Raw genomic sequence first — 204,962 nt, 5'->3', positions numbered from 1 at the left:
TGGCCGCCTCCGGGACCTCAAACCCCGGTTCAGCGGAACGGGGGTGCGCTGAACCGAGTTCCGCCGCGGGCGTGTCACCGCTGCCGGGAGCCCGCCCGGGGCGCCGGCCCCTGCGGCTCCCCCCGCCGGAAGGACCCCGGCGCCCTGGCCGTGGGCCGGTCTGCATGGGCCGAGGACGTCAGCTGCCACGGCACGCTCGTGACCATGACCCCCGGGGTGAACAGGAGCCGGTTCTTCAGCCACAGCGCCGACTGGTTGTGCAGCAGGTTCTCCCACCAGTGTCCGACGACGTACTCGGGGACGAAGACGGCGACGATGTCCCGCGGGCTCTCGCGGCGGATCGAGCGGACGTACTCCACGACCGGCCGGGTCACCTCGCGGTACGGCGAATCGATGATCTTCAGCGGGACCTCGATTCCGTACTCCTCCCAGCGCCTGAGCAGCGCCGCCGCCTCGTCACGGTCGACGGAGACCGTCAGGGCCTCCAGCCGGTCGGGGCGGAAGGCGCGCGCGTAGGCGAGGGCGCGGAGGGTCGGCTTGTGCAGGGTGGAGACCAGGACGATCCCCAACACCCTTGAAGGACGGGTGAGTTCGACTTTCGGGTCGGTCACCGCCAGCTCCGCGGAGGTGGCGTCGTAGTGACGCCGGATGCCGCGCATCATCACCCACAGCACGATCGCCGCGAGTACGGCGAGCCACGCGCCCTCCGTGAACTTGGTGGCCAGCACGATCACCAGGACCAGGCCGGTGACGACCGAGCCGAGTGCGTTGATCACGCGGGCCGTGTGGTGGCGGCGCCGCGGAGCCGGGTCGCGTTCCGCGCGCAGCTCTCTGTTCCAGTGCCGGACCATGCCCAGCTGGGAGAGGGTGAAGGCGGTGAACACGCCCAGGATGTAGAGGTGGATGAGACTGGTGACGTTCGCCCTGAAGCCCCACAGCAGCAGAGCCGCGACGATCGCGAGCGCCAGGATGCCGTTGGAGAAGGCGAGCCGGTCGCCCCGGTTGTGCAACTGGTGGGGGAGATAACGGTGTTGGGCCAGGATGGAAGCGAGCAGGGGGAAGCCGTTGAAGGCCGTGTTCGCCGCCAGGATCAGGACCAGCGCGGTCGCCGCCTGGATGACGTAGAAGCCGACGCTGTGCTCGCCGCCGAAGACCGCCGCCGCGATCTGCGCGATGACCGTGCGCTGGGTGTACGAGCCGCAGTCGCCGGTGAGTCCGGTCAGCCGGCACGCGTCGTCCGTGATGTGCACCTTGGTGATCAGCGCCAGCGCGGTGACTCCCACGAACATGACGATCGCGAGGGCGCCCATCGCGGTCAGTGTCTCGGCCGCGTTTCTCGACTTGGGCTTGCGGAAGGCCGGTACGCCGTTGGAGATGGCCTCCACCCCCGTCAGCGCCGTACAGCCGGAGGAGAACGCGCGCAGCACCAGCATCAGCAGGGCGAGGCCCGTCAGGTTCGAGTCCGAAGGGTCCGGCGTGACCCCGTACCCGGCGCTCTCGGCCACCGGTGCGTCCCCGAGGGCGTAGCGGATCAGGCCCGTGACCACCATGACGAGCACACCGCCGATGAAGAGGTACGTCGGTGCGGCGAAGGCGCGTCCCGACTCTCGGACGCCCCGCAGGTTCATCGCCGTCAGGACCGCCACGAAGCCGATCGCCATCAGGACTCGGTGGTCGGCGAGGCGTGGGACGGCGGAGATGATGTTGTCGACGCCGGAGGCGACCGAGACGGCCACCGTCATGACGTAGTCGACGAGGAGCGAGGCGGCGACGACCAGTCCGGCGGTCGGGCCGAGGTTCGTCGACACCACCTCGTACGAGCCGCCGCCGCTCGGGTAGGCGTGCACCACCTGGCGGTACGACAGCACCACGACCGCCAACAGCGCCACGACCGCGGCCGCGATCCACGGAGTGAAGTGCAGGTAGGCAAGGCCGCCCAGGGTGAGGACCAGCAGGATCTCCTGGGTCGCGTACGCCACCGAGGACAGCGGGTCCGAGGCGAAGATCGGCAGGGCGAGCCGCTTGGGCAGCAGCGTCTCGTGCAGCTCTTCGCTGCGCATGGCCCGGCCGATCACCAGCCGCTTGAGGATCCCCGTGACATTGAACACGGGCGGAGGGTAAGCCGGGGGAGGAGCCAGGAGGGGGCCCGACACTCACTCCGGCCTGCTCCTCCTCTGGAGGTCGCGCTCCTGCGGGCGCCCGCTTCCGCCGCCGGGGGCGACCAGGCCGGTCTCGTAGGCGAGGACGACGGCCTGGGCGCGGTCGCGGAGGGCGAGCTTGGCGAAGATCCGGGCGACGTGGGTCTTCACGGTGGCCTCGCTGAGGGTGAGGGCTTCGGCGAGTTCGTTGTTCGACAGGCCGCGGCCCATCAGGGCCAGCACCTCGAGTTCACGGGGGGTCAGCGGAGCGAGGTCGCGGTGGACCGCGAGCGTGCGGGCCGCGGCGGTCGGAGTCGCGGGGCGGTGCGACGTGCAGGCCTGCTCGGCATCGCGGGCGGTCGCGTAGCGCTCGACCAGACGGCGGGTGATCGAAGGGGCGAGCAGGGCGTCGCCGGTGTTCACCAGTCGCACGGCCGCGGCGAGGTGGGCGGCGGTGACGTCCTTGAGCAGGAATCCGCTCGCCCCGGCGGCGAGCGCCGCGTAGACGTAGTGGTCGAGGTCGAAGGTGGTGAGCATGAGCACCCGGCAGTGCGGGAGCAGCCGCAGGACGCGCTTGGTGGCTTCCAGACCGTCCAGGTGGGGCATCCGGATGTCCATCAGAAGGACGTCCGGGCGCAGCCGTTCGGCTTCCGCGACGGCCTGTACGCCGTCTGCGGCCTCGCCGATGACGTCGATGCCGCGCGAGGTGAGGATGAGGCGGAAGCCGGTGCGGATGAGCTCCTCGTCGTCGGCGACGAGGACGCGCGGGGCGCGGCGGTCGGGGACGGTTTCGGTCACGGGCGCTCCAGGGGGATGCGGGCGCGGACGCGGTAGCCGCCGCCGATGCGGCGCCGGGCGTCGAAGCGGCCGCCGTAGACGGCGACGCGCTCGCGCAGACCGATCAGACCGCGCCCGGTGCCGTCGTCCCGGCGTCTGCGGGCGCCCGGTCCGGCATCCGTGCTCGCGCGGTCGGCGGACAGCACGCTCGGTCCGCTGTTGAGCACCTCGACCCGCAGACTGTGGTCGGCATAGCGCACCGTCACCGCCGCGTTGCCGCCGTCGCCGTACTTGAGCGCGTTGGTCAGCGCCTCCTGGACGATCCGGTAGGCGGTGACGTCGATACCGGGCGGCAGCGGGCGCGGTTCACCGGAGATCCGCACCTCGACCGGGAGGCCGGTGAAGGCGATCCGGTCGACGAGGGTGCTCAGTTGACTCAGGCTCGGCTGCGGCGCGAGTCCGGAGAGGTCCCCTTCGCCGTACGGCCCGGCCCGGTCGTCGCCGTCGTCACCGTCGGGTGACGGCGCCAGCAGGCCGAGCAGGTGGCGCAGTTCCGTCATCGCGTCGCGTCCGGCACCCTCGACGGCCCGCAGTGCGCTCTCCGCCTCGTCCGGCAGAGTCGCCAGCACCTCGCGCGCGGCGCTCGCCGATACGACCATCAGGCTGACCTTGTGGCTGACGATGTCGTGGAGTTCGCGGGCGATGCGGGCGCGCTCGGCCGCCACCGCCGTGCGGGCGGCGGCCTCCCGCTCGCGCTCCAGCAGCCAGCCCCGCTCCTCCAGGACCCTGCGATGGCGGCGGCGGGCCCGCGCAAGCAACACGACAGCGAGCCCGGCCACCGCCAGGCTCACCCCCGCGAGGGCGATGAGCAGCCGGCCCGTCCCCGATGTCCACACGTCGTCCATCGTGCCAGGCGGCCGGCGAGTGGGCGTCCACCCGCAGGTCCACCCCGTACATCGCCAGGATGACCACCGTCGGGGGTTACCTCCGGGGACTGACGCCAGGGCGGCCCCCGCCGCCTACCGTCCCTGCCATGACCACCGAAGACATCAGCGACGACACGGCCCCGGGGGTCGTCCCGGCCGCCGCCCCGGCCGCTGTGCGCGACCAGGAAGCCGTGCGGGTGAGCGGCCTGCGCAAGGAGTACGGCGACACCGTCGCCCTGGACGGGGTGTCGCTGGAGATCCGGGCCGGGGAGGCGGTGGCGGTGATGGGTCCGTCCGGCTGCGGCAAGTCCACCCTGCTCAACATGGTCGCCGGGCTCGACCGGCCGAGCGCCGGCTCGGTGCGCGTACACGGCGAGGACCTGGGCCGGATCAACGAGACCGGCCTCGCACTCTTCCGGCGCCGCCGCATCGGCATGATCTTCCAGTTCTTCAACCTCATCGACGACCTGCCCGCGATCGACAACGTCGCCCTGTCCGCGCAGCTCACCGGCACGACGGCCCGTCAGGCCCGGCGCCGGGCGCTGGAGTTGCTGGACGAGCTCGGTATCGCCGACCGCAGGAACGTCTACCCCGCCGCGCTCAGCGGCGGCGAGCGTCAGCGTGTCGCGGTGGCCCGCGCGCTGATGAACCGCCCGGCGCTGCTGCTGGCGGACGAGCCGACCGGCGCGCTGGACAGCCACGCGGGCGAGCAGGTGATGGATCTGCTCATCGACCTCAACGAACTGGGCCAGACGCTTCTGCTGGTGACGCACGATCAGCGGCTGGCGACGCGCTGTGCCGGCCGCCTGGTGACGATGGCGGACGGCCGGATCACCGGTGAGCGGACCCTGGAGCGGTCGGCATGAGCGCGGTGTGGCGCGCCTCGCGCGCGGCCGTACGCCGCCGCCGGCTGCAGACCTCCGTGATCGGGGCGGTGGTCCTGGTCTCCAGCATGGCCCTCGTGGTCGCCCTCGGCCTGCTGGACGTCGCGTCCGGACCGTTCGACCGGCTCTTCGGCCAGGCGCACGGCGCGCACGTCGTCGCCACCTTCGACGCGGCGAAGGTCTCCGGTGCGGAGCTGGCGCGGACCGCGCACCGTTCGGGTTCGGGCGTGCGGGCCTCCGCCGGGCCGTTCCCGGAAGCCGTGGTCGACATGCCGCAGAACGCGGCGTCCGAGATGCCCGGGATGGGGCCCGGCCCCCTGACCGTCGTGGGGCGGGCGAAGCCCGGTGGACCGGTCGACCGCCTTGACCTCTTCGCCGGACACTGGGCCACCGGCCGCGATCAGATCGTCCTGGCGTTGCCCGACGCGCCGGGGATGGGCGAGGGGCCGCACTCGCCGATCGGCAAGCGGATCCAGTTGCCCGGGCTGTCGCCGATGACCGTCGTCGGCCTCGCGTCCGGCGTGAGCGGGACCGCGCAGGCATGGGTCTCCCCGCAGCAGATCGCGGCCCTGCACCCCACGACGTACCAGATGCTGTACCGGTTCGAACAGGCCGCGACAGCCCGGCAGATCACCGCGGACACCGCCGCGGTGACCGCCGGCCTGCCGTCCGGATCGCTGGTCGCCCACCAGTCGTATCTGACGCTGAAGGCGCAAGTCGCGGCCGCGCCCAACGCCTTCGTGCCGTTCCTCATGGCCTTCGGGATCCTCGGTCTGCTGGTGGCGGTCCTCATCGTGGGCAATGTGGTGAGCGGTGCCGTGGTGTCGGGCTTCCGGCACATCGGGGTGCTCAAGTCCCTGGGGTTCACGCCCAACCAGGTGGTCGCGGTCTACCTGGTGATGGTCTGTGTCCCGGCGGCGGCGGGCGCGGCGATCGGCACGGTTCTGGGCGGAGCGGTGGCGCGACCGCTGCTGCACCAGGTCTTCCAGGGCGCGGACCTCGCCGCGGTGAACGTCTCGCCGACGATCGGCTCCTGGGTGTACGCGACCACGGCCCTCGGTATGCCGGCCGTGGTGCTGCTGGCCGCGCTGGTCCCGGCGCTGCGCGCGCACCGCCTGTCCGCGGCACGTGCGATCAGCGCGGGCAGTGCGCCAAGTGGCGGACGGGGGCTCGTGGTGCAGCGGTGGCTGAGCGGGGTGCGGCTGCCGCGCCCGGTGACCCTGGGCCTGGGCCTGCCCTTCGCCCGGCCCGGACGGGCCCTGCTCACCGTCTCCGCGGTACTGCTCGGGGTGGCCACGGTGACCTTCGCCACCGGCCTGTCGGCCACCATGGTCTCCTACGGCAACGCGGTCGAGGGCGCCGGCCGGGCCCAGGTGATCGTCGGGCGAGGGGAAACCAGGTTCGGGCAGACCGCCTCGCGGCATGGGGACGCCGCCACCCAGTCACTGCTGCGCGAACTGCCCCACGCGGCGGACGTGTCCGCCGTGGGCTACGCCGAGGTACGGCTGCTCGGGCAGAGCGAGGACGTGTCGATCCAGGGTGAACGCGGGGGACGGTCGGCTCTCCAGGACGACCTGGCCAGGGGCCGGTGGATGCGGGGGCCCGGCGAGGCGGTGGCCTCCGGCAGATTCCTGGCCAAACACGGTCTGCGTCTGGGTGACTCCTTCGCCCTGGGCGCGGCGGGCGCACGGCAGGAGCGCGTGACCCTGGTCGGGGAGGTCATGTCCGGTCCGGCGGACTGGATGCGCGCGGACTGGACGACGGTGACCGCCCTGGCACCGGGCGCGCAGGCCGACCAGTACTGGGTGCGGCTCACCCCGGGATCCGATGCCGACGCCTATATGAAGGCCGTCCGGGCCGCGGACCCGGGGCTCTACCCGAGCGTGAAGACATCGGTGAACGCCGGGGCCGTGACAGTGATCGGTTCCGCGTCCGTGCTGACCCTGATGCTGTCGCTGGTCGCCGCGATGGGGGTGTTCAACACGGTCATGCTGAGCGCCCGGGAACGCCGGCGCGACCTCGGGATGCTGAAGTCCATCGGCATGACGCCACGGCAGGTCACGGTGATGATGGTGGTGTCCATGGCCGGCCTCGGTCTGCTCGGCGGGATCCTGGGGCTGCCGCTGGGAGTCGCCGCGTACCGGGTGGTGGTCCGGACGACCGAGCACAGCGCCCACCTCGCCTTCCCGGCCCGCATGCTGGACGTGTGGCACCCGGGTTCGCTGGCCCTGCTGGCCCTGGCCGGGGTGGCGATCGCCGCACTGGGCGCGGTGATACCGGCGCGTACGGCGGCCCGGCAGACCATCGCCCGGGTCCTGCACACCGAGTGACGGCCGCGCGACCTCTCGCTCACTCCAGCCCCGACACCTTGAAGACCGTCAGTGCCGTCTCGCGGTCGATCCGCTCCGAGACACGGTGCAGCGCGGTCTCCCCGCACGAGAGCGTGGAGCGCAGGGCGGACAGGCGCGCGTCCTCGTCGAGGCGGCGCCACAGCGGCGGATTGGCGACCAGGACCCGGGGGTCGATCTCGACGCGTGCGCCGAACGTGTCGCGCAGCACGAGCCGCTGGCCGACTCCGTCGAGGCAGCGCACCGACACCAGGTGGTCGGTGCGCACCAGCCGCGCGCGCAGCAGCCCGCGCGAGACCAGCCAGCCCTCGCCCGCGGACACCCGGGTGGGGTACAGCACGAGAAACAGCAGCACCGCGAGCGCGACCCACAGGGTGGCGCGCGGCGCGGAGAGGGTGCCGACTCCCCAGTCGATGAGGAGGAGAAGGGCGAGGAGCACGGCCGCGCAGCGGATCGAACTGCGTACGTCCTGGGCCCAGAGTCGGTCGCGCGCGACTTCCGCGGAGGGTGGGGCGGGTGCGTCGACCGCGGTGCGCGCGTTGTTGCGGCGGTTGCGGCGTTCCATACGACTGACGGTAGAGACCGGGGAGGCCGGAGGCAGCATGCCTTGACGGGTCTCTGATGACTTGGGCGTCAAGGATGCGACAAGAGGCGTCGGCCGCCGCCAAGAGGCAGAGGCGTCGGCCGCCGCTACGAGGCAGAGGCGTCGGCCGCCGCTACGAGGCCCGAGCGGCCCGGCGTCCCGCGGCCCGTCGGCCCAGCACCGGCTCCGCGAGGATGCGGGCCGGGACGGCGATCGGCACCCGCTCGCCGTCCAGCAGGAACTCGGGCCACGCGAGCAGGACCCGTTCCGGGACCAGCGGCTTGGACCGGGGGAAGCGTGGATACCAGAAGACTCCGTCGACGAGCAGCCCCCGAACGCGCGTGGGCACGCCGATGGCCCGCGCCACGGCCTCCAGCACCGCCGTCCGCTGACTGCAGTGGAGTCGACCGGTGTTCGGGTCGTCGTGTACGACGGGGGCGAGAACCCGTCGGTGATAAGGGAATTGAAGCCCGAGAGGCGGGAGAAGGGCGGGCGCGGGCTGTATCTGGTGGACGCCTTCACGGGCGGGTGCTGGGGCGCCGCCCCGGCCGTCCCGTACGACGGACTGTCTCACCCGAAGGGCAAGGCGGTGCGGTTGACCTGTCGATGCCCAGGCGATGAGTCCTGGACCTCCGTACCATTGTCCGATCATGGACTCCAAGGCGCGCGTCAGGATGATCACCGTTCCCCCGGGACGGGTCACGCTCTCGGACCGCCGGACGCGGCGCAGTTGGTCGGTCGAGCTCGCGCCCTACGAGTTGGCCGCGTTCCCGGTCACCCGGGCTCTCTACAGGCAGGTCACCGGGGGGCGGGCCGACCACCGAACGGACCGACTGCCCGTCGAGGGCGTTTCCTGGTGGGACGCCATCCGGTTCTGCAACGCCCTGTCCGGGCGCGAGGGGTTCACACCCGCCTACCACCTGCACGGCGACGGCGAAGGCGTCGAGTGGGACGCCTCCGCCGACGGCTACCGGCTGCCCACCGAAGCAGAGTGGGAGCACGCCTGCCGCGCGGGGACGATCGGCCCGCACTACGGACCGCTCGACGAGATCGCCTGGTACCGCGGCAACTCGCACGAGCGCGTCCACGACGTGGGCGGCAAGCAGCCGAACGAGTGGGGGCTCCACGACATGCTGGGCAATGTCTGGGACTGGTGCTGGGACCTCTACGACTCCGAGGTCTACGGCGAGTACCGGGTGCTGCGCGGCGGCGGCTGGTTCGACGAGCACTGGAGCTGCCGGGCCTCCGCGCGTCGCCGCAGTCACCCCACCTTCCGGGTCGACGACGTGGGATTCCGCGTCGCGCGTTCCTCCGGTCCCGTCCGCCAGAGGGGAACGTCGGCGATTTGACGGCTCAGGTCGGGTCGGCGTCCTGGTCGGCGAAGGTCATGCGCGCGCCTCGGGCCGTGTCCATGTACTCGCGCACCCGGTGGATCAGTCCGTTGCGAAGCTCGAACACGAAGCAGTAGTCGTCGGTACAGCTGTTGCCGTTGGACAGCGTCGTCGCCATGGTCTCTTCCACGCCGTGAAGTCATGGCCCGGAGCCCAGGCACGCCCGCCCGGGCAGGGCCCGGCGGGTTTCCGTCATGGCCGGAGCCTCAGTGCACGGAAGCGGCGTGGTGCGGGCCGTCCAGGTCGACGTGATGCGGCCCGTGGTGGTGGGCGATGCCGACCACCTCCAGGAGGTCGTGCAGGTCGTGGGTGGCGGTGACGGTCGACACCACGGTGAGGGCCAGGCACGCCATCGTGACGAGGGCGAGTCCGGGACGGCGGGCGAGGGGCGGGGCGAGGAGGGCGGCGACCCGGCGGGGGACCGGGCCCGCGCCGGCGGGCGGGCCCCGGCGGCCGAGGACGCCGCGGAAGCCGAGGGTGGAGAGGCGGGGGGCAGGGGTGCCGTGGGCGGCCAGGGCCGCCTTGCCGACCGCGCGGGCGACCCGGCGGCGGTCACCGGTGGCGCGGGCGGCCTGTTCGTCGGCCCAGCGTTCCACGGTGTAGGTGACGGCGGTGGCGAAGGGCCGCAGGAGGGGGTTGGCGGCGGCGCCCAGGCCGGCCAGGGCCACGAACAGGTAGTGGTGGGCGGCGAGATGAGCGCGCTCGTGGGCGAGCAGGATGTCGTGCTCGGCCTTGTCCAGGGTGCGCAGCATGCCGGTGGAGACGACGACCCGCCCGGGCAGTCCCGGCAGCGCGTACGCGTCCGGCGCCTCGTCCTCGACGATGACGAGCCCGTCCGGCGTGGGCATGCACGCGGCGTCCCAGATGGCGGAGGCGATGGAGCGGGCCCGGCGCCACAGCATCCGCGCCGCGGTCAGCAGTGCGCCGCCGAGCAGGAGGCCGGCAAGGAGTGCGACCGGCGGTTCGGCTGGGTCGTTGATCTGCGCGGTGCGGGCCGACCAGTGGCCGAGGCCGGCGAGGAACGGGACGCCTATCAGGCCGGTGATCGCCAGTAGTCCCAGCGAGATGATGGTCGCCACGCCCAGGATCAGCGCGGAGGCGGTGAGCAGCCAGGTGGCCAGGCGCGGTTCACAGCGTTCGGAGAGCGGGCGGGCGCCGAGGGGCGCGATCACGGACAGCAGCAGCGGCAGATAGACGGCGATACGCATCCGGGCGGGCTCCTTGTCCTACCGGTCGGGGTCCGCGTCGGGTCCCAGCAGGTGGCGCAGCAGGTCCGCGTCGGTGTCGGACAGGCTGTCGGCGAAGCGGGCGAGGACCGCCTCGCGGTCGGGGCGCTCCTCGAGCACGGTGCGCATCCGGCGGGCGGCGAACCCGGGGTCGTCGGTGACGGGCGCGTAGGCGTACGCCCGTCCGCGCCGGGTGCGGGTGAGCAGCTGCTTGGTGTGCATCCGGGTGAGGATCGTGACCACGCTGCTGTACGTCAGCTCGCCCCCGAGCCGTTCGGCGACCTCACCCGGGGTCAGCGCGGCCTCGGCCCGCTGGAGTACGCCGAGGATCTCGGACTCCCGCTCGCCGTTGGCCCTCTTGGAGCCCCGAGCCTGTGAATCGCCTGAATCGCGGCCCATGGGTTTGTCGTTCACCCGTCCATCTTCTACAGTCGTGTAAAACTTGAGCTTCTACGGCGGTGTAAATGCTGCCGTGGTCCGAGTCTGCCATGTGTCGCCGTGCGCCCGTTCCCCGGGGGACACGTGCTCGCCCTGTTCACCGCAGAGATGGATCCCATGAGTGCTATCAGCGTCGGCCAGGCCGTCGTACTGGGAGTCGTCGAGGGAGTGACCGAGTTCCTCCCCGTCTCCTCCACCGGCCACCTCAAGATCACCGAAGGGCTGATGAGGATCCCGGTCGACGACACGGCCGTGGTCGGCTTCACCGCCGTCATCCAGGTCGGCGCGATCGCCGCCGTACTCGTGTACTTCTTCAAGGACATCGTGCGGATCGTCTCCGCGTGGGGCCGGGGGCTGCGCGACCGCGAGCAACGGCAGCACCACGACTACAAGTTCGCCTGGTGGGTCATCTACGCCACCGTCCCGATCGTGATCGTGGGCCTCGCCGCCAAGCCGCTCATCGACGGGGCGCTCGGCTCCCTCTGGGTGGTCGCCGTCTCGCTGATCGTCGGCAGCGGCGCGATGTGGGCGGCGGACCAGATGGGCCGCCACAAGCGCGGCGAGGACGACACCACCTTCAAGGACGCGATGCTGGTGGGCTGTTCGCAGATCCTCGCACTGCTCTTCCCGGGCTTCTCGCGCTCCGGCGCCACGATGTCGACCGCGCTCGTCCTCGACCTGGACCGGGTAGCCGCCACCCGGCTCTCCTTCTTCCTCGGCATCCCCGCCCTCACCGGCGCCGGTCTGTACGAGCTGAAGGACGCCGTCGGCGCGGGGGTGGGCGCCGTACCGCTGGCCGTCGGCACCGCCGTCTCCTTCGTCGTCGCCTACGGGTCGATCGCCTGGTTGCTGAAGTTCGTCGCCAAGCACTCCTTCAACGCCTTCGTGATCTACAGGATTGTCGTCGGCGTGCTGCTTCTCGGGCTGCTGGGCTCGGGAGCCCTCAACACCTGAGGGCTCAACGCCTGAACTCCCGACGCCTGAATGCTCAATAGCTGACCGCCGAGCCGGTCGGCGCCGCCGAGCCGGCGGCGGCGACCTCGGTCACCCCTGTGTTTGTTTCCTTCGCCTTTGTTCCGGCGAGTCGGTGACGTCCCCCGTCATGCCCTCACCACTCTGGAGGCTGATCCGCTGTGCCCCACTCCGACAGTCCCACCCGCATCACCGTCATCTCCGCGAGCATGGGGGCCGGGCACGACGGCGCCGCCACCGAACTCACCCGCCACCTCACGGCGGCGGGCTTCCTCGTCGACCGCCACGACTTCCTCGACCTGCTGCCCGCCCGCATCGGGAAGCTGCTCTCCGGCGCCTACCTCCGGCTGCTGACCTGGGCCCCCGCGGGCTACCAGCGCATCTACGCCGCCACCGAGCACGAACGACGCCCCAACCCCGCCGTACGGGCCCTGTTGCGCGGAGCCGAACGCCGCACCCTCGCCACCGTCACCCCCGACACCCGCGCGGTCGTCTCGACCTACCCCGGAGCCAGCCAGGTCCTCGGCGCCCTGCGGCTGCGCGGCCGGCTCGCGATACCGGCCCTGACCTACCTCACCGACTTCTCCGTCCACTCCCTGTGGGTGGCGTCCGGCATCGACGCCCACCTCGCCGCCCACGCGATACCCGCCGCCCAGGCGCACGAGCAGGGCGCGGCGGGCGTCACCGTGACCGGCCCGATGGCCGACCCGCGCTTCACCCCCGCCGACGAGGACGAACGGCGTGCCGCCCGCACCCGTTTCGGCCTCCCCCAGGACACCTCGCTCGCCCTGCTGGTCGCGGGCTCATGGGGCGTCGGGCCCGTGCGGGAGGCCGCCGCCGAGATCCTCGACACCGGGGTCGCGCTGCCGGTCGTGGTCTGCGGACGCAATCACACGCTGGCCGAACGGCTGCGCGCGGACGGCATCGCCCATGTGCACGGCTGGGTGGACGACATGCCCGGCCTGATGCACGCGTGCGACGTCCTCGTCCAGAACGCGGGCGGGCTCACCTCGCTGGAGGCGCTCGCGGGCGGACTCCCGGTCGTCAGCTACCGCTGCATACCCGGGCACGGCCAGACCAACGCCGCCGCGCTCGACGAGGCGGGCCTCGCCCCCTGGGTCCGCGAGCCGGACCAGTTGGCGCCGGCCCTGACCGAACTCCTCCACGGTCCGCGCGGCCGGGCGCAGCGCGAGGCGGGCCTGGCCCTGTTCACCGCGGCCCCCGGTCCCGTACCGGCCGTCACGGCGATGGCCCGTGGCCCGCTGTCCGCCGTACGCCCGGGACGTCGGGGTTCCTCGACCGCGGTGCCGGCGGGGACGCCGGACCTGTCCGCAGCCCCCATACCGTCCCAGCGCCGTCCGGCCGACGCGCTGACCGGCGCAACGGCCGACGCGCTGACCGCCGTAACGGCCGACGCGCCGCGCCTTCCCATCGCCGCGCGGTTCGCCGCCAGGTCACGGCAGGCCCGGCGCCGTACGGTCTTCATGGTCGCCGCCGTCGCGGCCACCGTCTCCCTCGGTATCGGCGCCCCGCTCGCCTACGCCTACGGGGAGTCCCCGGGCCACCACTTCGGTGCGCTCACCCACTACCTGGAGGACGACGACCGATGAGGTCAGGCCCGGGCCAGTTGGCCCGTAGCGTTCGGCGGGCCGGGGCGATCGCCCTGCCCGCGCTCGCCGCCGCGCACGCCGCGCCGGTGATCTCCACCTTCGGCCCGCTCCGCAACCGGGCCATGCCCCGGCTCGCCGGCCGCGGCCGCCCCGACCATGTCGCGCTCACCTTCGACGACGGGCCCGACCACCTCTCCACCCCGCACTTCCTGCGGCTGCTGGACGCCCGGGGCATCCGGGCGACCTTCTTCCTGCTGGGCTCGATGCTGGCCCGCTCGCCCGGCCTGGCCAAGGAGATGGCCGCCGCCGGGCACGAGATCGGCATCCACGGCTGGCACCACCGCCCCCTGCTGCTGCGCGGCCCGCGCGCCACGTACGACGACCTCGCCCGGGCCCGCGACGCCGTCGCCGACGTCACCGGCCGCCCGCCCACGCTGTTCCGGCCGCCGTACGGGGTGATGAACACCGCCGCCCACCTCACCTGCCGCCGCCTCGGGCTGACCCCGACGCTGTGGACGGCCTGGGGCGAGGACTGGCGCAAACGGGCCACCCCGGACTCCGTCCACCGCACCGTCACCCGCGATCTGTCCGGCGGCGGCACCATCCTGCTGCACGACTCCGACTGCACCTCGGCCCCGGACTCCTGGCGCACCACCCTCGCCGCCCTGCCCCGCGTCCTCGACACCTGTGAGACGTACGGCTGGCGCGTCGGGCCCCTGCGAGAGCACGGAGTCCCGGGCCTCTGACACGTCAGCGGCCGTGCGGACACGCGCAGTCAGACGAGGTGGGCGAAGACCACCAGGTTCTCGGTGTAGTCCTTCGCCGAATGGTCGTAGTCGCCGGCGCAGGTGATCAGCCGGACCTCGGCATCGCGGGTGTCGGCGTACACGCGCTTGTCGGGGAAGTCGTCCTTCGCGAACGTGTCGGCGCTGTCGACCACGAAGGTGGCGTCACGCCCGTCGGCCCTCTTCACGGTGAACTGGTCCCCCTCCTCCAACTCCCTGAGGTTGGCGAAGACGGCCGCGGAGGTGGTCGTGTCGACGTGACCGGCGATGATCGCGGCCCCTGGCTCGCCGGGGGACACGCCCTTGGCGTACCAGCCGACCAGGTTCGTGTCGTCGGCGGTCGGAGGCTGGAGCTTGCCCGCGGCGTCGACTGCCAGTTCGGTGAAGGGGGCGTCCACGTCGATCTTCGGGATGAGCAGCCGCGTCGGCTCGGACCGCGGCAGATGCTTGCCCGCCGGCCGGCCCGAGGACGACGGTGCGTGGCCCGCCGCGGCATGGGGCTTGGCCGAGGGGTCGGAGAGGTCGGAGGGCTTGCCATGGCCGCCGAACAGGCTCAGCGCCAGGACCAGGATTCCGACGCACCACACGAACAACGGCACGCCGGGCCGCGGGCCCTGGATCGGCGTCACGGACTGTGGCTCGACAGGGGAGGACAACCGGGATGCCATCGGGCACCACCTCACTGGAACACGTACGGAACAACTCACTGGACTACGGCGGCGGCGCCGGCGCGGCACCGGGGCAACCAGCCGGGCCGCCACGCTGTGCGCAGGAGGCGGCCCGGGCTGCTATGTCGTCAGGCATGGATCAGGACAGGCCGTCCGCCGCACGCCTGCGGCGCACCACGTAGACGCCCGCACCGGCGAGAGCCAGGACCGCCAGCCCACCGGCCGTCGTCCCCGTCGTGGCGAGCGCACCGCCACCCGTGTGCATGCCGCCGCGGGGCTTGTCGCGCTCCGAGTCCGAGTCGTCCTTGCCACGGCCGGAACCCGAGTCGTCGTTGCCCTTGTCGCCCTTGTCGCCCTTGTCCTTGTAGGTCTCCGGGTCGAACTTCTCGTCGTCCTTGTTCCAGTCGTCGCTGCGTACGGCGCTGAGGGCGCCGCCGCCGGTGTGCATGCCGCCGCGGGGCCCGCGGCGCTCGGAGCCGGAGTCGTCGCCCTTGCCGTGGTCGGAGCCGCCCTTCTTGCCGTGTTCGGAGTCCGACGAGTCGCCCTTGTCACGGTCGGAGCCGGAGTCGCTCTTGCCGTGGTCGGAGCCGGAGTCGTCCCTGCTCGAGTCGTCACCGCGCACGGCGGTCAGCGCTCCGCCGCCCGCGTGCACCCCCCCGTTCGGCTTGTCGCGCTCCTTGCTGTAGGAAGAGTCATCGTGGCCCCCTTCACCCGCCGTGGCGGCGAGGGCACCTGGTGCGCCGATCGCGAGGGCGGCCGTGGCCGTCGCGGTGGCGAGGAGCATGCGGGCAGATCGCATCTTCGGAGTCCTTCCGTCGCAGCCAGGCAGCTGACACTGCGTCAGCTCGTGAGAACCCGACCCCGACGTGATCCACCGTCAATCCGCCAGGCTCCGCGCACCACTCGAGCCGCTCACCTGGCGCACCCCCGAGGCCGCGTCCACCCGGCCCATTCGGCCAACCGATGACTCGTCAGACTCCACTGACCTGCTGTTTCACCAGGGACGAGCGGCTGTTCCCCCGCCCGCACCGCGCCTCGGGTACTACCCGATCGGCGGCAACACGACTGCGCGCCCCGCACCTTCGGTCCGCCGCGGCCCCGGCGCGTCCTTGCCCCTCCACCCCGCACCACGCCGGTCACACTGACCTCAGACACCCCCACCCCCGCGAGGTCCCCCATGGCGTACGGCCTGGCCCGCCGAGAGCTGCGGCCGAGAGTTCCGCTGCGGCACGGGGAGGGCGACAAGCACCACCTGACCAGCGTCGAGGGGCTCGCCGCGCTCTCCCTGGACGCGCTGAGCTCGGTGGCGTACGGACCCGAGGCGATCGTGCTCGTACTGATCGCCGCCGGAACGGGCGCGCTGTCCGCCACGCTGCCGGTGACGCTCGTCATCGCCGGACTGCTGGCGGTGCTCGTCGTGTCGTACGGACAGGTGATCGCCGTGCATCCGGACGGCGGCGGCGCGTACGCGGTGGGGAAGAAGGATCTCGGACCGACCGTCAGCCTGCTCGCGGCGGCCAGCCTGGTCGTCGACTACGTGCTGACCGTGACGGTCAGTCTGGCGGCGGGCGCGGCCAGCCTCGCCTCCGCGTTCCCGGTGCTCGGCTCGCACCTGCTCGCGATCTGCCTGATCGGGCTCGCCCTGCTCACGGCCGTGAACCTGCGCGGTGTGGCCGAGAGCGCGCGGGTGCTGATGCTGCCCACCGTGCTGTTCATCGTGAGCATCCTGGGCATCGTCGTGCTCGGCCTGGTGCGAGGCCATCCCGTGGCGGTCGTCGGCACCGACCGGCCCGTCCACGCCACCGAGGCGTTGAGCGTCCTGCTGCTCCTCAAGGCGTTCTCCTCCGGCTGCTCCGCGCTCACCGGAGTCGAGGCCATCGCCAACGGCGTGCCCTCCTTCCGCGAGCCGCGCGTCAAACGCGCCCAGCGCACGGAGCTGATGCTCGGCGCCCTGCTCGGTCTGATGCTCATCGGCATGGCCCTGCTGATCCGCCGCGACCATGTCGCCCCGCGCGGCGGCGTGACCGTACTCGCGCAGCTGACGGCGGGCGCGTACGGGACGGGATGGCCGTACTACGCCACCAACCTCATCGTCACCCTGGCCCTCGCCTTCGCCGCGAACACCAGCTTCGGCGGTCTGCCCGTCCTGATGAGCCTGCTCGCCAAGGACCACCGGCTGCCGCACCTCTTCGGGCTGCGCACGGAACGGCCGGTGTACCGCTGGGGCGTGGTGACCCTCGCCCTGCTCGCGGCCGCTCTCCTGATCGCCGTGAACGCCGACACCCACAGGATGATCCCGCTCTTCGCGATCGGCGTGTTCATCGGCTTCACCATCAGTCAGACCGGTCTCGTACGGCACTGGGCGGGACAGCGTCCGCACGGCTGGCTGCGGCGCGCGGTCCTCAACGGGGTCGGCGCGGTACTGACCGCCGTGGCGGGCGTCGTCCTGCTCACCACCAAGTTCCTGGAAGGGGCCTGGGTGGTGGTCGTCGCCATCCCGCTGCTGATGCTGCTGTTCGACCGCATCCAGCGCTACTACACGACCGTCGGCCGGGAACTCGGACTCGGCGAGGTCCCGCCGCCCGTGCGCGTCGGCGACTCCCTCGTCATCGTGCCGGTCGGCGAGGTCAGCAGACTCACCCAGCACGCGCTGTCCGCCGCCCGCGCCCTCGGGCACGAGGCGGTCGCGGTCGCCGTGCACGCCGACCCGGCCAAGGTCCGTGCCCTCAGGGAGAGTTGGGAGCGCTGGAACCCGGGTGTACGCCTGGATGTCGTCGACAGCCCGCAGCGCTCGCTCGTGGAACCGATCGTCGACTACGTCCGCAGGGCGCAGGAGGGAGGACGGCAGATCGCCGTCCTCATCCCCGAGGTGGAGCCCCTCCACCGCCGCTACCAGATCCTCCAGAACCAGCGCGGTCTGCTCCTCGCCGCCGCGCTGCGGGCCCGTACGGACGTGGTCGTCTGCGTGGTGCCGTACCGGCTCAGCCTCTGAACCGGCCGCCGGGCCGGAGCCTGATCCCGAAGAGGGGCCCCACAGACCGATGTCCCGGCGGCCCATGTCGTCCAGCGACTCACGCCGTACGAGGACACGGGCGATGCCGTCCGACACCGCGACCATCGGCGAGCGGCCGACGAGGTTGTAGCCGGAGGCCATGGACAGTGCTTCTCGCTGACGGAGGCCCGACGCGCTGCCCCGGACCCGTAACGCGCCCCTGACGTGGGAGCCTCGGTCGCTCAGGACCTGTCCTCGGTCAGCTCCCGCGCGTCGAGCGGCAGCCACAGCCGGATACGGCGGTGCACCGAGGCGAGCTCGCGGGACAGGGGCGAGGGCGGCAGGGCCAGCACCGGGCAGACGGCGTGCGCGAGGCAGTACCGGGCGACGGACGGGAACAGCGACCGGTGCAGCCTTCCTCGGCACCCCGGGCCCACCACCAGCAGGTCGTCGGCCCGGTCGGCGGTCTCGACCAGCGCCCGCCCCGGTGTGCCCCGTACGACAAGACCCCGGTACGGGACCCCGGGCCCCGCGTCGCCGAAGGCGGTGTCGAGCGCAGCGAGCAGCCGCCGGCCGGCGTCCCGCCGGAGCGTGGCCATCGGCAGTGGACTGAGCGCACTGCGGTGGGCGAAGTCACCACCGGGCGGCTCCCAGGCGATCACGACCAGCAGCTCGGCCCCGCCGCGCCGGGCCTCGTCGGCGGCCCGGCGCAGGGCCGCCAGGCTCCCCGGCGAACCGCTCGCTCCGGCGACCACGCGCGGTCCCCGCTCTTCCTCGCTCATCGCTCGCGCACTCCTCGGCGTCGGTCCACACACGTACCCGTCCGCCATCGAAGGGCCGCGGGGCGGCGGCGGACCGACGCCTTGGCGCGGGCCTGACGGCGCGGGTGTGATTCCTGACGCCCCCCTGACGCCCCCGGCACCGCGGGGCCGGGCGCGGGGCGCACGCTCGAACCGGGCTCTGACGTCGGTCTTACCCCTTGCTGGCACACTGGCCGTCCGTTCCGGGAAATCCGGGGAAGGAGTACCGCATGTCGATGGTCGGCAACCTGCGCAAAGTCGCCCGTCTGGCACGCGGCGGACGCCGGGTGGACCTGAGTCACCCCGCCCGCTCCCCGCTCGGCTCCGCCGTCGTCAACTGCGTGATCTACCGCGACGGCGTCCGCCAGGAGGCCGCGCCCAGCGTCGAGGAGTCCGTCGCCCGGGTCCGCAAACGCGGCGGCCAGGGCTTCGTCTGGCTGGGGCTGCACGAGCCGACCGAGACGGAGTTCGCCCGGGTCGCCGAACTGTTCGGCCTGCACCCGCTCGCCGTCGAGGACGCGGTCCACGCCCACCAGCGCCCCAAGGTCGAGCAGTACGGCGACGTCCTGTTCGCCGTCTTCAAGACGGTCTCCTACGTCGAACACGCCGAACTGACCGCCACCAGCGAGGTCGTGAACACCGGCGAGATCATGGTCTTCGCAGGCCCCGACTTCGTGGTGACCGTGCGGCACGGACGGCACGGCTCCCTCGGCCCCCTGCGCGAGGACCTGGAGGCCGAGCCGGAGCAGCTGGCCAAGGGCCCGGCCGCGGTGCTGCACGCCATCGCCGACCACGTCGTGGACGACTACCTGACCGTCACGGACGCCGTCCAGGACGACATCGACCAGGTGGAGACGTCCGTCTTCTCACCCCGCGGTGCCAAGGGCGCCGACGCCGGCCGCATGTACCAGCTCAAGCGCGAACTCCTCGAACTCAAACGCGCGGTGGTCCCCCTCGGCCGCCCTCTCCACATCCTGGCGACCGAGCCGATGCGCCTCATCGCCCCCGAGATACAGGCGTACTTCCGTGACGTCGCCGACCACCTGACCCGGGTCACCGAACAGATCACCGCCTTCGACGGCCTCCTCGACTCCATCCTCCAGGCCCACCTCGCCCAGGTCTCCGTCGCCCAGAACGAGGACATGCGCAAGATCACGGCCTGGGCCGCGATCGTCGCCGTACCGACGATGGTGTGCGGCGTCTACGGCATGAACTTCGACCACATGCCCGAACTCCACTGGCGCTTCGGATACCCCCTGGCCCTCACGGTGATCGCCGCGGCGTGCTTCGTCATCCACCGGGGGTTCAAGCGCAACGGCTGGTTGTGACCGCGGACCGGAGAAGTCCCTGTGTCCGGAGGCCAGGGATGCGGACCCGGGCCGGACCTTCTCGAAACCCTCTCTCGCTCGCGGTCGAACTCCCCGATGGACCCCCGGTTCAGACGCTCGCCCCGCCGGTCAGCAGCCGGGCGAGCGTGCTCACCGCCCCGTCGATCTCGCGGGCGCATCCGTACAGGACAGAATGGGGTCTCCCCCACGGGTCCGAGATGTCGTCCTCGGCCGGCGGGACCGGGGCGGTGGCACCCCGACGGCCGGCCGGGGCCGCGACCACGGCGTCGAAACCGTCCACGACCCGCGGGACCTCGCCGTCAGGTACGCCGCCCTGCGCGGTCGCCGCGCTTTCCCCGCCCCGCACTTCATCGGCTCCCCCCACGGCGAGCCGCACGAACTCCTTCAGGGTGAAGCAGCGTCGCATCGCCGACGGCGCGAGCCGCACCGCCGCCTCCCGGTGCTCGCGTGCGAGCCCGAGGACCAGCGTTGCTCCCGCGACGAGTCGCGCGGTGAGCGGGCGGGCGGTGAAGCCGGAGCCGTCACCGCCCAGTTCCTCCAGTACCGCCCTGGTGGAGGCCTCCATGCCGGACCAGGGCCGCGCCTGCGTTCCGGCGCTCTCCGGCCTCAGGGCCGAACCGGGCGGAAGCCTCGCGGACAGCAGCCGCTCGGCGAGCACCGAGCGGTGCACGTTGCCCGTGCAGACGAACAGGACCCGGGTCATTTCCCGCTCGCGAGACGTGTCGCCGCGGCGGCTTCCTTCCGGGGGTCCGACACACGAGGAGCGGGCAGCTCGCCGTACGACCCGTAGGTGCCGTAGCGATCGCCCCGGGGCACCGGAGCCATGTTGAAGACGGTGCCGAGGACGCGGACACTCACGCGGTCCAGCGATTCCGCGGCGGTGCGGACCTGTTCCCGGCTGGTCTTCGCGGCTCGGACGACGAGCAGCGCGCCCTGGGTGAAGGAGGCGAGTCCGAGGGTGTCGGCGACCGGCAGCAGCGGCGCGGTGTCGACGATCACGACCTCGTAGGTGTCCGCCAGTTCGCGCAGTACCTCTTCCATGCGCGCCGAGGCGAGCAGCTCCGTGGGGTTCGGCGGTACGGCGCCGCTGGTGAGAACCGAGAGCCGGCCGTCGGCCTGCTGCATCACGTCCTCGATGCGGGCCTGTCCGATGAGCACGGTGGTCAGACCGGCGTCCTGGACGAGACCGAAGGTCGACGCCACGCACGGTCGGCGCAGGTCGCCGTCCACGAGGCAGGTGGAGAGACCTGCCTCGGCGAGCGAGAGGGCGAGGTTCACCGCGGTGTTGGTCTTGCCCTCACCAGGCATCGAACTTGTCACCGCGATGATCCGGGGCGGCTCGTCGACCTGCGCGAACTGCAGGTTGGTGCGCAGCTTGCGGAAGGCCTCGGCACGGTGGGAGTGCCCGTCGGCGCTGACGAGCGGTTGTTTGGGGACGTTCCTGTCGTACGGGATGGTGCCGAGACCCGGCAGTGTGGTGAACTCGCCCAGCGCCTCGCTGGTCTTGAGGGTGGTGTCGAGGGTCTCGCGCAGGGTGACGAGTCCGGCACCGAGCAGCAGGCCGCCGAGCACTCCTGCGGCCAGGTTCAGCAGCGGGCGGGGTGAGACCGGACCGGTGGGGGCGACGGCTTCCTGGGTGACGCCCAGGGAGACGGGCGAAGTGCCGTCGCCCGTACGGCGGTTCTTTCCTGACTGCTCCGAGCCGGGCGCGGGCTTGGGCGCCTCCAGTCGCTCGACGACCGCGCTGAACCGCTGCGCCACGGCGTTGGCGATGCGCGCCGCACGCTCGGGCTCGGTGTCCCGGACGGTGATGTCGATGAGCACGGTGTTGAGCGGGGCGACGGCGGTGATCCGCGACGCCAGTTCCTCCGGAGTGGTGCGCAGTCGCAGCTCCTTCACCACGGGCCGGGTCACCTGACGGGTGGTCACGATCGCGGCGTACGACTGAACGCGCGCCTGCGAGAAGCTCTGCCCCTGGTTCATCTGGGCGGTGTCGTCGCCGGTGCGGGTGGCGACGAAGAGCTGGGTCCTCGCCTCGTAGACGGGTGTGCTCAAGCTCGTCGCGGCGAGCGCCGCCCCGGTCGCGAGAACGAGACAGACCACGACGGTCGGCCAGCGTCTGGCAAGAGCCTTCAGGAATCCGTGGAGATCCAAGCTGCACCCCTCATGGGACCGAGGGAACCACCCGAAATGGAATGTTCTGTTCCCTATGTACGCAGCCGACGATAGGGACTCGCGCACGTCAACCGGGGGAGCCACCCCTGTGTCGGCCCGCCGAACGTGGGCCATTGGGAAGTGAGCGCTCCACCATCCGGTGGCTTCTGGCGGGCGTCACGCCAGTCGGTACCTATATATCCCATTTATTCCATGTATCTAGATGTTGGTACCCAGATCCTGCTCACGGCCGACGCTGCGGCTTGGCCCGGACTGAAGTCGAGGAGAGTGAAGAAGATGACGACACCGCCCAGATGGCGGGTTGCTCTGGCATCGGCAGCATCTGCTGCCGTGCTCGTCGCGGCACCGCTGGTGGGGGCGCAGACCGCCCATGCGCAGTACCCGCCACCGCCCCCGAGCCTCACCCTCAGCCGCACCACGCTGCCCGCCGGAAGTGCACTGACCTTCCGCGGCACCGGCTTCGCCGCCAGGCAGCTGGTCACCGCGGCGCTGTTCTCGAAGGAAGTCGACCTGGGCAGGTACAGGGCGGACAGGAGAGGAGTCGTCAGAGGCACGGTGACCATCCCCAGGCGCACCGTGCTGGGCCGCCACACGTTCAAACTGATCGCCCGCCACCCCAGCCTGACGCTTTCGGTCCGCATCAGGGTGCAGGGCAGGGTCGGTCGGCCAGGCGGCGAATCCGGCGTTTCGTGGAAACCCCATCACCGCCCGAACCTCGCGGAAACAGGCAGTGAAAAGGCGCTGGCGCTGGGCGGCACCGCGGCGGGGCTGGTCGCGGCGGGCGGGGGCACGATGCTGGCCGTGCGCCGTCGCCGCAGTTCATGACGGAGCAGGACATCGGCACGGCGGAACCACGGCGTCCCGGCCCCGGCCGAGACGCCTTCCGCATGCGCGGGCCCGGCCGCTCCCGCAAGGGGGCACCGGGCCGCCGTCGCGTGCTCAGGAACACCCTGCTGGCCGCCGCGGCGCTTCCCCTGGCCGGCGCCGTCTGGATCGGTGTCACCGGGCTGCTCGCCCGTTCGGAGCTGATCGCGGCAGGACGGGACCTCGACGCGCTGCGGCAGTCGGTGGCGCCCGTGCCCGGTGCCGCCTCCGGTGCCGTGCCCGCGTCCGCCCGGGAGCGGGAAGTGCGTTCCGCCGCTGCCCACGCCGCTCGGGCGCATCGCCTCACCACCGGCCCGGCCTGGTACTCCGCAGCCGCGCTGCCCTTCTTCGGCGGCCCGTTCAGGACCGTGCGCGGGGCCGCGTATGCGGCCGACCGGCTGGCCGGCGATGTGCTGTCCCCGCTGGTGCGAGCCTTGCCGGCGCCCACGCCGGACAGCCGCGGTGACGGGATGTCCGAGGCCCTCATGACCTTGCAGAAGCACGCACCGGAAGTCGTCCGGGCCGCCCGCGCCGCGGTCGAGGTGCAGGCCGACGTGCACGGGCTGCCCCGGTCCACCTGGTTGCCGGCGGCCGACCGGGCCCGGGCCGGGCTCGCGCGGCAGGTCGACCGCCTCGGCCCGGTGATGACCGACGCCTCCCTGGCGGCCCGCGTCCTGCCGCCCATGCTCGGCGCCCAAGGGGAACGGCGCTATTTCCTCGCGTTCCAGAACATCGCCGAGGCGCGTGGTACCGGGGGCGTTCCGGGGGCTTTCGCCGTGCTGTCGGCCGACCGGGGGCATCTGTCCTTCGAGCGGTTCGGCAACAACACCGAGATGGCCACGACGAAGACGGACCTCGACCTGGGAGCCGACTTCACGGCCCGCTACCAGGGCAGCGAGCCCACCCGCGTGTGGGCCAACTCCAACATGAGCCCGCACTTCCCCTACGCGGCGCGCATCTGGGCCGCGGCGTGGCGCGAACATACCGGCGAGCGCGTGGACGGCGTGTTCGCCGTCGACCCCGCCACGCTGAGCCGTTTGCTGCGCGTCACCGGCCCGGCCCGCATGGCGGGCGGCACCGAGCTGACCGCCGACAACGTCGTGGACCTCACCGAACGGGCCAGCTACGCGATGTACGACGACGTCGCCCGGCGCAAGGCGTTCTTCGTCGAGGCGGCCCGCGCCGCCGCCGGACCCCTGATCACGTCGACCGGCGACATGCGCCGGCTGCCCGCCCTGCTCGTCGCCCTGAACGACGCCCAGCGGGAGGGACGGCTGAAGGTGTGGAGCGCGCATGCGGCGGAGCAACGTCTCATCGAGTCGCGCCCCTACGCGGGCACGCTTCCGGAGACTCCCGGCCCCTTCGCGGGGCTGGTGGTGAACAACGCGGCCGGCGGCAAGTTGGACTACTACCTCGACCGGAGCCTGACCTGGGAAGCGGGCGCCTGCTCCGGCGGCGACCGCACGGTCACAGCAATCATGACCCTGACAAACCGGGCGCCGGCCTCCGGCCTGCCCGACTATGTGACCTTGAGGGGGGACTCCCCTCCCTACCGCACCCGGCCGGGCGACAACCGGCTCCTGGTGTCGTACTACGCGGGCGTCGGCGCCACCCTGACCGGCGCCACCCTGGACGGCCGTCCGGCGCAGCTCGCGCCCGGCGTCGAACGTGGCCACTCCGTGTACACGCTGGACCTGGAGCTGCCCGCCCGCTCCCGCCGCACGCTGGTGCTGCACCTGCTGGAGCCGCACGCGGACGGCGCCCCGGTCCTTCTGCGGCAGTCCCTGGTGACGCCGCTGCAAGCCACTCTGCGACCGGGCGGTTCCTGCCGTGTCTGAGCGCCCGTGCCGCACCGGGGCGGCCGTGCTCGTGGGTGTCCTGCTGCTCGCGTCGTGCGCGGCGGCAGAGCGCGCCCCGGACGACCCGGCAGGCGGGGCCGCGGGTGGGCGGCGGGTCGCCGCCCACCGGGTCGAGCACCTGCGGGTCAAGGTGCTCAAGACCTTTCCGCACGACCCGCAGGCGTTCACCCAGGGACTCGAGATGGCCGGCGACACGCTCTACGAAGGCACCGGCATCTCCAGCCGGTCCTCGGTACGGGCAGGGCCTTTGGGCAAGAAGCCCACGGTCCGCACGGCACTCCCCGCGCCCCTGTTCGGTGAGGGCATCACCGTGGTCGGCCGAACCCTGTGGCAGCTCACCTGGCGGAACCGGACCGCCATCGAGCGCGACGCCAGGACGCTCGCGGAGCTGCGTCGCGTCCCGTACCGGGACGAGGGCTGGGGCGTGTGCCTCGAGCGGGCCCGGCACCGGCTGGTGACCAGCGACGGTTCGTCACGGCTGACGTTCCGTGACCCCAGGACGCTCGCGAAGACGGGCGAGGTCGCCGTGACCGAAGGGGGTCGCCCGGTGACGGAGCTGAACGAGCTGGAGTGCGTCGGTGCCGCCGTGTATGCGAACGTGCTCTTCACCGACCGGATCGTGCGCATCGATCCCGCCACCGGAGCGGTGACGGCGAGCATCGACGCCTCGGGCCTGCTGCGTGACGACGAACTCGTCCCGGGGGCCACGCTGAACGGTATCGCGGCGGTCCCCGGCACGGATCAGTTCCTGATCACGGGGAAGTTCTGGCCCAGAATGTTCCGTGTGGTGTTGGTCTCGGGCTGACGAACGGGCGGCCCCCGCGCATGCCAAGGCGGCTGGGCTCGTAAAGGTCCGCACGCCCCCGTGCGACCCTCCAGCACCCTCCCGCGGAAGCGCCCTGCCGGGGACTCTCGCCTCTCGGACCCGGCGTCTGCATATGCACCAGGCATGGAGATCTGCTCATCGGGTGAGAGTTGCCCGCAGCCCAGCGTCGCGCCCCGCTGTTCGGCGGGCGGCCATTCACACTCGAATAGTCCTTTTTTGATGCGCTTGGAGGGCGAATGTGGCTGTTCGGGGAGACGATGCCCCACGTACCAGTGGCAAGACCTGCGCAGGCACAGGTCATCCGGGAGCGGCCGCCGACCGGCCGCCGCACCGGCAAGCCCGTCTGGTACGCGCCGGCCGCCGTCATCGGCGACGTGACCGGCGCCGCCGTGCCGGTGTATCTGGCCTTCGCGCTGACCGGCGGCACGCATGCCGCGGCCTACGCGATGGTGGCGGCCGCAGCATGGCTTCTCGTGCGCGGCGCACGGGACCGCTACGGCGAGCGCTGTCTCGGTGAGCGCGACAACATCGGCCCCGCGCTGCAGGACTGGCTGGTACTGGTCGGACTGCTCGCGGTGGTGCGGGCGGCGACAGGCGAGGAGTCCCCGTTCCTCCTCGCGCTGGCCGCCCTGGTGCCCTGCGCCCCGATGAGCGCCGCCGTACAGAATCTGATCCACCGCCATCTGGCCGCGCGACGCCGCGACGGCCGGGCCGTCCGCAGGGCCCTGGTGATCGGGGAGGCGAACGCCGTCGACGGTCTGGTGAGCCACCTCGCGAAGCGGACGGACCACGAGTTCGTCGTCGTCGGGGTGTGCCCGATCGGCGACGAGGACCCGCACGCACTGGCCCCGGTCGCCACCCGTATCGGCCGGCAGGCACCGCCGCGCCCGTCGGCCGACTCCGCCCCGGTGCTGGCGGCGGCCCGGCGGCTCTACGCGGACGTGGTCCTCGTCGTGCCGGGACCGTACATGAACGGAACACGCCTGCGGCGGCTGTCGTGGGCGCTGCACGGCGAGGAATGCCCGCTCGTTGTCGTACCGGGTCTGACCGAGGTTGCCGGGCGCCGGGTGGGCGTCCTCTCCGTGGCCGGGATCACCATGCTGAGCGTGGCCCCGCCCCTGAGGCGGGGGCTTGCGACGCTGCTCAAGTCGGTGACGGACCGGCTGGGCGCGGCGCTGCTGATCGTGCTGCTCGCCCCGGTGTTCGTGGCGGTGGCCCTCGCCGTTCGGATGGACTCCCCGGGCCCGGTCGTGCACCGGCAGACGCGCATCGGACGCGGCGGAAAACCGTTCACCATGGCCAAGTTCCGCACCATGGTCGCCGACGCGGAGCGGCTGAGGCATCAGCTGACCGGGACCAACGAGCAGGACGGCCGCATGTTCAAGATCCGCCGCGATCCGCGGATCACCCGCGTCGGCCGGGTGCTGCGCCGCTGCTCCCTGGACGAGCTGCCCCAGCTGTTCAACGTGGTGCGGGGACACATGTCCCTGGTGGGTCCGCGACCGCCGCTGCCCGACGAGGTCGCCGGTTACGACGAGGTGGAGCGGCGCCGGCTGGCCGTCAAGCCGGGACTCACCGGCCTGTGGCAGGTCAGCGGCCGCTCCGACCTCTCCTGGGACGAGACGGTCGCCCTGGACCTCAGGTACGTGGACAACTGGTCCCCGTCGGGGGACCTCGGGGTGCTGTGCCGGACGGTGGGGGCCGTCGTGGCGGGCAGGGGCGCCTACTGAGCGGCTGCCCGCCCCGCCACCACACCCGCCACCACGCCCGACAGCACCGACGGCATCCACACCCGCCACCACGCCCGACAGCACCGACGGCATCCACACCCGCCACCGCGCCCGACAGCACCGACGGCATCCACACCCGCCACCGCGCCCGACAGCACCGACGGCATCCACACCCGCCACCGCGCCCGACAGCACCGACGGCATCCACACCCGCCACCACGCCCGACAGCACCGACGGCATCCACTGACGTCCACGGACATCCACCAGCACCGGCGATCCTCCTGGAGGGCCCATGCCGACCGGAATCCCCACCGACCACTCGCCCCGGGACCGTTTCGGCCCGGACCACCGTGCCCCGGGCCGCCTCGGCTCGCCCAACGAGGCCACGGACGTGCTCGCCCTGGCGGACCGGCTCTTCCGGTGGGCCGACGCCCGCGACTGGGCGGGCCCGGACCCGTACGACGGGCTGACCGGCCCGCTGGGACGGCTTGCCGTGCACCGTGTGCTTCGGCAGGCGCTCCTGCAGACCGTCAAACGCAGCCGGATCGACCTGCGTCCGGCCCTGGGCATTCACCCACTGCGCACCGCGACGGCCGCCGGAACCGCGGCCGGCGCCTGCGCCCGGCTCTCGTCCTCCCCCGTGTGGCGGGAGCGAGCCCTCCGACTGGGCCGGTCGGCGGCCGCCGAGCAGCTGTCCGGGCGCCACGCCGGGCTGTGGCGCTACGAGTTCGACGTGCAGACCCGCTGGGCGTACTACCCCGCCTCCGTCCCGAACCTCGTGGCCACCACCTTCTGCGCGGACGGCTGTCTGGACACCGGGACGCTCGACGACGAGGCGGTACGGTGCCTTGCTCACGGGCTCCTGGAACACCTGTACAACGGCGAGTTCTTCACCTACACACCGGCCAGTGACGTCCTCGTCCACAACGCCAACCTCATGGGTGCCGCGCTCGCCGCCCGCCTGGCCCGCACCGGGACGCCGCCCGCCGATCTGGCGAACCGCCTGACCGATGCCGCGTACGGTGCCGTCGAGGTGAGTCTGCTCGGGCAGCGCCCCGACGGCTCGTGGCCCTACGGACGGGGCCCGCGGCTGGGCTGGGTGGACGGCTTCCACACGGGGTACGTGCTGCTGCGCCTCGAACAGGCGGGAACGCTGCTCGGCGTCGACGTCCGACGCTCCCTCGAACGGGGAGTGGCCTACTACCTGCGGCACCTGTTCGACGGCCCCCTGCCCCGCTACTTCGCGGACGGCCGGAGCAGACGGGACCCGAACAACGACGCGACAGCGGTACGGATGGCGGCGTGGGCGGCCGAACACGGCTTCGCCGCGGCCGACTTCGCGTACGCCGTGCTGGCGGCCGTGGTGGACCGCTACCCGGGCCTCAACACGGACACGCGGGCTGGCGGCTCCCACGAGAACAGGGCCCTCTGGGAATCACCCCGGTGGAGCACCGCTCCCCTTCTGGACGCGCTGACCGCTCTTCACACCGCCCTGCCAAGGCGGCCACAGCCCGCCGCCGTGGCCGTTCAGCCGACGGCGGCCGCCTCGTAGCCCGCCAGCACGTCGCCGGTCAGCTGAGCGCAGGCATCGTCCAACCGCAGAAGACGGTGCGTCGTCGGCCGGGCTCACGCTGCTGGGTATCTGCCGGCCCGCGTCCGAGTGCCCGCGCACTGCTGACAGCAACACCGGCGCCTACCGGTCCTTCGTCGCGGGACCGCACCGTTCCGCGGTCGTCTCGGAGGTGTTCGTCGCCGCCGACTCATCGGTCCGTCACTTCGGCCTCATGTGGACCCACAGGTGCCAGCCCGCGACGCGGCCACCGGGAAGAGGGTGGACTGGCAGCGGCGGTGCGTGCATGAAGTGCTTGTGCACCCGAACGAGAGAGAAGTCCGGGAAGTGCTGACGCGCCGTGCGCACGTCGTAGACGCGTGAGTGCGGGTTGTCCGGCCCGTCGGTGTTGTGGTGGATGAACTGCCGCATCCTCAGATAGCTGCACAGCCCCGCCCGGCGCGCGTTCCTCACATGTGCACCGACGACGCCGGAGGGCTTGAACAGACCGGCGCGGGCCAGAGGATAGATCACCGCCAGCGCGGCCCGCCGGAGCAGGCCGATGGAGAGCAGATAGTTCAGCGACCATCGCGCATAGAGCATTGCCACCAGTTCGCCTCCGGGGCGGAGCACCCGGTGGATCTCTCGCTGGGCCGCCAGGATGTCTGGAACATGGTGGAGCACGCCGTGGCTGAAGACCAGATCGAAAGAATCCGCCGGGAATGGAAGATCCAGGACATTCGCACGATGCAATCCCTCCCAGGGAAGGTTGCGCTGGGTCAGCCGTGTTCTGACCCTTTCCACAGAAGTCTCGGTGAGGTCGACACCCGTCCACAGTGCACCGCGGCGAATGAGCTGTTCCGACTCCGCTCCTTGGCCGAGGCCGATTTCGAGCACCCGCCGACCGGCGACATCGAGACCATCGAGGCACCCCGGAATGTGCGGCTCCAATCGGTACTTGAATGTGTCATACCGTGTGAAAAATTCTTCGTACTCACATCGGCCACCTCTGGACGCCCCGCCCACAAGATGATCACCGCACGGATGCGCCGACCAGAATTCGGCGATTTCCTTCTCTCGCATGTCGCCCTCTCACTCCGGTGATACAGCAGACGCCAGGACCCGAAACAACGGCAATGAATTCCGGCTCGCGATGCCACACCACGTCAGGATGGTCACACAGCCGACAATCTCAAGCAGGTGGACGCAAGGCAGCGCGCCCGAACGAACGGCTTCTTACACGAGCAGCTCATTCGGCGTGGCAATTCGGCCGGGAAGGTGCGTCGCCCAGCATCGTAGAGGAGCTTGTGAGACTAGCGTGTCTCTCCGTGACTCGGCGCGGAAGAACGACGTGGCCGGACGGATATTTGGAGATCCAGTGAGTGTTTGGAATAGCGGCGATGTGACGGCACGTGAATCCGAATCCCCCCTGGGGCCCCCCGAAGAACTCGAAAAATGTGCTGATCGATTTTTCCGTTTCCGGGACAACGGCGACTGGACCGGACCGGACCTTGCGCCCCATGTGACGGACTCGGCGCGCTCAGCGGTGTCCGTCACACGGGGCGCAGAGGCAGGACAGCGGCCAGGCGGCTCCTGGCCGTGCGCCGGGTTCGTGAACTGCGTGTCGGCCGCTGTGACTCACGGATCTCCCGACGGGGCGAGTGGGCCACGTTACGCCGCCGTCCCGAGGTCGCCCATGTGGACATCGCCGCGACGGAGTCCGGCCCCGTTTCTCGACGCGCCGACCGGGTTGTGCGTGGCCCGGAGCAACAGGTGAACGCCCCGATGACGGCGAATCAGGCCCGGAAACTCAACCTCTCGACCGTCTGCCCCGTCCTCTTGGCAGGAGCCGGCACGGCGACACTGGGCGCTTTCCTCCTCTCCCCGAGCGTGCCCTCGACAGTCCTTCTCTCCGTTGTGATGGTGACGGCGTTCGCCCTGGTGGCCAGCCGGAGGCCGCTCGCCGCCGGCCTTGTCTGGCTGGTTCTCTCTCCCGTCCTCTACCCCTTCGCCCGCTATCCGCAGTCGGGGGCGCTGCTGACGTTCGACCGTGCGTACCTGAGTGCCCTGGCTCTCATGCTCCTGTTCACCAGGGGAGTCGGCAGGCCGGGTGCAACCGGTGTGCGAGCCTTCGTCAAAGCGTTCACGGTGTTCGCGGTTGTCTTCCTCTTCCGTGCCCTGACCACTCACCCGGGCACCCTGGGCGCGCTGCAAATCTTCATCGACGCGATCCTGCTCCCCTGTATCGCCTTCGCGGTCTGCCGCCGTACGGCGGACAGCCCCGGGCGACTGCGGGCGTGGGCGGCGGGATTGATGGTCTGCGGCACCTGCGTGGCCCTCCTCGGCATCACAGAGCACTTCTTCGGATACGAGCTGGCGACCTTCAGCGGCGGAGTCGTGCGAACCGACACCGAGGTCGCCGGGTTCGTCCGCGTCTCCGGGCCTTACACAAACCCGGAGGTCTATGCGCTCACCCTGGCCCTGACGCTCGCCGCGACGCTGTTCTGGTGGACGAGCGCGAGCACCGATGGCTCACGCCGGAAGGGGGCTCCGGCCCTCGTGGGCCCGCTGCTGGCCGCCGTACAGATCATGGGCATGGCGTTCTCGCTGTTCCGGGTGGCCTGGGCCTGCGCTCTGCTGGTCGTCTTCCTCGGACTCGGCCTACGGATCGGGAAAAGGCTGAGACTCGCCGCCATGGCCGTCGCCGTGACCCTGGGGGCACTGATCCTCTTCGTACCGCTACAGGACAGCGACCTCTTTCGTGCCCGAATGGGCAACACCGCCAACGTGGCCGGCAGGTTCGCGACCTATCAGGTAGGTCTGGACATCTGGCGTTCGGCCCCAATCGCCGGAGTGGGGATCAACCAGTTCGTCGAGGCACAAAGAGGGGTCGGCGCCAAGGTGGTGTGGGGTGTGCGGTCGGTGCAGTCTCCTCACAGCTCGTTCGTCGGGACCCTGGCGGAACAGGGTGTACTGGGATTCACGGCCCTCCTCGCCGTATGCGGATATGGCACCAGAATGCTCCGTCGGCTCGGCCGGGCGGCACGTAAGGATGCGACGTGCCAAGTGCTGCACGCCGCCGTGATCGCCGGGGCCCTGGCCTACCTGGCCTTCTCCGTCGAGCTGACGATGCTGCCTCTGGGGCCGAGCAATGTCGTGCTGGCGGTGCTCCTGGGACTCGCCGCGTCGGCCGTCGACACGGCCCAGCGGCGCCCAGCTCGGCAACAGGCCACGCGGGCGGGCGCGGAACGTGCGGTTCGAGCGCGGCTCGTGGAGTCGGCCTCATGACCGGCGGCGTCGGCGCCGCCGTGCGGACGCGCGCCAAGGTGAGGACCGCCTGTTCCTCCCCGACGATTCGTCAGGCCGCCGGCTTCGCCTGCTCGAGTGCGTTGCTCGGCGGACTCGGCATGCTCACATCGGCGCTGCTCGCCAGGACCCTGGACGTGGACGCCTACACGAACTACGCCTTCGGCAAACAACTGCTGCTGTTCAGCGCGATGTTCTTCGAGTTCGGGCTGTTTCTGCCCGCGGCGCGGATGCTGGCGTGCTCGGATCGGGCGGATCGGCGTCGCATCACCGGCGCGGTCGTGGCGTTCCTCGTGCCGGTGTCGGTCCTGTTCGGCTTCACCGTCTTCGCTCTGTCCTGGATCGTCGACGCCCGCTTCAACGTTCACGCGGGCCCGGCTCTGAGACTGGTGGCCTTTGTCTCCGTGGGTTACCCCCTCGACTTCGTGTGCCTGCAAACAGCACAGGGACTCGGGCGGCTCCACACCTACTCCATCGCCTCCGTACTCTCGCGGACGGGCTTCCTCTGCGTGCTCACGACCATGCCGGCGTTGGGGGTACGACTGACGCCGGCAGGGGTTCTTCTCACGGACGCCCTGTTCCTGCTCGCCGGATGGGCCGCGCTCCTGGCGTACCTCCAGCCCTTGTTCTGCGGCCTTCGCGAAGCCATGGCGCGGATGGTCCGGGGTGCCCGTGAATTTGGCTTCTCGGCCTACATCGGTCGGGTACTGAGTATGGGTACGTACCACATGGACACACTGATGCTCGGTGCCGGCAGCGATCCGCGTTCGTTCGCCTGCTACATGTGCGCCGCATCGCTCGCGTTCCCCATCGGGCTTCCGGGTGCGGGGCTGGCGACGGCGCTCTTCGGGCGGTTCACCCGACAACCTCGTGTGGAGCTGCACTGGGTCGCGGCGGTGACCGCGATGAGCGCCGTACCGGCCGTCGCATTGAGCGTGCTGGCCGAGCCATTGGTTCGGCTGGTCTATTCCGAGAAGTTCTTGATGGCGGCGGGCCTGGTACCGGTCCTAGCTGGGGCGCAGGTGATCGGCGCCGTGACCCGACTGTTCAACACCTTCCTGACGGCGCATGGTCTCGGATCCGGCCTGCGCACCGCGGCGATCACCCTGACGGTGTCCAACCTCGTCCTCAATCTCCTGCTGATTCCGGCATTCGGAGCCGCGGGAGCGGCGTGGGCGAGCCTTCTGGCCCTTGCCGTCAACCTGCTCGTCCACCTCATCGGATACCGGCGTGCCGTGAACGCAGCAGAGATCGTCCTCCCGGTCGGCAAGGCGGGCGCGGGGACGAACCCCGGAAACCGTCCGGCGACAGGTCAGGGCGCGGCCGCTCGGTAGCCCTGGAGGGCCTCCTCGACCCTCCCGTCACCGTCGACGTTCCGTTCCCACCACATCGCCGCGCAGAACAGGCCGAAAACGGCGAGTCCGCGCTCGCGTTCCCCCGACACGTGCTCGGATACGAAGCAGTCGGCGGTCCGCCGGTCGAGGAGCTCGTCGAAGATCCCTGCCTGCCGCACCCGCGACCAGAGGTGCCGCCCGTGCTGCCTCAGCAGGGAGCGGACCGGGGCTCCGAAACCCGTCTTCGAACGCCGCGTGACGAAGTCGGGAACCCCCGCGGCCGACGCGGCGGCTCGGAACCGTGCCTTGCCGTTCCCGGGCCGGAGCTGATCCTCTGCCCGCACGGCGAGCGCCGAGGCGATGACCGGTTCGCCGAGGAACGGCACCCGCAGCTCCACGCTGGCCCGCATGGACGCACGGTCCGCGTACAGAAGGTTGAGGCCCGGCAGGAACAGCCGTCGGTCACACTCCGCGACCGCGCTCAGTGGGCTCGCTCCCGCCGCCAGCAGAGGGTCCACGATGTCACGATGGGCTGCCGTGACCTCGTCCAGGTCGACCTTCAAAGACAGTTGTGCCCATTCCTCGGGGCTGAAGTAGGCCTGGCTCCCCCACGCCCAGTCGCGAGGACCGAGGACGCACATGCGGCCGAGCTTGTCCACGCGTTCGCGGAATCTCCCAGGGACCGGACCCGCCGACGCCCGCCCGAGAAGGAGCCGACCGGACGCCGGAATCCGCTGCAGCATCCGCACCGCCTGGTACCGCTCGTATCCCAGGAAGATCTCTTCCACACCGACCCCGGAAAGCAGCACCGTCGCTTCGTCGCGGGCGGCCCGCGCCAGGCGCATGAGCGCGATGGCTGCCGGGTCGCCGAACGGTAGTTCCATCACCTTTACCATCTCGGGGATCTGTCGCAGTACGTCGACATCGAGATCCACCCAGTGCGGCGGTACGCCGAGGCGACGGGCCACCCTCTCGGCGTACGGGGCGTCACCCTCGAAGGGCTCCGCCGAGCCTTCCCGCGGCAACGCCTCACGCGCCGAGAAGACGGGGCCCGAGAATCCCGCCCGGTGCAGTTCCACGCCCAGCCACGTGCTGTCGACTCCCCCGCTCAGCAGGAGCCCCACCGGGACATCCGCCCTGACCTGGCGTCGCACCGACTCGCGCACCGCCTCACCGATGTCCTGCGCCGGCGCGGTCTCTTCCGCCTGCCAGACCAGCCGAGGGCGTGCGTACCTGGGGGGCCGCAGGCAGTGCACGGAGCCGATCGGTGCCGCACGCACGCCGAGCCAGCCCGTGCGAGGGGGAGGCGTCCACAGGAACATCGCCCCCTGCGCGACGGCCACGGGATCGACATGGTCGGCGAGGCCGATCGCGCGCAGCGGAGCAACCTCACTCGCCAGGGCGACGATGCCGCCCGAAGTGTCCGAGGCGACGTAGAGAGGCTTGATTCCGAGCCGGTCGCGCCCATATCGCACCTGTCCGTCGGGCAGGACCTGAACGAAAGCGAACATTCCGTCGACCTGACCGAGCAGACCTGCGGCATCGGGCTGGAGCAGCAGTTCATAGAGGACTTCGGTATCCCCTTCGGTGGTGAACCGGACGCCTCGGGACCGTAGCGTGCTCCGCATCTGGGGAACGTTGTAGATCTCCCCGTTGTAGACGAGGAACCCTCGCTCGGCGTCGCCGAAGGGCTGGTCGCTGCGGGGGCCGACGTCGACGATCGCGAGTCGGCGGAAGTGCAGTGACGCGTGCCAGTCCGGGCCGTGGAGGTCCTGATGCCCGGATGAGTCCGGGCCGCGGTGCTCGATCGTCGTGCAGGGGTCGCACCCGGCCGCACCTCGGTTGAGAACCACCACGAAGCCGCACATCAGGCCTCCGTCATCGCGCTTGGCGCCGGAACCACTGGCAGAACGGCCGTTCCTCGGGGACTCATGCGCCGGAGCCTCCCGTCGTACCCACGGCATCCGGACGTGTGATGCCGGTTTGCTCCGGAACCCCACCCTCGGGCCTCCCGGCTCCACCGGCGCGGGGTGTGCACCCGAGGGCCTCCGCGAGCGCCGGGGTGGTGGGCGCGACCTCGGCCTGGCCGCCTCCCGCGAGGGCGGTGGCCGCCCGGCATGCGACGAGCGAGCTCCACAACGCCAGCCGGAAGTCCGCCTCAGCGACCTTCTGGCCCCGCAGCAGCCGCGTCAGGGCCCGCATCTCCTCGGCATGTCCCTTCGAGGCTCCCTGATAGACCGACTCCGACTTCTTCCCGCGCTTCCACAGCGTCAAGGAGGCGAAGTCCTCGATCCTGGCGGCGACACCGTCGCCGGCCACCTCGATGAACTCCTTGGGGGCCCCGGGCGGCGTGGTGCCGCCGTACACGATGGAAGCGGTCGAGGAGTCCGCGTAGACGACCTGCACAGTCACGCTCTGGGCCGACACCGGGTCCCTGCTGTCCACGCCCGTGGTGGTCACGCTCACCGGCCTGTCCTGGACGAGGAAGTTCGCCGTGTCGATGAAATGGCAGACCTCGCCCAGCAGCCGGCCGCCCTGCCGCTGATCGAAGTACCAGTGGTCCTCGGGCAGCCGGCCGGCGAAGACCCGATAGGCGACTTGGAGCGGCGCCCCTTCGGGCAGGGCGGCACGCAAGTCCCGGACGGCCGGCGCGAACCGCCGGTTGAAGCCGGCGAGCGCCGGGACGCCGGACCCGGACCAGGCGGCCGCCACCTCCTCCAGCTCCTGCTCCGAGAGACCCACGGGCTTCTCGCAGTACAACGCGATGCCGCGACGCAGAACTTCTGCCGCGTAGCGTCCATGGCTGTCATGACGGGACAGCACCATGACGCAGTCGGCCTCGCCCGACGCGAGTCCGTGCTCGGCGCTCTCTGCGACGCTGCTGAACCCCCACCGCCTGCTCTGCTGGACGGCCGTGAGCCCTCGCGCGCTCGCCACCCATGAGAACCTGACATTCCCGTCCCGGCGCAGATGAGGGAACAGCATCTTGGTGGCGAAGTTCCCGGCCCCGATGGCGGCGATCCTGGCTTCCCCGGCGGGTGGTGACCATGTGGCGGGCCTGCCCTTGTACCGCGGGGGCTCGGTCACCTCGGCGGTACCGGGATAGCGCAACAGCAGTGCGGCGCGCCGTCGTGGCCGTTCCGTGTTCAGGACGCGGTACGCCTCGGCGGCGTCCTCGACGGCGAAGACCCGGGGGTCGAGGCTCTCCAGGTCCAGCCTCGGTACGAGCCTGAGGACTTCGGCCAGGTTGCGGCGTTCGGTCCACGGCACGTAACCCTCGGGATACTCGTCGCCTGCCTCCTCGAAGCGGGGGTCGTACCGTCCCGGTCCGTACGAGCGGGAGTAACGGACCGACAGTTCCTTGTGGTAGTACGACGACCGGGGCGGGGATACCTTGACGTCTCCCACGATGACGACGGTGGCCCGGTCACGCGCCAGAGTCCCGGCCAGCTCGACCGGGTCGGTGCTCGAGGTCGCCGCGGTCACCAGCACCGCGTCGGCCCGTGCCCCGCCCCAATGACGCGCGACGGTCCCCGCCAGGTCCTCCGTCTGACGGGGGTGGGCGACGAATCCGCCGGTCCGGGCCGCGTCGATGGCTGCGGGATCCTGGTCGACGCCGACCGTGTCGTACCCGTAGGCCCGCAGGAGCCGCAGGGTGAGCTGTCCCACCAGCCCGAGGCCGATCACCACGACACGGGATCCCGGAACCGCCTCGGCCTGATGGATTCCCTGGAGTGCGATGGCACCCACGGTGGCGAACGCGGCCCAGCGGTCCTCCACGCCTTCCGGTACGGGCACGACGAGGTTACGGGGCACGGCCACGATCTCCGCGTGGGAGGCGTAACCGGCTCCGCCCGCGGCCACACGCATGCCGGGGGCGATGTCATCGACTCCTTCCCCGACCGCGATCACCTCACCGGCACAGGAGTACCCGAGTGTCATGGGCCGGTCGAGCCGGTCCTGGACCATCCGACAGGTCTCGACGACGCCCAGTTGCCGCGCCATGTTGAGAACCTGCCGGACCTGGTCGGGACGCTGGCGCGCCTTTCCCACGAGGCTGCTGGCGCCCGTCTCGAGGGTCGCCCGCTCGGTGCCGGCGCTGATCAGCGAGTAGGTGTTGCGGATCAGCACGGCGCCCCACTGCACCACCGGGGGCGGGATCTCCGCCACGCTGATCGAACCGTCGCGGGCCGACAGCAGTACTGCCTTCACGTCAAGCGCCTTTCGGAAGACTGGACGGCTCAGCCGGCCGCCCCTGTTCGGTATCGGGCCGCACGTCCCCCGCAGTGGCGAACGCACGGTACAGACGCGTCAGCGTCCTGCTCTCGGTCTCCCAGGAGTAGGTGCCGCGTACCTTCTCGGCATTGCGCCGGAAGATTTCCAGGTCATGGGCGACCTCGCGCAGCGCGCGAGCCACCGACGCGGAACTCGACGGATCGAAGAGCGCGCCCACCGGGCCGACCCCATTGCCGAGCACGGCCCTGCGGACCTCGGGAAAGTCACTGCCCACCACGGGCAGACCGGCCATCAGGTATTCGAAGAGTTTGTTGGTGTCACCCAGGTAACAGTTGAGATGGGCGTTGGTGAGGGCGACAACCCCGACGTCCGCTGCCGCGGTGTAGGAGAGGAGCTCGTCCACCGGTACCGCGGGGAGGATGCTGGTGCGGTACTCGATGCCGCACTCCGCGACGATCTCGTGCAGCTTCCGCACGCTGTCGTCGCGGCCGAACCCGATGATCACCCAGTGCCACTCCGGAAGATCCCGCAGCGCGGCCGCGACGGTGTCGAAGCAGCGGGAGTCGAGGTAGAAGCCTCCCTGGAAGATCAGCACGAGCCGGTCGCGCGGAATGCCCAGCCGACAGCGGAGGTCCTTTGGCTCGACCCCAGCGTCCGGTGTACGGGGGTAGTTGCCGACGACCACGGGCCGGCTTCCGTGCAGTTGCTCCAAGTAGGCCGCCCGCGAGGGATTGGTGGTGATCCTGGCCCGCGAGCGTCGCCAGACCGTCCGCTCCCACCGCTCGATCACCTGTCGCACCGGCCATCGGTGCATGCAGGCCTCCAGCTCGTGTGCGTCGTAGACCAGTGCGGCTCGGTGGCGGCGCGCGCACAGGAGGGCAGGCAGGCTGAGATGGAGGTTGTGGCAGTGCACGACGTCCGGCTTTCCGCGGATGATGAGCAGTGAGGCGCGCAGGAGCCCGACGCCCGCAAGAGCCAGCCGCAGCAGCCTGGGAAGGTTCCTCCGTGGAAACGGCAGGACGTCGTAGAGGACGCCTTCCTCGACCAGGCGGTCCCGCCGCGCGACACCAGAATCGAAACCCACGACCCGTACCTGGTGCCCGTCCGCGGCCAGGGAAGCTGCTTCCCGTCGCACACGCGCATCGCTGCGGAGATCGGAGACCACAGCCATGACGATTTTCATCCCTGTACTCCGTCCGCCAGACGGAACCGCAGTGCCCAGGTGACCGGGCCGTCGATCTGGAGGGTGGCGCGGAGGACGTGTGCGGTGACGACCTGACCGTAGGCGGGCGACCAAGGCATCTCTTCGACGCGGAAGGAGAGCTCGGGTCCGGTGGTCTGACTCATACTGACCAGCTTGTCGTCGGCGATCAGCAGGATGTGGCCGCCATGCGGCTCCGCACGCACGCCCGGTGCCAGAGGAATGTTGACCACGAGTGTGTGCCGGGCACGGCAATCGATGTCGTCCGCGACCGTCAGCCCTTGCCGGTCGAGGGTGAAGCGGCGCCGGTGCACAACCGGGTCACCGAGCCTGCGGTATCCGTCGTGGACCGCCTCCAGGACCTGCCGACCGCTGCCGTCTTCGTGACGATCCACCACCCGGGCCCGATCGTCGTCCCGCATGGTGAACAGCAGGTCGGGGTCGAAGCGGTTCTGTTCCTCGCCGTCCACTTCGACCGTGGAGTGCGAACGCGTCGAGCGCAGGAGATTCCGCAGATCCGGGTCGGGGGTGTATGCGCCGGTTCCGGGATCCGTGACGATCTCCCGACCGTCCACGCACAGCACGAACGACAGCGTGTCGTTGTGCCCGTGGCCACCGTTGCCGCGCTGTCCCACGCCCCCGCACTCCGTGAGACACCAATACGGCCCGGCGGTGAGCACGTACCAGCCGGCCGCCGGAAAGAACGTGGCCGGTGTACAGGCACCGCCGCTACCGTCCCGCGCCCCGCACCACTGTGCCAGTTCGGGTCCCCCCGACTCCTGGGAAGTGGCCGTATCACCCAGAACAGTTGCGGCGGCGAGGATCGGGGACGGGTCACGGGGGTCCCGGCCGGACTGCAGGCCCACCACGAGACCGCTGTCGTCGTCGCCCAGGGCGGGAAGCAACCCGTCGGGTTTGGTGAGTGCGGACAGCACCCCGACAGCCGACATCAGACGTTCCCGGACCTCGGGACGAACGGGGATGCCGAGGCGCTGCAGCGCGAGAAGACCCATGAAAGCCAGTTCCGTCGAGAGACGGTGATATCCGGTGGAAGCCTCGAAGTTGGAGCCGTCGTCGTGGAACTGCTTGAGGACTTCCCGCTGCAACTGCCGACTGCCCGCACGAAGCCACAGCCGCCCGGCGGTGCTGTGGCGCAGGGCTCCGCCCGTGTGGACCAGGCCGACGAGATCCGCAAGGTAGTGGTTGCTGGTCAGTCGTTCGCTGTATTCGAGGTTTTCCAGGATGTAACGCCCGTGATCACGCAGTATTCCGCCGACTAGAGCCGTGAATTCGGAATCACGGAGTACCTCGGCCGACCAGACCAGGTTGGTAGCGCGAATGCCGGCTTCCATCGCATTGGTCCAGTTCGGCCCCCGGCCGGCCGGATTGGCCGCTGTCCACGAGCGCAGCAACCTCATCGCGCCGTCGCGGTACCGGCAGTCCCCCGTGTACCTGTACGCGCGCGCGAGGGCCACCAGCCATTGGAGGCGGCTTACCTCCCACGGAACCTTGATGTCCGCCCGACCCACAACCGGACCGAGGAACCGATGACCGTGGGCCGGCCACGTGAAGCCGTGGACCGGGTCGCGATGCCAATCCCGACCGTTCGTGCCCAACGTCACGGTTCCGTATCCGAGTACCGTGAACGTGCTCTCGAGCGCCGCGTCCGCCTCGCGCAGACAGCTCTGAAGCTCCGCGGGAGTCGGCCTCGGTAGGGCGGTCGTGCCCGGACCCAGTACGAACGGCCGCCAACTCTCCGCAGGCGCGGGACGGGGTTGCGCCGTCCGTTCCCGTCGGTCGGCGAGAGTGCGACATCCAGCGCGATAGAGGCGCGAGCCCACAGCGGCGACGAGTACGCGCGGCGGAAGCGCCGAAGCGGTCGCGATCCGTTGCCGCACCTTCGCCAGGCGTGGGACTGGAGGTCGGTAGCGAGCATCGTCAACCTGCGTCAACGGTGCACCTGCCGAGCATCTTTTCCGTCAACTCATCCGGTGAATCTCCTTCGATCCAAATCCGGTGCCACACAGCGAAGTTGAGGATGGGCCACAAGACCCACTCGTTGCGTGCACGGCCGGCCCGGTGGTCGGCGACCATGCCGGCGAGGGTTTCGATACAGAAGTAACGCCTCATCGACGAGCCGGTCAGAAGATCGATGAGCACCTGCCCCATGGTCCCTCGCAGCCAGTGAGCAGTCGGAGCACCGAAGCCCTGTTTGGCGCGATTTGCCACCCGCTCGGGCATGATGTCGGCGAGGGCGCGGCGCAGGACCACCTTGGTCCGCCCCTCATCCAGCTTGTGGTGGACGGGCAGCCGGTAGGCGAACGCCACGAGATCGGGGTCGAGGAACGGTACCCGCGCCTCCACGGAGTGGGCCATCGAGAAGCGGTCGATCCGCATGAGCAGCAGCTCCGGCAGACGCAGGGCAAACTCGTAGTGCTGGGTGTCGAACGCGAGAGTCTCCATGTGTGTCTCGTCGATCGCCGGCTCGGCCGGTGTCCACGGCGGGTCGTACTGACGAGGCACAAGCACCGCCGAGCGCAGCGACCTGGACAGACCAAGCGGGTAGTGCATCGGGAGCTGTCTGCCGTGCGCGGCTGCAATGAGGGTGTCGAAGGTCCAGCCACGACGTGATGCGGGCACCAGATGCGGTACGACCCGGCGGGCGGCCGCGGGCAGTGCCCGTACGGCTCGGAGCGCACGCTGTAGACGCATCACACGGGCATAGGCGGGATAGCCCCAGAAGAGCTCGTCGGCCCCCTCACCCGCCAACACCACGGGGACACCGCGCTGGCGACTCAGCTCGCACACGAACCCCAGCGGCATGCAGACTGGATCCGCCAGCGGCTCGTCCTGGTGGTGCACCATCGCCGCCAGCGCCTTGATGGCATCACGTGGCGACACTGTCACTTCGTGGTGATCAGTGCCGAAGTGTCGTGCCACCCAGCGTGCTTCGTGTCTCTCGTCAAGCGCGGGCGCGTCGGTGAAGCCGACCGAGAAGGTGGACGTGCGAGTGGCCCTCTCTCGGAGCAAGGCGACCAGCGCTGTGGAGTCGAAGCCTCCGCTCAGCAGGACACCGATGGGTACATCACTCATCAGCCGTGCCTGCACCGACTGTTGCAGCAAGTGCCGCACCTGCGACGCCGCCTCCGGGAGGGACACGTCGAGAAAGGTGCGGTCCGCGGTGACGTCCCGGAACCGCCAGGTGCGAACCCCGGTTGCGTCACACGACCCGGCCGTTCCAGGGGCCAGTTTGTTGATGTCCCGGTAGAGGGTCCCTGGCGAGGGCGTGACGAGATTGGCGAGGTAGCTGTCCAGCAGGCTGGTGTTGACCTCTGCCGTGATCCGAGGGTGCGCCAGGATCGCCTTCGTCTCGGAGGCGAACAGGAAGGTGCCGTCCTTGACGGTCCAGTAGAAGGGCTTCTCACCCAGCGGGTCCCGGGCGAACAGCAGGCGCCCCCGGGCTGGATCCCAGAGGGCGAAGGCGAACATCCCTGTCAGATGTTCAACGCACTCGTCGCCGTAGTGCCGGTATGCGTGAAGGATTACTTCGGTGTCGCAGTTGGTGCGGAAGCGTGCTCCTCGGCTTTCGAGACGTCGGCGCAGAACCGCATAGTTGTAGATCTCCCCGTTGAAGACCAGGCACTCACCGCGCTCGCCGAACATGGGCTGTGCGCCGTGCGCAAGGTCGACGATCGCAAGTCGCCGGTGCCCCAGGCCCAATCGGCCGTTCTGTGTCACGTGAACCCCCGCGCCGTCCGGGCCGCGGTGTCCCAGCGTGTCACGCATCCGTACGACCGTGTCAGGCGTGACACTGCCCACCGCTCGCCCGTACTCGTAAACCCCTGTAATCCCACACACGGTCAGCCTCTTTCCATTGCCGGACGGGGGACGGGCAGCGGTAACCGGGCGAGGATCTGTTCTGCCCGCCGGTCCCACGTGTGTTCTTCGAGAGCCTCACAGCGCGCGTTGGCGCCCCAAGCCGCCCCGCGGTCCGGCATGGCCAGCACCCGGGCGATTCCCCGCGCGATGTCCGCCGGATCGCCCGGCTCTGCAAGTACCGCGGTCACGCCGTCCTGGAGGATCTCGCCGATCTGGCCCAGTCGGCTGGCAACGATCGGCCTGCCCAGCGCCATGTATTCGAAGAGTTTGATGGGTGAGCCGAAGAACGGGCCGTTTCCCGCCCATTGGTGTGGAGACACCAGGACATCGCATCGGGACAGCACGTGAAGTGCTTCCGTGCGGGGCAAGCGGCCGGTCCAGGTAATGCGGTCGTGGACGCCGAGCCGACGGCCCAGTTCCTCGTACTCAGGGCGCTGTTGTCCGTCGCCGATCAGAACAAGCTCAACATCCGCTGGGAGATTCCGAAGGCTCTCGATCGCCACCTCGACGCCGTGCCACGGGTCGAAGCTCCCGCTCCACCCCACCAGCGCGCCCTCGCGGATCGGCATCGACGAAGGTGCCGGAATGGAATCGGCGTCGACCGCGTTGGCGACCACCGCCACGGTTGCCGGGTCGGCTCCCGCGTGCCTGGCCATCTGCGCCGAGGCCTGGGACACCGCCGCCACAACGGTTGCACTGCCGACCGAGTACCGTTCGACCTGGGCCCCTGCCCTCTGGAGCAGCCGGTTCAGCGGGCCTTGCCGACACAAGTTCCGATTTGCCCAGACGGCCGAGTTGTTCCACTCCAGCACCAGCGGGACGCCGAGCTCCCGGCTCACATCGGCGCCAACGCGGCAGAAGTAGGCGTGGCGCTCGTAGACGAAGGCGGGCGGTGTACGGCGGGCAAGGGCGAGGGCGGCACGACGCATCGAACTGTTGGCGGCCACCCAGGCGGACCCTCTGGTGAACCGAGCACTGCGTGGCAACGGCGCGGCGACCTCCACCACATCCACCGCGGATCGCAACTGCTCGGGCGGTTCGCCGTTGGTGACCAGGGCAACCTGCCAACCGAGTTGCCGGAACCCGGCGAGGATGCCCGACACATGGCTGACCGCCCCGCCGACCCGGGTCTCGCCCGCATCCCGCCACAGCGCGAGCACCCACGGCGCCTCGTGCTGTTCGGCCGGGCGGGTGCCCTTTCGGCGGTCGGCCCTGTGGGCGGTCAGGCCCCGCAGGACATGGCTGGGGGCGGTGACGGCGTCCAACGCGCAGCGGAACATCAGCGGCGCTGCACCGCCGACGGACAACTTCTCACCGGGGCGGCTCGCGTCGATGATTCTCCGCTCACTCACGGGCGACAACGCGACAAGCAGTTCGTAAGGGGTCGCATAGGGTCGGCGGGCCGCGTCGTTGCAGAACAGCGCGACGCCCGAGATGCCATGGCGCCGGAGATCGGCGCAATAGCCGGGGAAGTTCCGGACAGCGTCGGACGCGGCCATGACCAGTGCGGGTTCCTGGCCGAAGATGGTGGCGGCCGCAGCGCTGACCCCGACGACGTGGTAGCGCGACTCGGCCAACACCGCCCACCGCCGACGTCCGCTCGAGTCAGCTTGTCGAACATGATGCGCAGTCAGCGGAACCTCCAGGGCGATGTGTGCGCTCCAGCGATGCGAGCGTATGGGCCAAAACTGCGCCAGTTACACCGATACGCACCTTTTAGGTGCATGCTCTCCTAAAGAGTGACGGTGATACTCCGTGTGGATGGCTCCACATCACAGCCGTCAGACCCTTTCGTTCGGCGCCTCCAGCCGCCGGAACCGCAATGCCCAAGCGGTCGAACCTTCGACGGACAACGTGGCGCGCAGAACTCGACTGCGGGTGACCTGGCCGTAAGCGGCCGACCGCGGCATCTCCTCCACACGAAAGGACAGCGGAGGGCCGTCGGTCTGGCTCAGACGGACAGCTGTGCCCTGGACGGACAGCAAGACACCGTCCCCACCCAGTTCGGCCACCACCCCCGGCCCCAGCGGAAGGCTGAGCACGAGAGTGTGCGCCGCATGGCAGCTGATCTCGTCGCGGACGGTCAGACCGTACTGGGACAGATCGAACCGACGCCGGTGCAGCACCGGATCGTCCAGCCGGCAGTACCCCTCGTGGACAGCATCGAGGAAGTGCCTCCCGAAGCCGTCCTCGCGGCAGGCAACCACCCGAGCACGGTCCTCGTTCTGCAGTGCGCGCAGGGCCTCTGGGTCGAAGCGGTTCTGCTCGGCTCCGTCCACCTCGACCGTGGAGTGTGAGCGCGTGGCGCGGAGCTCGTTCCGAAGACGGGGATCCGGGGTGTACACGCCTGTGCCAGGGTCCGTGACGACCTCCCTGCCGTCGACGCACAGGACGAATGACAACGTATCGTTGTGTCCGTGGCCGCCGTTGCCACGCTGTCCGACACCACCGCACTCCGCCAGACACCAGTAGGGCCCGGCGCTCAGCACGTACCAACCGCTGGCGGGGAACGCCGCGGACCGCGGCGCAGCACGCGGCCGGCTCGGGCCCGCACCGCACCACTGTGCCAGTTCGGGCCCGGTCAATTCTGTGGTCACCCGAGCGTTGTGCACTGCCGAGGCGGCCGCGATGACCGGCGAAGTGTCCCGTGCTTCCCGCCCGGACTGCAGACCGACTACGAGACCGCTGTCCTCGTCTCCCACTGCAGGGAGCAGGCCATGGGGTCCGGTCAGGTCGGCCAGCGCCCCAACCGCCGACTCGAAACGCGTCATCACTTCGTGCCGTACGGGGACGCCGAGTCGCCGGAGTGCGAGCAGGCCCATCAGCGCCAGTTCCGTCGAGAGACGGTGATAGCCCAGTGACGCTTCGAAGTTGGAACCGTCCTGGTGGAACTGCTTGAGAATTTCGCGCTGCAACTGCCAGCCGCCGAACCGGAGCCAGAACCGGCCGACCCTGCTGTGGCGCAGAGCCCCGCCCGCATGGACCAGCCCGACAATGTCGGCGAGATAGTGGTTCATCGCCAGCCGCGGAGTGTATTCGAGATGAGCCATGATGTACCGGCCGTGATCACGCAACATCCCGCCGGTCAACGCGGTGAAGGCCGGATCATCGAGGATCTCCGCAGCCCAGACGAGATTGGCGGCACGGATTCCAGCCTCCATCGCATTGGCCCAGTTCGGGCCCCAGCCTGGGGGATTGGCCTCGGCCCAGGAGCGCAGCAGCTCTGTCGCCCCCTTGTGGTACCGGGAATCGGAGGTGTACGCGTGAGCACGGGCGAGTGCGACCAGCCACTGCAGGCGGCTCACTTCCCAGGGGACCTTGATGTCCCCCTGCCCCGGGGCAGAGCCAATGCCCCGGTGGTGGCGAAGGGGCCAGGTGAACCCATGGACAGGGTCGTGATGCCAGCTTCTGCCTTCGGTGCCCACCGCCAGGGTCCCGTAGCCCAGCACCGGGAACCTCCCGTCGAGCGCGGCTTCCGCCTCGCGCAGACAGAGTTCCAACTCCATCGTCGCCGGCCTTGGCCGGGCGCCTCTGCCGGGGCCGAGCAGATAGTGCCGCCAGGGCTCGGCCGACGCACGACGCACCAGGGCAGCCCGCTCTCTGGCGTCGGCGAGAGCCTGGCACCCGGTGCGGAGAAGATGCCAGCCCACTTCGGCGGCGAGCAGTCCCGGACTGAGCCCCGAGGCGATAGCGACGCGCCGCCTCAGCCGCTCCAGCCGGAGCTGGTGCCGTCCCGTGTCGTCAGACGGCGCCAACGGTGCACCTGCTCAGCATGCGATCGGTCAGCTCGTTCGGCACAGGGGCGCCGTATTGCCGGGCCGACGCGCAGGCGCCGTACATCCGGGTGATCTCACACATGGTCAGTTCCCGACCCCGCCAGGTGTGCTGCTTGCATCGGCAGCCGAGCAAGGATCTGCTCCGCTCGCCGTTCCCAGGTGTGAAGCTCCAGTGCTTCCTGCCGCGCGTTTGCGCCGAGCGCCATTCCGCGGTCCGAACGTGCCAGAACGCGAGTGACGCCTCGCGCAAGGTCGGCAGGATCACCCGGCTCGGTGAGCACTGCGGTGACACCGTCCTGGAGGATCTCGCTGATCTGTTCCAGGCGACTGGCTACGATCGGACGTCCCAGCGCCATGTACTCGAACAGCTTGACTGGCGAGCCGAAGAAGGAGCCCTTCGCCGTCCAGCAGTGCGGAGATACGAGGATGTCGCAGCAGGAGAGCATCCGGAGCGCTTCCGAGCGGGGGAGCGCGCCCGTCCAGGTGATGCGGTCGTGGACGCTCAGCCGCCTCGCCAGTTTCTCGCAGGCCCCACGTTCCGGCCCGTCACCGATGAGGAGAAGTTCCACATCGTCGGGCAGGTCGCGCAGGCTCTCGATGGCGACCTCAACGCCGTGATACCGCCCGAAGCCGCCGACCCACCCGAGCAACGCCTTCTGGCGGGCTGGAATCGGGGGAGGCGCCGGGACTGACTCGGCGTCCACAGCGTTGGTGACCACGGCGACCGCCGCGGGATCGGCGCCCTGCTCCGTGGCCATTTCTGCCGCCTTGCGCGACACCGCCGCCACGAGTGTGGCGCTGCGCGCCGAATACCGCTCGATCCGGTTTCCGATCATCTGGAACAGCCGGCTCTGGGGTCCCTGCTGGTACCAGTTCCGGTTCGCCCATACGACGGAGTTGTTCCACTCCAGCACCATCGGGACAGCCAACTGTCGGCTCAGGTCGGCACCGACCCGGCACAGGAAGGCGTTGCGCTGATACACGAACGCCGGGGGCATCCGACGAGCGAGTGAGAGCGCAACTTCGTGCATCGCGTTGTTGGACGCGACCCAGGCCGTCTCCTTGGTGAACCGGGCGCCGCGCGGCAGCGGCGCGGTGACCTCGAGCACGTCGACCGCGGATCTCAGCTGCTGGGGCGGCTCACCGTTGGTCACCAGGGCTACCTGCCAGCCCAGACGGCGAAATCCGGCGAGGATGCCGGACACGTGATTGACCGCCCCGCCGACGCTCGACTCGGCAGCGTCCCGCCATAGCGCAAGAATCCACCGCGACGTGGAGGGGCTGACCGGTCCGGGGAGCCCGGGGCTGGTGCCGCGAGCCAGCTCCCCCACGACGAACCCCGTGGCGGTGGCGGCGTCCAGCGCACACCGCGCTCCCAACGACCAGACATTGCCGACAGTCAGCGGCTTCCCGGGTTGACGGGCATCGATGATCCGCCGTTCCTGAACCGGAGCCAGGGCAAGTAGTAGTTCGTAGACGGTCGTGTAGGCACGGCGGGACGCGTCGCTGCTGAACAGCGCGACTGCCGATACGCCTCGTCGCTGGATCTCGGCACGGTATCCGAGGATGTCCCGAAGAGCGTCGGACGCAGCGATCACGAGTTCGGGTTCCCGCCCCAGCGTCGCCGCGGCAGCGGCCCCGGCTTCGACGATCTGTGTTCTCGACTCAGCCACTACAGCCCAGCGCCGATGCCCATCCGTCTCGCTTTGCCGGACTTGATGTGTAGTCAGCGGAACCTCCTGTGGCGACCGTGCGGTGCTCGAACACAGGAGAAGATATGAGGCAGATCCCGGGTAATACCCGTTGAATGACTCGACATAGCAAATTTGCGCCCATGAGGGCTATTTCATTCCTCTGAACGGGTGACCAGCGCACCCTGTTGGCGTGGCAGTCGGCCCCCGATGAGCCTCGCGGGTCTACCGGGTCCGGCACCGCGCCGCTCGGCATGCCGAGCGGTGCTCCGTTGCCGCCGACCGGCTCCGTTCATTCGTAGCATGATGCATCCAGGATTCCAGTACGGAAAGGGATGAATTTCCGAATCACCGTGGCAACTCGACTCGCCGGTCGCCCGTTGCCGATGAGATCGAATTCTGGATGGCGAAGCACGTGTCGCGGCACGGGATCAGTGATCGGCGAATCCGGCGGGAACCTGTTGTGTATCCGCTCCCGAAGGCTCGCCAGAATTCTACGAACGGATGACGTGTAGTCGATATGAACTACAGCCGTGGCTGCCCAGCCTGCTGCGGTCACGGGTGCCGCCGGGCCGCGTGCTCGAGATCGGTTGTGGTGCTGGAACAGACCACTCCCTGATCGCCGGTATCGCCGAAGAGACGGCCGCCGTCGACCTTCTCCTCGCTGCGTTCGGCTGACGCAAACAAGGCTGGACCTCGAAGGCCGACGGGCATGGCGCAGGTCGCGGACGGAGAGAGCCTGCCGTATCCCGATGCGATCTTCAACGGGGTCTATTCCTTCGGCGTCCTGCATCACACTGATCACCCGGAGCAGGCCGTATCAGAAATGTGGCGGGTCATGCGTCCAGGGGCTACGTTCATGGTGGCGCTGTACCACAAACACAGCATGTTCGCTGCGGAGAAAGCCATCACCTACCTCGTCGGCAAGCGCTGGCGTTCGCAGAGCTGGCGCGATCATCTGCCGGAGCTCGAGTACGGCGCGGCCCAGCTGAAGGACCGGCCACTGGTGCGCCTGTACAACCGCGGGTCGGCCAAGCAATTCTTCTCAAGGTTCTGTGATGTTCGGGTGACCGTCGAACATCCGTCGCTGCGCGGCTACCTTCTGCCGCGTTGGCTGCGTCCTTTCGGCTGGTACGTCATCGTCACCGGCCGCCGGTGACCCGGGCGGGGCCGGGTTCCCCTGTGGTACCCGGCCCCCCGGATGTGCTGTCAGGCACGAGGAACGTCAGTGCCACAGACCGCGGGTGTCGAAGACGACCTTGCCCCGCACCATGGTGCGCTTGACACCGTGGAAGGCGTCGTGGTCGACGAGCAGCACGATCAGGTCCGACTCGTTGAGGGCCGCCTCGAGATCCACGAGCTTCGCCTGACCCGTGTCCGCGAGCACGGAGGGCAGTTCGGTGATGTGCGGCTCGACCACCAGCAGACGGCCCACCTCCTGCCGGGCGAGTTCGGCGGCGATGTGCAGAGCGGGACTCTCCCGCAGGTCGTCCACGTTGGCCTTGAACGCCAGTCCAAGGCAGGCGATGACGGGGTCCTTGAAGCGCGCCGCGGTCCTCGACACCTCCGCGATCACGTGGGTCGGCTTGGCATCGTTGACCTGCCGGGCGGTTCTGATCAGCCGGGCCTGCTCGCCGGCCGCACTGACGATGAACCACGGATCGACGGCGATGCAGTGGCCGCCCACCCCCGGGCCCGGCTGCAGGATGTTCACCCGTGGGTGCCGGTTGGCCAGTGAGATCACGTCAGCCGTGTCGATGCCGAGGTGGTCGCAGATCATCGACAGCTCATTGGCGAAGGCGATGTTGACGTCGCGGAACGCGTTCTCGGTCAGCTTGGCCATCTCGGCGGTGGTGGCGTCCGTGACATGGCACTTCCCCTGGGTGAACAGCTCGTACAGGCCCTTCGCCCGAGCGCCGCAGCATTCGCTCACCCCGCCGATCAAACGGTCGTTGGTGACGATCTCGATCATGATCCTGCCCGGCAGGACGCGCTCCGGGCAGTGTGCGACGTGCACGTCCGCGGCACTGCCGGCGCTGTGCGGGAAGGTGAGGTCCGGTCGTCGCTCGGCCAGCCACTCGGAGAGCCGCAGCGTCGTTCCCGGCGGCGACGTCGACTCCAGCACCACGAGAGCGCCCGGTTGCAGCACCTCGGCCACCGATGCCGCCGCGTCCCGGACGTACGACAGATCCGGTTCCCGGTCCTCGCCCACGGGAGTGGGGACGGCGATGATGAAGGCGTCGGCGGGCTCGGTCTGCGAGGAGGCGCGCAGGCGTCCCATCGCCACCGCGCCGCTCACCGCGACGGCGAGGTCCGGTTCCACGAAGGGCGCCTGTCCGGCGTTGATCAGGTCGACCGTGGCCTGGTTGACGTCCACACCGACGACGTCCACTCCCTTGGTGGCGAGTGCGGCAGCGGTCGGCAGCCCGATGTAACCGAGCCCTACAACGGAGACAGTGCTGAACACACGAGTTCCTTTCTGAACTTCGTAAAGGAGCACAGGGAGTACGGCGGTTCGCCGCTGAAGAGCGGGGAGGGCGGACAGCCACGGCGCTACCGGTGCGCTTTCCGCTGCATCACGGCGTCGCGCAGGACCAGCAGGACGAACGCGGTATTGCCGATGAGGTAGCGGACAAACAGACGCCGTGGCTCCTGCATGAGCCGGAAGAACCACTCCAGGCCGACTCTGCGCATCCATCGGGGTGCACGAGCCCTGATCCCGGCCACCACGTCGAAGGACCCGCCGACGCCCACTGCCAGTCCGCAGTTCAGATCGGCCAGGTGCCGGGCGAGGAAGTACTCCTTGCGCGGCGTCGGCACCGCGAGGAAGAGGAGGTCGGGCCGGGCCGCGCGGACGGCGGCCACCACCTTGGGCTCCTGTTCGTCCGACCAGTAGCCGTCGCGGTATCCGACGACGTCCACGCCCCGGCTCGTCGCGATGGCCGCCACCCGGCGCACCACGGCAGGCTCGGCACCCAGCAGGAAGACCCGATAGCGCTCGTGCGCCGCTCGTTCCCACAGCGCCAGCATGAAGTCGATGCCGGTGACTCGTTCGGGAAGAGGACGTCCGAGCATCCGGCCTGCCCACACCACAGCCTGCCCGTCGGCATTGACCAGCTCGCAGGAACGAATAATGCGCGCCAGCTCGGAATCCCGTTGGGCCCTGACGATTTTCGCCGCGTTTACCGAGACGTGTTGGTGAGGTCGCCCATCGGCGATCAACTCATCGGCCGCGGCGATACTTTCCGCCAGGGTGAGCGCGTGCACCGGCAACCCGCAGACGGAAACCGGAACTGTGTCGCTCAAGCGGTGAGACCGGTCCATCGGTGCGGGAACATTGTCTGGCCCCATAGCCTCCGCCTGGACAGTGGACGTGTCCGCCACGCTAAGTCCAATTGACGCCCACGCGGTCCCAAAGTGCGCCACGGGCCGACAATGCAACTCGAACGGACCACCGCACGGCCCCGGTTCCTCCTTTCCGGCAGTCGACGCCGGACTCTCCCCGGACGCTTGACGGGCCGTCATGGTGAACCTTCCCCGCCTTCCCCTGTCGAAAGGGAGAGGAAACAGCGGTATGGCCGAACAGGGACGACCTGAAAGAGCGATTTCTCTCATCCGGCCAGCCGACCGGCGCGCTCGCCTCCGCCCCGGCCGCTGTCCAGCGGGATAGCTAGCTGCATACACATCAGTACGCCCACCCCACAGTCAGAGGCGAACCTTGAAGCGAATCATGGCCGTTTACGGAACCCGTCCCGAAGCGATCAAAATGGCCCCCGCTATCGAGGCACTACGCGAATCGACCGCCTTCGAGCCGCTGGTCGCGGTCACCGGGCAGCACCGGTCGATGCTCGACCAGGTGAACCGGCTGTTCGGCATCGCGCCCGACTACGACCTGGACATCCTCACCGCCGGACAGACTCTGACGGACATCACCAACCGCACGCTGCACCGGCTCCAGCCGGTTCTCGAGAAGGAGCAGCCGGACGCGGTGCTCGTCCAGGGCGACACCACCACCACGCTCGCCGGTGCGCTGGCCGCCTTCTACCAGAAGATCCCCGTCATCCATCTCGAGGCGGGGCTGCGGACGCGAAGCAAGTACTCGCCCTACCCGGAGGAGATGAACCGCCGGCTCACCACCCGGCTGGCGGACCTGCATCTGGCACCGACTTCGAGCGCACGGCAGAATCTCCTGCGCGAAGGAGTCGAAGAGAAGTCGGTCGTCGTCACCGGCAACACGGTCATCGACGCCCTGCTGAGGACCCTGGACCGCACCGCCGGCCAGGTGTCCGACCCCACCGTGGGGCTCCTGGAGACGGACTCCCGGCGAGTCCTCCTGGTCACAGCACACCGCCGTGAGTCCTGGGGCGAGGGCATGGAGTCCATCGGTGGCGCCCTCGCCTCACTGGCCGCGCTTCATCCCGACCTGCTGGTGGTCTTCCCCATCCACCGCAACCCGGCGGTACGGGCCGCCATCCTGCCCAAGGTCGCGGGACTGGAAAACGTGAGGGTTGTCGAGCCGCTGGACTACGAGGGCTTCGCTCATCTCATGAACCGTGCCTACCTGATCCTCACGGACAGCGGGGGTGTCCAGGAGGAGGGACCGAGTCTCGGCAAGCCGGTACTGGTGATGCGCGAGGCCACCGAGCGGCCCGAGGGGGTGGCCGCCGGCACCGTGGCGCTCGTCGGCACGGACGCTGCGCGCATCGTGGCGGAGGTGACGCGGTTGATCCGAGACCCCGGAGCGCACGCGAAGATGGCGCAGGCGGTGAATCCCTATGGTGACGGGCTCGCGGCGGAACGCACGGTTCAGGCCCTGGGACACTGGTTCGGACTGTGCGATGCGCCGGCGGACTTCACCGGTACGACGGTCATGGCCGCCGCCGTGACGACCGCGGACGACCTCCCGGCGCAGTCCCGTCGGACCGATACAGCCGCCACCGACCTCGAAGCGGACGGGCTCCGGTTCTCCCTCTCGAGCAGTGGCAGCAACCTGTAGGAAGGTCGCACTGAGAAGCGCGGAGCGCGTCCGGAGAGCGGGGCAGCCGCCGTCGCCGCGGGGCCGCGCTGCTCGCGGAGCCGTCACGACGGTGTGGCCGCCGTACGCCACCGCCTGGTAAGCGGTCGCGGCCCGAGCGCCCCGAAGCTGCCCGTGCCCCGCGGTACGGGCAGCAAGGTCCCCGACGGCTTCAACGGTGACGAACAGAATCCGCAAAGCCTCAGCGCACGCGTCCCGGCTCACGAGCCTCAGCGCACGCGTCCCGGCTCACGAGCCTCAGCGCACCCGTCCCGGCTCACGGCCACACGAGGCAGTACGGCTGATGCCCTGCCTCATGAAGCCGATGCGAGAAGTCCTGCCACTCGTGCAGCGATTGGGGGTGGGAGGGCGCTGACCTGGGGCTTCGTAAGGGAATGTGCGTTGACCTGCGAAAACTCCTCTCGGTAGTTCTCACCGGTCAACGCCGTTTCCCAGGCTCATGTGCCCTGGATGTGCCCTGGGGCGCTCACTCGTGGGCTGGGCTGGGCTGGGCTGGGCTCGGGAGCCGGAGCATCTGAGCTGACCCGGCGGAGGCGAGCCTCGGTGCGTCCGGAGAAAGTGGCGTACGGGTTCGACCTGCTGCGGGTGAGCGGCCACGCTGAGATTTGGTGTGGGTGATTCAGCGCGGGGGCGGTCCGCGGCGCTAGAAAATCACCCATCCCGGAAATCCACTGATGGGCCATCAGGCGAGCTGCTAGCGTCCCGATTGTCACCGAGGGGCTCAAATGCCCCGCCCGCACCACATGCTCAGGACGACCGTGAAGATCAAGCGTGTTCGCATCGAGAACTTCTGCTGTCTGCACAAGGTGGACGTGTTCTTCGAAGACATCACTTCCTTCATCGGGCCGACGGGGGTCGGCAAGTCCACCGTGCTGCGTGCGCTCGACTGGTTCTTCAACGGCGAAAAGGGCGTCGCACTCAGCGACGATGACGTTCACTCGGCGGCCGAGGGCGGCCGTATCTCGGTGGAGGTGGAGTTCGACGGGCTCACCGATCACGATCGCGAGACCCTCGGGCGGTACGCGCCCGACGGCGCTGTGAGCGTGAGCATCTGGCGAACCTGGCAGAACGGTGAGGACAAGATCACGGGTAAGGCGCTCGCGTATGGGCCGTTCGAAGAGGTGCGCAAGAACGAGAAGGCCATGGAACTGCGTCGCGCCTATGACCAGTTGAGGGAGGGCGACCCGAGCCTGGGGTTGCCGGCCGGCGGGACCAAGGACAAGGTCCTGGAGGCGATGCGCACCTGGGAGTTGGCCAACCGTGACCGCCTCACCGAGGCTGAGGTCGAGGACACGCATTTCTTCGGATTCGCCGGGCAGAGCAGGCTCGCTCAGCTGATCGACTTCGTGTTCGTCTCCGCCGACCTACGGGCTTATGAGGAGGCCGACGACCAGAAGGCGACGGCGCTCGGGCGCATCCTTGACCATGCTGTGGACCGCTCGCAGGCGAATGAGCAGCTCGGCGAGATCGCGGAGAACGCCCATCTGGCCCGGCAGGAGGTACACGCCAAGGTGTATGGCCCGGTGTTGGATGAGGTGTCGGCCGCGCTCTCCGCGGAGGTTGCCAAGTTCACCACCGGGCGTGAGGTTGTCGTGACCCCCACGGTGCAGGCGCCGAGGCCCGCCCGAACCACCTTCCAGGTGAGCATCCGGGACGGTGCTGCTCATACCTCGGTGCACCGGCAGGGGCATGGCTTTCAGCGTGCCCTGATCATCGCTGCGCTGACGTACCTAGCCGACCGCAGGCGCCCGGCCGACGGCATGCGGACGCTGTGCCTGGCCATCGAGGAGCCGGAGCTGTTCCAGCACCCACCTCAGGCGCGGACGTTCGCGAAGGTGCTCCGCGAGCTGGTCAGCACCTCTCCGCAGGGCCGTACGCAGGTCATGTACGCCACTCATAACCCCGTCTTCATCGATCCGAAGGGTTACCACCAAGTTCGACGCCTTGGCCGCGCTGCTGGCGAGGACCACCCCGTCACTGAGGTGTGGCAGGCCACGGAGGGGGATCTGTGCAGGACCCTCGACGGGCTGGTCGACAAGAAGGTGATCAGGAGCAGGACCGAGGGGACGCTGGGAGGTGCCCTGGCAGAGGGCTTCTTCGCCCATGCCGTTGTGCTGGTCGAGGGAAGCGGGGACGAGGGAGTGATCACCGGTTGCGCGGACCGGTCGGGGATCAACCTGGGCGCGGAGGGCATCAGCATCATCGAGGTCCACGGCAAGGACAACCTCATGATTTCCGACGCGCTCTTCAGCGCCTTGGGCGTGCCCTGCTACGTCGTATTCGACGGTGACGCCGACATGGAGGAGCGTAAGCGGGAATCGGTGCGCCACCTCATCCCTCAGCAGCGCCAGGAGAAGGAGCAGGAGTTCGAGCGCCAGGCACGCAACAACCGGACCAAGAACGCGAACCTTCTCCAGTACCTGGGCGCGACACCGACTCCCCGGCCTACCGACGACTCGACCGGCCGTTACACCGTCTTCGAGGACACCCTGGAGACCTATCTCGCCCAGCACTGGCCAGCCTGGGACGAGCGCAGGCAGGACCTCGTCCGGTCCGGTGAGGGCCTTGGCGGGAAGAATGCGGCGACATACCTGGAGACAACCCGGACGGTCGCGACGGAGCCTCCGTTCCTGTTGCACGCCTTGATGGAGAACATCCGCTCGCTGGCCGGGCGCTGGTAGCCGGGCGGCGCCTCATCGTAGGCGTTCCTAGATGTTGCGGGTCATGACGTTGGTGACGGCGCATAGTGATGGGCGAGGTCGGTGGCGAGGTCGCGGAGGTGAGCCCTGGCTTCGGTGGGGCCGTGCACAGTGATGGCGCTCCCGAACGGCAGTAGTGCTCGCACGTCCTCCAGACGCAGGAAGCGGATTGTTACCTTGCGGCCGGTGGTGGATTCCTCGTGGTCGTCCTGGACGAGTCGTTGGCCGAGGATCCGTTGCGCTCGCTCGATCTGGGTCTGGTCGATGGTGGCGCTGACCTCTATCGCGTGCTTGTGTTCCCACTGGTCAATGAGCGCTGCAGCGACGGTGGCCAGGGTCTGGTTCTCGCGGATCCGCCGTGGCTGGTCGACTTCTTTCCACGTGGTGATCCGTTCGAGTCGGTACATCCGTGGCACTCGGGCACGGTCGGCGACGAGATACCAGATGCCGGCCTTGGCGAACAGCCCGTAGGGATCCACGACCAGGTCGCGTGGGCATGATTCGCGTGGGCTGTCGTACTCGATCCGCAGCCGGCGACCGCGCCGCATCGGGCCGATCAGCGAAGCCGGAGTCGTGCCGGAAGCACGGGCCTGGAGCCAGGGGCGGCTGTCCACGTGCACTACGTCGGTGAGCGGCAGGAGCTCATCAACTCGACGTGGCTGTGCAGCGGCGATCTTGGAGAGCGCGCGCTGGCTTTCGACCGATGCGTCGAGCTCTGCACGTTGCTTCTCGTCCAGCCCGGTGAGCGACAGATGATCACGCTCGCCGGGTGTGAGTCGTGTGAGGTCGAGCCCGGACCCGGGCAGCATGGTCACGCCTCCGAGGCGGCCCCGTTGCGCGGTCACCGGCAGACCGGCGTCGCGGAGCCAGTTCAGGTCGCGGGTGACGGTTCGAAGGGACACCCCGAGCGCCGAGGCGAGTTCCTGTGTGGTCACGGCATTCCTCGATGCCAGGAGCAGCATCAGGGAGAAGAAGCGGTCTGGGGTCACACGCCAAGTTTTTCAGGAATTGCGACATGATGCGGCGCATATCCCGGTCAGGCTGGCGGATGCGTACAACGACCTGTGAGAAGGAAGAACCATGACCACATCCGTCGTGTCCATCGTCTACGTGAACGACGCTCCCGCCGCAGCACGTTTCTACGGCGACCTCCTCGGCATGAGCCCGTCGTTCGAGACTCCGGGATACATCACCTTCGACCTCGGGCCAGGCGCTGACCTGGCTGTGTGGTCCGGCCAGTTCGAGGATCTGTCAGCGGACGTCCCGCGTACCAGTGAGGTGTGCCTGGCCATTGACAGTGGGCCCGACGAGGTCAACACGATCTTCAAGCAGTGGCAGTCCAAGGGCGTCACGATCCTGCAGGAGCCTCATGATGCGGGGTTCGGGCTGACCTTCCTCGCAGCCGATCCTGACGGGAACCGTATCCGCGTCGCACCGCGGGGCTGAAAGGCCGCAATGCGGCAGGCGCGTACGATAAACGTCGCGCCTGCCGTCGTCTGACTTCGAGAGGACGACGAGTGCCCTACGCGATGCGCCCCTGAGCGTCGAGGGCCGTAGGCGGCTCGTGAAGCGGTGCCAGACACGTCCCATCGCTCACGTCGCCGCTGAGATGGGTATCTCTCGCGCATGCGCCAGCATTGGGTAAATCGCTGGCGGCTACACGGTGATGCGGGATTGCAAGACCGGCCGTCGAGTCCGCACCGGAGTCCGAACGCGACTCCAGCATGGGTCATCGAGCAGATCGAGTCCTGGCGCCGCGAACTCAAGTGGTCCGCGCAAGGGCGCGACGGCTGCTGCTTTCCTCGCCCCGGGCGAAGGTCTGGTTCGCCGCCCACGGCATCAACCACATCCACTGGGTCGTTACCGACAATGGTGCTTGCTACCGCTCCAGCGACTTCGCCCGCATCGTCGGGCAAGGCACCCGGCATCAGAGAACCAAGCCATACACACCTCGGCACAACGGGAAGGTGGAGCGCTACCAGCGCATCACGGCCGAGGAAGTCCTCTACGCCCGCGAGTTCACCAGTGAGGACGCCCGGTCAGCCGCGATCGCAGTGTGGAACATCCAACTACCACCGGCCGCATAGTGCTGCCGCCGGGAAGCCCTCTCCGTCGAGACGGAAGGGGGTGGTGACAGCGTCAGGATCGACTCACTGACCCGGCACGCCCATCCCGCCACCTGCAACGCCTCTACGACGCTGATGACTTCAGGTGAGAGATTGGGGTGGCCAAGGCGCAGGGGCCGGCCGGCTACGACCGCGCGCAGGAGGGCGGCGATGCTCGCCCCGCGAGAACGGAAAGGCAGCACCACGGACACGGTTCCGGTCCCACCAGTGGCTGCTTCCACGAGGTAGCCGCGTCCATCGACCGTTGTGCGGTCACCGAAGCGCTCGTAGACGTTGAAGTGCTGCTCCATCCCGCGTTCCCCGATCCGGCAGCCTCCCGGCCAGGGCAGCCGGGCTCGCCCGGACGCGCCGAGCAGGGCCGGTACGAGGTAGTACGAGGCCCGGATGCGGGCGGCGACCTCGGGATCGGGGCCTGGCTGAGGCTTGTCGCTCGGCAGGATCACGGTGGTGTGCGGATCGCTGACCGGACGGGCTGTGTGCCAGCCGGCCTGTTGGAGCAGAGTGAGCATCGTCTCGACGTCCGTGTTCGACGGGACGTTACTCAGACGCACCGGGCGGTGCAGGGCCGCGGCGGCGGCCAGCAGGGGCAGGGCCGCGTTCTTGGAGCCGTCGACGCTGATGGAGCCGACGAGTGGGCTGCCGGGTCGCACGGCGACCACTTCTGCGGCGACGGGGGGAATGCGTACGGCTGTCAACGGTCAACTCCTCTGCAGGGGCAGGTGTGATGCGGTGGGTAGTGGGGTGCTGACCTTGAACTCGGCCCAGCAGCGTTTGCCGGGCGGCAGCGGATCGAAGCCGTGGCGGTCCGCCAGTGCTGCGACGAGGAACAGCCCGCGTCCGCCTTCCTCGTCCACATCCGACAGGCCGACCCGTGGGACGGCGGGGTTGGCGTCGTTCACCTCGATCCGCAGTCCCTTGTCGCTCAGGCAGGCGCCGGCCGTGATCGGGCCGCCGTTTGCGTGCCGGACCGCGTTCGCGATGAGCTCTGCGGCCACCAGCTCTGCCGCGTCCAGGAGTTCGGGGCCGAGGAAGGCGCCGAAAGTCCGTATCCCGTCCGCGAGCTGCTGGCGCGCGGACGCTGCGGCAGCTGGCGTGCCGGGGACGGGAATCCGGATGTGATGCGCTTCCATGAGCGGCCTCCTGGTCGGTTCGGCCACTCCACGCAACCGCTCCGGAGGTAAGCGGAACCAGTCGGTGTGCCGGAGCTGCATCACTTATGCAGGAGCTGCATCACTGCCAAATGCCGCTCGGTTACTCTCGGTTGAGCAGGCAGGATCGGCGACGGCAGAAGGGGCCGTGGCACAGATGGCCGAGGCACAGAGTGAAGCGAGACGGATCGGCGAAGTGATCCGTCAGGCACGCGTGTTACAGCGGCGCTCGCAGAGGGACGTTGCCGCCGCGCTTGGGTATCACCAGTCGAAGGTGAGCCGCCTGGAGAGCGGCAGGGGCACGGAGGACGTGCGAGTGCTGCGCGAGATCGCGCAGGTGCTGGAGATTCCGCCGCAACGTCTCGGCCTCGCCGCCGCTTCTGATGCCAGCCCCGCCGAGCCCGGAACAGAGGACATGCACCGCCGTACCTTCCTTGCCGCGAGCGTCGCCGCGCTCGCGGCTCCGCCGTCGTCGAGCGCGGCACATCACGACCTGATCCAAGTCCTGTTGCCAGGCACGAGCCCCGCGGCCACCGGGCAAGCCCTGGGCCTCGACGAGCTGCGGGACCGGGCACGGGCCGTACGCCGGATGTTCTGCACGTGCGACTACGCGGAACTGGAGCAGACCTTGCCGGGTCTGATCGCCGACCTGCGTCAGGCCGCCGGAGGCTCATCCGGCTCGGCGGAGATGTCCGGGCTGCTCGCGACCGCCTACCAGACGTCGGTGAGCCTGTTGCTGAAGCGGGCCGATCAGGGCAACGCCTGGCTTGCGGCCGGTCGGGCCATGGCCGAGGCGGAACGGTCCGGGGACCCTGTCGTCCTCTCCGCCAGTGTGCGCGTCCACGCTCACGTTCTCGTGCGGGAGAAGCACACGGCCCAGGCCGTGAACATGGTCCGCCACACTGCCGACCAGCTCACCGGCTCCTACGACCAGCGCTCGCCCCGGTACCTGGCGGCGGTTGGTCTGCTGTTGCTCCGCGGGGCGACCGCCGCCAGCAGAAACGGCGACCGCGACACCACCCAGGACTTCCTCACCGAAGCCAAGGAAGTCGCTCGCTACGTCTCCTTCGACCGGCCGGACGCCTGGGCGAACTTCAGCCCCACCAACGTCGCACTCCACGAGATCAGCGCAGCCGTCTCCTTCGGTGACGCCGGCATCGCCCTGGAAACCGCACGGCCGCTCATGCGGCGGCACATTCCTGTCCCCGAGCGCCGGGCCGCGCTGTGGGTGGAGACCGCCCGCGCCTACAGTCAGCAGGGCAGGCTCGCTGACGGCTATCAGGCCCTGCGTATCGCCGAGAGCTGCGCGGCACAGGACGTCCGTCGCCCGGCCGTACGCGAACTGGTCGCCGACATGGCAGCCCGCGACCGCCGCCGGGCACTGCCCGAGCTGCACCACTTCAGCCGCCAACTGGGAGTGCCCGCGTGAGTGATCAGCCCGACAAGCCGTTCCTCCAGATCGTGGTCTGCGCGGCCGGTGTCGCCGCCGACGTCGGCCGGCTGATCACCGCAGCACAGGAGCGGCACTGGGATGTCGGCGTCATCGCCACCCCACAGGGCCTCGGCTTCGTTGACGTGGAGGCGGTCGAGGCCCAGACCGGCCACCCCATCCGCTCTGCCTGGCGGTCACCGGGTGAACCGCGACCGACTCGGCCCGCGGACGCGATCGCGGTCGCCCCGGCCAGCTTCAACACCATCAACAAGTGGGCCGCCGGGATCTCCGACAATCTCGCCCTGGGCGTCCTGTGCGAAGCACCCGCCATGGACATCCCGGTCGCTGTGCTGCCATACCTGAACTCGGCCCAGGCGGCCCACCCCGCGTACCGCCAGAGCCTGGAACGGCTACGCGAGATGGGCGTCCTGATCGGCTCGTACGAGCCGCACCGGCCAAAGGCCGGCGGCGGGGCCGATCGCTACCGCTGGGAGGAAGCCCTGGAGCTCCTCGCGCCCAAGCTGTCCGCTCCCGCCTGATCAGTGCCGCCGTGTCGGTGACCCCTGTGGTGGCCGAGCAATGGCTGCCGCGGGGTGGACCGGCACGCTGGGCCGTTGCATGGCACTGTGGGCCCTGGCTGCCTGGGCCCATGGACCGGGAACGTGGCGGTCGCCGAGGCGGCGGATACGCCAGGTCAGCGCGCGGGCGGGACTGCGGGCGTCGTCCAGGGCACGTTGGTGCAGCGCTTGGCCGAGGACGGTGGCTGCGTTGTGTCCTGCTGCCTCTGCCTCGGCGAGCACGGTGGCGAGTGCGTCCCAAGCGGGGTCGTTGAGGATGCGCTCGGCGTGCTCCGGAACCACATCCTGAAGGTGGTGGGCGAAGCGGCGCTTGGTCTGCGGGCCGGGTGTCCGGCCGGCGAGGCCGACCAGGACGGGCTCGGCGGTCTGCGCGTACGCGGTCTGCATGTGGAGGAGGGCCTGTTCGGCTGCCGCCTCCTGCTGGGCGTGCTGGCGGGTGCGGTGCCAGTGCAGCGCGAAGGCGACCGCGGTGAGTGCGGCGTCCAGCAGCATGGTGAGCCCGGTGCCGTCACTGTCCTGTGGCCTCTCGCGCCAGATGGTCTGGATGCTGCGGCGCAGGGCGCGGGTGCTGTCGAGGTTGGCGGTGATGCGGGAGCGGGTGGCGCGCTCGAAGGCGGCGGCGGCTTGTTCGAGTTCGGCCCGCGCCGCGGTCGGTGCCATGACGGGCAGCAGGTCCAGCGTCGCGCCGAGCGCGACGAGTTGGCCCTGGGCCGTCTGCTCGTCGCCTTTCGTGAGGTGATGGGGGATGCGTTCGGTGGCGGCGGTGGCCTGGTGCCACAGGTTGCCAGGCTGGATGGTGGCTGGCTCGGGGCTGGTGGTGGCGAGGCGTTCGCGGATCTTGGGCAGGGAGAGGTCAGGGGCGAGGGTGGAGCCCGCGAACCACACCGGGTCGCCTTCCTCGTTCACGTTGCCGGGCAGGGCGAAGTTGCAGCCGAGCGCGTCGCCGGAGGGAGCGAGCTTGAGGCGTACGTCCACGCCGGTCGCCTCCAGCAGCGAGAAGAACTCGGCCTCGTCGGCCGCGGCGGCGACCGCGCGGCGCACCCGCATACGCAGGACCTCGCGGGCGGTGGCGTCCTGGTCCAGACGCTTGGCCTTGAAGTGCTCCTTGCTGGTGGGGCGTTTGGCGGCGGTGCCGTCGCCCGGCTTCAACCGCCTGAGCCCATAGTCGACTTCGATCTGTCGGGCCTCGCGCTGGACGGCTCGGATGTCGTAGTCCCGCCTGGGGCGTCGGCCGTCCTGGCGGACGAGGGTGGCGGCGATGTGGATGTGGTCGTCGGCGTGCCGTACGGCCACCCAGCGGCAGGCTTCGGTGTCTCCGGTGGGGGCGATGCCGGCGGCGGCCACGATCCGGCGGGTGATCTCCGCCCAATGGGCGTCGGACAGGATGGGGTCCTCGGGGGCGGCGCGGACCGGGCAGTGCCAGACGGTGGTTTGGGGAGCCTGGCGGCCGAGCATGGCCACCGGCTGGTCGAGTTGCGTGTAGAGCTGCTTCTCCACCTCCTTCGGGTCGCGGTGCGGGCTGCGGCCGGGGTCGGGGGCGAAGTCGTTCCAGGACGCGACCAGGTGCGGGTCGACGTGCTCGTTGGCGTCGCCCTTGCCGAAGAGGTAGGCGATCAGACGGCGGGTGCTGCCCTTGCCCGTGATGATCTTCGGTATCACCGGCCCTGCCTTCCCTCGGTGACCTGGGCGACGGCGGTGTCCACGTCACCGATCGATGCTTCGACGCGGGCCAGGAGCCGGTGAACGACGTCCGGCTCGGGCCAGGCGCCGTCCTTGTTGAGGTGCCAGGTGAGTTGGTTGAGGTTGTTGCCGAGGCCGCCGAGCTGACGGTTGGCGGCCATCAGCGCCTTCACCATGGCGCGGTAGTCGGCGATCGCAGCCGTGGGGTCCTCGGCGCGGGCCGCGGCTAGCGATGCCTCGGCGACGTAGCCGCCGATCTGCATGCGACTGAGCGCGGCGGCGTGGGCGAGGTCGGTGAACTCGCTGTCGCTGTAGCGGGGGTGGACGCGGCGCTCGCGCAGGCGCGGCTGACGCAGGCGGCGCTGCGGCTTCGGCGTCTGCGCGTCGTGGGGCGACGGTCTGGTGTCTCCTGTATCGGTCGGCTCCCCCGGGTCGGCCGATCCCGGTGCCCCCTCGGCGCCGGGTTCCTCCGCCACCCCAGGGGCGGAGGCCGGGTAAGGACTCCTTACCCGACAACTTGCTGCTCTGTCTGGGGCTGAGGTGGTGTGCGTCTGCTGCTGAGCTGTGGGGAGTTCGTGGTGCTGTTCGTGCATGGTGATGCTCCGGTGGCGAGGGGGCGGGAGGTGTGTCACGTGCGTCGCATGCGTCCCATGCCTGGTCAGGACAGGTACGGACACTCGGGCAGGTACGGAGAAGTCCGTCCCGGTGAGGACATCCGTCCCCGCGCTGACCTGCGCGGGGACGGATGCGACGCAGTGATACGGACCCAGGGGGGCGGGTCAGCGGGCACGTTTGGGGCCGGCGGGTCCGCCGGGTGGGCCGATGGGCAGCTGACCCGCCGGGGCGGCGGGCAGCTTGCCCTGAGCCTGGCGCGCGGGTGTGGCGTCGTGCGTGGGGGCGGGCGCCGTCTCGGTGAGCTCGGGGCAGTGGCGGGCCCAGCTGTCGAGGAACCGGTTACGGGCGTACCCCTTGGCCTGCCTGCCCTTGTCGAACCGGTAGTTGGCCGGGCGGATGTCGAAGTCCCGCAGCATTCTGCCCAGGTGGTAGACGTTGAGCCCCTTGGTGCCGTGCTCCGCCCAGGGGGCGTCAGGATCCTGGAGCAGGGCGGTGACCAGATCCAGGGAGGACAGGGCCTCGGGGTTGCCGTGTGCCTCGAAGACACGGTGGATGTCGCGCAGCAGCCGCGTCTTCAGGTTGGTCTGCTCGTCCTGGACGGCCTCGAACCGGGTCATCGCGACACACGCCGCACGGGCGCTGGCAGGCCAGTGGCCGCCGGCCAGGTCGGCGATGATGACCAGCGGTTCCCAGGTGTCCGCCGCCCGGTCCTCCACCGGCATGGTCGGCGCCATGCGGCCGGCCGTGCCGCGCAGGGTGCCCAGCCAGGCGGCCAGCTTGTCCCGCACCGCGTTCAGTTCCGGTATGGCGTAGCGCGAGCGGAACGGGGTCACCTTCTCGCCCGGCTTGCGCTTTTGCATGCGGAGCACGACCGCCCGGTCCGTGATCGTGTCGGGCAGGTCGCCGATCGAGGCCAGTGCGGCCATGGCGAAGGTCGGATACGGGGTCGGCTTGTGCTCCGGACCGGAGATGCGCCAGGCGGGCCGGTTGCGCTGGTGTCCGGCGTTCAACAGGCCGCGCAGTTCCTCGTTCTCGCCGGCCTTGCTGAAGATGGTGTCGGCCTCGTCCACCAGGATCGTGCGCGGGTTCTTGCCGATGATGCGGAACAGCACCGCCGTGGACATGTTCACCGTCATGATCGGCTGGTGGACGGTCTCGTGGAGCACGTCCAGAACACGGGACTTGCCGCAGCCCTTCGTCGGGCCTACGACCGCCAGACGGGGCGCGTGCTGCAAGGCGGTCTGTATGTGAGTGGCCGCCACCCACAGCGTGACCGCGGTCAGCGCCTCGTCACTGGGCAGCACGACGTACTTACCGATCGCCGCCCGCAACTCATCCAGCAGCACGGCACCCTCACCAGAACCCTGTTCCGAGGGGCCTGCCGGTCCCCGAGGAGGCTGGGGACCGACCTCGTGATCCGGTCCCCGTGCGTCGACGGGACCGGTCCCCGCCTGCTGGGCGGTTCCCGCCACGAGGGTCTCGGTCCCCGGCGACTGGCGGGGACCGTGCTCACGGTCCCCATTACGGTCCCTTGGTGCAACTGCAGCCTCTTGGGGACCGGTCCCCGATTTCCCGCCGCTGGCCTGCGGGTTTGCGCCGGATGTCGATACGGGGACCGGGACGTGCGGGGACCGAGCAGCGGGCACGTCGCGGGGACGGTCCCCAACAACGGCATCAGCAGACGACTGGGGACGGTCCCCGTGTGCTTCCGCATCTGCCGGGTGTTCGACGGTCCCCGACGCGGGGGGCTGTGTGTCCTGCTGATCCTGGCGGCGCCAGGGGATGCCCTGGCCGGGGACCGCGGGAGTGGGCCAGCCGGTGAGGGAGGCGTTCGTGGTGCTGGGGGACGTAGAGTCCTCCATAGGCGTTCCTCTCCGGTGAGAGGCAGGACGGGCAAGATCCCGCCCCTCACCAGCTCGTTCGTTCAGGGATGGGCAGTCGGCAGGGGAGTCTTCGGCCCTCGGCGTTGGCGCGCCGGGGGCCGCTTCGTCGTCCGCGTCAGATGCGGGGTCAGGCCGTGAGGTCGTACGACGTCTGGGCGTCCAGCCACGCGTCCACCTCCCGCCAGCGGTAGCGCAGGTGACGGCCGACCTTGTGGACGCTGGGGCCGATGCCCCGGTACTTCCACTGGTAGAGCGTCTTCACCGGCACCCCGAGATAGGCGGCGACCTCCTCAGGGGTGGCAAGGGGGCCACGCTGGGCAGCCGCAGCGGTGGCAGGGGCGTTGGTGCTACGGGGAGGGTTCTTCGGCACAGGGCTCCTTTTCGGTCTTGAACAATGGGCTGGACAACACAGCCACACCACCCGGAGAAAAGTCCAGAGTTGGTTCTGAAACTCCTCACTACTTCTTTCGGTGTGGCTGGGGAGAGGGAAACAGTAAGGGTGGATTCACGGTTGCCGAAATCGCTCCAGCCAGGCTCGAATTTTTCTTTCGGCGAAGCAACCGGTCGAGGTGCCGGAATCCGGTACCTCCGCAGCTCAGAGGTAACACTTGGCGGTCAGGGACGACGTGACTGGCCCGCCGGACATCATGGCTGATGCATGCTCAAATCGCCCATCTCGAAAACGGCGAAGCAAGGTAACACGACACCTCGGCCGAAACGCCTCGCGATGTACCGGAATTCGACGAGACGAACGCCACTTCGCCCCCGAACGACTTTTGGAGAGTTTAAGAGCTAACTCTTGTCATGACGCCCGGATGCAAGTTACAGCTATCTGTCATGCCCAACCGACCTGTCGAAATAGGCCCGGCCGGCCTCCACACCGCCCGCGCCATCGAGCACCTACGTCTCGTGCGCGGCCTGACCCAGCACCAGCTCGCCGCCCGCTGCACCGCACTGGGCCGCCCGATGGCCAACACCGCCCTCAGCCGCACCGAACGCGCCCGCCGCCGATGCGACGTAGACGACCTCGTCGCCCTCGCCACCGTGCTCGGCGCCCCTCCCGCAGCTCTGCTGCTCCCGTGGCCGACGCACTCCCCGGTGTCCCACGCCACCTCCCACTCCCTCACCCCCATCCAGGAGGCCCTTCTTGGCTGACGTGTACGACCGCTGGCACAAGTCCCACCCCAAGCCCACCGAGGCCGAGTGCGGCGAGCACAAGAGCCGTACGAAGCGGATGGTCCCCACCGCCGACCACGGCATCGGTAAGCGTTGGCAGGTCCGCTACCGCGACCTGGACGACCGCCAGCGCAAGGAGAACTTCCACACGAAGGCCGAGGCGGACAACCGCGCCGCCGAGGTCGACGTCGAGATCCGGCGCGGTTCTTATGTCGTCCCGGCCGAGACGAAGCAAACGCTCGGCGCCTACGCGCAGAAGTGGCTCGACGCGAACTCCGTCGGCCCGACGACCGCGCTCCGCTACGAGGCGACCGTCCGTAACCACATCGTCGAGCACCTCGGCCGACGTGAGCTGCGGTCCCTCAACCAGCCCTCGGTCATCCAGGGTTGGATCCGCACGCTCCAGGACGGCGGCCTGGAGGTGTCGACGATCGAGGGCATCTTCGACATCCTCTCCAGCATCCTCGGCACAGCCGTGGAGGACGGGCTGCTGCCGAAGAACCCGTGCAAGGCGAAGTCGGTCAAGCTCCCGACCGCGACCAAGAAGAAGGTCATCCCTTGGTCGCTGGAGCGACTCCGCGCGGTCATCGCCGGCCTCCCGAAGCGGTTCCAGGCCGGCGGCAAGCTCGCCTTCGGCTGCGGTCTGCGCCAGGGCGAGGTGTTCGGCTTCGCCGTCGAGGACATCGACTTCAAAGGTGGCTGGATCCACGTCAACCGCCAGGTACGGCTGGTCGGCACGAAGCCCGTCTTCGCCCTGCCCAAGGGCAACAGGATCCGGTCAGTGCCCCTGTCGGCTCAGCTCGCCGTCGTCCTCAAGGCGCACATGAAGGAGTTCCCGCCGGTCGACGTCACCCTGCCTTGGACCAAGCCTGACGGCGAACCGAGAACCTTCCGCCTCCTCTTCGTCGACACGAAGAAGCGGGCCTACAACCGCAGCGTCTTCAACATGGGCGACTGGAAGCGCGCCCTTGCCGCCGCCAGCGTGATCCCTCCCCGCGAGCGCGGAGCGCGCTACCTCCAGGCGGCCCCGGAAGACGGCATGCACGCACTCCGGCACGCCTACGCTTCCGTACTCCTGGATGCGGGGGAGAGCATCAAGGCGCTCTCCGAGTACCTCGGCCACTCGGACCCGGGTTTCACGCTGCGGACGTACACGCATCTGCTGCCGTCCAGCGAGACCCGCACCCGCAAGGCGATCGACGACGTCTTCACAGAAGCCGAGGCAGGAGACGAGGACGACCGGCCCGGCACCCAGGGCACATCAGTGCCCCCAGCGAAACCCATGTGCCCTCAATGTGCCCTGGCCGCCTGACGGCCCCTCCCCGGCACGGAAAAGGGCGAGGCCCGAAGACCCCGCCCGATCCGCAAGAAACCCCAGGTCACGGCCACACAAGGCAATAAGGCTGATGCCCCGCCTCGTGCAGACGGTGGCTGAAGTCCTGCCACTCGTGCAGCAGTTGGTACACGTTGAACGCATCCCGCGGCCCGCCCCGGTCCGGCACCGTCGACCAGATGAAGGCCGCCGCGCCCACCGCCTCCTCGCCGATGCCCCGGAGGGGGTCGACGACGGTCATGGGGAGCTTCACGACGGCGTAGTCGGGGTGGAGGACGACCAGTTCCAGGGGCGGGACCTTGTGGAGAGGGACGCCCTCGATGCCGGTGAGGACCATCGCGGCCATGGTCTCCGGCTTGATCTTGGTGAACATGCCGTTCATGCCGAGCTCGTCGCCGCCGAGTTCCTCGGGGCGCATCGAGATCGGCACGCGGGCCGCCGTCGCGCCGTCCGGCGCGCCGAAGTATTTGTAGGTCACCCCCACCCGGCCACCATTCCCGCTTCCTGCCCTGAGCCGGTCTGCCCCGCGGTCCGTGTAGTCCATACCGTCCATACGGCCCGACAGGTCGATCCGCTCAGGATCGTTCTGTGATCCTTGCGACCCGGGTGATCCGGGTGATCCAGGAGAGCCCGGCGACGCCTGCGTCTGTCGTGCCTCGGCCGCTTCCTCCGCCTCGCGCCGGTGCCTTCCCCGCCGGGCACGCCGAGGACCGAGGTCATCGGTCCCCTCGCCCAGTCCGCCACCGCGATGCATATCTCCACCCGACTGCTTTTCTAAGGCGCGCGACCCCCGCCACGCAACCCGATCATCGTGACAGTGACCTCCCCCACGGCCGCACGCCGAAACGTACGCTGAAACACCTGTCCGCAGGATCTTCGCAGCCTCTGACACCATGGCCCGTGTGAGCTATCCGTACGGAGCCCCAGTTTCGCAGACACGCGAGGGCTGATGCCCGGTCGTCGCGTGATGGATGTGCCTCCGCGGCTTTTCGGTGGCCGGGATCTTCCGCTCGTGGCGGCCCACGGCCGCTGCCCTACGCTGAGGGGGTCACTAGCCCCCCCCGAGTCGGAGAAGTCGCAGGTCATGACCGAACTGCCCTATTCATATGAAGCCCCAGTCTCGCAGACTCTTTTCGACCGCGCGGCCCTCGTCACGCCCGGCGGCGTGAACTCTCCGGTGCGCGCGTTCCGCGCCGTGGGCGGTACGCCCCGCTTCATGGTGTCCGGAAACGGTCCATACCTGACCGATGCCGACGGGAGGGAATACGTCGACCTCGTGTGTTCATGGGGGCCGATGATCCTCGGGCACGCGCATCCCGACGTCATCGGCGCCGTCCAGGAGGCCGTCGCTCGCGGCACCTCCTTCGGCACTCCCGGTGAGGGCGAGGTCGCGCTAGCCGAGGAGATCGTCGCCCGCGTCGAGCCCGTCGAGCAGGTCCGGCTCGTCTCCAGCGGGACCGAGGCGACCATGTCCGCCATCCGGCTCGCCCGCGGGTTCACCCGGCGGTCGAAGGTGATCAAGTTCGCCGGGTGTTATCACGGGCATGTCGACTCGCTGCTGGCGTCGGCGGGGAGCGGGGTGGCGACCTTCGCGCTGCCCGACACCCCCGGTGTCACCGGCGCCCAGGCCGCCGACACGATCGTCCTGCCCTACAACGACCTCGAAGCCGTGAACGAGGCCTTCCACGCGCATCCCGGTGAGATCGCCTGTGTGATCACCGAGGCCTCGCCGGGCAATATGGGCGTCGTACCGCCCCGGCCCGGGTTCAACCAGGGACTCAAGGACGCCTGCGCGCGCAACGGCGCCCTGTTCATCTCCGACGAGGTCATGACCGGATTCCGGACCAGCAAGGCCGGTTGGTACGGGATCGACGGGGTACGTCCCGATCTCATGACCTTCGGGAAGGTCATGGGCGGAGGATTCCCCGCCGCCGCCTTCGGTGGCCGCAAGGACGTCATGGAGCACCTGGCTCCCGCGGGACCCGTCTACCAGGCGGGCACGCTCTCCGGTAACCCCGTCGCGACCGCCGCCGGGCTCGCCCAGCTGCGGCTGCTCGACGACGCCGCGTACGACAAGGTCGACGCCGTCTCCGAGCAGATCCGCGGGCTGGTCACGGAGGCGCTGAGCAAGGAGGGCGTGGCGCACCGGCTGCAGAACGCCTCCAACATGTTCTCGGTCTTCTTCACCGGGCGTGAGGTGCGCGACTACGAGGGCGCGAAGGCGCAGGAGTCCTTCCGGTTCACCGCGTTCTTCCACTCGATGCTGGCGCAGGGCGTCTATCTGCCCCCGTCGTCCTTCGAGTCGTGGTTCGTGTCCACGGCCCACGACGAGCGGGCCATTCAGCGGATCGCCGACGCCCTTCCGGCGGCGGCCCGGGCAGCGGCGGAGGCCACGGCATGAGCCAGGAACAGACGCAGGGTCAGATGCGGGATCAGACGCAGGGACGGAATCAGGACATCACCGTCGTGCATCTCATGCGGCACGGCGAGGTCGCCAACCCGGACGGGGTGCTCTACGGGCGGCTGCCCGGTTACCACCTGTCCGAGCTCGGGCGGCAGATGGCCGAGCGGGTCGCCGAGCACCTGGCGCCGCGGGACGTCACGCATGTCGTGGCCTCCCCGCTGGAGCGGGCGCAGGAGACCGCGACGCCCATCGCGAAGGCGCACGGTCTCGGCCTCGACGCCGACGGTCGGCTGATCGAGGCCGAGAACGTGTTCCAGGGGAAGACCTTCGGTGTGGGGGACGGGGCGCTGCGGCGGCCCGAGAACTGGAAGCACCTCGTCAACCCGTTCAAGCCGTCCTGGGGCGAGCCGTACGTCGAACAGGTCGTACGGATGATGGGGGCGCTGGACGCCGCCAAGGACGCGGCCCGCGGGCATGAAGCGGTGCTGGTCAGCCACCAGTTGCCGATCTGGATCGTGCGGTCCTTCGTGGAGAAGCGGCGGTTGTGGCACGACCCGCGCAAGCGGCAGTGCACGCTGGCGTCCCTGACGACCTTCACCTACCGCGGCGACAAGATCGTGTCCGTGGGGTACAGCGAGCCGGCCAGGGATCTCGTGCCCGTCCATCTCCTCGCGGGCGCCAAGCCGGTGAAGGGGAAGGGCAAGGCGTTCGGGGCGTAGAGCGCCCATTTCCGTACACCTTGGCGCAAAGTGTTCGTATACGTCGTTACCCGAGCTGTTCTTCGTAAAATATGATCAATGTTGCGCGTTCGAAGGAACCTATCTGCTTGTCGTGCCCTCTCATTGTGTGTCAGCTGGGAGCCAGCTGAGAGGGCGCGATGAGATGGGGACCGAATGCGGGACATCAGCCGGCGGGGAATGATCGGCCTCGGGGCGGGCGCCGCGGCGGCGATGGGACTCGCGGCGTGCGGCACCGACCAACAGGACGGTCAGGGCGGGCGTGGTGGTTCCCGGTCGGGCAAGCCCGGTCCGTCAGGCAAGCCCAGTGCCTCCTCGCACCCCGGCCGCCCGATAGGCGACGGCTCCACCTCCTTCACGGGCAAGCAGCCGAACCAGCCCGCGAAGCCGGTTCCTCTGGAGCCCGGCCAGACCCCTCCGCAGTTCGTGGTCTTCTCCTGGGACGGCGCGGGTGAGGTCGGGACCGGTCTCTTCTCCCGCTTCCTCCGGCTCGCCCGCGAGCACGAGGCGCACATGACCTTCTTCCTCTCCGGGCTGTACCTCCTGCCCGAGTCGAAGAAGCGCAAGTACCTGCCGCCGAACAACCCCCGGGGCGCCTCCGACATCGGCTATCTCTCCGACGACCACGTCAAGTCGACGCTCGGGCTCGTCCGGCAGGCCTGGCTCGACGGCCACGAGATAGGCACGCACTTCAACGGCCACTTCTGCTCCGGCCACGGCACCGTCGGCAACTGGACGCCGGCGCAGTGGCGCAGTGAGATCGACCAGGCCAAGTCCTTCGTCAAGGAGTGGCGGACCAACACGGGCTGGACCGACCTGCCCTCGCTGCCCTTCGACTACGAGAAGGAACTCGTCGGCGGGCGCACCCCCTGTCTGCTCGGCCAGAACAACCTGCTGCCCACCGCCAAGGAGCTCGGCTGGCGCTACGACGCCTCCTCGCCCGGCGGCCGCCAGGTCTGGCCGCAGAAGCGGCACGGCCTGTGGGACCTGCCCCTCCAGGCGATCCCCTTCCCGGGGCGCAGCTTCGAGGTGCTGTCCATGGACTACAACATGCTGGCCAACCAGTCGATCAACTCGACGAAGGCGCCCGCGCACAACTACCCGGCGTGGCGGCAGCAGGCGGGCGAGGCGTACGTCGCCGGATTCCGGCGGGCCTACGAGAGCAACCGGGCGCCCTTCTTCATCGGCAACCACTTCGAGCACTGGAACGGCGGCATCTACATGGACGCCGTCGAGTACGCCTTCAAGCACATAGCCCGGGAGAAGGAGAAGGGCGAGGACGTCCGCCTCGTCTCCTTCCGGCAGTACGTGGACTGGATGGACGTACAGAAGCCCGAGATCCTGGCCAAGCTGCGGACGTTGGACGTGGGACAGCGACCCGCGGGTGGCTGGAAGACGTTCCTCGGCGACACCGGCAAGGCGGCTGGTACGGGTTCGGGTACCAGCACCACTGCCGGTACTGGGACGGGTACTTCCAAGGGGTCCGGGGACGCCGCCTGAAATGGTGGTTTCCCCCCCGCAAGGGGGGTGCGGAAGATCCTCGAAACGGGCATGCGAAACTTTTCACATGAGTGCCGCCTGCCGCGCCGAACAGCGCTCGAACCGCACCCGTAGCCGTGCCGCCCTGCTCACCACCGGGGCCGCCGTCGCCGCGCTTGTCCTGTCCGCGTGCGGTTCGGGCGGGACGTCCGGGGGCTCGGGCAACAGCAACTTCGTGGCGGGCAAGGACGGCATCTCGACCGTCGCCAAGGGCTCCCGGGTCGAGGCCCCCGACCTCTCCGGCCCGACCGTGGACGGCAAGCAGCTCGACGTCAAGGACTACAAGGGCAAGGTCGTCGTCCTGAACGTGTGGGGCTCCTGGTGCCCGCCGTGCCGTGCCGAAGCCCCGAACTTCGCCAAGGTCGCCAAGGACACCGCGGCGCAGGGCGTGCAGTTCGTCGGCATCAACACCCGTGACGCCAACGTCAGTCTGGCCCAGGCCTTCGAGAAGCAGCACGGCGTCAACTTCCCCAGCCTCTACGACCCCACGGGCAAGCTGCTGCTCCGCTTCAAGAAGGGCACGCTGAACCTGCAGACGATCCCCTCGACGATCGTCATCGACCGGGACGGGAAGGTCGCGGCCCGTACGCTGCAGGCACTCAGCGAGGACAAGCTCCGCGAGATGCTCGACCCCGTTCTCGCGGAGAAGTGACCGACGTGTCCCTTCTCGCCGCGTCCACGAACCTCGCCGCGTCGTCCGACACCGTCGTCAGCGGTGCCCTGGTGCTCGCCCTGCCGATCGCCGTCCTCGGCGGGCTCGTCTCCTTCTTCTCGCCGTGCGTGCTGCCGCTCGTCCCCGGCTATCTGTCGTACGTGACCGGTGTCACCGGCACGGATCTGGCGGAGGCCAGACGGGGGCGGATGGTCGCGGGCGCCAGCCTGTTCGTGGTGGGCTTCACCGCCGTGTTCGTCTCCGGCGGGGCGCTGTTCGGCTACTTCGGGTCGACCCTCCAGGAGTACCAGAGCACGCTCAGCAAGATCCTCGGCGTGCTGATGATCGCGATGGGCGTGTTCTTCATGGGGATGATGCCCTGGCTCACGCAGCGCGAGTTCCGCTTCCACAAGCGGCCGGTGACCGGCCTGGTCGGCGCTCCGATACTCGGCGCGCTCTTCGGCATCGGCTGGACGCCCTGCCTGGGACCGACGCTCTCCTCCATCAATTTTCTCTCCATGAACCAGGCGAGCGCGGGCCGCGGCGCCATACTGACCGTCGCGTACTGCGTCGGCCTGGGAGTGCCCTTCGTCCTCGCGGCCGTCGCCTTCCGCAAGGCGCTCGGTGCCTTCGCCTGGGTCAAGCGGCACTACGTGTGGGTGATGCGGATCGGCGGCGGCATGATGATCGCGACCGGCCTGCTCCTGCTCACCGGTGCCTGGGACAGCATCGTGCAGCAGATGCAGACCTGGTCCAACGGCTTCACGGTAGGGATCTGATCGATGAGCACGACCGACACCGACACCGGCACGGGCAGGACGAAGGACCCGGCGGCCGCCAAGCGGCACATCGGGGTGAGCGCCGACGGTGAACTCGGCGAAGCCGGATCCCAGCTGTCCACCGCGCCGGTCGACACGGCCGTGCCCGGCTCCTTCGGCGGGTCCCGCGCGCCCGGCGCCCTGGGCTGGCTGACCTGGACCGGCCGTGAGGTCGTCGGCTGGGCCCGCTGGTTCTGGCGGCAGCTGACGTCGATGCGGGTCGCCCTGATCCTGCTCTTCCTGCTGTCGCTCGGGGCGATCCCCGGCTCGCTGATCCCGCAGTCCGGGACCGACGCCCAGAAGGTGGCGGACTTCAAGGACGCGCACAGCATCCTCGGCCCCGTCTACGACAAGCTCGGCCTGTTCCACGTCTACAGCTCGGTGTGGTTCTCCGCGATCTACATCCTGCTGTTCGTCTCGCTCATCGGCTGCATCGTCCCGCGCACCTGGCAGTTCGTCGGGCAGCTGCGCGGCCGTCCGCCGGGCGCCCCCAAGCGGCTGAACCGGCTGCCCGCGTACGCGACCTGGCGCACCGCGGCCGAGCCCGAGCAGGTCCGCGAGGCCGCCCTCGAGATCCTCAAGCGGCGACGCTTCCGGGCGCACATCGAGAAGGACGCCGTCGCCGCCGAGAAGGGCTACCTCCGCGAGACCGGCAACCTGCTCTTCCACATCGCGCTGATCGTGATGCTGGTCGCCTTCGCCTGGGGCCAGCTCTTCAAGTCCGAGGGCAACAAGCTGATCGTCGAGGGCGACGGGTTCTCCAACACGATCTCGCAGTACGACGACTTCAAGTCCGGCAACCTCTTCAGCACCGACGACCTCACGCCGTTCAGCTTCAACCTCAAGAAGTTCACGGGCACCTACGAGCGGACCGGCCCCAACAAGGGCACCCCCCGCACGTACCAGGCGGCCATCACCTACAGCGTCGGCGCGTACGGCAAGGAGAAGAAGACCACCGTCAAGGTCAACGAGCCGCTGAAGATCGGCGACTCGAAGGTCTATCTCACCGCCCACGGTTACGCGCCGGTCGTCACCGTCCGGGACGGCAAGGGCAACGTCGTCTACCACGACGCCGTGCCGATGCTGCCGCTCGACTCGAACGTCACCTCGCAGGGCGCGATCAAGGTCATGGACGGCTACAAGAACGCGCAGGGGACGACCGAACAGCTCGGTTTCTCCGCCTTCTTCGTGCCGACCTTCGCGGGTGCGGGCAAGGGCGACATGTTCTCCCAGTTCCCCGCGCTCGACTTCCCCGTGCTCGCGCTGTCCGGGTACCACGGCAGCCTGGGTGTCGACGCGGGCATTCCGCAGAACGTGTACCAGCTCGACACCTCGAAGATGAAGCAGTTCAAGGACGCGAAGGGCGACATCGTCAAGGCGCGCCTGCTGCCCGGCGAGACGATGAAGCTGCCGAACGGCGCCGGCTCCATCACCTTCGACAAGGGCATCAAGGAGTGGGCGAACTTCCAGGTCACCCAGCAGCCCGGCAGTGACTGGGCGCTGATCGGTGCCTTCACCGCGATCTTCGGTCTCGCCGGTTCGCTCTTCATCCAGCGCCGCCGCGTGTGGGTGCGGGCGACCACCGGGGCCGACGGCGTCACCGTCGTCGAGATGGCGGGCCTCGGCCGCAGCGAGTCCGCGAAACTCCCCGAAGAACTGGGGGACCTGGCCGCCCTCGTCCACGAACAGGCGCCCACCAAGCCCGACACAGACGAAGCCGCAGTCGAAACCGACCCCGACGCCGAACCCTCCGTACCTGCCGCCGAAGGGGCTGAGAAGTGACTCTCGCCACCGCAACCGACCTGGGTGCCGTGACCGATCTGGCCACGGCCACCAACGAACACCTCGCCAACATCAGCAACACGCTGATCTACTCCGCGATGGCCGTCTACACCCTGGCCTTCTTCGCGTACATCGCCGAGTGGATCTTCGGCAGCCGCAGCAAGGTGGCCCGTACGGCCGCCGCGCTCACCACCGCCGAGAAGGCGAAAGCCCCCGCGGTCACCGTGCAGTCGGCGGGCGGTACGGCCGTCCTGGAGCGGCCGAAGGTCGTCACCCGGTCGGCGGCGGGCGCCCGTGACGTGCCCGACGGGCCCGGCGCACACGGCGGGGACGCGCAGGGCGACCTCTACGGCCGGATCGCGGTGTCCCTCACCGTGCTCGCCTGGGCCGTCGAGGCGGCCGGTGTCGTCGCCCGCGCGCTGTCGGTGCAGCGGGCGCCGTGGGGCAACATGTACGAGTTCAGCGTCACCTTCTCCACGGTCGCCGTCACCGTCTACCTGGCGATGCTCGCGCTGAAGAAGAACATCCGCTGGCTGGGCCTGCCCCTGGTCACCACCGTCCTCCTCGACCTCGGCCTCGCGGTCACGGTGCTCTACACGGCGAGCGACCAGCTGGTGCCCGCGCTCCACTCGTACTGGCTGTACATCCACGTCTCGACCGCGATCCTCTGTGGCGCCGTGTTCTACGTGGGCGCGGTCGGCACCCTGATGTACCTCTTCAAGGACTCGTACGAGAACAAGCTCGCCACCGGCGGCCGGCCGGGCCGCTTCGCCACCTCCGTCATGGAGCGGCTGCCCTCCTCGGCCTCCCTCGACAAGTTCTCCTACCGCGTCAACGCCGCCGTCTTCCCGCTGTGGACCTTCACGATCATCGCGGGCGCCATCTGGGCGGGCGACGCGTGGGGCCGCTACTGGGGCTGGGACCCGAAGGAGACCTGGGCGTTCATCACCTGGGTCGCCTACGCCTGCTACCTCCACGCCCGCGCCACGGCCGGCTGGAAGGGCCGCAAGGCCGCGTACATCGCCCTGATCGCCTTCGCCTGCTTCCTCTTCAACTACTACGGAGTCAACATCTTCGTCTCCGGCAAGCACTCCTACGCGGGCGTCTAGCCTTCGGCGCGTGCGGAACGGCCTCTCCCGGGCCACGCTGGTGTCATGACCCGAGCCATCGAAGAGGGCGCCACCGAGACCCGGGAGGACGGCACCCGCGTCCTGCACTACCTGCTGCACCTTCCCCAGCCTGTGGAGAACGTCTGGGCGGCGGTGGCCACCCCGGAAGGACTACGGGGATGGCTGGCCGCCGCCGAGGTGTTCGAGCCGCGACTCGGCGGCGCGGTCACGCTCCGCGGGATCGGCAGCGGCCGGATCACGGCGTGGGACGTCGAGCGGATCGCCGAGTACACGGTCGAGGGGCGGGGCCGCATCCGCTTCCACCTGGAACCGACCCGCCCCACAGGCACGACGGTCCGCTTCACCCACGAGAGCGCCGAGAGCGAGAACCCGGGCTGGCCCCGGCGCTTCGAAAGATTGGTCGCCCACTTGGCAAGCGCCCCGGACAGGAGCGCCCCTTAGGGGCGCGGGGCTGTGACATTGTGCGGCTCCGCCGGGTGGGCGCGACCAGCCATGAACGACCCGCAGGCACGCTCCCGCCGACCCCCGACGGCGCCCCCCGTCAAGCCGGCGGCAGACACTCCGTCGGCGGCTTCCCTTCAGGCCACGCGATCTTCACAAAGCGAGCCCGGGACTCGGGCGTCAGCTGCACGATCGGCACCGCCTTGTCGTACGGATTGCCGTGGGCGTCCAGACAGATCCACCCGCTCGCCCCGTTCACCCGCAGCTCCTTGCCCTTGACCTGCGGCCACTGGAGCCCGACGTCCGCGAGGGCCGGGATCTTCCCCGTCGGCGACGCCCCGCGGATGCCGCGCACGGCGAGCCGCATGGCGTCGTACGCGATGATCAGCTGGCCGTCGTCCAGGGCGATCGGCCCGAGGGGCCCGACCGGCTCCTTGCCCGCACTCCCCAGAAGCGACTGCAGCACCTTCGCGTCGGCCGCGCTGCCGCCCGTCTTCGCGGTGTCCGTGAGCCAGGCGTCCGGGTGGGCCAGGGACGTGTAGCGGACGGTCAGCAGCGGGTCCTTGAGGGCGGCCGGGTCGAGGTCCTTGTCCCCGGCGAGGTAGGAGCCCTCGTCGCCGGTGAGCACGGTGAACCGGCGGTCGTGGCAGCCGCGCTGGCCCAGCATGTTGATGAACTGCCGCAGCTGGGTGTGGCGCCCCGCGAACAGGATGGTGTTCGTGGTGGTCGGCGTGTTGCAGAGGATGTTGGTGATCTGCATGAAGACGTTGGAGGTGCTGCCCTCCTTGCTGCGGTCCGCGGGCGGCGTGAACGGCTGGGCCTCGTAGCGCGAGCCCTTGAGCATCTTCTCGAAGGACGCCTGGAGCGTGCGCGTGTAGGGGTCGCCGGTGCGGTCGTAGACGAGGAAGGCGTTGGCGGCGGAGACCTTGGCGAAGGAGGCGAGGGCGCGTGCCTCGTCGGTGTTGGTGGGGGAGACCCGGGCGAGCCCGGGGAACGGGTCCTTGCCGTCCTGCCCGTTGGCCAGGTCGTCGGCGGTGATCGAACTGCCTATCACCGGGATGCCCCGGCTGGTCAGCTCCTTGACGGCCTTCTTGTTGTTGTCGGTGCTCAGGCCGACCCCGGTCACCGCGCGCAGCCGGTCGGAGCCTCCCGTCATGCCTGCCAGCTGGTCGACCGTGTGCTGCCAGTAGGTACCGGTGGAGCCGGGGTTGGCCAGCACCAGGCGGATCTTCGGCTTCAGGCCGGTGGTGTCGTGATTGGCCTGGTACTGGGCCAGATAGGCGCCCTGGAGCTCGTGCAGCACATCGCCCAGGTTGTCGGCGTCGGTGGCGGTGAAGGGTTCGAGGAGCGCGACGGTGACGTAACTGCCGGGCGTCAGACGGGTGTTCTCGCGGTGGATGGCCCGTACGGTGTCGGCGAACTGCGGACGCCCGAAGTCGTACGTCGTCCACGAGACGCCCACGCACTCGTCGCTGCCCTTCGGCTGGACGACGCCGGGCGCGCAGGAGCGGTTCTCCTTGGTGGCCGTCATGCCGCCCCAGACGCCGAGGCCCGCCAGTACTGCCGCGAGGGCCAGCGCGGCATATCTGCGGAAACGAATCTCCCAGACGTCCTCGCGCAGCCAGGTCCACAAGCGCGCCATCACAGGTCCCCGTTCCCGTTCTCGTCGTCGTCACCAGGGATGCGCAGGGGGCGGCCGGCGAGGGCGTCCGACGGCCACTCCCGCGAGGCCCGCCACAGCAGCGGGTTGCCCGCGGGCCGCAGGTTCGACAGCTGCTCCAGCTCGAAACGGAGCCGGTCGGACACCTTCGGATCCGGCAGCACCAGCGGATCGGTCAGCTGCCAGACCGCGTGCAGCAGCCGTCGTACCCGCAGATGCAGTACGGCGTCCACGCTGTCCGGCGGCTGCTGGGCGGCGTCGGTGCGGCCGAGCGCGACGGCCGCCCGGTCGTCGTGACCGCCGTGGCCGCCGAAGTCGCGGCCGTCCGGGTCGTGTGCGTGGTAGTAGGGCGCGGACGCGATGAAGACGAGCGAGGACAGCCAGGACCCGGTGTCGGTGCGCGGGAAGGTGTCGCGCAGGTGCGCCACCGCGAAGTCGGCCTTGCCGAGGGCGAGTTCGTGGTGCAGTCGACAGCGCGCGCGCTCCGGCTGGTCCCCGTCGCCGTAGTGGTCGATGAGGGTGCGGTGCACGGACCGCCAGCGTGCGTGGTCGGGGTCGCCGTGGTGCAGCCGCAGCAGGAGCAGCGCGCGCAGGAACGGATCGCCCACGAACTGCCCGGCGGCGCTCGTCCAGCCCTCCTCCGTGAGCCGCTCCTCCAGTGCGAGGACCCCCGACGCGCCGAAGTCGTCGGAGAGCTGGACCTCCGCGAGCGCGCAGGCCGAGTCGCGGTCGTGGGCCGCGGCGAGCACGGTCAGTTCGTCGAGCCGGCCACCGGGTACGAGCCGGTCGAGCAGCTCCTGATAGGTGGGCCGGCCGTCGTTGTCCTCGTGGACGGCGACGTCGGAGGTGAGCAACTCGCCCAGGGACTTGGCTCCTTGGGGCAGGTTCTGGCGGGCGGATTCCGCGAGGAGGGTGACGCCGAGCGGGCTGCCGCCGGACAAGCGGTGAGTGGCGTACGGGAGTTGAGGCGGGATGGCGAGCCCCCGCGAGACGCCGCCGACGAGGTGCAGGGTGTCGTCCGGGGTCAGCGGCGGCAGCGCGACGAGCAGCGCCCGCGAGGACGGCGAGGTGCCCGGCTCCCAGCCGGTGTGCCGGGCGACCTCGGGGAGGGTGCGGCGGCTCGCGTTGCGCAGCGCTCCATGGCTGTAGCCGCGCAGGGCGGCGAAGAAGACGACGTGGTCGGCGATGCCGTCGGCGCGGTCGCGCAGCACCGGTTCCAACAGGCCGAGGCCCGCTCGTTCCTGCACGTTGTCGATCAGCACGAGCGGGCGGCCCAGCCGGTGCGAGCGCTGCATGACCCCCGCGTACGCGTCGTCGAGGTCGGCCAGCAGGGCCCGTACGAGATAGCGCTCGGCGTGGGTGCGGGAGTCGCCGCCCGCGCGGAAGTGCGAGGAGAGCAGGATCAGGCCGAGCTTGGCATTGCCGCCCGCGTTCGGATAGTCGCGGTACCAGGTGGCGGCCCTGCGCAGCCGGCGGGGAGCGGGGCCGATCCCTTCGGCGAACGCCTCCAGGGTGGCTTCGATGATCGGCGCGATCACGGGACCCGTACCACTGAGCGAGGCGATGAGTTTGGAGACGACCTTGCTCACCCAGCGGCCCGCGAACCCCGAGAGCCATGAGCCGGTCTCGTTCAGCAGCAGGATCCGCTCCGCCTCCTGCCGGATGCGGGGCACGTCACGGTCGCTCCAGCCGCCCGCAGCGACGGCCAGCAGCCCGGACGTCAGGCGCGGAAAACCGATCCGCCCGGCGCCGGTCACCGGCTCCGCGAGCTGCTCGGCGATGGTGGTGAGCGCCTGTCCCACCGGCGACCAGGACTCCGCGGGCCGCTCGGCGGGCGGCCCGGCGAACTGCCGTTCCTCGCCGTCGACCAGCGCGACCGGCGTGTGGCCGCGATACGCGTCGCGCAGCTCCCGCAGTACGGCGCTCTTGCCGAGCCCCCGCCCGCCCGCGAACACCACGAAGGGCAGTTCCTTCGGGTGTTCGTACGGGGACGAGCGCAGCTGGTACGGGCGCAGGCCGACGAGCCGTGGTGCAAGACCGGGCGGATCGGTGTCGAACAACGCTCCGCGTCCGTGCAGCCCTCTGTGCACCGCATCTCCCCCTGGCGCGGTCCGGTCCTGCTCTGTGCTGCTGTGAGGTCTATCAACACCAGTGTAAAAAGGGGGAGTTGGTTCGGACTAGGGCGCGGGATGTCCGTTTGGTTACGAAAATTGTCCGCGCCCTTTCACCCGTCTACCCCACGGTGATCGAATCCAGCTTTTCGCGCAGATAAACATGGGAGTCGACCGGCGGATACGCGACGCGGCCCACCGGCGCGGGCACCGACTCCACCACGGTCCCCGGCGTGCACTCGCCGAAGTAGACCAGCGACATCAGCTCCTCGGCCGGCGCGTCGGCGGGCGGGGGCAGCACACGGTGCCGGCCCGAGCGCCACCGGTCACCCGTCCAACGGGCCATCAGGTCACCGATGTTGATCGTGAACGCCGCCGGGTCGAAGGGCGCGTCCTCCCAGCCGCCCTCGTCCGTGTAGACCTGCAGCCCGCCCTTGCCGGCCTGCCGGTCGAGGATGGTGACGGTGCCGAAATCGGTGTGGGGGCCGATACGGAACTGGCCGGGCTCCGGCTCGCCGACGACCTCCGTTCCCGGGTACCAGTTGATGTTGAAGCCGTATGTCGGGTGGTCCATGTGCCGGGTGAAGAAGTCCGGCTCCAGTCCCAGGGCCTCACCCAGGAGGGCCAGCAGGTGGTTCTCCAGTTCGCCCATCCCCGTCAGGTACTCCTCGCAGAGCTTTTGCAGCTCGGGGGCCTCGGCGGGCCAGACGTTGGGCGCGTACCACTCCGCGTTGGTCTCCGGGTCCTCGAAGGGCTCGTGCGTCGCGAAGGTCAGCGACTCCTTGAGGTCGGGGGGCGTCTGAGTACCTTCCGAATAACCGTTGGCCTCGGCACCCGGGCCGAGCCAGCCGCGCCCGCCGACCTGGACGGCGTACGGCTGCTTGACCTCCGCGGGGAGGGCGAAGAAGGCGCGGGCGGCCTCGCGGATGCGGGTGCGGAGGGCCGGGTCCACACCGTGTCCGGTGACGAGGAGGAAACCGGCGCTCTGGAGGGCTTCGTCGACGGTGCGGGCGATGCGGGTACGGGCGTCGGGGTCGCCGTCCAGCCAGGGCCGCAGGTCGACGGTCGGGATGCGGGGGGTACGGGGGCTGCTACTCACCGATGTCCTCGTTCCACAGGGCCGGGTTGTCCTTGATGAAGTCACGCATCAGCGCGGTGCACTCGGGGTCGTCCAGGAGCACGATCTCCACGCCGTGCTCGGCCAGCCAGTCGTGGCCGCCGTGGAAGGTCTCCGCCTCGCCCACCACGACCCGCGAGATGCCGAACTGGCGCACCAGGCCGGAGCAGTACCAGCACGGCGACAGGGTCGTCACCATGGTCGTACCGCGGTACGAACGCTGGCGTCCCGCAGCGCGGAACGCCGAGGTCTCCGCGTGCATGGACGGGTCGCCGTCCTGGACCCGCCGGTTGTGTCCGCGGCCCAGAAGCATGCCGTCCGCGCCGTACAGCGCGGCGCCGATGGGGATGCCGCCCTCCGCCAGCCCGGCGCGGGCCTCCGCGACGGCGGTCGACAGCCACACCCGTGCCCGTTCCTGATCAATGTGCTCCATGACTCCACTCTCCTGTGGCCGAAACACGAGGGCAACGTGCGGAAAGTACTCTCCCGGCAACCCGCATCCGGACGGACTGTCAGCACTTCTGGAGGTTCCCGTGCCCGCACTCACCCTCCGTGACATCCTGGCCCTCGACCCGGTCCGCGGCAGCGAGCCCGAACTCCTCGCCGGCGAAGGCGCCCTGGACCGCCCGGTCCGCTGGGTGCATTCGAGCGAGGTGTACGAGGGGGCGAACTTCCTCGACGGCGGCGAACTGCTCCTCACCAACGGCTTCGGGCTGACCGACGCGGACGAGGACACCCGCCGGCGCTACGTCCGCGAGCTGGCCGCGCGCGGAGCGGCGGGGCTCGCGGTGGAGGTCGGACGGTCGCTGGTGCGGATGCCGGAGGAGGTCGTCGACGAGGCCCGGCGGCTCGGACTGCCGCTGCTCGCCCTGCACCGGGTGGTGCCCTTCGTCCGTATCACCGAGGCCGCGAACCGGGCGATCGTGGCGCGCGGTCTGTCGGGGCGGGCGGCGTCCGTACGGCCCTGGGGCGGCGATCACACCGCCGCCCTGCTCGCCGATCTCGCCGACGGGCAGGCCCTCAACCAGCCCGAGGTGGAGGCACGCGCGGCGCTCGCCGGGTTCCATCCGGGTCCGGGCGCGCGGCTGGTCGGGGTGTCGGCGCACGGGGCGCGCGAGCTGGGCGTGGTCGACCGGGCGGCGCGCTCTCTGGGCGGGGTCGCGGTGCTGCGGGCGGCGTTCCCGGGGGACGTACTGGCGCTGGTGGCGATGCCGGACGACGCCGTACGGTCGGTGACGGCGCGGCGGGATGTCGTACGGGCCGTGCAGGAGGCCTTCCGGGCGGCCGCCGAGGCCGGGGTGACCGTGGCGGTCGGACACGCGGTTCTCGCGGGCGGCGGCTGGCTGCGCTGGAGCGAGACACTGCGGGCGGCCCGGACGACCCTGGAACTGGCGCTCACGGTGTCGTCCGCCGAACCCGGCCCGACCGGCGGCCCGGTCGTCACCTCCTCCCGCGCCCTCACCCTGGAACGCGAGCTGACCCGAGGCGGTGTGGACGCCAACCGTGACCGCCTCGCCCGCCTGGTCCAGCACACCCTGGGCCCCCTGCTGGCCTGGGAGGCCGCCCACCCCAGCGACCTCGTCCGCACCCTGGAGATCCACCTCCGCCACGGCTGCTCACCCACCCGCACGGCGGCCCTGCTCCACATCGGCCGCCAGTCCCTCTACCAGCGCCTGGAACGCATCGAATCCCTCCTGGGCCTGGAGATCGACGACCCGGACCTGCTCGGCGAACTGCTGGCGGCGCTGTGCGCGCACCGGATCGTGCGGGGGGTGCCGGCGGCCGCGGGGGGCGGGTTGCGGACGGTGGCCTGACGTCCGGCTCTGTCGTCCGGTTGCGCCTGTGCCGCCACTCGTCGGCCGCCCGCCCGCACTGAGCCGCTCCCGCCTCCGGCGTCGCCGTCACGTGTTCTCGTTCGTCTCCTCATCCCGTCCCTCGAAGGGGAACGTCACCGTCACGCCGGCGGTTCCGGCTTCCGGGCCAGGACGGACGCCTGCGGCGTCTTCTCGCGGGCGTCGGCCTCGCGGACGAGGCGGGCGACCTCCACGAGCCCGGCGTCGCGCAGCAGTTCGGCGACGCGCTCGGGTGGGAAGCGGTAGACGTCGAGGTCCAGGTCATGGCCGTACGCGTGATCGAGGTGCACGCGATCGTCGCCCGCCTTGAAGGCGATCAGCAGATGACCCCCCGGTGCCAGGATCCGGTGGAACTCCGCGAAGAACAGGGGAAGTTCCGTCAACGGTGTGTGCACGGTGGAGTACCAGGCGAGGGCCCCGGCGAGTGAGGCGTCCTCGATGTCGAGGTCGGTCATCGAGCGCACCTCGAAGCGGAGGTGCGGATGACTGCGCCGGGCCTCGGCGACCATCTGCGGCGACAGATCGATCCCGTACGCGTCCAGCCCGAGACCCTCCAGGTGAATCGTCACCCGTCCCGGCCCGCACCCGAGGTCGGCGACCTGCCCGCCCCCGCCGGCCCGCACCTGCTCCGCGAAGGCGGCGAGCATGGCCCGGTCGAAGGGCTTGTTCTCCAACTCGGCTTTGTCCCGCTGGAACGGCACCTTCGACCTGCGCGAAGTCGGCGTGGACGAGGCCGGGTTCGTGTTCGTGGGCGTCGACGACCCCACCACCGCCCGACCCCTCGTCCAGAAGGCCTTCGGCGCACGGCACATCGAGGTGGGGTACGCCGGACAGGCCTCGCTGCTGAGCGCCACCGGCTGACCGTTCAGCCCGTGCGGGGCGCCCGCCGCAGCAGCGCGTACAGCGCCGCGCTCACCGCGAAGCCCACCAGGCAGGTGATGTCGCCGAAGGAGGCCCAGTGCTTCGGTACCCAGCCCACGTACTTCTCCTGATTGGAGAAGAGCGGAACCGAGACCGCCACGCCTATCAACAGGGCGGTGATACCGGGCCAGTTGGTGAACGCGCGGTCGCCCAGGCGCCGGGCCGGCTCGTCGTCGCGTGTACGGGTCAGGAACCACCGTTCCACCAGCACCACTCCCAGCCACGGTCCGATCCAGTACGCGATGACCAGCAGGAACGCCTCGTACGCATGCCCGGCGTCGGACAGCGACGCCCACGCCGCCGCCGTGCCCGCCACGCCCGAGAGCACCACCAGCGCGCCGCGCCCCAGCCAGGCCGGCAGCCGCAGGCCGAGCGAGGTGATGGACATGGCGGAGGAGTAGACGTTCAGCGCGTTCGCCGAGACACCGCCCAGGATGATGGAGAGCAGCACCAAGTCGCCGAGCCAGGACGGAAGATGGCCGGTGAAGGCGGCCGTCGGGGTCGCGCTCCCGGGGGCCGCGATCGTCGCCGACGCCGCGCCGATGAGGGAGACGGCCGCGACGGAGAGGAAGAGTCCGACGGCGGGGTAGAGGGCGGTCCTGAACTTGTTCGCCGTGCGGGGGAGGTAGCGCGAGTAGTCCGTGGCGTACGGGTTCCAGCCCGCCGCGTACCCCCACGCCGTGCTGAAGGCCAGCAGGAAGCCGCCGATGCCGCCGCTCCCGCCCGCGGTGCCCAGGTCGGCGTGGTCGAACGTCCACACCCCGGCCACCAGGAACACCACCGCCAGCGCCGGGAACGCGTACTTCTCGAAGGCGTGCACGAAGTTGTGGCCGATGAAGCCGATCACGATCTCGACCGCCACCACCAGCAGCAGCGAGGGCAGGGGGCGCAGACCCGTCAGCGTGTTCAGCGCGAACGCGGCGCTCACGCTGTTCACGGCGAACCAGCCCACGCCCGCCACCAGGGCGTTCACCCCGGCCGGCAGCAGATTGCCCCGGTATCCGAAGGAGAGGCGGCCGATCACCATCTGCGGGACGCCGAACCGGGGTCCGTCGAGGGACAGGACGCCTTGCGTCAGCGCGCCCAGCGCCGTGCCCAGCAGCAGGGCCGCGGCCGCCTGCCAGAAGTTCAGCCCGAAGAAGAGGACCGAGATCACGCCGATGTACACGGTCGCGAACTCGATGTTCGGGGAGGCCCAGGTCCACAGCAACTGGAGCGGACTGCCGTGGCGTTCGGCGTCGGGGATCGGTTCCGAGCCCGCCGTCTCGACGGCGATGACTCTGTCGCCGTACTCGGGCGTGATCGGTGCGGTGGTGCCGGCGGGAGCGGTCGTCATGCACCGTAAGTGTCCGGGGCCCCGCCACCCCCGGCCAGAGGCGCACTGTCCGTTCCGGGAGGCTCGTCGGCGTACACCTTGTACGGGCGTCAGCTCTCGGAATCCCCGCCGGCCTCGCGCCGGCGCAGCTCCTCCTCGCGGCGCCGCAGGTCGGCCTCCCAGTCCTTCAGGAGCGCCTCGTCCTTGACGCTCCTGGAGGGGGACGACTCCGCGTTGAGGGAGTTCAGGAACTCGGGGTTGTCGTCAGGGGCGACGTACTGCGGGCGCTGGTCGCGGTGCCACTCGGAGGGTGTGACGCCCCGGGTCGGGCCCCGGCCGACCTTGCCCGCGACGAGCCAGGCGATCGGGCCGACGAGGACTTCTCCGAAGAGCAGGATGATGATCACCCACACCACCTTGGGCAGGCCTCGGACCTGCTCTTCCGGCGTGTTCAGGCAGTCGATGAACGAGTAGATCCACAGCGCCAGGACCAGCAGGAACGGCAGATACCTGAGCATGGCGGAACGGTCCCCCAGTGGACGGTGGCGGGGCGGTGCGGGGCCCCGGTGACGCGCACAGGGTAGCGGCTGACTTCAACGGGGGGATGACACTTTCCCCGCCCCGCCGCCCCGCCGCCCCCGCCCGGGTCCCTGGAGCGGGGTTCTTCGGCTGCGGGTGGGCGGGGGCTGGTCGCGCAGTTCCCCGCGCCCCTCAAAGCCCCGGGTCGCCCGGCGTTCGAGGGCGGGCCCTTCGGGCGGTGCGGGGGCGAGAGGGGTGGTCCCGCCCACGGCGGTGGGGCGCACGTCGGTGTCGGGCGGCCCTCAGCGATACTTGGACGCATGGCTTACGACGATCTTCGATCCCTGCTGAGGGCGCTGGAGCGCGAGGGCGACCTCAAGCGCATCAAGGCCGAGGTGGACCCGTATCTGGAGGTCGGGGAGATCGTCGACCGGGTGCAGAAGGCGGGTGGACCGGCGCTGCTCTTCGAGAACGTGCGCGGGTCCGCCATGCCGCTCGCCATGAACGTCTTCGGGACCGACCGGCGGCTGCTGAAGGCCCTCGGCCTGAAGTCGTACGGCGAGATCAGCGAGAAGATCGGCGGCCTGCTCAGGCCCGAGCTGCCCCACGGCTTCGTCGGCGTGCGCGAGGCCTTCGGCAAGCTCGGCGCGATGACCCACGTACCGCCGAAGAAGGTGAAGTCCGACAACGCACCCGTGCAGGAGGTCGTGCTGCACGGTGAGGACGTCGACCTGGACGCCCTCCCCGCGCTCTTCACCTGGCCCCAGGACGGCGGCTCGTTCTTCAACCTCGGGCTCACCCACACCAAGGACCCCGAGTCCGGGATCCGCAATCTCGGGCTCTACCGCCTCCAGCGCCACGACAAGCGCACCATCGGCATGCACTGGCAGATCCACAAGGACAGCCGCAACCACTACCAGGTGGCGGCGCGGAGGGGAGAGCGACTGCCCGTCGCGATCGCCTTCGGGTGCCCCCCTGCCGTGACGTACGCCTCCACCGCCCCCCTGCCCGGTGACATCGACGAGTACCTCTTCGCCGGGTTCATCCAGGGCAAGCGGATCGAGATGGTGGACTGCAAGACCGTCCCGCTGCAGGTCCCCGCGAACGCGGAGGTCGTGCTCGAAGGGTGGCTGGAGCCGGGGGAGATGCTCCCGGAGGGGCCCTTCGGCGACCACACGGGGTTCTACACGCCCCAGGAGCCCTTCCCGGCGCTGACCATCGACTGCGTCACCATGCGCAAGCGGCCGCTGCTCCAGTCGATCGTCGTGGGGCGGCCCCCGACGGAGGACGGCCCCCTCGGGCGAGCGACCGAGCGCTTCTTCCTCCCCCTGCTGAAGATCATCGTGCCGGACATCGTGGACTACCACCTCCCCGAGGCCGGCGGTTTCCACAACTGCGCGATCGTCGCGATCGACAAGAAGTACCCCAAGCACGCCCAGAAGGTGATGCACGCCGTCTGGGGGGCGCACATGATGTCCCTCACGAAGCTCATCGTGGTCGTGGACTCGGACTGCGACGTCCACGATCTGCACGAGGTCGCGTGGCGGGCCCTCGGCAACACCGACTACGCCCGCGACCTCACCGTCGTCGAAGGTCCCGTCGATCATCTCGACCACGCCTCCTACCAGCAGTTCTGGGGCGGCAAGGCGGGCATCGACGCGACGAGGAAGTGGCCCGAGGAGGGTTACACCCGGGACGGGGGATGGCCGGAAATGGTTCTCTCGGACCCGGAGACGGCGGCGACGGTCGACCGCCGCTGGAAGGAGTACGGCCTGTGAGGTCCATCAACAGCACAAGGGCGGGCGGCCGGTGACCAGCGCATCCGCCGCGCTCCCGCAGCAGCCGGGACGCACCAAGGCCTTCCTCCGGCTCGTCATGATCGAGCACTCCGTCTTCGCGCTGCCCTTCGCCTACATCGCCGCGCTGACCGCGATGTTCGAGTGGGACAAGAACATCCACTGGGGCAGGCTGCTGCTCGTCACGATCGCGATGGTCGGGCTGCGCACGTTCGCGATGGCGGCGAACCGGATCATCGACCGCGAGATCGACGCCCGCAACCCGCGCACGGCCCACCGTGAGCTGGTCACCGGCGCGATGAGCGTGAAGCACGCGTGGACGGGCGCGCTGGTCGCGCTGGTCCTCTTCCTGGGCGCCGCGGCCCTCCTGAACCCCCTGTGCCTGGCCCTGGCCCCCATCGCCGTGATCCCGATGGTGGTGTACCCGTACGGCAAGCGGTTCACGAACTTCCCGCAGGCCATCCTGGGTCTGGCCCAGGCGATGGGCCCGATCGGCGGCTGGCTGGCGATCTCCGGCGAGTGGTCGTGGGACGCCGTCATCCTGGGGCTCGCGGTCGGGATCTGGATCGGCGGCTTCGACCTGATCTACGCCTGCCAGGACGTCGAGACGGACCGCGAGATCGGGGTCATGTCGGTACCGGCGCGCTTCGGTATCCCCGCCGCGATCCGGGGGGCGCGCGCCTGCCACGCCGTCACCACCGCCCTGTTCGCCTGGTACGCCGTCGCCACCGACGCGGGTACGTTCTTCTGGCTCGGCCTGCTGATCGTCGCGGGCGCGTTCCTCTACGAGCACTCCATCGTGAAGCCGCACGACCTGTCCCGTCTGAACCGCGCGTTCTTCCAAGTCAACGGATTCATCGGCATCGCCCTGTTCGTGTGTGCCCTGCTCGATCTGCTGGTCCGCGGGCTCACGGTCTGAATCCCGACAGCCGCCGGATACCCTCGACGTCATGAAGCCAGGACAGACGCAGCGCCGGCCTTGGATCGTGGGGGTGTCGGGCGCCTCCGGTACGCCGTACGCCGCCTCCGTGCTGCGGGCGCTCCTGGCGGCGGGGGAGAGCGTCGACCTGGTGGTCTCGCGCGCCTCGCGGCTCACGCTGCTCGACGAGACCGGCCTGTCCTTCCGGGACGCCCACTGGCAGGACGACCTGCGGGTATGGCTGGCGCGTGGCGCGGACGGCAAGCCCGGCACCTTCGACGCCTTCGAGGGGCGCCTCGACGCCGTGCGGCACTGGAGCGCCGGTGACCTGGCGGCGGGGCCGTCCTCGGGCTCGTACCCCTCGAAGGGCATGCTCATCGTGCCCGCCTCGACGGCCTGCGTGGCCGGAGTCGCCCTGGGGCTGTCGAAGGACCTGCTGCAGCGCGCGGCGAGCGTGACGCTCAAGGAGGGGCGCAAGCTCGTCGTCGCCGTCCGCGAGACCCCGTTGAACGGGCAGACGCTGCGCCACCTGGTCTCCCTGGACGACGCGGGCGCCACCGTGCTGCCCGCCTCGCCGGCGTTCTACGCGGGGGCCACGCACATCCAGGACCTGGTGGACTTCGTCGCCGGGCGGGTGCTGGACGCGGCGGGCGTCGAACACGGGCTGTACCGCCGGTGGGAGGGCGAACTCGGCGGCGGCTTCCGAGCGACCTGAGCGGCCACGGCCCCGAGCACGTACGACCTCGGCACGTACGACCCGAACACGTACGACCCGAGCACCACTGAGCAACATCGCACCACTTACGACTCACACACTTCAGCGGAAGGCTAGCGATCGCATGGACGCGGTGGACAGGCAGCTCATCCAGGCCCTGAGAGAGAACGGCCGGGCCTCCTACGCGGAGCTGGGGCGCCTCGTCGGTCTGTCGGGACCCAGCGTCACCGACCGCATCAACCGGCTGGAGGCGGCCGGGGTCATCACCGGCTACCGCGCCACCGTCGACTCCGCCTCGCTCGGTCTCGGCGTCACCGCCCTGATCGGCATCTCGCTCTCCGACGCCGCCGACCACGAGGACGTGGCCCGGCGGCTGCGGGACCTCGGCGAGATCGAGGACTGCTGGTTCATCGCGGGCGACGACTCGTTCATGCTCAAGGTGCGGGCGAGTGATGTCGACGGGCTGGAGAAGACCATCCGGCGGCTCTCGGGGACGAAGGGCGTCTCCCGGACCCGTACGACGATCGTGCTCTCCACGAAGTGGGAGAACCGGGTCGGAGAGCTGCCTGAAGAGGGTTAGGCGTACGGTTTACGAAGTCTGTCTTAGGAAGAGGTAGTGGCATGGACGTCGGGCTCAAGCGCGAGCTGGAGCAGAAGGTTCGAGCCGGTGAGCGGCTGACCCGCGAGGACGGCATCGCGCTGTACGAGTCGGACGACCTGGCCTGGCTGGGCGGGCTCGCCCACGAGGTGCGCACGCGCAAGAACGGCGACGTCGTCCACTTCAACGTCAACCGCCACCTCAACATGACGAACGTGTGCACCGCGTCCTGCGCGTACTGCTCGTTCCAGCGCAAGCCGGGCGAGAAGGACGCGTACACGATGCGCATCGAGGAGGCCGTCCGCCTCGCCAAGGCGATGGAGAACGACAACCTCACCGAGCTGCACATTGTCAACGGGCTGCACCCGAACCTGCCGTGGCGCTACTACCCGCGGTCGCTGAGCGAGCTGAAGAAGGCCCTCCCGAACGTCTCCCTGAAGGCCTTCACGGCGACGGAGATCCACCACTTCGAGACGATCTCCGGGCTGTCGGCGTCGGAGATCCTCGACGAGCTGATCGAGGCGGGCCTCGAGTCCCTCACCGGTGGCGGCGCGGAGATCTTCGACTGGGAGGTCCGCCGGCACATCGTGGACCACCGCACGCACTGGGAGGACTGGTCGCGCATCCACCGGCTCGCGCACGAGAAGGGTCTGAAGACCCCGTGCACGATGCTGTACGGGCACATCGAGGAGCCCCGCCACCGCGTCGACCACGTCCTCAGGCTCCGTGAGCTCCAGGACGAGACCGGTGGCTTCCAGGTCTTCATCCCGCTGCGCTACCAGCACGACTTCGTGGACATGAAGGACGGCAAGGTCCGCAACCGGCTCCAGGCGCGCACCCAGATGGCGACCGGCGCCGAGGCCCTGAAGACCTTCGCGGTCTCCCGTCTCCTCTTCGACAACGTGCCGCACGTCAAGGTCTTCTGGGTGATGCACGGCGTACAGACCGCGCAGCTCGCCCTCCAGCACGGTGCCGACGACATGGACGGCTCGGTCGTCGAGTACAAGATCACGCACGACGCGGACAACTACGGCACGCCGAACAAGCTGACCCGCGAGGACCTGCTCGACCTGATCCGCGACGCGGGCTTCCGGCCGGTCGAGCGCAACACCCGTTACGAGATCATCCGCGAGTACGACGGCCCGGACCCGGCGCGCCGCGAGTCGCCGCAGCCGATGCGCGTCTGACGCTCCGCGGTCCTGTCGTGCGCCCATGACGGCCCCTGTGCCGGTTCCCTCCTCGCGGAGGGGGCCGGCATTTCGCTTCGTCCGACGACTCCGCCGTCGTGTTCCGGAAGTTCGACCTGGCGTGGATGGGCGACATCTGCAGTTGGTCCGCTCCGACCCCGGTGTTCTACGCTCGGTGGCCGTGCCACTGACCTTCACCCTGTTCACCCGTGACGCGAAGCCGCCCCGCCCCCTGCCCGACCAGCTGCTCGCCCTCTGGACGGATGTCACCAACGCGGGTGGTGCGGTCGGCTTCGTGCCGCCGGTGACCCCCGTCGACATACGCCCCCGCGCCGAGGCCCATCTCACGGCGATAGCCGAGGGCCGTACCCGGCTCCTCGCCGGGTTCACCGCCGACGGCCGGCTCGCCGCCACCGCGTTCCTGGCCCTCAACGACCACGCCCTCATGCGCCACTGGGCCTGGCTGTACACCGTCATGGTCGACCCGGCCCTCCAGGGCCGCGGCTACGGCTCCGACCTGCTCCGCGAGGCCGAGGACCGGGCCCGCGCACTCGGTCTGGAGGGACTCCGCCTCACCTGCCGGGGCGGGGAGGGACTGGAACGCTTCTACGCCTCCTGCGGCTACAAGGAGATCGGCCGGGCGCCCGACGCGCTGCGTGTCGGGCCGGGCGACGACCGTGACGAGATCACGATGCTGCTGCCTCTCCCGCCCGGCGACTGACGACCCCCTGCACGAGGATCGGGCCGGGCGTGCTTCACTGGACGGTGCCCTTTGGGAACGTTCGAAACGGTTCGGAACGGAAGAGTGGATTGACATGGGCCGCTACACACTGATGCGCCTCGGCGTCTTCGCCGGCTGCCTCGTGGTCGTCTGGGGCCTCGTCTACTCGGGCATCGCCCCGCGCGGCCTGGGTGACTCCAACTACATGTGGATCGTCCTGCTCGCGCTGGTGATCTCCGCGCCCATCAGTTTCGTCGTGCTGCGCAAGGAGCGCGACCGCGCCTCCGCCCAGGTCGTCGCGCGCGTGGACCGTATGAAGACCAACCTGGAGCAGAACCGCAGCCAGGAGGACGGCGCGGACGACGCCGCCCGCGGCGGCGTGCGGGGCCAGACCTCGTAACGCTGTGCCTGGCCGACGGCGGCCGATCGTACGCTTGCCCGTATGGGTGCTGTGAAGAACAAGCGGATGCCGCGCGCGGTACGTGAACAGCAGATGCTGGACGCCGCCGTGCGGACCTTCGGGCAGCGGGGGTACCGATCCGCTTCGATGGACGAGATCGCCGATCTGGCGGGCGTGTCCAAGCCGTTGGTGTACCTGTACCTGAACTCCAAGGAAGACCTCTTCACCGCCTGCATCCGCCGTGAGGCGGCCGCACTGACCACGGCGGTACGCGCGGGCGTCCAGTCCGGTCTGCCCGCCGACCGTCAACTCTGGGCGGGCCTGCGGGCGTTCTTCACGCACACGGCGGAGAACCCGGACGGCTGGGCGGTCCTGCACCGTCAGGCGCGCACGCACGGCGAGCCCTTCGCGGCCGAGGTCGCGGCGATGCGTGAGGAACTCGTCGCGTTCGTCACCCAGCTGATCGTGGTCGCCGCCCGCGATGGGGGTTCCCCCTGCTCGAACGGAGTTGAGAGCTTGGGGGAACACCGTGATCCGTCCCTGCCCGAGCGGGAGGTCGCCGGGCTCGCCGAGGCCCTTGTCGGTGCCGCCGAGTCCCTCGCCGCCTGGGCCAACGCCACGCCGGGCGTCTCCGCGAAGCAGGCGGCGGCGACGCTGATGAACTTCGCCTGGGCGGGCCTGGGTGACCTGATGGAGAACCGCCCGTGGACGCCCCCGCAGGACTGACCCTTTCGCCCTACGAGCGCCCTATGGGCTGTATGCCGCCGGTCAGATGCAGGCGCCCGGAGTCCGTGTCGCGGAGCTCGAAGGCGGGGCCGTCGGCGGCGTAGGTGACCGTGCCCGGGAGGAGGACGGGGGCCTTGAAGTCGGCGCGCAGCCGTACCGCGTCCTGGGGGCCCTGTTCCGCGAGGCAGCGGGCCACCGTCCACATGCCGTGCGCGATGGCGCGGGGAAAGCCGAACAGGCGGGCGGTGAGGGGGTGCAGGTGGATGGGGTTGCGGTCCCCCGAAGCGGCGCCGTACCGCCGCCCGACGTCACCGCCGAGCCGCCACTCGGCACGGACGGGGAGGGGCTTGCCGTCGTCCGGCTCCCGCGGGGGCGTGGAGGTCGGTTCCCCGACCGTCCTGTGCCGGGCGAGATAGGTACTCCTCGACTCCCACACCAACGTGCCGTCGACCCTCGCCTCGGTCAGCACGACGGCCTGCGTCCCCCGGCGGTGAGGCGCCAACCCCACTACGCGCACACCGAGTTCGTACGTCTCCGTGGCGGCCGGTGGCTGCCGCTGGGTGATCTCGATCGAGGTGTGGACGAGCCCGAGCAGCGGCAGTGGGAACGAGCGGCTCGCCATGATCCGCATGGCGAGCGGAAACCCGAGGACGTGCGGATACGTCACCGGCAGCGCGTCCGCGCCCGTGGCGAACCCGCAGACCCGCTCGTACGTGGCGAGCCGGGCGAGATCGATACGGACGTCCGGGAGGACGAGACGGGCCGGCGGGACGTGGGCGTCCGGGCGGGGCCGCCGCTTGAGAGGGGAGAACAGGGCACCTCGGGCCAGGAGGGGGGTGAGGGCCGGGGGAGCGGTGAGGGTGAGCGTGTTCATGGTTCCTTCCCGGGATCGGTCGAGTCCGAACAGCGAAGGGGCTCCGCCCCTCAGGGGCGCGGGGAACTGCGGGAGCAGCCCCCACCCATCCGCAGCCAAAAGGCCGCCCCACGGGGTCTGGGGCGGAGCCCCAGAAGGATGTGGGGGTCCCCCCTGCTCGAAGAGCTTGGGGGAGGGTGGGGGCGGCGGGGGCGAACAAACCCCCTACGCCCCCAGCAGGCTCTGGCCACACACCCGGACCACCTGCCCGTTCACGGCCCAGGACCCCGGCCCGGCGAGCCACGCGATCGTCTCGGCGACATCGACGGGCAGCCCCCCTTGCCCGAGGGAGTTCATCCGCCGCCCCGCCTCCCGGATGAACAACGGCACGGCCGCCGTCATCTTCGTCTCGATGAACCCGGGCGCGACGGCGTTCACCGTCACCCCGTGCTCGCCCCACACCCGCGGGGCCAGCGCCCGTACGAACCCCACGACCCCCGCCTTACTGGCCGCGTAGTTGGTCTGCCCGACGTTCCCGGCGATCCCGGCGATCGACGCGGTGGCCACGATCCGCCCCCCACGTCGTACCACCCCGTCCCCCAGCAGCACATCCGTCGTCCGCAGCACACTCGCGAGATTCACGTCGAGCACCGACCCCCACCGCTCCGCGGGCATGTTGACCAGCTTCCGGTCCCGTGTGATCCCGGCGTTGTGGACGAGAACGTCCAGCCCGTCGGGCAACGCCTCCCCGATCCGCGCCCCCGCGTCGGCGGAGGTGATGTCGAGCGCCAACGCCCGCCCACCGTCCAGCCGCGCGGCGACCACCTCGAGCTCGGACGCGGCGCCGGGCACGTCCAGACACACCACCCGCGCCCCGTCCCGCGCCAGGGTCTCGGCCACCGCCTGACCGATCCCCCGCGCGGCCCCGGTGACGAGGGCGGTCCGCCCGGCGAGGGGCCGCGCCCAGTCCTGCGGAACGGACACCTCACCAGCACCCCCGTCATCTCCACCGGCACGACCGACCTCGATCACCTGCCCACTGACATACGCCGACCTGGGTGACAGAAGAAACCGGAACGTGGACTCGGCACCGGCGACGGAGCCCGCCACCCCCGCCCCCGCTCCCGCGATCCGCACCAACGTCACCGTCCGCCCCCGCCCGATCTCCTTCCCCAGGGACCGCACGAATCCCTCCAACGCCTGCTGCGCCGCCGCCTGATGGTGATCGGCGGGGTCGAGCGCCGCGCCGAGCACCACCACCCGCCCGCCGTCGGCGACCGACCGCACCACGGGATGCAGCGCCGTGTGCACCTCGGCGAGCGCCTCCACGCCGGCGACCCCGGTCGCGTCGAGCACGATCCCGGCCGGCCGCTGTGCCGTCGCCTCCGTCCGCACCTCGAGCCCTGTCCGGGCCAGTACGGTGGCCACGTCGTCCAGCGTCGGCTTCCCGGCCGCCAGGAGCAGCAACGCCCCCTCCAAAGTGGGCCGTTCGGACGACCAGCGGTGCAACGCGGCCGGCTGGGGCAGCCCGAGCCGACGGGTCAGAAAGCGACCGGGTGCGGTGCCGGTGAAGCTCAGATAGCGGTCCGCCATTGTCCAACTCCCAGCTCGGACGTAGATTTACTCTGGAGTAAGGTTACCCAGGGTAAGGCTACGTGAAGGATCAGGAGCAGGTCGAGATGAGCCCCCGCGATCCACGCAGAACAAGCCGCCCCGGAAGGCCGTCCGGGACGCGCCCCGTCGCGGTCGTCGGCGGCGCCCGCACCCCGTTCGCCCGCTCCGACGGCCCGTACGCCACCGCCTCCAACCAGGAGATGCTGACCGCGACGGTCGACGGCCTGGTCGAGCGGTACGGTCTCGAAGAGCCGGGAGCGGTGGGCGAGTTGGTCGCCGGTGCCGTCCTCAAGCACAGTCGCGACTTCAACCTCGCCCGCGAGACCGTCCTCGGCTCGAAACTCGACGCGCGCACCCCGGCGTACGACATCCAGCAGGCCTGCGGCACCGGCCTGCAAGCCGTCATCGCCGCGGCCAACAAGATCACGCTGAGCCAGACCGAGTCCGCGATCGCGGGCGGCGCCGACACCGCGAGCGACGCCCCGCTCGGGGTCAACGACGAACTGCGCCGCATCCTCCTGGAGGTCCGCCGCGCCAAGTCGCCCGGCGCCCGCCTCCGGGCCCTCGCCCGCGTCCGCCCCTCCCACCTCGTCCCCGACATCCCGCGCAACGCCGAGCCGCGCACGGGTCTGTCCATGGGGGAGCACGCTGCCGTGACGGCCCGCGCGTGGGGGTGACCCGCGAGGCGCAGGACGAACTGGCGGCCACCAGCCATCAGCGGCTGGCGGCGGCGTACGAACGGGGCCTCTTCGACGACCTCGTCGTCCCGTTCCGTGGACTGGACCGCGACCAGAACCTCCGCCCAGCCCCCACCGGCCCGTGCCCGAAAAGCCACCCGTGCCCGAAAAGCCACCCGTGCCCGAAAAACCACCCGCACCCGAATTCCCGTACCGGAGGTAACTCGCACCCCGCCCGCCCCAAACGCCCACAAACCCCACACCCCAAGCCCGTACGATCCCGGTCACCCCTGCCTTGTTGAAACTCGCATGAACCCCCCACGCCCCAGGCACGTATGAGGCTTTGCGCCCCCAACCCGCCTCATACCGACCGGGTCCTGGCAGCCAAGGAGCCGCCCCATGTCCAGCCAGCCCAGCCCGTACGACTCCCCACCCTCTCTCGTGGAGCCCGAGATCAAGCGGCTGGACGGAGTGGTGCGCGAGGTGTCCATGCCGCCCCTCGTCGGTCAGGTGACCCACGGCTCGCTCGCGGACATCCCGTTCGACAACGCGACCGTGGCCCCGAACGCGGCGGTTCTCAGCAGGAAGAACGCCGACGGCGCCTGGGAGGACGTGACCGCCACCGAGTTCGCCGCGCAGGTGCTGGCGGTCGCGAAGGGCCTGATCGCCGAGGGCCTGGCGCCCGGCGACCGCATCGCGATCATGGCGCGGACGACCTACGAGTGGACGCTCCTGGACTTCGCGGCCTGGGCGGCGGGTCTGGTCACCGTCCCGGTCTATCCCACCTCCTCCGTCTTCCAGGTCCGCTGGATCCTCCAGGACTCGGGAGCCGTCGCCCTCGCCACGGAGACGGTGGCGCAGGCGTCCGCGCTCGGCCCGGAACGCGACCGGATCCCCGACCTGCGGCACATGTGGGTCTTCGACAAGGGACACCTGGAGCGGCTGGCCGAGCTGGGCCAGGACGTCCCGGACCAGGAGGTCGCCGTACGCCGTGGGGTGCTCGGCCCCGACACGCTCGCCACCCTCATCTACACCTCGGGCACCACCGGCCGCCCCAAGGGCTGCGCACTCACCCACGGCAACTTCTTCGCCGAGATCGACAACGCGATCGAACTGCTCTACCCGATCTTCAAGGCGAAGACCTCGGACGCCGCGTCGATGCTTCTCTTCCTTCCCCTCTCCCATGTCTTCGGGCGGATGGTCGCGGTCGCCTGTCTGCGCGCACGGGTGCGCCTGGGCCATGCGCCGAGCCTGAGTACCGAGGATCTGCTCGCGGACCTGGCGAGCTTCAGACCCACCTTCCTGCTGGCCATCCCCTATGTCCTGGAGAAGGTGTTCAACACCGGCCGGGCCACGGCCGAGAAGATGGGCCGCGGGCCCTCCTTCGACCGAGCCGCGCGCATCGCGTGCAGCTACGGCGAGGCGGTCGAGGCCAAGCAGCACGGCACCGGGCCGGGTCCCTCGCGCTCCCTGCGCGCCGCCCGCGCCCTGTACGACCCCCTGGTCTACCGCCGTATCCGCAACGCGCTGGGGGGCAAGGTCCGCTACGCGATCTGCGGCGGCTCCCCGCTGGGCCGCCGTCTCGCCGCGTTCTACGCGGGCGCCGGCATCGAGATCTTCGAGGGGTACGGCCTGACGGAGGCCACCGCCGCCGCGACCGTCACGCCCCCGCTCAAACCCCGACTGGGCACGGTGGGCTGGCCGCTGCCCGGCACCAGGGTCCGGATAGCCGGGGACGGCGAGATCCTGCTGGGCGGCGAACAGATCTTCCGCGGCTACTGGGACCCGAACGCGGGCGGCGTCGTCGACGCGGCGCCGGACGGCTGGTTCGCGACCGGTGACATCGGCGAACTGGACGACGGGGGCTACCTCACCATCACAGGCCGCAAGAAGGAGATCCTGATCACCGCGGGCGGCAAGAGCGTGGCCCCCGCGCCCCTGGAGAACTGGCTCCGCTCGCATCCGCTGATCGCCCAGTGCATCGTCCTGGGCGACCGCCGCCCCTACGTCTCCGTCCTCATCACCCTCGACGAGGACGGCGTCACCCACTGGCGCCAGATGATCGGCAAGCACCCCGTCCCGCCGGAGCTCCTCATGGACGACCCGGAGCTGAACGTCATCCTCCAGCGCGCGATCGACGAGGCCAACAAGCTCGTCTCCCGCCCCGAGTCCATCCGTCGCTTCGCCGTCCTTCCGGGGGACTTCACGGAACTGGCGGGCCACGTGACCCCCACCATGAAGCTGAAGCGGGCGGCGATCGAACGTGACTTCAGCAAGGAGATCGAGGAGCTGTACGTGCGGTAGGGGCGCACCGAGGACGAGGCGGGACGAGGGGACAAGGCAGGGCAAGAGAGGCAGGGCAAGGGAGGCAGGGCAGGGCAAGGGAGGCAGGGCAGGGCAAGGGAGACAAGGCAGGAGCCCCACGCCAGGCAGGCGTGGGGCTCCTTGGGTATTGCGATCCGTTCCGGATCAAAGCATTGGGCTCATGAAGCCCGCAGACTTAGATCGGGGTGACGTTCTCCGCCTGCGGGCCCTTCGGACCCTGCGTGACGTCGAAGGAAACCGACTGGTTCTCTTCGAGAGAGCGGAATCCGCTCGCGTTGATCGCGGAGTAGTGGACGAAGACGTCCGGGCCGCCGCCTTCCTGGGCGATGAAACCAAAGCCCTTTTCGGCGTTGAACCACTTCACGGTTCCGGTAGCCATAAGCCCTCCTTGGGCCCAAAGGGTTGCCCTGCTCCAGAACCTGCGATTGTGTAAACAACTGCATACGTCTGAAAACGACGAGAGCCCGCGGTCACATGCTCCGCAGGCTCTGTACTGCAAGGGAAACCAAACTGCAACTTGCGGCGAGCCTAGCACGCAGGCAGCCGAAAGCAATAGGGGGCAAGATCACGTCACCCGGATGTTTGACCCGCATGGCGGATGGGTTGACGTGATGGTGTCGACTTGCTGTCGCAAGGGTTGACACAAGAGGGCGGAAGGGTTTCGGAAACCACGCGGGGACCCTGGAGACTGCACGGTACTCCATGGGGTCTAGCCTCGCGATGTGGACAATTACCGCACCCGGCCGCGCGTCGGCCACATCCAGTTCCTGAACTGCCTGCCCCTCTACTGGGGGCTCGCGAGAACGGGCACGCTCCTCGACTTCGAGCTCACCAAGGACACCCCGGAGAAGCTCAGCGAGAAGCTGGTGCAGGGCGACCTCGACATCGGGCCCATCACGCTCGTCGAGTTCCTCAGGCACGCCGACGAGCTGGTCGCCTTCCCGGACATCGCGGTCGGCTGCGACGGCCCGGTGATGTCCTGTGTGATCGTCTCGCAGGTCCCGCTGGACCAGCTGGACGGCGCCCGGGTCGCCCTCGGCTCCACCTCTCGTACGTCCGTTCGGCTCGCGCAGCTGCTGCTGGCCGAGAGCGTGGGCGTCCAGCCGTCCTACTACACGTGCCCGCCCGACCTCAGCCTGATGATGCAGGAGGCCGACGCCGCCGTCCTCATCGGCGACGCGGCACTGCGGGCCAATCTCCTCGACGGGCCGAAGTTCGGTCTGGAGGTGCACGACCTCGGCACGCTGTGGAAGGAGTGGACGGGCCTGCCGTTCGTCTTCGCCGTGTGGGCGGCCCGCCGCGACTACCTGGAGCGCGAGCCCGTCGTCACCCGCAAGGTGCACGAGGCCTTCCTCGCCTCCCGTGACCTCTCGCTGGACGAGGTCTCCAAGGTCGCCGAGCAGGCGGCCCGCTGGGAGGCCTTCGACGAGCGGACCCTGGAGCAGTACTTCACCACGCTCGACTTCCGTTTCGGCGGCCCGCAGCTCGCGGCCGTACAGGAGTTCGCCCGGCGGGTCGGCTCGACCACCGGCTTCCCGACGGACGTGAAGGTCGAACTGCTGACTCCCTGAGGTCGCGGGGGCGTACGGAACTACCCTGCTGGGCAGTGCGTCCGTGCGTACGGGGGAGGTGGGAGCGCCATGCAGCCGCTCGGAGTGGATGAGCCCACGGTCGTGGGGCCCTACCGGCTGCTCGGCCGGCTGGGGGCCGGCGGCATGGGGCGGGTGTACCTGGGCCGCAGCGCGGGCGGGCGGACGGTCGCGGTCAAGATCGTGCACCCGCACTTCGCGCTCGACGAGGAGTTCCGCGCCCGCTTCCGCCGTGAGGTCGAGGCCGCGCGGCGGGTGGGCGGCGCGTGGACGGCCCCGGTCCTCGACGCGGACCCGGAGGCGTCCGTGCCATGGGTCGCGACCGGCTACGCGGCCGGTCCCTCGCTCGCGGCGGCGGTCGCCGACGCCGGCGGTCCGCTTCCGGCGCATTCGGTACGGGTGCTGGGCGCGGGCCTGGCCGAGGCACTCACGGCGGTCCACGCGCTGGGCCTCGTCCACCGTGACGTCAAGCCCTCCAACGTCCTGCTCACCCTCGACGGCCCCCTCCTCATCGACTTCGGCATCGCCCGCGCCACCGACGGCACCGCCTCGCTCACCTCGACGGGCGTCTCCGTCGGCTCCCCCGGCTACATGTCCCCCGAGCAGATCCTCGGCAAGGGGGTCACGGGCGCGGCGGACGTCTTCTCCCTGGGTGCGGTGCTGGTGTACGCGGCGACGGGCGAGTCCCCGTTCCCCGGCGACTCCTCGGCCGCCCTCCTCTACAAGGTGGTGCACGAGGAACCCCGGCTCGGCTCCCTGGAGGGGGAGCTACGGGAACTCGTGGCCGCCTGCCTCGCCAAGGACCCGGCCGGCCGGCCGACCCCGGGTGAGGTGGCCGGACGGCTGGCTCCCGAGGGGGCGGCCCGGCTGGTGACCGCCGGCTGGCTGCCGGGGCCCCTGGTGGAGCAGGTCAGCCGCAGCGCGGTGCAGCTGCTGAACCTGGAGGCGGCGGAGGTGACGCCGTCCGGGCCGGTGGGCTTCAGCAGCCCTTCGGTGGGCACGGACTCCGGGGCCGGGGTGCCGCCGCCCGACGGGGTGTTCGGTCCGCCGCCGACCATGCCGCCGTACGCCATGCCGACGTACGTACCGGGGCAGCGCGATGTCCAGGACGCGGTCGTGGCGCCGACGGTCCACCCGGGCAAGCTCTCCGTCAGCGTGGCCGCGGCCTCGGCCCCCGGTGCGAACGGCCGTGGCCGCAGGGTGAGTTGCACGCTCGCGCTGGCCGTCGCGGGTGCGCTGGCCGCGGTGACCGTGGGCTCGGTGTTCATGTTCCGTCTGCTCCCGGGCGGCGGTGACGACAACTCGGCTTCCAGCGGCTCCGATTCCGCGGCCAGCCCTCCGGCGGCGACACCGGGCGCCCCCGGCTCGGCCGGCGCGACGCTCGCCTCCGTGCCCGCGCACTACCTCGGTAGCTGGTCGGGCGACGCCTACGCACTGAGCGGGAAGCTGCCCGCCGGCACGTTCCGGGTCACCCTCCACCAGGCCGCCGTGGGCAAGGAGTTGGGCACGTTCCGGTCGACCGACCTGATCGGCGGCATCTGTGACGACGTACTCGTCCTGAAGAAGGTCACCGACAAGCAGCTCACCGCGACGAGCACCGCCAAGACGTCCAACCCCAGCACCTGCACGACGGGCAGCCACGAGGTGCGGCTCTTTCCCGCCGGGGGCGACCTCAAGTACGAGACGGACAACGCGGACGCGGGCGATCCGGTGGCCCGCATGTCGAAGGCCGAGTAGCCGTGGACCTCGAACTCTGGTCCGTCCGGCCGCTGTGGCTGACCGTCCTCGCCGCCCTCTGGGGCGCGGCGGCGGGACTGCTGGTGCCGCGGGCCGCATACCGGTTCGCGGTGGAGCCGGACGAGGCGTGGCGGACCCGGTGCCCCGACGGACACGCCCTCACCGGCGCCGCGGGCGGCTGGCTCGGCCTCGCCCGCTGCGCCGACTGCGCCCAGTACCTTCGTGATCTTCGTACGTCGTGGTCGGCGCCCGGCGACGAGGGGCACGTGCCCGGTGATGCGGGGCGCGTGCCGGGCGGTGCGGGGCGTGTGCCTGGTGGTGCGGGGCGTGTGCCGGGCGGTGCGGGGCGCGTGCCGGGCGGTGCGGGGCGTGTGCCGGGCGGTGTCCCGACGACCTACCGCTACGGCCCCGGCACCCCCCTCGTCGCCCTCACCACCGCGGGGGCCTGCGCCGGTCTCGCCCTCGCCACCGGCGCCCGCCCCGAACTGGCCGTCTGGCTGCTGCTCGCGCCGTTCGGTGTGCTGCTCGCGGTCGTGGACTTCCGGGTGCAGCGCCTGCCGGACGTCCTGACCCTGCCGCTCGCGGGCCTGGCGCTCGTACTGCTGGGCGTGATGGCCCTCGTACCGGAGCACGCGGGGGAGTGGCCGACCGCGCTGTTCGGGTCGCTCGTGCTGGGCGGCGCGTACTTCCTCCTCTTCCTCGTCAACCCGAACGGCATGGGCTTCGGGGATGTGAAGCTCGCGCTGGGGATCGGGGCCGTGCTCGGCTGGTACGGATGGGGGACCGTGGTGCTCGGGACCTTCGCCGGGTTCCTGTTCGGCGGCCTGTACGGGCTGGGGCTGGTGCTGATGCGACGCGCGGGGCGCAAGACGTCCATCCCCTTCGGACCGTTCCTGATCGCGGGGGCGTACGTCGGGCTGCTGATCGGGGCGTACGCGGCCTGACGTCGGGCCACGGACGGGGCTGGCGTAGGCTGGCCGGGTCCGTCCAGAACCCTTACGAAAGGGACGCTCCCGGTGACCGAGAAGGCCGACCTCACGTCTTTTGATGTCACAGCCGTCCTCGACCGTGCTGCCGCGGGTGGGCGGATCACCCCCGAAGAGGCGCTCGTCCTCTACCGCGACGCCCCGCTGCACGCCTTGGGCGCCGCCGCGGACGCGGTACGCCGCCGCCGGTACGCGGGGACCGAGCACATCGCCACGTACATCATCGAGCGCAACATCAACTACACGAACGTGTGCGTCACGGCGTGCAAGTTCTGCGCCTTCTACGCGGCTCCCAAGGACACGGCCAAGGGCTGGACGCGCGACCTCGACGACATCCTGCGCCGCTGCGCGGAGACCGTCGAACTCGGCGGTACGCAGATCATGTTCCAGGGTGGACACCACCCGGACTACGGCGTCGAGTACTACGAGAAGCACTTCGCCGCGATCAAGGCCGCCTACCCGCAGCTGGTCATCCACTCCCTCGGCGCGTCCGAGGTCGAGCACATGGCCCGCATCTCCAAGGTGAGTGTGGAGGAGGCCATCCAGCGGATCCACGCCGCCGGCCTCGACTCCTTCGCGGGCGCAGGTGCCGAACTCCTCCCGGCCCGCCCCCGCAAGGCGATCGCCCCCCTCAAGGAGTCCGGCGAGCGCTGGCTGGAGATCATGGAGACCGCGCACGGGCTGGGCGTCGAGTCGACGTCCACCATGCTCATGGGCACCGGCGAGACCAACGCCGAGCGTATCGAGCACCTGCGGATGATCCGTGACGTACAGGACCGCACGGGCGGCTTCCGCGCCTTCATCCCGTACACCTACCAGCCCGAGAACAACCACCTGAAGGGCCGCACGCAGGCGACGCTCTTCGAGTACCTGCGGATGATCGCGATCGCCCGGCTGTTCATGGACAACATCGCCCACATCCAGGGTTCCTGGCTGACCACCGGCAAGGAGGTCGGCCAGCTCTCCCTGCACTACGGCGCGGACGACCTCGGCTCGATCATGCTGGAGGAGAACGTCGTCTCCTCGGCGGGCGCCAAGCACCGCTCCAACCGTATGGAGATCATCGACCTGATCCGCAAGGCCGGCCGCGTGCCCGCCCAGCGGACCACGACGTACGAGCACATCGTCGTCCACGACGACCCGGCGAACGACCCGGTCGACGAGCGCGTCATGTCGCACATCTCGTCCACCGCGATCGAGGGCGGTACGGCGCATCCCGAGCTGAAGCTGCTCGCCTCCAACTAGCCCCGCCGTGCTGACGATCCACACCGCCGACGAGCTGCGCGTCAGCTGGGACGCGGACCCGCTGAAGGACGGCGCGGTCGCCGTGGAGGGCGACCGGGTGGCGGGCACCGGCCCGCTGGACGTGCTGCTGGAGCGCTTTCCGGGGGCGCGGGTGCGCAGATGGCCCGGGGTCCTCGGGCCGGCGCTCGTCCACGAGGGCCCACTGCCCGAGGCACCGTCCCCACGGGAACGTGTTCACGCGGTGCTGAAGTCGGGTGCCACGGCGGTACTGGCGGAGTACGCCGACACCCCCGACCTCCGCGCGGCGGCCTCCCGCAACGAGGTCGCCGTACTCCCGCGTACGCGAGAGACCGCGATCGTCGACGCGGGACGTGCCGACCTCGCGGTCTTCGATGCGGACGGAGCATGCATCGCGACGGTGTGCGCGGGCCGCCTGGTACACAGACGCCGCTGAACTTCTTCACCCCGGGCGGGGAAGTGCCCCGTTTTCAGGGGCGCGGGGCTGTGTGTATATGCGGCTCCGCCGCGGGGCGCGACCAGCCACTTCGAACCCGCGGCCAAAGAGCTCACCCGGCCAGCGCCTGAGCAAACGCCCCCGAACTCTGCGAAACCCCACTGCAATTGGTGGCCGCATTGTCCGAAGAAGCGTCATCACTCGAACACTGCCGATCCCGGAACGTCGACCACATCGACACCCAAGCGATCTTCTTCGACTCGGCGAACGCACGGACCTGTGCCGCGTCCGAGAGGCTGAACGTCTCATCGGCCACGTCGTTGTCCCCGATCATCGAGGTCAACGCGAGCCCCTGCCAGGCGCCCGCACTCGACAGTCCGAAGACATCCTGCAGTTGATCATGGGTCGCCTTGGCGGAAGTCTCGGCGTAGTCGCCCATGTCCCCGGAGTACGAACTCCCGTAGTTCATCGTCATGATGTTGACTGTGGAGACCGTCACGGAGTTGTCGTTGGCGGACTCCAGCAGCGCCAGACTGTCCGAATCCAGCCCCGACGGCATGACCGGCAGCGTGAAGGACACCTTCAGGTCACCGCGCTCCTTCTGGAGCAGCGCGATCGCCTTGGACCGCAGCGAGACCGACGCGGAGTCGGTCAGCGCGTCCCCCTCGATGTCGAAGTCGGCCCGGGTGGACCCGGCGGCGTCGAGCGCCGCCCCGTACGCCGCCGCGAGCGCGCTCGCGCTGTCGCAGACCTCCGCCAGCTCCTTGCCCGACGCCCCGCCGAACGAGACGCGCACACCCGCGCCGGACTCCTTCAGCGCCTGGATCCGGGACTTCACGGCGGCCTTGTCGATGGCGTCCGTGCCGTTCCACTTGGCCGTGCAGTTGGTGCCGTCGGAGATCACGAAGGCCAGGTTGTACGTGGTCGGAGACCCCTTCGAGTCCGTCGCGGAGGCCTCCGTGGCGCTCACGTAGGGCGCGTACGAGGTGCTGGAGGAGGACGCGCTCTCGGAGGGCGCCGCACTCGTCCGCGGGGCCTGGGAGGTCTGCGCGGGCGCCGCGTCCGTGGCACCCGTACCACCGGAAGAGCACCCCGCCGCCGCCAGAGCAAACAGACAGGTGAGCCCGGCAGCCGGCCTCAGATAACCCCTCATTGCGTATGCACCCGCTCTCGTGATTTCTGTCTCAGGACCGAAACAAAGTGCGATTCGTGAGTTCCAAGGTGGCACATCCGAGGGTGATTCCCGAATACAGGAAGCGCATGGGTAACCCATGAGTAGCGGTACGCGAATCGGGCAAGCTGGGCCGCTAATCGGCACACAAGGTAAATATGTATCGACCCTGATCTGCGCAGATGTTCAAGGATTCTCTCAGGGAACGGACGGCTTGGGCCAAGTTTCATGGGCGCCTCACATGAGAACCAGAGAATTGGCCACATAAAGGAGCCCTAATATCCGGGGAATGCAATCCGAGTCAGCCATCGAAAACCACAGTCAAGGGCGCGGCCGCCGCCGTAAACGCGGCAACGCGTCCGAAGACGGTCCCGTGTTCGTTGACAACTCCGGGCGCAGAGCACGTCTGCTGCGCAGGTTCGGCATGCTCGTCGGCGCCGTCTGCTTCGGCTACGCGGTCGTCCTCGGGATGGCCTTCATGGGCTGGGGCACCTCGCTGACCCCGTCCTCGCTCTTCCCGTTCAGCGGCGGCCAGGCCGGCTCCGCACCCGGGGGCAATCTCCGGCCGCAGGGCGGCGTGGCCCCCACCGGCAGGCCGACCGGCACCCCGCCGTCGGGCCTGCGCACGGGCACGGCCCCCTCCTCGGCCGCTTCCCCGGCCCCGGCCGCATCCGCGTCCGCTTCCACCGGCGACAACTGACCGGAACGGACCCACCTCCATGACTTCGACGACGCCTTCACGCGGCCGCCGGCGCGCCCCCACCAAGATGGAGCGGGCGGCCGGCAAGGCCGCGGCGCTGCAGAAACCGCGCGTGATCCTCGCCCTGCTGCTCCTGCTGGGGCTCACCAGCGTGATGCTGCTCGACGGCTATCTGCGTTCCGAGATCGGCAACGACGCGCGGGTGCGCGACGGCGCGGCCTACGACAAGGTGCCGCAGAAGATCCTCGACGGCGGTCCGCTCCTGACGTTCACAGGCGGCACGGCCAAGACCCAGTCCGTCCCGAAGAAGACCATCGTGCTCACCTTCGACGACGGTCCGACCCCGACCTGGACTCCGCAGATCCTCGAGGTGCTCGAAGACAACGGGGTCGAGGCCACCTTCTTCATGGTCGGCTCGATGGTCTCCCGCTATCCGAGCGTCGTGAAGGACCTCGTGGACCAGGGCAACGAGGTCGGCATCCACACCTTCACCCACGTCGACCTCTCCTACCAGGGCACGGGCCGGCTCCAGCGCGAGCTGAAGCAGACGCAGCTCGCGCTCGCGGGTGCGGCGGGGATCACGACGACGCTGTTCCGGGCCCCGTACTCCTCGGAGATCAACGCCGTCGACAACTACAGCTGGCCCGTCTACAAGGAGATCGGCAACCTCGGCTACACCAGCGTCTTCGTCGACACCGACAGCGACGACTGGAAGAAGCCGGGCGTCTCGAAGATCGTCCAGTGGGCCACGCCGAAGAACAACAAGGGCGCCGTCGTCCTCATGCACGACGCGGGCGGCGACCGCTCGGAGACGGTCAAGGCGCTCGACATGTACATCAAGAAGATGAAGGCGAAGGGATACTCCTTCAGCACCGTCAGCGGCGCGATGGCGAAGCTGAACAGGGCGGCGAACGGTGCCGGCCGCACGGGCACCGCCGGTTCCGGGCAGGCCGTCGAGGCCGGGGTCGGACAGACCGGTGCCGGTGCCGGTGCGGGGGCGGGTGCCGGTACGGACACCGGCGCGCTGGGCGAGCAGCCGGGCGGCACGCAGTCCGCGCCCGGTCCGAGCTCCACCCACAACTCCACCAACAAGGTGAACGTCGAGCAGTCCGGCCAGCAGAAGGCCACCGGCTCGACCCTCTACGAGGGCAAGGCCCTCGTCTACGCGGTCGCGGTCGCCGAATGGGTCCTGCCGCTGCTCTCCTGGCTGCTGCTGGTCGTCGGCATCTCCGTCATGGGCCGCTTCGGGATGATGCTGATCCTCGCCCGCCGCCACCACAGACAGCGCAACAGGAAACGCGGCAAGGGCGGCAAGTTCAGCTGGGGGCCGACGGTCACCGGGCCGGTGACGGTGATCGTGCCCGCGTACAACGAGAAGGAGTGCATCGCCAACACGCTTCACTCGCTGGCGCAGAGCACCCATCCGATCGAGATCATCGTCGTCGACGACGGCTCCACGGACGGCACCAAGGAGATCGCCGAGTCGCTGGGCCTGCCCAATGTCCGGGTCATCCGCCAGGAGAACGCGGGTAAACCGGCTGCCCTCAACAACGGTGTCCGCAACGCCAGTTACGACATCGTCGTGATGATGGACGGCGACACCGTCTTCGAACCGGACGCCGTGCACCAGCTCGTCCAGCCCTTCGCGGACCCGGGCATCGGCGCGGTCGCGGGCAACGCCAAGGTCGGCAACCGCAACACCGTCATCGGCGCCTGGCAGCACATCGAGTACGTGATGGGCTTCAACCTCGACCGCCGCATGTACGACCTGCTGCGTTGCATGCCCACCATCCCGGGCGCGATCGGCGCGTTCCGCCGCGACGCGGTCCTCGAGGTGGGCGGCATGAGCGAGGACACGCTCGCCGAGGACACCGACATCACCATCGCGATGCACCGCGCGGGCTGGCGGGTCGTGTACCAGGAGCACGCCAAGGCCTGGACGGAGGCGCCGAGTTCGCTGAAGCAGCTGTGGTCGCAGCGCTACCGCTGGTCGTACGGCACCATGCAGGCGCTGTGGAAGCACCGCAAGTCCCTGACGGACAAGGGCCCGTCGGGCCGCTTCGGCCGCATAGGCATGCCGCTCGTCGTGATCTTCCAGATCATCACGCCGGTCCTCGCTCCGCTCATCGACGTGTTCACCGTCTACTCGATGATCTTCGTGGACTTCTGGGCCTCACTGCTGGCCTGGCTGGCGGTGCTGGTCGTCCAACTCGTCTGCGCCGCCTACGCGTTCCGCCTCGACCGTGAGAAGTACCGCTACCTCGCGATGCTGCCGCTGCAGCAGCTCGCATACCGCCAGATGATGTACCTCGTCCTGATCCACTCCTCCGTGACCGCCCTGACCGGCGGCCGCCTCCGCTGGCAGAAGCTCAAGCGCACGGGTGAGGTCGGGACCCCGGCAGGAGTGAGCTGACATGAGCTGGGGCTCGGAACAACAGCGGTACCAGGGATATGAGGGGTACCAAGGCCAGCAGGAGTACCAAGGGCAGCAGGGGCAGCAGGGGCAGCAGGGGTATGACTATGGGTACGGGCAGCGGCCCGATCCGTACGGCCAGGGCCGGCAGCCTCAGGTACCGCAGCAGTACGGCTACGGGCAGGGGTATGTCGACCATGGCCAGGTGTACGTCACCGAGACGGCACCCCTGCCGGTGATCGAGCCGGAGCCCGCGGCGGACGCTGCCGTCCGGACCGGGCCCAGCCCTGACGCCGGGGAGCCCGAAAGCCCCGCCGCCGACCCCGCGCCGAAGGCCGAAGGCAGCGGACGCGACCGCTACTTCGACGCGCTGCGCGCCGTCGCGCTGGCCCGTGTCGTGGCGTACCACACCTTCGGCTGGGCCTGGGCAGGCCTGGTCTTCCCGTCGATGGGCGTGATGTTCGCGCTCGCCGGCTCGCTGATGGCCAAGTCCCTGGAACGCCCCGCGCTCAAGGTGGTCAAGAGCCGCATGCGACGGCTGCTGCCGCCCTTCTGGTTCTGGGGTTTCTTCGTCGTGGTGGCGATGCTGATCCACGACTGGATGCCGGGCTGGCAGATCGTCTTCTGGATCGTGCCGGTCGGCGACCCGCCGGGCAACCAGTGGGGCATCCAGGCCTGGGAGATCCTCTGGTACCTGCGGACGTACCTCTGGTTCGTCCTGATGTCCCCGCTTCTCCTGAAGGTCTTCCGCAAGGCCCCCCTCCCGGTCCTGCTCCTCTCCCTCGCCCCGATCCTGGTCTTCCAGTACGCCTGGCAGCCTCCGTACAACCGCTTCGGCAGCGGCCTGACGGACTTCGCCACCTTCCTGTTCTGCTGGCTGGTCGGCTTCGCGCACCGCGAGGGCGTGCTCCAGCGGCTGAAGCCGGCCCTGGTGATCCTGGCGTCGCTCGCCCTCCTGGCGTACGGCGGCTGGTACGCCTTCGCGCACCAGGCGGAGTTCGGTACGTACGACCTGGACGAGGTCCCCGTCGCGCAGACCTTCTGGTCGGCCGGCTTCGTGACGCTGCTGATGTACTTCAAGGCGTACTGCGACGTCGACTTCGCCTGGCTCGCCCGCTTCAAGCGGCTCGACCGGACCGTGACGATCTTCAACGGGCGGGCGGTGACGATCTACCTCTGGCACGAGATCGCCCTCGTGCTCGCGGTCCCGCTGATCGACCAGTTCTGGAAGGTGCCCGCCTTCGAGAAGTGGCTGCCGCTGGAGAGCCAGTGGTTCATGTTCGGCATCGGCTGGGTGCTGATCTGGGCCGCCATCCCGCTGGTCGGCTGGGTCGAGGACGTAGCCGCCAAGAAGAAGCCGAAGCTGCTCCCCTGAAGGAACCTCCGGGAGATCCCCTGAGGGGGTTGTACAAGACCGGCGTACGGGCCGGGCGCCGCAAAGTCGCCCGGCCCGTGCTGCCACAATGGGGGAGTGACCCGCGCATCCCTGGACAAGCAGCCGCACGAAGTCGCCTCGATGTTCGACGACGTGGCGGAACGGTACGACCTGACGAACGACGTGCTGTCGCTCGGCCAGGACCGGGTGTGGCGCAGAGAGGTCGCGAAGGCGGTCGACGCGCGTCCCGCACAGAAGATCCTGGACCTGGCGGCCGGTACGGCGACCTCGTCCCTCCCCTTCGCCCGCACCGGCGCCTACGTCGTGCCCTGCGACTTCTCCCTCGGCATGCTCCGGGTCGGCAAGAAGAACCACCCCTGGCTGCCGCTGACCGCCGGCGACGCGACGAAGCTGCCCTTCAAGGACGACACCTTCGACGCGGTGACGATCTCCTTCGGCCTGCGCAACGTCCAGGACACCGACACGGCGCTGAGCGAGCTGTACCGGGTGACCAAGCCCGGCGGCCGGGTCGTGATCTGCGAGTTCTCGCACCCGACCTGGGCGCCGTTCCGCACGGTCTACACCGAGTACCTGATGCGCGCGCTGCCGCCGGTCGCCCGTGCGGTGTCCTCCAACCCCGACGCGTACGTCTATCTCGCCGAGTCCATCCGCGCCTGGCCGAACCAGCCCGGGCTCGCCGAGAAGCTGCGCAAGGCCGGCTGGTCGAAGGTGGCCTGGCGGAACCTGACGGGCGGCGTGGTGGCCCTGCACCGGGGCTTCAAGGCCGCCTGACGCCTCTTCCCAGCGAGCGCCGCCTGGCGTGCCCTTCGGGCGAGCGCCGCCTGACGCGTTCTCCGGGCGAGCTGCCGCTCTCGGTTCCGGAGAGCGCCTGTCTCACCTGAGTACTTCGAACGGGTCCCCGGGCTCGTCGAGCTCACGGCGCATGCCGCCCGACGGCGGACCCGGCAGCCGCGGCTCCCGCACACCCGCGCCGCCCTCCGCGTCACCGAGGTCGAACCACACGGTGACCACGGCCCCGCGCGGTACCTCGGAGCCGGGCGGCGGATATTGGCGTACGACGTAGTCGACGACGGTGAGATGGAAGTCGGGCCGGTCGGGCGCGGCGAGCAGCACACCTCGCGCGTCGGCCGTCTCGCGTGCGTCCACGGCCATCAGGCCGATGAGCCGCGGCACGCGCACTTCGGGTGTCTTGGGTGTCAGGCGCACGGACGTCACCCCCAGCGGTACCGGAAGAGTAAGCCAGGGTCTGGCCCTTCCGGAAGCCGTCGGGTGGCTGCCAGAAACCGTGAGGCGGCCTTCCGGAAGTCGTCAGAGGGCGAGGCGGTAGCAGTGCGCGGGTTCGGCCGACGTGGGATGGGTGACGACCTCGGCCAGTTCCATGCCGACGCGTCGGGTCACGGCGATGGAGCGCTCGTTGCCCGGTCTGACCATGGCGACGACATCCGAGACGCCCGCCGCGCGCACCCGCTCCAGGGTGGTGAGCGCGGCGGCGGTGACGTACCCCTTGCCCCAATGCGCCCTGCCGAGCCGCCACCCGATCTCGATCTCGCCCTTCGGCCCCCACTCGCGCGGCCACGGCTGCGCCCCGGTGAAACCGAGCACCTCACCCTCCGCGTCGATCAGGGTCCACAGACAGAAACCGAGTTCGGCGTCGTGCCGGCGCTGGCGTGCGGTGAGCTCCTCGTACACCGACAGTTCGGCCGCCTTCCCACCGTGGAACTCCATGACCTCGGGGTCGGCGAAGATCTGGTGCCAGGCGAACGCGTCCTCGTCGGTGGGGACACGCAGCCGTACGTCGGGGAGAGCTCGGTTCACGGGGCAACCCTTCAGCCAGGTGATCAGTACCGCTGCATAGACTGCCCATGTCCAGTGCCCGTCAGCACGCAGATTTCGAGTCTTGGGGAGACCCCGCCGTGACCGAGCCCCAACCCCTCTCCGAAAACACCGCAGATGTGATCGTCGTCGGGGCTGGACCAGCCGGTTCCACGACCGCGTACTACCTGGCGAAGGCCGGACTCGACGTCCTGCTCCTGGAGAAGACCGCGTTCCCGAGGGAGAAGGTCTGCGGTGACGGCCTGACCCCGCGCGCCACCAAGCAGCTCGTCTCCATGGGGATCGACATCTCCGAAGAGGCCGGCTGGCTGCGCAACAAGGGCCTGCGCATCATCGGTGGCGGCGTCCGCCTCCAGCTGGACTGGCCGGATCTCGCCTCCTACCCGGACTACGGACTCGTCCGCAAGCGCGACGACTTCGACGAGCAGCTGGCCAGGCAGGCGCAGAAGGCGGGCGCGCGGCTGTACGAACGCTGCAACGTCGGCGCCCCCATCATCGACGACCGCACCGGCCGCATCACGGGCGTGCACGCAAAGCTGGGCGACGCGGGGGAGAAGCGCGAGGTCACCTTCCACGCGCCGCTGGTCGTCGCCGCCGACGGCAACTCGACCCGCCTGTCCCTGGCGATGGGCCTGCACCGCCGCGAGGACCGCCCGATGGGTGTCGCGGTCCGTACGTACTTCACGTCCCCGCGCCACGAGGACGACTACCTGGAGTCCTGGCTGGAGCTGTGGGACCGCCGGGGCGCCGAGGACCGTCTGCTGCCCGGCTACGGCTGGATCTTCGGCATGGGCGACGGCACCTCGAACGTCGGCCTCGGTGTGCTCAACACCTCCGACTCCTTCAAGGAGCTGGACTGGCGCGAGGTCCTGAAGGCCTGGTGCGCGTCCATGCCGGAGGACTGGGGCTACACGCCGGAGAACATGACCGGCCCGATCCGCGGCGCTGCCCTCCCCATGGCCTTCAACCGCCAACCGCACTACACCAAGGGTCTGCTGCTGGTCGGCGACGCCGGTGGCCTGGTCAACCCCTTCAACGGCGAGGGCATCGCCTACGCCATGGAGTCCGGCCAGATCGCCGCGGACGTCATCGTGCAGGCCCACGCCCGCTCGACGCCGACCCAGCGCGAACTGGCGCTCCAGCGCTACCCCCGTGTCCTCAAGGACACCTACGGCGGCTACTACACCCTCGGCCGTGCCTTCGTGAAGCTCATCGGCAACCCGAAGGTCATGAAGATCGCGACCCAGCGCGGCCTGACCCACCCGCTGCTGATGAAGTTCACCCTCAAGATGCTCGCGAACCTCACGGATCCGACCGGCGGCGACGCGATGGACCGCATCATCAACGGCCTCTCGAAGGTGGCACCGAAGGCCTGACGCCATCACGGGGGCGCCGGGGGACCTCCCGGGGCCTCCGGGATTGTTCCGGGGTCGTCCGGGGACGGTCCCGCCCCCAGGGCAGCACGACGAGGCCGCCACCCACTCGGGCGGCGGCCTTCACGCCGTACGACTCACAAGGTCCCGCGACTCAGAGAACGCGCACCGCGCCCGTGGCCGGGTAGCCCGAAAGGTCCTGAATCACCACACCCTTGGAGGGGTTGGCCGCGTCCAGGTACTGGCCGTTACCGATGTACACACCCACGTGGTACGCCGAACCGGCCGAACCCCAGTACAGGATGTCTCCGACCTGGATGTTGGACAGCGAGACCGGCGTACCGGACGTCGACTGGTCCTGCGAGACACGCGGCAGGTCGACACCGACCTGCCTGAACGCGGCCTGCACGAGGCCGGAGCAGTCCCAGGCGTTGGGGCCCGTACCGCCCATCACGTACGCGTCGCCGACCTGAGCCTTGAGGAAGGCGATGACGGTGGCGACACTGCCGCTGGCCGGGGCGGAGACGGTCGAACTCGAGGAGCCCGCGGAGCTGGACAGCACGGTCCGCGTGGACGACCGAGAGGCGGCCTGGGCGGCTGCGGCCTTGCGCGCGTCCTCGGCCTTCTTCTTGGCCTCGGCCTTCTTCTTGGCGTCCGCGAGGTCCGCCTTGGCCTGCTTCGCGGCCTTTGCGGCGGCCGCGTCGCGCTCGGCCTGCAGCTCGTAGTTGGCAGCTGCCTGCTGCGTGGCATCCGCGGACTGCGCCAGCTGGGTGGCCAGGTCGGCCGTCAGGGTGGGCAGTTCGAGGGTCTGAGTCACGGGCTCGGCCGCGTTCGCCGAACCAGCCGCACCGGCCACGGCCAAGGTGCTGAGAACGCCACCGGCAACTCCGGCGCGCATCGCTAGCGTCGACGCGTTGCGGCGGGGCTTCCGGTGGTTGCGTATGTGAGCGGTGTGGGACATGGGTACAACCGGTATCAGGGACTCCCTCATACCTTCAAGAAACGTGTGGTGCGCCACAGTTGTTCAATCCGTGGCCGAATCGGGGGCGCGTCACTTCTTATTGACGCCGTAACGGGCATTCTGGACAGAGATGATCAAGCCTGTGATCATGCACTTTCCGCATTACGTCCGAATTGCCCTCCGCCTACCACTGGTTGCAGCCTGTGGCCAAGGCCGGCTTATCTGACCCATAGGTCGATGTGACACAGGTCACGGAACGGTCACCGGGCCGGCGGCGTCTCGCGCGCACCTCTCGACTGCCCCCCCGCTCGTGAATGTGTGCACGCGCCGATGTCCGTCCACATCCGTCCACACCCCTCCCTCTGATGTGTGAACGCGCTCCTCTATCAAGCCCGTGCGTCCAGCACCAATTTGCATGCATCGGAAGTCTCTTGATATTGAGACGCCGCCCCGGACCTGTGATGACGAGCGGAAATGTCACATCTGGTGACCACGCGGACGCTTCGCGTATGAAGATCACCGCTCATCCGACTTCATGATCCTTCGTCAGGTGGTGGAGATCACAAAGCTTGTGCAATACCCCGTGTCGCAGATCACAGACCGGCGGGCATAAGATGCGAGGCAGTTGGGCTTGTGACCTGCTTCACATGTACGCGATCTTCGTCGGGACGCACGGGGTTCGTGGGACGAGTGGGGCGGAAGTGCTTGCCCGACGCAACCGCCAGCAGTCAGTGCCGACTGAGAGGAGCGAGGAGCGTGAACGCGTATGCGCCGATCCTCGTACTGGGAGCCCTCGGGGCAGGCTTTGCGATCTTCTCCGTGGTCATGGCCACGCTTATCGGTCCAAAGCGATATAACCGGGCCAAGCTCGAGGCCTACGAGTGCGGTATCGAGCCGACCCCCACGCCGGCCGGCGGCGGGCGCTTCCCCATCAAGTACTACCTGACGGCGATGCTCTTCATCGTCTTCGACATCGAGATCGTCTTCCTCTACCCCTGGGCCGTCACCTTCGACGCCCTGGGTGTTTTCGGGCTCGTGGAGATGCTGCTCTTCGTGCTCACCGTCTTCGTCGCGTACGCGTACGTATGGCGGCGCGGCGGCCTGGAATGGGACTGAGGGGCCTTTAAGACATGGGACTCGAAGAAAAGCTGCCGAGCGGATTCCTGCTGACCACCGTCGAGCAGGCCGCGGGCTGGGTGCGCAAGGCGTCCGTCTTCCCCGCCACGTTCGGACTCGCCTGCTGCGCCATCGAGATGATGACGACCGGCGCGGGCCGCTACGACCTCGCACGCTTCGGCATGGAGGTCTTCCGCGGCTCACCGCGCCAGGCCGACCTCATGATCGTGGCCGGCCGCGTCAGCCAGAAGATGGCGCCGGTACTGCGGCAGGTCTATGACCAGATGCCCAACCCCAAGTGGGTGATCTCCATGGGGGTCTGTGCCTCGTCGGGCGGAATGTTCAACAACTACGCCATTGTGCAGGGCGTCGACCACATCGTCCCGGTCGACATCTATTTGCCCGGCTGTCCGCCGCGGCCCGAGATGCTGATCGACGCGATCCTCAAGCTCCACCAGAAGATCCAGACCTCCAAGCTCGGCGTGAACGCCGAGGAGGCGGCCCGCGAGGCGGAGGAAGCGGCGCTCAAGGCGCTCCCCACCATCGAGATGAAGGGCCTGCTGCGGTGAGCGACGCGAACGGCAACGGGGTGAACCCCGAGAAGGACCTCGGCGCCTCCAACCTCCCGGGCCAGCGCGGCGAGGGCGGCGAGGAGATCCGTGTCCAGCGCGGCATGTTCGGCGCCAACAACGGCGGCGACACCACCGGCTACGGAGGCCTGGTCCGCTCCGTCCGGCTCCCCGGCCCGGCCACCCGCCCCTACGGCGGCTGGTTCGACGAGGTCGCCGACGAACTGGAAGGCGCCCTGGAGGAGCAGGGACTCGTCCCCGACAACGCCATCGAGAAGACGATCGTCGACCGCGACGAGCTCACCTTCCACATCGAACGCGAGTACCTGGTCCGGGTCGCCCAGACCCTCCGCGACGACCCGGCCCTCCGCTTCGAACTGTGCACGGGCGTGAGCGCAGTGCACTACCCGAGCGACAAGGGCCGGGAACTGCACGCCGTCTACCACCTGCGCTCGATCACCCACAACCGGCTGATCCGCCTCGAAGTCAGCGCCCCCGACGCCGACCCGCACGTCCCCTCGCTCGTCTCCGTCTACCCGACGAACGACTGGCACGAGCGCGAGACGTACGACTTCTTCGGCCTGATCTTCGACGGCCACCCGGCACTGACGCGGATCATGATGCCGGACGACTGGCAGGGCCACCCGCAGCGCAAGGACTACCCCCTCGGTGGCATCCCCATCGAGTACAAGGGCGCCCAGATCCCTGCTCCGGACCAGCGGAGGTCGTACTCATGAGCACGCAGACCCCTTCTTCCGGCGCGTCCGCCGCGGCGGCGCGGGAGACGACCGAGGGCACCGTATATACGGTCACCGGTGGTGACTGGGACGAGATCGCCCAGTCCGCGGCGAAGTCCGACGACGAGCGAATCATCGTCAACATGGGCCCGCAGCACCCGTCCACCCACGGCGTGCTCCGGCTCATCCTGGAGATCGACGGCGAGACGGTCACCGAGGCCCGCTGCGGCATCGGCTACCTCCACACCGGCATCGAGAAGAACCTCGAGTTCCGCACGTGGACCCAGGGCACCACGTTCGTGACGCGCATGGACTATCTGACGCCGTTCTTCAACGAGACGGCCTACTGTCTCGCCGTCGAGAAGCTCCTCGGCATCGAGGACCAGATCCCCGACCGCGCCTCGATCATCCGCGTCCTCCTGATGGAGCTGAACCGACTCTCCTCCCATCTGGTGTGCATCGCCACCGGAGGCATGGAACTCGGCGCCACCACGATCATGATCTACGGCTTCCGTGATCGTGAACTCATTCTCGACATCTACGAGCTGATCACCGGCCTGCGGATGAACCACGCGTACATCCGCCCCGGCGGACTCGCCCAGGACCTGCCGCCCGGCGCGGTGGACCAGATCCGCGAGTTCGTGAAGAAGATGCACAAGAACCTTCCCGAGTACGACAAGCTCGCCACCGGGAACCCCATCTTCAAGGCCCGTATGCAGGATGTCGGCTACCTCGACCTGGCCGGCTGCATGGCCCTCGGCGCCACCGGCCCGATCCTGCGCTCCGCGGGCCTGCCGCACGACCTGCGCAAGGCCCAGCCGTACTGCGGCTACGAGACGTACGACTTCGAGATCCCGACCGCCGACACCTGCGACTCCTACGGGCGCTTCCTGATCCGCCTGGAGGAAATGCGCCAGTCGCTGCACATCGTCGAGCAGTGCCTGGACCGGCTGCAGCCCGGCCCGGTCATGGTCGCCGACAAGAAGATCGCCTGGCCCGCCCAGCTCGCACTGGGCCCCGACGGTCTCGGCAACTCGCTCGACCACATCAAGAAGATCATGGGCACCTCCATGGAGGCCCTGATCCATCACTTCAAGCTGGTGACCGAGGGCTTCCGCGTCCCGCCGGGTCAGGCGTACGCGGCGGTCGAGTCGCCCAAGGGCGAGCTCGGGGTGCACGCCGTGTCCGACGGAGGCACCCGCCCCTACCGGGTCCACTTCCGCGACCCGTCCTTCACCAATCTGCAGGCCATGGCGGCGATGTGCGAGGGCGGCCAGGTCGCCGACGTCATCGTCGCCGTCGCGTCCATCGACCCCGTGATGGGAGGCGTCGACCGGTGACCACCACCCCCGAGGGCGTCAGCCTGGGCATGCCCCAACTGCCCGCGCCCGACTATCCGGACGACGTTCGAGCCCGGCTCGAAGCGGACGCGCGCGAGATCGTCGCCCGCTACCCGGACTCCCGTTCGGCGCTCCTTCCGTTGCTGCATCTCGTGCAGTCGGAGGAGGGCCACGTCACGCGCACGGGACAGCGGTTCTGCGCCGACGTACTGAACCTGACCACGGCCGAGGTCACCGCCGTCGCGACCTTCTACTCGATGTACCGGCGCAAGCCGAGCGGTGACTACCAGGTGGGTGTGTGCACCAACACCCTGTGCGCGGTCATGGGCGGCGACGCGATCTTCGAGGCCCTCCAGGACCACCTGGGCGTCGGCAACGGCGAGACCACCGACGACGGGAAGGTCACGCTGGAGCACATCGAGTGCAACGCGGCCTGCGACTTCGCGCCGGTCGTGATGGTCAACTGGGAGTTCTTCGACAACCAGACCGTGGCCTCCGCGAAGCGCCTCGTCGACGACCTGCGCACGGGAGCACAGGTCGCACCCACCCGCGGCGCCCCCCTGTGCAGCTTCAAGGACACCGCGCGGATCCTGGCGGGCTTCCCCGACGAGCGCGAGGGAGCCGTGGAGGCGGGCGGCAGCGCGGGCCCCGCCTCACTGATCGGTCTCCGCCTGGCCAAGGGGGAGAGCGTCCACGCGCGCGTGGTCCACCCACGAGGCGGCGGGGCACCGCAGGATCAGCCGCCGGCCGAGCACCTGAGCTCGCACGACGCGCCGCAGGACACATCGGCCTCTGATCCGTCGCACCCGGCGGGTCCCGCAGCCGAGGAGGGGGAGTGATGACGTTGGCACCCGAGATCGACGAGACCAGCCCGGAGAAGCTGCTCGCACCCGTGCTGTCGGCCTTCTGGGACGAGGAGAAGTCCTGGACGCTGGACGTCTACCGGAGGCACGAGGGGTACGAGGGGCTGCGCAAGGCGCTGGCCATGTCGCCGGACGACCTGATCGCGTACGTCAAGGACTCCGGTCTGCGCGGCCGGGGCGGCGCGGGATTCCCCACCGGAATGAAGTGGCAGTTCATTCCTCAGGGCGATGGCAAACCTCACTATCTAGTTGTCAACGCCGACGAATCGGAGCCGGGAACCTGCAAGGACATCCCGCTCCTCTTCGCGAACCCGCACAGCCTCATCGAGGGCATTGTGATCGCGTGTTATGCCATCCGGTCTTCGCATGCGTTCATCTATCTCCGCGGTGAAGTCGTCCCCGTATTGCGGCGGTTGCACGAGGCCGTTCGAGAGGCCTACGCGGCGGGCTACCTGGGCGAGAACATCCTGGGCAGCGGACTCGACCTCAAGCTCACCGTGCACGCGGGCGCGGGCGCGTACATCTGCGGTGAGGAGACCGCACTGCTCGACTCGCTCGAAGGCCGCCGTGGTCAACCGCGGCTCCGTCCCCCCTTCCCAGCCGTCGCGGGCCTCTATGCGTGCCCGACTGTGGTGAATAACGTCGAGTCGATCGCGTCAGTTCCCGCCATTCTCCGAAAAGGCAAGGAATGGTTCAGGTCGATGGGCAGCGAGAAGTCCCCGGGCTTCACGCTCTACTCGCTCAGCGGCCATGTCGCCAGCCCGGGCCAGTACGAAGCTCCGCTCGGCATCACACTCCGTCAACTCCTCGAGATGAGCGGCGGGATGCGCCCGGGCCACCGGTTGAAGTTCTGGACGCCGGGCGGCTCCTCGACCCCGATGTTCACCGACGAGCACCTCGACGTCCCTCTTGATTACGAAGGAGTGGGTGCCGCGGGTTCCATGCTCGGCACAAAAGCACTCCAGTGCTTCGACGAGACGACCTGCGTCGTGCGGGCCGTCACCCGGTGGACCGAGTTCTACGCCCACGAGTCCTGCGGCAAGTGCACACCCTGCCGCGAAGGGACGTACTGGCTGGTGCAGTTGCTGCGCGACATCGAGGCCGGCAAGGGCGTCATGTCGGACCTCGACAAGCTCAACGACATCGCCGACAACATCAACGGCAAGTCGTTCTGCGCCCTCGGCGACGGCGCCGCCTCGCCGATCTTCTCCTCGCTCAAGTACTTCCGCGAGGAGTACGAGCAGCACATCACGGGCCGCGGCTGCCCCTTTGACCCGGCCAAGTCCACCGCTTGGGCCGACCGCACGGAGGTGAACGCATGACGGTGACCACCAGCGCTCCCTCGGGAGGGGGAGAGGCGGCGGTTCCGCCGGAGGACCTCGTCTCGCTGACGATCGACGGAGCCGAGATCAGCGTGCCCAAGGGCACCCTGGTCATCCGGGCCGCCGAACAGCTCGGCATCGAGATCCCTCGATTCTGCGACCATCCGCTGCTCGACCCGGCCGGCGCCTGCCGCCAGTGCATCGTCGAGGTCGAGGGCCAGCGCAAGCCCATGGCGTCCTGCACGATCACGTGTACGGACGGAATGGTGGTGAAGACTCACCTCACCTCGCCCGCCGCCGAAAAGGCCCAGCACGGTGTGATGGAGCTGCTGCTCATCAACCACCCGCTGGACTGCCCGGTCTGCGACAAGGGCGGCGAGTGCCCGCTGCAGAACCAGGCGATGTCGCACGGCAACGCCGAATCCCGCTTCGAGGGCAAGAAGCGGACCTACGAGAAGCCGGTCCCGATCTCCACGCAGGTGCTGCTCGACCGCGAGCGGTGCGTGCTGTGCGCCCGCTGCACCCGTTTCTCCAACCAGATCGCGGGCGACCCGATGATCGAGCTGATCGAGCGGGGCGCGCTCCAGCAGGTCGGCACCGGTGAGGGCGACCCGTTCGAGTCGTACTTCTCCGGGAACACCATCCAGATCTGCCCGGTGGGCGCGCTGACCTCGGCGGCGTATCGCTTCCGCTCGCGTCCGTTCGACCTCGTCTCCTCGCACTCGGTGTGCGAGCACTGCGCGGGCGGCTGCGCGACCCGCACCGACCACCGGCGCGGCAAGGTCATGCGGCGCCTGGCCTCCCCCGACCCCGAGGTCAACGAGGAGTGGCTCTGCGACAAGGGACGGTTCGGGTTCCGGTACGCGCAGCAGCGGGACAGGCTCGACACACCCCTGGTACGGGGTGAGTCGGGTGAACTGGAGCCCGCTTCCTGGCCCGAGGCCCTGGAGGCGGCGGCTCGGGGCCTGTCGGCGGCACGGGGCCGGACCGGCGTCCTGACCGGTGGCCGCCTCACAATCGAGGACGCCTACGCCTACAGCAAGTTCGCGCGCGTGGCCCTCGACACGAACGACATCGACTTCCGCGCGCGTGTGCACAGCGCCGAGGAGGCCGACTTCCTGGCCTCCCGGGTCGCCGGACACGGACGGGACCTCGACGGTACGGGCCTCACCTACACCACTTTGGAGAAGGCGCCCGCCGTCCTGCTCGTCGGCTTCGAGGCAGAGGAGGAGGCGCCCGGAGTCTTCCTGCGGCTGCGCAAGGCCTGGCGCGGACACGGACAGAAGACCTTCTCGCTCGCCACGTACGCGACACGCGGCCTGGACAAGGCGGGCGGCACGCTGCTGCCCGCCGCGCCCGGTACCGAGACCGAGTGGCTGGACGCCCTCGCGAGCGGCGTCGGCCTGGAGGGCGACGGTGCCAAGGCCGCCGAGGCGCTGCACACCGAGGGTGCGGTGATCGTCGTCGGCGAGCGGCTCGCGGGCGTGGCGGGCGGGCTCACCGCCGCCGTACGGGCCGCGTCCGCGACCGGCGCCACACTGGTGTGGATCCCGCGCCGGGCCGGGGAGCGCGGCGCGATCGAGGCGGGCGCGCTGCCGTCGCTGCTGCCGGGCGGGCGTCCGGCCACCGACCCGCGCGCGCGGGAGGAGGTCGCGGCAGCCTGGGGCGTCTCCGAGCTCCCGCACCGCTACGGGCGCGACACCGGCCAGATCGTCGAGGCCGCCGTCGGCGGGGAGCTGCGAGCCCTGGTGGTGGCGGGCGTGGAGGTCGCCGACCTTCCCGACCCGGCACGCGCGCGTGCGGCCCTTTCCGAAGTCGGCTTCCTGGTGTCGCTCGAACTGCGGCCCGGCGAGGTCACCGAGCACGCGGATGTCGTCCTCCCGGTGGCCGCGGTCGCCGAGAAGGCGGGCACCTTCCTGAACTGGGAAGGCAGGGTGCGTTTCTTCGAGGCCGCGCTCAAGCCCGACCAGATGACCCGCCGGCTGGCGCCCACCGACGCGCGCGTCCTGCAGATGCTCGCCGACGCCATGGACGTTCACCTGGGTCTGCCGGATCTGCGTACCACGCGCGGGGAGCTGGACCGGCTCGGTCCCTGGGGTGGCCTGCGGGCCACCGGACCCGTGGAGATCGCGGCATCGCTGCCGCGTCCCGCCGCGGGGGAGGCCGTGCTCGCGGGCCACCGGCTGCTGCTCGACCAGGGACGTCTCCAGGAAGGCGATGACGCGCTCGCCGGGACCCGGCATGCCGCACGCGCGCGTGTGTCGGCCGCCACGGCCGCCGAGGCGGGCGTCAAGGAGGGCGACCTCCTCGCGGTCACCAGCAGCGCCGGAACCGTCGAACTCCCGCTGCAGATCACCGAGATGCCCGACCGCGTGGTCTGGCTCCCGCTGAACTCCACCGGAGGGGGCGTCGCCTCCGACACGGGGGCGCTGCCCGGCGCACTCGTCCGCATCGGCCCGGCGACGCTCGCCACCGAGGCCCCCAAGGAGGTGGAGGCATGACGCCGTACCTCGCCGCTGAAGACCTCTCCATGTTCGGCCGCGACCCCTGGTGGCTGGTCGTCGTCAAGGCGGTCTTCTGCTTCGCCTTCCTGATGGTGACCGTGCTCTTCTCCATCGTGTGGGAGCGCAAGGTCGTCGCCTGGATGCAGCTGCGCATCGGACCCAACCGGCACGGCCCCTGGGGCATGCTCCAGTCGCTCGCCGACGGCGTCAAACTGATGCTCAAGGAAGACGTCATCGTCAAACGCGCGGACAAGGTGGTCTACGTCCTCGCGCCGATCGTCGCGGCCATCCCGGCCTTCATGGCGATCGCGGTGATCCCCTTCGGACCCGCCGACAACGAGATCTCGATCTTCGGCCATCGCACCACGATGCAGCTCACGGACCTGCCGATCGCGATGCTCTACATTCTCGCGGTCGCCTCGGTGGGCATCTACGGGATCGTGCTGGCGGGTTGGAGTTCTGGATCCACCTACCCGCTGCTGGGCGGTCTGCGGTCCTGCGCGCAGATGATCTCCTACGAGATCGCCATGGGCGCCGCTTTCGCCTCGGTGTTCCTCTACTCCGGGTCGATGTCGACCTCGACGATCGTCGAACAGCAGCACGACCGCTGGTACATCATCCTGCTGCCGGTCTCGTTCCTGATCTACATCATCACGATGGTGGGCGAGACCAACCGCGCCCCCTTCGACATGCCGGAGTCCGAGGGCGATCTCGTCGGCGGTTTCAACACCGAGTACTCGTCCATCAAGTTCGCGCTGTTCATGCTCGCCGAGTACGTGAACATGGTGACGGTCTCGGCCGTGTCGACCACGCTCTTCCTGGGCGGCTGGCGGGCCCCGTGGCCCATCAGCACCTTCTGGGAGGGTGCCAACCACGGCTGGTGGCCGATGCTCTGGTTCGTGGTGAAGGTGCAGCTGCTGCTGTTCTTCTTCATCTGGCTGCGCGGCACGCTGCCGCGCGTCCGCTACGACCAGCTGATGAAGCTCGGCTGGAAGGTCCTCATCCCGGTCTCCGTGGTCTGGCTGATGCTCGTCGCGACCGTACGGACCCTCAGGAACGAGAACTACGACTTCGCCGACATCGCCCTGTACGTCGGCGGCGGTGTCCTCGTCCTGCTGCTGCTCTCGTTCGCCGCGGACATCTTCCGCGACAAGCAGGGTGCCCAGGAAGCGCCTGCGGAGCCCGCCGCCTTCGACCCGATGGCCGGTGGATTCCCGGTGCCGCCACTGCCGGGACAGGAGCTGCCACCCGTGCCGCGGCGTCGTCCGCGCCGCGAGCGCGAGTTGATTGTCAGTGGTGGGTCCGATACTGCGAGTGACGGATCGAATGGCGGAACTCGTGACGGAAAGGAGGGGTCCGATGGCTGAGGAGCCGAAGGAGACCAAGCCCGGTTTCCAGAACCCCGTCGCAGGCTTCGGCGTGACCTTCAAGGCCATGTTCAAGAAGCGCCTGACGGAGCAGTACCCGGAGCAGCACAAGACCACCGCCCCGCGGTTCCACGGCCGGCACCAGCTCAACCGCCACCCGGACGGTCTGGAGAAGTGCGTCGGCTGCGAGCTGTGCGCCTGGGCCTGCCCCGCGGACGCCATCTATGTGGAGGGCGCGGACAACACCGACGAGGAGCGCTACTCGCCGGGCGAGCGGTACGGCCGCGTCTACCAGATCAACTACGCCCGCTGCATCCTGTGCGGCCTGTGCATCGAGGCGTGCCCCACCCGCGCGCTCACTATGACGAACGAGTTCGAGCTCGCCGACTCCAGCCGCGCCAACCTCATCTACACCAAGGAGCAGCTGCTCGCCGGGCTCGATGAGGGCATGGTCGACACACCGCACTCGATCTTCCCCGGCACGGACGAGCAGGACTACTACCAGGGTCTGGTGACCGAGGCGGCGCCGGGCACGGAGCGCCAAGTCGCCGTCTCCAAGGGCGAGAAGCCCACGGAAGAGGGGGTGGGGGCATGAGCGCGCAGCTCGCCGCCTACTCCACCTCCACCGGAGAGGCCTTCCAGTTCTGGGTCCTCGGCACGGTCGCCGTGATCGGCGCCCTGTGCACCGTCTTCATGAAGAAGACCGTGCACAGCGCGCTCTGTCTCGCCGGCACCATGATCGTCCTGGCGGTGTTCTACCTCGCCAACGGCGCCTACTTCCTGGGTGTCGTGCAGATCGTCGTCTACACCGGCGCGATCATGATGCTGTTCCTCTTCGTGGTCATGCTCGTCGGTGTCACCGCGGCGGACTCCCTGAAAGAGACCATCAAGGGTCAGCGCTGGCTGGCCCTGGTGTGCGGACTCGGCTTCGGCGTCCTGCTGATCGCGGGCATCGGCAACGCGTCCCTGAAGGACTTCAACGGCCTGAGCAAGGCCAACGCCAACGGGAACGTGGAGGGTCTCGCCGCCCTCATCTTCACGAAGTACGTGTTCGCCTTCGAAATCACCGGCGCCCTGCTCATCACGGCCGCCGTCGGCGCGATGGTGCTCACGCACCGCGAGCGCACCGAGCGCGCCAAGACCCAGCGCGAGCTGTCCGAGCAGCGCGTACGGGAAGGCAAGCACGTACCGCCGCTGCCGGCCCCCGGTGTCTACGCCCGGCACAACGCGGTGGACATCGCGGGCCTCCTCCCGGACGGCACCCCGTCCGAGCTGACGGTCAGCAAGACGCTGCGGGACCGCGGCCAGATCCGTGACGTGTCCAACGAGGCGCTGAGCGATCTGAAGGCGCTGGAGCAGCGAGCCGAAGAACGCCTGGAGCGCACGAAGACGGAGGAGGCGTCCAAGTGAACCCGGTCAACTACCTCTATCTCGCCGCCCTGTTGTTCACGATCGGTGCCACCGGCGTGCTGATCAGACGCAACGCGATCGTGGTGTTCATGTGCGTCGAGCTCATGCTCAACGCCTGCAACCTCGCGTTCGTCGTCTTCTCCCGCCTGCACGGCAATCTCGACGGCCAGATCATCGCCTTCTTCACGATGGTCGTCGCCGCCGCGGAGGTCGTGGTCGGGCTCGCGATCATCGTGTCGCTCTTCCGTTCCCGCCACTCGGCCTCGGTCGACGACGCCAGCCTGATGAAGCTGTAAGGGGTCGCTGAATCGTGGAGAACCTGATTGCGCTGCTGGTAGCGGCGCCTCTGCTCGGAGCGGCCGTACTGCTGTGCGGTGGCCGGCGGCTCGATGCCGTCGGCCACTGGATCGGCACGGCGCTCGCGGCCGCGTCCTTCGTGATCGGCGCGATCCTCTTCGCCGACATGCTGGGCAAGAGCGCGGACCACCGGGCCATGAGCCAGTACCTGTTCAGCTGGGTCCCCGTCGAGGGCTTCCAGGCGGACGTCTCCTTCCAGCTCGACCAGCTGTCGATGACGTTCGTCCTGCTGATCACCGGCGTCGGCTCACTGATCCACCTGTACTCGATCGGGTACATGGAGCACGACGAGCGGCGCCGCCGCTTCTTCGGCTACCTGAACCTGTTCCTCGCGGCGATGCTGCTGCTCGTCCTCGCCGACAATTACCTGCTGCTGTACGTCGGCTGGGAGGGCGTCGGCCTCGCCTCGTACCTGCTGATCGGCTTCTGGCAGCACAAGCCCAGCGCCGCCACCGCCGCGAAGAAGGCCTTCCTGGTCAACCGCGTCGGCGACATGGGCCTGTCGATCGCCATCATGCTGATGTTCACCACCTTCGGGTCCTTCGCCTTCGGGCCGGTGCTCGGTACCGAGGGGCACCCGGGGCTCGTCGGTGGCGCGACCGAGGGCAAGCTCACCGCCGTCGCCCTGATGCTGCTGCTCGCCGCCTGCGGCAAGTCCGCCCAGGTGCCGCTGCAGTCCTGGCTCGGAGACGCGATGGAGGGCCCGACCCCGGTCTCGGCCCTCATCCACGCCGCGACCATGGTGACCGCGGGTGTCTACCTGATCGTCCGCTCTGCCGCGATCTTCAACGCCGCGCCCGACGCCCAGCTCGTCGTCACCGTGGTCGGCGCCGTCACGCTCCTGTTCGGTGCGATCGTCGGTTGCGCGAAGGACGACATCAAGAAGGCGCTCGCCGGATCGACGATGTCGCAGATCGGCTACATGGTGCTGGCCGCGGGCCTCGGCCCCATCGGCTACGTCTTCGCGATCATGCACCTGGTGACGCACGGCTTCTTCAAGGCCGGACTGTTCCTCGGCGCCGGCTCGGTCATGCACGGCATGAACGACGAGGTCGACATGCGCAAGTACGGCGGCCTCCGAACGTACATGCCGATCACCTTCGTCACCTTCGGCCTCGGCTATCTCGCCATCATCGGCTTCCCGGGTCTGTCCGGCTTCTTCTCCAAGGACAAGATCATCGAGGCGGCCTTCGCGAAGGGCGGTACCGAGGGCTGGATCCTCGGCGGCGCGGCCCTGCTGGGCGCGGCCATCACGGCGTACTACATGACCCGCGTGATGATCATGACCTTCTTCGGGGAGAAGCGCTGGCAGCCGGACGCCGAAGGCCATGAGCCGCACCCGCACGAGTCCCCGCGGTCCATGACGATCCCCATGATCGTGCTGGCCTTCGGATCGGTCTTCGCGGGCGGTTTCTTCAGCATCGGCGACCGCTTCCTCAACTGGCTGGAGCCGGTCACCGGGCACTCGGAGGGCAACTCGCCCGTCAGCGCCCTCACCGTCACGCTGGCCACCATGGTGCTGCTCGTCGTCGGCGCCGGAATCGCGTACGCCCAGTACGGGCGCAGCCCCGTCCCGGTCGTCGCCCCGCGCGGTTCCCTGCTCACCCGGGCCGCCCGGCGCGACCTGCTCCAGGACGACTTCAACCACGTCGTGCTGGTACGCGGCGGGGAGCACCTCACACGCTCCCTGGTGTACGTCGACCACACCCTGGTCGACGGGGTCGTCAACGGCACCGCGGCCTCCATGGGCGGCCTCTCCGGGCGGCTGCGCAAGTTGCAGAACGGCTATGCGCGCAGTTACGCGGTCTCGATGTTCGGCGGTGTGGCGATCCTCGTCGCCGCGACCCTGCTGATGAGGGCGGTCTGATACCGATGTCCTTTCCTCTGCTGACAGCGACGGCGGCGCTCCCGGCGATCGGGGCGATCGCCACGGCCGCCGTGCCGGCCGCGCAACGCGTCGCCGCCAAGTGGCTGGCGCTGCTCGTCTCGCTCGCCACGCTCGTCCTGGCCGCGATCGTGCTCGTACGCTTCGACCCCGGCGGCGACCGTTACCAGCTCACCGAGTCCCATGCCTGGATCAAGGACTTCGGAGTGCGGTACGAGCTGGGCGTCGACGGCATCGGGGTGGCGCTCGTCGCGCTGACCGCGCTGCTGATCCCGTTCGTGATCCTGGCGGGCTGGCACGACGCCGACCCGCAGGAGACAGGAAACTCGCGCTGGCGACCGACCCAGGGCTTCTTCGCCCTGATCCTGGCCGTCGAGGCGATGGTGATCCTCTCCTTCGAGGCCACCGACGTCTTCCTCTTCTACATCTTCTTCGAAGCCATGCTGATCCCGATGTACTTCCTCATCGGCGGCTTCGGGGACCGTGCCCACGAGCACGGGGACGACGCGGCGGCGACCCAACGCTCCTACGCCGCGGTGAAGTTCCTCCTCTACAACCTGGTCGGCGGCCTGATCATGCTGGCCGCCGTCATCGGCCTCTACGTAGTGGCCGGAAACTTCTCGCTCCAGGAGATCGTGCAGGCCCGCGCCAGCGGTTCGCTGCACATGGCGACCAGCACGGAGCGGTGGCTGTTCCTCGGCTTCTTCTTCGCGTTCGCGGTGAAGGCGCCCCTGTGGCCGCTGCACACCTGGCTGCCCAACGCCATGGGAGAGGCCACGGCCCCGGTCGCGGTACTGATCACGGCGGTGGTCGACAAGGTCGGCACCTTCGCGATGCTCCGCTTCTGCCTCCAGCTCTTCCCGGAGGCGAGCAAGTGGGCGACGCCGGTCATCCTCGTCCTCGCCCTCATCAGCATCATCTACGGGGCGCTGCTCGCGGTCGGTCAGCGGGACATCAAGCGGCTGGTGGCGTACGCGTCGATCTCGCACTTCGGGTTCATCATCCTGGGCATCTTCGCGATGACCAGCCAGGGCCAGTCGGGCGCGACGCTCTACATGGTCAACCACGGGATCTCGACCGCCGCCCTGATGCTGGTGGCGGGCTTCCTGATCTCGCGGCGCGGCTCGCGTCTGATCGCCGACTACGGAGGGGTGCAGAAAGTCGCCCCGGTGCTCGCGGGCACCTTCCTGATCGGCGGCCTCGCGACCCTCTCGCTCCCCGGGCTTGCGCCCTTCGTGAGTGAATTCCTGGTCCTGGTGGGCGCGTTCGAGCGCTACCCGGCCGTCGGCATCGTCGCCACCTTCGGCATCGTCCTCGCCGCGCTCTACACGCTCGTCCTCTATCAGCGGACGATGACGGGCCCGGTGAAGGCGGAGGTCGCCGAGATGCCCGACCTCAGGGTGCGTGAGCTCCTGGTGGTCGCCCCGCTGATCGCCCTGCTGATCTTCCTGGGCGTCTATCCGAAGCCGGTCACCGACATCGTCAACCCGGCGGTCCAGCAGACCATGTCCGACGTCCATAAGACGGACCCCAAGCCCGAGGTGGAGGCGGCCAAGTGAGCGCAGCAGCCGTCCACAGCCTGTGGACAACCGCGGCCGAACCGATCTCCAAGATCAACGCGCCGAAGATCGAATATGGGCAATTGTCGCCCACCCTGATCGTGATCGGGGCGGCGCTCGTAGGGGTGCTCGTCGAGGCCTTCGTGCCGCGCAAGTCCCGTTACTACACGCAGGTCTTCCTGTCCGTCGTCGCGCTCGCCGCCGCCTTCGCCGCGGTGGTCGCACTTGCGGCGGGCGGATACGGCACCACGAAGGCGCATATCGCGGCCATGGGCGCGATCGCCGTCGACGGACCGTCCCTGTTCCTGCAGGGCACGATCCTGCTGGCGGGCATCCTCGGTGTCTTCACCTTCGCCGAGCGACGGCTCGACCCGGAGGCGCACGGCAACCGCGTCGACTCGTTCGCCGCGCAGGCCGCCTCCGTGCCCGGCAGCGACAGCGAGAAGGCCGCGGTGAAGGCCGGGTTCACCACCACCGAGGTGTTCCCGCTGCTGCTCTTCGCGATCGGCGGCATGTTGGTCTTCCCGTCGGCCAACGACCTGCTGACGCTGTTCATCGCGTTGGAAGTCTTCTCTCTGCCCCTCTACCTGCTGTGCGCCGTGGCCCGCCGCAAGCGGCTCATGTCGCAGGAGGCCGCAGTCAAGTACTTCCTGCTCGGCGCCTTCGCCTCCGCGTTCACCCTCTTCGGCATCGCCCTGCTCTACGGCTACGCGGGCTCCGTGTCGTACGCGACGATCGCGCAGGTCGTGGACGGCACGATCCCGAACGTCGACCTGGCGCTCGCCGGCACCATGGGCAACGACGTGCTGCTGCTCATCGGCGCCGCGATGGTCGTCATGGGCCTGCTCTTCAAGGTCGGCGCGGTGCCGTTCCACATGTGGACGCCCGACGTCTATCAGGGCGCGCCGACACCGGTCACCGGCTTCATGGCCGCGGCGACGAAGGTGGCCGCCTTCGGGGCGCTGCTGCGACTGCTGTACGTCGTCCTGCCGGGCCTGCGCTGGGACTGGCGGCCGGTCATGTGGGCCGTCGCGATCGTCACCATGCTGGGCGGTGCGATCGTCGCGATCACCCAGACCGACATCAAGCGGCTCCTTGCGTACTCGTCCATCGCGCACGCGGGATTCATCCTCGCGGGCGTCATCGCAACCTCGCCGGACGGTGTCTCGTCGGTCCTCTTCTACCTGGGCGCGTACTCGTTCGTGACGATCGGGGCCTTCGCGGTCGTGACCCTGGTCCGGGACGCGGGCGGCGAGGCCACGCACCTGTCCAAGTGGGCGGGCCTCGGACGCCGCTCCCCGCTGGTGGCGGCAGTCTTCGCGGTCTTCCTGCTGGCGTTCGCCGGCATCCCGCTGACCTCCGGCTTCGCCGGGAAGTTCGCCGTCTTCAAAGCGGCGGCGGAGGGCGGCGCGGGCCCGCTGGTCGTGGTCGGTGTGATCTCGTCGGCGATCGCGGCGTTCTTCTACATCCGCGTGATCGTGCTCATGTTCTTCAGCGAGCCCCGGCCGGAGGGACCGACGGTCGCCGTGCCCTCGCCGCTGACCATGACGGCGATCGGGTTCGGCGTGGCGGTCACGCTGGTGCTCGGTGTGGCGCCGCAGTACTTCCTGAACCTGGCGAGCCAGGCGGGAGTCTTCGTCCGCTGAACCACGCACGGACCGGGCCCCGCTCCCTCCTCGTGACGGAGCGGGGCCCGAGCTGTGATCAGCGCATCGCGTGCCCCGTCTGAGCCGCCTGGCCCGGACGGACCGGGCACTTGACCGTGGGATTCCAGCGGTCGAACAAACCGTTGGGGTTGTGCTTCCAGAGCCAGACATGCAGGTCGTAGTGGATCGGCATGGCCGTGTAGTGGCCGGGGATCGGCCCGTCGAACTTCCGCCCTCCGAACACCGAGGGTCTGTCGTCGCTCGTCTTCAGCTTCCGGTCGGCGTCGGGAACGATCCACTCCACCCCGACGAGCTTGCGCTTCCCGTGCTTCCCGTCCTCATAGAGGAGAGACGCGGGCTGAGCCGGGTCGACCGAGCCGTAGATGGACTCGTCGAAGTAGTGGTAGCCCATGCTCCGTGGCCCCCCCCCGGGTCCGAGGAGCGCGGATAGGGGGACGTATCCGTCGGCGATGGCGACCGACTCGTCGAGGTACTTCGCGGTCGCGTGTACGCCGTGGCCAGTTCCGCCGGGACCTTCGGGTCGACGGGGCCGTCCGCGGCCGCGGTGTGAGCGGGGACGGCGGCCAGCGAGACGGAGGCGACGGCCGCCGTCGCGAGAGCGAGGGCGGTCCTGAGGGACGCTGGGACATGCGGGGGCTCCTAGGCGTGAGAGGCGTACGTGACGGTGCCGGTCCTTCGGCCGCGGGCCCCCTCCTCCTGCCCGGGCAGCATGTTCCCGGCTGGAGAGGCGTCGCCATGCGCGTGGGGCCAACGGATTGGACGCGCGCAGGGCGCGCCGTGCAAGGAGGTGAGACCGGCGGGACGCGAGTGCGTAGGGAAGCCGATCGGTCGCAGCCTGTGGATAACTCTCGGGCTGTCGGCGCGGACCCCTATCGTGGACGCAGTGGTCGAGGCGCGACGTACGGGGGACAGGACGATGGGCGGGACGGGTGTGATGACCGGAGCGGACGCGACGGGGACGCTGGCAGAGAGCGAGGCACTGGCCACGCTCCACCGGGTCTTCGGGTACGACGCCTTCCGCGGCGAGCAGGAAGCGATCATCGAGCACGTGGTGGCGGGCGGTGACGCTGTCGTCCTGATGCCGACGGGTGGCGGCAAGTCTCTCTGCTACCAGATTCCGGCCCTGGTCAGACCGGGTACGGGAGTCGTGGTCTCGCCCCTCATCGCGCTGATGCAGGATCAGGTGGACGCGCTGCGCGCGCTGGGCGTGCGCGCCGGGTTCATGAACTCCACGCAGGACTTCGACGAGCGGCGTGTGGTGGAGGCCGAGTTCCTGTCAGGGGAGCTCGACGTGCTCTACCTGGCCCCGGAGCGGCTGCGCCTGGAGACCACGCTGGACCTGCTGTCACGGGGGAAGATCTCCGTCTTCGCGATCGACGAGGCGCACTGCGTGGCCCAGTGGGGCCACGACTTCCGCCCCGACTATCTGGCGCTCTCACTGCTGGGCGAGCGCTGGCCGGACGTCCCGCGTATCGCGCTGACGGCCACGGCCACCCGCGCGACGCACAAGGAGATCACCCAGCGCCTGGCCATGCCGACCGCCCGTCACTTCGAGGCCAGCTTCGACCGTCCCAACATCCAGTACCGGATCGTCCCGAAGGCCGACCCCAAGAAGCAGCTGCTGTCCTTTTTGCGCGATGAGCACGCGGGCGACGCGGGCATCGTGTACTGCCTCTCGCGCAACTCGGTCGAGAAGACGGCCGAGTTCCTCTCCCGCAACGGCGTCGAGGCGGTGCCGTACCACGCGGGTCTGGACGCGGGCACCCGCGCCACCCACCAGTCGCGCTTCCTGCGCGAAGAGGGCCTGGTCGTGGTCGCCACCATCGCCTTCGGCATGGGTATCGACAAGCCGGACGTGCGGTTCGTCGCCCACCTCGACCTGCCCAAGTCGGTCGAGGGCTACTACCAGGAGACGGGACGCGCGGGCCGTGACGGACTGCCGTCCACCGCATGGATGGCGTACGGGCTTCAGGACGTCGTCCAGCAGCGCAAAATGATCCAGGGCTCCGAGGGCGACGAGGCGTTTCGCCGCCGGGCCGCCGCCCACCTGGACTCGATGCTGGCCCTGTGCGAGACGGTCCAGTGCCGGCGCTCCCAGCTCCTCGCCTACTTCGGCCAGGACCCGCACACCCCGGCATGCGGCAACTGCGACACGTGCCTCGCACCGCCCGAGACCTCGGACGGCACGGTCGTGGCACAGAAGCTGCTGTCCACGGTGGTACGGCTGCAGCGCGAGCGTGGACAGAAGTTCGGCGCCGGCCAGATCATCGACATCCTGCTGGGGCGGCGCACCGCCAAGGTGATCCAGTTCGATCACGACCAGCTGTCCGTGTTCGGCATCGGTGAGGACCTCGCCGAGTCCGAATGGCGCGGCGTGGTGAGGCAGTTGCTGGCGCAAGGCCTGCTCGCGGTCGAGGGCGAGTACGGGACGCTGGTGCTGACCGAGGAGAGCGGGACGGTGCTGCGGCGCGAGCGTGAGGTGCCGCTCCGCAAGGAGCCGCCGAAGCCGACCGTCTCCCGCTCGTCCTCCTCGTCCTCGCGGGGCGAGCGCAAGGCCAAGGCCGCTGTGGCCGACCTGCCCCAGGAGCTCGTCCCCGCCTTCGAGGCCTTGCGCTCCTGGCGCGCCGGACAGGCCAAGGAACAGGGCGTCCCGGCGTACGTCATCTTCCACGACGCCACGCTCCGGGAGATCGCCACGGTGTGGCCCACCTCGGTCGAAGGCCTCGGCGGCATCAGCGGGGTGGGCGAGAAGAAGCTCGCGACGTACGGAGAGGGCGTGGTCGCAGTGCTCGCCTCCCTGGGCGGCGGCGCCCCCGGAGCAGCACCGGCTCCCGCGGCCGGTGAGGCACCGGACCCGGACTGGCCCGAGATGGACGCGGAACCCGAGCCGGAGGACTGGATATAGGGCGCCCCGGCCCTCTGCCCGACGCTGTGGTCACAGGGCCCGTGACGCGTACGCCCTGACGTCCGCGTCGGAGTCCGCCGTGCCCGTGTGGCCAGGGCCACGCGGGCGCCCTCGTCGATCGCGGAGCGCCGTACGAGAGCCAGGACCGCCGCCTTGCGGACGTCGGCGTTCGGGTCTTCCAGAGCCCGGGCGAGCGCCGGGACGGCGACCCCGGCCTCCGCGGCGGACAGCGCGGTCGCGGCGCCGGAGCGCACCTGCCAGGTGGGGTCGGCCTGAGCGGCGACGGCACGCACGGCCAGGGACGCGGGGCAGCCGGTGACGGCCAGCGTCGTGAAGGCCGCTGCCCGGGCCAGGGCGTCCGGGTCGGTAGTGAGCCGGTCGAGGGTGTCCTCGACGAGCTTTCCCGGGGTCACGTTGGCGAGGGCCTTGGCCACCGTGACGCGGACCACGCGGGACGGGTCGGCCGCTGCCCGGCTCAGGGGCTCCGTGGCGTCGACGGAGACCAGGGCGCGCACGGCTTTGACGCGGACGGCGGTTTCGGGATCGGCGAGGGCGTTCGCGAACAGTTGGGCGTCGCCCGGGCGCAGCGCGCGCAGGACGTCCAGGGCGGTGGCGCGTACGACGAGATCGCCCTCGGTCAGGGCGGCGGCGAGGCCCTCGCGCAGGTCCGGCTCGGCCGGCAGGGTCTCCCGCAGCTCCCGCAGCTCCCGCAGCTCCCGCAGCTCCCGCAGCTCCCGCAGCTCCCGCAGCTCCCGCAGCTCCCGCAGCTCCCGCAGCTCCCGCAGCGAGGCCGCGGCGGTGGCCCGTACGTCGCCGTGCGGGTCCCGGAGTGCGGCGGCGAGGGCGCGACCGGTGCCGGGCGGCACGGTCTCGGTGAGGACGCCGACGGCCGAGCGTCGGACAGCGGGGGACGGGTCTTCCAGGCAGGGCAGCAGCGCGCTGAGTTCGGGCTCCTGTTCCGTGAGGGTGAGGAGTGCGAGGAGGCGGGGCGAGGTGCCGCCGCCGGTGTGGTCGAGTCCCCTTCCGTCAGGATCGGTGACGGAGACGAGGCGGGTGGGGCGGCCGAGCTGTTTGCCGCGGGCCGCGTTGATCAGCGGCGGGAAGTCGCGCATCGAGCCGATGTCGATCTTACCGGCGGTCATCCGGGCGGTGATCGGGGCGCCGGTCGCGTAGTCCTCCCAGTTCACCTTGTACGTGGTGCCGTCCCCGAGGGCGTTGAGCTCCTTCTCGAAGTAGCCGAGGGAACGAAGCAGGGTTCCCGCCGTGACGGTGTTGGTGGTCTTGGACTGGTAGCCGACCGTGATGGTGACCGTGGAGCCGGCGCCGGTGGGCGGCGCCGGTGGTCGCGCCGGGGCCGGCGTGCTCTCGGATGCGTTCGGTGGGCATGCGACGGACCATACCGACGGGGTGCGGGTGGTGGTGTTGCTGGAGTGTTGCGCCACCTGTCGATGGCGAGGGCCGGGGGTTGGCCTGCGGTTTCGGTCGGGAGGAGGGGAGATCTGCCACCCATGGGGGCATGGTGTGGGGCGGGGGTGTCTTGTGGGTGCGGGGGCGTGGGACCGGCGGGGTAGGGGTTTTCGCCCCCCACCGCACCTACCCGTCCCATCCCAGGGACGCCGCCCCTTCGACCCCCTTTCGCCCCTCTGGGGACGCCTCTCCCTGGGGGACTACCGCGGGGCGGGGAGTCCCCTCCCCCGGGGGACCCCCGGGGGGCTTCGCCCCCGCATCCCGACGGGGTTTGCGCCCCGGGAGCATCCCGGGCCGGAGTCAGGAAGGGTCGGGTGCCGGGGTGATGCGGCCCGTCACCTCGCCCAGCCCCACCCGCGTGCCGCCGGGGCCCGGGGCCCAGGCCGTCAGGGTGACTTCGTCGCCGTCCTCCAGGAAGGCCCGCTTGCCGTCGGGGAGGTCGAGGGTGTCGCGACCGTTCCAGGTGAGTTCCAGGAGGGAGCCGCGCTCGTGCTCGGAGGGGCCGCTGACCGTTCCCGAGCCGTACAGGTCGCCGGTGCGCAGGGAGGCTCCGTTGACCGTCATGTGGGCCAGTTGCTGGGCGGCCGTCCAGTACATGGTGGAGAAGGGTGGTTCGGAGACGACGTGGCCGTTGACGGCGACGGAGATACGGAGGTCGTAGCCGCCGGGCTCGTCCTCGGAGTCGTCCAGGTAGGGGAGGAGGGGGTGCGTGCGGGCCGGGGGCGCGACCCGTGCGTCGTCCAGCGCGTCGAGCGGGGTGATCCAGGCCGACACCGAGGTGGCGAAGGACTTGCCGAGGAAGGGGCCGAGAGGGACGTACTCCCAGGCCTGGATGTCACGCGCCGACCAGTCGTTGAGGAGGCAGAGGCCGAAGACGTGGTCGCGGAAGGAGGAAAGGGGGACAGGCGTGCCCCTGGTCGAGGGTGCGCCGACCACGAAGCCGACCTCCGCCTCGATGTCGAGTCGGACGGAGGGGCCGAAGACGGGGGCGGTGTCGGAAGGGGCCTTGCGCTGGCCCGAGGGGCGGACCACCTCCGTGTCCGACACCACGACCGTGCCGGAGCGGCCGTGGTAACCGATCGGCAGGTGCTTCCAGTTGGGGGTGAGGGAGTCGGTGGCGTCGGGGCGGAAGATCTGGCCGACGTTCCGGGCGTGGTTCTCGGAGGCGTAGAAGTCGACGTAGTCCGCGACCTCGAAGGGGAGGTGCAGGGTCACCTCGGAGAGGGGGTGCAGGAGGGGCGCGATGGTCTCCCGGTGGGCCGGGACCGTCACCCAGGCGGTGAGTGCGCGGCGTACGTCGGACCAGGCCGTGCGGCCGGCGGCGAGCAGCGGGTTCAGGGTGGGCTGCGCGAGCAGTTCGGCGTACGGGGAGCCGAGTGCCCGGGCGGTCGCTCCCGCGTCGAGGACATGGTCGCCGAGCCGGACGCCGACGCTCCGCTCGGACGCTCCGGCCCGGGAGAAGACGCCGTAGGGGAGGTTGTGCGGGCCGAAGGGATCGCCCTCGGGGACGTCGAAGGGGGGCATCGGGTGGTGCCTCGCTTTCGTGGTCGTGCGCGCTGTGTGATCCGTGTGATCTGGCTTGGCCGTGTGATCCGCGCGGTGCGTGTGTGGGTGTTTCACGTGTTCCGGGTGGTCGCGGCACAGGTTACGGGGGAGTGACCTGCTGTGGCAGTGCCCAGAGAGTTGCCGTGAGTCGCCGCGAGCTGTCCTGAGTCGCAGTGGCAGTACCCGAAGAGTTGCCCCGGCAGTGCCTAAAGAGTTCGCAATGTCCGAATAGGCCTTGTCGGACGCGGTAGTTCCGGCTTAGCGTCCTTTGGGGACACGGACGGGGTGGGTCCGGTCCGTAGGGGGGACACGTGGGGGGACCCGTGGCCGGGAGCGTCAGCGGAGTACCGGTCGACGCCGACCGGAACGTTCCGGGCCTGATCGTGAAGTTTGGTGACTATCCGCTGCACCACGGCGGTGTGGGCGCCATCCGAAGTCTGGGCCGCCTCGGCATACCGATGTATGCGATCACCGAGGACCGTTACACGCCTGCCGCGGCCTCGCGCTATCTGCGCCGTGCCTTCGTCTGGCCGACGACGGGGACGGAGGAGCCGGAGCGTCTCGTCGAGGGGCTGCTGCGGATCGGGGCCCGCATCGGGCGGCCGACGGTGCTCGTCCCGACGGACGAGGAGGCGGCCGTCCTGATCGCTGAGCACCAGGAGGAGCTGGGGGAGTGGTTCCTCTTCCCTCGGGTGGACGCCAAACTGCCCCGGCGCCTCGCCAGCAAGCAGGGCCTGCACGAACTCTGTGTGGAACACGGCATCCCCAGTCCGGCGGCGGCCTTTCCGCAGTCGTACGAGGAGATCGTGGCGTTCGCCGAGAGCGCCCGGTTTCCGATCGTCGCCAAGAACCGGGAGGCGTTCGTACGCCGCAGCCAGCCGGCGGTGAACGGGACGACGAGGATCGCGACCCGGGAGGGGCTTCTGGCACTCGCCCGGGACTGGGGTGATCAGCCTGGCGTGATCCTCCAGGAGTACCTGCCCAGGGAGGAGGCGGAGGACTGGATCGTGCACGCGTACTTCGACGCGGACTCGACGCCGCTCGCGATGTTCACGGGCGTGAAGGTCCGCTCCTGGCCGCCGCACGCGGGAATGACGGCGAACGCGTACGTCGTCGACAATCCGGAACTCGCGGACCTCGCCGCGCGTTTCATCAAACAGATCGGCTTCAGTGGCGTCATCGACCTCGACCTGCGCTTCGACCGGCGCGACGGGCAATACAAACTCCTCGACTTCAACCCCCGGATGGGCGCGCAGTTCCGGCTCTTCGAGAACGAGTCTGGGATCGACGTCGTCCGTGCCATGCATCTCGACCTGACCGGGCGCACCGTTCCCGAAGGTGAACAGCGGGCCGGTCACCGGTACATCGTGGAGAACATCGACCTGCCGGCCCTGCTCGCCTACCGGCGCAGCGGCTATACGACCCCGCACGCGCCGGCTCGCGCGAGCGGTACGGAGCTGGCCTGGCTGGCGGGTGACGACCTGCGGCCGTTCTTCACGATGCTCGCGCGCTTCGTGCGGCCGGGCGCGAGGCATCTGTATCAGCTGTGGCGGACCAACCGCCGTGGCAACAGCACCAGTACGACCACGAAGTGACGAAAGTACGTCCTGGGGAGGGACTTCGTGATTCATCCGGTAGCAGTCATCGGTGCCGGCCCGTTCGGCCTGTCCACCGCCGCCCATCTGCGGGCGCGCGGCATCCCGGTGCGCGTGTTCGGCGAGCCCATGGTGAGCTGGCGTGACCACATGCCCGAGGGGATGCTTCTCAAGTCGACTCCGGCCGCCTCCAGCCTCGACGCCCCGCAGCCCGGCCACACGATCGCCGACTACTGCGACGCGGCGGGGATCCGCCGGCTCGTCACGGACGAGGACATCATTCCGGTCGAGACGTTCATCGCGTACGGAGAGTGGTTCCAGCAGAAGCTGGTGCCCGAGCTGGAGCGGGTGCGGGTCGTGTCCGTCGACCGCCGGGGCGGCGAGGGCTTCGAACTCAAGCTGGACTCGGGGGAGTCGTTCACGGCGCGGGCGGTCGTCGTGGCCACGGGACTGTACGGACTCGCCCATCTGCCGCCCGAACTCGGCGGCGCCGCGGCGGACGGACCCACACCGACCGGTCCCGTCTCGCACAGCTCCCAGCACCACGACCTCACCCGGTTCTCCGGCAAGGAGCTGATCGTCGTCGGCGCGGGCCAGTCCGCGCTGGAGACGGCGGCGCTCGCGGCGGAGGCGGGCGCGCGGGTACGGGTGGTGTCCCGGGGACGAGGCAGGGTCGCCTTCGGCGCGCCGCCCTGGAAGCAGCCGAAGCTGCGCCCCGAGTCGCCCTTCGGACGCGCCTGGTCCCTGTGGGCGCTCAGCTACTACCCGCACCCCTACCGCTATCTGCCCGCCGAGACCCGGCACTACCTGGTCCGCCGAGTCCTCGGCCCGCTCGGCGCGTGGTGGCTGCGCGACCGCTTCGAGGGCAAGGTCGAGGTCAGCGAGGTCTCCGGGATCGTTCGCGCCGACGTCTCCGACGGGCGTCCGGTCCTCTCCGTGCAGACCTTGGGGGGCCGGACCGAGGAGGTTTCCGCCGACCATGTCATCGCGGCGACCGGCTATCGCGTCGACATCGCCGCGATGGACTTCCTGGGACACGAGCTGCGTACGGAGCTCGAGGTGAGCCGCGGCACTCCCAAGCTCGGTGCGGGGTACCGCTCCTCGGTGCCCGGGCTGTACTTCACGGGGTTGCCGGCGGCGGCTTCCTACGGGCCGGTGATGCGGTTCGTGTGCGGTACGGAGTTCGCTTCGCCGCGGCTGGCCAAGCACTTGGCGGGCGCGCACGGGTGAGGTGGCCGGGGTCCGTACGGCCGAGGGGGCGGTGGCTTGTGAGCCACGCCCCCGGGCCGGGTCCAACCGGCCGCGCCGGAACTCGTGTTGGGCTCAGGCAGCCACAGTCACCGCAGCCGCGTCATCCTCTGGAGTGACATTCCGGTCGGAGTCTTTTCGTACCGCCCGCTTCGGTGAGCGGGGGCGGAAGTGCACTCTGTACGCCCGGTACGCCCCGTACGGTGAACGGCGTTGCTGACGGGATACCGGACGTCGTCCGGTTCACGCCGGGCCGATGAGTCGTTCGATCCGTATTCTTCGGATCATGGCCGCTCCGACTGCATATTCACTTATCGCCACTGACCTGGACGGAACGCTGCTCCGCGGCGACGACACCCTTTCCGACCGGTCCCGGGCCGCGTTGGCGAGGGTGGCCGAGGCGGGCGCCCGGCACCTGGTCGTGACGGGGCGCCCGGCGCCGAGAGTTCGACCGCTGCTCGACGAACTCGGCGGCGCGGGGCTGGCGGTGTGCGGGCAGGGGGCGCAGTTGTACGACGCGGCTGCGGACCGCCTGCTGTGGTCGGTGACCCTGGACAGGGAACTCGCGGAGACCGCGCTCGGCAAGATCGAGGCGGAGGTCGGGCTGCTCTACGCCGCGGTGGACCAGGACGGCGTGGACGGGCTGACGCTCATCGAGCCGGGGTACGTGATGCCGCATCCGACGCTTCCGGCGGTACGGGTGCACCGCCGCGACGACCTGTGGACGGAGCCGATCAGCAAGGTGTTGCTCCGTCACCCGTCGCTGTCCGACGACGAGTTGGCCTCGGCGGCCCGGGGTGTGGTGGGCTCGCTGGCCACCGTCACCATGTCGGGGCCCGGGACCGTCGAACTCCAGCCATGCGGCGTGACCAAGGCGACCGGTCTGGCGCTCGCCGCCGCCCACCTCGGTCTCACTCCCGCCGCCACCATCGCCTTCGGTGACATGCCCAACGACATCCCCATGTTCGACTGGGCCGCCCGGGGGGTCGCCATGGCCAACGCCCATCCGGAGCTGAAGGCGGTGGCCGACGAAGTGACGCTGTCTAACGAGGACGACGGGATCGCGGTGGTACTGGAGCGGTTGTTCCCGTGCCGGACGGATCGGTTCCGGGAGTCCCGAGAGCCCCGGCAGCCGTCCGAGTCTCCTCGGCCCCGTCAGCCCCGGCCGTCGTACCAGCCCTACCGGCCCAGCCAGCCCCACCAGTCCTATCAGTAGGGCCCGTTGACGTTGTCGATCGAGCCGTACTTCGCCGCCGCGTAGTTGCAGGCCGCCGTGATGTTCGCGACCGGGTCGTAGGGGTTCATCGATGTGCCCGGCACGTGGTACGCCTTGAACGTCGGGTCGATGACCTGGAGGAGGCCCTTGGAGGGGATACCGGCCTTGGCGTTGGAGTCCCAGTTGTTGATGGCCAGGGGGTTCCCGGAGGACTCGCGCATGACGTTGCGGTGGATGCCGTTGTAGGTGCCGGGGATCTTGGCGCGGGCCATGATGTCCAGCGAGTGCTTGATCCATCCGTCGAGGTTGTTCGCGTACGTCTTCGCAGAGGCCTTGGTGGCGGTGGGCGCCGAGGCCTTCTTGGTGGGGGTTTGGACCGTTTTGGTGCCCACGGTCAGGGTGAGGCCCGGGCGGAGCGTCGACGGGTCGGGGCCTATGACCGCGCGGTTGGCGACGTACAGCTTCGCCGCGCCACCGCTCGTGGGGTACTTCTGCGCGATCTTGGCCAGGGTGTCGCCCGCGACCACCTTGTACGTGATGAGCTGGACGTCGGTGGTGGTGGCGGCGGTGGGAGCGGCGGCCTGTGCGCAGGTCGCGCCCATGATCGGGAGGACGAGCGTGACTCCGCCCAGTCCCGCGGCGAGGATGCCCCGCGTGAGGATGCTGTGGGTCTTGAAGCTGTGACGTTTGCCTCGTGCGGACATGGCGAATTCCTCTCCGGTGCCTGCGAGGTGAGCTGTCGGGTTCGGGCGGGAGCTGCCCGGCCGCACCGTGTGTGCGACTTCACCCCTAGCCGTTCCGGTGTCCGGATCGGCGGCTTACCTGGGTCCCCCGCTCCTGCCGTGCGTGTGTGGGTGGCTGGGATATTCCGGTCGGCGGCAGGATTGGGCGGTCCGTCCGGATCGACGTGAACGTATGCGAGAGCACATGTCCGGAACAAGCCCTGATTTCCCGGTGTAGATCGCTTTCACCTGCGAAATACATGGGAGAAAATGCCCGATTAATCCGGAACGTGACACTCAACTTGCCTTGTGCAAAGGGGGAGTCGTCAAGGGGGGATAAAGAGTTCACCCCGTATGGGCGTGACCCAACTCACGCGACCAAGCAGAAATAAACCGGCACTGGCGGCAAATCGGACATCAGGCTTCGAGTGTCCCGGCCGGTGAGGCCGCGGGCGGAGCCGGGCGCACCTCCCACGCGGACAGATGCGTGTCGGGGTCGTCGTCGGGGAGCCGGCCGGCGTTGGGCTTGAAGTAGATGCCGTAGGCCCGGTATTCGGGGAGTTCGTGGCACATCAGGTCCGGGTAGGGGCCGAACTCCTGCCCCGCGTAAGCCCTGTTGACCCTCGCCACCGAGTCGGCCCGGGGGATCCCGAAGCGCGTGACCATCTCGTCGGCCATCTCGCGGAAGTACGCGAGCATCCCCTCGTCCAGGGCCATCAGGAACTCACCGGTCCGCGCCGTGCTCCTCGGGGTTGCCCATGACGCCGCCGGGACTCCAGCCCGCCGTCCGGGGGATTCTCCTCTCCCACGTCCGATGGAAGACCACCTCGTTGCCGTCCTTGCGGATCAGCTCGTTCGAGGTGATGAACTCCCGGGCGCCGCAGCTGAGTTCGGAGCGTGCCTCGACCCGGGCCTCCCAGGGCAGCTCCGGGCGGTGCAGACGGATCGACCTCGTCGAGCGGGTGCGGGCGGAGAGCGGGTCCGACTCGTCGATGGTGTACGTGTCCAGGGCGTCCTCCGTGCATTCGAGGCCGTCCGGGTGGACACGGGTGCCGTCCTGGCGAGGGTCGACCTCCACACGCCACTCGCCCCTCGCCACGTCACGGGCGACCAGGCGTTCGGGGCGGGGTTCGTCAAGGGTGGCCGGGGACGTCACTCCCAGGGGGTTCGGACTGCTCCGGCTCCTCGAAGGTGATCCCCGGGTCCGACTCGCGCGCTCGCACCGGAAGTTTCGAGGGAACTGGCCGCCGGGTCCAGGATGAACCCCGCCGCCGAGCCAGACTGGGGCCAGATCCATGGCCAGTAGGCGGAGGAGAGGGAGAGCCGGATGCGGTGGCCGGGCGGGAACGCGTAGCCGATGGCCGGCACGTCGAAAACCACGTCCTCCGTAGAGCCCGGTTTCCAGGAGACCGCCTGGTCGGAGCCGTAGCGCGCTGGCAGGTTCAGAGCACCCCAGGTCACCAGCGTCGAGGAACCGTCGGCAGCGAAGTCGCACACCCGGGCGATCACCTGGCCCCGGGGGGAGTGCGACGTCAGACGGAGGCGGACCCTCGGGCGCCCCAGGATCCAGGTCTCCCCCGGGACCTCGAACTCGAAGCAGGCCGATCTCGCGTCCTCCTCCCGCTGGTTCGGCGGCAGGTCCGCGTCGTTCCCGACGGGACGGAAACGGCCCCCGTCCACGCCCGTGTGCTGAGGGGAGCGCACCGGCACCGGTGCGCCCGCAGCGCGTACGCGATCGGGGTCACGGAAGGTGAGGGCCAGGCGGTGTCGCCCACCCAGCGGCCGGGGAGGGACGGGTACGTCGTCGCCGGGGGGTGTGCGGCCATGACGTAGGAGCGCAGGAGGGGCTGCGCCATCACGTCACGGTTGTTCACGCCGGGGTTCGGATGGGCGGTCGTGTCTGGGTCCGGTTCGGCGGTCGTGCCGGGGTTCGGACGGGCGGTCGTGTCTGGGTCCGGTTCGGCGGTCGTGCCGGGGTTCGGATGGGCGGTCGTGCCGGAGTCCGGGTGGGCGGTCGTTTCGGCGTCCGGGTGGGCGGTTGCGCCGGGGCCCCGATCGGCGGTCCCGTCGGGGCCGGGATTGTTGATCGCACCGAGGTCGGGATCGCCGATCACGTAGAGGTCGGGATGACCGATCACGTCGGGCTCGGGCTCTGGGACGCTCGTATCGGTCGGCCTGAGCCAGTGGTCCCAACCACCTCGGCGTCTCCTGGAGGAAGCCGATCGCCGGGCCTGGCGGCAGGCCCCGGTCCGGGTACTGGTGGCACCAAGGGCTGATCAGGCCGCGCACGCGGTCGGAGGGAAGGCTCTCGACCAGCCGCAGCACCGTGTCGCGGTACGGGTCGTGCCAGCCGCCCACCGCGAGCACGGCGGCCCGGATCCCTCCGTATCCCCCGTCCTCGCGCACACCGGCGTGGCGCCAGTACGCGTCCCGGGTCGGGTGGGACAGCCACGTATGGATGAACGGCTCCACAGTCTCCAGGCGCTTCACCCACATGTCGCGCCACATCGCCTGGCCCACGTGTGCCGGATCCGGCGGACGGGCGACGTCGGCGAGCGCCGTGGCCGCCCGTGCGTCCGCCTCGACGGCGAGGACGGAACCTCCCATGCGGTGCCCGTCGTTGTCATAGGGATCGTCGGTCGAGCAGACCGTGACGATCGCCTTGAGCGGTTCGGGCGCGAGGGCCGCGATCCGGAGGGAGGTGAAGCCGCCCCGGGAGACGCCGAACATGCCTGCCGTGCCGCTGCACCAGGGCTGGTCCGCCAGCCAGTGGATCACTTCCACCCCGTCGGCCCGCTCGCCCTCGCCGTACGGGTCCGCCGGCACGCCCTCCGAATTGCCGTAACCGCGGGCACCACCCGGACGGAGGCGTAGCCGTGGCCTGCGTACCAGGGGTGGCGCTGCCAGTCGCGTGGCGCGGTCCGGTCGGTGAGCCGGTCCGGGAGATATTCGAGGAGCGCGGGGACGGGTGCGTCGGTCAGCGGACGCCACGCGCGCGCGTGCAAGCGGGTGCCGTCCGGGAGAGGGATCCACGGATCCTCGTGAGTCGTCTCGTGCGAGAAGGACGTACGGATGTGCATGCTCATCGCGGTGTCTGCGGTGTCTGCGGTGTCTGCGGTGTCCTCGGTGTCCTCGGTGTCTGCGGTGTCCTCGGCGTCCTCTGCGTCCTCAGTGCCCTGCGGTCGTCCCCGGTCCCCGGTCGTCTTCGGCGGTCGGCGGCCGGCTCTCAATCCGTCCGATCAGTCAATACGTCTGATATCCGGCTGAATCTACTGATCAAGAACATACCGTCCGTGATCCCGTACCGCCCGGGTGTGGGACTGTCTGCCGCTCGGGGGACATCGGATGGCGGAGGAGAGGGAAGTCGGGAGGAAGTCGGCAGTGGGGACGGTGGGCGCTCGTGGTGATCGAAACGTGACCGGATACGCTGACTTGAGTGATGGCAGCGACACATCGACAAACCGTGTCATCGACCGAATGATCGACCGAGTTCGCCATGTGATCGTCAGCAGACAGGAGAACCTCTCGTGACCGTCGTCGGGCCGTTCGGGCTGAGCGTGCGGGACCAGGCTCTCGAAGCCGATGTCCAGGCCGGATTGACGGCTGTGGAGGAGGGCTTGCTCGAAGTCACCAAGAGCGAGGTCCCCTTCATCACAGAGGCCGCGCAGCACCTGCTGCGCGCCGGCGGGAAGCGGTTCCGTCCGCTGCTCGTGATGCTCGCCGCGCAGTTCGGTGACCCCTATGCGCCGGGTGTCGTGCCCTCGGCCGTGGTCGTCGAACTGACCCATCTCGCCACCCTGTACCACGACGACGTGATGGACGAGGCCGACGCGCGGCGCGGCGTGCCCAGCGCGAACACCCGCTGGGGCAACTCGGTCGCCGTGCTCACCGGCGACTTCCTCTTCGCGCGCGCGTCGCACACCCTGGCCGACCTCGGGCCCGAGGCCGTCCGCATCCAGGCCGAGGCGGTCGAGCGGCTTGTCACCGGACAGATCCTGGAGACGGCGGGGCCCCGCGACGGGCGCGACCCGGTCGACCACTACCTCGACGTGCTCAGCGGCAAGACCGGCTCGCTGGTCGCCGTGGCGTGCCGGTTCGGCGCGATGATGTCGGGCGCCGACGAGACGGTCGTGGACGTGCTGACACAGTACGGGGAGCGGCTGGGCGTCGCCTTCCAGCTCGCGGACGACGTGCTGGACATCGCCTCCGACTCGCACGAGTCCGGGAAGACGCCGGGTACGGACCTGCGCGAGGGTATCGCCACGCTGCCGGTGCTGCGGCTGCGTGAGCGGGCGGAGCGGCTCGGTCTCGCCGAGGACATCGCGCTGTGCGAGCTGCTCGACTCCGACCTCACGGACGACGACCGGCACGCGGAGGCGCTGGCCCTGCTGCGGGCGCATCCCGCGCTGGAGCAGGCCCGCCGTGACACCGTGCGGTACGCGGAGGAGGCCCGGGCCGCGCTCGTTCCGCTCCCCGAGTGCGACGCGAAGGCCACGCTCGCGGAGCTGGTGGACGCGGTGGTGCACCGGGCCGGATAGACGCCCGGAGCGACCACTGGCGTATGCCCTTCGCGGTACCGGCCACACCCTCTTGCGTGTGACGCACGTCACATTGTTGGATTGAGTCCAGGGTAGGAATCGATCCGTACTCCCGTACAGAAGCTGACGCAGGGGGTGTCAGCTGCATTACGGGGAGAAAAAAGAATCATGGAATCGAACGCCACGTTCAATACCATGTCGGACATGCGTCGCAAGGGCCTGGTCCTGGCCGGTGTCGCGGTGGCAGCCGCGGCCGGTGTGGCCGCCGCCGTCATCCCGGCGGTCGCCGCCGGCGGCAGCCACCACAGTGACCACGGCGGCATGAGCCACTCGGCGCACGGCGACCGGACGATCGTCGCGCAGAGCGGAGTCGTCGGCGGCAGCGGCGGCACCATCCTCGCCACCAGCCTCCGTGGCGCCAACGAGGTGCCCGTCCAGGGTGGCCCCGCCGTCGGTGACAAGGACGGCGCGGCACTGGAGTTCATCAAGGTCAAGGGGGACAAGGTGTCCGTCGCCGTGACCTGGCGCGGCACCGGCGGGCCGACCATGCTCCACATCCACCAGGGCGCCAAGGGCACCAACGGCGGCGTCAAGATCGACTTCACCAAGCTGCTCGGCAGGATCAAGGGTCACCACGTGGTCGGCACCGTGAAGGTGAAGGACGCCGCGCTGCTGGAGCGGTTGAAGAACGACCCGGGTGCGTTCTACGCCAATCTGCACACCGCCGAGTTCCCGGGCGGAGCCGTCCGCGGCCAGCTCCACAAGGTCACCGGCTCCTTCGACTTCCGTGACGCCCTCGACAACTTCCAGGCGTCCGTGGTCAAGGGAAAGCAGATCTACGAGTGCAAGCCCGCCGAGGGAGGTGGCTACGCCTTCGCGCAGCGTGACGTCGCGGCGCTGCTCGGTGGCGACATCGTGCACACGTTCGTGAAGCCCAACTCCGGTACGCCGCAGTGGGTCGCGCCCGACCGCAGCGCGGTCACCGGAGCGGTGATCTCCAAGACTCCGAACGGCGACAAGAACATCGCCGAGCTGGACCTCAAGGCCACCCAGTCCGGCAAGCACCGCGGTCTGCTGGCCGACACGCAGGAGATCCTGCGGCTCAACACCGTGGGCGGGGTCGCCCCGGCCGGTTCCTGCTCGCCGGGCACGATCGTGGACGTCCCCTACCGGGCGGACTACGTGTTCGTGCAGCGCTGACGGACACGGGCTTCGTGCGGCACTGACGGACACGGGCCTGGTGCAGCGCTGACGGGTACCGAGGCGCAGTGAGGCTCATGCGGTGGTTTTCCCAACCTCTACGGGTCGGGGGAGCCACCGCCTCCTCACGTCATACCGCAGGACTACGTGGAGTTGAGTCCGGGGTCTGACGCTTCTCGTCGGCCGATTTGGTCAGATTGAGAACACCACTCCTCACCGGTTCGGGTGAGAATGGCGGCTACAGGGGTGGAGAAGTGAGGACGGTAGGCCGCCGCCGACGACGGAGGTAAGGCACACATGGCACCGTACGAATCCGACAGGACCGCCGGGGCGGAAGGGCTGCCCGACGAGGCCGACGACGTCCGCGCCGGCCGGCGCAAGGCGGCTCGTTACGTCGTTCCGGTCGCAGTGGTGGGGGTGGCGGCCGCGACCATCGGGCTCGTCCCGGCGCTCGCCGACTCCGGCGACCCCAGCCTGCCGAAGATCACCGCAGAGCAGCTCATCGAGAAGATCGCCAAATCGGACGTCCAGCAGCTGTCCGGCACGGTCAAGGTCAGCACCGATCTCGGACTGCCCAGCCTGGGCGGCCTGGAGAGCGGCATGCTGTCCGGCGCCACCAAGGGATCCGGCGGCTCCTCCGCCGACCCGCAGTCCAAGCTCATGGAGCTGGCCTCCGGCACGCACACGGTGCGCGTCGCGGCCGACGGCCCGGACAAGGCCAAGGTCTCCGTCCTGGAAAACGCCGCCGAGTACAGCGTCATCCACAACGGCAGCGACGTATGGGCGTACGACAGCAAGTCGAACGAGGTGTACCACTCGACGGCCCCCGCAGCCGAAAAAGGCCGGGAGAAGGCGCCGAAGGACGTCCCGACGACGCCCAAGGAGCTCGCTGACGAGGCCCTGAAGTCGGTCGACGACACGACCTCCGTGACGGTCGACGGCACGGCGCAGGTCGCGGGCCGTGACGCCTACAAGCTGCTCATCAAGCCGAAGCAGTCCGGCTCCACGGTCGGCGCGATCACCGTCGCGGTGGACGCGAAGACCGGGGTGCCGCTGAAGTTCACGCTGGTCCCGAAGAGCGGCGGCGCGGCCGTAGTGGACGCCGGCTTCACCCAGGTCGCCTTCGCCAAGCCGGCCGCCTCGACCTTCGACTTCACCCCGCCGAAGGGTGCGAAGGTCACCGAGGGCAAGGACTCCAAGGACTCCAAGGCCCCGGAGTCCGCTCCGACCCGCGGTGACCTCGGCAAGGGGCTCGACGGTCTGAAGACCATCGGCAAGGGCTGGAGCACCATCGCGGAGTTCGACACGGGCGGCCAGGGCATGCCCTCCGGCTCGTCGTCCGAGGGCGGCAACGTCTCCGGGTTCCTGAACTCCCTCGGCGATCACGTCAAGGGCAAGTTCGGCTCGGGCACGGTCTTCTCGACCCGCCTGGTCAACGCGCTGATCACGGACGACGGCAAGGTGTACGCCGGTGCGGTCACCAAGGACGCGCTGGTGAAGGCGGCCAACGCGGCCCACTGAGCACCGCAGGGACGGAACCGACGGACGGAACCGACCAGGGCACGGACGAAGCTGAAACGAGGGAGCCCATGGAGGAGCGGTCCGCCGAGGGTACGGACCCGCCTGTGGCGGGCACCGCCACCGCGTCCGCCGAGGGCACGGTGATCGCCACCCGCGCGCTCACCAAGCGCTTCCGCGGCGGACAGCTCGCCGTGGACGGCCTCGATCTGACCGTCCCGGCGGGCAGCGTCTTCGGCTTCCTCGGACCCAACGGCTCGGGCAAGACCACCACCATCCGCATGCTGATGGGCCTGATCGGGCCGACCTCGGGTACGGCGCGTGTGCTGGGGCAGCCCATGCCCCGCGCCACCCGCGCCGTGCTCCCGCACGTGGGCGCCCTCATCGAGGGCCCCGCGCTGTACGGCTTCCTCTCCGGCCGTGACAACCTCCTCCGGTACGACGCCGCCGACCCGACCGCCGACCCGCACACCCGGCGTACCCGCGTCGCGGCCGCCCTCGACCGGGTCGGACTCACCGCGGCCGCGGGCAAGAAGGCGAAGGCGTACTCGCTCGGCATGAAGCAGCGGCTCGGGCTCGCGGCCGCGCTGCTCCAGCCCCGCCGCCTGCTCGTCCTGGACGAGCCGACCAACGGCCTCGACCCGCAGGGCATGCGCGAGATCCGTTCCCTCGTGCGGGAGCTGGCCTCGGACGGCACGACCGTCTTCCTCTCCTCACACCTGCTCGACGAGATCGAGCAGGTGTGCACGCACGCCGCCGTGATGGCACAGGGGCGGCTGATCACCCAGGGCCCGGTGGCGGAGCTCGCGGCGGGGGCACGCGGGCGGCTCGTCGTGACCACCCCGGACCCCGGGGACGCGGCGCGCGTACTGAAGGAACAGGGAATCGCGGATCTCGTCGTGACGGAGACGGGCGTGACCGCCGAACCTCCGGACCGCGAACTCGCCGAACTGAACGCCGCGTTGGTCACGGCGGGCGTCCGCGTCCGTGGCTTCGGCGTCGAACGGGCCTCACTGGAGGACGCGTTCGTGGCGCTGACGGGGGAGGGGTTCGATGTCGCGGGCTGAGACCGAGGGCGAGGCTGAGGTCGAGGCCGAGGCCATACGCGTCCAGGACACGGCGGTACGGAAACCGAGCCCCCTGTGGACCTTCGGACTCTTCCGCAGCGAGCTCCTCACCACCTTCCGGCGCTGGCGGACCATCGCGCTGCTCACCGTGCTCGCGGCCGTGCCGATCCTCATCGGTATCGCGATCAAGATCGAGACCCGCGACGGCTCGACGGGGGGCGGTGGTGGCGGCGAAGGACCGGCGTTCATCTCGCAGATCACCAACAACGGCCTTTTCCTGGTGTTCACGGCGCTCGCCGCGACCCTCCCCTTCTTCCTGCCGATGGCCATCGGCGTCATCGCGGGCGACGCGATCGCGGGCGAGGCGAACGCGGGGACGCTGCGCTACCTGCTGGTCGCGCCCGCCGGCCGCACCCGCCTGCTGCTCACCAAGTACGCGACCACCATGACGTTCTGCCTGGTCGCGACCTTGGTGGTGGCGCTCTCGGCGCTCGCGGTCGGCGCGCTGCTCTTTCCCCTGGGCGAGCTGACGACGATCTCCGGGACCCGGATCAGCTTCACCGAGGGGCTCGGGCGGGCGTTCCTCATCGCACTGGTCGTCGCCGCGTCACTGATCGGCGTCGCGGCCCTCGGCCTGTTCGTCTCGACGCTGACCAACAGCGGCATCGCGGCGATGGCGACGACGGTCGGCCTTCTCATCACCATTCAGATCCTGGATCAGATCCCCCAGCTCCACGCCCTCCAGCCGTACTTCTTCTCCCACTACTGGCTGTCCTTCGCCGACCTCATGCGCGACCCGGTGTACTGGGACGACCTGGTCCGCAATCTCGGACTCCAGGGCCTGTACGCGGCGGTGTTCGGCTCGGCGGCGTGGGCGCGGTTCACGGCGAAGGACATCACCGCGTAGCCGCTGGCGCGGCTGCCACGCCCTGGGTTTCGCGCCTCTCGCGCCTGTCGTCGGTGTCGTGCGTCTCGTAGGGGTAGCGGGCGAGCGGTGCCTCCCGTGCGAAGAACGTCTTCGCGCGCGCCAGCGCGGCCGTGTCCTTCAGTACGTCACCGGGCTTGCTGCCGTTGCCGAGCAGGACCCCGCCGAAACGCATGGCCAGGTAAGCGGCCGAGTGGTCGAGAGTGCCGATCAGCGGGTCGGCGACCTCTTCCTCCTCGTGCGCCAGCGCGGTGACGCCCCAGAGGGTGCGACCCGCCATCCTGGCCCTGAAGTCGACGCCGGGGGTACGCAGCCACCCCGACCAGTAGTCCAGGTAGCGCTTGGTGAGGCCGGACACCGAGTACCAGTACAGCGGCGAGGCGATCACGATGTCGGTGGCCGCCAGGGTCGCGTCGAGCAGCAGTGCCGGGTTGCTCCCGGCGGCCGGGTGTACGTGGTCGCCGTCGCGCCGCAGGTCCACGAAGTCGGGCAGCGGGTGCTCGGCGAGGCTCAGCCAGCGCTGCTCGACATCCGCGGGCAACTGTTCGGCGGCCAGGCGGGCCAGCAGCTCGGTGTTGCCGTCGGGGCGGCTGCTGCCCAGCAGGAACAGGAAATGACGGCTCATGGGTCCCCCAGGGTGCGCGTGCGACGGGTCGTGGAACACCACGACACAACTACATGCGTGCACAATATATGCATGCGCATGCGACGTCCATGCTGCGATACGGGGATGGGGGATGCCTGCCGCCTGCCACCTGCTGCTGGCTGCCCGCCGCAGGCCGCCGGGGGTCTTGTCGGGGGTCAGAGCAGACGCGCGGCGCCCGTCAGGCGGGCCAGCGCGGCCGTTTCGCGGGGCGGCGGCGAGGCGAGGTCACCGATGCGCCACGCCGGGATCCACGGCACCTGATGCACGTCGATCATCGAATCGATCACCTTGACGCGCTGGGCGAGTGGGCGGGGCAGCCGTCCGGGTGCGTCCGCGACCAGCACCACGGCGTCGAGGTCGAGCCCCGGGGGCGCCTCGCCCCGGCGGAAGGTGTCCAGGGTGTGCGAGACGGCGTCCAGTCCCGTCGCGTGCGTACGTCCGACGAGGAGCACCGACCCCGGTTCTCCCTGGTCGGGCCGGGGCCAGTTCCGCCCGGCGTCATGGCCGCCGAAGACCGCGGCGAGTGTGGTGGTGCCGGCCCCGCCGTGCGTCGCGACCCAGGCGAACCGTCGTGGGCCGACGGCGAGGTGGCCCGGTTCGCCCCCGGCGGGTTCGGGCCACCGAGTGGGTTCCACCGTGTCGGCGACCGGCCCGCGGAGCCAGATTTCGGGCCCCTCCGTCCCCTGCCGCGTGCTGCCCTGCATCACCTGACCACTCTCCTCGGCCGTCCGTTGTCGGTCATCGGCCGTCACCGACCGTCATCCTTTTTTGTCGGCCACTCTTACGAGCCTGTGACGTCGTAGTGACGCATGCAGCGGTGGTGAGCCGAGAGACTTGACTGTATGTACCCGACCGGATCTTGAGGCAAGGTCGACGCATGGAAGTACGACCCGAGTGAGGGAATCGATGTCTCGACTCAGCCGCGAACAGAAGCGGGAATCCAAGCGGCAGCGCTCGGCGGTCGGCCCCGGTGCCGGCCCGCTGGAGGTGTGGGTCCCCGTGCCTGCGGGGGAAAGCGGGGGCGCCGCCACGGTCGGCGGTGTGCCGGTCGTCGTCGTGCCCGGCGAGACCGTCCAGGCCGCCGTCCTGAACCACCTCCACGGACTCGCCCTCGCCGTCGGTCACTCCGTCCTCGCCACCGTCCACGACGAACGGATCGGCTTCGTCGTACCGCTGGAGGTGTACGGGGACGGGTCGAGCCGGTACGCGGGCGAGCCGGTACGGGTGGGGCCGCCGGCCGAGGTGCCCGGGGTACAGGAATCCCTTCCCGCGATGCCCGCGGCTCCCCCCGCGCCGCCGCCGGTACCTCCGGTTCCGCCGCGGGACAGCGCGACACACGTGGTGCGGGCCGTGGAGGAGCCGCAGCCCGCGCCGCGGCCGATGCCGGTGTCGGAGCCTCAGCCCCTGCCCGGGGCCGCGGCGACGCATGTGCTGCGGGCGCTGCCGGAGCCGACGCGGGATGCCACGCCCGGCGTCGCGGTGGCTCCGACGGGCGAGTTCGGGCCGCCGCCCGTGGGGCTGACTCCTGAGCGTCCGGTCCCCGCGATGGAGGCCATGTCCCTCATGGACCCCGAGCCGGAGCCGGAACCGAAGCCCACTCCCGCGCGCGGCTTCGACGCCGTCGCCGAGTCGGTGCTGGCACCGGTTCAGGAGACGGAGGGCGCGGCGTTCCTCGTGGAGCCCGTGGCGCGGATCAACGAGGCCGTGAAGACGGGCCGGATCGAAGAGGCCACGGGGATGGCGGAGCGGGTCGGCGCGGACGCGGCGCGGTCACTGGGCCCCGAGCACCCGGAGGTGCTGCGGCTGCGTGAGCTGACCTCGTACATCGCCTACTTGGCCGGTGACCCGCTCCGGGCGTTCCACCTCTCCCTCGACCTCGCCCGGGTCCGCAGGCGGCACCAGGACCCCGACGCCGCGTACGGCAACGTACAGAGCGCCGCCGCGGCCTGGCGCGCCGTCCGCGACCCCGTGCAGGGGCTGAACCTGGGGCAGGACCTGATCACGCTGTGGACCGAACTCGTGGCCGACGGCGGCCCCGCGGCCGACGACCTCGAACAGCTCGACTCGGCCCGCACCCGCATGACCCGCCTCGCGGACCGGGCCCGGGTCCGGTCCCTGGCGGACAACCCGTACACGCCCTAGGAGGGCTGGGAGACGGGGCCCCGCAGGAAGGCTCCAGGCAGCCCCCACGGAGCCCTCACGGAGCCCCCAGGCAGCTCCCACGGAGTCCTAGGAGCCTAGGAGGACAGCGTCCACACGGCGTGCGCCAGCGCGTCCGCGTTCCGGTTCAGCGCCGTGTCGTCGATGTTGGACGCCGTGTCGCAGGAGGCGTGGTAGCAGCGGTCGAAGGCCTGGCCGGAGGTGCCGCCCCACTTGGCGGCCTGGGCGGCCGTCTTGATGTAGTCGGCGCCGCTGAAGAGGCCGCCGACCGGTATGCCCACGTTCTTGAAGGGGGAATGGTCCGAGCGGCCGTCGCCCTCGGTCTCGGGCTCCGTGGCGATGCCGACGCCCGCGAAGTAGTCCTTGAAGGTCTTCTCGATCGTGGGGTCGTCGTCGTAGACGAAGTAGCCGGGGTTCGGCGAGCCGATCATGTCGAAGTTCAGATAGTCGCTGATCTTCGCCCGGTTCGCGGAGGACAGGCTGTTCACGTAGTACTTCGAGCCGACCATCCCCAGCTCCTCCGCGCCCCACCAGGCGAAGCGCAGGTGCTTGGTGGGCTGGTACTGGGCCCGGGAGACGGCGAGCGCGGTCTCCAGGATCGCGGCGGAGCCGGATCCGTTGTCGTTGATGCCGGGCCCCGCGGTCACGCTGTCGAGGTGGGAGCCCGCCATGACGACCTGGTTGGTGTCGCCGCCGGGCCAGTCGGCGATCAGGTTGTACCCGGTGCGGCCGGAGGACGTGAACTGCTGGAGGGTCGTGGTGAATCCGGCCGCGTCCAGCTTCGCCTTCACGTAGTCGATGGAGGCCTTGTAACCGGTGCGGCCGTGTGCGCGGTTGCCGCCGTTGGCGGTGGCGATGGACTGCAGTTGTGCGAGATGGGCCTTGACGTTGGCCACGGGGATGTCGGGTGCGGCGGCCGCGGCGGTGGGGGCGGGCGCCGCGCCGGTTATCGCGCCGGTGGTGAGGAGCGTGACGGCCGCGACGACGACAGCGCCGGTGGCACGCCCGGGAACGGAGAGCTTCATGTGGGGGGCTCCGGATTCCTTGTGGGAAAGAGGTGCCTGATGGTGTTTCTGAGGCTGACGTTCCGTCAAGAGCGCAATCCGGTCAGGGTGGTTCGCATAGCGGACCCGGGCCGCCGGGTCGAGCGATGCTCACTGCACGCAGAACTCGTTCCCCTCCGGGTCGGCCATCACCACCCACTCGCCGGCCGGTTCCTTCACGTGCCGCAGCACGTCCGCGCCCAGCCCCTCCAGCCGGGCGACCTCGTCCGCGCGTCGGCCCTCGCCCGGGTGCAGGTCGAGATGGAGCCGGTTCTTGACGGTCTTCGGTTCAGAGACGCGCTGGAAGAGCAGGCGCCGCCCGAGCCCGATGCCGCGCTCCTTGTCGTACGGGTCGTCCGGATGCCGTACGGCGATCAGATCCCGGAAGGCCGGGCGGCCGTGGAAGTCGACGGCGGCCTCGGCCGGCAGGGCACCGAGGCCCAGCAGTCGTTCGACGAGCGCGCTGTTGTCCTCGACCTCGTAACCGAGGGCGGCGGCCCAGAAGTCGGCTTGGGCGTGCGGGTCGGTGGCGTCGATGACCAGCTTCCAGTGCACGGGCGTAGGCGTCATGCAGCCACTCATAGTGGTTGCGTGACCGAGCGTGCAACGGATTCGCGCAGGTGCCCCTCGAACACCGGATCCCAGACCCCGGATCCCGGATCCCGGATCCCGGACCCCAGACCCCGGACCCCAGACCCCGGACCCCAGACCCCGGCCCCCGGCCCCCGGACCCCCCGAGGTTTCCAGACGCGCGGGGGTAGGGACGGCCGGGGCGAAACTCTACGACTTGGCGTCCACGGCGGCGGCACTCCGCACGCCGGCAACGGCACCCCCGACGGCCCCGGCCTTGAGTGCCCGAGCCGCCCGCCGCGCGGTCCGCAGCGCGTCGAAGGTGAGCAGCGACAGCGCGAGCCAGACCAGCGCGAACCCGGCCCACCGCTCCGGCGGCATGGCCTCGTGGAAGTAGAGGATGCCGAGCAGGAACTGGAACACCGGGGCGAGGTACTGCAACAGCCCCAGTGTGGACAACGGCACCCGTATCGCGGCCGCGCCGAAACAGACCAGCGGAAGCGCGGTCACCACGCCCGTCGCCGCGAGCAACGTCGCATGCCCCGCACCCTGTGTGCCGAAGGTCGCGCCCCCGCTCGAACCCAGCCACAGCAGATAGGCGAGCGCGGGCAGGAACTGGATCGCCGTCTCGGCGGCGAGCGACTCGATCCCGCCGAGGTTGACCTTCTTCTTCACCAGCCCGTACGTGGCGAAGGAGAAGGCGAGGGTGAGGGAGATCCACGGTGGCCGGCCGTACCCGATGGTGAGGACGAGCACCGCGGAGAAGCCGACACCGACCGCCGCCCACTGCACGGGGCGCAGCCGTTCCTTCAGCAGCAGGACGCCCATGGCGATGGTGACGAGCGGGTTGATGAAGTAGCCGAGGGACGCCTCGACGACGTGCTCGCTGTTCACGGCCCAGATGTAGACGCCCCAGTTGATCGTGATCACGGCCGCCGCGACGCTGATCAGCGCCAGCTTGCGCGGCTGTCGCAGCAACTCGCCGAGCCAGGCCCAGCGCCGCATCACCAGCAGGGTGACGCCGACCACGGCGAGGGACCACACCATCCGGTGGGCGAGGATCTCCAGGGCCCCGGCCGGCTTCAACAGCGGCCAGAAGAGGGGAACGAGCCCCCACATGCCGTACGCGGCGAACCCGTTCAAGAGCCCGATGCGCTGCTCGGCCTTGGATGTCCGGGGCCGTGTCGGGCCGACTGGGCCACTGGAACTCATGGAGCCGGTCGCACCCATCGAATTCTTCGCCTGCTGCACGGCCACCGGCCCTCCCTCTCGCACGGCTGCTCCCGCGCAGCCTCCAAGAAGGTAGCGCCGGGCACCCCCGACTGTCATGCCCGTATCGCTATACGGTCATGACAGTCGGGGGTGCGGGTGGCGACGGTGCCGGGGCCCGAGGGGGAGTCAGCCCTTCAGCGCCGCCGCGATCGACTCGGCGACCGGCGTGGTCGGGCGGCCGGTCAGCCGGGACAGGTCACCGCTGGTGCCCGCGAGCTCGCCCTTCTCGATGGACGCGTCGACGCCCGCCAGGATCGCGGCGAGGGGGCCGGGCAGTCCGGCGCCGGTCAGGATGCCGGTGAGCGCCTCGACGGAGACGGCGTTGTAGGCGATCTCCTTGCCGGACTGCTCGGCCACCAGGGCGGCGTACTCGGCGAAGCTCCACGCGGTGTCGCCGCTCAGCTCGTACGTCTTGTTCTCGTGGCCCTCGCCGGTCAGTACGGCCACGGCGGCGGCCGCGTAGTCGGCGCGGGCGGCGGAGGCGACCTTGCCGTCGCCGGCGGCCTGGGTGACGGCCCCGTACTCGAGAACCGGGGCGAGGTTCTCGGTGTAGTTCTCGTTGTACCAGCCGTTGCGCAGCAGGGCGTAGGGCACACCCGACTCCAGGATCGCCTTCTCGGTGCCCTTGTGGTCGTCGGCGAGGGCGGCGGTGAGGGTGCCCGGGGCGCTGGTGTACGCGAAGAGTGCGACCCCGGCGGCCTTGGCGGCGTCCAGGACGACCTGGTGCTGGGCCACGCGGCCCTTGTCGAACTCGTTGCCGGAGATGAGCAGCACCTTGTCACCGGCGGTGAAGAGGGTCCCGAAGGTCTCGGGCTCGTTGTAGTTGGCGACCGCGATCTTCACACCGCGGGCCGCGAAGCCGGCGGCCTTCGCCGCGTCGCGGACGACGGCGGTGATCTGGCCGGCCGGAACCTTCTCCAGTAGCCCCTCGATGACGTGGCGGCCGAGGTGTCCGGTGGCTCCGGTGACGACGATGCTCATGACTTAGCTCCTTGTGGGGTGGGTCTGCCACTAACCCTAGGAGGTGCGCTAACTCTGCGAAAGTACCCACTTTGAAGTAAGGTACTGGCATGGGAGTAAGTGCAAAAGCGCCCGCGGCCGTCTCCAGGTACGACACCGGCGAGGCGATGTGCCCGTACCGCCTCGTCCTGGAGCACGTCACCAGCCGCTGGGGCGTGCTCGTGCTGATCGAGCTCCTCGACCGCCCCTACCGCTTCAGTGAGCTGCGCCGGGCGATCGGCCGGGTCAGCGAGAAGATGCTCACCCAGACTCTCCAGACCCTGGAGCGCGACGGTCTGGTCCACCGTGACGCGAAGCCCGTGATCCCGCCCCGTGTCGACTACTCGCTCACGGAACTGGGCCGCGAGGCCGCAGAGCAGGTGCGCGCGCTGGCCGTCTGGACCAAGGACCGGATGGACGACGTCGAGAAGTCCCGCCACGCGTACGACGAGGCCCGGGCGTCAGCCACCCGGGCCCCTGGAACTTCTTGAACGTCGCGAAGAACGTCGCGAAGAACGTCTCGAAGAACGTCTCGAAGAACGTCTCGAAGAACGTCTCGAACGGTTGGCTCGCTCAGCCGACGACCGTCCAGGTGTCCCCGCCCGCGAGGAGCGTCGCCAGGTCGCCCTTGCCGTTCTGTTCGATGGCCGTGTCGAGCTGCTCGGCCATCTGAGTGTCGTAGACCGGCCGCTCCACGGAGCGCAGAACGCCGATCGGGGTGTGATGCAGGGTGTCCGGGTCGGCCAGCCGGGAGAGCGCGAAGGCCGTGGTCGGGGACGCGGAGTGGGCGTCGTGGACCAGGATCTGTGCCTCGTTCTCCGGGGTGACGGCGACGACCTTCAGGTCACCGGTCAGCTGATCCCGTACGACACCCTTGGCGCGGTCCGCGCCGAAGCGGATCTGCTGCCCGTGTTCGAGGCGGATCACCGCCTCTTCGGCCTGCTGCTTGTCCTTGAGGACCTCGAAAGCACCGTCGTTGAAGATGTTGCAGTTCTGGTAGATCTCCACCAGCGCCGTGCCCGGGTGGGCGGCGGCCTGCCGCAGTACGTCGGTGAGGTGCTTGCGGTCGGAGTCCACGGTCCGGGCCACGAAGGACGCCTCCGCGCCGATGGCCAGGGACACCGGGTTGAAAGGCGCGTCCAGCGAGCCCATCGGCGTCGACTTGGTGATCTTGCCGACCTCGGAGGTCGGCGAGTACTGCCCCTTGGTGAGGCCGTAGATCCGGTTGTTGAACAGCAGGATCTTCAGGTTCACGTTGCGGCGCAGCGCGTGGATCAGATGGTTGCCGCCGATGGAGAGGGCGTCCCCGTCACCGGTCACCACCCACACGCTCAGGTCCCGCCTGCTGGAGGCGAGCCCCGTCGCGATGGCGGGCGCGCGGCCGTGGATGGAGTGCATGCCGTACGTATTCATGTAGTACGGGAAGCGGGACGAGCAGCCGATGCCCGACACGAAGACGATGTTCTCCTTGGCGAGGCCGAGCTCGGGCATGAAGCCCTGCACGGCGGCCAGGACCGCGTAGTCACCGCAACCGGGGCACCAGCGCACTTCCTGATCGGACTTGAAGTCCTTCATGGACTGCCTGGCCTCGGCCTTGGGCACCAGAGTGAGCGCCTCGATCGTGTCCGCGCTTCCTGTGGTCGTCTCAGCCATCGATGGCCTCCTTGAGCGCCGTGGCGAGCTGTTCGGCCTTGAACGGCATGCCGTTGACCTGGTTGTAGGAGTGCGCGTCGACCAGGTACTTCGCCCGGACGAGCGTGGCGAGCTGGCCGAGGTTCATCTCGGGGATCACCACCTTCTCGTAACGCCTCAGCACCGCGCCGAGATTCCGGGGGAACGGGTTGAGGTGGCGCAGATGGGCCTGCGCGATGTTCTCCCCGGCCGCCCGCAGCCGCCGTACCGCCGCGGTGATGGGTCCGTACGTCGAACCCCAGCCCAGAACCAGGGTGTCGGCCTCGCCGGACAGGTCGTCGACCTCGATGTCCGGGACGTCGATGCCGTCGATCTTCGCCTGGCGGGTGCGGACCATGAAGTCGTGGTTGGCGGGGTCGTAGGAGATGTTGCCCGTGCCGTCCTGCTTCTCGATGCCGCCGATGCGGTGCTCGAGCCCCGGTGTGCCCGGGATCGCCCAGGGGCGGGCCAGGGTCCCCGGGTCGCGCTTGTACGGCCAGAACACCTCGGTGCCGTCGTCCAGGGTGTGGTTCGGACCTTGTGCGAACTGCACCCGCAGGTCCGGGAGTTCGTCGACCTCAGGGATCCGCCACGGCTCGGAGCCGTTGGCCAGGTAGCCGTCGGAGAGGAGGAGGACGGGGGTGCGGTAGATGAGGGCGATCCGGGCCGCCTCCAGGGCGGCGTCGAAGCAGTCGGCCGGTGTGCACGGGGCGACCACCGGGACCGGGGCCTCTCCGTTGCGCCCGTACATCGCCTGGAGCAGGTCCGCCTGCTCCGTCTTCGTCGGCAGACCCGTGGAGGGCCCGCCGCGCTGGATGTCGATGACCAGGAGCGGCAGTTCGAGGGAGACCGCGAGCCCGATGGTCTCCGATTTCAGTGCCACGCCCGGCCCGGAGGTGGTGGTGACGGCGAGGGAGCCGCCGAAGGCCGCGCCCAGGGCGGCGCCGATGCCCGCGATCTCGTCCTCGGCCTGGAAGGTGCGCACGCCGAAGTTCTTGTGCCGGCTCAGCTCGTGCAGGATGTCGGAGGCCGGGGTGATCGGGTAGGAGCCCAGGTAGAGGGGCAGGTCCGCCTGTTTGGAGGCGGCGATCAGGCCGTACGACAGGGCCAGGTTCCCGGAGATGTTGCGGTAGGTGCCGGTCGGGAAGGTCTTGGCGGCCGGGGCGACCTCGTAGGAGACCGCGAAGTCCTCGGTCGTCTCGCCGAAGTTCCAGCCCGCCCGGAACGCGGCGATGTTGGCGGCGGCGATCTCGGGCTTCTTCGCGAACTTGGTCCGCAGGAACTTCTCGGTGCCCTCGGTGGGCCGGTGGTACATCCAGGACAGCAGGCCCAGCGCGAACATGTTCTTGCTGCGCTCGGCCTCCTTGCGGGACAGCTCGAACTCCTTGAGCGCCTCGACCGTCATCGTCGTCAGCGGGACCGGATGGACGGCGTACGCGTCCAGCGAACCGTCCTCCAGCGGGCTGGCCGCGTAACCGACCTTCGCCATCGCCCGCTTAGTGAACTCGTCCGTGTTGACGATGATCTCCGCGCCGCGCGGCACATCACCGATGTTCGCCTTGAGTGCCGCCGGATTCATGGCCACCAGCACATTCGGCGCGTCACCGGGCGTGAGGATGTCATGGTCCGCGAAATGCAGCTGAAATGAAGAAACGCCCGGCAGTGTGCCTGCGGGCGCTCGGATTTCGGCGGGGAAGTTCGGCAGCGTCGAAAGATCGTTGCCGAAGGACGCCGTCTCGGAGGTGAAGCGGTCGCCGGTGAGTTGCATTCCATCACCGGAGTCACCCGCGAACCGGATGATCACCCGGTCGAGCCGGCGTGTCTCTTTTGCCCCCGCCGGTTTGCGCTGTTCTCCTACGACGGCTTCGTCGGCCTGCTCCGCTGGGCTACTGACCTGGCTGGTCACTTAACTGGACCTCCTTCGAGGCGGCTGTCTGGGAACGGCCTTCCCGCAGGCCTTCCCAGGACCAACCCTACGTCTGTAAGGGTCGCCTTCCCTCGGCCGTTCGCATGATGGACACCATTTTGAGACGGATCGACGCCCTGACTTGTCATGACTTACTCGCCCCCGACGCTCCTCTGGAAGACGCTTCTACCTCATCCTTCGGTTCTCGTGCCGGTCTCGCGCCGCTCTGGTGCCGTGTCGGGCGCACCCTGTCCTTCGAGTGTCCTTCGAGGGCGATTCCGCTCGGCTGACCCAGTGTCAGCCCCTCAGGAGTTCAGATAGGTGAGGACTGCGAGAACACGCCGGTGATCGCCGTCGCTCGGGGAAAGTCCGAGTTTCAGGAAGATATTGCTGACGTGCTTCTCGACCGCCCCGTCACTCACCACGAGCTGCCGCGCGATCGCCGAGTTGGTGCGTCCCTCGGCCATAAGTCCTAGGACCTCCCGCTCCCGCGGGGTGAGCCCGGCCAGTACGTCCTGCTTACGACTGCGCCCGAGCAGCTGCGCGACCACTTCCGGGTCCAGCGCGGTACCCCCCTGGGCCACCCGCACCACCGCGTCCACGAACTCGCGCACCTCCGCGACGCGGTCCTTGAGCAGGTAGCCGACGCCACGGGTCGAACCGGCCAGCAGTTCGGTGGCGTAGCGCTCCTCCACGTACTGCGACAGCACCAGCACCCCCACCCCGGGGTGCTGCTTGCGCAGCTGTACGGCCGCCTTCACACCCTCGTCGGTGTGCGTCGGCGGCATCCGTACGTCCGCGACCACGACGTCCGGCAGCGAGTCCTGGGCCGCCAGGTCGGTGATCGTCTTGATCAGCGCGTCGCCGTCTCCGACACCGGCCACTACGTCGTGCCCGCGGTCGGTCAACAACCGGGTCAGGCCCTCCCTGAGCAGCACTGAATCCTCGGCGATGACCACCCGCACCCTGTCCTCCACGATTCTCGGCCCCCCACACCATTCCCCGACCCACGCCGGCAGCGTCCCCGCTCATACGTCAGTCCACAGCATCCCAGCATTCGGATCACCCTGCGCCAAGGACAAGGGGAATCAACGGGAATCAAGGGGAATCAGGGGGAAGAGGAAGGGGGGAATACGGGGGGCGCACTTTTGGCTCCGGGTGGTTTTTTTTGGGGGGGGCGAGGGGCGAGGGGCGAGGGGCGGGGATTTCGGGCTGGTGGGGGAGTGAGGAGCAGGGGGCGTGGCCCGTTGAGGGGAGGAGGCCTTGGCGGGGCGGGCGGGGCGGAGCCCCTGGGGGCGTGCCGCCTCGTAAGGGCTCTTGGTGGGGTGCAGAGGCAGGGCCCAGCTGTGGGGCTCGGGGAGCCCGCGAGGGGGGGTGGGCTCGGGCGGGCCCGCGAGGGGGGGTGGGCTCGGGCGGGCCCGCGAGCAGCCGGGGCGGAGCCCCCTGGGGGCCGGAGGTGACGTCCGTGGTGGGGTGCAGGGCGGAGCCGCGCGGGGTTCGGGGCCGTGCCCCGGTGGGGTGTGCGGGTGGCGGAGCCGCGGGTGGGGTGGAACCCCGGGGATGGGACGGGTAGGGGCGGCGGGGGCGAGAAACACCCCGCCCAGCGCCCCCGCTCACCCCCGCCAGGGCAATTCCGCAGTAATCCGAGTGGGCCCACCCACAGGAGAGTCCACCACCAGAACCCCGTCCACCGCATCGAGCCGCTCCGCCAGCCCCGCAAGCCCGGACCCACCGGAAACATCGGCCCCACCCACACCATCGTCGACAACCTGAAGCATCAACCGGTTCTCGACCCGCCACACATCGACCATGGCCCGCGTCGCCCGCGCATGCTTACTGATGTTCTGCAGCAGCTCTGAGACGGTGAAGTACGCGATCCCCTCGATCGCCGGCGCCGGCCGAGCGGGAAGATCCACGTCCACCTGCACCGGCACGGTGCACCGCGAGGCCACGGAAGACAGCGCCGCATCCAGCCCACGATCGGTCAGCACGGCCGGATGAATCCCACGCGCCAGATCCCGCAGCTCCTGCAACGCCGTCTTCACCTCACCGTGAGCCTCGTCCACCATCCGCGCCGCCGCCCGCGGATCCTCGGTGAGCTTCTCCTTGGCCAGACCGAGCCCCATCGCGAGGTTGACGAGCCGCGCCTGCGCCCCGTCGTGCAGATCCCGCTCGATGCGCCGCAGGTCCGCCGCTGCCGTGTCGACCACGACCCCCCGGTCCGACTCCAGCTCGACCACCCGGCTCGCCAGCCGCGACGGCCCGAGCAGCCCCGCCACCATCACCCGGTCCACCGTGGTCAGCGCCCGCACGATCCACGGCGTGGCCATCGTGATCAGCAGCCCCAGCAGCGCGGTGACGGTGATCTCGAAGGGGTTGTCCAGGTAGATGCGGTGTGTGTCGTCACCGTAGAGCTGGAGGCCGCCCTGCCCGCCGTACACGGGGAAGAGCCAGAACCACAGCGGATACGTCAGCATCGCCCAGCCGTACACCCAGAAACTCAGGGTCACCACGAACGAGAACACCGACCACGGGAACTGCACCACCGAGTACAGCAGATGCCGCCACGCCGAACCGTTCTTGAGGATCGCCCCCATCCACGCCATCGCCCCGTGCTTGCGCACCCGCAGGGGCTCCGGCGCGGCCACCTCGATCCCGAGCAACCCGCGCACCCGCGCCCGCTCCAGCGCGCCGAACCCGAGGACGCCGGCGAGGGCCGCGGCGAGCACCGGGATCCCCAGGAAGGTGACCAGCAGCCCCATGCCGAGCGAGAACATCGTGACGGCGAAGGTGAACATGAGGATGCCGACCGGCAGGCCCGACATCACATAGCCGAACTCGCGCCAGCTGCGCGCCTCGATCGGCGCCCGCAGCGGTGCCGGGAGACGGTGCCGCCGCTCCTCGGCACCCGCCCCGTGGAATCCGGGCCCGCTCGGGTACCCGTACCCCTGTCCGTACTCCGTCGCCATCGGTGTCGTCCGTTCTACTCGTCCTGCTCGTCGGCTCGTACTCCCACCCTGATGTCCCCGGCTCTTCCCGACCATGGAGCGGGTCGGCGTCTTGGGACGGGGGTTTTCCCTACCCCGGAGCCCGACGCCACCCGGAGCCCGACGCCCCTACGCAGAACGCAGGGGCCGCGCCCGCCGAGGCCCGTCCACCGGTCCCGCCCGTCCCACTCGCCCCGTCAGCCCCGACCGTCCCCCCGGTCCCGCCAAGGCAGCTCCGCCGTGATGGTGGTCGGGCCGCCGGGCGGTGAGTCGACGACGAACAGCCCGTCCACCGCGCCCAGCCGGTCCGCGAGCCCCGCCATCCCCGTACCGCCGTCGAGGGCGGCCCCGCCGCGCCCGTCGTCCTGGACCTGTATGAGCAGCCGCTCGTCCGACCGCCACACGTCGACGGACGCGGAGCGCGCCCCGCTGTGCTTGCTGACGTTCTGCAACAGCTCGGACACGGTGAAGTAGGCGATGCCCTCGATGGCGGCGGCCGGTCTCGTCGGGAGGTCGGCCGTCACCTTCACCGGCACGGTGCAGCGCGAGGCGACCGACGACAGCGCCGCGTCGAGGCCCCGGTCGGTGAGGACCGCGGGATGGATGCCGCGGGCCAGATCGCGCAGCTCCTGCAGCGCCAGCTTCACCTCGCCGTGCGCCTCGTCGACCATGGCCGCGACGGTCTCGTCGGCCTGGCCCTCGAGGAGCTTCTCCTTGGCCAGACCGAGCCCCATCGCGAGGTTGACGAGCCGCGCCTGCGCCCCGTCGTGCAGATCCCGCTCGATGCGCCGCAGGTCCGCCGCTGCCGTGTCGACCACGACCCCCCGGTCCGACTCCAGCTCGGCGATGCGCCGCTCCAACTCGTCCGAGGGAGACAGCAGCCCGCGCACCATGGCCCGGTCCACGTTCGTCAGCCCCCGCGCGAGGAACGGCAGCACCGGCCACAGTAGGAACAACGACGTCAGCGTGACCGTGAAGGTGACGATGCCCCACGGCAGCCGGATGAAGTCGTACAGCACCGTCCGCCAGGCCACCGGGTCCCGCAGGCTCGACCACAACCAGGGAAAGAAGCCCGTCCCGCGCACCGGCATCGGGCTCGGCTCGTCGATCCGCACGCCGAGCAGCTTGCGCGCCCGTGCCCGCTCCATCCGGCCCAGCAGCCGTGTGCCCCGCAGCCCGCCCGCGAGCAGCGGCAGCCCGATCGCCGTCACGGCCAGCCCCGCGCCCGTGGAGATGAGCGTCACGACGTACACGAAGCCGAAGACCGAGACCGGCAGATTGGCGAGGAGGTGCGCGATCTCCTTCCAGGTCTGCCGGCCGAGGGCGAAGCGTGGGGGAGGCAGCCGCTCACTGTCGGCCGAATCGTCTGGCATGTCTGATGCATCTGGTAGACCCGGTATGTCCGAGACTTGCGGCGTGTCCGACGGGTCCGAGGGTTGCGGCGTGTCCGACGGGCCGAGGGGGCCGACAGGGATGATGCGTTCGGTCATATTCGCTAGCCTGCCCGGCGGCGAGCCGCGGCGCCATGAGGTCGACCGCCACGATCCACTGGGGAAAACCCCACCCCTTGAGGTGAAAGCGAACGCCGCCGCGCGGTGTACCTGGATGTGCTCGCGAGGTGAAATGGGTAGTGACCGCGAGGTGCGGACGGGAACCCGGTGACACGTGAGCCGGGCGAGTGTGGGAACCCGGCGACGGGCAAGGCGGACGAGTCCCTGACATGTCCCCGATAGCCAATGCGTGACGGGCTGCTTACCGTCTCTTTAGCAGGCCCTAGACTCCCGTCCGTACAGATCGTCGAACGGGGCGCATCACAGCGTGCGCGACGGGGCGCGCGCCGGGCGCAACGAGGTCAGGGAGTGAGGGGCTGACGTGCCGGAACCGACCGTTGTCACGGCAACCGGGGCCGTCGTCGCGGCGGGCTACTTCCAGTCGTACTCGGTCGTCGGACTGCTCGTCGTCGTCGGCGTGCTCTTCGTCGCCGTCGCCTTCGGGGCGGGCCGTCTGCTGCGGCCGGTGGTCCCGACCCCCGAGAAACTCCTGACGTACGAGTGCGGCGTCGACCCCGTCGGCGAGGGCTGGGCCCACACCCAGGTCCGCTACTACGTCTACGCCTTCCTCTACGTCATCTTCGCCGTCGACTCGATCTTCCTCTTCCCCTGGGCGACCGTCTTCGCCGCGCCGGGCTACGGCGCGGCCACCCTCGTGGAGATGTTCATCTTCCTCGGCTTCCTGGCCGTGGGCCTGCTGTACGCATACAAGAAGGGCGTCCTGACATGGACGTGACCCCCTCGGACGTGACCCCCTCGACGACCTCCGAGCAGGCGTCGCTGCCCGAGCCCGTGCTGCTTCCCGAGCCGGTGCTGCTTCCCGAGCCGAAGCGGCTCGGCGTGCTCTCCCGGCTGGCTCCGGAGCCGATGAAGGTGGTTCTGAACTGGGGCCGCCGCTACTCGCTCTGGGTCTTCAACTTCGGCCTCGCCTGCTGCGCGATCGAGTTCATCGCCGCATCGATGGCCCGGCACGACTTCATCCGGCTCGGCGTGATCCCGTTCGCACCGGGTCCGCGCCAGGCCGACCTGATGGTCGTCTCCGGCACGGTCACGGACAAGATGGCCCCCGCCGTCAAGCGCCTCTACGAGCAGATGCCCGAGCCGAAGTACGTCATCTCCTTCGGCGCGTGCAGCAACTGCGGCGGCCCCTACTGGGACTCCTACTCCGTCACCAAGGGCGTCGACCAGATCATCCCGGTGGACGTCTACGTCCCCGGGTGCCCGCCCCGCCCCGAGGCGCTGCTCCAGGGCATCCTCAAGCTTCAGGAGAAGATCGCCCGGGAGTCGCTGGGGGAGCGCTACAGCTCCTCGCCGCGTCCGTCGGCCGCCGCCCTCCAGAGCGACCTGGTGCGTCCGCCCGCCGTGGGGGAGGACCGATGACCGTCGGCTGGCTCCCCGCCCCCGTCGAGGAACTCTTCGGCCCGGAGGCCACGGCCGAGGAGTCGTACGAGGTCCTGACGGTCGACGTACCGCCGACTGCCTGGCTCCCCGCCCTGGAGACCGCGCGCGACTCGCTGGGCTGCACCTACTTCGACTGGTTGAGCGCCGTCGACGAACCCGGCACGGGCTTCCGCGTCGCCGCGCACGTGGTGGCCCTGTCTCCCGTGCGCCGCCTCCTCGTCCGTACGACCGTCCCGCACTCGACACCCGTCCTGGCGACGGCGGTTTCCGTGTACGCCGGCGCCGGCTGGCACGAGCGCGAGACCCACGAGATGTTCGGCGTCACCTTCGAGGGCCACCCGGGCCTGGCCCCCCTTCTTCTCCCCGAGGGCTTCGAAGGCCACCCCCTCCGCAAGGACTTCGTCCTCGCCGCCCGCGTGGCCAAGGCCTGGCCCGGGGCGAAGGAGCCGGGGGAGTCCGATCACGGTGGCCCCAAGCGCCGCCAGATGCTTCCGCCCGGCGTCCCCGACCCCAACGAATGGGGTCCCCTGAAGGGCCAGCTCCCTCCGGCCCCCGCCCGCCCGGCGCGCGGAGCGGCCCGCGCCGCCGGCGACCGCCCGGTGCGGCGGGCCCGCACGGCGGGCGAGGGCTCGGCAAGCCAGGCCACCACCGGCGGCGGCACGGGGACCGATCCCGCCGCTGGTGCCACCACGGCAACTACTACTGCCGCTGCCGGTGCGCAGGCCCCGACACCTCCTCGCCGGGCGCGCAGCGCGAGCCAGGGCTCGGCGACGCAAAGGACACAGGCCACCGAGCCGCCCGCTGCCGCCGCACCAGCAAGGCCCGCGGCGCCGCGCAGCTCCGATGCCCCTTGGCACCACGCCCGCCCTGCGTTCGACGAGCAGGAGCAGGAACCGAAGCAGGAGCAGGGGCAGGAACCGAAGCAGGAGCAGGAGCAGGAGCAGGAGCAGGAGCAGGAGCAGGAGCAGGAGCAGGAGCAGGAACCGAAGCACGAGCTGGAGTCGAAGCAGGAGCAGGAATCCAGTTCGGACTCGGAGCCGGGGGCCACCCCGGAGCCCGCAGCCGCCCCGAGTCCCGACCCCGAGGGCACCGCGAAACCCCCGGCGTCCGCCGATTCGGACTCCGACTCGGACCCTGGCTCCACCCCCACCCCCGAAGACCCCACCCCCGAAAACCTCACCCCAGACGACCCCACCCCCAGAAACCCAACCGGAGGCACGCAGTGAACGACGCTCTCGACGTCGCCGTACGCCTCCTCGTCGTCTTCGTGGTGTTCCTGACGTTCCCCCTGATCGTCGGTCAGACCGAGCACAAGGTGATGGCCCACATGCAGGGCCGCCTCGGCCCGATGTACGCCGGCGGCTTCCATGGCTGGGCCCAACTCGTCGCGGACGGCGTGAAGTTCGCCCAGAAGGAAGACATCGTCCCCGCGGGTGCGGACCGCCGTATCTTCCAGCTCGCCCCGGCCGTCGCCCTCCTCCCGTACCTTCTCGTCCTTCTCGCCATCCCGATCGGCCCGGGCGAGGGCGCCGTCGGCCAGGTCGTCGACGCGGGCATCTTCTTCGTTCTCGCCGTGATGGGCGTGGGTGTCCTCGGCTCGCTCATGGCGGGCTGGGCCTCGGCCAACAAGTTCTCCCTCCTCGGCGGCCTGCGCACCGCCGCCCAGCTCCTCGCGTACGAACTCCCGATGCTGCTGACCGCCGCCTCCGTCGCGATGGCGGCCGGCACGGTCTCCCTGCCCGGCATCGTCGCCGCCTTCGAGTGGTGGTGGGTGCCCTGGCAGATCGTCGGCGCGGTCGTCTTCTTCGTGGCGGGCCTCGCCGAACTCCAGCGCCCGCCCTTCGACATGCCCGTCGCCGACTCGGAGATCATCTTCGGCGCGTACACCGAGTACACCGGCCTGCGCTTCGCGCTCTTCCTCCTCGCCGAGTACGCCGGGATCGTCGTCCTGTGCGGTCTGACCACCGTCCTCTTCCTGGGCGGCTGGCACGGTCCGTGGGGTGCCGACGGCCTCGGCTGGGTCTGGACCCTCCTGAAGACGGCCCTCCTCGCCTTCGTCGTGATCTGGCTGCGCGTCACCTACCCCCGCCTGCGCGAGGACCAGCTCCAGAAACTCTCCTGGACCCTCCTCGTCCCCCTCTCTCTCGCCCAGATCGCCCTCACCGGCATCGTCAAGGTGGTGATCTCGTAACCATGGCCGAGCCTCTCCCGCCCACCCGTCCCCGCATTCCTGGCTCCGGACTCGCCAAGGGCCTGGCCGTCACCCTCCGCACGATGACGAAGAAGACCGTCACCGCGCAGTACCCGGACGCCCAGCCCGAACTCCCGCCCCGCTCCCGCGGCGTCATCGGCCTGTTCGAGGAGAACTGCACGGTCTGCATGCTGTGCGCCCGCGAGTGCCCGGACTGGTGCATCTACATCGACTCCCACAAGGAGACGGTCCCGCCGGCCGCCCCCGGTGGCCGCGAGCGCAGCCGCAACGTCCTCGACCGCTTCGCGATCGACTTCTCCCTGTGCATGTACTGCGGTATCTGCATCGAGGTCTGTCCTTTCGACGCGCTGTTCTGGTCCCCGGAGTTCGAGTACGCGGAGACCGACATCCACGAACTCACCCACGAGCGCGACAAGCTCCGCGAGTGGATGTGGACGGTTCCGGCCCCGCCCGCCCTCGACCCCGGCGCCGAGGAACCGAAGGAACTGGCCGCCGCCCGCAAAACAGCCGACAAGTTCGCCGCCGAGGCAGCCACGGCAGCCGAGGCAGCCGAACTCGCGGCGCAGACAGCCGACCAGGCTGTCCAGCCCGAACCCCCGGCCACGGACACGCCTACGACCACAGGCACGACCGCGGACCCGACCACACGCACGACCCCGGGCCCGACCGCGGGCACGCCCGAGCCCTCCAAGCCCTCCAAGCCCTCCAAGCCCTCCAAGCCCTCCAAGCCCTCCAAGCCCTCCGACCCGCAGGACGGTGCGTCGTGAGCCTCGCAGCAGCCACGGCCGCCGCGGCGCGGGCCACGACCACCGCCGCCGAAAGCCATGGCTTCCTCTCCCCGACGGGCGTCGAGATCGCCTTCCTCCTCGTCGGCCTGGTCACCTTCGGCGCGGCGATCGTCACCGTCACCACCAAGCAGCTGGTACACGCCGCCCTGTGGCTGGTGATGGCGCTCGGCGGCCTCGCCGTCGAGTACCTCCTGCTCACGGCCGAGTTCATCGCCTGGGTGCAGGTCCTCATCTACGTCGGTTCCGTCGTCGTCCTCCTTCTGTTCGGTCTGATGCTCACCAAGGCGCCGATCGGCCGCTCCCCGGACGCCGACTCCGGCAACCGCTGGGCCGCCCTCACCGTGGCCGTCGCCGCGGCCACCGCCCTTGTCTGGGTGGTCGTGGACGCCTTCCGCACCACCTGGGTCGACCTGAAGGGCCCCGCCGCCGGCTCCACCGAGGTCACCGGAGCGAGCCTCTTCCAGAACTGGGTCCTCCCCTTCGAGGCCCTCTCCGTCCTCCTCCTCGCCGCCCTCGTCGGCGCGATCGTCCTCTCCCGCAAGGCGAAGGCGGACGCGACCACCACTGCGGACGCGACCACCCCCGCGGGCACCGCCTCCCCCGCGGGTGCCCAGAGCCGCCGGAGCGAGAGGGAAGGGACCCGCTGATGCACCTCGCCTATCCCGCCGTGCTCTCCGCCCTCCTCTTCTGCACGGGCCTGTACGGCGTCCTCGCGCGCCGCAACGCGATCCTGGTCCTGATGTCCGTCGAGCTCATGCTCAACGCCGTCAACCTGAACCTCGTCGCCTTCGACGTCTGGCTCTCCAGGACCGCCCGCGACACGCTCCACTCCGGCCAGGCCCTGACCCTGTTCACCATCGCCATCGCGGCCGCCGAGATCGGCATCGGCCTGGCGATCGTCCTCGCCGTCTACCGGGGCCGCGGCACCTCGGACATCGACAAGCTCCGCGACACCGCCGAGGGCCCCGCCCCGGACGGCTCCCACGGCGACGGCACCGAAGAAGCCCCCGTCACGGGAGACGAGAAGGCTGAGGCCACCGCGTGACCACGACCACCCTCGCCGTCCTCGTCCCCCTCCTTCCGTTCCTGGGCGCCGCGGCCGGACTCCTCCTCGGCCGCACGGCCCCCGGCTACGTCCGCCCCCTCGCGGTACTCCCGTCCCTCACCTCGCTCGTCCTCGCCGTACTGGTCGCCGTGCGCCAGGGCGGCGGCCAGGCCATCAACGCGGCCACCGAACTGACGCCCACCGGCTCGGTCCCGATCGAACTCTCCCTGCACATCGACGGCTTCGCCGCTCTCGTCGCCGTACTCGTCGGCGTCGTCGCCTCCTGCGTGCAGATCTACTCGACGGGCTACCTGCGCAACGACCCGCGCTACCCCTCGTACGCCGCTCTCGTCTCCCTCTTCACCTCCGCGATGCTGCTCGTCGTCTACTCCGGCGACCTGATCGTGCTCCTGGTCGGCTGGGAGGTCATGGGCATCTGCTCGTACTTCCTGGTCGGCCACTACTGGGAGACCCCCGAGGCCCGTGCCGCCTCGATCAAGGCCTTCCTGGTCACCAAACTCGGCGACGTCCCCTTCCTCATCGGTCTGTTCGCCCTCGGCACCGACGCCGGGTCCTTCCGCATCACCACGGTCCTCGGCACCGTCGCGAGCGGCGGACTGCACCATCCGACGCTGGTCGCCCTGCTGCTCCTCGCCGGCGTGGCGGGCAAGTCGGCGCTGTTCCCGCTGCACACCTGGCTGCCCGACGCGATGGCGGGCCCGACACCCGTCTCCGCCCTGATCCACGCCGCGACGATGGTCGCCGCCGGTATCTACTTCGTAGCCCGGCTCCTCCCCGTCTTCCAGGCCTCCTCGGCCGCGATGGTGGTCCTCGCCGTCATGGCCGCCGTCACGATGGCGGGCTCGGCACTCGCCGCACTCGCCCAGGACGACATCAAGCGTGTGCTCGCATACTCGACGATCGGCCAGCTCGGCTACATGGCCGGCGCCCTCGCCGTCGGCGACCGCGGTGCCGCCGTCTTCCACCTCCTGTCCCACGGCGCCTTCAAGGCGCTGCTGTTCCTCGCCGCCGGCCTGATCATCCACGCCTCCGGCACCAACTCGCTGGCCGTCATGTCCCGCATGACTGGCCTGCGATCCCGCGTCCCCGACGCCTACTGGACGATGACCGTGGCGCTGCTCGCGCTCGCCGCGATCCCGCCGTTCAGCGGCTTCTTCTCCAAGGAGGCCGTCCTCGGCGCGGCCGAGCACGTCGCCACCGGTCACACCGAGCACGCCCCCGGCTCCGCGGGCTGGATCGTCCTCATCGCCGGTCTGGTCACCGCCGTACTCACCGCCGCGTACGCGACCCGGCTGTGGCTGCTGACCTTCCACGGCCGGGGCGTCGAGGCCCCCGACCACGGCAAGGAACCACGCAGCATGACGGTCGTGCTCTGGGTGCTCGCCGTCCCGTCCCTCGCCTTCGGGCTCGCGTACGGCGCGCTGCCCGGCTGGTTCGACGGCCGCGACCTGACACCGGTCCTCACCACCTCCGTCCTCGGCACGGGGCTCGCCCTGGTCGGCGGGATCGTCACCTACGGCGCCTGGCGGCATGCCACCGCGCTGGCTCCCCGCGTACCGATGGGCGCGGTCGTGGCCCACCCCGACGCCGAGCCCGCGCGGGTCGAGGCGGAGGCGATCGCCAGCCACGCACCCGCGTTCGGAGACATGGCCTACGCCCCCGATCCGGCGGACCCCGGACGGCTGCTGCTCGGCCCGCTGCACCGGCACGCGGCCGTCGGCTTCCACCTCGACGCCGTGTACCACGTGCTGTTCGTCCGCCCCGTCCAGGCCGGAGCCACACTCGTCCGGTTCCTCGACCGTGAGGTCGTCGACACCTACGTACGCGGTGCCGCCGCCCTACCCCGCCTGCTCGGTGCCGCCGTACGGCGCGCGCAGACCGGCAATGTGCAGACCTATGTGAGCGCGCTGCTCGCCGGCACCGTCGTCCTGGTGGTCGCCGCCCTCCTCGTCGCCACGGGAGCGTGAGCAGGCGTGATCGATATCAGTGAATCCGTGATGCAGATTCTTCTCGCGTTGATCGTCGTAGGGCCGCTCATCGGGGCCGCCGCCGCTCTCCTGCCCGCGCCGCCCGGAATGAAGGGAAAGTCGCCGGACCAGGCCGTGCTGCGGCACGGTGTGATCGTCACCGGCGTGGTGCTCATCGCCGCGATCGTCCTCGCGCTCGGCTTCGACCATGACCACCCGTCGAAGATGCAGGCCACGACGGACATCAGCTGGATCCCCGCACTCGACGTGCGGATCCACCTCGGCATCGACGGCATTTCCCTCCCCCTTCTGGTCCTGACCGCGCTGCTGACCTTCCTCTGCGCGCTCTACAGCTACTTCAAGATGCCCGCGGGGCCGACCCCGAAGGCCTTCGTCGCACTGCTGCTCGTCCTCGAGGCCGGCACCCTCGCGACCTTCGCCGTCCTCGATCTGCTGCTGTTCTTCCTCGCGTTCGAGACGGTGCTCATCCCGATGTACTTCCTCATCGCCCGGTGGGGCGGTGCGCAGCGCCAGGCCGCGGCCTGGAAGTTCATCCTCTTCACGCTGCTCGGTTCGGTCGTCATGCTGCTGGGCCTGCTCCTGATCGGAATCAAGGCGGGCACATTCGACATGGTGGCACTCGCCACTGACAACGGCCGGTCGCTGACCACATCCGTGCAGGTCATCGCCGTTTTGGCGATCGGAATCGGGCTCGCGGTCAAGACGCCGATGTGGCCGCTGCACAGCTGGCTGCCGGACGCCCACACCGCCGCGCCCACCGTCGGCTCGGTCCTGCTGGCCGGTGTACTGCTGAAGATGGGTACGTACGGTTTCGTCCGGATTCTGCTGCCGATCGCGCCGGACGGCATGCACACCTTCGCCCCCTACCTCGCCGCCTTCGCCGTGGTCGGGATCATCTACGGATCCCTGGCCTGCCTGGCCCTCGCGAAACAGGGCGCGAAGGGCGATCTCAAGCGGCTCATCGCGTACTCGTCCGTCGGCCACATGGGATTCGTCCTGCTCGGCATCGCGACGATGACCCCGACCGGCGTGAACGGCGCGCTGTTCGCCAACATCGCCCACGGCCTCATCACCGGACTTCTCTTCTTCCTCGTCGGGGCGCTGAAGGACCGCACGGGCACCACCGACCTCGACACCCTCGCCGAGGAGACCGGTGCCGCCCTCTACGGCAAGGCTCCACGTCTCGGCGGCCTCCTCGCCTTCGCCGCCGTCGCCTCGCTCGGGCTCCCGGGCCTCGCCGGATTCTGGGGCGAGATGCTGGCACTGTTCGGCGCGTTCAAACCCGCCGCCGACCTCAGCCGCCCCGCGTATCTGACGTTCATGGCGATCGCCGCCTTCGGCACGCTGCTCACGGCCGCGTACATGCTCGTCGTCGTACGCCGTGTGTGCATGGGCGAGACCCCGCGGCAGGAGGCGCCGAAGCTCGCCGACGTCCAGAGCTACGAGTTCGCGGCCTGGACGCCGCTCGTCGCCCTCACCGTCGTCGCCGGTCTGTGGCCCAAGGCCCTCCTCGGCCTGACCGACCCGGCCGTACAGCAGCTCCTCGCAGGAGGCACCCGATGAGCTCCCTGGTCCAGTCCGTCGACTGGCTCGCGATCGCGCCGCCCACCCTCACCGCGGTCGTCGGACTTGTCGTGCTCGTCGCCGACCTGTTCATCGGAGAGGACAAGAAGGCGGTACTCGGCTGGGTGTCGGTGGCGGGGCTCGCCGCGTCCGCGCTCATGCTGCTGCCCCTCCTGGACGGCGACCGCGCCACCTTCTGTCTGACGGGCGAGGCGCACGCCTGTAGCTACACGGCGGACCGCTTCACCCTCGTCATCCAGTTCCTGGTCCTCGGCGGCGCGCTCCTGGCAGCACTGCTGTCGGTCACGGCCCTGAAGGACGCCAACAAGGAACTCCCCGAAGGGGAGTTCTGGTTCCTGCTGCTCTCCTCGGCCGCGGGCGCCGCCCTGCTGCCTGCCTCCCGCGACCTCGCGACGCTCATCGTCGCCCTCGAAGTCGCCTCACTGCCCGCCTTCGCACTCGTCGGCATCAAACGCGGCGACAAGAAGTCCTCCGAGGCGGCCCTGAAGTTCTTCCTGTCCTCCGTCACCGCGACCGCCGTGAGCCTCATGGGCGTCAGCTTCGTCTACGCGACGACCGGCACCCTCTACCTCACCCAGATCGCGGACAAGATCCAGCACGTCGACGGACAGTTCCACACCCTCGCCCAGACGGGCGTCGTCCTCACCCTCGTCGGCTTCGCCTTCAAGACGGCCGCCGTGCCCTTCCACTTCTGGGTGCCCGACACCTACGTGGGGGCGCCTTTGCCGATCGCCGCCTACTTGTCGGTCGTCGGCAAAGCGGTCGGCTTCTCCGGTTTGATCCTCGTCACCGTCGTCGCCCTCCCTTCGTACGCGGACGTCTGGGGCCCAGCACTCGCCGCGCTGGCCGCCCTCACCATGACCGTCGGCAACGTCGGCGCCCTGCGCCAGCAGGCCACGCGCGCGTACAGCGCGGTCCGCCTGCTCGCCTGGTCCTCCGTCGGCCAGGCCGGCTACCTCCTGGTCCCGATCGCGTCCGCCGGCTACTCCAAGGACGCCGGCAAGGCCGTAGGCTCCACCGTCGCGTACGCCCTGATGTACGCGGCCGTGAACCTCGGCGCCTTCGCCGTGGCCGCCCTCGTCGCCCGTACAAGCCCCCTGAACCGCATCAGCGACTACCGGGGCCTGTACGCGTCGCGCCCCCTCTCGGCCCTCCTCCTCGGCTTCTTCCTGCTGTGCCTCGCGGGGCTGCCGCCGGGCATCATCGGCCTCTTCGCGAAGGTCACCGTCTTCTCGACGGCCGTCGACGCCGGGCTCGGCTGGCTGGCCGTGATCATGGCCGTCAACGTCGTGATCGCGCTCTTCTACTACCTCCAGTGGACGACGCTGCTCTTCCGTGCCCCCGAGGGCGAGCCCGAGAAACACCGCGTCCCGGCCCCACTGACCGCCGCGATCGCCCTGACGGCAGTCCTGGGCATCGCCCTCTCCGGAGCACCCCAGCTGGTCCTGCGCTTCTCGGCCACCGGCCTGTTCTGACACCGTCACCCGCACGGCCTACGCGCGCCACCGCCCGCACAAGGGAACTAGTGCTCCCCGCCTGGCGTTGACCAGTACGGGAGGGTCCACTGAAGAGTGGACGCAAGGCTTCAGCAAGCAAAGGGTTCCCCTGCCGCACCACTTGGAGGGCGTACCGTGCACCGCCGGCACAACGGGCTCAGGACCGCCGTACTCCTCGGGGGACTGTCCGCACTCATCATCGTCATCGGCAGCTTCTTCGGGCGTACCGGCCTCGTCGTCGCGCTGTTCATCGCGATCGGGACGAACGCGTACGCGTACTGGAACAGCGACAAACTGGCTCTACGCGCGATGCGCGCACGCCCGGTGAGCGAATTCGAGGCCCCGGCCCTGTACCGCATCGTCCGGGAGCTCTCGACCCAGGCCCGCCAGCCCATGCCGCGCCTGTACATCTCACCGACGGAAGCGCCGAACGCGTTCGCGACGGGACGCAACCCCCGCAACGCGGCGGTGTGCTGCACCGAAGGCATCCTGCGCATCCTGGACGAACGCGAGCTGCGCGGCGTCATCGGCCACGAGCTCAGCCATGTCTACAACCGCGACATCCTGATCTCGTCGGTCGCGGGCGCCCTCGCCTCCGTGATCATGTTCCTGGTGAATTTCGCCTGGCTGATCCCAGTTGGCCGTTCGAACGACGACGAGGGTCCCGGCATCCTCGGCATGCTGCTGATCATGATCCTGGGTCCGCTCGCCGCGTCCCTCATCCAGCTGGCCATCAGCCGCTCCAGGGAGTACGAGGCGGACGCGTCCGGCGCCCAGCTCACCGGCGACCCCCTCGCCCTCGCCAGTGCCCTGCGCAAGCTCGACGCGGGCACCAAACAACTGCCGCTGCCCCCCGAGCCGCGCATCGAGACCGCGAGCCACATGATGATCGCCAATCCCTTCCGCCCGGGCCAGGGAATGTCGAAGATGTTCTCCACGCACCCGCCGATGGCGGAGCGCATCGCCCGGCTCGAGCAGATGGCAGGTCGCCAGCAATGAAGACAATCCTGAACGTCATTTGGCTCGTCCTGAGCGGCTTTTGGCTGTTCCTCGGCTACTTGGCCGCCGGCTTGCTGTTGTGCATCACCATTATCGGCATCCCGTTTGGCATCGCGGCCTTCCGTATCGGCGTCTACGCCCTGTGGCCCTTCGGCTATACGACGGTGGAGCGCCGCGACGCGGGCGCGCCCTCCTGCATCGGCAACGTCCTGTGGCTGGTCCTCGCGGGCTGGTGGCTCGCCCTCGCCCACATCGTGACCGGCATCCTCCTGTGCATCACGATCATCGGCATCCCGTTCGGCATCGCCAACTTCAAGCTCATCCCGGTCTCGTTGCTCCCGCTGGGCCGCGAAATCGTCCGCACGGACGAGCCGTTCGCCACGCGCTGACGGGGCGGCGCGGGGGTGCAGAATCCGAAGTACGCCGTGGCGGCGTACAGCAACAGGGGCGTCGGCGAGTCGATATGGGCCTTGTGCAAGGACGCCACTGACGAGCTCTACGCCGATCCGCTCCCTCCGCCGCGCGTCCGGTACGAACTCCTCGGCTGCGCACCCCGGGGCGAGCTGGCCGGGGCCATGGAGCGGGCCCGCACCACGGGCTCCGCTCCGTTGGGCCGCTTATTGGTGCGGACCCTCGACGCCACGCACACCCCGGTCGGGGAGAAATGGCCACTGGAGTACGCAAGGGTCCTCGGTGACCGCCCGTGCCCGCTCGACCCGACGCTGCGCGACATCACCGTCGAGGCGTCGGCGGTCCCGGACACTCAGCCCGAATGCCCCCAACGGCCGTTATTCTCCGCGGGACACCGACTCCTGGGCGCGGGCGGCGAGCCGTGGGGCCAGTGCAGGGACCTCGGCCAAGTCCCCGTCGAATTCCTCGAACCGGCCGAGCCGCCGGTGCGCCTGCTCGGCTGCTCCCCGCGCGGATCCCTGCGAGACGCGCTCGAAGCGGGCGACGAGGACCTGGGGCATGCTCGCGTGCTGCGCCTCAACCGGATCGGCCGGACGGTCGGCTCCGTACTCGAAGGCGAGATCATCGCGTGGATCCCCTCCGCGCACGGCCGGGGCCTGGTCGATCTCACCCTCGACCCCTGGTCGCGGCGGCTTCCCACAGCAGCCCGGGAGGCCTGGGACGTGTGGTGGCACGAACGCCAGTCCGAGCCGAACAGCTGGGTCCGATGCAGCCCACAGGGGCGCGAGTTCTGGCTCGACCGAGCCCGGGAAGGAACGAACCCGTACGGGCCCGACCCAGAGCCCGGCTCCACCTACCACCTTGACGGCCGCCACGTCACCGACGCGCCGGCCTTCCACTGCGCGCTGGGCGAGGCGGTGAACGGTCCCGGCGGTTACTTCGGCCACGACCTGAGCACCGTCGCCGACCGCCTGCGAGGCGGCTACGGCGCCGAGCCGCCCTTCAGCCTCGTCTGGCACGACGCCGACGTCGCCCGCACCTGCCTCGGCGTGACACCGTGCCGCGACCGCAGACCCCCGACATTCGAGGAACTCCTCGCCTTCCTCACCGAGAACGGTGTCGACGTACGCATCGCCTGATGGGTTATCCACAGGCCGCCCGATTGTCAGTGCCGCGCTGCATCATGAACCCATGACCGAAATCGAGCAGTTGCTGGCACGGGTCGGTACGGAGGCCCGCAACACCCGCCCGTGGGGCTGGCCTTCGCTCCCCGAGCCCGTGGACGCGGCGGCGGTCACCCGCGCCGAAGCCGTCCTGGGGTTCACCCTGCCGCCACTGCTCGCCGCGCTCTACCTGCGGATAGGGGACGGCGGCTTCGGTCCGGAGTACGGTCTGTTGCCGCTGCTCGACGGTTCCCCGTCAGGCGAGCCCGCCGCCGTCCCGCAGTACCTCGCCCACCGGGAGAGCGGCCGCCAGGACCCCGACTGGCCCTGGCCGGAGGGCGTCCTGCCGATATCCCACTGGGGCTGCGGGATGTACGCGTGCGTGGACTGCCGCAGCCCCCGGGGCACGGTCCTGCTCTTCGAGCCGAACGCCGACGAGGCCGACCACGCCTGGTACGTGGACGCACCCGACCTGGTGGCGTGGCTGGGCGCCTGGCTGGAGGGCTCCGGCTGGTACGAGGAATCCAACGGCGACACGGACTTGGCCCCCTGGCCCGACTTCCGCATACGCACGGCGGCGGCACAGACCTCGTAGCGACCCGCCCACCACCGAGGCCCCGCCGGTGGCTACCGCGAGGCCGCCCACACCCTCACGCCGTACGCCGCCGCCCCCACAGCCAGCACAGCCACGCCCGCGACCACCGAATCCGCCGGCAGCGCGAACGCCAGGGTCACACATCCGACGAGTCCCACCACCGGCACCACCCGCGCCGCCGGAGCGGGACTCAGCGTCCAGGCGGACGCGTTGGCCACGGCGTAGTACGCCAGTACACCGAAGGAGGAGAACCCGATCGTGCCCCGCACGTCCACCGTCGCGGCCAGCGCGGCGATCACCGCGCCCACGGCCAGCTCCGCCCGGTGCGGCACCTGGAGACGCGGATGCACGGCGGCCAGCACGCCCGGCAGGTGACCGTCGCGGGCCATGGCCAGCGTCGTCCGTGAGACGCCCAGGATCAGGGCGAGGAGCGAGCCGAGCGCGGCCACGGCCGCACCCACCCGCACCACCGGCACGAGCCCCGGCACACCGGCCGCCCGCACCGCGTCGGCCAGCGGCGCCGAGGCGCGCCCGAGCCCGTCCGGCCCCAGCACCGAAAGGACCGCCACCGCGACCGCGGCGTACACGACGAGCGCGACACCCAGAGCCGTCGGGATCGCGCGTGGAATGGTGCGCGCCGGATCCCGTACTTCCTCACCGAGCGTCGCGATCCGCGCGTATCCGGCGAACGCGAAGAACAGCAGCCCCGCCGCCTGGAGCACTCCGCCCGCGCCACCGGAGACCCCGACGTCGAGCCGCCCGGCGTCGGAGGCGTCCGAACCGAGACACACGACCACCACGGAAGCGAGGACCGCGAGGACCACCGAAACGATCACGCGGGTCAGCCAGGCGGACTTCTGCATGCCGCCGTAGTTCACCGCTGTGAGGACCACCACGGCCCCGACCGCCACCGCGTGCGCCTGCCCCGGCCAGACATACGTGCCCACGGTGAGCGCCATCGCCGCACAGGAGGCCGTCTTCCCGACGACGAACGACCAGCCCGCCAGATACCCCCAGAAGGCGCCGAGACGCTCACGCCCGTACACATATGTGCCACCGGAGGCGGGATACAGAGCGGCCAGCCGTGCGGAGGACATCGCATTGCCGTACGCGACCACGGCCGCGACCGCGAGTCCGAGGAGCAGACCGGACCCGGCCGCCCGTGCCGCGGGGCCCAGCGCCGCGAAGATCCCGGCACCCACCATCGACCCGAGCCCGATGACCACGGCGTCCCCGACGCCCAGGGTTCGCCGCAACTCGGATCCAGACCGTGTCATGGGCGGCACCCTACTGATCGCTGCAACCGACCGCCGCCGACGGGGCGTCCTTCCCGAAGACGTGCCAGGAACACCAGCAAGACCCGGCTGCTCGAACTCGAAGGCATGACACAGCAGGTCCGGAGCAGGATCACAGCACAGGGACAGCGCGGAGAGGCAGGTTCAGGGCATGGGCATCATCAGCTGGATCATTCTGGGACTGTTGGCGGGAGCCATCGCCAAATTCCTGCTGCCGGGCCGTGACCCGGGCGGCTTCATCGGCACGACCGTCATCGGCATCGCGGGCGCCTTCATCGGCGGCTGGATCTCCGCGCGCTGGCTGGACCACCCGATCGCCAAGCAGTTCTACGACGGGGCCACGTGGGCCGCCGCGATCGGCGGCTCGCTCGTCCTGCTCATCCTCTACCGCATCCTGTTCGGCGACTCGCGCCGTTGAGCGCGTGCCCCGAGGCCGCAGCCAGCAGGCGAGAAGGGTGGGCACCTCCGGGGGCCCACCCTTCCTCGTACGCGCAACTTCGCTCGTAGGCGCAATGAACCACCGGCCGAAGCCGGTTGACGGCTACCGGTAGTTCACGTACTGCAGGGCGAAGTCGAAGTCCTTGCCCTTGAGCAGCGCCTGCACGGCCTGCAGGTCGTCACGGCTCTTGGAGCTGACGCGCAGCTCGTCGCCCTGCACCTGCGCCTTCACGCCCTTCGGGCCCTCGTCGCGAATGATCTTCGCCACCTTCTTCGCGTTCTCCTGGGAGATGCCCTCCTCGATGGACGCGAAGATCTTGTACTCCTTGCCGGAGAGCTGGGGCTCGCCCGCGTCCAGCGCCTTCAGCGAGATACCGCGCTTGACCAGCTTGGTCTCGAACACATCGAGGATGGCCTTGACCCGCTCCTCGGAGTTCGCCTCCATCAGGATCTTCTCGCCGGACCAGGAGATGGAGGCGCCCACGTTCTTGAAGTCGTAACGCTGCGAGATCTCCTTGGCGGCCTGGTTGAGGGCGTTGTCGACCTCCTGCCGCTCGACCTTCGAGACGATGTCGAAACTGGAGTCGGCCATGTCCTGTGGCTCCTTGTATCGGGGTGCGTAGGGGCGGCCGTCGAACCCGGCGTAGGTCCCCGGCCGCATCCGCATAAGCCTAGCCACCCCCTCCCCTCCAAGCGCAGATCAATCGGGTGGCGAAGCATCCCCGAGCATCAGGTATCGTTTACGTCGTTGCCAGGGAGCACCGCCGAAAAGCGGCCCCAAAGCAGCAACCCCGGCGGTGTGCCCGAGCGGCCAAAGGGAGCAGACTGTAAATCTGCCGGCTCAGCCTTCCCAGGTTCGAATCCTGGCGCCGCCACATGAAGGTAGACCCCCTCCGATCTGCGGAAACGTAGATCGGAGGGGGTCTCTTCGTTATCGATTCCGATCTTTCGATCGGAATCGATATGAGATGACTTGTCTCATCCTGTCTCGCGTGGATCCCACTCCTCATCAGCCTGCCCACCCCCAGGCATCCCCCCGGGGCGGGCGGACGGTCGCTCCGGCTCGTTCCACTCCCGCAGGGCAGCGTCCGTCCGCCGATTGGCTCGCTCCTGGGTCTGCGCGAGCGCCTTCGCGTAGACCCTGAACAGCACCGCGACCGTGTGACCTGCCCGCCGGGCGCATTCCATCGGTCCACGCCGGAGCTCAGCCAGAAGGAGCCCTCGGCATGACGCAGGTTAGGGCCGCCGTGCGAGCGGGGAAGCGACCTCAGCCGCGCTGAGCACTTTTTCCCGAGCTTTTGCCCAGACCTCCCCGTACCCGGTTTCTTGCCGCAGGCCCCCGCGGCTGGTCCGAAACGGCCGCAGGTCAGTCATCCCATACCGGCGGACGCAGATCCGGCAGACTGGGACGGCTTTTGAGAACCGTCATGGTGCGAGTCGGCGTGGGTTCAGATCCCACACCCACCGTCAGGCGAACGGCCTCTGACCGGGTGAAACAGTCAGAGACCGTGGTGTTGTCCGAGCAGGATTCCCCTACTGCTCGTAAGGGTTGAAGCACTTGAGCGCGGCCCAGCCATAGATGACCTTGTGGTCCTTGCGCACCACCTTGCCGTAGATCCAGGCCTTGTCCACCTTGATGTCCTTGTAGCCCTTGTAGTCCACCTTCGTGCCGTTCATGAGGTCGCCCTTGTAGGCGACGCCAGTGATCTTCGCGCTGGTGTTGGAGTTCGCTCGTATGTTGACCGAGCTGCACGTCGCCTTCAGCTTCCAAGTGGAAGCTGCCGAGGCGGACTCGGCACTCAGTCCGAGCGCCCCTATGGCGAGGGCGGAAGCGCTCAGAATCGCCACCAGTGACTTCTTCAGCATTGCCGTGCTCCTTATCGACTATCGGCTCCGACTGTCCACGGCAAGCACGGCCGACCGTGTCCGGCTGCCCGCGTGGACAGACGCGACTGTCTAGTAAACCCCCGCGAGCAGGCCGGATTTCGACAGGTCGTCGACGATCCTTCGATAGATCGTCAACGGCCTGACTCCTGCTTTGCGCGGTCAGGTCCCGTGACAGCAAACGTAGTTGGCGATTGGCACGCGTTACGCGGGCGGGTTCTCAGGGGCGGCGGCCCGTCATCCGTACTGCCGCGGCGATCGTCGAGTGGGTCTCGGGGAAGGGAGACGGCAGCGTCTGGGGCTGGGGAGGAAACCTGAGGGGGCGTGGGGCGATGGCACCACCGGGTGGGCCGGTCCAGCCATCCTCGGTGGGCCGGATCGATACGATCCCCCTGGTAGCTGCGACCTCACGGACAGTGGGACGCTCGTGCGTCGAGTAGCGAACCGGGCGGCGCTGCAGTGCGGCCCCGAGAGTCGTTTGCGTGTTTGCCGGACGGTCGCTCGTTGAAAGGGTCCCCTAACGTCGGCTGGGGTTAGCGGCCGACTCCGAGACGCGGGATTCTGGTGATACGCCGGCCGCGGAGCTTCGAACAAATGTGGGCTGGAGCGCATCTCACGCTTTGTGAAGCCCACCTCAGGCTCATACGGCCATCAGCGCGACGGATACCCGTCGCGTCTTCCGGAAGGAGGCCGGGCGATGAATGTCCTTTCGTACCGTGACCGTAGAAGCGCGACAGCGCCACCGGGGCTCCCCGGCCGGGTCACGACCGCACGCAGACTGAGCACCGCTGCCGCTGTGGCGGCGGTGCTTCTGGCGGGCTGTGGCACGGGCACCCCCAAGGCGTCCCCGCACTCCAGTGGCCCCGACGTGTCCCTCGCCCCGCCCGTCACGCGTTCCCCCTCCTCTTCGTCCCTCGCTCCGTCCCTCACCACTGCCGCCGCCACGTGCACCAACAGCACGAAGCTGGCCGGGTGGTCGAACCGCCGGCTGGCCATGCTGACCATCGCCGTCCCGGTGTCGGAGACCTCGGTGTCCGGCGTCACCTCCGAGGTGAGCGCCGGTGCGGGCGGTGTGCTTCTGTTCGGCAGCAAGGCGCCGTCCGACCTCGGCTCGCGGCTGACCGCCCTGAAGTCCCACGTACCCGGCCACCTGGGCCTGCTGGTGATGACCGACGAGGAGGGCGGCGGCATCCAGCGCATGTCGAACCTCGTCGGGTCCCTGCCCTGGCCCGCGTACATGGGTGCACACTGGACCCCGGCCCAGATCCAGCAGAACGTCACCAAGGTCGCTACCAAGATGGCGGCCGCCCAGGTGAACATGGACCTCGCGCCGGTGGTCGACGTCGACGGCAGGAACGTGGCCCCCAGCCGGACCAACCCTGACGGATGGCGGTCCTTCAGCGGCAACACCTCGGTGGTCTCCAAGGCCGGCGTCGCGTACATGAACGGGTTGCGCGCCGGAGGCGTGATACCCGTCGTCAAGCACTTCCCGGGCCTTGGCGGCTCGAGCTACAACTCCGACTTCGGCCCCGCACGCACCCTGCCCTGGTCCACCCTGCAAAAGGTGGGCATCCCGCCGTTCACAGCGGCCATCAAGGCCGGTGCCCCGGCCATCATGGTCTCCAACAACATCGTGCCGGGCCTGGGCACCAATCCGGCGAGCCTGTCACCCACCGCCATCGGCTCCGAGCTGCGCGGCAAGCTGGGATTCAAGGGGCTCGTGGTCACCGACTCGCTCAGCGCGAAGGCGATCTCCGCCGCCGGCTTCAGTGTCCCCGCCGCGGCCGTCCAGGCCCTGCGCTCTGGTGCCGACATGGTCATGTTCGACCTGGGGGGCAACGTCAGCTCCCAGACGTCCTCGATCGCCTCGGCCATCACCAATGCGGTGGGCGGCGGACACCTCGCCCGCAGCCGCCTCATCGACGCGGCAGGGCACGTTCTGGCCGTCCGGCACGTGAATCTCTGCTCCTGAGGGAGAGTGGACGCAGCCCAGCCCTTGCCCAGTCAGGGCTCCTGAGGGCGAGTGGACGCAGCCCGTGCCCAGTCGGGCCGGCCACGCCTGTCAACACCCGTAGGTCAGGGGCCGGCCCCCGCGCGGTCTGCGAATCCGCCGACTCGGCCTTCCCAGGTTCGAACCCTGGCGCCGCCCGGCGTGCCCGAATGGGGTACCGCCGGTCATCGGGGCCGAGCGCCTGCCTCGGCCGCTGAGCGCGTGCCTCGCCCCGGGCGCGGCGTTCAGCGGCCGGCGAAGCGAGTGCCCCGGTACGCATGCGTTGCCCCACCATCAGCCTTGACGTGACCGCGCCACAGCCCTACTGTCGCGACGCCATGTGTTCATGTTGACATACGCAGTTCATGCACATGAACGCTTCGTGCTGAGAGACACGCGCGCCCGCCAACCGAGCCCACTGAGCCGACAGGAAGGCACCCCCCATGCGCATGCGTACGCTGCTCACTTCCCTGGCCACCGCCACCGCCGTCACCGGCGGCCTGGCCCTTGTGGCTCCCGCCGCGCCGGCCAGTTCGCTTTCCGCCGCCGCGGGCGTGGCCGGCGCACCCGGCGGCCAGCGCGGTACCAACGTCGTTTCCTCACCCATGGCGGACCCGTCCGTCGCGCCCGGTGGGAATTTCGACCTGTCGGTATGGCAGCTTCAGGAGCCGGTGGGCTCTCCCGGCTCGCCGACGACGATCCCGTCCTCCCGGCTTCAGGGGGCCAACGGGTTCCAGGACTCGTACTTCTACACGGACACCCGTGACGGCGCGATGACCTTCTGGGCACCGGAGAAGGGCGTCACCACACCGAACTCGAACTACGCCCGCTCCGAACTGCGGGAGATGAACCGCGACGGCACCGCCGCCGACTGGTCGCTCAGCGGCACGCATCAAATGAAGGCGACGCTAAGGGTCGTGTCCGTCACATCGAACGTCTGCGTAGGACAGATCCACCTCGGCACAGGAGGCTCGTCCACCAAACCGCTGCTGGAGCTGTACTACCGGTCGAGCGGTGACATCGTCCTCGGCACGGAGAACTCACCCTCCGGAGGGCAGACACTGCACACCGTCGGCCATGTATCGGTCGGCAAGACATGGGACTACACGATCGCAGTCTCGGGCGGACACACCGTCGACCTGACGGTCAACGGGAGCACCACGCACTACGCCATCCCGTCGTCGTTCGACGCCTACAAGCAGTACTTCAAGGCCGGCTCGTACAACCAGTCGTCCTCCGACAGCACCACCAAGGGCGCTCGGGTCGCCTTCTACGGCCTCACCGTCTCCCACCGTTGAGCGCAACGTTTCCGCAGGTCACGAGGTTAGATCATGCTGGCATGCTCTCGCCTTGAGGCCACGGGTTCGGGCGGCGTCGGGGCCTGCCGCACCGCCTTTTGCGGCCGGGGCCGGGGCCGGGTCGGGTGCTGTCGGTGCGGCTGCTGCCCGCCGGGCAGACTGATCTCATGTCATCGCGTCGTAGGAACTGCCCCGAGTGCCGTCGGGAGATCGCCATCGTGGCGGGACGGTTCGCCCGGCATGATCCGGCTGGTGTGCGGGGGAGCGGGGAGCTGGTCTCGTGTCCCGGGTCGCGGCGGCCGGCGCAGCTGGGGGCGGCCCAGCCGGCGTTGGACGGGTACTCCGTGCCCGACTTTCCCGGGCAGCTTCCGTTGTTCTGAGCGGGGCCGGCGGATGGTCCAGCCCAGCCCGGTCCAGCCCGGTCCAGCCCAGCCCAGCCCGGTCCGGTCCGGGCGGTGGCTAGTTCCCCGCGACCGATTTGACCGCCACCGAAATCGGCGTCGAGCCGCCGATCAACTCCAGAGTCAGTCCGGCCGTCGCAGGAGTCTCCACCAGCTCCGCCAGGACCGCGGCGACGTCGTCCCGTGGGATCGCTCCGCGGCCGGTCGAGGCCTCCAGGCGTACGAGGCCGGTACCGGCGTCGTCGATCAGCGATCCGGGGCGCAGGATCGTCCAGTCCAGGGACGTACGACCGCGTACGTACTCGTCGGCCTCGCCCTTGGCACGCAGATACAGGTCGAAGACGTCGTCGCCCGGGTGCGCCGGGTCCGCGCCCATGGACGACACGACGACATGGCGCCGTACGCGCGCTCGTTCCGCGGCGTCGGCGAACAGGACGGCGGCGCCCCTGTCCACCGTCGCCTTGCGGGCCGGACCGCTGCCCGGGCCCGCGCCCGCCGCGAAGACGGCCGCGTCCGCGCCCTGCAGATGGGCGGCGACCTCCTCCACCGAAGCCGACTCCAGATCGCAGAGGACCGGCTCGGCACCGGCCGCCCGCAGATCGTCGCCCTGCTCGGCGCGGCGGATGATCCCCGCGACCTCGTCACCGCGCGCGGCGAGCAGTCGCTCCAGCCGCAGCGCGATCTGACCATGACCTCCAGCGATGACAATGCGCATGTTTCCGACCGTACGCCCGGATGGACCCGTTCGCCGCACGACCCTGTGGACAACTCAGGGGTCTCTCGAGTCGTCCACAGGGGCGCGCGGCGGCGGAGGCCGTCATGCACTCGGTCCGTGTGGTGAACAGGGGGCGCTCGGGGGCGGTTGCGGCCGTGCGTGCACAACGTGTGGGGTCGTGGAGGGTAGTTGTGGCTAGGAAGGTTCTCCGCGTCCCTGTCGGGGCAGGTCCAGCCCCGCCGCTGCCGCAGAGTTGCAGTACTCCCGCACCGCGCTGGTCCGCGCCACCACGCGCCCCCGGTGCACCACGATCCGGCTGTACGCGAGCGACAGTGCCCCTGCCAGCCGGTTTCCGCGCACCGCGAGCAACTCGGCCGGGAAACCGGCTTCCACGCGTACCTCGGGCAGTCCGAGGGCAGCCCGGGCGCCGGAGCTCACGGCGTCGTACGCGTCCTCGGGGCGCAGACCGTGCCGTGAGGCCAGCAGGTACGCGGCCTCCAGGGGGTCGCCGCGGCCCACCGGGTTCGATACGTCCCGGAGGGCGCCGCTGCCCGCCGCGATCCGTACCCCGGCTGCCCGCAGCATCCGTACCGGAGCCGTTCCGCGCCGGTCCACGCCTCCGCAGCCGCCCTGCGGCAGGCACACCACGGTCACGCCCGCCGCGGCGAGTTGGTCGGCCGCCCGGGAGGCCACCTCCATCGGCAGCCGGCCGAGGCCGCCGCACGGGCCGAGCGTCACTCCGGACCGCAGTCCGCCCGCCATTGCCGCGAGCCGGGCGAGCCGGGCGGGATCGGAGGCGTCCGTGTGCAGGTCGACCGGGCAGCCGTGTTCAGAGGCGAGTTCCAGGACCGCCTCCACGTACCCCGTCGGATCCGGGTCGGCGTCCGGGCAGCCGCCCACCACCGAAGCGCCCATCTTCACGGCGTCCCGCAGTATCGCGAGCCCGTCGGCACCGGCGGCCCCGGTGAGCACCCGCGGCATCGCCACCGTCGTCAGCTCGGCCAGCCCGCGCAGCGCCCGCCGCGCCTGGAGCACCGCCGCCAGCGCGTCGAGGCCCTGTACGTCGCCGACGCGCACGTGCGAGCGCAACGCCGTCGCCCCGTGCCCGAGTTGCAGCAACGCGGCCTCGGTGGCCCGGCGCTGGACCTCCTGGGTGTCGTACGAGAGGGGGCCGTCGCCGTCGGCCGTCAGGGCCGTGTCGCCGTGTGCGTGGGGCTCGGCGGGGGCCGGCAGGAGCAGGTAGCCGTCGAGGTCCACCTTCGCGGCGCGCGAGCCGAAGGCGGGTGTCGCCAGGCTCCCGACGGTGCCGACCGCCTCGATGCGCCCGCCGCCCAGCCGCACGTCCACAGTCCGGCCGTCGGTGAGCCGCGCGCCGCGCAGCAGGGTGGCGGTGTCGGTCTGTCCCCACGAGGAGTGGGGTGGCTGCGGCTGACTGTCGGGCATCGCGCTCCTGGGGCTCGGGGGCGGCTGCTGGGAGGGGCGACTGGGGAGGTGGGCGCTTCCGCGGTGGGGGGTGCGGGGTGGCCGGAGGTGATGGGGCGGGAGGTGACGGGGTGGAGGGGTGGGGCGACGTCGTGGGGAGTGAGGGGCAAGATCACGCAGCGTGAGTCGAGCCTAGGGTGGCTAGCCCTTCTCGTCCGGGAGGAGCGCAATAGTCGTACCGGTGTGGGCCGTGCACGGACAGAAAGCGGGAGATGAGAGCCGGACACGCGAGTCGGGGCGGCCGGACGGAGTCGCTGGTCAGCCGGGCCGTGAGGCTGGAGCCGGGAGCTGTTGGCCGGGCGGTGTGCCCGTGATTCGTGGGGCGGGAGCGGCCGGAGTCGCGGCCGTGACGCACCGTTCGTGAGGGGCCGGAAGAGCGGTGGGGAACGGCCGGGAACGGGCCGGGGCGGGTGCCGCGAAACGGATTTGGGCGATCGGCGGGCGAGCGTGTAATGTCTTCATCGCTCGCCCCAATAGCTCAGTCGGTAGAGCGTCTCCATGGTAAGGAGAAGGTCTACGGTTCGATTCCGTATTGGGGCTCTGGTGTGAGGGGTTCCCGTCGCAAGACGGGGACCAATCGCATCACAGCGGTGTAGCTCAGTCGGTAGAGCAAGCGGCTCATAATCGCTGTGTCACCGGTTCAAGTCCGGTCACCGCTACAGACAGTAGCCGATTGTGGGGTCGGTCCTTCGATCGGCTACTCTTCTATGCGTTAATGTCCTATCCGTTCGTCAAGGAGCACTCCTGTGGCTGCCACCGACGTCCGCCCGAAGATCACGCTGGCCTGCGTGGAGTGCAAGGAGCGGAACTACATCACCAAGAAGAACCGGCGTAACGACCCGGACCGACTGGAGATGAAGAAGCACTGCCCGCGTTGCAACGCGCACACCGCGCACCGCGAAACGCGATAAATCAGGCTCGTACACGAGGCCGTCCCCAGTAACGGGGGCGGCCTCGCGTCGTTCACCGGCGGAGTGCCGACGTACGAGTGGTCGTCGAGCAGTCGCCGACAGTCCTCGTACGGGCATCGGTCCGAGAATCGCTGCACCGGCTGAAAACCAGGAGGTACCGAGCCCATGGCGCTCGACCAGTCCTTCGTGGGGCGGTCCTACCCGCCCACCGACCCCTATGAGGTCGGTCGGGAGAAGATCCGCGAGTTCGCGGAGGCCGTGGGGGACACCAACCCGGCGTACACGGACCCGGAGGCCGCCAAGGCGCTCGGGTACTCCGATGTGATCGCCCCGCCGACCTTTGTGTTCGCGATCACCTTCAAGGCCGCGGGGCAGGTCGTCCGGGACCCCCGACTGGGTCTCGACTACAGCCGCGTGGTGCATGGTGACCAGAAGTTCGCCTACACCCGTCCGGTGCGTGCGGGCGACCGGCTCACGGTCACCTCGACCATCGAGGCGATCAAGTCCATGGCGGGCAACGACATCGTGGACATCCGTGGCGAGGTCCATGACGAGGCGGGCGAGCACGTGGTGACGGCCGTCACCAAGCTCGTGGCTCGCGCGGCGGAGGAGGGCTGACCATGACGGCGAAGATCGCGTATGACGACGTCGAGGTCGGTGCCGAGCTGCCGGCCCAGACCTTCCCCGTGACACGCGCCACACTCGTGCAGTACGCGGGCGCCTCCGGGGACTTCAATCCCATCCACTGGAACGAGAAGTTCGCGGTCGAGGTCGGTCTCCCTGACGTCATCGCGCACGGCATGTTCACCATGGCCGAGGCGATCCGCGTCGTCACCGACTGGGCCGGCGATCCGGGCGCGGTCGTCGAGTACGGCGTCCGCTTCACCAAGCCCGTCGTCGTCCCCAACGACGACAAGGGGGCGACCATCGAGGTCAGCGGCAAGGTCGCGGCCAAGCTGGACGACAACACCGTCCGCGTCGACCTCACCGCGATGAGCGCGGGGCAGAAGGTCCTGGGCATGTCGCGAGCGGTCGTTCGACTGGCCTGATGGCCGTCGTGAGGAGCGATGGGTAAGCGGGGTAAGGGGCGCCGGCCATTGTCGGCGCCCCTTACGTGCGCCTTGGCCGCGCCGGCCGTACCCGGCCGTACCCGGCCGTATCCGGTTCGTCCGTCCGCGGTCCGGTTGTTTGCGGGTGAGTGTGGTCTGTCTGCTGTACCGGTTGTCTGCAGGCGCCCGTGGTTCGTGCGTCCGTGGTTCGTGCGTCCGTGGTTCGTGCGTCCGTGGTTCGTGCGTCCGTGGTCCGGTTGTTTGCGGGTGAGTGTGGTCTGTCTGCTGTACCGGTTGTCTGCGGGCGCCCGTGGTCCGTGCGTCCGTGGTTCGTGCGTCCGCGGTCCGGCTGTCCGCGGTCCGTCCGCTCCGGCCCGCTGTGTGGTGGGTCGGCCGTGCCGGTACGTCGAGCCCGTCGCCGCTGGATCAGACGTGGGCCGGGCAAGGGAGCCGCTGCTCGATCCGGGCGTGAGCGACGGGCTCGCGACGTACGGGCACGGCCCCTTCCGTGCGCGCGGCTGCCGGTCGTGGGCGTCACGAAGCCGCTCCCGCCGACCGCTCGACGCACCGGCACGGCCCCTCTCGTACGTGTGCGGCCGCAGGTCGTCGCGGCTGCCGGTCGTGGGGCGTGCGCATCGCTCGAAGCCGCTCCCACCTACCGCTTGACTTAGTTAGTGATTGGGCACTAACTTAGCCGCATGGTCAGGATGAGCGCAGACGAGAGGCGCGAGAGCGTCATCCGCGCGGCGATCGTGGAGTTCGCCCGGGGTGGTTACTACGGCACGTCCACCGAGGTGATCGCCAAGCGTGTCGGCGTCTCGCAGCCGTATCTCTTCCGGCTCTTCCCCGGTAAGCGGGCGATCTTCCTCGCGGCGGCGCAGCGCTGCATGGAGGACACCATCCGCACCTTCGGGGAGGCCGCGAAGGGTCTGGAGGGTGAAGACGCCCTGCATTCCATGGCGAACGCGTACACCAGGGCGATCGCGGAGCACCCCGAGCAACTGCTGATGCAGATGCAGATGTACGTCGCGACCGCGGCCGCGGAGCAGGCCGGCGACCGCGAGCTCGGTGAGGCCGTACGGGCCGACTGGATGCGGCTGTGGGAGACGGTTCATCTGCCGCTCGGCGCCGACCTGAACGACACGACGGTCTTCATGGCGTACGGCATGCTCGTCAACTGCCTGGTGGCCATGGGTTTTCCGCCCGAGCACAAGGTCTGGGAAGGGATGTATCCGTCGGCGCGGTTCAAGGGTCGACTGGAGAAGTAGGCAGGGGCAGGAAGCGGGCGGGGGAGGCGGATGTCGGCGCCCTTTTCCGGCCGCGAAAGTTAGTAATCAATAACTAACCGTAGGGCGATCGCCCTTAGGGGGAGCGATGTCACAGCAGACCGCACGTCGCGGGGGAGCCACCTGGGCCCTCATCATCACCAGCGTCGCCGGATTCATGGCGGCCCTCGACAATCTCGTCGTCACCACCGCACTGCCCTCCATCCGCAGGGATCTCGGCGGCGCGCTGGACGACCTGGAATGGACCGTGAGCGCCTACACGCTCACCTTCGCCGTCCTGCTGATGTTCGGTGCGGCGCTCGGTGACCGGTTCGGCCGCCGTCGGCTCTTCCTCGTCGGTCTCTCCGTCTTCACCGGCGCCTCGGCGGCCGCGGCCATGGCGCCCGGCCTCGACTCGCTGATCGCCGCCCGCGCGGTCCAGGGCGTCGGCGCGGCGATCATGATGCCGCTCACGCTCACCCTGCTGACGGCCGCGGTGCCGGCCGCCAAGCGCGGCATGGCGTACGGGATCTGGGGCGCCGTGAACGGCCTCGCGGTCGCGTCCGGGCCCCTCATCGGCGGCAGCCTCACCGAACACGTCTCCTGGCACTGGATCTTCTGGCTGAACGTTCCGCTGGGCCTCGCCCTGCTGCCCCTCGCCCGACTGCGGCTGGCCGAGTCCCACGGCACCGGCGCCCCGCTCGACATCACCGGCACCCTGCTCGTCAGCGGCGGTCTCTTCGGGATCGTGTACGGCCTGGTCCGCGGGCCCGCCGAGGGCTGGACCAGCCCGATCGTCCTGACCGGTCTGCTCGCCGGCGCCGCGCTGCTCACCGGCTTCGTCTTCCACGGCATCCGCGCCAAGAACCCGATGCTGCCGATGCGGCTCTTCCGCTCCCGCGCCTTCGCCGGCATCAACGCCGCGAGCCTGCTGATGTTCCTCGGGATGTTCGGCTCGATCTTCCTGCTCAGCCAGTACATGCAGGGCGTCCTCGGCTACTCGCCCACCCAGGCCGGCCTGCGGATGCTGCCCTGGACCGGGATGCCGATGCTCGTCGCGCCGATCGCCGGGTACCTCTCCGACCGCGTCGGCGGGCGTCCCGTGGTCGCCACCGGGCTCTTCCTGCAGGCCGCCGGGCTCGCGTACTACGCCTCCGTGGTCGCCGCCCACGCCTCGTACGCCGCGCAGCTGCCCGCCCTGATCGTCAGCGGTATCGGAATGTCCCTGTACTTCGCCCCGGCCTCCAACCTGGTGATGTCCAGCGTCCGTCCGCAGGAGCAGGGCATCGCCTCCGGAGCCAACAACGCGCTGCGTGAGGTGGGCGGCGCGCTCGGTATCGCGGTGATGTCCTCGATCTTCTCCGCGCAGGGCGGTTACGGGACCGCGCAGACCTTCGTGGACGGCCTGCGGCCCGCGCTCGTGGTGGGCTCCGCGGTGGTCGCCCTGGCGGGTGTCGCGGCGCTGCTCATCCCGACGGCGCGGCGTGCGGCCCAGGCCCGGGTCGTCGCCTCCGAGTCGCCCCAGGGGCAGGATCTGGCCCAGGTGCCGGTTCTGGAAACCGCCTCGCGCTGAGGGGATGGAATCCGCCTCGCAGTGAGTGGGAGGGAAACCGCCCGCCGGTGGAGGGTCCGGGATCCAAATCCTTGATTGGTCCATCTCGTGAACACACAGAAGCGGCCCCGCCTCGACCGGCGGGGCCCTTCTCGTACTCTTGAGCCCGTGCAGGAACTCCACGACGCCCCGCTCGCCCCGCTGACCACCTTCCGGCTGGGGGGTCCCGCGACCCGGCTGATCACCGCCACGACCGACGCCGAGGTGATCGCCGCCGTCCGAGAGGCCGACGACACCGGTACGCCGCTGCTGATCATCGGCGGCGGATCGAACCTGGTCATCGGCGACAAGGGCTTCGCCGGGACCGCCGTGCGCATCGCGACCACCGGTTTCGCCCTCGAAGGTACGAGGCTGGAGCTGGCGGCGGGCGAAGTGTGGACCGACGCGGTCGCCCGCGCTGTCGAGGCCGGGCTCGCCGGCGTCGAGTGCCTCGCCGGGATCCCCGGCTCCGCAGGCGCGACCCCGATCCAGAACGTGGGCGCGTACGGCCAGGAAGTGTCGTCCACCATCACCGAAGTGATCGCGTACGACCGTAGGGCGCGTGAGACGGTCACCCTGGCCAACGCCGACTGCGCCTTCTCGTACCGCCACAGTCGCTTCAAGGCCGACTCCGAGCGGTATGTGGTGCTGCGCGTCAGGTTCGAGCTGGAGGACGCGGACGGGCTGTCGGCGCCGATCAAGTACGCCGAGACGGCACGCTCCCTCGGGATCGAGCCCGGCGACCGGGTGCCGCTCGCCGCCGCCCGCGAGACCGTCCTGAAACTGCGCTCCGGCAAGGGCATGGTGCTCGACCCCGAGGACCACGACACCTGGTCGGCCGGGTCGTTCTTCACCAACCCGATCCTCTCCGCCGAGGAGTTCGCCGCGTTCCACGCACGCGTGGCGGAGCGGCTGGGCACCGAGGTCGTGCCGCCCGCGTACCCGGCGGGCGAGGGCCACACCAAGACCTCCGCGGCCTGGCTGATCGACAAGTCCGGCTTCACCAAGGGCTACGGCTCCGGACCCGCCCGGATCTCCACCAAGCACACCCTGGCCCTCACCAACCGGGGCCTGGCCACCACCGAGGACCTCCTCGCGCTGGCCCGCGAGGTCGTCGCCGGCGTCCGCGACGCCTTCGGGATCACCCTGGTCAACGAGCCGGTGACGGTGGGCGTGGAGCTCTAGGGAGAGCTCAGGGCAGAGCTCAGGACAGAGTTCGAGGTGGAGCTCTGGAGGGTGATTCGCGCACACAGCCGGGTCACTCGTCGGAGTCCTAGTACGCGACTCCGACGCCCTGCTTCACCGCCCCGGGGTCGTCGATCATCGCCAGCATGGCGTGCGCCACGTCGGCGCGCCCGATGAACCGGCCCTTGAGCGGGAAGCCCCCGACGACCGTCCGGTACGAGCCGGTCACTGGCTTGTTCTGCAGCCGCGGCGGGCGTACGACCGTCCAGTCGGTCGCACTCCGGGCCAGTTCGCCCTCCATGGCCGCCAGGTCGGCGTAGACGTCCTTCAGGATCAGCGAGACCAGACCTCGCGCGGCGCGGTCGGCGAGCGCCGCGCCCTCGGGGCCGGGACCGACCGGCCCCGCGCTCACCACCAGCAGCCGGCGCACCCCCTCGGCCTCCATGGTGCCCAGCACCGTACGGGTCAGCCGGGTGGCGATCCCCGCGTCCTTGCGGGTGCGGGCGCCGAGCCCGGAGAGTACGGCGTCCCGGCCCGTGACCGCGGGGCGCAGCGCCTCCGGGTCGGTGAGGTCCGCGCGGAACACCTCCAGGCCCGCACCCGTGACGGTCAGCCGCGTCGGATCCCGTACGACGGCCGTGACCTGGTGGCCGGAGCCCAGCGCCAGCCGGACGATCTCCTGGCCGATGCCGCCGGTGGCACCGAAGACGGTGAATTTCATGACGTGATCCCCCCTGGGTGGATCTGGTGGGTGAGTATTTACTCACCTCTGCTTGCTCCTAGAGTGGGTAAGCACTCACCCACCCGTCAAGGCCGAACAGGGGTGACCATGGAATCCTTGGGGCCCATGCAGCAGAAACCGGCCCGGATCCGCATCCTCGACGCGGCGCACGAGCTCATGCTCACCATCGGCCTCGCCCGCGCCACGACCAAGGAGATCGCCAAGGCCGCGGGCTGCTCGGAGGCGGCGCTCTACAAGTACTTCCCGAGCAAGGAGGAACTGTTCGTCAAGGTGCTCAAGGAACGCCTGCCACAGCTGACCCCGCTGCTGGCTGGCCTCGCGGCCGAGCCGGGCCGGGGCACCCTCCTGGAGAACCTCACCGGGATCGCCCGCCAGGCGGCCCTCTTCTATGAGCAGAGTTTTCCGATCGCCGCATCCTTGTACGCGGAAACGCAACTCAAGCGCCGGCACGAGGAGTCGATGCGCTCCATGGGATCGGGCCCCCACATGCCCATCCGGGGCCTTGCCGCCTACCTCCGCGCCGAACAGGACGCGGGCCGGGTCCGCGCCGGGGTCGACACCTACGCGGCGGCCTCGCTCCTGCTGGGCGCCTGCGCCCAGCGCGCCTTCGCCTACGACTCCACGGAGGAGGGCAAGCCACCGCCCGTGGACGAGTTCGCCTCGTCGATCGCCCGCACGCTGCTGGGCGGAATCTCCGTTGCGGACGAGCCCTCGTGACGGTCACCCTGGCCCGATGAGACCAGCCCCCACGGCCGTGCGGCACTCCCCGTGCGGCTGAGCGTCACGGAGTTCACGCCGCGCGTCGGCCCGCGCGCCTACCGGGTCGTCCAGCCGCGTCCGCCGCTGCGGCACACCACGCTCAGTGACCCCTTCGAAGGCTGGGGCTACCTCGTGGGCGACCATGACGGACTCGCCCGGCTGGCCGCGCTCTTCTCGTTCGCCGCGTTCTCCCGGCACACGATCGTGCATGTCCCGCTGCGACGGAGCATCCCCAGGGCCTACGCGCCCGGGGTGCCGGTCGACCTCGTCCTCACCCACCGGTCGCCGGGCCTGCGGGCCTCCGCCTGGCCCGAGCTGCGCCGTCGGCTGCGGGAGGGCACCCCGCTCACCGTGCGCACGAACGAGGAGCGCACGGCCACCCACGCGGCCGCCTGGGAGGCGCGCTGGGAGCGGCGCTGGGACCGCCTCGACGTGCGGGACCGGATCCATCCGGCCGTACACGCGGGGACTCTCTTCCTCCTCGGGGCCCGGGACACCTTCGCCTCGGCCGCCACGCACCTGGAGACGGCGGCCGGGTTCGGGCCGCGTGGGAGGCGGGCCGCCAAGGGGCATGACGTGCTCGTCGCCTCCCTCACCCCGCACCTGCCGCTGTCACAGGGCCGTCATGTCGAGCTGGACATCGGCTTCCAGGCGTATCCGCCGTACACCCACTTCAGGCGACCGGGGCGGCCAGCCAGTCGTCGATGCCCGACAGCAGCTTCTCCTTGATGTCCTTGGGAGCCGCCGTGGCCCGCACCGACTGGCGTGCCAGTTCGGCCAGTTCCGCGTCCGTGAAGCCGTGGTGGTGGCGTGCCAGCTCGTACTGGGCGGCGAGCCGGGAGCCGAACAGCAGGGGGTCGTCGGCGCCGAGGGCCATCGGGACGCCGGCCTCGAAGAGGGTGCGCAGGGGGACGTCCTCGGCCTTCTCGTAGACCCCCAGGGCGACGTTCGACGCCGGGCACACTTCGCAGGTGATGCCGCGGTCCGCGAGCCGCTTCAGCAGCCGCGGGTCCTCGGCGGCGCGCACACCGTGCCCGATCCGGCTGGCGTGCAGGTCGTCCAGGCAGTCGCGGACCGACGCCGGGCCGGTCAGCTCGCCGCCGTGCGGCGCGGACAGCAGCCCGCCGTCCCGCGCGATCGCGAAGGCCCGGTCGAAGTCCCGCGCCATGCCCCGCCGCTCGTCGTTGGAGAGCCCGAAGCCGACGACGCCGCGGTCCGCGTAGCGCACGGCGAGCCGGGCCAGGGTGCGGGCGTCCAGCGGGTGCTTCATGCGGTTCGCGGCCACCAGGACGCGCATCCCGAGCCCGGTCTCCCGCACGGCCGAGTCCACCGCGTCCAGGATGATCTCCAGCGCCGGGATGAGCCCGCCCAGACGGGGCGCGTACGAGGTCGGGTCGACCTGGATCTCCAGCCAGCCGGAGCCGTCCTTGATGTCCTCCTCGGCGGCCTCGCGCACCAGGCGCTGGATGTCCTCGGGCTCTCTGAGGCAGGACCGCGCCGCGTCGTACAGCCGCTGGAAGCGGAACCAGCCGCGCTCGTCGGTCGCCCGCAGCCTGGGCGGTTCGCCGCTGGTCAGGGCGTCGGTGAGGGCTTCGGGCAGCCGGACGCCGTACTTGTCGGCCAGTTCCAGCACGGTGGTGGGCCGCATCGAACCGGTGAAGTGCAGGTGCAGATGGGCTTTCGGCAGTTCAGAGAGATCACGTACGCGCTCCATCCCAGGATCCTGCCGTACGTTCCCGTCGTGCCGGTAGCGCTTTCCCCGTTAGTGGTCTTGCTCGCACGAAGAAGCGGGCCGCCTCCCCGGAGGGAAACGGCCCGCACACACGCGTGGAGCGTGAAAACGTCAGTCCCGTGCCTCGGCCAGGAGCTTCTGGATCCGGCTGACGCCCTCGACGAGATCCTCGTCACCCAGGGCGTACGACAGACGCAGGTACCCCGGGGTGCCGAAGGCCTCACCCGGGACGACCGCGACCTCGGCCTCCTCCAGGATGAGAGCGGCCAGCTCGACCGTGTCCTGGGGGCGCTTGCCGCGGATCTCCTTGCCGACGAGGGCCTTGACCGAGGGGTACGCGTAGAAGGCGCCCTCGGGCTCGGGGCAGAGCACGCCGTCGATCTCGTTGAGCATCCGCACGATGGTCTTGCGGCGGCGGTCGAAGGCCTCGCGCATCTCGGCGACGGCCGTCAGATCGCCGGAGACGGCGGCGAGGGCGGCGACCTGGGCGACGTTGGACACGTTCGAGGTGGCGTGCGACTGGAGGTTGGTCGCGGCCTTGACGACGTCCTTCGGGCCGATGACCCAGCCCACGCGCCAGCCGGTCATGGCGTACGTCTTCGCGACGCCGTTCACGACGATGCACTTGTCGGCGAGCTCGGGGACGACCACCGGGAGGGAGTGGAATTCCGCGTCCCCGTAGACCAGGTGCTCGTAGATCTCGTCCGTCAGGACCCACAGGCCCTTCTCGGCGGCCCAGCGGCCGATCTCCTCGATCTGCTCGCGGCTGTAGACCGCGCCCGTCGGGTTGGACGGGGAGACGAAGAGCAGCACCTTGGTGTTCTCGGTGCGGGCGGCCTCCAGCTGCTCGACCGAGACGCGGTAGCCGGTGGTCTCGTCGGCGACGACCTCGACCGGGACACCGCCGGCGAGACGGATCGACTCCGGGTACGTCGTCCAGTACGGCGCCGGGACGATGACCTCGTCGCCCGGGTCGAGGATCGCGGCGAAGGCCTCGTAGATGGCCTGCTTGCCGCCGTTGGTGACCAGGACCTGGGCGGCCTCCACCTCGTAGCCGGAGTCACGCAGGGTCTTCGCGGCGATCGCGGCCTTCAGCTCGGGCAGGCCGCCGGCCGGTGTGTAGCGGTGGTACTTCGGGTTGGAGCACGCCTCGATGGCGGCCTGGACGATGTAGTCCGGGGTCGGGAAGTCGGGCTCACCGGCGCCGAAGCCGATCACCGGGCGCCCGGCGGCCTTCAGGGCCTTGGCCTTGGCATCCACGGCGAGGGTGGCGGACTCGGAGATCGCGCCGACTCGGGCGGAGACCCGGCGCTCGGTGGGAGGGGTTGCAGCGCTCATGGGGCCCATCGTTTCAGACTGGAAACGCCCCCGGCACGCGGGTTTCACAGACTGAACAACGAGAGAACAACCGTCCGTATCCGGACCCCTCGCCGGTCGATCTTCGGCGGACAAAGCCCGTACGGACACTTTCTGTTCGACGACCGGCCCCGGACCACGTACACTCTCACCTCGTTGGCCTTCAGCGGGCGCACTCATCCGATGCACACCGAGCATCCGGGTGGATGCGGTACGTTGGGGGAAACAAAGGGTCGTAGCTCAATTGGTAGAGCACTGGTCTCCAAAACCAGCGGTTGGGGGTTCAAGTCCCTCCGGCCCTGCTACACACACCTTCGCCAGGATGTGTGCGCATGTACGTACCGCAATGCACCGCCGTGCGGCTCAACCGGGCGCGGCACGGCCACGACCCGGAATCAGGTGAGGACGAGTGACGGACGCCGTGGGCTCCATCGACATGCCTGATGCCGAGGCGCCCGAGTCTCAGAAGAAGGCCCGCAAGGGCGGTAAGCGTGCCAAGAAGGGCCCGCTGAAGCGCCTTGCCACTTTCTACCGCCAGATCATCGCGGAGCTCCGCAAGGTCGTCTGGCCGACTCGCAATCAGTTGACGACGTACACCACAGTGGTGATTGTCTTCGTCGTCATCATGATTGGCCTGGTGACCGTGATTGACTATGGGCTCAACCACGCCGCCAAGTACGTCTTCGGCTGAGCCGAGAGCGAAGGGCGCCGTCACCGGCGCCCCCTTTCGCGTGTTCCACCCCCATGTATCCAGGAAGAAGCAGCCACCGTGTCTGACCCGAACCTGAACGATGCCAGCGAGTCGGTCGAGTCCGTTGACGACGAGCTCGACATCGTCGAGGGCGCGGACGTCGTGGACGAGTTCGAGGCTGCCGATGCCGCCGCCGGCGAGCCCGCCGAGGAAGCGGCCCTGCACGTCGAGGACGAGTCCGGTGAGGACGTCGAGGACGAGGACGTTCCCGACGAGGCCCTCGCCGAAGACGCCGAGGAAGGCGACGAGGAAGAGGCCGAAGAAGAGGCCGAGCCCGTCGACCCCGTCACCGCACTGCGCGAGGAGCTGCGCACGCTCCCGGGCGAGTGGTACGTCATCCACACGTACGCCGGTTACGAGAACCGCGTGAAGACCAACCTCGAGCAGCGCGCCGTCTCGCTGAACGTCGAGGACTTCATCTTCCAGGCCGAGGTGCCGCAGGAAGAAGTCGCGCAGATCAAGAACGGCGAGCGCAAGACGATCAAGCAGAACAAGCTCCCGGGCTACGTCCTGGTCCGCATGGACCTGACGAACGAGTCCTGGGGTGTCGTCCGCAACACTCCCGGTGTCACCGGCTTCGTGGGCAACGCCTACGACCCGTACCCGCTGACGCTGGACGAGATCGTCAAGATGCTCGCCCCGGAGGCCGAGGAGAAGGCCGCCCGTGAGGCCGCCGAGGCCGAGGGCAAGCCCGCTCCGCAGCGCAAGGTCGAGGTCCAGGTGCTGGACTTCGAGGTCGGCGACTCGGTCACCGTCACGGACGGCCCGTTCGCCACGCTGCAGGCGACCATCAACGAGATCAACGCCGACTCCAAGAAGGTCAAGGGCCTGGTGGAGATCTTCGGTCGCGAGACCCCGGTCGAGCTTTCGTTCGACCAGATCCAGAAGAACTGACACCTTCTGGACGTACGTCTTCCGAACAGGTCAGACGGGCTCACGCAGCCCGTCTGACCTGCTCGGTTTTTGGCCGCGCATGGATACCCGTTATCGTTGTGCGGTATGCCTCCATCCGGATGAACCGGGCGGAAGCTGAAAACTCTCACTAGGACCCGGAGAGAGCACATGCCTCCCAAGAAGAAGAAGGTCACGGGGCTTATCAAGCTCCAGATCCAGGCCGGCGCGGCCAACCCGGCTCCGCCGGTCGGCCCGGCGCTGGGCCAGCACGGCGTCAACATCATGGAGTTCTGCAAGGCCTACAACGCCGCGACCGAGTCGCAGCGCGGTTGGGTCATCCCGGTGGAGATCACGGTCTACGAAGACCGCTCCTTCACCTTCATCACCAAGACTCCGCCGGCCGCCAAGATGATCCTCAAGGCCGCGGGTGTCGAGAAGGGCTCCGGCGAGCCGCACAAGACCAAGGTCGCCAAGATCACCCAGGCGCAGGTCCGTGAGATCGCCACCACGAAGATGCCCGACCTCAACGCCAACGACCTGGACGCCGCGTCGAAGATCATCGCCGGCACCGCCCGTTCCATGGGCATCACGGTCGAGGGCTGACACCCACCTTCGTAGGAACCATGCGGCGTGAGCCGCACGTGGCAGGGCCTGCTCGGTCCGTACCACGACTCCTCAGAACACATCAGGAGCAGTAGTGAGCAAGCGCAGCAAGTCTCTCCGCGCTGCGGACGCCAAGATCGACCGGGAGAAGCTCTACGCCCCGCTCGAGGCCGTCCGTCTCGCCAAGGAGACCTCCACGAGCAAGTTCGACGGCACCGTCGAGGTCGCCTTCCGCCTGGGTGTAGACCCGCGCAAGGCCGACCAGATGGTCCGCGGCACCGTGAACCTCCCGCACGGCACCGGTAAGACCGCCCGGGTCCTGGTCTTCGCGACCGGTGACCGTGCCGAGGCCGCACTCGCCGCGGGCGCCGACATCGTCGGCTCCGACGAGCTCATCGACGAGGTGTCGAAGGGCCGTCTGGACTTCGACGCCGTCGTCGCCACCCCGGACCTCATGGGCAAGGTCGGCCGTCTGGGCCGTGTCCTCGGCCCGCGTGGTCTGATGCCGAACCCGAAGACCGGCACCGTGACCCCGGACGTGGCCAAGGCCGTGACCGAGATCAAGGGCGGCAAGATCGAGTTCCGCGTCGACAAGCACTCGAACCTGCACTTCATCATCGGCAAGACCTCCTTCGACGAGGCCAAGCTGGTGGAGAACTACGGCGCCGCGCTGGACGAGATCCTTCGTCTGAAGCCGTCCGCCGCCAAGGGTCGCTACATCAAGAAGGCCGCGATCAGCACCACGATCGGCCCCGGCGTTCCGGTCGACCCGAACCGCACCCGCAACCTCCTCGTCGAGGAGGACCCGGCCGCCGTCTGAGCCTTCCGCTCACCACGGTGACCGCGTCGCATACGCGTTCTTGGCACGGGCCCCGCAACCTTTCGAGGTGCGGGGCCCGTCCCCATTCTTGGATACGTGTGTCAGTGGGCTGCGTTAGCGTGCAGCTCTCAGGATTCGCATAGGGGTGGGACGAATGAAGAGCACGCGCGTGCGCCGAGTGACCCTTTCGATCGCGCTGGTGAGCGCGCTGGCAGGGGTGGCCGCCTGTTCCTCGGGCTCCTCCGGAGGCTCCGGCAAGGACGACAAGGCGGCCCAGGGCACCACTCACGTCAGCCCCATAGCGGCCCTGCAGTCCGCGGAGAAGTCCACCGACGGCGCCGACTCCGCCAGGATCGAGTCCACGACGAGCCTGGGCACGCTGATGTCCATGAAGTCGGACGGCTCCATGGGCTGGGGCAACGGCCTCACCGGTGACATGACGATCACGTACACCGGCGGCACGATGGCCGAGACGATGCGCAAGACGGGCAGCACTTCCATGCAGGCCCGCTATCTGTCGGACGCCTACTACGCCAGGATGGGCGAGGCGTTCGCCAAGCAGGTGGGCGGCAAGCACTGGATCAAGTACGCGTACGACGACCTGGCGAAGCTCGCGGGTGGCTCCGGCGCGTTCCTGAAGGACCAGATGCAGAACAACTCGCCGAACCAGTCGGTGAAGCTCCTGCTGGCCTCCGGCGACGTGAAGAAGGTCGGCGACGAGACGGTCCGCGGCGAGAAGACCACGCACTACGCGGGCACGGTCGACGTCTCGGACCTCGCGGCCAAGAGCTCGCACCTCACCGCGAGCCAACTCGCCGACCTGAAGAAGCAGTTCACCCAGGCCGGCATCACGACGGAGGACGTCGACATCTGGGTCGACGGCAAGGACCTGCTCGTCAAGGCGGTCTCCAAGGGCGAGATGTCGAGCGGCACGATGTCCTCCACGACGTACTACAGCGACTACGGAGTGAAGGTCTCCGCCGTGGCGCCCCCGGCGAGCGACACGGCCGACTTCAAGGACCTGCTGAAGACGCAGGGACTGACGCCGGGCAGCGGCGACACCTCGAGCGGGTCGGGCACCACGAGCTGAGGCTCCAGGCGCCTGGAGGACCGGGTGCCCAGGTGCCCAGAGGTCCAGGTACCAAGAAACTCGAATACCAAGAAACTCAAAAGAATTCAGGAGACGCTCGAACCTCCCTGGGCTACGCTGCTGGCGCAGTCTGTGTATCGCTCATGTGTTCCCTG

At 69.8% G+C, this 204,962-nt stretch carries 175 protein-coding genes, 4 tRNA genes, 8 pseudogenes and 1 riboswitch; of the genes and pseudogenes, 114 read left to right on the top strand and 73 right to left on the bottom strand.

Annotated features, from left to right (window positions below; translation table 11 throughout):
* Positions 1-74 precede the first annotated feature (74 nt).
* Genes ABZ656_RS01240 through ABZ656_RS01230 form a run of 3 tightly spaced genes read right to left on the bottom strand, consistent with a single transcriptional unit; the run spans position 75 to position 3,811 of the window.
* Entirely contained in the window at positions 75-2,108 is a 2,034-nt protein-coding gene (locus ABZ656_RS01240; protein ID WP_101403654.1) for an APC family permease, read from the bottom strand.
* Positions 2,109-2,153: 45 nt separating this feature from the next.
* The gene (locus tag ABZ656_RS01235) at positions 2,154-2,936 is read right to left on the bottom strand and encodes a response regulator transcription factor (protein WP_101399972.1); all 783 of its coding nucleotides are present in this window, start codon (positions 2,934-2,936) and stop codon (positions 2,154-2,156) included.
* Positions 2,933-3,811: a histidine kinase gene (locus ABZ656_RS01230; protein WP_360263276.1), complete on the bottom strand. Its 879-nt coding sequence runs from the start codon at positions 3,809-3,811 to the stop codon at positions 2,933-2,935. The genes ABZ656_RS01235 and ABZ656_RS01230 overlap by 4 nt, the downstream gene beginning before the upstream one ends.
* 137 nt (positions 3,812-3,948) lie before the next feature.
* On the opposite strand from ABZ656_RS01230, the gene ABZ656_RS01225 reads away from it, so the two are divergent.
* Both ABZ656_RS01225 and ABZ656_RS01220 read left to right on the top strand, forming a co-directional pair.
* On the top strand, positions 3,949-4,707 hold the full coding sequence (locus tag ABZ656_RS01225) for an ABC transporter ATP-binding protein (protein WP_360263273.1): 759 nt from the start codon (positions 3,949-3,951) through the stop codon (positions 4,705-4,707).
* Positions 4,704-7,055, top strand: a complete 2,352-nt coding sequence (locus ABZ656_RS01220) for an FtsX-like permease family protein (RefSeq protein ID WP_360263270.1) — start codon at positions 4,704-4,706, stop codon at positions 7,053-7,055. The genes ABZ656_RS01225 and ABZ656_RS01220 overlap by 4 nt, the downstream gene beginning before the upstream one ends.
* Before the next feature lie 19 nt (positions 7,056-7,074).
* On the opposite strand, the gene ABZ656_RS01215 is transcribed toward ABZ656_RS01220, so the two are convergent.
* The gene (locus ABZ656_RS01215; RefSeq protein WP_360263267.1) at positions 7,075-7,638 is read right to left on the bottom strand and encodes a hypothetical protein; all 564 of its coding nucleotides are present in this window, start codon (positions 7,636-7,638) and stop codon (positions 7,075-7,077) included.
* Between the two features lie 229 nt (positions 7,639-7,867).
* Positions 7,868-8,053 (bottom strand): annotated as a pseudogene (locus ABZ656_RS01210) (transglutaminase domain-containing protein); the annotation flags it as partial.
* A gap of 253 nt (positions 8,054-8,306) precedes the next feature.
* Here ABZ656_RS01210 and ABZ656_RS01205 point away from each other — a divergent pair.
* The gene (locus ABZ656_RS01205) at positions 8,307-9,005 is read left to right on the top strand and encodes an SUMF1/EgtB/PvdO family nonheme iron enzyme (RefSeq protein ID WP_360263264.1); all 699 of its coding nucleotides are present in this window, start codon (positions 8,307-8,309) and stop codon (positions 9,003-9,005) included.
* A 4-nt stretch (positions 9,006-9,009) separates the two neighbouring features.
* Here the strand turns inward: ABZ656_RS01205 and ABZ656_RS01200 are convergent, their stop codons facing one another.
* From ABZ656_RS01200 to ABZ656_RS01190, 3 genes are all read right to left on the bottom strand, one after another.
* A complete protein-coding gene (locus ABZ656_RS01200) occupies positions 9,010-9,165 on the bottom strand; it encodes a hypothetical protein (protein WP_218977816.1) in 156 nt (51 codons plus the stop codon).
* A gap of 88 nt (positions 9,166-9,253) precedes the next feature.
* Positions 9,254-10,255 carry a M56 family metallopeptidase gene (locus ABZ656_RS01195; protein ID WP_360263260.1) on the bottom strand — a complete coding sequence of 334 codons (1,002 nt, stop codon included), beginning with the start codon at positions 10,253-10,255 and terminating at the stop codon, positions 9,254-9,256.
* An 18-nt stretch (positions 10,256-10,273) separates the two neighbouring features.
* Positions 10,274-10,687 (bottom strand): BlaI/MecI/CopY family transcriptional regulator, encoded by a 414-nt coding sequence (locus ABZ656_RS01190; RefSeq protein WP_360263257.1) that lies wholly within the window; start codon positions 10,685-10,687, stop codon positions 10,274-10,276.
* 141 nt (positions 10,688-10,828) lie between these two features.
* Here ABZ656_RS01190 and ABZ656_RS01185 point away from each other — a divergent pair, with 141 nt between their 5' ends.
* From ABZ656_RS01185 to ABZ656_RS01175, 3 genes are all read left to right on the top strand, one after another.
* A complete protein-coding gene (locus ABZ656_RS01185) occupies positions 10,829-11,665 on the top strand; it encodes an undecaprenyl-diphosphate phosphatase (RefSeq protein WP_360263254.1) in 837 nt (278 codons plus the stop codon).
* 179 nt (positions 11,666-11,844) lie between these two features.
* Entirely contained in the window at positions 11,845-13,293 is a 1,449-nt protein-coding gene (locus ABZ656_RS01180; protein WP_360263251.1) for a glycosyltransferase, read from the top strand.
* Positions 13,290-14,039 carry a polysaccharide deacetylase family protein gene (locus ABZ656_RS01175; protein ID WP_180362008.1) on the top strand — a complete coding sequence of 250 codons (750 nt, stop codon included), beginning with the start codon at positions 13,290-13,292 and terminating at the stop codon, positions 14,037-14,039. The genes ABZ656_RS01180 and ABZ656_RS01175 overlap by 4 nt, the downstream gene beginning before the upstream one ends.
* Before the next feature lie 29 nt (positions 14,040-14,068).
* On the opposite strand, the gene ABZ656_RS01170 is transcribed toward ABZ656_RS01175, so the two are convergent.
* Both ABZ656_RS01170 and ABZ656_RS01165 read right to left on the bottom strand, forming a co-directional pair.
* Positions 14,069-14,746 (bottom strand): class F sortase, encoded by a 678-nt coding sequence (locus tag ABZ656_RS01170; protein ID WP_101399981.1) that lies wholly within the window; start codon positions 14,744-14,746, stop codon positions 14,069-14,071.
* Positions 14,747-14,885: 139 nt separating this feature from the next.
* On the bottom strand, positions 14,886-15,545 hold the full coding sequence (locus ABZ656_RS01165; RefSeq protein ID WP_360263246.1) for a hypothetical protein: 660 nt from the start codon (positions 15,543-15,545) through the stop codon (positions 14,886-14,888).
* A 378-nt stretch (positions 15,546-15,923) separates the two neighbouring features.
* Here ABZ656_RS01165 and ABZ656_RS01160 point away from each other — a divergent pair, with 378 nt between their 5' ends.
* Positions 15,924-17,738 carry an APC family permease gene (locus ABZ656_RS01160; RefSeq protein ID WP_360263243.1) on the top strand — a complete coding sequence of 605 codons (1,815 nt, stop codon included), beginning with the start codon at positions 15,924-15,926 and terminating at the stop codon, positions 17,736-17,738.
* A 242-nt stretch (positions 17,739-17,980) separates the two neighbouring features.
* On the opposite strand, the gene ABZ656_RS01155 is transcribed toward ABZ656_RS01160, so the two are convergent.
* Entirely contained in the window at positions 17,981-18,520 is a 540-nt protein-coding gene (locus ABZ656_RS01155) for a universal stress protein (protein WP_360263240.1), read from the bottom strand.
* Positions 18,521-18,768: 248 nt separating this feature from the next.
* Here ABZ656_RS01155 and ABZ656_RS01150 point away from each other — a divergent pair, with 248 nt between their 5' ends.
* Positions 18,769-19,866 (top strand): magnesium and cobalt transport protein CorA, encoded by a 1,098-nt coding sequence (locus tag ABZ656_RS01150; RefSeq protein WP_101399985.1) that lies wholly within the window; start codon positions 18,769-18,771, stop codon positions 19,864-19,866.
* Positions 19,867-19,975: 109 nt separating this feature from the next.
* Here ABZ656_RS01150 and ABZ656_RS01145 read toward each other — a convergent pair whose 3' ends face one another.
* Positions 19,976-20,590: a low molecular weight phosphatase family protein gene (locus tag ABZ656_RS01145; protein WP_360263236.1), complete on the bottom strand. Its 615-nt coding sequence runs from the start codon at positions 20,588-20,590 to the stop codon at positions 19,976-19,978.
* Positions 20,587-22,041: a polysaccharide biosynthesis tyrosine autokinase gene (locus ABZ656_RS01140; RefSeq protein WP_360263233.1), complete on the bottom strand. Its 1,455-nt coding sequence runs from the start codon at positions 22,039-22,041 to the stop codon at positions 20,587-20,589. The genes ABZ656_RS01145 and ABZ656_RS01140 overlap by 4 nt, the downstream gene beginning before the upstream one ends.
* A 288-nt stretch (positions 22,042-22,329) precedes the next feature.
* Here ABZ656_RS01140 and ABZ656_RS01135 point away from each other — a divergent pair, with 288 nt between their 5' ends.
* From ABZ656_RS01135 to ABZ656_RS01115, 5 genes are all read left to right on the top strand, one after another.
* Entirely contained in the window at positions 22,330-22,887 is a 558-nt protein-coding gene (locus tag ABZ656_RS01135; RefSeq protein ID WP_360263230.1) for a hypothetical protein, read from the top strand.
* A complete protein-coding gene (locus ABZ656_RS01130; protein WP_360263227.1) occupies positions 22,884-24,764 on the top strand; it encodes a DUF4012 domain-containing protein in 1,881 nt (626 codons plus the stop codon). Before ABZ656_RS01135 ends, ABZ656_RS01130 begins: the two co-directional genes overlap by 4 nt.
* Complete coding sequence (locus tag ABZ656_RS01125; RefSeq protein WP_360263224.1) at positions 24,757-25,590, top strand: glutaminyl-peptide cyclotransferase; 834 nt, start codon at positions 24,757-24,759, stop codon at positions 25,588-25,590. The genes ABZ656_RS01130 and ABZ656_RS01125 overlap by 8 nt, the downstream gene beginning before the upstream one ends.
* A gap of 278 nt (positions 25,591-25,868) precedes the next feature.
* Entirely contained in the window at positions 25,869-27,341 is a 1,473-nt protein-coding gene (locus tag ABZ656_RS01120) for a sugar transferase (RefSeq protein ID WP_360263221.1), read from the top strand.
* Positions 27,342-27,634: 293 nt separating this feature from the next.
* Positions 27,635-28,894, top strand: a complete 1,260-nt coding sequence (locus ABZ656_RS01115; protein WP_360263218.1) for a hypothetical protein — start codon at positions 27,635-27,637, stop codon at positions 28,892-28,894.
* A 219-nt stretch (positions 28,895-29,113) separates the two neighbouring features.
* On the opposite strand, the gene ABZ656_RS01110 is transcribed toward ABZ656_RS01115, so the two are convergent.
* Positions 29,114-29,974 carry a class I SAM-dependent methyltransferase gene (locus ABZ656_RS01110; protein ID WP_360263215.1) on the bottom strand — a complete coding sequence of 287 codons (861 nt, stop codon included), beginning with the start codon at positions 29,972-29,974 and terminating at the stop codon, positions 29,114-29,116.
* A gap of 702 nt (positions 29,975-30,676) precedes the next feature.
* Between ABZ656_RS01110 and ABZ656_RS01105 the strand changes: the two genes are divergently transcribed.
* Both ABZ656_RS01105 and ABZ656_RS01100 read left to right on the top strand, forming a co-directional pair.
* Complete coding sequence (locus tag ABZ656_RS01105; protein WP_360263212.1) at positions 30,677-32,179, top strand: O-antigen ligase family protein; 1,503 nt, start codon at positions 30,677-30,679, stop codon at positions 32,177-32,179.
* Entirely contained in the window at positions 32,176-33,531 is a 1,356-nt protein-coding gene (locus ABZ656_RS01100) for a polysaccharide biosynthesis C-terminal domain-containing protein (protein ID WP_360263209.1), read from the top strand. The genes ABZ656_RS01105 and ABZ656_RS01100 overlap by 4 nt, the downstream gene beginning before the upstream one ends.
* Here the strand turns inward: ABZ656_RS01100 and asnB (ABZ656_RS01095) are convergent.
* From asnB (ABZ656_RS01095) to ABZ656_RS01060, 8 genes are all read right to left on the bottom strand, one after another.
* Positions 33,510-35,399, bottom strand: a complete 1,890-nt coding sequence (asnB, locus tag ABZ656_RS01095; RefSeq protein WP_360263206.1) for an asparagine synthase (glutamine-hydrolyzing) — start codon at positions 35,397-35,399, stop codon at positions 33,510-33,512. The two genes, ABZ656_RS01100 and asnB (ABZ656_RS01095), sit on opposite strands and share 22 nt — an antisense overlap.
* Positions 35,400-35,460: 61 nt before the next feature.
* Positions 35,461-37,743 (bottom strand): bi-domain-containing oxidoreductase, encoded by a 2,283-nt coding sequence (locus tag ABZ656_RS01090; protein ID WP_360263203.1) that lies wholly within the window; start codon positions 37,741-37,743, stop codon positions 35,461-35,463.
* Position 37,744: 1 nt separating this feature from the next.
* Positions 37,745-38,950, bottom strand: coding sequence for a glycosyltransferase (locus tag ABZ656_RS01085; RefSeq protein WP_360263200.1), 1,206 nt, complete (start codon positions 38,948-38,950; stop codon positions 37,745-37,747).
* Positions 38,947-40,809, bottom strand: a complete 1,863-nt coding sequence (locus ABZ656_RS01080; RefSeq protein WP_360263308.1) for an alginate lyase family protein — start codon at positions 40,807-40,809, stop codon at positions 38,947-38,949. The genes ABZ656_RS01085 and ABZ656_RS01080 overlap by 4 nt, the downstream gene beginning before the upstream one ends.
* Before the next feature lie 97 nt (positions 40,810-40,906).
* Positions 40,907-42,826 carry an asparagine synthase (glutamine-hydrolyzing) gene (gene asnB / locus ABZ656_RS01075; protein ID WP_360263197.1) on the bottom strand — a complete coding sequence of 640 codons (1,920 nt, stop codon included), beginning with the start codon at positions 42,824-42,826 and terminating at the stop codon, positions 40,907-40,909.
* 2 nt (positions 42,827-42,828) lie between these two features.
* The gene (locus tag ABZ656_RS01070; RefSeq protein WP_360263193.1) at positions 42,829-44,424 is read right to left on the bottom strand and encodes a glycosyltransferase family 4 protein; all 1,596 of its coding nucleotides are present in this window, start codon (positions 44,422-44,424) and stop codon (positions 42,829-42,831) included.
* Between the two features lie 204 nt (positions 44,425-44,628).
* Positions 44,629-46,602: an alginate lyase family protein gene (locus tag ABZ656_RS01065; protein ID WP_360263190.1), complete on the bottom strand. Its 1,974-nt coding sequence runs from the start codon at positions 46,600-46,602 to the stop codon at positions 44,629-44,631.
* A 95-nt stretch (positions 46,603-46,697) separates the two neighbouring features.
* Positions 46,698-47,954 (bottom strand): glycosyltransferase, encoded by a 1,257-nt coding sequence (locus ABZ656_RS01060; RefSeq protein ID WP_360263305.1) that lies wholly within the window; start codon positions 47,952-47,954, stop codon positions 46,698-46,700.
* A 1,024-nt stretch (positions 47,955-48,978) separates the two neighbouring features.
* On the opposite strand from ABZ656_RS01060, the gene ABZ656_RS01055 reads away from it, so the two are divergent.
* Entirely contained in the window at positions 48,979-49,473 is a 495-nt protein-coding gene (locus ABZ656_RS01055; RefSeq protein WP_360263302.1) for a class I SAM-dependent methyltransferase, read from the top strand.
* A gap of 66 nt (positions 49,474-49,539) precedes the next feature.
* Here the strand turns inward: ABZ656_RS01055 and wecC are convergent, their stop codons facing one another.
* Entirely contained in the window at positions 49,540-50,781 is a 1,242-nt protein-coding gene (wecC, locus tag ABZ656_RS01050) for a UDP-N-acetyl-D-mannosamine dehydrogenase (protein ID WP_360263187.1), read from the bottom strand.
* 86 nt (positions 50,782-50,867) lie between these two features.
* Positions 50,868-51,581: a WecB/TagA/CpsF family glycosyltransferase gene (locus ABZ656_RS01045; protein WP_360263299.1), complete on the bottom strand. Its 714-nt coding sequence runs from the start codon at positions 51,579-51,581 to the stop codon at positions 50,868-50,870.
* A gap of 463 nt (positions 51,582-52,044) precedes the next feature.
* On the opposite strand from ABZ656_RS01045, the gene wecB reads away from it, so the two are divergent.
* Together wecB and ABZ656_RS01035 are read left to right on the top strand one after the other, a co-directional pair.
* A complete protein-coding gene (wecB, locus tag ABZ656_RS01040; RefSeq protein WP_360263184.1) occupies positions 52,045-53,310 on the top strand; it encodes a UDP-N-acetylglucosamine 2-epimerase (non-hydrolyzing) in 1,266 nt (421 codons plus the stop codon).
* 764 nt (positions 53,311-54,074) lie between these two features.
* Positions 54,075-56,030 carry an AAA family ATPase gene (locus ABZ656_RS01035; protein ID WP_360263181.1) on the top strand — a complete coding sequence of 652 codons (1,956 nt, stop codon included), beginning with the start codon at positions 54,075-54,077 and terminating at the stop codon, positions 56,028-56,030.
* A 41-nt stretch (positions 56,031-56,071) separates the two neighbouring features.
* On the opposite strand, the gene ABZ656_RS01030 is transcribed toward ABZ656_RS01035, so the two are convergent.
* Positions 56,072-57,037: a WYL domain-containing protein gene (locus ABZ656_RS01030; RefSeq protein WP_360263178.1), complete on the bottom strand. Its 966-nt coding sequence runs from the start codon at positions 57,035-57,037 to the stop codon at positions 56,072-56,074.
* Between the two features lie 91 nt (positions 57,038-57,128).
* On the opposite strand from ABZ656_RS01030, the gene ABZ656_RS01025 reads away from it, so the two are divergent.
* Both ABZ656_RS01025 and ABZ656_RS01020 read left to right on the top strand, forming a co-directional pair.
* Positions 57,129-57,494: a VOC family protein gene (locus ABZ656_RS01025; protein ID WP_360263175.1), complete on the top strand. Its 366-nt coding sequence runs from the start codon at positions 57,129-57,131 to the stop codon at positions 57,492-57,494.
* A gap of 40 nt (positions 57,495-57,534) precedes the next feature.
* Positions 57,535-58,205: pseudogene (locus ABZ656_RS01020) on the top strand (leucine zipper domain-containing protein).
* On the opposite strand, the pseudogene ABZ656_RS01015 reads toward ABZ656_RS01020, so the two are convergent.
* A pseudogene (locus ABZ656_RS01015) lies at positions 58,168-58,833 on the bottom strand (UDP-N-acetylglucosamine 1-carboxyvinyltransferase); the annotation flags it as partial. The pseudogenes ABZ656_RS01020 and ABZ656_RS01015 overlap by 38 nt on opposite strands.
* 39 nt (positions 58,834-58,872) lie before the next feature.
* Positions 58,873-59,304, bottom strand: coding sequence for an ATP-binding protein (locus ABZ656_RS01010; protein WP_360263172.1), 432 nt, complete (start codon positions 59,302-59,304; stop codon positions 58,873-58,875).
* Positions 59,305-59,479: 175 nt separating this feature from the next.
* Between ABZ656_RS01010 and ABZ656_RS01005 the strand changes: the two genes are divergently transcribed.
* Together ABZ656_RS01005 and ABZ656_RS01000 are read left to right on the top strand one after the other, a co-directional pair.
* Positions 59,480-60,751, top strand: coding sequence for a helix-turn-helix domain-containing protein (locus ABZ656_RS01005; RefSeq protein WP_360263169.1), 1,272 nt, complete (start codon positions 59,480-59,482; stop codon positions 60,749-60,751).
* Positions 60,748-61,293, top strand: a complete 546-nt coding sequence (locus ABZ656_RS01000) for a flavoprotein (RefSeq protein WP_360263166.1) — start codon at positions 60,748-60,750, stop codon at positions 61,291-61,293. Before ABZ656_RS01005 ends, ABZ656_RS01000 begins: the two co-directional genes overlap by 4 nt.
* Here the strand turns inward: ABZ656_RS01000 and ABZ656_RS00995 are convergent, their stop codons facing one another.
* From ABZ656_RS00995 to ABZ656_RS00980, 4 genes are all read right to left on the bottom strand, one after another.
* On the bottom strand, positions 61,294-62,991 hold the full coding sequence (locus ABZ656_RS00995; RefSeq protein WP_360263163.1) for a mobilization protein: 1,698 nt from the start codon (positions 62,989-62,991) through the stop codon (positions 61,294-61,296).
* Entirely contained in the window at positions 62,988-63,488 is a 501-nt protein-coding gene (gene mobC, locus ABZ656_RS00990; protein WP_360263161.1) for a plasmid mobilization relaxosome protein MobC, read from the bottom strand. Before mobC ends, ABZ656_RS00995 begins: the two co-directional genes overlap by 4 nt.
* 303 nt (positions 63,489-63,791) lie before the next feature.
* Entirely contained in the window at positions 63,792-65,099 is a 1,308-nt protein-coding gene (locus tag ABZ656_RS00985; RefSeq protein ID WP_360263158.1) for a DUF3631 domain-containing protein, read from the bottom strand.
* Positions 65,100-65,637: 538 nt separating this feature from the next.
* Complete coding sequence (locus ABZ656_RS00980) at positions 65,638-65,880, bottom strand: helix-turn-helix domain-containing protein (protein ID WP_360263155.1); 243 nt, start codon at positions 65,878-65,880, stop codon at positions 65,638-65,640.
* 467 nt (positions 65,881-66,347) lie between these two features.
* Between ABZ656_RS00980 and ABZ656_RS00975 the strand changes: the two genes are divergently transcribed.
* Both ABZ656_RS00975 and ABZ656_RS00970 read left to right on the top strand, forming a co-directional pair.
* Complete coding sequence (locus tag ABZ656_RS00975) at positions 66,348-66,665, top strand: helix-turn-helix transcriptional regulator (RefSeq protein WP_360263152.1); 318 nt, start codon at positions 66,348-66,350, stop codon at positions 66,663-66,665.
* 1 nt (position 66,666) lies between these two features.
* Positions 66,667-67,998: a tyrosine-type recombinase/integrase gene (locus ABZ656_RS00970; RefSeq protein ID WP_360263296.1), complete on the top strand. Its 1,332-nt coding sequence runs from the start codon at positions 66,667-66,669 to the stop codon at positions 67,996-67,998.
* A gap of 67 nt (positions 67,999-68,065) precedes the next feature.
* Here ABZ656_RS00970 and ABZ656_RS00965 read toward each other — a convergent pair whose 3' ends face one another.
* Entirely contained in the window at positions 68,066-68,503 is a 438-nt protein-coding gene (locus ABZ656_RS00965; protein WP_003974483.1) for a hypothetical protein, read from the bottom strand.
* Positions 68,504-69,103: 600 nt separating this feature from the next.
* Here ABZ656_RS00965 and hemL point away from each other — a divergent pair.
* From hemL to ABZ656_RS00925, 8 genes are all read left to right on the top strand, one after another.
* Positions 69,104-70,420 carry a glutamate-1-semialdehyde 2,1-aminomutase gene (gene hemL / locus ABZ656_RS00960; RefSeq protein WP_101400004.1) on the top strand — a complete coding sequence of 439 codons (1,317 nt, stop codon included), beginning with the start codon at positions 69,104-69,106 and terminating at the stop codon, positions 70,418-70,420.
* Positions 70,417-71,142 carry a histidine phosphatase family protein gene (locus ABZ656_RS00955; RefSeq protein WP_360263148.1) on the top strand — a complete coding sequence of 242 codons (726 nt, stop codon included), beginning with the start codon at positions 70,417-70,419 and terminating at the stop codon, positions 71,140-71,142. Before hemL ends, ABZ656_RS00955 begins: the two co-directional genes overlap by 4 nt.
* A gap of 174 nt (positions 71,143-71,316) precedes the next feature.
* Positions 71,317-72,660, top strand: coding sequence for a hypothetical protein (locus ABZ656_RS00950; protein WP_101400005.1), 1,344 nt, complete (start codon positions 71,317-71,319; stop codon positions 72,658-72,660).
* Positions 72,661-72,727: 67 nt separating this feature from the next.
* Positions 72,728-73,351 carry a TlpA disulfide reductase family protein gene (locus ABZ656_RS00945; protein WP_101400006.1) on the top strand — a complete coding sequence of 208 codons (624 nt, stop codon included), beginning with the start codon at positions 72,728-72,730 and terminating at the stop codon, positions 73,349-73,351.
* Between the two features lie 5 nt (positions 73,352-73,356).
* A complete protein-coding gene (locus tag ABZ656_RS00940; RefSeq protein ID WP_360263293.1) occupies positions 73,357-74,130 on the top strand; it encodes a cytochrome c biogenesis protein CcdA in 774 nt (257 codons plus the stop codon).
* Between the two features lie 3 nt (positions 74,131-74,133).
* Entirely contained in the window at positions 74,134-75,951 is a 1,818-nt protein-coding gene (locus ABZ656_RS00935; protein ID WP_360263144.1) for a cytochrome c biogenesis protein ResB, read from the top strand.
* The gene (ccsB, locus tag ABZ656_RS00930; protein ID WP_360263142.1) at positions 75,948-77,060 is read left to right on the top strand and encodes a c-type cytochrome biogenesis protein CcsB; all 1,113 of its coding nucleotides are present in this window, start codon (positions 75,948-75,950) and stop codon (positions 77,058-77,060) included. Before ABZ656_RS00935 ends, ccsB begins: the two co-directional genes overlap by 4 nt.
* 45 nt (positions 77,061-77,105) lie before the next feature.
* The gene (locus ABZ656_RS00925; protein WP_101400008.1) at positions 77,106-77,522 is read left to right on the top strand and encodes an SRPBCC domain-containing protein; all 417 of its coding nucleotides are present in this window, start codon (positions 77,106-77,108) and stop codon (positions 77,520-77,522) included.
* A gap of 100 nt (positions 77,523-77,622) precedes the next feature.
* On the opposite strand, the gene ABZ656_RS00920 is transcribed toward ABZ656_RS00925, so the two are convergent.
* The 4 genes from ABZ656_RS00920 to ABZ656_RS00905 form a co-directional block, all read right to left on the bottom strand.
* Positions 77,623-79,164: an ABC transporter substrate-binding protein gene (locus ABZ656_RS00920; RefSeq protein ID WP_101400009.1), complete on the bottom strand. Its 1,542-nt coding sequence runs from the start codon at positions 79,162-79,164 to the stop codon at positions 77,623-77,625.
* Positions 79,164-81,272: a hypothetical protein gene (locus ABZ656_RS00915; RefSeq protein WP_360263137.1), complete on the bottom strand. Its 2,109-nt coding sequence runs from the start codon at positions 81,270-81,272 to the stop codon at positions 79,164-79,166. Before ABZ656_RS00915 ends, ABZ656_RS00920 begins: the two co-directional genes overlap by 1 nt.
* A 142-nt stretch (positions 81,273-81,414) precedes the next feature.
* The gene (locus tag ABZ656_RS00910) at positions 81,415-82,392 is read right to left on the bottom strand and encodes a 2-oxoglutarate and iron-dependent oxygenase domain-containing protein (RefSeq protein ID WP_360263134.1); all 978 of its coding nucleotides are present in this window, start codon (positions 82,390-82,392) and stop codon (positions 81,415-81,417) included.
* Positions 82,385-82,843: a nucleoside deaminase gene (locus tag ABZ656_RS00905; protein WP_101400012.1), complete on the bottom strand. Its 459-nt coding sequence runs from the start codon at positions 82,841-82,843 to the stop codon at positions 82,385-82,387. The genes ABZ656_RS00910 and ABZ656_RS00905 overlap by 8 nt, the downstream gene beginning before the upstream one ends.
* A 100-nt stretch (positions 82,844-82,943) precedes the next feature.
* Here ABZ656_RS00905 and ABZ656_RS00900 point away from each other — a divergent pair, with 100 nt between their 5' ends.
* Positions 82,944-84,224, top strand: coding sequence for a PucR family transcriptional regulator (locus tag ABZ656_RS00900; RefSeq protein ID WP_101400013.1), 1,281 nt, complete (start codon positions 82,944-82,946; stop codon positions 84,222-84,224).
* 140 nt (positions 84,225-84,364) lie between these two features.
* Here ABZ656_RS00900 and ABZ656_RS00895 read toward each other — a convergent pair whose 3' ends face one another.
* Complete coding sequence (locus ABZ656_RS00895) at positions 84,365-84,964, bottom strand: class I SAM-dependent methyltransferase (protein ID WP_360263129.1); 600 nt, start codon at positions 84,962-84,964, stop codon at positions 84,365-84,367.
* Between ABZ656_RS00895 and ABZ656_RS00890 the strand changes: the two genes are divergently transcribed.
* A complete protein-coding gene (locus ABZ656_RS00890) occupies positions 84,909-85,124 on the top strand; it encodes a hypothetical protein (RefSeq protein WP_360263311.1) in 216 nt (71 codons plus the stop codon). The two genes, ABZ656_RS00895 and ABZ656_RS00890, sit on opposite strands and share 56 nt — an antisense overlap.
* Positions 85,125-85,128: 4 nt before the next feature.
* Here the strand turns inward: ABZ656_RS00890 and ABZ656_RS00885 are convergent, their stop codons facing one another.
* The gene (locus ABZ656_RS00885) at positions 85,129-86,520 is read right to left on the bottom strand and encodes a cytosine permease (RefSeq protein WP_360263126.1); all 1,392 of its coding nucleotides are present in this window, start codon (positions 86,518-86,520) and stop codon (positions 85,129-85,131) included.
* A gap of 89 nt (positions 86,521-86,609) precedes the next feature.
* Positions 86,610-87,017 carry a PLD nuclease N-terminal domain-containing protein gene (locus tag ABZ656_RS00880; protein ID WP_101400015.1) on the bottom strand — a complete coding sequence of 136 codons (408 nt, stop codon included), beginning with the start codon at positions 87,015-87,017 and terminating at the stop codon, positions 86,610-86,612.
* A 321-nt stretch (positions 87,018-87,338) separates the two neighbouring features.
* On the opposite strand from ABZ656_RS00880, the gene ABZ656_RS00875 reads away from it, so the two are divergent.
* From ABZ656_RS00875 to ABZ656_RS00840, 8 genes are all read left to right on the top strand, one after another.
* Complete coding sequence (locus ABZ656_RS00875; RefSeq protein ID WP_168494463.1) at positions 87,339-88,796, top strand: menaquinone biosynthesis decarboxylase; 1,458 nt, start codon at positions 87,339-87,341, stop codon at positions 88,794-88,796.
* Positions 88,797-88,827: 31 nt separating this feature from the next.
* Positions 88,828-89,733: a menaquinone biosynthesis prenyltransferase MqnP gene (mqnP, locus tag ABZ656_RS00870; RefSeq protein ID WP_360263122.1), complete on the top strand. Its 906-nt coding sequence runs from the start codon at positions 88,828-88,830 to the stop codon at positions 89,731-89,733.
* Between the two features lie 31 nt (positions 89,734-89,764).
* Positions 89,765-90,448, top strand: coding sequence for a UbiX family flavin prenyltransferase (locus tag ABZ656_RS00865; RefSeq protein ID WP_168494468.1), 684 nt, complete (start codon positions 89,765-89,767; stop codon positions 90,446-90,448).
* 124 nt (positions 90,449-90,572) lie between these two features.
* Positions 90,573-91,028, top strand: coding sequence for an Lrp/AsnC family transcriptional regulator (locus ABZ656_RS00860; RefSeq protein WP_101400019.1), 456 nt, complete (start codon positions 90,573-90,575; stop codon positions 91,026-91,028).
* Positions 91,029-91,069: 41 nt separating this feature from the next.
* A complete protein-coding gene (gene mqnE, locus ABZ656_RS00855) occupies positions 91,070-92,233 on the top strand; it encodes an aminofutalosine synthase MqnE (RefSeq protein WP_101400020.1) in 1,164 nt (387 codons plus the stop codon).
* A gap of 181 nt (positions 92,234-92,414) precedes the next feature.
* Positions 92,415-92,954: a GNAT family N-acetyltransferase gene (locus tag ABZ656_RS00850; protein WP_360263117.1), complete on the top strand. Its 540-nt coding sequence runs from the start codon at positions 92,415-92,417 to the stop codon at positions 92,952-92,954.
* 94 nt (positions 92,955-93,048) lie between these two features.
* Positions 93,049-93,354 carry a DUF4229 domain-containing protein gene (locus ABZ656_RS00845; RefSeq protein WP_101400022.1) on the top strand — a complete coding sequence of 102 codons (306 nt, stop codon included), beginning with the start codon at positions 93,049-93,051 and terminating at the stop codon, positions 93,352-93,354.
* Between the two features lie 42 nt (positions 93,355-93,396).
* Positions 93,397-94,080 carry a TetR/AcrR family transcriptional regulator gene (locus ABZ656_RS00840; RefSeq protein ID WP_360263112.1) on the top strand — a complete coding sequence of 228 codons (684 nt, stop codon included), beginning with the start codon at positions 93,397-93,399 and terminating at the stop codon, positions 94,078-94,080.
* Between the two features lie 10 nt (positions 94,081-94,090).
* Here ABZ656_RS00840 and ABZ656_RS00835 read toward each other — a convergent pair whose 3' ends face one another.
* Positions 94,091-94,954: a MaoC/PaaZ C-terminal domain-containing protein gene (locus tag ABZ656_RS00835; RefSeq protein ID WP_101400024.1), complete on the bottom strand. Its 864-nt coding sequence runs from the start codon at positions 94,952-94,954 to the stop codon at positions 94,091-94,093.
* A gap of 204 nt (positions 94,955-95,158) precedes the next feature.
* Positions 95,159-96,526, bottom strand: a complete 1,368-nt coding sequence (locus tag ABZ656_RS00830) for a 3-oxoacyl-ACP reductase (RefSeq protein ID WP_360263109.1) — start codon at positions 96,524-96,526, stop codon at positions 95,159-95,161.
* An 86-nt stretch (positions 96,527-96,612) separates the two neighbouring features.
* Between ABZ656_RS00830 and ABZ656_RS00825 the strand changes: the two are divergent.
* Both ABZ656_RS00825 and ABZ656_RS00820 read left to right on the top strand, forming a co-directional pair.
* A pseudogene (locus ABZ656_RS00825) lies at positions 96,613-97,457 on the top strand (beta-ketoacyl synthase N-terminal-like domain-containing protein); the annotation flags it as partial.
* 166 nt (positions 97,458-97,623) lie between these two features.
* The gene (locus tag ABZ656_RS00820) at positions 97,624-99,528 is read left to right on the top strand and encodes an AMP-dependent synthetase/ligase (protein WP_360263106.1); all 1,905 of its coding nucleotides are present in this window, start codon (positions 97,624-97,626) and stop codon (positions 99,526-99,528) included.
* 196 nt (positions 99,529-99,724) lie between these two features.
* On the opposite strand, the gene ABZ656_RS00815 is transcribed toward ABZ656_RS00820, so the two are convergent.
* On the bottom strand, positions 99,725-99,928 hold the full coding sequence (locus ABZ656_RS00815) for a cold-shock protein (protein ID WP_028805073.1): 204 nt from the start codon (positions 99,926-99,928) through the stop codon (positions 99,725-99,727).
* A 343-nt stretch (positions 99,929-100,271) separates the two neighbouring features.
* Here ABZ656_RS00815 and ABZ656_RS00810 point away from each other — a divergent pair, with 343 nt between their 5' ends.
* The 5 genes from ABZ656_RS00810 to ABZ656_RS00790 all read left to right on the top strand — a co-directional run bounded on the left by ABZ656_RS00810 (position 100,272) and on the right by ABZ656_RS00790 (position 105,560).
* The gene (locus ABZ656_RS00810; protein WP_101400027.1) at positions 100,272-101,120 is read left to right on the top strand and encodes a menaquinone biosynthesis protein; all 849 of its coding nucleotides are present in this window, start codon (positions 100,272-100,274) and stop codon (positions 101,118-101,120) included.
* A gap of 69 nt (positions 101,121-101,189) precedes the next feature.
* Positions 101,190-102,875, top strand: coding sequence for a serine/threonine-protein kinase (locus ABZ656_RS00805; protein ID WP_360263102.1), 1,686 nt, complete (start codon positions 101,190-101,192; stop codon positions 102,873-102,875).
* Between the two features lie 2 nt (positions 102,876-102,877).
* Entirely contained in the window at positions 102,878-103,819 is a 942-nt protein-coding gene (locus tag ABZ656_RS00800; protein ID WP_360263099.1) for an A24 family peptidase, read from the top strand.
* A 72-nt stretch (positions 103,820-103,891) separates the two neighbouring features.
* Entirely contained in the window at positions 103,892-105,106 is a 1,215-nt protein-coding gene (gene mqnC / locus ABZ656_RS00795) for a cyclic dehypoxanthinyl futalosine synthase (RefSeq protein WP_054232140.1), read from the top strand.
* Between the two features lie 7 nt (positions 105,107-105,113).
* On the top strand, positions 105,114-105,560 hold the full coding sequence (locus ABZ656_RS00790; protein ID WP_360263095.1) for a hypothetical protein: 447 nt from the start codon (positions 105,114-105,116) through the stop codon (positions 105,558-105,560).
* 112 nt (positions 105,561-105,672) lie between these two features.
* Here ABZ656_RS00790 and ABZ656_RS00785 read toward each other — a convergent pair whose 3' ends face one another.
* Complete coding sequence (locus ABZ656_RS00785) at positions 105,673-106,713, bottom strand: chitinase (protein WP_101400032.1); 1,041 nt, start codon at positions 106,711-106,713, stop codon at positions 105,673-105,675.
* A gap of 391 nt (positions 106,714-107,104) precedes the next feature.
* Between ABZ656_RS00785 and ABZ656_RS00780 the strand changes: the two genes are divergently transcribed.
* The 4 genes from ABZ656_RS00780 to ABZ656_RS00765 all read left to right on the top strand — a co-directional run bounded on the left by ABZ656_RS00780 (position 107,105) and on the right by ABZ656_RS00765 (position 112,011).
* Positions 107,105-107,431, top strand: a complete 327-nt coding sequence (locus tag ABZ656_RS00780; RefSeq protein WP_360263092.1) for a hypothetical protein — start codon at positions 107,105-107,107, stop codon at positions 107,429-107,431.
* Positions 107,432-107,450: 19 nt separating this feature from the next.
* The gene (locus tag ABZ656_RS00775; protein WP_360263089.1) at positions 107,451-109,844 is read left to right on the top strand and encodes a bifunctional polysaccharide deacetylase/glycosyltransferase family 2 protein; all 2,394 of its coding nucleotides are present in this window, start codon (positions 107,451-107,453) and stop codon (positions 109,842-109,844) included.
* Position 109,845: 1 nt separating this feature from the next.
* The gene (locus ABZ656_RS00770) at positions 109,846-111,219 is read left to right on the top strand and encodes an acyltransferase (protein ID WP_360263086.1); all 1,374 of its coding nucleotides are present in this window, start codon (positions 109,846-109,848) and stop codon (positions 111,217-111,219) included.
* 96 nt (positions 111,220-111,315) lie between these two features.
* Positions 111,316-112,011, top strand: coding sequence for a demethylmenaquinone methyltransferase (locus ABZ656_RS00765; RefSeq protein WP_101400036.1), 696 nt, complete (start codon positions 111,316-111,318; stop codon positions 112,009-112,011).
* 102 nt (positions 112,012-112,113) lie between these two features.
* Here ABZ656_RS00765 and ABZ656_RS00760 read toward each other — a convergent pair whose 3' ends face one another.
* Positions 112,114-112,446: a PASTA domain-containing protein gene (locus ABZ656_RS00760; protein WP_054232190.1), complete on the bottom strand. Its 333-nt coding sequence runs from the start codon at positions 112,444-112,446 to the stop codon at positions 112,114-112,116.
* 102 nt (positions 112,447-112,548) lie between these two features.
* Entirely contained in the window at positions 112,549-113,055 is a 507-nt protein-coding gene (locus tag ABZ656_RS00755; RefSeq protein WP_101400037.1) for a GNAT family N-acetyltransferase, read from the bottom strand.
* A gap of 98 nt (positions 113,056-113,153) precedes the next feature.
* On the opposite strand from ABZ656_RS00755, the gene ABZ656_RS00750 reads away from it, so the two are divergent.
* Positions 113,154-114,449: a geranylgeranyl reductase family protein gene (locus ABZ656_RS00750; protein WP_054232148.1), complete on the top strand. Its 1,296-nt coding sequence runs from the start codon at positions 113,154-113,156 to the stop codon at positions 114,447-114,449.
* A gap of 151 nt (positions 114,450-114,600) precedes the next feature.
* On the opposite strand, the gene ABZ656_RS00745 is transcribed toward ABZ656_RS00750, so the two are convergent.
* Complete coding sequence (locus ABZ656_RS00745) at positions 114,601-115,437, bottom strand: C40 family peptidase (protein WP_060901541.1); 837 nt, start codon at positions 115,435-115,437, stop codon at positions 114,601-114,603.
* Positions 115,438-116,163: 726 nt separating this feature from the next.
* Between ABZ656_RS00745 and ABZ656_RS00740 the strand changes: the two genes are divergently transcribed.
* The 14 genes from ABZ656_RS00740 to nuoN are packed head-to-tail and all read left to right on the top strand — an operon-like array spanning position 116,164 to position 132,082.
* A complete protein-coding gene (locus tag ABZ656_RS00740) occupies positions 116,164-116,523 on the top strand; it encodes an NADH-quinone oxidoreductase subunit A (protein WP_007383963.1) in 360 nt (119 codons plus the stop codon).
* Positions 116,524-116,537: 14 nt separating this feature from the next.
* Positions 116,538-117,092, top strand: a complete 555-nt coding sequence (locus ABZ656_RS00735; RefSeq protein ID WP_053743379.1) for an NADH-quinone oxidoreductase subunit B — start codon at positions 116,538-116,540, stop codon at positions 117,090-117,092.
* Complete coding sequence (locus ABZ656_RS00730; protein ID WP_101400038.1) at positions 117,089-117,829, top strand: NADH-quinone oxidoreductase subunit C; 741 nt, start codon at positions 117,089-117,091, stop codon at positions 117,827-117,829. Before ABZ656_RS00735 ends, ABZ656_RS00730 begins: the two co-directional genes overlap by 4 nt.
* Positions 117,826-119,169: an NADH-quinone oxidoreductase subunit D gene (locus tag ABZ656_RS00725; RefSeq protein ID WP_101400039.1), complete on the top strand. Its 1,344-nt coding sequence runs from the start codon at positions 117,826-117,828 to the stop codon at positions 119,167-119,169. Before ABZ656_RS00730 ends, ABZ656_RS00725 begins: the two co-directional genes overlap by 4 nt.
* 29 nt (positions 119,170-119,198) lie before the next feature.
* Positions 119,199-120,008 (top strand): NADH-quinone oxidoreductase subunit NuoE, encoded by an 810-nt coding sequence (nuoE, locus tag ABZ656_RS00720; RefSeq protein WP_101403667.1) that lies wholly within the window; start codon positions 119,199-119,201, stop codon positions 120,006-120,008.
* Complete coding sequence (gene nuoF / locus ABZ656_RS00715) at positions 120,005-121,354, top strand: NADH-quinone oxidoreductase subunit NuoF (RefSeq protein WP_180362016.1); 1,350 nt, start codon at positions 120,005-120,007, stop codon at positions 121,352-121,354. Before nuoE ends, nuoF begins: the two co-directional genes overlap by 4 nt.
* Positions 121,351-123,855, top strand: coding sequence for an NADH-quinone oxidoreductase subunit G (locus ABZ656_RS00710; protein WP_101400041.1), 2,505 nt, complete (start codon positions 121,351-121,353; stop codon positions 123,853-123,855). Before nuoF ends, ABZ656_RS00710 begins: the two co-directional genes overlap by 4 nt.
* The gene (gene nuoH, locus ABZ656_RS00705; protein ID WP_101400042.1) at positions 123,852-125,225 is read left to right on the top strand and encodes an NADH-quinone oxidoreductase subunit NuoH; all 1,374 of its coding nucleotides are present in this window, start codon (positions 123,852-123,854) and stop codon (positions 125,223-125,225) included. Before ABZ656_RS00710 ends, nuoH begins: the two co-directional genes overlap by 4 nt.
* Positions 125,218-125,820: an NADH-quinone oxidoreductase subunit NuoI gene (gene nuoI, locus ABZ656_RS00700; RefSeq protein WP_101400043.1), complete on the top strand. Its 603-nt coding sequence runs from the start codon at positions 125,218-125,220 to the stop codon at positions 125,818-125,820. The genes nuoH and nuoI overlap by 8 nt, the downstream gene beginning before the upstream one ends.
* On the top strand, positions 125,817-126,635 hold the full coding sequence (locus ABZ656_RS00695) for an NADH-quinone oxidoreductase subunit J (protein ID WP_101400044.1): 819 nt from the start codon (positions 125,817-125,819) through the stop codon (positions 126,633-126,635). The genes nuoI and ABZ656_RS00695 overlap by 4 nt, the downstream gene beginning before the upstream one ends.
* Positions 126,632-126,931, top strand: coding sequence for an NADH-quinone oxidoreductase subunit NuoK (gene nuoK, locus ABZ656_RS00690; protein ID WP_095853175.1), 300 nt, complete (start codon positions 126,632-126,634; stop codon positions 126,929-126,931). Before ABZ656_RS00695 ends, nuoK (ABZ656_RS00690) begins: the two co-directional genes overlap by 4 nt.
* A gap of 14 nt (positions 126,932-126,945) precedes the next feature.
* Positions 126,946-128,859 (top strand): NADH-quinone oxidoreductase subunit L, encoded by a 1,914-nt coding sequence (nuoL, locus tag ABZ656_RS00685; protein WP_101400045.1) that lies wholly within the window; start codon positions 126,946-126,948, stop codon positions 128,857-128,859.
* Positions 128,860-128,864: 5 nt separating this feature from the next.
* Positions 128,865-130,436 (top strand): NADH-quinone oxidoreductase subunit M, encoded by a 1,572-nt coding sequence (locus ABZ656_RS00680; protein ID WP_101400046.1) that lies wholly within the window; start codon positions 128,865-128,867, stop codon positions 130,434-130,436.
* The gene (gene nuoN, locus ABZ656_RS00675) at positions 130,433-132,082 is read left to right on the top strand and encodes an NADH-quinone oxidoreductase subunit NuoN (protein ID WP_101400047.1); all 1,650 of its coding nucleotides are present in this window, start codon (positions 130,433-130,435) and stop codon (positions 132,080-132,082) included. Before ABZ656_RS00680 ends, nuoN begins: the two co-directional genes overlap by 4 nt.
* Before the next feature lie 58 nt (positions 132,083-132,140).
* On the opposite strand, the gene ABZ656_RS00670 is transcribed toward nuoN, so the two are convergent.
* Positions 132,141-132,494, bottom strand: coding sequence for a hypothetical protein (locus ABZ656_RS00670; RefSeq protein ID WP_101400048.1), 354 nt, complete (start codon positions 132,492-132,494; stop codon positions 132,141-132,143).
* A gap of 525 nt (positions 132,495-133,019) precedes the next feature.
* Between ABZ656_RS00670 and recQ the strand changes: the two genes are divergently transcribed.
* Positions 133,020-135,008: a DNA helicase RecQ gene (gene recQ / locus ABZ656_RS00665; protein WP_101400049.1), complete on the top strand. Its 1,989-nt coding sequence runs from the start codon at positions 133,020-133,022 to the stop codon at positions 135,006-135,008.
* 30 nt (positions 135,009-135,038) lie between these two features.
* Here recQ and ABZ656_RS00660 read toward each other — a convergent pair.
* The 3 genes and pseudogenes from ABZ656_RS00660 to fahA form a co-directional block, all read right to left on the bottom strand.
* Positions 135,039-136,003 (bottom strand): annotated as a pseudogene (locus ABZ656_RS00660) (HEAT repeat domain-containing protein); the annotation flags it as partial.
* Between the two features lie 15 nt (positions 136,004-136,018).
* Positions 136,019-136,327 (bottom strand): annotated as a pseudogene (locus ABZ656_RS00655) (ABC transporter substrate-binding protein); the annotation flags it as partial.
* 448 nt (positions 136,328-136,775) lie between these two features.
* A complete protein-coding gene (gene fahA, locus ABZ656_RS00650; RefSeq protein WP_360263070.1) occupies positions 136,776-137,999 on the bottom strand; it encodes a fumarylacetoacetase in 1,224 nt (407 codons plus the stop codon).
* 344 nt (positions 138,000-138,343) lie between these two features.
* On the opposite strand from fahA, the gene ABZ656_RS00645 reads away from it, so the two are divergent.
* From ABZ656_RS00645 to ABZ656_RS00635, 3 genes are all read left to right on the top strand, one after another.
* Complete coding sequence (locus ABZ656_RS00645) at positions 138,344-139,615, top strand: ATP-grasp domain-containing protein (RefSeq protein ID WP_360263067.1); 1,272 nt, start codon at positions 138,344-138,346, stop codon at positions 139,613-139,615.
* Between the two features lie 27 nt (positions 139,616-139,642).
* Positions 139,643-140,845, top strand: coding sequence for an FAD-dependent oxidoreductase (locus ABZ656_RS00640; RefSeq protein WP_360263065.1), 1,203 nt, complete (start codon positions 139,643-139,645; stop codon positions 140,843-140,845).
* 304 nt (positions 140,846-141,149) lie between these two features.
* Positions 141,150-142,079, top strand: coding sequence for an HAD family hydrolase (locus ABZ656_RS00635; RefSeq protein WP_360263062.1), 930 nt, complete (start codon positions 141,150-141,152; stop codon positions 142,077-142,079).
* On the opposite strand, the gene ABZ656_RS00630 is transcribed toward ABZ656_RS00635, so the two are convergent.
* The 3 genes and pseudogenes from ABZ656_RS00630 to ABZ656_RS00620 form a co-directional block, all read right to left on the bottom strand.
* Positions 142,073-142,783: a LysM peptidoglycan-binding domain-containing protein gene (locus ABZ656_RS00630; RefSeq protein ID WP_101400053.1), complete on the bottom strand. Its 711-nt coding sequence runs from the start codon at positions 142,781-142,783 to the stop codon at positions 142,073-142,075. The two genes, ABZ656_RS00635 and ABZ656_RS00630, sit on opposite strands and share 7 nt — an antisense overlap.
* A gap of 4 nt (positions 142,784-142,787) precedes the next feature.
* Positions 142,788-142,949: riboswitch (cyclic di-AMP (ydaO/yuaA leader) on the bottom strand.
* A gap of 269 nt (positions 142,950-143,218) precedes the next feature.
* The gene (locus tag ABZ656_RS00625) at positions 143,219-143,518 is read right to left on the bottom strand and encodes a hypothetical protein (protein ID WP_360263059.1); all 300 of its coding nucleotides are present in this window, start codon (positions 143,516-143,518) and stop codon (positions 143,219-143,221) included.
* Between the two features lie 7 nt (positions 143,519-143,525).
* Positions 143,526-145,881: pseudogene (locus ABZ656_RS00620) on the bottom strand (CocE/NonD family hydrolase).
* 447 nt (positions 145,882-146,328) lie between these two features.
* Here ABZ656_RS00620 and ABZ656_RS00615 point away from each other — a divergent pair.
* From ABZ656_RS00615 to ABZ656_RS00595, 5 genes are all read left to right on the top strand, one after another.
* A complete protein-coding gene (locus ABZ656_RS00615; protein WP_360263056.1) occupies positions 146,329-147,339 on the top strand; it encodes a polyprenyl synthetase family protein in 1,011 nt (336 codons plus the stop codon).
* A 195-nt stretch (positions 147,340-147,534) separates the two neighbouring features.
* On the top strand, positions 147,535-148,539 hold the full coding sequence (locus ABZ656_RS00610; RefSeq protein WP_360263053.1) for a CHRD domain-containing protein: 1,005 nt from the start codon (positions 147,535-147,537) through the stop codon (positions 148,537-148,539).
* A 297-nt stretch (positions 148,540-148,836) separates the two neighbouring features.
* Complete coding sequence (locus ABZ656_RS00605; protein ID WP_101400057.1) at positions 148,837-150,060, top strand: DUF2092 domain-containing protein; 1,224 nt, start codon at positions 148,837-148,839, stop codon at positions 150,058-150,060.
* A 68-nt stretch (positions 150,061-150,128) separates the two neighbouring features.
* Positions 150,129-151,124: an ABC transporter ATP-binding protein gene (locus ABZ656_RS00600; protein ID WP_360263049.1), complete on the top strand. Its 996-nt coding sequence runs from the start codon at positions 150,129-150,131 to the stop codon at positions 151,122-151,124.
* Complete coding sequence (locus ABZ656_RS00595) at positions 151,111-152,031, top strand: ABC transporter permease (RefSeq protein ID WP_360263046.1); 921 nt, start codon at positions 151,111-151,113, stop codon at positions 152,029-152,031. The genes ABZ656_RS00600 and ABZ656_RS00595 overlap by 14 nt, the downstream gene beginning before the upstream one ends.
* Here the strand turns inward: ABZ656_RS00595 and ABZ656_RS00590 are convergent.
* Positions 152,021-152,674 carry an NAD(P)H-dependent oxidoreductase gene (locus ABZ656_RS00590; protein ID WP_101400060.1) on the bottom strand — a complete coding sequence of 218 codons (654 nt, stop codon included), beginning with the start codon at positions 152,672-152,674 and terminating at the stop codon, positions 152,021-152,023. The genes ABZ656_RS00595 and ABZ656_RS00590 overlap by 11 nt on opposite strands.
* Before the next feature lie 176 nt (positions 152,675-152,850).
* Positions 152,851-153,399, bottom strand: a complete 549-nt coding sequence (locus tag ABZ656_RS00585; RefSeq protein ID WP_360263288.1) for a DUF6668 family protein — start codon at positions 153,397-153,399, stop codon at positions 152,851-152,853.
* A 202-nt stretch (positions 153,400-153,601) separates the two neighbouring features.
* On the opposite strand from ABZ656_RS00585, the gene ABZ656_RS00580 reads away from it, so the two are divergent.
* Positions 153,602-154,837 (top strand): tetratricopeptide repeat protein, encoded by a 1,236-nt coding sequence (locus ABZ656_RS00580; protein ID WP_360263042.1) that lies wholly within the window; start codon positions 153,602-153,604, stop codon positions 154,835-154,837.
* 95 nt (positions 154,838-154,932) lie between these two features.
* Here the strand turns inward: ABZ656_RS00580 and ABZ656_RS00575 are convergent, their stop codons facing one another.
* From ABZ656_RS00575 to ABZ656_RS00560, 4 genes are all read right to left on the bottom strand, one after another.
* Positions 154,933-155,880, bottom strand: a complete 948-nt coding sequence (locus tag ABZ656_RS00575; RefSeq protein ID WP_360263039.1) for a M28 family metallopeptidase — start codon at positions 155,878-155,880, stop codon at positions 154,933-154,935.
* 129 nt (positions 155,881-156,009) lie between these two features.
* Positions 156,010-156,468 (bottom strand): VOC family protein, encoded by a 459-nt coding sequence (locus ABZ656_RS00570; RefSeq protein ID WP_360263036.1) that lies wholly within the window; start codon positions 156,466-156,468, stop codon positions 156,010-156,012.
* A gap of 210 nt (positions 156,469-156,678) precedes the next feature.
* Positions 156,679-157,680, bottom strand: coding sequence for an EamA family transporter RarD (rarD, locus tag ABZ656_RS00565; protein WP_101403671.1), 1,002 nt, complete (start codon positions 157,678-157,680; stop codon positions 156,679-156,681).
* A gap of 186 nt (positions 157,681-157,866) precedes the next feature.
* On the bottom strand, positions 157,867-158,721 hold the full coding sequence (locus ABZ656_RS00560; protein WP_360263033.1) for an SDR family oxidoreductase: 855 nt from the start codon (positions 158,719-158,721) through the stop codon (positions 157,867-157,869).
* Positions 158,722-158,810: 89 nt separating this feature from the next.
* On the opposite strand from ABZ656_RS00560, the gene ABZ656_RS00555 reads away from it, so the two are divergent.
* Entirely contained in the window at positions 158,811-159,230 is a 420-nt protein-coding gene (locus ABZ656_RS00555; RefSeq protein WP_101400066.1) for a helix-turn-helix domain-containing protein, read from the top strand.
* Positions 159,231-159,312: 82 nt separating this feature from the next.
* Here the strand turns inward: ABZ656_RS00555 and ABZ656_RS00550 are convergent, their stop codons facing one another.
* The 5 genes from ABZ656_RS00550 to ABZ656_RS00530 all read right to left on the bottom strand — a co-directional run bounded on the left by ABZ656_RS00550 (position 159,313) and on the right by ABZ656_RS00530 (position 166,676).
* Entirely contained in the window at positions 159,313-160,392 is a 1,080-nt protein-coding gene (locus ABZ656_RS00550) for a 2-oxoacid:ferredoxin oxidoreductase subunit beta (protein ID WP_101400067.1), read from the bottom strand.
* Positions 160,385-162,316, bottom strand: coding sequence for a 2-oxoacid:acceptor oxidoreductase subunit alpha (locus ABZ656_RS00545; protein WP_101400068.1), 1,932 nt, complete (start codon positions 162,314-162,316; stop codon positions 160,385-160,387). Before ABZ656_RS00545 ends, ABZ656_RS00550 begins: the two co-directional genes overlap by 8 nt.
* 305 nt (positions 162,317-162,621) lie before the next feature.
* Entirely contained in the window at positions 162,622-163,281 is a 660-nt protein-coding gene (locus ABZ656_RS00540) for a response regulator transcription factor (protein WP_360263284.1), read from the bottom strand.
* A gap of 648 nt (positions 163,282-163,929) precedes the next feature.
* Entirely contained in the window at positions 163,930-165,285 is a 1,356-nt protein-coding gene (locus ABZ656_RS00535; protein ID WP_360263028.1) for a sensor domain-containing protein, read from the bottom strand.
* 215 nt (positions 165,286-165,500) lie between these two features.
* Entirely contained in the window at positions 165,501-166,676 is a 1,176-nt protein-coding gene (locus ABZ656_RS00530) for a sensor domain-containing protein (protein WP_360263025.1), read from the bottom strand.
* 499 nt (positions 166,677-167,175) lie between these two features.
* Between ABZ656_RS00530 and ABZ656_RS00525 the strand changes: the two genes are divergently transcribed.
* From ABZ656_RS00525 to ABZ656_RS00460, 14 genes are all read left to right on the top strand, one after another.
* A complete protein-coding gene (locus ABZ656_RS00525; protein WP_075028564.1) occupies positions 167,176-167,589 on the top strand; it encodes an NADH-quinone oxidoreductase subunit A in 414 nt (137 codons plus the stop codon).
* Positions 167,580-168,233, top strand: coding sequence for an NADH-quinone oxidoreductase subunit B family protein (locus tag ABZ656_RS00520; RefSeq protein WP_360263022.1), 654 nt, complete (start codon positions 167,580-167,582; stop codon positions 168,231-168,233). Before ABZ656_RS00525 ends, ABZ656_RS00520 begins: the two co-directional genes overlap by 10 nt.
* Positions 168,230-169,480: an NADH-quinone oxidoreductase subunit C gene (locus ABZ656_RS00515; protein WP_360263019.1), complete on the top strand. Its 1,251-nt coding sequence runs from the start codon at positions 168,230-168,232 to the stop codon at positions 169,478-169,480. Before ABZ656_RS00520 ends, ABZ656_RS00515 begins: the two co-directional genes overlap by 4 nt.
* Positions 169,477-170,445 (top strand): complex I subunit 1 family protein, encoded by a 969-nt coding sequence (locus tag ABZ656_RS00510; protein WP_101400073.1) that lies wholly within the window; start codon positions 169,477-169,479, stop codon positions 170,443-170,445. Before ABZ656_RS00515 ends, ABZ656_RS00510 begins: the two co-directional genes overlap by 4 nt.
* A 2-nt stretch (positions 170,446-170,447) precedes the next feature.
* Complete coding sequence (locus ABZ656_RS00505) at positions 170,448-171,233, top strand: NADH-quinone oxidoreductase subunit I (protein ID WP_360263015.1); 786 nt, start codon at positions 170,448-170,450, stop codon at positions 171,231-171,233.
* Positions 171,230-171,901: an NADH-quinone oxidoreductase subunit J gene (locus ABZ656_RS00500; protein ID WP_101400075.1), complete on the top strand. Its 672-nt coding sequence runs from the start codon at positions 171,230-171,232 to the stop codon at positions 171,899-171,901. The genes ABZ656_RS00505 and ABZ656_RS00500 overlap by 4 nt, the downstream gene beginning before the upstream one ends.
* A complete protein-coding gene (gene nuoK / locus ABZ656_RS00495; protein WP_054228323.1) occupies positions 171,901-172,299 on the top strand; it encodes an NADH-quinone oxidoreductase subunit NuoK in 399 nt (132 codons plus the stop codon). The genes ABZ656_RS00500 and nuoK (ABZ656_RS00495) overlap by 1 nt, the downstream gene beginning before the upstream one ends.
* The gene (locus ABZ656_RS00490) at positions 172,296-174,287 is read left to right on the top strand and encodes an NADH-quinone oxidoreductase subunit L (protein WP_360263010.1); all 1,992 of its coding nucleotides are present in this window, start codon (positions 172,296-172,298) and stop codon (positions 174,285-174,287) included. The genes nuoK (ABZ656_RS00495) and ABZ656_RS00490 overlap by 4 nt, the downstream gene beginning before the upstream one ends.
* A 6-nt stretch (positions 174,288-174,293) precedes the next feature.
* Entirely contained in the window at positions 174,294-175,871 is a 1,578-nt protein-coding gene (locus tag ABZ656_RS00485; protein ID WP_360263007.1) for an NADH-quinone oxidoreductase subunit M, read from the top strand.
* Complete coding sequence (locus ABZ656_RS00480; protein ID WP_360263004.1) at positions 175,868-177,367, top strand: NADH-quinone oxidoreductase subunit N; 1,500 nt, start codon at positions 175,868-175,870, stop codon at positions 177,365-177,367. Before ABZ656_RS00485 ends, ABZ656_RS00480 begins: the two co-directional genes overlap by 4 nt.
* Positions 177,368-177,523: 156 nt before the next feature.
* Positions 177,524-178,387, top strand: coding sequence for a zinc metalloprotease HtpX (htpX, locus tag ABZ656_RS00475; protein ID WP_060901518.1), 864 nt, complete (start codon positions 177,524-177,526; stop codon positions 178,385-178,387).
* On the top strand, positions 178,384-178,776 hold the full coding sequence (locus tag ABZ656_RS00470) for a YccF domain-containing protein (protein WP_101400079.1): 393 nt from the start codon (positions 178,384-178,386) through the stop codon (positions 178,774-178,776). The genes htpX and ABZ656_RS00470 overlap by 4 nt, the downstream gene beginning before the upstream one ends.
* Positions 178,777-178,791: 15 nt before the next feature.
* Positions 178,792-179,937: a barstar family protein gene (locus tag ABZ656_RS00465; protein WP_101400080.1), complete on the top strand. Its 1,146-nt coding sequence runs from the start codon at positions 178,792-178,794 to the stop codon at positions 179,935-179,937.
* Positions 179,938-179,989: 52 nt separating this feature from the next.
* A complete protein-coding gene (locus ABZ656_RS00460; protein ID WP_101400081.1) occupies positions 179,990-180,556 on the top strand; it encodes an SMI1/KNR4 family protein in 567 nt (188 codons plus the stop codon).
* Between the two features lie 32 nt (positions 180,557-180,588).
* On the opposite strand, the gene ABZ656_RS00455 is transcribed toward ABZ656_RS00460, so the two are convergent.
* Entirely contained in the window at positions 180,589-181,833 is a 1,245-nt protein-coding gene (locus tag ABZ656_RS00455) for an amino acid permease (RefSeq protein WP_101400082.1), read from the bottom strand.
* A gap of 169 nt (positions 181,834-182,002) precedes the next feature.
* Here ABZ656_RS00455 and ABZ656_RS00450 point away from each other — a divergent pair, with 169 nt between their 5' ends.
* Positions 182,003-182,269: a GlsB/YeaQ/YmgE family stress response membrane protein gene (locus ABZ656_RS00450; RefSeq protein ID WP_054228314.1), complete on the top strand. Its 267-nt coding sequence runs from the start codon at positions 182,003-182,005 to the stop codon at positions 182,267-182,269.
* 123 nt (positions 182,270-182,392) lie between these two features.
* Here ABZ656_RS00450 and ABZ656_RS00445 read toward each other — a convergent pair whose 3' ends face one another.
* Positions 182,393-182,881, bottom strand: a complete 489-nt coding sequence (locus ABZ656_RS00445) for a YajQ family cyclic di-GMP-binding protein (RefSeq protein ID WP_101403673.1) — start codon at positions 182,879-182,881, stop codon at positions 182,393-182,395.
* A gap of 201 nt (positions 182,882-183,082) precedes the next feature.
* Between ABZ656_RS00445 and ABZ656_RS00440 the strand changes: the two genes are divergently transcribed.
* Positions 183,083-183,164: transfer RNA gene (locus ABZ656_RS00440), tRNA-Tyr, on the top strand.
* Positions 183,165-183,345: 181 nt separating this feature from the next.
* On the opposite strand, the pseudogene ABZ656_RS00435 reads toward ABZ656_RS00440, so the two are convergent.
* Both ABZ656_RS00435 and ABZ656_RS00430 read right to left on the bottom strand, forming a co-directional pair.
* Positions 183,346-183,657, bottom strand: a pseudogene (locus ABZ656_RS00435) (site-specific integrase); the annotation flags it as partial.
* A gap of 165 nt (positions 183,658-183,822) precedes the next feature.
* Complete coding sequence (locus ABZ656_RS00430) at positions 183,823-184,155, bottom strand: hypothetical protein (RefSeq protein ID WP_101400083.1); 333 nt, start codon at positions 184,153-184,155, stop codon at positions 183,823-183,825.
* Between the two features lie 814 nt (positions 184,156-184,969).
* Between ABZ656_RS00430 and ABZ656_RS00425 the strand changes: the two genes are divergently transcribed.
* The 3 genes from ABZ656_RS00425 to ABZ656_RS00415 all read left to right on the top strand — a co-directional run bounded on the left by ABZ656_RS00425 (position 184,970) and on the right by ABZ656_RS00415 (position 187,841).
* Positions 184,970-186,145: a glycoside hydrolase family 3 N-terminal domain-containing protein gene (locus tag ABZ656_RS00425; RefSeq protein WP_360262995.1), complete on the top strand. Its 1,176-nt coding sequence runs from the start codon at positions 184,970-184,972 to the stop codon at positions 186,143-186,145.
* Positions 186,146-186,606: 461 nt separating this feature from the next.
* Positions 186,607-187,461, top strand: a complete 855-nt coding sequence (locus tag ABZ656_RS00420; protein ID WP_360262992.1) for a polysaccharide lyase family 7 protein — start codon at positions 186,607-186,609, stop codon at positions 187,459-187,461.
* Positions 187,462-187,628: 167 nt separating this feature from the next.
* A complete protein-coding gene (locus ABZ656_RS00415; RefSeq protein WP_101403675.1) occupies positions 187,629-187,841 on the top strand; it encodes a hypothetical protein in 213 nt (70 codons plus the stop codon).
* Between the two features lie 79 nt (positions 187,842-187,920).
* Here the strand turns inward: ABZ656_RS00415 and ABZ656_RS00410 are convergent, their stop codons facing one another.
* Together ABZ656_RS00410 and ABZ656_RS00405 are read right to left on the bottom strand one after the other, a co-directional pair.
* Positions 187,921-188,577 (bottom strand): NAD(P)H-binding protein, encoded by a 657-nt coding sequence (locus ABZ656_RS00410; RefSeq protein ID WP_101400085.1) that lies wholly within the window; start codon positions 188,575-188,577, stop codon positions 187,921-187,923.
* Between the two features lie 195 nt (positions 188,578-188,772).
* Positions 188,773-190,020 carry a hydrolase gene (locus ABZ656_RS00405; protein WP_101400086.1) on the bottom strand — a complete coding sequence of 416 codons (1,248 nt, stop codon included), beginning with the start codon at positions 190,018-190,020 and terminating at the stop codon, positions 188,773-188,775.
* A gap of 506 nt (positions 190,021-190,526) precedes the next feature.
* Between ABZ656_RS00405 and ABZ656_RS00400 the strand changes: the two genes are divergently transcribed.
* From ABZ656_RS00400 to ABZ656_RS00365, 8 genes are all read left to right on the top strand, one after another.
* Positions 190,527-190,599 (top strand) — tRNA-Thr (locus ABZ656_RS00400).
* A 46-nt stretch (positions 190,600-190,645) separates the two neighbouring features.
* Positions 190,646-190,718: transfer RNA gene (locus tag ABZ656_RS00395), tRNA-Met, on the top strand.
* An 87-nt stretch (positions 190,719-190,805) separates the two neighbouring features.
* Positions 190,806-190,970: a 50S ribosomal protein L33 gene (rpmG, locus tag ABZ656_RS00390; RefSeq protein WP_004571794.1), complete on the top strand. Its 165-nt coding sequence runs from the start codon at positions 190,806-190,808 to the stop codon at positions 190,968-190,970.
* Between the two features lie 165 nt (positions 190,971-191,135).
* Positions 191,136-191,588 carry a MaoC family dehydratase N-terminal domain-containing protein gene (locus ABZ656_RS00385; protein ID WP_101400087.1) on the top strand — a complete coding sequence of 151 codons (453 nt, stop codon included), beginning with the start codon at positions 191,136-191,138 and terminating at the stop codon, positions 191,586-191,588.
* Positions 191,589-191,590: 2 nt separating this feature from the next.
* The gene (locus ABZ656_RS00380) at positions 191,591-192,019 is read left to right on the top strand and encodes a MaoC family dehydratase (protein WP_095853131.1); all 429 of its coding nucleotides are present in this window, start codon (positions 191,591-191,593) and stop codon (positions 192,017-192,019) included.
* 698 nt (positions 192,020-192,717) lie between these two features.
* Positions 192,718-193,287, top strand: a complete 570-nt coding sequence (locus ABZ656_RS00375; RefSeq protein WP_180362019.1) for a TetR/AcrR family transcriptional regulator — start codon at positions 192,718-192,720, stop codon at positions 193,285-193,287.
* A 106-nt stretch (positions 193,288-193,393) separates the two neighbouring features.
* Positions 193,394-194,857 carry a DHA2 family efflux MFS transporter permease subunit gene (locus ABZ656_RS00370; protein ID WP_101400089.1) on the top strand — a complete coding sequence of 488 codons (1,464 nt, stop codon included), beginning with the start codon at positions 193,394-193,396 and terminating at the stop codon, positions 194,855-194,857.
* A gap of 147 nt (positions 194,858-195,004) precedes the next feature.
* Positions 195,005-196,060, top strand: a complete 1,056-nt coding sequence (locus ABZ656_RS00365) for a UDP-N-acetylmuramate dehydrogenase (RefSeq protein WP_101400090.1) — start codon at positions 195,005-195,007, stop codon at positions 196,058-196,060.
* A gap of 88 nt (positions 196,061-196,148) precedes the next feature.
* Here the strand turns inward: ABZ656_RS00365 and ABZ656_RS00360 are convergent, their stop codons facing one another.
* A complete protein-coding gene (locus tag ABZ656_RS00360; protein WP_101400091.1) occupies positions 196,149-196,781 on the bottom strand; it encodes an NAD(P)H-binding protein in 633 nt (210 codons plus the stop codon).
* Between the two features lie 126 nt (positions 196,782-196,907).
* On the opposite strand from ABZ656_RS00360, the gene ABZ656_RS00355 reads away from it, so the two are divergent.
* Both ABZ656_RS00355 and ABZ656_RS00350 read left to right on the top strand, forming a co-directional pair.
* Positions 196,908-197,519: a TetR/AcrR family transcriptional regulator gene (locus ABZ656_RS00355; RefSeq protein ID WP_101400092.1), complete on the top strand. Its 612-nt coding sequence runs from the start codon at positions 196,908-196,910 to the stop codon at positions 197,517-197,519.
* Positions 197,520-197,570: 51 nt separating this feature from the next.
* A complete protein-coding gene (locus tag ABZ656_RS00350) occupies positions 197,571-198,290 on the top strand; it encodes a hypothetical protein (protein ID WP_360262981.1) in 720 nt (239 codons plus the stop codon).
* On the opposite strand, the gene ABZ656_RS00345 is transcribed toward ABZ656_RS00350, so the two are convergent.
* Both ABZ656_RS00345 and ABZ656_RS00340 read right to left on the bottom strand, forming a co-directional pair.
* Positions 198,235-199,275 carry an adenosine deaminase gene (locus tag ABZ656_RS00345; protein ID WP_360262978.1) on the bottom strand — a complete coding sequence of 347 codons (1,041 nt, stop codon included), beginning with the start codon at positions 199,273-199,275 and terminating at the stop codon, positions 198,235-198,237. The genes ABZ656_RS00350 and ABZ656_RS00345 overlap by 56 nt on opposite strands.
* Before the next feature lie 129 nt (positions 199,276-199,404).
* Positions 199,405-200,631: a pyridoxal phosphate-dependent aminotransferase gene (locus ABZ656_RS00340; protein ID WP_101400095.1), complete on the bottom strand. Its 1,227-nt coding sequence runs from the start codon at positions 200,629-200,631 to the stop codon at positions 199,405-199,407.
* Between the two features lie 247 nt (positions 200,632-200,878).
* On the opposite strand from ABZ656_RS00340, the gene ABZ656_RS00335 reads away from it, so the two are divergent.
* The 6 genes from ABZ656_RS00335 (at position 200,879) to ABZ656_RS00310 (ending at position 204,807) form a co-directional block, all read left to right on the top strand.
* Positions 200,879-200,951 (top strand) — tRNA-Trp (locus tag ABZ656_RS00335).
* A gap of 107 nt (positions 200,952-201,058) precedes the next feature.
* Complete coding sequence (gene secE / locus ABZ656_RS00330; RefSeq protein ID WP_060901504.1) at positions 201,059-201,340, top strand: preprotein translocase subunit SecE; 282 nt, start codon at positions 201,059-201,061, stop codon at positions 201,338-201,340.
* 78 nt (positions 201,341-201,418) lie between these two features.
* Entirely contained in the window at positions 201,419-202,294 is an 876-nt protein-coding gene (gene nusG / locus ABZ656_RS00325; protein WP_168494601.1) for a transcription termination/antitermination protein NusG, read from the top strand.
* A 168-nt stretch (positions 202,295-202,462) separates the two neighbouring features.
* Positions 202,463-202,897, top strand: coding sequence for a 50S ribosomal protein L11 (gene rplK, locus ABZ656_RS00320; protein WP_030359033.1), 435 nt, complete (start codon positions 202,463-202,465; stop codon positions 202,895-202,897).
* Positions 202,898-202,991: 94 nt separating this feature from the next.
* Positions 202,992-203,717, top strand: a complete 726-nt coding sequence (gene rplA, locus ABZ656_RS00315) for a 50S ribosomal protein L1 (protein ID WP_060901502.1) — start codon at positions 202,992-202,994, stop codon at positions 203,715-203,717.
* Between the two features lie 154 nt (positions 203,718-203,871).
* Complete coding sequence (locus ABZ656_RS00310) at positions 203,872-204,807, top strand: hypothetical protein (RefSeq protein WP_101400097.1); 936 nt, start codon at positions 203,872-203,874, stop codon at positions 204,805-204,807.
* Positions 204,808-204,962 lie beyond the last annotated feature (155 nt).

Source organism: Streptomyces sp. NPDC007095, assembly GCF_040634475.1.
Taxonomy (GTDB): domain Bacteria; phylum Actinomycetota; class Actinomycetes; order Streptomycetales; family Streptomycetaceae; genus Streptomyces.
This window is presented reverse-complemented; position numbering and strand designations above follow the sequence as displayed.

Bases quoted from the DNA above. Each gene is read 5' to 3' on its own strand.
- ABZ656_RS00505 (WP_360263015.1), top strand. From the start codon at position 170,448: ATGGCCGAGCCTCTCCCGCCCACCCGTCCCCGCATTCCTGGCTCCGGA.
- ABZ656_RS00830 (WP_360263109.1), bottom strand. From the start codon at position 96,526: ATGGCGGACCGCTATCTGAGCTTCACCGGCACCGCACCCGGTCGCTTT.
- ABZ656_RS00570 (WP_360263036.1), bottom strand. From the start codon at position 156,468: ATGACGCCTACGCCCGTGCACTGGAAGCTGGTCATCGACGCCACCGAC.
- ABZ656_RS01110 (WP_360263215.1), bottom strand. From the start codon at position 29,974: ATGCGAGAGAAGGAAATCGCCGAATTCTGGTCGGCGCATCCGTGCGGT.
- ABZ656_RS00480 (WP_360263004.1), top strand. From the start codon at position 175,868: ATGAGCTCCCTGGTCCAGTCCGTCGACTGGCTCGCGATCGCGCCGCCC.
- ABZ656_RS00555 (WP_101400066.1), top strand. From the start codon at position 158,811: ATGGGAGTAAGTGCAAAAGCGCCCGCGGCCGTCTCCAGGTACGACACC.
- ABZ656_RS01225 (WP_360263273.1), top strand. From the start codon at position 3,949: ATGACCACCGAAGACATCAGCGACGACACGGCCCCGGGGGTCGTCCCG.
- ABZ656_RS01205 (WP_360263264.1), top strand. From the start codon at position 8,307: ATGGACTCCAAGGCGCGCGTCAGGATGATCACCGTTCCCCCGGGACGG.
- ABZ656_RS00805 (WP_360263102.1), top strand. From the start codon at position 101,190: ATGCAGCCGCTCGGAGTGGATGAGCCCACGGTCGTGGGGCCCTACCGG.
- ABZ656_RS00530 (WP_360263025.1), bottom strand. From the start codon at position 166,676: ATGCCAGACGATTCGGCCGACAGTGAGCGGCTGCCTCCCCCACGCTTC.
- ABZ656_RS00535 (WP_360263028.1), bottom strand. From the start codon at position 165,285: ATGGCGACGGAGTACGGACAGGGGTACGGGTACCCGAGCGGGCCCGGA.
- ABZ656_RS00370 (WP_101400089.1), top strand. From the start codon at position 193,394: ATGTCACAGCAGACCGCACGTCGCGGGGGAGCCACCTGGGCCCTCATC.
- ABZ656_RS00950 (WP_101400005.1), top strand. From the start codon at position 71,317: ATGCGGGACATCAGCCGGCGGGGAATGATCGGCCTCGGGGCGGGCGCC.
- ABZ656_RS01010 (WP_360263172.1), bottom strand. From the start codon at position 59,304: ATGGAAGCGCATCACATCCGGATTCCCGTCCCCGGCACGCCAGCTGCC.
- ABZ656_RS00680 (WP_101400046.1), top strand. From the start codon at position 128,865: ATGTCCTTTCCTCTGCTGACAGCGACGGCGGCGCTCCCGGCGATCGGG.
- ABZ656_RS00735 (WP_053743379.1), top strand. From the start codon at position 116,538: ATGGGACTCGAAGAAAAGCTGCCGAGCGGATTCCTGCTGACCACCGTC.
- ABZ656_RS00460 (WP_101400081.1), top strand. From the start codon at position 179,990: ATGACCGAAATCGAGCAGTTGCTGGCACGGGTCGGTACGGAGGCCCGC.
- nuoH (WP_101400042.1), top strand. From the start codon at position 123,852: ATGACGCCGTACCTCGCCGCTGAAGACCTCTCCATGTTCGGCCGCGAC.
- ABZ656_RS00585 (WP_360263288.1), bottom strand. From the start codon at position 153,399: ATGCAGGGCAGCACGCGGCAGGGGACGGAGGGGCCCGAAATCTGGCTC.
- ABZ656_RS01025 (WP_360263175.1), top strand. From the start codon at position 57,129: ATGACCACATCCGTCGTGTCCATCGTCTACGTGAACGACGCTCCCGCC.
- ABZ656_RS00955 (WP_360263148.1), top strand. From the start codon at position 70,417: ATGAGCCAGGAACAGACGCAGGGTCAGATGCGGGATCAGACGCAGGGA.
- ABZ656_RS00905 (WP_101400012.1), bottom strand. From the start codon at position 82,843: ATGGAGCACATTGATCAGGAACGGGCACGGGTGTGGCTGTCGACCGCC.
- ABZ656_RS00575 (WP_360263039.1), bottom strand. From the start codon at position 155,880: ATGAAGCTCTCCGTTCCCGGGCGTGCCACCGGCGCTGTCGTCGTCGCG.
- ABZ656_RS00725 (WP_101400039.1), top strand. From the start codon at position 117,826: ATGAGCACGCAGACCCCTTCTTCCGGCGCGTCCGCCGCGGCGGCGCGG.
- ABZ656_RS01185 (WP_360263254.1), top strand. From the start codon at position 10,829: ATGAGTGCTATCAGCGTCGGCCAGGCCGTCGTACTGGGAGTCGTCGAG.
- ABZ656_RS00420 (WP_360262992.1), top strand. From the start codon at position 186,607: ATGCGCATGCGTACGCTGCTCACTTCCCTGGCCACCGCCACCGCCGTC.
- rarD (WP_101403671.1), bottom strand. From the start codon at position 157,680: ATGAGTTCCAGTGGCCCAGTCGGCCCGACACGGCCCCGGACATCCAAG.
- ABZ656_RS00450 (WP_054228314.1), top strand. From the start codon at position 182,003: ATGGGCATCATCAGCTGGATCATTCTGGGACTGTTGGCGGGAGCCATC.
- ABZ656_RS01100 (WP_360263209.1), top strand. From the start codon at position 32,176: ATGACCGGCGGCGTCGGCGCCGCCGTGCGGACGCGCGCCAAGGTGAGG.
- ABZ656_RS00560 (WP_360263033.1), bottom strand. From the start codon at position 158,721: ATGAGCATCGTCGTCACCGGAGCCACCGGACACCTCGGCCGCCACGTC.
- ABZ656_RS00630 (WP_101400053.1), bottom strand. From the start codon at position 142,783: ATGTCCGCACGAGGCAAACGTCACAGCTTCAAGACCCACAGCATCCTC.
- ABZ656_RS00445 (WP_101403673.1), bottom strand. From the start codon at position 182,881: ATGGCCGACTCCAGTTTCGACATCGTCTCGAAGGTCGAGCGGCAGGAG.
- ABZ656_RS00590 (WP_101400060.1), bottom strand. From the start codon at position 152,674: ATGAGCCGTCATTTCCTGTTCCTGCTGGGCAGCAGCCGCCCCGACGGC.
- ABZ656_RS01160 (WP_360263243.1), top strand. From the start codon at position 15,924: ATGGCGTACGGCCTGGCCCGCCGAGAGCTGCGGCCGAGAGTTCCGCTG.
- ABZ656_RS00385 (WP_101400087.1), top strand. From the start codon at position 191,136: ATGGCGCTCGACCAGTCCTTCGTGGGGCGGTCCTACCCGCCCACCGAC.
- ABZ656_RS00670 (WP_101400048.1), bottom strand. From the start codon at position 132,494: ATGGGCTACCACTACTTCGACGAGTCCATCTACGGCTCGGTCGACCCG.
- ABZ656_RS01220 (WP_360263270.1), top strand. From the start codon at position 4,704: ATGAGCGCGGTGTGGCGCGCCTCGCGCGCGGCCGTACGCCGCCGCCGG.
- ABZ656_RS01170 (WP_101399981.1), bottom strand. From the start codon at position 14,746: ATGGCATCCCGGTTGTCCTCCCCTGTCGAGCCACAGTCCGTGACGCCG.
- ABZ656_RS00925 (WP_101400008.1), top strand. From the start codon at position 77,106: ATGACCCGAGCCATCGAAGAGGGCGCCACCGAGACCCGGGAGGACGGC.
- rplK (WP_030359033.1), top strand. From the start codon at position 202,463: ATGCCTCCCAAGAAGAAGAAGGTCACGGGGCTTATCAAGCTCCAGATC.
- recQ (WP_101400049.1), top strand. From the start codon at position 133,020: ATGGGCGGGACGGGTGTGATGACCGGAGCGGACGCGACGGGGACGCTG.
- ABZ656_RS00345 (WP_360262978.1), bottom strand. From the start codon at position 199,275: ATGGAGCGCGTACGTGATCTCTCTGAACTGCCGAAAGCCCATCTGCAC.
- ABZ656_RS01085 (WP_360263200.1), bottom strand. From the start codon at position 38,950: ATGAAAATCGTCATGGCTGTGGTCTCCGATCTCCGCAGCGATGCGCGT.
- ABZ656_RS00610 (WP_360263053.1), top strand. From the start codon at position 147,535: ATGTCGGACATGCGTCGCAAGGGCCTGGTCCTGGCCGGTGTCGCGGTG.
- ABZ656_RS01120 (WP_360263221.1), top strand. From the start codon at position 25,869: ATGCCCCACGTACCAGTGGCAAGACCTGCGCAGGCACAGGTCATCCGG.
- ABZ656_RS00840 (WP_360263112.1), top strand. From the start codon at position 93,397: ATGGGTGCTGTGAAGAACAAGCGGATGCCGCGCGCGGTACGTGAACAG.
- ABZ656_RS00845 (WP_101400022.1), top strand. From the start codon at position 93,049: ATGGGCCGCTACACACTGATGCGCCTCGGCGTCTTCGCCGGCTGCCTC.
- ABZ656_RS00975 (WP_360263152.1), top strand. From the start codon at position 66,348: ATGCCCAACCGACCTGTCGAAATAGGCCCGGCCGGCCTCCACACCGCC.
- ABZ656_RS01035 (WP_360263181.1), top strand. From the start codon at position 54,075: ATGCCCCGCCCGCACCACATGCTCAGGACGACCGTGAAGATCAAGCGT.
- ABZ656_RS00865 (WP_168494468.1), top strand. From the start codon at position 89,765: ATGAAGCCAGGACAGACGCAGCGCCGGCCTTGGATCGTGGGGGTGTCG.
- ABZ656_RS00710 (WP_101400041.1), top strand. From the start codon at position 121,351: ATGACGGTGACCACCAGCGCTCCCTCGGGAGGGGGAGAGGCGGCGGTT.
- ABZ656_RS00550 (WP_101400067.1), bottom strand. From the start codon at position 160,392: ATGGCTGAGACGACCACAGGAAGCGCGGACACGATCGAGGCGCTCACT.
- ABZ656_RS00745 (WP_060901541.1), bottom strand. From the start codon at position 115,437: ATGAGGGAGTCCCTGATACCGGTTGTACCCATGTCCCACACCGCTCAC.
- ABZ656_RS00405 (WP_101400086.1), bottom strand. From the start codon at position 190,020: ATGCCCGACAGTCAGCCGCAGCCACCCCACTCCTCGTGGGGACAGACC.
- ABZ656_RS00635 (WP_360263062.1), top strand. From the start codon at position 141,150: ATGGCCGCTCCGACTGCATATTCACTTATCGCCACTGACCTGGACGGA.
- ABZ656_RS00935 (WP_360263144.1), top strand. From the start codon at position 74,134: ATGAGCACGACCGACACCGACACCGGCACGGGCAGGACGAAGGACCCG.
- nuoK (WP_054228323.1), top strand. From the start codon at position 171,901: ATGCACCTCGCCTATCCCGCCGTGCTCTCCGCCCTCCTCTTCTGCACG.
- ABZ656_RS01215 (WP_360263267.1), bottom strand. From the start codon at position 7,638: ATGGAACGCCGCAACCGCCGCAACAACGCGCGCACCGCGGTCGACGCA.
- wecB (WP_360263184.1), top strand. From the start codon at position 52,045: ATGGCCGTTTACGGAACCCGTCCCGAAGCGATCAAAATGGCCCCCGCT.
- ABZ656_RS01005 (WP_360263169.1), top strand. From the start codon at position 59,480: ATGGCCGAGGCACAGAGTGAAGCGAGACGGATCGGCGAAGTGATCCGT.
- ABZ656_RS00430 (WP_101400083.1), bottom strand. From the start codon at position 184,155: ATGCTGAAGAAGTCACTGGTGGCGATTCTGAGCGCTTCCGCCCTCGCC.
- nuoE (WP_101403667.1), top strand. From the start codon at position 119,199: ATGCCCCAACTGCCCGCGCCCGACTATCCGGACGACGTTCGAGCCCGG.
- ABZ656_RS00695 (WP_101400044.1), top strand. From the start codon at position 125,817: ATGAGCGCGCAGCTCGCCGCCTACTCCACCTCCACCGGAGAGGCCTTC.
- ABZ656_RS01150 (WP_101399985.1), top strand. From the start codon at position 18,769: ATGTCGATGGTCGGCAACCTGCGCAAAGTCGCCCGTCTGGCACGCGGC.
- ABZ656_RS00375 (WP_180362019.1), top strand. From the start codon at position 192,718: ATGGTCAGGATGAGCGCAGACGAGAGGCGCGAGAGCGTCATCCGCGCG.
- ABZ656_RS00455 (WP_101400082.1), bottom strand. From the start codon at position 181,833: ATGACACGGTCTGGATCCGAGTTGCGGCGAACCCTGGGCGTCGGGGAC.
- ABZ656_RS01195 (WP_360263260.1), bottom strand. From the start codon at position 10,255: ATGCGTATCGCCGTCTATCTGCCGCTGCTGCTGTCCGTGATCGCGCCC.
- ABZ656_RS01175 (WP_180362008.1), top strand. From the start codon at position 13,290: ATGAGGTCAGGCCCGGGCCAGTTGGCCCGTAGCGTTCGGCGGGCCGGG.
- ABZ656_RS00875 (WP_168494463.1), top strand. From the start codon at position 87,339: ATGGCTTACGACGATCTTCGATCCCTGCTGAGGGCGCTGGAGCGCGAG.
- ABZ656_RS00600 (WP_360263049.1), top strand. From the start codon at position 150,129: ATGGAGGAGCGGTCCGCCGAGGGTACGGACCCGCCTGTGGCGGGCACC.
- ABZ656_RS00310 (WP_101400097.1), top strand. From the start codon at position 203,872: ATGAAGAGCACGCGCGTGCGCCGAGTGACCCTTTCGATCGCGCTGGTG.
- ABZ656_RS01165 (WP_360263246.1), bottom strand. From the start codon at position 15,545: ATGCGATCTGCCCGCATGCTCCTCGCCACCGCGACGGCCACGGCCGCC.
- ABZ656_RS00470 (WP_101400079.1), top strand. From the start codon at position 178,384: ATGAAGACAATCCTGAACGTCATTTGGCTCGTCCTGAGCGGCTTTTGG.
- ABZ656_RS00415 (WP_101403675.1), top strand. From the start codon at position 187,629: ATGTCATCGCGTCGTAGGAACTGCCCCGAGTGCCGTCGGGAGATCGCC.
- ABZ656_RS01200 (WP_218977816.1), bottom strand. From the start codon at position 9,165: ATGGCGACGACGCTGTCCAACGGCAACAGCTGTACCGACGACTACTGC.
- ABZ656_RS00785 (WP_101400032.1), bottom strand. From the start codon at position 106,713: ATGAGGGGTTATCTGAGGCCGGCTGCCGGGCTCACCTGTCTGTTTGCT.
- ABZ656_RS00625 (WP_360263059.1), bottom strand. From the start codon at position 143,518: ATGGCCCTGGACGAGGGGATGCTCGCGTACTTCCGCGAGATGGCCGAC.
- ABZ656_RS00595 (WP_360263046.1), top strand. From the start codon at position 151,111: ATGTCGCGGGCTGAGACCGAGGGCGAGGCTGAGGTCGAGGCCGAGGCC.
- ABZ656_RS00410 (WP_101400085.1), bottom strand. From the start codon at position 188,577: ATGCGCATTGTCATCGCTGGAGGTCATGGTCAGATCGCGCTGCGGCTG.
- ABZ656_RS00860 (WP_101400019.1), top strand. From the start codon at position 90,573: ATGGACGCGGTGGACAGGCAGCTCATCCAGGCCCTGAGAGAGAACGGC.
- ABZ656_RS00920 (WP_101400009.1), bottom strand. From the start codon at position 79,164: ATGGCGCGCTTGTGGACCTGGCTGCGCGAGGACGTCTGGGAGATTCGT.
- fahA (WP_360263070.1), bottom strand. From the start codon at position 137,999: ATGCCCCCCTTCGACGTCCCCGAGGGCGATCCCTTCGGCCCGCACAAC.
- ABZ656_RS00820 (WP_360263106.1), top strand. From the start codon at position 97,624: ATGTCCAGCCAGCCCAGCCCGTACGACTCCCCACCCTCTCTCGTGGAG.
- ABZ656_RS00380 (WP_095853131.1), top strand. From the start codon at position 191,591: ATGACGGCGAAGATCGCGTATGACGACGTCGAGGTCGGTGCCGAGCTG.
- ABZ656_RS00340 (WP_101400095.1), bottom strand. From the start codon at position 200,631: ATGAGCGCTGCAACCCCTCCCACCGAGCGCCGGGTCTCCGCCCGAGTC.
- hemL (WP_101400004.1), top strand. From the start codon at position 69,104: ATGACCGAACTGCCCTATTCATATGAAGCCCCAGTCTCGCAGACTCTT.
- ABZ656_RS00360 (WP_101400091.1), bottom strand. From the start codon at position 196,781: ATGAAATTCACCGTCTTCGGTGCCACCGGCGGCATCGGCCAGGAGATC.
- ABZ656_RS00815 (WP_028805073.1), bottom strand. From the start codon at position 99,928: ATGGCTACCGGAACCGTGAAGTGGTTCAACGCCGAAAAGGGCTTTGGT.
- ABZ656_RS00775 (WP_360263089.1), top strand. From the start codon at position 107,451: ATGACTTCGACGACGCCTTCACGCGGCCGCCGGCGCGCCCCCACCAAG.
- ABZ656_RS00880 (WP_101400015.1), bottom strand. From the start codon at position 87,017: ATGCTCAGGTATCTGCCGTTCCTGCTGGTCCTGGCGCTGTGGATCTAC.
- ABZ656_RS00515 (WP_360263019.1), top strand. From the start codon at position 168,230: ATGACCGTCGGCTGGCTCCCCGCCCCCGTCGAGGAACTCTTCGGCCCG.
- asnB (WP_360263206.1), bottom strand. From the start codon at position 35,399: ATGTGCGGCTTCGTGGTGGTTCTCAACCGAGGTGCGGCCGGGTGCGAC.
- ABZ656_RS00580 (WP_360263042.1), top strand. From the start codon at position 153,602: ATGTCTCGACTCAGCCGCGAACAGAAGCGGGAATCCAAGCGGCAGCGC.
- ABZ656_RS00945 (WP_101400006.1), top strand. From the start codon at position 72,728: ATGAGTGCCGCCTGCCGCGCCGAACAGCGCTCGAACCGCACCCGTAGC.
- ABZ656_RS01145 (WP_360263236.1), bottom strand. From the start codon at position 20,590: ATGACCCGGGTCCTGTTCGTCTGCACGGGCAACGTGCACCGCTCGGTG.
- ABZ656_RS00885 (WP_360263126.1), bottom strand. From the start codon at position 86,520: ATGACGACCGCTCCCGCCGGCACCACCGCACCGATCACGCCCGAGTAC.
- mqnE (WP_101400020.1), top strand. From the start codon at position 91,070: ATGGACGTCGGGCTCAAGCGCGAGCTGGAGCAGAAGGTTCGAGCCGGT.
- ABZ656_RS01115 (WP_360263218.1), top strand. From the start codon at position 27,635: ATGCCGACCGGAATCCCCACCGACCACTCGCCCCGGGACCGTTTCGGC.
- ABZ656_RS00890 (WP_360263311.1), top strand. From the start codon at position 84,909: ATGGCCCGGTCGAAGGGCTTGTTCTCCAACTCGGCTTTGTCCCGCTGG.
- ABZ656_RS01105 (WP_360263212.1), top strand. From the start codon at position 30,677: ATGACGGCGAATCAGGCCCGGAAACTCAACCTCTCGACCGTCTGCCCC.
- ABZ656_RS00605 (WP_101400057.1), top strand. From the start codon at position 148,837: ATGGCACCGTACGAATCCGACAGGACCGCCGGGGCGGAAGGGCTGCCC.
- ABZ656_RS00520 (WP_360263022.1), top strand. From the start codon at position 167,580: ATGGACGTGACCCCCTCGGACGTGACCCCCTCGACGACCTCCGAGCAG.
- nuoI (WP_101400043.1), top strand. From the start codon at position 125,218: ATGGCTGAGGAGCCGAAGGAGACCAAGCCCGGTTTCCAGAACCCCGTC.
- ABZ656_RS00355 (WP_101400092.1), top strand. From the start codon at position 196,908: ATGCAGCAGAAACCGGCCCGGATCCGCATCCTCGACGCGGCGCACGAG.
- ABZ656_RS00835 (WP_101400024.1), bottom strand. From the start codon at position 94,954: ATGAACACGCTCACCCTCACCGCTCCCCCGGCCCTCACCCCCCTCCTG.
- ABZ656_RS01155 (WP_360263240.1), bottom strand. From the start codon at position 18,520: ATGAGCGAGGAAGAGCGGGGACCGCGCGTGGTCGCCGGAGCGAGCGGT.
- ABZ656_RS01130 (WP_360263227.1), top strand. From the start codon at position 22,884: ATGACGGAGCAGGACATCGGCACGGCGGAACCACGGCGTCCCGGCCCC.
- ABZ656_RS00770 (WP_360263086.1), top strand. From the start codon at position 109,846: ATGAGCTGGGGCTCGGAACAACAGCGGTACCAGGGATATGAGGGGTAC.